The following is a 206054-nucleotide window of genomic DNA, read 5'->3' as shown; positions in this document are numbered from 1 at the left end:
GCCGCGGCGGCGCCGCGGCTGCCCGACAACGCGTTCCGGGTCTGAGCCGCGTGACGACGACGAGCTTCTATGATGGCCTCCTCGGGACCGTGTACGCCAATGCCATTGCCGATCAACGTTTCGTTGAGGACGACGTGTTCACCCAACTGGTCGCCGATGCCGACGGCCCAGCCCTGGAGCTGGGCAGCGGAACCGGACGCCTGACGCTGCGCCTGCTCGCCGCCGGGCACGACGTCGAAGGGCTGGAGATCTCCGATGAGATGACCGACGTGTGCGTCGCCGAGGCGAGCCGGCTCGGGCTGCGCCCGGTGGTGCATCGCGGCAGTTTCGCGCCGCTCGACGCGTCGCTGCGCGGATACGCGGTGATCTTCTGCCCGCTCAACGCGTTCAGCTTCATCGTGGACGACGCCGTCGCCATGACCGCGGTGCACAGCTACGCGGCCGCGCTCAAGCCCGGCGGCGTCCTCGCGCTCGCCGGTTCGGCCGGCGAGGGCACCCTGCGCGACGGCACCGGCTGGACGCGGCGCCCCGACGTCCAGGTCGCCGAGGCCACATTCGCGCAGGTCGAGGAGCGACGGACCCCCGACGACGACGGCCGGTGCCTGCGGATCGAGCGGGTCATCCGGATCGTCGGCCCCGACGGAACCGTACGGCAGACGCAACGCGGGACACAGCTGCGGCGGTTGCGCCCCATCGCCGCGCTCGCCCAGATGTTCGCGGGCGCGGGGCTCGGAGCGCTGCACGCCTACGGCAACGACGCCGACTACATTCTCACCGGCCGTAAAGGATAACCCCACCACTATGTCCACCGATGTCGCCCAGGGTCGCCGAGGTGCGGCCGCCGTCTTCCTCGTCGTGGTGTTCGTCTCGGCCGTCGGCGACGAGATCGCCGCCATCGCGGTCATGTTCCACCTCGCCGAGACCGGGCAGTCGTTTCTCGTCGCCGCGCTGCTGGTGCTGCAGCTGGTGCCCGCCGTACTGCTGGCGCCGCTGGCCGGCCAGCTGCTCGACCGGCGCGACGCCGGGCGGATGCTCGCCCTGGTGTCCGGGGTGCAGGCCGTCGTCGTGCTGGCCATGAGCGCCTGGCCGAACACGGCCGTCCTGCTCGGCGGCTCGACGCTGGTCGGCCTGTGCGCGGCCGTGTCCACCCCGGCGGCGATCGTGCTGATCCCCCTGCTGGCCGGCGAGGCCTTCCCGACCCGGGCCAATGGACTGCTGGAGGTCAGCCGCTCCGCGTCCACGCTCGCCGGGCCGGTCATCGGCGGCGTGCTGGTGGCAAGCGTCGGGGTACGGCCGGCGCTGCTGGCCGACGCCGTGTCCTTCGCCCTGGCCGCGGCGGCGATCGTGCTCATCAAGGTGCGCCGCCCGGTCAACGACGACGGCAAGGTGTGGTGGACGGGCGCCACCGACGGCATCAAGTTCCTGGCCCGCCAGACCGAGCTGCGCACCGTCCTGCCGATCGTGATCATCACCGTGTCGGCCAGCTCGATGGTCAACGTGGCATTGGTGTTCTTCGTCAAGGGGCCCCTGCAAGCGGGCGCCACGGCCCTGGGCGTGCTGACCGCGGCGTGGGGGGTCGGCGCACTGGTTGGCGCCGCCCTCGGATCCCGCCGCGAGTTCCGGGTTCCCGAGCGTGTCGTGTTGATCGGCGCCGGCGTCATGGGCGTGGCGATCCTCGCGTACGGACTTGTCAGCGTTGTCGTGCTCGCGGTCGTCGCCGCGCTGGCGGCGGGCGCGGCCAACGCCTACCAGAACATGGGCATGCGTACGGCGGTGCAGATCCGCACCCCGAATGAGCTGCTGGGCCGCGCGCACGCCGCCGCGGGTTCGATCATCAACTCGTTCTTCCTGGTCGGTTTTGTGCTCGGCGGCATCTTCGCCGCGAGGGACCCCCGCGCCACGTTCGTGGTCGCCGGCGTGGTCACGGTGGTGGCCGCCGCCGCCGGTCTCGTGCTCATGGCCGCCCGGCGGGCGCCTGCGCCGCAGGACGGCGCCGCCGTACCCCAGGGAGATCGTGAGTGATCGCCTCCTCGCACCGCGGCGGCGTCAGTGCCGCGGTGCATGTGCTGCCCGACAGCCTCTACAGCGCGATCTGCGTGGTGGTGGCCCGCGGCTACCTTGACGACCCGCCGTCCGGCGCGGGTCTGGCCCATCTGTTCGAACACGTGTGGTTCGCGCACGGGCTCGACGCGCCGACCGTCGAGTGGGGTGAGACCCGCGAGCACGCCGTCGTGCTGCACCACGTGTGCCCGCCGGACGAGGTTCCGGCGGTCGTCTCCGCCCTGGCGCGGCGGCTTCACCGCTGCCGCGCCGCCCCGCCCGAGGCGATGGCGCCGCGCGTCGCGGCCGCGCTGAAGCTCATCGCGCTGGAACGGCGGACCGGACGGGAGCGGCGGGTCTTCGGGTTCCCGCGCCGCGACATCGCCCGGGCGCTGCGCGGCGATCCCGACTTCGATCCGGTCGCCGTCGACACCGACGGTCTGCGGCTCGACGGCATCACCTCGTTCCTGACCGGGCACCGCCTCGCCGTGTGCGTCGCGGGACCGCAGGCGTCGCCCTCACCCGGGGAACTGCTGGCCGCCTTCGCCGTACCGACTGACCAGGGCGGGACGGTGAGCGCGCTGGCGCCGGCACTGACAGGCGGCTGGTCCGTCGCCACCGAGGACGTCGAGGCGCGCGCCACCGCCTGGCTTCTTCCGTCCACCGTGGACGTCGCGGCAGCGGCCTGGCTCGCCACCGGGCTGATCGAGCGATGCCCGCCACCGGCCGGGCTGCGGTGGGTGTCGGGACGGGTCGTCTCCCCGTTCGGCACGGCGGCGGTGCGCGGCGGTCACCTGTTCGCGGTGGCCGCCGGCCTGGCGGACGGACCCGCCGCGGACCTCGTCCACGATCACCTGCTCCCGCTGCTGCGCGGTGACCTGGCGCAGTTCGACGCGGTGCGCGCCGCCACCGACGCGACCCGGATCGAGGCCACCGACCAGGCCGCCATCGACGCGATCGATCTGATCGGCCCGGCGATCGGTCACGACGCGGTACGGCAGGCGGTCCGCGAGGCGTCGACGGCCACGATGCGGGACTTCGCCGAGCTGCTCGCCACAAGCCCGCACGCGGAATTCCGCGCACACGCCGGGTCGCGGCGGTGACCGCCTGGGAGCGCCGCGACGGCAACCGCAGCGTGCGGTACGTGCACACCGGTGACCCGCAGCCGCGCGTGCACCTGCGCGCGGACAGCGCTCCGCCGGACGGGCCCGCCGTCCAGCTCATCCACGACGCGCTGACCCTCCCAAGGGTCTGGACCTTCGGCGCCCGGCTCGGCGCGGCCGCCCCCCTCGTCGACCACGGCCGCGTCATCGGCGTGGACGTGACGGTAACGGCGCTCGACCCGACCTGCGTCTGGGAGCAGGCGGCGCGCCTGCACGACGCCGTACGACCGGCTCCCGTGCCTGCCGAGCGGGCCGGGCGCGCGCTGGAACGGGCCGCCGCCGCGTCCGTCGAAACCTCGCATCACCTCGCCACCCTGGCCACGCTCTTCGCCCGGCCCACAGGCCCTGGCCGGATCCATGCGGGGCAGCTCGTCGCCGACGTCGTGCGCGCCGCCCGGCGGCTGCTCGAGGAGCCCGCGGCCGTGCCGGTCGGCGTGGCCGTCACCGCGGCGCTCGGGCCGGACGCCGTGGCGTGCGGCGAAGATCCGGTGATCAACCTGCGTCGGCCCCGCAGGCCACCGGCGTGGCTCGAGGTCGGCTCACCACGCGCGGATCTGGCCTACCTTCAGGTCCGGCGCGCCGTTCCGCCGGTCCGCACCTTACGGGAGCTGGCCGCGACCCTCATCGCCAACCAGGCGGCGTTCGGCCCGTACCACTCGGCGCTCGACGACATCGTGCGGTCCCGTGCGGCGGTGAGCTACCTGTGGGACTGCGTGACCGACCTCGCCCGCGGCGAGTTCGTCATGCTCGCCGCGCCGGACATGGCGACGGCCGACCGCGTGGTGTCGCTGATCCACGCGGCACACGCGGACGCGGCACGTCCTTCGGCACGCCCGGTCGAGGACGCCAGGCGCATCGTGCGGACTCAGGTGCTGCGCCGTCTCGCGTCGACGAACTCCCTGCTGCTCGCGCACGGCGAGGCGCAACGCGCCGGCCTGCCGGCGAACCTGTGGACGGCCCTGCCGGCGGCGCTGCGGGACGTGACCTTCGCCGAGGTCGACGCGGCGGCGCCCGGCCTGTACGCCGAGCCGCTCGCCACCACCCTGGTCGTGCCGGTGCGGGCGGAGGCTCAGCCGGCGTCCACCGCCCCGGCGACATAGGCGACGTCGAGTATCGCCACCACGTCGGCCGGCAGCCCGTCGGTCCCACGCCACGCGTCGAGGCTCAGGACCGCGCCCTCGGCCAGGTTGTCCAGCGCGCTCAGCAGCGACACCGACGGCTGCCGCGCCGCGATACGGAACGAGCGGCCGTTGACGGCCACGATGATCGTGTTCGGGTCCGCGGCGTCGGGCGCCCAGGAAACGGGTGTGCGCTGCGCCGCGCGTACCCCCGCCGCCTGCTGCCAGTCGGGCGGCGTGCACCGCGGGAAGTCGGGGAGGATCTCGAAGTTGGCCGTGCTGTGCCGCGTCACGCTCCACTGGTGCACGGCGGAGGTGGCGGCCGAGGCGGCGGTACGCCCGAACGTCAGCGCGTCGGCGGCCAGTTCGCGCTCCGTGGTGCTCCACCGCGGCGCCTGCGCACCGAGCCCGGCGCGAGTGAAGGCACCGGCCCACACCGGTCCCATGTCACGGAAGTTGTGCGTGGCGAGGTGCAGGCTCAGCGACGGCTGCCCGTCGGACTCGCCGCAGTGCCAGTAGGACGCCGGCCAGTAGAGCACGTCGCCCGGCCCGCCGGTCAGCCGCAGCGGCGGCGTGTCGACGGCGTCGGCCCCGATGCCGAGCGCGACGTACTCGTGCCCCGGGTCGCAGTCGTCCGGCGCCTGGCCGGCGAGCGTCTCGAACGGCCACAGCAGCATCGTCTTGACGCCTTCGGCCACGTACAGGAAGACGTCGGCGGTGTCCTTGTGGATGCGGGTCGGCCCCGACGCGTACGAGCCGGCGACGATGAAACAGTCCGAGATGCCTGCGGGTAGCCCGCGCTCGGTGCCACGTAGCCGGATGAACACGTCACGGGCGAATCGGTACAAGTCCGTGGATTGCGACTGTGCCGAGTTGGCCACCACGCTCCAGCCGACGTCCAACGACTGCGACACCCGCCGCGCGTACGGGCCGAACTCGGACTCGCCGGGGCCGGGAAGGTACTCGCCGAGCTCCGCCGCCACCTGCGGGACGGTGAAGACCTTGACGTCGTCGGGCCGGCGGCAGGTCCCGTCGCGTACGGCGGCGCCGATGCGGCGCAGGATGCCATATGTGTCGACCGCGTCGACGCCGTCGAGTCCGCGCAGGATGCACGGGCCGTGCCCCCAGTCCGCAGGCAGCCGGTCGAAGTCGACGACCGGGACGGCGGTGGTGTGCCCGGTCACAGGGCCCTGGCCGGCGCCGCGGCGGGGCGTCGATACTCCGCCGATCCCGACCGCTCGACGAGGCCGAGGTCTGCCAGCAGCCGCCGCAGCCGCGCGACGTCGTCGCCCGCGTGGGCGAGGATCGCGTTGACCTCGCTCTCGCTCAGCGTCTGGTCCTCGGGCAGGAGGCTGGCGAGGGCGTGCGCGATCACGTCGAGGTCTTCTGGCCGCTTCGGCAGGTCGACGATGCGGCCGTGGACGAGGTAGCGGCGCAACGGCGACTCCGGTGGGATCGCCTGGCACAGCGCGGTCATCTCCACCACCGAATCGCCGATCCGTCCCAGCGAGGCGATGTCGGCGATCAGCGCGTCACCGTCGCGCCGCAGCACGCCGGCCTCGACCAGTCGCATCACATCGCGGGAGAGGGGCTTGAGGTCCAGTCCCAGAGCGCGGCCCAGCTCCGCCAGCCTCACCGCGCCGGACTCCTTGTTCATCGTCACGACCGTGTTGACGATGGACAATCGTCGATCGTTGGACAACGCCAGCAGAATTTCAGAGGCGTCACTGAGGATGGCGGAAGTGGCCCGGGACTCCGATTTTGCTGCGGCGGACATGGAGCGACACTTTACCAGTTGCCGGATATCTTTCAATGAAAGATGATTCATTATGGTTAACTTCAGCGGGCGGTCGTCGGCGTGAAATTCCGGCGGCTCGGGCGCAGTGGCCTCGTGGTCAGCGAAATCGCCTATGGCAACTTCCTCACCCACGGCTCACAGGTCGACGAGGAAACGGCGCTCGCCTGCGTGCGCGCCGCGCTGGACGCCGGCATCACCACTTTCGACACCGCCGACGCCTATGCCGGCGGGCGCGCCGAAATGCTGCTGGGCAGGGCATTGGTCGGCGAACGCCGCGAAGGACTTGAAATATTGACCAAAGTCTACTTCCCGACCGGGCGTGGCGCCAACGACAGAGGCCTGAGCCGCAGACACATCATCACGTCGATCGAGCGGTCGCTGCGCCGCCTGCGGACGGATCACATCGACCTCTACCAGGCGCACCGATTCGACCACCGCACCCCCTTGCGGGAGACGATGAAGGCGTTCGCCGACGTGGTGCGGTCCGGCAAGGCCCTCTACATAGGCGTATCCGAATGGACGGCCGAGCAGATCCGGTCCGCGCACGCCTACGCCCGTGAGCTCGGCGTGCCGCTGGTGGCCAATCAGCCCGAGTACTCGGCGCTGTGGCGGGTCATCGAGGCCGACATCCTGCCAGCCTGCCGTGAGCTCGGCGTGGGTCAGGTGGTCTGGTCACCGATCGCCCAGGGCGTACTGACCGGCAAGTACGCATCCGGCGGCGCGGTTCCCCACGGAAGCCGGGCCTCCGACCACAACGGCGGCGGCGCCCTGAACATCCAGGGCTACCTGCGCGACGACGTCCTCGAGCGGGTGCAACTGCTCCGCCCGCTCGCGCGCGAGGCGGGGCTCACCATGGCGCAGCTGGCGGTGGCGTGGGTGCTGCGCAATCGCGACGTCGCCGCCGCGATCGTCGGCGCCTCCCGCCCGGACCAGCTCACCGAGAACGCGGCGGCGTCCGGCATCACCCTGGACCCCGCCCTCGTCGCCCGGATGGACGCCGTGCTCGCCCCGGTCGCCACCCTTCACCCCTGACCCTGGAAGAAGGCCCCGCCCTCGACGTGGCCGCGCTCGACCAGGCACTGACGCTGAGGTGCACGGCCGGCCAGGCCCCGGCCAGCATCGAACAAGCCCTCGCCTGCGTGCGCACCATGCACCGCCTGGCCGGCCACACCAACCAACCAGCCACCCACCGACGCCGCCCGCCTGGCCCTGCGCGCCTACAAACGCGCCCGCGCCGAAACCGGTGCCCGCGGCCAGCGCGAAGCCCCACCCGTGAGCATCGACGCCCTACGCGCCATGATCAGCGCCTGCGACCTGAGCACCCGCATTGGCATCCGCGACCGACTCCTGCTGGTACTCGGCCTGGCCCTGATGGGCCGCCGCTCCGAACTGGTCGCCCTGACCTGCGAGGACATCCGAGAAGTTCGCGACGGCCTGGAGGTCACCATCCGCACCTCCAAAACCGACAAAGACAGCCACGGTGAGACCATCGCCATCCCGCGCGGCAGCCACCCCCTGACCGACCCCGTCGCCGCCTGGACCGACTGGATCACCGTGCTCACCGACGCCGAAGAAACCTCCGGACGGTTGTTGCGCCGCATCGACCGCCACGGCAACCTCGGCCCCCGCCTGGGCGCCGACGCCGTCAACGTCATCATCCGCGCCCTGGCCATCCGCGCCGCCGTGTCCAGCGCGGAGACCTTCACCGCGCACAGCCTGCGCGCCGGCGGCGCCACCGTCGCCTACGCCGCGGGCGTCCCCGTCTCCGTCATCGCCAAGCACGGCCGCTGGGCCCCCGCCTCCCCAGTCGTGCTGCGCTACATCCGCGCCGTCGACCGCTGGCGAGACAACGCCATGCGCAACGTCGGCCTGTGACCAGCGAAAACAGGCGTCAGAGTGGAGGCTGGCTACCTCTCAGAGACGCGGCCCGGACGACCTCCGAGCGAAGGCCGCTCACGGTTTCTCGGTGACATCAAATCTGCGTCGGCGCCAGGAACGAATGGCTTAGAGCCAATGGCTGTTCCATTGTTCCCCGCGGCCGGGGACCGGCGCTGATCAAGCGCGGACCGCGCTTCTCGACAGATTGAAGCTGTCGGCTGCCGTTGGACGACCCTGTTGACCTGGGACGACAGCACTACTTTGCGGCTGAGCGTAGCTTTAGGAGTCCAGGGCCGTGTGCGCCTCATCCACCGGAGCCCAGGAGCCCTGGTGCGGCTTGAGCGCGAGCACGAACGGCCAATCCAGCGGCCCACAGTTCAGCGGTGAAGGCCGCATTGTCGCCGTAGGCGCAGTCGGCCACCAGCGCCCGAAACGGCACGGCGGCGGCCTGAGCCCGACCTGCCAGAGCGGCCGCGAGCTGCGGCTTGGTGCGAAATGCCGGATCGCTGCGGCCGCGAGGCAGCCGAGCGGCGGGGGTGTAGGGCACCGCGTGCAGCGGGTAGTAGACCCGCTCGTCGGCCCAGAGTGTGGTCACTGCCACGATCCCGTTCTCGATCTTCCCGACCGAGCCCAGATACTGGTGGGCGGTGTGCGCGGTGGCGGTGCCGTCCTTGCGGTCCCCTCCTGTCATCGACCACCGGCACCCCGCCCGCATGCGGCGCGGTCACCGGATCGGCCCGCAGCAGCTCAAGGCGCCGGGCGTTGACTTTCTCGTGATCCCACGGCGACTCCGACTCAGAAGAACTGCAGCCGCTGCACCGCCGCATTCTGGGCCCCGACCACCGGCTCCGCACCGGCCAGGGCCGTCAGCGTCTTGTTCCGGTCCCGCGGCAGCAACAGCCCGGCCAGATATTCGCGGAACCCCCGGCGCTGCGCGAGCGAGCACCACAGATCATCGAACCGGGCCGCGTACTCCTCCAACGGACCCGGCGCCGGTGGACACGGACGCCGCGCGGTCACCACCACGACCACCCCCGAACAGCACCAACTACCCCTATCCACCGGCTTACCGCGACATCGACCCCATGTCAACAAACCACCGACTAGAGCCCGGCTTTGCCCATGGGGTTGTCCTTCCAGCGGTCGACGGCGCGGACGTAGCCGTGCACGGTGGGGGAGGTGGGCTTCCACCGACCCTGTTCGGCGATTTTGCCGGTAGGCACGTTCGCGTCGGCCAGGGTGGTGGCGCCGCCGGCGCGTAGCCCATGTGCGCTGTAGCGCTCGGCGTCGGCCAGCCCGGCGCGTAGCGCGGCGTCCTTAACGATGGCGTTCAGCGTGACGCCCGACAGTCGTAGTCCGCCGCGGCCGGCCCAGCCGGGGGTGCCGCCGATGCGGCCGAAGCGGTCGATGGGGCGCAGCAGCGCCCCGGTGGTGATGCCATGCTCGCGCAGCACGGCCAGCCAGGTCTGCACCGAGCGGACTGGGCAGGTGGAAAGGTGCGAGCCGTAGGGGACCGCGACGGTCTGCCCGGCGGCGTCCTGGTCGGTTTTGCTCATGGGGATGAACACCTCCAGTCCTTGGCGTGGGAAGGTGAGGTGGTCGCAGTCGATGGCGGCGATCTCGCTGCGTCGGCCCATCAGGGCAAAGCCGAGCACCAGCGCGGCCCGGTCCCGGATGCCGGTGGGTGTGTCGTCGGGGGTGTGCTCGACGAGGCTGCGCAGGATGTTGATGGTGATCGGCGGGGCTTTGCGCACCGTGTTGCCCCCTTTGGTGCTCCAGTCACGGCGGTAGGCGCGCAACGCGTCGCGGGCGCCGGTGGTGTGCGGTCTGGGCAGGCCGGCCTTGCCGTGCGCGGACGATACGCAGGCCAGTGCCTGGTCGATACTGGCCGGGGCCAGGCCGCGCCCGGCCAACTCGGCGACGAAACTGGCCAGGGTGGCGGCGGTGGCCGGCAGCGGGGTGCGGCCGGTGGTCGTGCACCAGGACAGGTACTCGGCCCAGACACGGGCGTAGGCGCGGGTGGTGTTGGCCGCCGGAGCCGCCGCGATCAGCCGCGCCGCCTCCTCGGTCACCTGCTCGTCGGCCGAGCGCCGACCACCGACGACCGTCACCCCATCCAAGACGACCGCATCGCCCATCCGTGCCGCGCTGTCGGCCGGCGCGCGCCGAGCGAGCGCGACCCCGGACGGGCTCGGCTCATCGGGGGAGGCCGCCGCCTCGGCACCGTCATTGCCGTCAAGGCCCGGCGTCGTCCCGTCAGCGTCGTCTGGGCGCTCCAGGCGCATGCGGCCCCCCGGTAATTCATAGGATCATTGGTTCTATTTTTGGCGCTGCAGGCTTACGATAAGGCAACTTATCGCAAGCCTGCCCGGCATGCACGTATCGCCGAGTTATCGTAACGTAACACTTCGATTTTTTATCGTGTCGGGAAGACACGTTTTGGTAGAGTGCTTGGGTGGCTGACAACGTATCACCCCGCTCTGCGGATGACCCGAAAAACACCGCTTTCGGCCTCCGCCCGGAACCGGGCCATCCGGCCGACCCGCCGGTGGCGCCGCGCGACGACGACCCGCCCGGCACCACCGGCCGCTCCGACGGCGGGCCGGGCGTGGCGGCCGAGCTCCGGTCGCCCGCCGCCGATGCGGCGGCCCCGCACGGCCGATGTGCCTGGGACGGTCAGCCGCTGCCGCGCTCCGCCGGCCGCCGGCCTCGCCAGTACTGCAGTGACGCCTGCAAAACCGCCGCCTCCCGCGCTCGGCGCAAAGAGCAGATCACCGCGGTGACCGCCGCGGTGACCGAGTCCGGTGCGGTCCTGGCCGAAGCACGCCCGCTGCAGGAGGCACTGCGCACGCTCGTCGACCGCTTCGCCGAAAAGGTCGACCTGGCCGAGAGCGGCGCGCTGGCCCGGATCAGTGCCGCCGAAGCCGAAGCCGCCGAGGACCGCGCGGACGCCGCGATCGCCCGCGAGCAGGCCGCGGCCGCCGATCGCGCCCGCATCAGTGCCGAGCGGCGGATGCGCGAAGCCGAGCAGGCCCAGCGACTGGCCGAGGAGCGCGAGGGCAACGCCCGTGTCGACCTGGAACGTATCGGGGAAAAGACCCGCGCCGAAGTGCTCGAACTCGGCGAAAAGCTCGGCGACGCCAAGAGGGCCACCGAGCTCGCCGAAGGCGTGACCGCCGACCAGGCCAACCAGCTGCGCGCCCTGCGCACCGAAAACCGCGAGCTGCAGGCCGCCCGCACGGCACTGGACGACGAGTTCGCCGAACGCGGCCGTCAGCTGCAGACCGCGCAGCACACCGGCGCCCAGCTGCGGACCCAGCTGAGTGAGCACAGCGACCGGGCCGCAGCCCTGGCGCTGCAACTGGCCACCGCCACCGCCGACGCCACCACAGCACGCGAGGGGGCCTTGGCCACCCACGCCGGCCTCGAGCGGGTGCGCCAGCGCCACGACGAGCAGACCCAGCACCTGCGCGCCGAGCTGGAGGCCGCCCGGCAGCAGGCCGAGGCCCGCGCCACCGAGCTGATCCGGGTGCAAACCCTGCACGAGGCCGACCAGGACCTGCTCGCCGAACTGCGCGGCCAGCGAGAGGACCTCAAGGCCCGCCATGACGCGCTGTTCGCCGAGGTAGGGAAGCTACGAGCCGAGATCGACCAGCTGCGGGCGCGCCCCGGCGCCGCCGCAGAGCCCGAACAGGACCGATGAAGCCGTCACCGGCCGGTATTACCGTAGGTCAGAGTGCATCGATCCGCCCGTCAGACGCGGCGTCGACGGCCAAAGACAGGAGAGCCGAAGGGCCACACGATGGCGCGGCCAGCGCCACGACCACCGACAACCACACCGCGCAATGCCCAGCGAGCGTTCACCGGTGAGCCTCAGGAGGTCAGGCTGGACCTGGTGACGGCCCAGGGCGATTACAGGGTGGCGGCGACCGGCATCTGGCCATCATCGGGTCAGATGCTCAACGGCTGCCCGTAGCCCGCTGCCTCCTTGAGGCCGAGTTCATCCAGCCGCGTTCCACAGCGGCTGCCTACCGGAATCGTCGACCCGACGTCGAACCAGTCGATCAGCGCATAGCCGCCACTGACATCCCAGTGACGATTTCTGCTGACAGAAAATGACGAAACCGCAGCTCAAGCAGCCACAGCACCGTCAAAGCCTCGCAGGAAACGTCACCAGACTTCAGCCGGGGGAGTGGCGCTGCGCCGCCCAGGAGCGCATACACCGAACGCGGCCAATTCGCCGGGCTGCGGAACATCTACCGAGGAAGGAGCGAGAGCGCTCAAAAACTAAGACGAAACCGGCACAAAAGCGTCAAGCAAGTGAGAGGTCTTCACGTTACTGACACGAAGTGACGATTTCGCTGACGCCACGTGACGAAACCCCAGGTCGGCGAGATGACGAATCGCATCGCCGTAGCTATAGGAGTTCCAGGCCGTCGAGGCGGGGCCGAATGTGACCAACTTGCGGGAATTTACATTCCCGGTAGTTGCATATCTTTGCCTTCGACGCAACAGATCAAAATTATTGATTTTTAATTTCTGGAAAATCAATAATGCTACTCTGGGAGGGTGACGGAAGCATCGGGTGCGGTAACGCCGTGTAAGCACTGTGGGACGCCGATCGAACAGCGCCCCGGACGGGGGCGCCCGCGGGCGTACTGCCCGCAGGGGGACTGCCAGGCGGTGGCCAAACGGGAACGGGAGCTGAAACGGGCGACGCCCGGACTGGAGGGAGTGCTTGCCCGGGCGGAGGAGTTCTACGAGCGCATGGAGAAAGGGATGGCCGCCACGATCGCGCCATTGGCGCAGGTGCTGGCCGCCGAGCTCAGTCCCGCGGGGGTGGAGGCCAAACTGAGTGCGGTGCAGGCCGAGGCGCACACCAGGGTGGCGATCGCGCGCACCGAACGGGAGCAGGCTTTCGAGCAAGTACGGCTGGCACGCGAGGCCACCGGTCACGCGCGCCGGGAACGCGACACGATGGCGCGGCAGGTGGAGGAGGCCAACGCCGAACGGGACACCGCGCTGGCCGATGCCGAGACGGCCAGGCAGCAGGCGCTGGCCGCCCTGCACGAGGCGGCCGCCACCGAACGTCAGTCCAAGCACGCCGAGCAGGAGGCCATGCGCAGGGCCGACCGTGCCGAGTCGGCCAGAGACACCGCGGTGCGGGAGCTGGCCGAAAGGGTGGAGGCCGCCGAGGCTCAGACACAACAGGCCCAGGCGCAGGCCGTACGAGAACGGCAAAGGGCCGAGCAGGCAGACGCGGAGCGAGACCTGGCGCAGAGCGCGGCCAGGACCGCCCAGGAGGCAAAGGCCGAGGCCGAACGGGCCTTTGTGGCCGCCGAGGCGCGGGCACAGACGATCGAGGCTGAACGAGATCGGGCAGTGGTACGGGCCGACAGCGAGGCGCGGGCGCGGGGCCAGGCCCAGGCCGAGGCGGCCGAAGCCCGAGCTCAGGCGGGCCGTGCGGCCAAACAGGCAGCCGAGGTCGAGAAGCGGGCGGTACGGCAGCTCGCCAAAGCCGAGGAACGCGCCGCCGAAAAGATCTCCGAAGCCCAGGAACGCGCCGCAGCGAAGACCACGCAGGCGCAGGCCGAACGGAACGAGGCGCGGATGCAGTTGGCCATGGAGCAGATGAGACTGTCCGACCTGCGCGAACAGATGGAGACGCTGCGAGCCGAGGCCGCCCAGCTACGGGAGCGGGCGGTGACGGCGGAACTGCGCGCCACGGACCGTCCTGAGCCGACTGCTCCCACGCCGTGATTTCCGGCGGCCGGGAGAATCGGTCCAGGACAAGGGGTGCCAGATGGCGCTGAAGAAATTTTGATGTGTGTCACCGGCCTTGGGGCCAACGGAACAGCCAGTATCGGTAGGGTCGGGAGCTGGCGCGGTGGTGATCATGGTTGACGGTAGGGCCCAGGGCCTGTCTTCCGCCGGTTTCCCGGTCGGCTGTGCTCTCCCTGGTGTCCGTGATCAGGTCACTCCGTTTCCAGCTCCCGCCGCATCGAACTGGGCGTGCGGTTCTCCCGCACCCAGCTCACCGACGCCGTTCACCGCCGGTATTCAGCTTCTCCCGCCAGGGCTTGCCGGCCCTGGGCGGGACGACGATTCCAGACAGCTTGATCAGACCGCACTGGTCCGGCGAGCGGTAGGCGACCACGTCGATGCCGAAGCGCCGTCCGCGTTTGTGTCGCTTCCCGATAAAGATCGCCAGCCGATGGATCGCGTAGTGCCTGATCTTGCCGATGCGGATCGTGGAGTGGCCGTACTCGAAGTACGTCGCCCACCTGCGCAGGAAGGCGTTCACCTCCTGCACGACCGCCTCGACCGACATCCACAGCCGCGACCGGTGGGTGAGGTCCCGGATCCGGTCACGGGCGTGGATCATCGCCTTATCTGCAGGCCAGCGAGCTAGTGCTTCGTTCCTCTTTGCATGGGTAGGTTTTGTTCCCAAAGGGTGCTGACCTGCTGTGTGGAGGCGAGCACGGTGCCGAAGTTTCTGCGGGCCCGTCCGCTGCAAGACGAGGCGGAGGCCAAGAAGGTTCATCAGCTCGCTCGGGCCCGGCATGCCCCGGCCGATTGGATCGAGCGAGCCCGGATCATCACGCTGAGCTGGGACGGACTGGGAGTCCCGGCGATCGCAGCCGAGATCGGCTGCCATGAAAAGAAGGTGCGCCGCTGGCTGCACCGGTTCAACGCCGACGGCCTCGATGGACTGGGTGACCGTCCCGGAGTGGGGCGCAAGCGGCGGATCACCGAAGAGCAGCGCTCGGCCATCATCGCGCTGGCCCGGTCGGCGCCGCCCGGGCGCCTGGTCCGCGATGCGGCCGGGGAGCTGTCAGCCGCCGATGAGGACAAGCCGGCGGAGTGGACCTTGGACACCCTCACCCAGGCGGCCCAGGAGGCCGGGATCGAGGTGCATCGCAGCCAGGTACGGCGCATCCTGCTGGCCGAGGGGGTGCGCTGGCGCCATACCCGCAGCTGGGTGACCAGCCGGGATCCGGAATTCGCCCCAAAAGGACGGCCATCGTGGAGCTCTACACCGCCCCGCCGGAGGGCTCCACGGTGATCTGCGCCGACGAACTCGGACCGGTGATCCCGCGCACCTTCCCACCCTCGCCCGCCTGGTCGCCCGACGGCCATCGGATCAAAGCCGAGCTGGACTACTCGCGCGGCCCGGAGAAGACCTGGGTCTATGGCGGGCTCCGCGTCGCCGACGGCGCCGCGGTCACCATGACCGCCGCCTCCCGCAACAGCGACCACTACCAACGGTTTCTCCAGCAGGTGGAAGAGGCCAACCCGCACGGCCAGATCGTCGTCATCACCGACAACCTCTCCAGTCACAACAGCGTCTCCACCCGCACGTGGCTGATCGACCACCCCCGCATCCGGCAGGTGTTCATCCCGGTCGGCGCGTGCTGGCTCAACCTGCAAGAGGGCTGGTGGCGCCTGTTCCGCAAGACCGCTCTGGCCGGGACCTCCTTCGCCGATCCCGATGAGATCGACCACGCCACCCGCGTTGCCACCGCCCAGCTCAACGCCCGCGCCCGCCCCTGGATCTGGGGACGCCTCCAGCCCACACCTCGCTCATACCGCCGCCACTTCATGTACACCCTTTGAGGAACGCAGCACTAGTGACACGCCCGTCCGGCGTGTCATTTTTCATTTCCCCAGGTCAACCCAGAGATTCGTGGACTAGACGGCATGTTGATCTGTTGAAGCCAGGATCGCCGAGCATCTCGTTTCCGGTAGAGCACGAGGTGCTCGTGGTAGAGAACGCCGTCGCGGACGTCGCCGGTGGCGGTGAAGCCGAGATCGTCGGCGTAAGGGATGTCGGGTGAAGGCCACGCTCGACCAGGAGGCGGAACGAGCCGGGCGTGCTGGCCTCACCTCCTTGAAGCAGTCCGGGGGCGGTCAGGTCGCCTCGCGGGTCTGCAGCGTTCTTTCCGTTGCCTGCACGGCCGACGAGCGCAGCTGCTCGAAGGCGGCCGCGGTCGCCGAGCGACTGGTCACCCGTGCGGGCATGCGCACCGCCCTGTCCGCCGACCTGCTGGTCGGTACGGCCGGCATGGTCCTGCTGGCCCTTACGCTTTCCCCTCGCTCCCCGCTCGTCGCTGTGTTGCCCGGCATCATGGTGACCGGTTTCGGGATGGGCATCGTCTGGACCTCGATGTGGGTCGCCGCAGGCAACGGCGTCGCGGTGAGCGAGCAGGGCGTCGCCTCCGGGATGGCGTCCGTGACCCACCGGACCGGGCTGGCTGTCGGCACGGCCCTCATGGCGCTCATCGCCAACGCCGGTATCGGCGGCCTGAACGGCGACGCGCTGCGGCAGGCACTCACCCATGGCCTGAGCATGGCCTACTACCTGGCCGCCGGCGTGACCCTCCTCGGTGTGCTCGTCACCGGCGTCGCCCTCGGCCGTAGACATAGGTCGGAGTCCGGCGATCCCCGTCAAGGTCAGTGCACCGCATCGACGGCGTGATCGAGCGCCGGCACACTGAGCGGTCCGTTCCTTCCCCTGGCCGCTCTGCCCACCGGCCGGGAATCCGGCCGGCTACCGCTGAGGGTTGCCCGGTCCGGTGATGAGGAAAACCGTGAGCACGGCCAGGCAACCGCCAGGCTGAGCACCGCCAGATAGGACCCGCCCCGACGCCGGTCGAGGACCGCCCGCAGCGGCAGCAGCGGTCCGGCCCCGGCGGCGAGCGCGATCGGCAGGTTCACGTACATGCACCAGCGCCAGTCGAGGTAGTCGGTGGGGACCCCACCGAGAACGACGCCCAGGCCGGAGGAACTGCCCATGACGGTGCCGTGGATCCCGAACGCCTTACCGCGTTCGGCGGACAGGCGACGGCCGTTTCGTTCCACGGGAAATGCCCTCGGGGGGCGCGGTCGTCGACCACGCCCCCCGTCACGCGCTGTTCGGCTGTGGCGGATCAGCGGTAATAGCCCTCTACGGGGATCCGCGCCTCCTCGAACAGCGCGGGGCCTTCCTGGCGCACGCCGACGGGGGCGGCGGGCGGCTTGAGGCCGGTGAGCTGTTCGGTGGAGAGCGCGAACACGACGCCGCCGAGGCCGGAGCGCTCGATGGCGCCCGCGCACATGCCGCAGGGCTGGCAGCTGGTGTACATGGTGGTGGTGGCGGCCGCCGTGCCGGGATCGAGTTCACGGGCCGCCCACCTGGCCAGCTTCAGCTCGAGATGGGCGCTGATGTCGGCGTCGGACAGGACCGTGTTGTGCTCTTCGGCGAGCACACTGCCGTCCGGGCCTACCAGCAGCGATCCGAACGGTGCGTCTCCAGCCGCCCGCGCCTCGGCGGCAAGCTCGACGGCCCTGCGGAGAAAGTTCTCGTCGTCGTGTGTCACTGCTGCTCCGTCCGTGTGTGATGCGTGTTCAGGCCCCAGCGGGCGGCTACGGTCGCGAGCGCCTGCCATGCCACCTGCGGGTGAGAGGTCTCGCGGGGGTCGCCGTTGAACGGATCGAGCACGACGGTCTCCGCGCCCAGGAGGCGCAGCTGTTCGAGGTCGTCGAGAACCTGCTCGATCGTGCCCTCACCGGCGAGCCTTCCGGGGGCGGTGATCGGTGACTCGGTGAGCCGCAGGGCGATGCGGGGGGCCAGGGCGGGTACCGGCCGTTGCTGCTCGTCGGCGAGGGCCTTCATCCGGGCCGGCGCCTCACGCAGCCGGGGGAGGGTGACCCGCAGCGGATGCCATGCGTCGCCCAGGCGTACGGCCCGGCGCAGGCCGGCGTCGCTGTTGCCGCCGACCCAGAGCGGGATCCGCCCGCTGCGGTAGTCCTCGTCGTCGTCCCAGGCGGCACGTACCGCCCGCAGGTGATCGTCGGTCAGCTTCCCGCGCTGCTGGAACGGGACTCCGAGCGCGTCGAACTCCTGTCGCGCCCAGCCGACGCCCACACCGAGGACCAGCCGTCCCCCGCTGAACTGGTTGAGGTTGGCGGCCATGCGGGCGATGAGCAGCGGATGCCGGTACGGCACGATGAGCACCGTGGTCCCCAGCCGGACCCGGTGGGTGATGCCGGCCAGCCAGGACAGGGTGGTGAAGGGTTCGTAGAACGGCGCCGGATACTGCCCGGCGACGTCGGGTGTCACCGCGACATGGTCGGAGACCATCAGCAGGTCGAAGCCCAGACCCTCCACCGTCTGCGCCCAGCCGCGTAGCATGCCGGGGTCGGTACCAGGCCCGAAGTTCGGGACGTTTACTCCTATTTGCACCAGTTCAGGCTATCCAGCACCCACCCGCGACCGTAAGAGAGCTCTCACGGCGTACAGGCGAATACGCCGTGGATCTGCCGGTATTTTTGCCATATGACCGAGAGTCTTGATGCCACCGACTGGTCGATCCTGGCGGAACTCCAACGAGACGGCCGTATCCCGCTCACCGAGCTGGGACGGCGGGTGAACCTCAGCGCCTCGGCGACGACCGAACGGGTCAAACGGCTGGAGACGACGGGCGTCATCACCGGCTACCGGGCCGGTGTCGACCTGGTGAAGGCCGGTTTCGCGGTGCTCGCCGTGGTGCGCCTCAAGTATCCGGGGAGCCGGCACCAACCTCGTCTACAGCCAGACGCTGCCCTACCGCGGACCCCGGGAGCCTCAGCCGGAGTGCCGGTAAGGATCGCGCCTCGCGGGCGAGGTTCCGAATAAACCCGCCCTGATATCCTTAGGCTGTAAACAGATGATTCCCCAAAATTAGTTTATACCATAAGGAGTTACGTGGTGGCGGTATTCGCCGGACAGGGTGACGCACGCCGTTCGATGGCCCTGCTGTGGCGCACCCCGGGGCCGGGGGCCGTGCGGGCCGCTCCGGGACCCAGGCCCGGACTGAGTGTGGACGTGATCGTGGACGCGGCGATCGCCGTCGCCGACGAGCAGGGGATGGCGGCGCTGTCCATGCGCGCGGTGGGCGAGCGGCTCGGCCGTACGGGCATGGCCCTGTACACCTACGTTCCCAGCAAGAGCGAGCTGGTCGACCTGATGCACGACCGCGTCCTCGCCGAACTGCCCACCGGCTACGGGCCGGCGGAGGGGTGGCGGGCGGCCGTGACGTCCTGGGCCTGGGACACCTGGGCGTTCTACCTGCGCCACCCGTGGGTGCTGCAGGTGTCGCAGGCCCGGCCGGCGCTGGGCCCCAACGAGTACGTCATGCTCGAGACGGTGCTGGGAATCCTCCGCGAGACCGGGCTGGGAGCCGGCGTGCTGCGGCGCGTCGTCGGGACGCTGTTCCACTTCGTGCGGGGGTCGGCGCAGACGGTCGCGGAGACCCGGCAGGCCCCGGCGGCGACAGGGGTGTCCGACGAGGAGTGGTGGCACGCCCGCTCGGCCCTGCTGAAGGAGGTCGCCCCCGACTTCGCCGAACGGTTTCCGACGGTGGCCTGGCTTGAGAGCGAAGGGACACCTCGGCTCACGGACGAGCGGGAGGACGTGCCCCACCTGGAGCGGGAGGCGAAGGAGACCTTCGGGGTGGGACTCGCCGTCCTGCTTGACGGGATCGAGGCGGCCGTGAGCAGGGCCGGGGGACAGGGGAGCGGGTGACCCGCTCCGGCGGACGGAGGGCTCTCACGACACAACTCTTTATGGCATAAGCTATCCTGTTTCCAGGCTGTTGGTTTACGGCCTAAAGAGCTGTTCCCTCCCGATGGCTGAAGACTGGAGACGGATTCGATGCCCGAAGCGAAACTGCATGACGGAACCACTGTCGACATAGAGATCCACGGCAGCGGTCCCACCCTGCTGCTCCCGGTCAACCCGAGGCCGGTCGAAGGACCCCAGGCCGACGAGATGCGCAAGTGGGGCGCCGACCCGGCCCTGGGACACTCCCTCATCGAAGGACTCGGCGACGCGTTCCAGGTGGTCGCCTTCGACTACGAGGGCCACGTCCTGGCCACCCCGAAGCCGGACACCCTGACACCCGCCAACATCGCCGGCGACATGCTCGCCGTGGCCGACGCCGCAGGGGCCGACCGGTTCGCCTACTACGGATACTCCTGGCTCGCGCTGAGCGGGCTTCAGCTCGCGATCCGGACCGACCGTCTCTCGGCGCTCATCATGGGCGGCTTCCCGCCGGTCGGCGGGCCGTACGCGGAGATGCTGCGCGTGACCACGGCGACCCATGAGATGTCCCTCACGGCCGAGAGCACCCCTGCGGCCCCGCGGGCGTCGACGGAGCCCGGCGACTGGTCGTCGGTGGAGGTGTCGATGACAAGGGCCCAGACCCAGCAGTTCGTCACGCTGTATCGGGAACTGCAGGGATTCGACGACCGGGCCGCCCAGACGCGGATCGGCTGCCCGCGCCTGTGCTTCGTGGGTTCGGCGGACGAAATCGACTACGACGAGCGCTGGGGCGGCGTGCACGTGAGCATGGCGGGCCCGATCACGAGCCGGCGCGCCGAGCTCGAAGCCCTCGGCTGGGACGTGCGGGTTCTGGAGGGGCTCGACCACACGGGGGCCATGCAGGCCGCTCACGTCGTGCCGACGGTGCGTCCGTGGCTGGCCTCCACGATCTGAACCGAGGATCGCCGGGCGGCGCCCGACGGCCGCCGGTGGCAGTGACCGAGAGACCAGGCGATCCCGGTCACGGCGCGGAGACCATGGCTCCGTGATCGGGGAGCCAGGAGCCGTGGAAGCCGGCCGGGACGCGCCGCGGGAGCCGTACGGAGGCGACGGAGTCCAGGCTCGAGGCGTCCAGGACGAGCAGGTGCGAGCCGTCTCCCGCGTGGTCGGTGACGATCGACAGCAGCCAGCCGTCGTCTTCGGACGTGGCGCCGGAGGCGGGCACGAAGATCGCCTCGCCGGGCCGCGCGCCGAGCTCCCTGCTGTGGCCGGCGCCGCCGGCCTCGGCGGCCCCGGCGTCCTCACGCGCGTTGCCGACGTGGAAGACGTAACACGGATCGACGTCGAACCAGGTCACCCGGCCTGCCCGGTCCATGACGCCGATCCTGGCGCCATAGGAGTCCTCCCAGCGGAACGGCATGCCGCGGCCGAGCATGCCGGCGTCGAAGACGACCGGCAGGTCCAGCCAGACGACGTGGTTCTCCGTGACCGCGAAGTCGTGGACCATCGTCGGCCCGGGAACGTCCACGACCCGGCTCTCCACCAGCGTCCCCGTGGCGGACAGGCGGTGGTAGGTCAGGTAGAGGGCGAAGAAGCCGTACCCGAAGAAATGCAGTTCTCCGGTGGCCGGATCCCGCTTCGGGTGGGCCGTCATCGCCGTGGTCATCCTGGCTCCAGGCGGTTCGGGGATCAGACGGCGTGGCGGGCGGCGACGGTCCGGGGGTAGCGGGCGGTGAAGACGGCGGGCGCCACGAAGGTGACGACCTTGATGGCGATGACGGCGGCGGTCGCGTGCGGGACCTCGTGCAGCAGCAGGGCCAGGGAGAGGGCGGCCACGGTGAAGGCCGCACCCCACACCGAGGTGATGACGGCGTTGACCCGGTAGAACACCGGCGTCCGCCAGACCTCCTGCGACGTCATGCTGCGGGCGATACCGAGGGAGAAGCCGCCGGCTCCGGGCGGTGACCCGGGCCGGGTAGCCCTCGGGCGCCTCCTCCCCTCGGTCCGCCGCATCCACCTGAATGGGTTAGCAGATGGCGGGTCGCGCCGTCGGTGAGCTGTGCACGTGGTGCAGGCCGAGCGCTGGAAGCCGGCGGCGTCCGCGGAAAGCACGTCGTCCGAGTTGTCTGAGCAGGACCCGCGGTAGCCCCCAAACAGGGCAGACGCCCGCCGTCACCCAGGGGATCGGGTTCGCGCTCGTCGCGGTGCCTGCCCTGGTGTTGCTTCTCGGCCCGGCCGAGGGCGTGGTGCTCGCCGACTGCGCGGCCGGTGCCATCAGTGCGGTCGGGCTCGTCGGCACCTGGCGGGAGGTTCGCATGGCCGCCGGCCGGGGTGAGTGGCCCGGCGGTTTCTCTGTATGCGGTGAATGCAGGCTGGACGGTGCGAGAGTTCGTGCCGAACGCGCAGTTCTATGGGGTCGTGGTGAACGCCTTCTCCGTTGCGGTCAAGGGCTTGCCTCAGCTCACCGCGCCGGTCTGACTGCCGGTCGCGGCCGGGATCGCGGCAGGCTCTGTGATCGGGGTCCCCCCACCCCCGGACCCCCGGCCGCGCGGGTGGCACGGGCGCCCAGCGCGCGCAGGTACGCCAGCAACTCCGGCGGCTCGTGCACCTCGAACTCGCAGCCGAGCATGAGCAGCCGTGAAGCCAGCCACTCCAGGGTGTCGGCATACTCGCGCAGACGGCAACTGCGCTCGTCGAGCGGCTGGACGTCGCCCGGGGCGACGCCAAGCCGCTGCGCCACCTCGCCGGCCGGAAGGTGAACGGTCGCCACCACCTCGTAGGTGGGTGCCATCGAGTACATCTTGCGGGTGACGAAGGCGGCCGCGCCCTGCTCGGGCAGCTCGCGAGCCGCGACCCGCACGCCGGTCGGCCGCGGGTCGCCGATCCGGTCGACCCGGAAGATCCTCCAGTCGTCGCGGTCGTTGTCGTAGGCCAGCAGATACCAGCGGCGCGCGGCCGCCACCAGACGGTACGGCTCGACCAGACGCCTGCTCCGGCTCCCGTCCCCCGCCTGGTAGGCGAACCGCAGCCCTTCACGGTTGGCGACGGCTCCGGCGAGCACCGTCAGGGTCTGCGGGTCGACACCCTGCCCGCTGCCGGCAAGCATCGAGACCGTGGCGGTACCGAGCGCGCCGACCCGGTGCCGCAGCCGCGACGGCAGCACCTGCTCCAGTTTGGCCAGGGCCCGCACCGACGCCTCCTCGATGCCGTTCACCGGCTGCCCGGCCGCGGTGCGCAGGCCGACCGCGATGGCCACCGCCTCCTCGTCGTCCAGCAGCAGCGGCGGCATGGCCGTGCCCGCGGCGAGCCGGTAGCCGCCCACCGCCCCCATCGACGCCTGCACCGGATACCCCAGCTCACGCAGGCGATCGACATCACGGCGGATCGTCCGGGGGCTGACCCGCAGACGCTCCGCCAGTTCGCTGCCCGGCCATTCGCGTGGTGTCTGCAGCAGGGACAGAAGCTGAAGCAGGCGTGCGGGAGTGTCGCTCATGGGAACCATCATCCCGGTCATGTGGGACAGGATCTGACCTATATGGCCCTTAGTGTCGATCCGTCACCGCAGCGCACCACCGGGACTGTCCGGGGCGCCGTGGCGTGACACCGTCCGCCGCCCGGCGGACGTGGCCACCGAGGAGAACCATGAGCACCGATATCCACCCTTTCCGCATCGACGTCCCCCAGGCCGACCTGGACGACCTGCGTGACCGGCTGGGCCGCACCCGCTGGCCTCTGCAACTGCCCGGTGAGGGGTGGAGCCGCGGCGTGCCCGTCGGCTACCTCAAGGAGCTGACCGAATACTGGCGCAACGGGTACGACTGGCGTGGGCACGAAGAGCGGCTGAACGGGTTTCCGCAGTTCATGACGGAGATCGACGGCCAGGACGTGCACTTCTTGCACGTGCGCTCTCCTGAGCCCGACGCCCTGCCGCTCATCCTCACCCACGGCTGGCCGAACTCGTTCGTGGAGTTCGCCGATCTCATCGGCCCCCTCACCGACCCCCGCGCGTACGGCGGCGACCCGTCCCAGGCGTTCCACGTCGTCGTGCCGTCGGTGCCGGGATTCGTGTTCTCCGCGCCACCGCGCGAGACCGGCTGGAGCGTCACGCGCGTGGCACGGATGTGGGCGGAGCTGATGCGCCGACTCGGCTACGAGCGCTACGGCACCCAGGGGGGAGACCTCGGCGCGTACGTCGCCCCGGAGGTCGCCAAGGTCGATCCCGAACATGTCGTCGGCGTCCACATCAACGGCGGGATCGGCTTTCCCACCGAGAAGGACGTCCCCGAACTGACACCCGAGGAGCTTGAGCAGTACGTGCTGATGCAGCAGTGGTCGGGAGGCGTCGACCACCACCGCCTGCTGCGCGCCGCACCGCAGACCTTCTCCTACGGCTGGCACGACTCTCCGACGGCCCTGCTCTCGTGGCACCTGCAGAAACTGTGGGAGTTCGCCGGCACGGCCTACCTGCCCGAGGAGGCCATCGACCGGGACCTGATCCTGACCAACGTGACCCTGTACTGGCTGACCGGGACGTCGGGCTCCTCGTCGTGGTTCATGTACGAAAGCAGCGAGTTCAACTGGCCGGAGGGCCAGCTGGAGGTGCCCACGGGCGTCTACTGCGGTCCGCCCGCGATCCGCCGCCTGGCCGAGCGTCACAACACCGTCATCCACTGGCCCGACAGCAACGTCGGGGGACACCACTTCCTCGCCATGGATGTTCCCGAGGCGCTCGCGGCCGACGTCCGCGAGTTCTTCGGCAAGGTCCGCTGACATTCGACGCGAGGCCGTTCCGGGTGAGGCCCTTGAGTCCGGGGACCCTCACCCGGAACGGCCGCCTGCCGCCCATCCAGCGCGGTTCACCGGATTCGGCCCCGCCGCCGAACCTGTCCGAGCACATCCTGTCCGGCGCAGACCCTCACCCCCAGAGCTTTGACGGCGTTGCGGAGGGTTCGCCCCGTGGCCCGATAACAGGTCTGTAAGAGCGGACTGTTACACGGCCCATACAGTGCGTAGTTTTCGGCAAGCTGGGGGAGATCAAACGTGACAGGGGAGGCGAGATGCAAGGTGATCACGACTCGGTGCGCGGGCGCGGCCCGAGTGCGGGCCCACGTGGCCGCATGCCGTACGGCGAGCCGCCGGACCCGCCGGGGCCCGACCCGCTGGGTCCGGCGGATTCCGCGGACGGGACGCAGGCCGGGGCCCAGGGCAGTGCCGGTGATCCGTTCATATACGGGTCGCGGTTCAGCGTCGACGTCCGGCCGGCGTGGCCGCACTCACCTCCGCCTCCGCACTCGCCTCCGCCGCCCCGCTTCTGCCGGGCGCGGGCGTGGCCGTTGCCGCAGGCCGTGCGTGAGCAGTTTCTCCGGCCCGCGCTGATCTGCGGGTTCCTCGTGGCCGCCGGAGTGGGCCTCTGGTCGTCGGGATGGTCGCCGACGTCCCGGACGTCCACCGTCGAGGCCGCCGCCTCACGGATTGCCGGCCACGGCACGGTGGTCGCTCTGGGGGTGACCACCGTGCCGCCCGCCGGTCGCCTGCCTGTGGTCACCCCCCGGCCCGCCGGCCCGGCGAAGACGACCCGTAGCCGGAAACCGGCGGCGTCGCGCGCACTCGGACGCTCTCAGAGCCGTGCCGCCGAGCGGTCTCAGAGCCGCGCTGTTCCCGACGTCCAGGGCAGCCGGGAGGGCAGCCGGGGCGAGCGGCACCATCACGGGCCCGGTGCGCCGCAACAGGCCAGGGTCATCGGGCCGAAGCCCCCGGCGCCCCGCGCCAAGACCGCCCGCCGCGGGAACGCCGGCCACCGCGGGGGCATCGGCGCCCCCGCCACCTTCCAGACCCCCAGGACATCCGCCATTCCCGACACCTCGGTCGTCCCCGAGACCCCGGCCGACCGGCTCAGCGCCGCCTACGCCTGCCGGCACCTCCAGCCCGGTGACGGGCGCTACGCCTACTGCGTCAGCGTGTGGAACGACTACAGGCGACAGAAGGGCCTGCCGTGATCGCGGCCCGGCGGGTGTGTCCTCTCTCAGGCAGGGGTCCTTGGCGCGGCCAGCGCGACAGAGGCCGAGGCGAACGCGGTGATGATCGGGTGCGGCCGGCTGCCGTCCCCGGCCAGTTCGGGCTGGAAGAGCGTGGCCAGGAAGAACGGGTGCTCCGGCAGTTCGAGCACCCGGACGGCTCCGGCGGCGTCGCGGCCGGTGAAACTCAGGCCGCCCTCCCGCAGCGCCGGCAGGTAGGCGGGGTTGAGACCGAAGTTGCAGGAGTACTTCTCCACCGTCCTGGTGGCGCCGATGATCCTCTCGGCCAGCGAGCCGGGCGTCAGCCGTACCTCGTCCTCGTGGCCCGCGAGCGAGCACGCCAGCGGCATCAGCAGGAAGTCGTCGGCGTCCGGGTCGTTCTCGGCGTGCGCGACCGGCAGGCCGAGGACGTTACGCGCGTACTCCAGCAGGGTGTGCTGGAAGCCGCCGCAGGTGCCCAGGAACGGGATGGCGTGCTCACGGGCGGTGCGGGCGGCGTTCACCGCACCCGCCTCGCTGCGGTACGGGCTACCGGGCAGCATCCAGATGCCGTCGAATCCCTCCAGGTCGGCTGTCTCGGTTGTGGAAATCCAGTAGGCGTCCAGCGTCAGCCCGTCGCGTTCGCGCAGCGCCTCAAGGAGGGAGGGGATGCGCGCGTGCGCCTGGACGCTGGGGGACCTGTCGCCCACCAGGGCGATTCTCGCGGTCGTCATGTCCCTTATCTTTGCCGGGGCACCGAGGTAAGCGCCAACGATGATTACTGCTGACCTGATAAGCGATACTGATGCATCGTGGATCCTCATCTGCTGCGCACGTTCGTGACCGTCGTCCATTGGCGTTCCTTCTCCGCCGCCGCCGAGGAACTCGGCTACACCCAGTCGGCGGTGTCGCAGCAGATCGCCGCGCTGGAGGCGGACCTCGGCCTGGCTCTGCTGCATCGCCGTCCGGTGAGACCCACCCCGGCGGGGGAACGCCTGCTGGAGCACGCCGGCCCGCTGCTCCTGCGCCATCGGGCCGCCCGCGCCGATGTCCTGCGCGCCGCCACCGGCCCGATCGAACGGCTGAGCGTGGTGGCCTCCCCGCTGGCGTGCACTCCGGCGATCGCCCGGAGCCTGGCGCGAGAACGGCTGGCGGTGACGCTACGCACGGCCGGGCGGGAAAGCGTCGCCGAGCAGATCGCCTCCGGTGCCGCCGATCTCGGGTTCGTCGACGGGATCGCCGCGCCCAGCGACCCGTTGCGACTGCCGGACGCGGGGTCACCGGCCGGCGTCGGTGTGGCCGAGGAGGAGCTGGTGGTGGTCCTGCCCACCGGCCACCCCCTGTCTCGCCGGCGTGGACTGGCGCTGGCCGACCTGGCCGACGCGCTGTGGTTGCAGGCCCCGGCCGCCGTGTCGGTGGAGCGGTTGCGCGAGCTGAGCGGTGTGGGCGGGTTCCGGGTGGGGTTCCACTACGACGGAGAAGACCTGCGTACCGTGCTGAACCTCGCCGCCGCCGGGCACGGTCTGACCCTGCTGCCCTCGTCGGTGACGGCCGGAGTGCCGCTGAGCGCGCCGCGCGTGGTGCACCGGGTGGAGATGCTGCACAGCCCCCTCGCCGCCGGCCCGGCCGCAGCGGTCGCCGGGCGGCTCGGTTGACGCTGCGTCCCTTTCATCGCCGCCGGCCTTCTGGTCCTGGCCTGCCCGCACCCCCGGGCGGCGCTCTCTGACCGGTTGGGAGCGAGAGCGGATTTTTCCGGCGTTACAACCGATGATTGTTCACCTGGATCATCATGTGCAACATGTACATGCGGGCCTATGCTGGCCGTGTGACCATCGACTCCCTGGGCATCGCTGAAGCCCGCTCGCAGCTCGGCACCCTCGTCGCCCGAGCCGTCCACGGCCACCAGCCCACCACGATCAGGCGCTCCACCACCGAGCGCGCCGTCCTCATCTCCGAATCCGACTACGAGGCGCTGCTTCAGGCCCGCCAGGAGCTGGAGGCCGGCCAGGTCCGCGAGGCCATCGCCGCCCGCGAGCGGGGTGAGCTGCGCACGCACCGCTACGAGAGCCGCGCCGAACTGCACGCCGACTTCGGCCTCCCCGCGCCCGGCGACCGCTCTTGAAGCGGGCTCTCGATCTCGCCGACGCCGTCCGCGAGGCCCTGAGCCAGACCGCCCTCGGCCTACGTGCCGCGATCATCGACACCCTGCTCGATCTCGCCGAGGAGCCCGAACCCTTGGGGGCGCGGCCGTACGGCGGCATCCCCGACGCGTTCGAACTCCGCACCGACGCGTTCCGCCTCGTCTACACCCGCGGGGCGGAGCACGTGTCGGTATGGATCCTGCAGATCAACACCTGAACAGCGCCGATGCGCCGAGCTCGCCCGGGAGCCGCCGAGACCGTTCCCGGGCCCATGGCCTTCGGGACCCCGCGTTCGCCCGCCGGCGCCCATAAAGCCGTCGGACGGCAGGATCAACCGCGCCAGCCGCCGCCGTCCACCCCGCCCGGTATCTCGGCGGCGGGGTCGTAGGGGGTGCGGGTGAAGACGAAGGTGTTGAGGTCGAGGTGGCTGAGGGAGCCGTCGGCCCGGCGGACCAGGCGCAGCGTCTCACCGGCGTAGTAGCCCTCCTGGCCGAGCCAGGTGCCGTCGGCCTGGGCGACGAACAGGGAGGCCCGGCCGCCGCCGCCGATCGGGGCGAGGGAAAGGTCACGGCCGGCCAGCAGCCGTAGTGCGTACGCGCTCGGCCCCCAGTACCACGGGCCGGTGAGCTCCAGCAGGCCGGGGTCGACGTCGGCGGACTCCCATTCGGCCGGCAGGCGTGGCTCGTGCTCGTCGAGGATGGCCAGCAGTTCGGTCGGCAGCGTACGGCTCGCCCCGGAGGTGGCGTTCGTCATGTACAGCACGCCCACCCTGTCGGAGGGGTCGGCCCAGACCGTGGCCAGGAAGCCCGGCATGGAGCCGCCGTGACCGGCCAGGCGGCGCCCACCCGCCCGGGCCAGCTGCAGGCCCAGGCCGAAGCCGCCGGTCCAGGCGTCGCCGTCGTCGACGGTCGCCGGCTCGCGCATCTCGGCCAGCGTGGCCGGATCGAGCACACCTGCGGTGTCGCCGGCCAGGAACGCCGCCCACCGGGCGAGGTCGGCGGGGGTGGACCACAGCTGCCCTGCCGGGGCCATGGCCACCGCGTCGTGCTCGGGCTCGGGCAGCAGCACATCCGCCCACGGGTGCACGGCGTAGCCGCGCGCGTGCGGGGCACGTGGCCGCGACGTGGTGTCGCGCATGCCCAGCGGCTCCAGGACCTCGGCCTGCACGGCCCGCGCCCAGCTCATGCCCCGGTGCCGGGCGACCAGCTCACCCAGCAGGGCGAAACCCAGGTTGGAGTAGTGGAAGCGGCGGCCGGGCCGGTGCCGGGCGCTCTGGGGGCCGAGCAGGGCGATGAGTTCCTCGGCCGGCATGCCCGGAGTCCGCTCCCACCACTGGCCGGGCGGCTCGGCGGTCAGCCCGGCGGTGTGCGACAGCAGCTGGGCCACCGTCACCTCGCCGACCGGCGTGCCCGGGACGTGTTTGCCGAGCGGATCGAGCAGGTCCACCCGGCCCTCGTCGCGCAGCCGCATGACCACGGTGGCGACCATGCTCTTGGTTATGGAACCGATCCGGTACTGGGTGGACTGCTCGGGCACGGCGCCCTCCACCCGGCCGCGCGCGCCGAACCAGACGAGCCGCCCGTCGCGGATCACGGCCGCCGCCAGGGACGGCAGCCGTGATCCGGCCTGCTCCACCGCGATCCTGCGCAGCAGCGCGCGAGCCGTGCTCTCCAGAACCGGCGACATCGGCTTTCCCTCCCTGACACGACGACCGAGCACACCCAGGCTAGTGCTGTTCAAGCCTGACCAGCATCCCCGGCAGCTCTCCCCGGTGTGTCACGGTCAGCCGCCGCGTCGCGCGGGTGATCGCCACGTACAGGTCATGACCGCCCATCGGGGTCTGGGCCAGGATCTCCCCGGGTTCGACGACCACCACGGCGTCGAACTCCAGTCCCTTGGAGGCGGTGACGGTCAGGACCGCGACGGGGGAGTCCAGGATGTCGTCGTGGCGGGGGAAGAGCGCGGCGATCCCGTGGTGCCGGGCGTCGGGGACGATGACGGCCAGGCGGCCCTCACCGATCTCCGCGAGGTCGGCCGCGACCAGGGCGGTCAGCCCGGCCGGCAGGTCGGGGGAGTCGGGGTCGAGGAGCACGGCCCGCGGCGGGGCCCCGCCGTCGCGGACCGATTCGGGAAGCGGGGTGCCGGGCGCGACGGCGGCGAGCACGTCGGCGGCCACCTTCATGATCTCCGCCGGGGTGCGGTAGTTGACCAGCAGGTCCTCCTGCCGCCAGCGGCCCCTGACATAGGGGTCGAGCATCTGCCCCCAGGAGCGGGCCCCGGCGGCCGACCCGGTCTGGGCGATGTCGCCCACGACCGTCAGCGAGCGTGACGGGATCCGGCGCATCACGGTCCGCCATGCCATCGCCGACAGTTCCTGCGCCTCGTCCACGATGACGTGCCCGTAGGCCCAGCGCCGGTCGGCTCCGGCCCGCTGAGCGGTGGTCGTGGCCGGCGCGGGTGCCTCGTGGCGTCCGGCCAGCGCGGTGGCCTGCATCATCTCCTCCTCCAGCAGACCGGTGAACTCCAGAACGCCCAATGCGTACCGCTCCGCGTCCTGGCGCTCCTGTTCGGCGAGTTCCCCGGCAGCCGTGTCGTCGATCTCCTCTTCACCCAGAAGCTCGGCGGCCTCGTCCAGCAGGGGGACGTCACCGACCGTCCACGGCCCGCCGTACGGCCTCAGCAGGGTCTCCCGTTCGGCCGGCGACAGGCCGGGGGCGGCCGAGGCGACCGCTCCGGCGTCGGCGAACAGGTCCGCGATGAGGCGTTCGGGGGTGAGCGGCGGCCACAGCCCGTCCAGCGCCTCGCGCACGGACGGCTGGGACCACAGCACCTTGCGGGCGTAGCGGATGTCTTCGGTGTCCATCGGACGGTCCAGCTGGGCGGCTTCGTCCAGGGCCAGCGCCCGGAGCAGGTCCAGCAAAAACAGCTTGCGGGCCACGTTGTGCGGGTGGCGGGCGGCCCTGGCCCGGTCCCGGGCGGCCACGCAGGCGGCGTGGTCGGCCCGCAGCGTCATCCGCTCGACCACGACCTCCACTCCCGCGCGCAGCGAGGTCCGCACCACGATCGAGACCTCCAGGTCGCCGGCGGGGACCCGCTGGCGGTCGCGGAGGGCGGCGGCGACCACCTCGGCCATGCGCAGGTCGCCCTTGACCACGGCGGCGGGCGGGTCGTCGACGGCGGTGGCGCGCACGCCGGGATACAGCTCACCGACGGCTGAGAGCACCACGTCGCTCTCACCGAGGGAGGGCAGCACCTGGCCGATGTAGCGCGAGAACGTCGCGTTGGGCCCCACCACCAGCACGCCGCGCCGTTCCAGGGTGGCGCGGTGGGCGTACAGCAGGAAAGCCGCCCGGTGCAGGGCTGCGACGGTCTTGCCCGTTCCGGGACCGCCCTGCACCACCAAGGTGCCGGGCAGGCCGGAGCGGATCACCCGGTCCTGCTCGGTCTGTATGGTGGCCACCACCTCGCTCATCCGCCCGGTACGGCCACGCCGCAGGGCCGCCAGGAGCGCGGCCTCGCCTACCAGCGCGCGACGGTCGCCCTCGCTGAGGCGCTCCAGATCGAACACCTCGTCATCGAGGTCGACCACGGTGCGGTGACGGGTGTGCAGGTGGCGGCGGCGCACCAGCGAGCCGGGGTTACCGGGGGTGGCGGTGTAGAAGGGGCGGGCGGCCGGGGCGCGCCAGTCGGTCAGGAGGATGTCGTGGTCGGCGCCGCGCAGGCCGATCCGGCCGATGTAACGGGTGTCGCCGTCGGTGTCGTCGACCCTGCCGAAGCACAGGCCGTGCTCGACCCCGGACAGCTGCGCCAGGTGGCGCGCGCTCTCCCCTGCGGAGACCTCCCGCTCGAACCTGGCCTGGTGGAGTCCACCGGCCTCACCGTCTGCGTGTATCCGGGCAAGTGCGGCCTTGGTCTGTTCTCGGACGGTGTCGAGCCGGTCGTAGAGGGTGGTGAGGCGGGACTGCTCGGCCCGTAGTGCCTTGGTGCGGGCGGATTCGGTTTGACGAAGCTCCATACCTTTGGTAGACTCCTATTTAATGCGATTTTACTAAACGTTGAGCCGATTGAGCGTAGCGCTCTCGCCTCTCCGTGTCATTGCCGATCGAGTCCCATGGCCCCGTTCTGCCGATATGACAGCGCTGTTGCACTTTGAGGCGATGGCGCCGAGGATCTGGAAGAACATTCTGCCCATGGCGGTGGAGGTGTCGATGTCCTGGTCGAGTACCACCAGGTCGACGTCGCGTTCCTGCAGCTGCTTGGACAGCTCGATCAAGTTCTCCAGGGAGCGGCCGAGCCGGTCCGGCTTGGTGACGACGATCTGATCCCCTTCGCGGGCGACCATGAGCGCTTTGCCGAGCTCGGGGCGGCGGGCGAGCTTGCCGCTCGCCTTGTCGGTGAAGACCTTCTCGCAGCCGGCCGCGCGGAGGGCGTCCTGTTGGGCTTCCGGACGCTGATCGCATGTGCTGACCCTGGCGACTCCGATGCGCATGGCGGGTGAGCGTATCGGAATCGGGGGTGTGCGTGACATAGGTGCGTACATGGGGGATCGCCGGGATACGAGCGAAAGGGGCAATGAGCTCCCGAAGCTGCTGGTCAGGCGTCGTTGTCGGCGAGGGCGCGGTAGAGCGAGGCGACTGAGGGGTGCTGGCCGGCGTTCTTGCCGGTTTTGATGGTCAGTTTTTTCACGATGTCGGGCATCGGGGTGCCTTTCTCGCATAGTGCGCGGGCGAAGAGCACGTCGTCCTCGTCGATCACCTTGGGTCGGCCGCCGTGGTTGCCGCGTGTGGCGGCGGCTTGCTGGCCTTCGAGGGTTTTCTCGCGGATGTAGTCGCGGTCGAGCTGGGCGGTGACGGCGAGTACGGCGAAGAGCATGGGGCCCATGCCGTGCGGGTCGTAGATCCCGGTCAGGGGTCCGGTGAGCAGCTCCAGTTGCACCCCGCCGCCTTGTAGCAGGGAGGAGAGGGTCATCAGCTCGGCGGCGTTGCGGGCGAGGCGTTTCATCTCGTGCACGGTGAGGACGACCGGCTGGTCCGGGGCGGCGGTCTTGATCTCGTGGGCGAGGGTGAGTGCTTTCTCCAGTTCGGGGCGGATCTTGATGCGGGTGCTGATCTTCTCGGAGAAAACCCGTGTGCAGTGCGCGGCCGCGAGGGCGTCGAGCTGGCTTTGCAGTTCCTGGGTGGCGGTGGAGCAGCGGGCGTAGCCGATCCGGATCGGCGTCCCGTTCGTTTCCGGCTTCGCCGGGGCGACATCGGGGCCCTGTGTCCACTTCTTGCCCGGTCCGCGGTAGGCGGGGACGGGCGCGGTGAGTTCGTCCCGTAGCGAGGGCACGAGGATGAACCGTGCGGTGTGGTACTTCGCGGCGGTCTTCCCGGCGCGGGTGCGGCAGGCGCTGCCGGCGGGGACGTCGCATTGCGGGGTCCCGGTAGTAATGAAGAAATTTCCAACGAAGTTGCCTCTGACCTGCGGTGAACCTGGACCCCTATGACTAAGGTCTCGATTCGCTTACGGGTCCCGGTAGTAATCGCGGAAAATCCAACAGATGTGCCCCTGACCTGCTCTGATGTGAGGGCACCGCAGGTTGGTGTGCCGGTTGGTGGGTGCGGTGGGCCGGGCCGAGGATGCTGCTGACCTTGCCCGAGGGCTCCACGTCGACGCTGGTCAGCGATATCCGTTGGATTTTCCGCGATTACTACCGAGACCCCTTCAGGAGGCCCGGAGGGCCTCGGTGGGCTGCATGCGTGCGGCGCGGAGTGCGGGGAGCAGGCCGGCGACGGCGCCGATGGCGATGGCCGCACCGAGTCCGCCTGCCCAGGCGAGCGGCGGAACCACCGTGGCCCAGCCTTTGACGTTGGCGTAGATGGCCGTGGCGATCGTTCCCATCGCCACCCCGGCGGCGCCGCCGATTGCGGCGAGCAGGATCGCCTCGGCCAGGAACTGCAGGCGGATGTTGCCCTTGGTGGCGCCGAGCGCGCGCCGGAGCCCGATCTCGGAGCGGCGTTCGAGCACCGAGATGACCATGGTGTTGGCGACGCCGATGCCGCCGACGAGCAGGGCCACCGCGCCGAGCCCGAGGAAGAGGCCGTTCAGCGCGGACTGGACCGCGACGCGGGCCACCAGAGCGGCCGAGGGCCGGCTGACGCTGACCTCGTTGGCGTTCTTCGGGTTGGCTGTTGCGGCCAGCACCTTTTGGACGTCTTGGACCTGGTCGGTCTGGGCCCGCACGTAGATGGTGGACGGGTGGCCGTCGAAGTGCAGGTACTTCTGCGCGGCCGGGTAGCCGACCAGCACCGAGGAGTCGATCTCGGGCGTCAGGGTTGCGGGATTGAGGATCCCCGCGACATAGAACCACTGCCCGCCGACCCAGACGCGCATCCCCGAGTGGATCCGGGCGATGCCCAGCCGGGTGGCGGCGGCCGAACCGAGCACGGCGACCGGCTGCTCGGCGGTGGCGGCGTTGAGGTAGCTGCCCTGGGCGACGGTCGTGCGCACCGCGGCGGGCAGGTCCAGGCTCGCGGCGTTGACCGTAAGGGCATTGGTGTTGATGCTCGGGATGTACGGGCTGCGAAAGGCGTTAGCCTTGGTCTTGCCGGTGTGCTGGACCGTTTCGACCGGGCCGATCCGAGCGATCATCCCCGGAGCGCCGAACGGGAGCTTGGCGCCCCCGCCGCCCAGGATCTGGCCCGGGCTGACCGTCAGCAGGTTGGTGCCCAGCTTGTCGATCTCGGCCAGCAGTCCCGCCTGGGAGGAGGCGGACAGCCCCATCACCGCCACCATCGCCGCGACGCCGATGGCGATGCCCAGCGCCGACAGTGCGGCCCGCATCCGCCTGGTGCGCAGCCCCGCAACAGCGGTCCGGGCCAGGTCGGCCGGATGCAGCCGGCCGAGAGCCGTGGTGGTCATGGCAGGTGCCTTCCGGTGGGCAGAGGCTGCTCCGCCGCGGTGACGTCGGCGACGATACGGCCGTCGAGGACCTCGATGCGGCGCGGCAGTCGTGCGGCCAGTTCACGGTCGTGGGTGATCATGATGATGGTGGCGCCCTCGGCGTTGAGTTCCTTGAGCAGCTTGAAGATCGCAGCTCCGGAGACGCTGTCGAGGTTGCCGGTGGGCTCGTCGGCCAGCACGATCGCCGGATTGCTGACCAGGGCCCGAGCGATCGCGACCCGCTGCCGCTCGCCCCCCGACAGCTGCGGCGGACGGTGGTCGAGCCGGTGGCCGAGCCCGACCCGGGCCAGCGCCGCAGCCGCGGCCCGTATCCGCGCACCGTGCCTGACCCCCGAATACAGCATCCCGTCGGCGACGTTCTCCAGGGCGGTGGCGTGCTCGGCCAGGAAGAACTGCTGGAATACGAACCCGATCCGGGTCGCCCGCAACCGCGCCAGCGCCCGGTCCGACATCTTGGCGACGTCGTCCCCGACGATCCGGACCGTCCCCGAGGTGGGACGGTCCAGGGTGCCCATCACCTGCAGCAGCGTCGATTTGCCCGAACCCGACGGGCCCACGATCGCCACCAACTCACCCCAGCGGATGGTGAAGCCTGCCTTGTCCAGCGCCACCACCGGGGAAGCTCCGGGGTAGATCTTGGTCACCTCGTCCAACTGCAGGACCGGCTCACCGGTGTGCCGGCCACCGGCCACGCTTGTTTCCGCGTCCACGCCGGTCATGAGGCCGGCACCACGACGTTCTGGCCGGCCGCCAGCCCCTCACCGGTGACCTCGACCATGCCCGCGCTGTCGTCGAACAGCCCCGTCTCCACCGGGATCAGCCGGTGCGCGCCGCCGGCCTCGACGACCTCCGCGGCGTACCCGCCGCCGGCCAGCGCCAGCAGCGCGTTCACCGGCACCGACAGCACGTCCTTCACCGTCTCGGACACGATGGACACCTGCACCGGCGCCTGATCGAGCCGGCCGGTCGCCTTCGGCTTGGACGGTCTGATCTGCACCTCGACGGTCGTGCTGTCGTCCGCCTTCGTCGCCACTTTCCCCACCGACGACACCACGCCCGGGGTGGTCCTGCCGTTGGGCAGCGAGATGGTCACCTTGTCACCGACCGCGACGTCGGACTGCTGGCTCGCGCTCAGCGCGACAGTGACCTGCCGGGCCGTCGAAGAGGCCTGCAGAACCACGGATCCGGGCGCCACCGAGCCACCGCGTACCGCGCTGACCTTGGTGACCCTGATCTGTTCGGCCGGCAGGAACACCGCCTGCCCGAGCGGCAGTTGCCCGGTCTCGGCCAGGCCCACGTCATCCTGCAGCTCGGTGAGTGCGTAGTAGGTCTGTCGGCCGAAGTAGTTCGAATCGGGGTCGATCTCGTCCTTGGTGGCATATCCGAGGGTGACGAGCGCGGCGTTCAGTTGTTTGACGTCGACACCCTCCATCCCCCACGACAGATCCCGGTAGGCCGACGTGTAGGCACCCCGCAGCAGGATCACCGGCTTGCCGTCCACCCGATACAGCGCCTTGCCCTGACCGACCGTCTGGCCGATCGCCGGCAGCTTGGTGACCGTGCCACTGGCCTTGTTGACCACCTGGTAGTCACCCGCATAGCCCAGCGTCCCGTTCTCCAGGGTCCGAGCCGACAGAGCTCCCTTGGTCACCTGCGCCAGCCCGGTGGCAGCGGTGCTTTCGACCGGCGCCGTCTTGGTCTGGGCGCCGAACGGATCCGTGAGGGCGATCCCCGCACCTGCCAAGGCCAGGACCGCCACGACGACCGCTGCCACCTGTCCGCGCCGCCGTCGGCGCTTCCCACCGGACGGGCTGACCTCCGCGTCTCCCATCGAGATCCGCGGAGCATTCACGGCCCGCTCCCGGGACCCGTCCTCGCGATGTTCTGCGGCTGGTACTTCGCGCAGACGGCCTCCGCCTTCTTGAACTGCGGCGATTGGGGGTCGACAGGGCCACCCTCTTTGAATTTGAATCCGCCTTGCGCATCGGGGTCCGGGAACTTCGGCACGCCGTTGTCACGCATGCACTGGGCGTATTTGAGCTTCTCCGCCGAGGGCCACGTCTGCTCCCCGTCCCTCTTCTCCTGGTCGGGCCCCATGAAGTGCCTGCACTTGTCCTCCGTCTTCTTGAACTCCGGGGAGTTGGGGTCGACCCCGGGCGGCAGGCCGAGGCCGCCTCCGGGCTGCGGGTCCGGGAAGTCGGGCATGCCGTTCTCGCGCATGCACTTGGCATAGGCCAGAATGTCGGCCTTCCCCTGGGCGGCCTGCGTGGCGGCGGAGGTCGAACCACCCCCGGGTGTCACGGACGCCACGGTCCTGCCCGGTTCGTCGCCGCTGGAGCAGGCCCCGGAGACCAGCGCAACGGTCGTCAGCAGGACGGCCATCGCGCTGGTCCGGCACACGCGCCTTGTCCGGAAGATGATGGCTTCCATCTCGTTCTCCATCTGTGAGCGAGCACCGGCTTCGGTGCGTGTGGTCTTGGTTGTGGTCATGTCGAACAGGCCTGGGTGGAGGTGTTGCGATTCACACGAGTCCTGGGCGGTCACGGAGGCCGCGACGCCGGCCAAGCTCGATGATCAGCTAGCCGGGCACGCCTTCACCGACCTGATCCTCCGGCGATCAGGAGCCGTTGACGGAGCACGCCGGTCGCTGGGGCGAGACGCGTGGTGCCTCCCCAGCAACCAGGCGGTGGCCTGCCCGCTCCCCGAGGACCGTGGGGTCAGGTCCGGAAGTCTGCGGTCAGGCGCAGTTGGCTCACCGTCAGCCGGTTTCTACGACGCCGCGGGAACACCGTCGCAGCCATGATCGATTCGGCCCGTGGTGAAGTACGTCACCAGCTTGGCGGCGCAGCCCTGCTCCTTCAGGACCGACCCGTGCACGTCGTCGTTGACAGTGAAAACCGTGCCGCCGATGGCGGATTTCATCTGGGTCGTCCACTCGTAGGGGGTTCCGGCTTCGTAGCGGTGTCCGGACAGCACCAGCGACCCTCCGGTACGGTGTACCGGCATTTTTTGCACCGGCAGCGGCCAACCGGCGCATTCGACGAAGAACCTGCTGGCCCGGCCGGTCACCGGGTTCTGCTCAAGGAGCCGCTGGTACGCGGCCCAGGCGGCGGAGAAGCCGATCCGGCTGGGGTCCTCGTTGCAGGCGACCGCCTGTCTCATCGTCGCGTTTTGAACTTCCGGTGAGCCGGGCACCATGCCGATCGAGCCTCTGTCGAGGATCTCCTTGACGGTGGGCGGCGCGATAGAACCGGTCGCGGCTTGCAGCTCCTTGAGCGCCTTGCCGACCTGCAGCCACTCCGGCGAGTCCTGCATGGCCAGCCTGGCGACCACCGCACCGTCGACGGCCATCCTCAAATCGGTGAACTTCTTCGGGTTCGCGTCGTACTTCTGGCGGAGTTCCAGAACCGCGGCCCGCACCTGCTTCTGGGTGATACCGAGGCCGTAGGTGTCGTGGTGCAGCGCGATCCATGCCGACATGCGCGAGAAGTTGCGCTCGGCAGCCGCGGCGGTGGCCACCACAAAATCGTCCACGCTGTACCGCGGACTCACCACGCTGTCCAAGAACATGCGATTCACCTTGCCGGGGAAGGAACTGCGATAGACCACTCCGAGCCGGGTGCCCCAGGACACGCCGAGGAAGTTCCACTTCTTCTCGCCCAGTGCGATCCGCACTCGATCAAGGTCGCGGGCCACGTTCACCGTGGTGAGCTGACCGAGGAAGGCGGGATCGGACCGCCCGCAGGCGTTGTTCTTGGCCACGTCGCGGTCATAGATGAGCTTGGCCGCCTCCTCGGTCAGCGGCCCCGGCTCGCCCTCACCCGGGCCCGGGGGCGGCTCGCCCTCACCCGGGCCCGGCCCCGGCTCGCCCCCGCCCGGGCCCGGCCCCGGCTCGCCCTCACCCGGGCCCGGCCCCGGCTCGCCCCCGCCCGGGCCCGAGGGCAGGCAGTCGATCTTGGTGCTGTAGCCGACGCCGCGAGGATCGAAGCCGATCAGGTCGTACCGGTCGTTGAGCCGCGCGGCCGCCTTGTTGCGCATGGTGGTGTCGATGGGCATGAGGTATCCGCTACCACCCGGCCCGCCCGGATTGAGCGCGATACTGCCTAGCCGGCGCGCCCGGTCCGCGGCCTTGAGCCGGGTGACCGCGACGGTGATCTGCCGGCCGTCCGGCTTGCGGTAGTCCAGCGGAACGCCGACCGTTCCACACTCCGTACGGCTCATCAGGGCGCGGAACTCCGACATCCGCTGGTCGGTGATGCCGCGGGCCCGCAGCACATCGTCGGAGTAGGCAGGACAGGCCTGCCACTTGACCTCCGACTTGGTATTTCCTGCCGCCGTCGCGGCAGGCGAACCGGCGACCAGCGATGCCAGCGCGATGGTGACCACGGCTACCGTCGAGGTGGCCCGTCGGCCCACCGCCCGGTCCGCCGGGGGTTCATATTGATTCATGTGATCACCCTGCTGCCGGCCGCGCCGTACCCGCGTCTGCCTCCGGGCACACGGTCACATCTGTCTTGAGATGTATCCCGGCCCCGCAGAATCTGCCTTGCGATGGACGCGGCGGCATCCGGTCGAGCCGTAGGCTCGCATGGTCATGACACAGCAGCTGGCCGTCACCCTCCGTATCTGGTCGCACCGACCCGTGTTGCAGGACGCGGCACCGGCGTTCGCGATACTCACGATCTGCGCACTGGTGAACGACCCGAACGCCATCGTGCGGCAGATGGCCGGCAACCCAGCCGATGATGGGCAGATCGTGCTCTGGTGGGTCGCGACCACGTTCGCCGTAGCCGGCGTAGCGCTCCGTCGGCGCCGGCCGTTGCCGATGCTCGCCGTCTGCACGCTATCCGCCGTGACGCACGTGGCCCAGGCCATGCCCCTCATGATCGTTGATCTGGGCGTGCCGATCCTGCTGTGCACCGTCGCCGCCCGCTACGGCCGGGCCGTTTCACTCGCGGCACTGGCCGGCCTGCTGCTGCTCGCCACGGGCTGGAGCCTGTACTACGCGCTCGCCACGAGTCCAGCACGCGGGCTCCCGGAAGCGTTCCACGCGGCGACCACCCTTCCGGTAGGTCCGGTCACCGCCCCGCCGGCCGGGGCCGAAGGGGTCCGCATGGTCGGCCGGCAGGCGTGGAACGCCTGGAGCGGCCTTCCCGTGCTCGGATCCGCCCTGGTCGCCTCCTGGGCTATCGGCTCCGGCTCGCGCAGCCGCCGGGCGTACCTCGACGAGCTGCACGCGCATGCTCAGGATCTCGAACGGGAACGGGACCAGCAGGCGGTCCTCGCGGTGGCCGCCGAGCGCGGGCGGATCAGCCGGGAGTTGCACGACGTCGTTGCGCACGGCTTGTCGGTGATGGTGATCCAGGCACAGGGCGGCGCCGCCGCGCTGGACAACAGGCCCGCCGACACCCGGACCGCGCTGGAGGCGATCGTCAAAACCGGACGCGACTCCCTCGCCGACATGCGCAGAGTGCTCGCCGCGGTGGGCGAGGTGGACGACGCGTGGCACCCGCAGCCCAGGCTCGCGCAACTGTCCACGCTGCTCACCCAGGTGAGAAGGGCAGGCACGCCGGTCCGGCTGCACGTCGAAGGCACCCCCACGGCACTGCCGTCGACCGTTGACCTATCGGCGTATCGCATCGTGCAGGAGGCGCTGACGAACACGATGAAACACGCCGGTACGGGTGCGAAGGCGGACGTGGTCCTCTCGTACGGCGAAGCGGAGGTCGGCATCGAGGTCAGCGACGACGGGCAGGGCCTGGCCGGGAACGATGGCGGCGGCAACGGGCTGCGGGGCATGCGTGAGCGCGTAAGGTTGCTCGATGGCCGACTCGCCACCGGGCCCGGGCCCCGCAGCGGGTTCGTCGTTCGGGCGGCTCTTCCGATCCAAGGACGCGATGCATGATCCGCATACTCCTCGCCGATGACCAGGCGCTGGTTCGCACCGGCTTCCGTATGATCCTGGAAAACGCGGAGGACATGCAGGTGGTCGGTGAGGCAGGTAACGGCGCTGAGGCCGCGGCGATAGCGCTCGAACTGCAGCCGCACATCGTACTGATGGATGTCCGGATGCCCGAGGTCGATGGCGTCGACGCGACCCGCCTCATCTGCGCCCGCGGCGACGTCGGCCGGACCCGGGTGCTGATCCTGACGACCTTCGACCTCGACGAGTACGTCTACGCCGCGCTCCAGGCCGGCGCGAGCGGCTTCCTACTCAAGGACACACTCGCGCCCGACCTGCTCTCGGCCATCCGCATGGTGGCGCGCGGCGACGCGGTCGTGGCGCCGAGCGCGACCCGCCGGCTCCTCGAACGGTACGTCGGCACCGCGTCCGCACAGGTTACGTCCACCGCCGACCTGAACGTCCTGACCGAACGCGAACGCGAGGTGCTGGGGCTCATCGCCCGCGGCCTGTCAAACGCCGAGATCGCCGGACGCCTCTACCTGTCCGAGGGCACCGTCAAGACACACGTCAGCCGGGTACTGTCCAAGCTCGGCCTGCGTGACCGCGTACAGGCCGTCGTCCACGCCTACGAATGCGGTCTGGTGCGTGCCGGAACCGCCGAGCGACCATAAATCCGCAAGGACGAGTGGCTGAGGCGATTTGGGTTCGCCATTCACACCACGGCAAACCAGCAGGTGAGTCGGCGGCGGGAATCTCACCCGCCGCCGCTCTCAGAGAGCGTCTGATGAGTGAAGTTCGCTGTTGATCGTCGGTTATGCGTCTCGCCAGGCTTGGGTGGTTTCGCCGGTCAGGCGTCGGGTGAGCAGATCGATCGAGGCGATGCGGATCATGGCAGCGGCATGGTCGGTGCGGGTCTCGTAATCTCGAGCAAGTCGGCGATGGAGCATGAGCCAGCCCAAGGTCCGCTCAACAACCCATCGGCGCTTGACTACGTGGAAGCCGGGCTTATCGGAGCGGCGGGGGACGACCTCGACATCGATACCCAGTCTGGCGCCGTGCTCGACGGCGGCGTTCTTGAACCCGGTATCGACCCAGGCTTTGCTGAGCGTTGGGTAGGTGGTGTGGGCCTGGGTGAGCAGGGTCTTGCCGATGGCGTTGTCGGAGACGCAGGCCGCCGTCACCATGACGGCGAGAATCAGACCGAGGGTGTCGGTCAGGATGCCCCGCTTCCTCCCGACGATCTTCTTCCCGGCGTCGATTCCTTGGGTTGCCACGGGCACGTTCATGGAGGTCTTCACGCTCTGGCTGTCGATCACGCAGGCGGTCGGCTCGGCAGCGCGACCCTCCTTGGCGCGGACCAACCCGGTCAACTCGATGCCGAGCCGGTCGAAGATGCCCTCTTTGGTCCAGGTGGAGAAGTAGGAGTAGACCGTGCCGTGGGGTGGGAAGTCATGGGGCAGGTATTTCCAGGCGATGCCCGTACGATTGACGTAGAGGATCGCGTCCATGACATCGCGCAGGCTGGTGGTCGGGTCGGCGACGATCCCCGCCTGCCGGCGGGCCTCCAGCCGCTTGACGCGCCAGGCGGTGAGGGTCGGCTCGATCAGCGCCCAGCGGGCGTCGGACAGGTCAGACGGGTAGGGGCGGCGTGGGGTCACCCTACCGTGGTAGCCGATCTCGGGGAGAAGGCAAGCACCGCAGGATCGGGCGCGTCCATCCAACCCCGAGATCAGACGGAAACCAGGACAGATATCGGGGCAATCTCTCGCCATGCTGAGGGTGCAGCCGCCCTCCAAAGGCCGTGATCCACACGATCCGCCCCTACCGCTCCGGAAGCTGTCAAACTGATTGAGACATCAGGCTACTTGCGGTGTTTGTACTGAGGTCTCGGTCTGGAGGGTCGTGGATGGCTTGTTGATCCACACTCGGGTGGGCAGCGGCGGCGGGCAGGGCCGACGACCGCGGAACCGCTCGGGGTGGGCCAGGAAGGCCGCGTTCAAGGTGGCGACCCGTTTGGCGTGGATCTCGGCCGCGGAGCCGTCGTGCACGGACGCCGGGGTGTGCATTCCGATACCGGAATGGCGGTGTTCGTTATTGTAATATCGGAAGAACTGGCCGCAAAAGACGTTGGCATCTTCGATGGACCCGAACGTTCCAGGAAACGCGGGACAATATTTGAGCGTCTTGAACTGCGCTTCCGAGTACGGGTTGTCGTTGGACACGCGCGGCCGTGAATGGGACTGATCGATCCCCAGCAACGCGAGCAGGCCGGAGACGGTATTCGACGTCATCGACGTGCCGCGGTCGGCGTGAATCGCGCCCGGGGCAATCCCACCATTGGCCTCAATGGCGTGCTCGATGAACTCTCTGGCAAGGGTTCCTGTTTCCGTCGGACAGATCTCCCACCAGACGGTTTTACGGGAGAAGATATCGATGATGACGTACAGGAGATAGTAGACGCCGCGCGAAGGTCCTTTCAGTTTCGTGATATCCCAGGACCACACCTGGTTCGGCCCGTCGGCTTCCAGTTCGGGTTTCTTCTTCGCCGGATGGACGGCCTGGGCGCGGCGCTCGCCGGAGGAGCCGCGTTCGCGAAGGAGCCGGTACATGGTGGCCTGCGAGCACAGGTAGGTGCCCTCATCCAGCAGGATCGCCCACACCTGGCCCGGGGACCGGTCGACGAACCGGGGCGAGTCCAGCACCGCCAGCACGTGCGCGCGTTCTTCCTGCGACAACTCGGCCGGATGATGAAACGGCGTGCGCTCACGCGCCACGCGCGGCCGGGGATGGCGTTTCCGATACACGCCGGCGCGGGATCTCCCGAGGATCCGGCACGCGTGCTGCGTGCCGACGGCGGCTTCCAGGCCGGGGAAATACTCATCGAGGGCCTGGTTCAGCTCTCGTCGGAGTCCGCGCTGCTTGAGATGTTCTCCAGCAGCGCGAATGCTTTTCCCGCGATGTCCAGCGCTGTCCTGGTCTTTCCGAGTTCACCGGCGAGTTTGTCGTTTCGCGCCGCGAGTTTGGCCGCGTCCGCCTTGAGCTTCTTGTTCTCGGCCCGCAGCCGGGCCAACTCCTCCGATTCGGCGTCCTTCTTCGGTTTACCGGTCGACGCGGCCAGGGTTCCGTTGTCTTGCTGCTTGCGCCAGTGCTCGATATGCGAGTGGTACAGCTTCTCGGTGCGCAGCAGGGCACCGCGTTCGGGGCTGCCCTCGGGCAGCGCGTCGTAGGCCGCGAGGATCCGCGTCTTGTAGGCCGCGGTGAACGTCCGGCGCACCGGCCGGCTCGGCCGCTTATCGGTCACGTGACCATTTTGCCCCGTCATGGCGGCCTGATCAGCGAAGGTCATCGTCACTGAGTCATTGTCAGCAACCGGCGTTCACGCTGGGTGACAGCTGCTTGTGAGCTTGCTCCCGGTGGAAGAGGACGAGCGCCGCGGCGACGATACCGCCGATCTTCCAAGGGCACTTGCTGACGTTCCGCAGTGCCTTGAACCGCATCTTGAGCTGGGCGTTCGCTCGTTCGGCGAGGGCTCGGAGCGCACCGTGGACCTTGTTGTACTGGATCTGATCGTCGGTGAGTGTGCCACCCCGAGACCTCTTGTACGGCAGGCGAAACCCCATACCCGCATCGACGTAGCCGAGGTCGGCCAACGTGATCAGCCCGTCCTCGGCGGCCTTGGCCAGCGGGTCGAGGAGGCCGTGCAGGCGGGCACAGGTGAGATCGTGTTCACGACCGGGCCGTACCTCAGAAGTCCACAGCGGGTCGCCGCCGGGGCTGGACAGGACCTGAATGTTGCCGCCGTGCTGCTTGTGTTTTCCACTCCACCACAGGTCGGCGCCGTTCGGGCCCAGGGCGCGGCAGCGGTCGGTTTCGATCAGCGTGCCATCCAGATGCAGGCGGGTGTAGCCGGCGGCCTTCGCCGCCGTGAGCGCCTCCTGTAGCGTCGGCGCCTGGGCCTTCAATACGGTGACCCCTTCTTCGACGTACCGATCACAGGTCGCGTGCGAGATGGCGTTATCGGCGGCCGGCCGGGCGATCCGAGCGCCGTCCACCAGCCAGCGGATGATCAGAACGGCCTGCTTGAACTCGCCCAGCGCCCGAGTGCCCGCGCGGGTGCGGCGCCGTACCCGCTCGGCGCGCAACAGCCCGGCCAGAAACAGCACAACCTCGCGCGGCATGTCCAACTCGGCTGTGTAGGTGATACTGGAGGTCACGTGAAGCCCTTGTGTGCGGTGCGGTGGATCCTTCGACAAGACCCACCCCTACCAGGGGCTTCACGCTTTTCTCTACTTGATCACTCCCACGCCCGCCGTGATCGGCTACACACGGTCATCGACCGTTGCTGACAACGTCTCAATAATCCCGCGTATTTTTCCGGTCTCAGAGGGGCAAGAAGGGGCTCGGTGAACACCCGACAAAGGCGGTGCGGAAAATGTCGGGTGATCGGGACCGGTGTCGCCGCACGATGGGGGCATGGATGACACGACCTTGGTATCCCGCTTCCTCCGCGACGGCTTCGTGAAGTTGGAGGGCGCCGTCGCGCCGCGCGTGGCCGCGGACTGCGCGCGGCTGCTGTGGCGAGAGACGGGCTGCGACCCGGACGATCCAGCGACGTGGACGCAGCCCGTGCACTGGGTGGCCGGCATGGCGCAGGGGCCGTTCGCCGCCGCACCCAACTCCCCGTTCCTGCAGCGCGCGTACGACCTGCTCGTCGGCGCGGGATGCTGGGAGCCGCGCTACTCGCTGGGCACGTTCCCACTGCGCTTCCCGCACGAGGAGGAGCCGGACGACGCGGGCTGGCACATCGAGGGGAGCTATCTGCCGGAGGGCGAGAGCTGGTACTTCACAAATCTGCGCTCCCGGGGCCGGGCGCTGCTGATGCTGTTCCTGTTCAGCGAGGTCGGTGAGGAGGACGCCCCGACCCGGATCCGGGTCGGCTCACACCTCGACGTGCCGAAGGTGCTGGAGAAGTACGGGGAGGACGGGGCGAGCGGGCTGGCCCTTGCGCCCGATCTGGTGGCGGCGTCCGACCACCGGCCACTCGCCCTCGCCACCGGGTCCCCGGGCGACGTCTTCCTGTGCCATCCATTCCTGGTGCACGCGGCGCAACCGCACCATGGGGTGCGGCCGCGCTTCATGGCCCAGCCGCCGCTGATGCCGGCCGCGCCGTACGAACTGGAGCGGGCCGACGGCGCGTACTCACCCGTGGAGATCGCGATCCGTCGGGGCCTGGGACAGGACACCCCCGGTCCGGACGGGGACGACACCGACTGCAGCGCCGGGTAGACATGCTTCATCCGTTCCTAGAACTGGGCGGAGAACCAGTGCCCGGGCAGCGGCACGTCCGGCAGCGCCGCGCCAGCCGTTATCGACCATCGGGCGAGTGCTGTCCACAACACACCAGCCTCACGACGACATGCCGGACAAGATCACGCGAAGAGACCGAACACCGTCACCCGAAGAACGGGGAGATCCACAGAGCAGGTCTCACCAACTCCCCGAGTACCAACGGCCGAAATCAAGGAACGCCACCAATGTCGGGTCCGCATGGTGGGCGGTGCCTAGCGTGGTGGTCGTCGAGAGGAAGGAGACCGGGCATGCTGGAGCGGCTGAACCATGCTATGGAGCACATCGAGTGCCATCTCGACCAGGCCGTCGAGGTGGAGGAGCTGGCACACATCGCGGCCACCTCGGAGTACCACCTGCGTCGGATGTTCTCCGCGCTCGCGGGCATACCGCTGTCGGAGTACATCCGGCGCCGTCGGCTCACCCTCGCGGGCGCCGAAGTACTCGCGGGGCGTGAGACGCTGCTGGAGATCGCGGTGCGCTATGGCTACAGCTCCGGCGAGGCGTTCGCGCGGGCGTTCCGTGCCATGCACGGCATCGGACCGGGCGAGGCCCGGCGTACCGGCGCCGCGCTCAGCTCCCAGTCCCGGATGGCCTTCCGCCTCACCGTTGAAGGGAGTAGCAGTATGCGATACCGCGTTGTGGACAAGGCGGACTTCACCGTCGTCGGGCTCAAGACCCGGGTACCGCTGGTGCATGCGGGGCCGAACCAGGCGATCATGGACTTTGTCCGCGGGATCGACCCGCAGGCCCTGGAGCGCCTGGAGAAACTGTCGGACCAGGAGCCGCACGGCATCGTCGCGGTCTGCGACGACCTGGACCCCAGCCGCGCCGAGGGCACCGAACTCGACTACTATCAGGGCGTGATCACCTCCGTGGCCGCTCCGGAGGGCACGACCACGTTGGCCGTCCCGGCCGGCACCTGGGCGGTCTTCACCACCTCCGGGCCAGCGCCGCAGGCCATCCAGGAGCTGTGGCGGGACGTGTTCACCGAGTGGTTCCCGTCGAACCCGTACCGCACCCGCACCGGCCCTGAGATCCTGCGCACCCGCCTGTCGCTGGAGAAGACCGAGGCCGACGCCGAACTGTGGCTCCCGGTGGAGCCCGAGCACGGCTGAACAAAGCGGCAAGCCCCCCGGGGCAGGCGTGTGTAAGCGCTTCGGTTGGCCTGAAAGGCCAACCGAAGCGCTCAGTCACATCGAGTGATCTTGAGCGAGCTGTGCCTTCTTGCGCTGGAGGTAGAGCTGGGTGCGGCAGGCGGCTGAGCACGTCAGACGTATTTGGTTCATGCGTCCTGGCTTCAGGGGGCCTGAGCATGCAGCGCAGGTTGTCGGTTATTGCCTGGGTGGGGCGGCGGGGTCCGGTGATGGCAGAGGGGACTCGCCTCTGTCGATCCGGCGGCGTATGTAGGCCGCATGGCTGCAGCGTTTTGAGCACCAGCGTTGTCCGCTGCCGCGTCAGAGAGGGGCCTCACATGCTTCGCAGGTCGGTTCCGGGATGGCCAGTGCCTCGACTTGTTCACGCTGACGTTGCCGGTAGCCCTTCTGACGGCAGCTCGCTGAGCACCATCGGCGGGTTTCGGGGGTCGAAGTGCAGCGGAACGAAAACGTACGCTAAGCCCGTTCATGCAGGTCAGCCGTCGCGCGTGAGCACAGGGCGGCTGAGGTCCTTGGCATACATTCCCGTTCCATCGCACACCGCCGGCGCATCCTAGGAAAGGCGCCTGTGGCCACCACGGTGCACCCCTCGGACCAGCCGCTGCCCTGCGGTTCCGTGACGGCCGTCACCCGCGCAGTCCGGGTCGCGGAGGCTTAACGTACGTTTTCGTTCCGCTGCACTCCGAGGGCCGAGGACCAGGGCGACGGCCAGCTGCTGCCTGGAGTGTAGCGATCCCATGCCATCTTCTTCGGATCAGGTGCAGAGGCGAGCCACACCGATTGTCGGTGAGGATCAATAGGCTGCGGCCCATGATCGAGAACAGGTTAGGTCCGGCCCGTATCGGGGCACCCGCATGAACCCCGTGCAGGAGGTGCTCGACCGCATCGAGACCGGCTCCGTCGCGAGCCTCGTAGCGCTGCTGGACGGCCTCGGCGACGATGACAAACGTGCGGTGGCTCGGCACTTGCCCGCTCATCTGAGCGAACGCGGGCGCGCCGGGTTCGAGGCCGAACGGCGGGTCGGGGAACTGGCGCCCCTCTACCGCCTGGCCGGGGCCGCCTGCCTGAGCGGGGCGGAACAGGTGGCGTCCTGGCTCAACCGGCGGGAACTGCGCTGGGTGGAGTCGGAGGCCGACGCCACACGCGTCATGTCCGTGCTCGGGAACCGGCCGGCGGAGTGGCTCCGCGACCTGGCCGTCCGCCTGGTGCGGCGGCTGCGGCCGACCACCGGTTCGACGTGGCGGCGCGTGCAGGCGCTGGGAAACTGGGACCTGGCCGCCGCGCTGGTGATCGAGACGGACGCCGAGCCGCCGGAGAACGACGCGTTCGTGTCCGGGTGGGTGTTGCGGACGGCCGAGCGGCAACGGATGAACGGAGGAGCCCCGGTGCTCGCCGACGATCGGCTGCTCGATCACATGCTGCCGCGCCTGTTCCAGGCACAGGGCGTGGCGGACGGGCTGGACTGGAACCGTTGGGCGGACAGCCACACCATCATCGGCGAGCTGGTCGCGCTGGCCGGGACGGGCCGCGTGCCGCGCCAGGCGCTGCTCGACGGCTGCGCAAGCCGGTTCCTGGCCGGAGGCGATGCGGCTGAGGCCGGTCCCTTCATCGCGCTGTGGCGGGAGCTGAAGCCGGAGGTGGCCGAGATCCCGGTGGTCGACTTCGTACGGCTGCTGCCGTCAGCGTCCTCGCCCGTCGTGCAGCTCGCGCTGGAGGAGCTGCATCGGGCGGAGTCCGCGGGAGCGCTCGACGATGAGCTGTTCGCCGAGGCGGTCCAGGCGCTGGCGTACCGGCCGGAGAAGAAGAACATGGCGGCCGCGGTCAAGTGGATCGCCGACGCGCCCCCGTCCAAGGGCGGCGTCGCGCTGGCCGCCCTGGCGGCCGTGTTCGATGTGGACACGCCCAGCCTGCGCGAACGTGCGGTACGGATCGCGGTCAAGCTCGCCCCGCACACCGCCGAACCCGCCAGGGAGGCGATCCGCGAGGCGGCCACCCGGCTGCCCACCGACCTGCGCGAGCGGTTGGCCGCCGTCTTCGGCCCGGTGGACGAAGTCCAGCCGGAGCCCGTGGCCGCTCCCACGCTGAGCGCGACGCCGCTGCCCGCCCTAGCCCCGCCCATCGCCTCGGTGACGGAACTGGCCGCCGAGCTGGACATGCCGCTCTGGCCGGCGGATCCCCTGCGGTTCGAGCGCATCCTCGCCGCCATGGTCGGGCTGACCCACCAGGACCGTGACGCCGTCGCGGCGGGGCTGCAGTCCTGGTGGCGGACGAACTGGCGGCACCCGTTCGAGGCGAGAACCTACGTGTACGGCGTCGCCGGCTTCGACGAGGACGTCGCTTCCCTGCTGTCTCGCTGCGCGCTGGCCATCGTGTCGCCCGCGAACGGCCGCGAGCTGACCGCAATGCTGAACAACGACAGCAGCCGCTGGCCGAGCTTCGAGCCCGCCCCGCAGCAATTCGTCCAGCGGCGTTTCCGTGAGGTCATGTCCCTGTTTGAACGGGGTGAGACGATCCCCGTTCTGTTGGCCACGCCGACCTCGCCCACCGGGCACGTCGACGCCGCCACCCTGGTCGCGCGCATGGAGCGGCTGGACGAGATCGAACCGCTCGAGTCCGACTTCCTACAGGCGTTGCTGCGGTTGCCGCGCCAGATCGATCCGGAGCTGGTCGTGCGGGCGGAGAAACTGCCGTCGGAGGCGGGCCGGCGGCTGGCTGCCTGCCTGCGCGACGGCGGGCTGCCTGACCCCGTCGTGACCTGGGAGCTCGAGGCGTTCGACCGCCCGGCGACCTACCACGAGTCGCTGCAGGAGGCGCATGCCCGGCTCGCACCGCCTGAGGGCGTTTCCGGGCGGCTCGCCGAGCTCTGGACGCTGGCCCCCAAGACCGGCTATCCCGCCTTCTCCCGGAACATGGTGTGGTGGCCGCCCATCATGCCGTCCCATCGGGAGGCCGTGGCCGCGCACGTACTCGAGTGCCTGCCATGGGTCATGGACAGCACTGATGGCCAGGTGGAGGTCGTGGCCGCCCTGGCGCACAACGACGGCCCGGTGGGCATCGCGACCGCGAGCACGATCGTCATCGGCATGGGGCATCAGCTCCCTGCCCAGCGGGCCTTGGCCGCTGATGCGATCACCACGCTGGCCGCGTACGGGGAGCTGCCCGCGGCCGACCTCGGCCGGGCCGTGGGCCACATGGTCCGCGGCGAGCAGGTCAAGCTCAACCGGATCACCGGCATCCTCGACGAGGTTACGGAGGCCGGGGCGCACGCCGAGGTGTGGACGGCCCTGGCGCAGGCGGTGCCGCTGCTGCTGCCCGGGCACGGTGAGAAGGCCAGGGCGGGGCTGGGCGAGCTCCTCAAGGTCGCCGCGCGGGCGGCGGTGCGCGCTGGGGCGCGGGGCGACATACCGGGGCTGGCGGAGCTGGCCGCACGCAAGGGCTCGAGCCTGCTGGTCCACGAGGCGCGGCGTCTGTACGAGGTGATCTCTGCCTGAGACGCCGCCCCGCTCTGACGAGTTCGCCGAGACGCTGTCGGGCGCGCTCGGACTGCACGGCGAGCCCGCGGTGTGGCAGTAGCCCGAGGACGCCGAGCCTCCGCACTGCCCACCGGACTACCTGGTGTTCGATCTGTCCGATCTGCCCGAGCTGGACAGTGATGTGGTGGCGTTCTTGTGGGAGAGCGGCACGGGCTGGGCCTTCACCCTGGACCCTTTCCGGGGAGCCCACATTGTGGCGACGCTCAAGACGGCCTACACCTGGCAGCCGCTGAAGCTGGGGGAGCCCGCCGGCTCTGGCGCCTTTCTCGCGGCGGCCGCCGCATCCTGGGGCGCGCATCCCTGTAGCCCGCGGATCGAGGTCCAGTGGGACCGGCAGAACCGTTCGAGCCGATGGTGGAGGCGCTCATCGCCGCTGGCGCCCGCTGCATCGGCGGCCGGTTCTTCGAGGTGCGACCGCCGCTGTCCCACCAGCAGGTCACCGCCCTGCATCGCCTGGCCCACCTGGACCCTGGCACCAGTGTCACCGTCGATCCACCCGGATCCGAGCTCTGGCACGCCGACCCCACCGCCCCCGACCACCACGCGGCTTCGACACCCATGCCTGGTGGCGCTGGCAACATGACGGCGCGAATCCCGACGAGCAGCCACCCTGCGGAAGCTAGTCGGGCTCGCCAGGTCGATCCGGCTCCGCCCTCCGCCTTGGCCGCGGTCTCTGTTCAGAAGTGCGGGCAGGGATTCTGTTTGGGTGTAGCTCGTTTTCAGGGGCCTGTTGACCTGGGAGGTTGAAGGTCTGCTCGCCGTGGGCGGGATCGTCTTCTACCGTGCGAGGTGGAGGCGATCGCGATGGGCTCGTTGCTGGAGGAACTGGTTCGGCGGGAGGCGGCGGCCAGGGAACGGGCCGAGGCGATCCGGGAGCAGATCGAGCACTTGGGCCAGCGGCCGGCGGCCGAGGAGGAACTGCTGTCCCGGCTGGTGATCACGCGGGAGACGGTGGTGGAGATCCTGGGCCAAGCGGCCGGCCCGGTAGAGCAGCCGCCCGGCACCGTCGTTGTGGACGGTCCGGACCGCGTGGAGGCGGTGGAGGCGGTGGAGGTGGTGGTCTCGAGTTCGGGAACCTCGCCGATCGGGGTGTTGACGGTGCCGCGGTGGCGGGTGGGCATGGGCGTATCGGTGTTGCCGCGGGCGTATCAGGATGTGCTGGAGGTGCTGGTCGATGCCGGTGGCGCGATGCGGGCCAAAAAGATCGTGGCGGCGGTGGGGCTGCCGGTCCAGGCGGCCAAGGTCGAGGGCCTGCGCTCGAAGCTGAAGCGGATGGTCGAGCGGGGCCGGCTGAGTGAGGAGGCCCCGGGGCTGTTTTCGGTGACCGAGCAGGTGGCCGCCCAGCTCACCCGATAGATGGGGGTGACATCACCGCGTCGTTACCGGCGGGGTGATTGCCGGCGGGGCTCTTCCGCCGTCAGGTTCGAGGGTGCGACCCTGCCCGAACCGGCCGGAGGAAGAGCCCGTGATGGAACCGTACGACATCGCCGTGCCGGCTGACTGCTTTGCGCCTGCGCAGAACACCTTCAACTGTCTGATCGGACAGTTCGCCGACCCCGCGACCGCGGCGTTCACCCATGACCTGCTGGAGGAGATGCTCGCCGAGCGGGGCCGTGAGCTGCTGCGCCGGCTGCTGCAGGCCCACCTGGAGCTGCGGGCCGAGCGCGAGCACCAGACGGCGATCGTGTCCCGGTGCGGGCCGGTGATCGGCAAACGGCAGATCGAGGAGGCGGTGGTGGCCGCTGCAGCCGATATCGACGTCTTCTATCGGCAGCGGATTCCGCTGCCGCGCACCGCCGAAGAGGTGCTGGTGGTGGTGTCGGTGGACGGCAAGGGCGCGGACGGCACGGCCATCGGCCGCTGCGACCCGGACCCAAGGCCCGCGGTAAGTGGCTGTGCGGGTCGGTGTCCGCCGACCCCGACGAGGTGATCGGATCGGTGTTCGACCAGGCCGAGGCCCGCGACCCGGCCCATGTGCGGACCTGGGTGGTGCTGGTCGACGGCGCCCGCCATCAGCTCGACCTCGTTCATGCCGAGGCCGAGCGCCGCGGTGTGCGGATCAACGTCGTCATCGATGTGATCCATGTGATGGAGTATCCGTGGAAGGCGGCGTGGTGCCTGCACACGGGCGGTGATCCGGCCGCTGAGGACTGGGTCGCCACTCATGGGCTCGCCGTGCTGGCCGGTCACGTCGAGGACGCTGTGGTGGCCATCGACGCTCAGGCCGGCGCCGTCGGCCTGGCCCGCGATCGCCGCGGTGGCGTGGATGCGGCCGTCCGTTATCTGCGGGGCAACGCCGCGTTCTTACGCTACGACGAGGCGTTGGCATCCGGTTGGCCGATCGCCACCGGCGTCATCGAGGGAGCCTGCCGCCATCTGATCGGAGATCGCCTCGATATCACCGGTGCCCGGTGGGGCCTGCCCGGGGCCGAGGCCGTCCTCACGCTCCGAGCTGTGGTCGCGAACGGCGACTTCGATGCCTACTGGCGTTTCCATCTCGCTCAGGAGCACCGCCGGGTTCACCAGACCCGCTACCAGGACGAACTCAACCTCACTGCTTGATCAGCCCAGTCCCTGAGAAAGAGCTACACCCATCAGCAACTGCCGGGCCTCGCCCCTCTTGGCCCGCTCGATGAGCGCCTCATCCGTCTCGGACTTCGCCCGAGGCTCCCGCGCCGACACAGCCTGGTCGAACAGGGCCACCACCTCATCGAGCTGATCGACCGCGGCCTGGGCCACGAACGCCGGCAGGATCGGGAACTTACGCTCCCTGCGCCGCTCCAACCCCTGATTGGTCGAGCGGCGCGCGACCTGGGCCAGGAACCGGCGCCGCTCGTTCGGCAGCACCGACACATCCATCTGGTGAGCGTCGATCGCCCGCAGCCAGGCCAGCTTGTCGATCGCGTTCTTCACCCAGGTCACCGAAGCGTCCCAGGCCGGGGCCACCAGCCACTCCAGCCGGGTCATCCCCAGCCCCGCATCCACCACCAGCATCCGCTCCAGGTCGGCGCGGACCTCCTCCGTCAGCAAGTGCCCCACCAACTACGAGGTCAGACCGGCGCCGCCCTTGCGCGCCGTGCCGACCATCTTGGCCAAGACCAGGGCACCGGGCCGGATCACCTTGGCCGCCACCAGATACTCGCGCGCCAGGTTGAACAGCAGCATCGGCGAATCATGCTCCATCGCCCGATCCAGCAGGAACTGCTCCAACTCCTTCATCGCCCGGCCCTCTGCGGGAGCGGTCTTCCACTCCAGATACTTGGCGACCTGCGCCAGATGATCCGAACGGGCCTGCGCACGTTGCCCGTATAACGACAACGCCACCGACGACACGCCCAGCCGCTCCGCGACCCAGGCCACCGCCACCGGCGGCGCCAAGGCCACATCATCGGGCACGAACCCGAGCCACGGCAGCGCACAGAGCTGGACCAGCATGCCCAACTGATCCACGGAGCGCCGCCCACGACCTGGATCGACAAACGCCACATCAGCCGACGTCGGCGTGAAATACCAAATCAACTCATCGCTGCTGATCTCCGGGAACGAGCACAGCTGCTCCAACCGCTCCTCGGAGAACATCTTCTCTGACAACGCACCACCCCACATGCCGTACCGGACAAAACCGGAACGAACGTAGCGGCAGTGATCACCAACCGCCACAGGCGGTCAAACACCTCCATTACCGCAGGTCAGAGGCTACTTCGCTGAAAATTTCTTCATTACTACCGGGACCTCAGATAACCCGGGCCTCCGACAACCCCGGGGTGGCTCACTGGACTCCCGAAGGCACGGCGAAGCACAGCTTGTGAAGCTCGCGAGGGCGTTCAGCGTGATCTGGCGTGGGACCCCGGGCGTTCGCGCCCGGGAGGAAACGACAGCGCGGGAGGGCCGCCAAGGCCCGAGCGGTGTGGTGACCGGTAGGCCGTCGAGCGGCTCAGCCCGGACGTTTCTGGTTTTCGATGTACTCCTTGATGATCGATAGGGGTGCGCCGCCGCAGGAGGCGGCGAAGTACGACGGCGACCAGAAATGCCCGCCCCACAGATACTTACGGATATGTGCCGGATACTCCTTGCTGAGTAGCCGGGCAGACACGCCCTTGAGGCTGTTTACCAGCGTCGAGAGGGCGACTTTGGGTGGGTGGTGCACGAGCAGGTGCACGTGATCTTCCTCGCCGTTGAACTCGACCAGCTCCGCCCCGAAACTGTCGCACACCTCGATCATGATGTCTTCGCAGCGACGCAGAATCTCGTCGGTGAACACACCTCGCCGATACTTTGGGGTGAAGACCAAGTGGGCGTGCAGGTTGTGGACCACGGCACGGCCTCGGCGGATGTCGGGATTCGGTCCCCATCTCGGTGACATGGACCTAATGCTAGAGTGTTCGATATGAAGCTGGTGGTGCGGGTCAAGCTCCTGCCGACGCCTGAGCAGGCGGCGGCGCTGGAGGCGACTCTACGCGCGGTCAACGACGCGGCCACCTGGGTCTCGACGCTCGCCCACGACCAGCGGGTATTCCGCGATTACGACCTGCGCAAGCACGCCTACGGGCAGATCAAGGACAGGTACGGGCTGGCGGCTCAGGCCGCGCAGCATGTCATCAAGAAGGTCACCGACGCCTACGCCACGCTGCACGCCAATCTCCGCAACGGCAATGTGGGCAAGCCCGGCTCCGCGCGGCGCGAGCGGGTCCAGGCCAAGCCGATCGTCTTTCGCCCCAGCGCGGCCCAGCCGTTCGACGACCGCTGTCTGTCCTGGCAGATGGACGCGCGGACGGTGTCGATCTGGACCACCTGGGGGCGGATGAAGAGCGTGGCGTTCACCGCCTCGGCCGATCAGCTCAAGACGTTGGCCGCCTACCGCAAGGGCGAATCGGACCTCGTATACCGCGATGGCATGTGGTTCCTCATCGCTACCTGCGACCTGCCGGATGTGCCGGTCACCGACCCGGACGGGTTCCTCGGCGTGGATCTGGGCATCGCCGACATCGCCACCACCGACGACGGCACTCATCACTCGGGTAAAGGGCTGAACGCGGTCCGCCACCGCGACCGGGAACTGCGTCGCCGATTGCAGCGTAAGAACACCAAATCCGCGAAACGGCTGCTGAAGAAACGCCGCCGCAAAGAAGCGCGTTTCGCCGCCGACACCAACCACACCATTGCCAAACGCATCGTGACCGAGGCGACACGCACCGGGCAAGGTATCGCCCTGGAAGATCTCCAGGGCATCCGCGACCGGGTACGGCTCCGTAAGCCCCAGCGGGTCACGCTGCATTCGTGGAGCTTCCACCGGCTCGGCCGGTTCATCGCCTACAAGGCGGCCCGTGCCGGTGTCGCTCTGGTCTACGTGGACCCGGCCTACACCTCGCAAGGCTGCTCGGCCTGCGGGCACGTGGACAAGAAGAACCGGCCCGACCAGGAAACCTTTCTCTGTACGTCGTGCGGCTTCGCTGAGCACGCCGACGTCAACGCAGCTCGTAACATCGCCGCACGCGGTGTCACAAGCTGGGCAGTGAGTCACGCTGCCTGACGCGGACCAAACCGTCGAAGCCACCGACGGCGAGGAGCTGCAAGCTCAGTCCTTCAGGGCTGAGAAGCTGACTAAGAGGATCATCGGCGGGTAGGCCTGCACCCGGACCGTGGATGTCAGGAGTTGCGTGGGGCTACCAGGCCGGATTCGTAGGCGAGGACCACGAGTTGGGCGCGGTCACGGGCATGGAGCTTGGCCATGGCCCGGTTGATATGGGTTTTTGCGGTCAGTGAGCTGATCACCATGCGGTCGGCGATCTGGTCGTTGGACAGGCCCTGCGCGACTAGGGCGACGGCCTCGCGTTCGCGGTTGGTCAGCTCTTTCAGCCCCGTGCCGGCGCCGGTGTGGAGTGGCTGGGTGACGTACCGGTTGATCAGCTTGCGGGTGATCGACGGTGCGAGCAGGGCGTCACCGCGCGCGGCGACGCGTACGGCGTGGAGGAAGTCTTCCGGCACGATGTCTTTGACGAGGAATCCGGCTGCGCCGGCGCGCAGCGCGTTGAAGACGTATTCGTCCAAGCTGTAGTTGGTCAGGATGACGACGTGCACCCCGGCCAGGGTCGGGTCCGCGGCGATGCGCCGGGTCGCCTCGATGCCGTCGACGACCGGCATCTGGATGTCGATGAGCGCGATGTCGGGCAGGTGTTCCTTGGCCAGAGCCAGGCCCTCCTTCCCGTCGGCGGCCTCGGCCACCACCTCGATGTCGTCTTCGAGGTCGAGGAGCGCGCGGAATCCGCTGCGAATGAGCGGCTGGTCGTCGACCAGCAGGACACGGATCATGACGTTCGGTCCATGGGAAGTTCGGCTTGGACGGTGAAGCCGCCCTCGCTGCGCGGTGCCGCCCGCAGGCGACCGCCGAGGGCGGTGACTCGTTCGCGCATCCCGAGCAGCCCGACGCCTGGCACCGGGGCGGTGTCCGGTGTGGCCTTGCCGTCGTCATCGATGCGTATCGCGAGGGCGTCGGGACGGTAGTCGATCCGGACCGACGCCGTCGCGGCGGCGGCGTGACGGGCGATGTTGGTGAGGGACTCCTGAACGATCCGGTAGACGGTCCGGTCCACCGCGGCCGGCACGTCATGTCGTTGTCCCTCGATCGTCAGCTTCGCGTCCAGGCCGGTCGTCCGAGCCCGTGCCACCAGTTCCGGGACATGGTCGAGCCCATGCGGCGGGGTCATGTCGTCGTCGCGCAGCGCCTCCAGGGTCGCTCGCAGTTCCCGGGTCGCCTCACGTCCGGCCTCCTGGATCGCCAGCAGGGCCTCCGGCACCTGTTCACCCCGCTTGCGGGCCACGTGGACGGCGACTTCGGCCTGCACCTTGATGATCGAGATCTGGTGGGTGAGCGAATCGTGCAGCTCCCGCGCGATGTGCAGCCGCTCCTCGTCGGCGCGGCGCCGCGCGGTCTCCTCCCGTGTGCGCTCGGCTTCGTCCGCCCGCCGTTCGGCCTGCCGCAGCGCTTCACCCGCGGCACCGGCCGCGATCAGCCAGGCCAGCTCGAGGGCGCCTCGGGCCTGCGCGAACGCCTCGCCCGTGTCGTGCAGGCCCGAGGCCAGGGCCGCGAGGGGGAGAACGGCCAGCATGGTCACGCTCGCCGCCACCGTGATGGTGCGGTGTCCCGCCCGCACGGCTGCGTACACCGCGAACAGGTACGCGACGGCAGGCACGTCGAAACCGGCCGCCTGGTAACCCACCGCGCACAGCCCGGTGACGGCCAAGACGGGAACCGGAGCCCGGCGGCGCGCGGCCAGCACCAGGCCGCCAGCCGTCAGTAGCGCGTAGCCGAGCAGGTCGAGGTACGTGGCGGAGTGCTGCCCGGACAGCCCGGTGACCAGCAGCGTCGCCGCCACGCCGACGGCGATCGCCCAGTCTCTGACACCGATCCGCCCTCTGCTCATGCGTGCACCCTAGCCGGATGTTCGCGCGGGCGACTCCTGCGCACGGATGATCGACCGGCTACCGCACACGCAGTACCTTCACGGCTCCTACGGCGTCCGCGGCAGCCGGCTGCGGCATCGGCGGCAGCGCGAATTGCCTGCGTCCGCTGGACGACCGGCGGTGGGTCCAGCGGACATGATCAGGCGACGTCCAGTCGTAAGAGAAGGAGCACCTCATGTCAGTCCGATTGATGCTTGCCTCACCGGCGGCCGCGTACGTCTCGGTCCAGCCGGACCCCGTCAGTGTTTACGCCATGAGCTCCGGGCGACTCGGGGCCATCGTGGCCGCGCTGTTGGGGCTGACCGGCGTGGTCATCGGTGGGCTGGCTCTGGCCCGCTTTGCCGGTCGTATCGGCACCGGCCCCGGGCGACGCGGGGCCATCGTGGCGCTGGTGGCGGGGCTGATCGGCATGGCCCTCGGTGGGCTGGTTGTGGCCACCGCCGACGGTGGTCTCGGCACTGGCAACGGGCTAGGGGGAGGCCTCGTGGCCCTGCTGTTGGGGCTGACCGGCATGGCCCTCGGTGGGCTGACTCTGGCCCGCTCCCGCCGCACCGTCTGACCGTCTGACCGCAGCGAATACGAGCGCGCGTTCGGGTCTGCCTGAAGACCGCCCCACCAAGTTCCAGCGCGCCGTACGCGCCCGCCCCAGCCTCATGCTCGGGTAGCTGCCCTCAGCCGCAGACTTACCGGCGAGCGCCCATTTGGTAGGCATTTGGTAGGCATTCAGTTATACAGTGCTACATGGCGCTTGGTAGCAGCTTCTTTCACGGCACCCCAAGGCGCGATTCCCTCCCGAACGAGCCAGACGACTGCCAGCATCGATACAGACCATGAGGATTGAGACGGGTACCCAACCATGGGGCATCCGCCATCCGCTGCCGGAGGCCGCGGCTGCCTCGACGGCGCGACGATCGATTCCGTGAAACCCTCCCTAGTCGGTGGTTTGTTAAGGCGGGGCGTAGAGGTCGAGGGACCGTCCCGCAGTGACGGCTGTGACCAGGCCCTGTAGTTCAGCGGGCGGGGGCCTGCTCGACCAGTTGCGCCACCAGCGTTGCAGCAGTGCGCAGGGGGTCAGCCAGCCGCGGACGTAGCGGACGGCCCGAGGCCGGCACAGTGCCGCGGATGGCGTCGTGGCGATGGACCCCCCTCTCTCCGCCGCTAACCTCGGCCGGGGCGGGCGGGACCTGCGGTGATGTGGCCGGATCGGCGGGCCGGGTATGCCGGCAGAAGGTGAACGCGCAGGCCACCAGGGCCCAGTGGCGGCGGATCGCGGCATCGGAGCGGACCTGGAAGTCGGCCCAGCCGAGTTCGTCCTTGACCTGCTTGTAGCCCTGTTCGATCCAGGTGCGCAGGCCGTAGAGGCGCACGATCTCGGCCAGGTCGGCGGGCGGGAAAGACGAGAGGGCAGCGCGCGGACCGCCGGGGCGGGGCAGACTGGTGGCCAGGTACCAGGTGGCCTTGGCCGGCAGCGTCGCCGGGTCGGTGGTCGCGATGATCAGCCGGACCGCCTGGTGCGGGCCGTAACCGCCCAGGACCGCGTCGGCGGCCCACCACACGCTGGTGTGGCCGTCGCGGAACCGCCGCACGACCGTGGTCCAGGCGCCCGGTGCTTGGGGGCCTCCCCAGGCAAGCTCGCGGGCGGCCTGAGCTTGGCCCGCCAGAGCGGCCGCGAGCTGCGGTTTGGTGTGAAACGCCGGATCGCTGCGGCCCCGGGGCAGCCGACCCGCGGGGGTATAGGGCAGCGCGTGCAGCGGATAGTAGATCCGCTCGCCGGCCCACAGGGTGGTCACCGCCACGATCCCGTTCTCGATCTTCCCGACCGAGCCCAGGTACTGATGGGCGGTGTGCGCGGTGGCGGTGCCGTCCTTGCGGTCCCCTCCTGTCGTCGACCACCGGCACCCCGCCCGCGTGCGGCGCGGTCACCGGATCGGCCCGCAGCAGCTCAAGACGCCGGGCGTTGACCTTCTCGTGGTCCCACGGCGACTCCGACTCAGAAGAACTGCAGCCGCTGCACCGCCGCGTTCTGGGCTCCGACCACCGGCTCCGCACCGGCCAGGGCCGTCAGCGTCTTGTTGCGGTCCCGCGGCAGCAACAGCCCGGCCAGATATTCACGAAACCCCCGGCGCTGCGCGAGCGAGCACCACAGATCATCGAACCGGGCCGCGTACTCCTCCAACGGACCCGGCGCCGGCGGACACGGACGTCGCGCGGTCGCCATCACGACCACCCCCGAACAGCATCGACCATCCCTATCAACCGGCTTACTGCGACATCAGCCCCATGTCAACAAACCACCGATTAGCCACCTACCAAAGCACTATTAGATGGTGTCGCCGATGGCACGGGCGGCGTTGATCAGTCCGATGTGGCTCAGAGCCTGCGGGAAGTTGCCGATCGGCTCTCCGGTGGCCGAGTCGACCTCCTCGGCGAGCAGGCCGACGTCGTTGGCGTACGAGGCGGCGGTCTCGAACACCCGTCTCGCAGCGGGCCGCTCGCCGATGAGGGCCAGGGCGTGCGCGAGCCAGAACGTGCACAGAAGGAACGTGCCCTCCTGTCCCGGAAGTCCGTCGGCGGCGTGATAGCGGTGTACCAGGCCGCGCGCGTCGGTCAGGCAGGTGGCGATGGCGTGCACGGTGGACCGCACCCGTGGATCGTCTGGGGCGAGGAATCCGACCAGCGGCATCACCAGCAACGCGGCGTCGAGAGCGGTGCCGCCGAACGTCTGCGTGAAGGCGCCGATCCGCTCGTTCCACGCCTCGCTCAGGATCGCGGCGCGAATCTCTTCCCGGATGCGCGTCCAGTCGCCGATGCGCCCGCTCGCCTCCAGCAGCGGGGCGAGCGCGATGGCCCTGTCCAGCCCGACCCAGCACATTAGCTTGGAGTGCGTGAAGTGCCGACTGGGCCCACGGACCTCCCACAGGCCCTTGTCCGGCTCCCGCCAGCATCGGGCGGCGGCCTCGGCGGCTCCGACCAGCATGGCACGGGTGAACGGGTCGAACGGGCCAGTGTCGCAGTAGGTTTGGTGGGCGGCGTCCAGCAACTCCCCGTAGACGTCGAGCTGAGCCTGGCGCCAGGCGTCATTGCCGACCCGCACCGGAGAACTGCCCCGCCAGCCGCGCAGGTGCGGCAGACGTCGTTCGCTCAGGTCGCGTTCGCCGCCGACGCCGTACATGATCTGCAGATTGGCGTCGCGATCGAGTTGGGTAGCCGAGGCACGGGCCAGGAAGCCGAAGAAGGCGGTCTCCTCGATCTCGCAGGCGGCCGTGGACAGGGCCTGCAGGGTGAAGCTGGCGTCCCGGACCCATGTGTAGCGGTAGTCCCAGTTCCGCTCCCCGCCGATGGTCTCGGGCAGGGATGTGGTGACCGCGGCGACGATGGCCCCTGTGGGGGCATACGTCATCGCCTTCAGCACCCTGCCGCTGTGCTCGACCAGGTGCCGCCAGGGGCCTTCGTAGTTCGCGTGCAGCCGTGACCAGGAGCGCCAGCCCCGGACGGTGTCCTTGACCCTGTGCCGTACCTCGCGCGAGGTACGGCACGGCGGATCAGGGTCCCACGCCCAGCCGGCCTGCAGGGCGAGGCCGAGGCATTGCCCGGCGCGCAACGTGACGGTGAGGTCTGCGACCGAGCCGCTCACCCGCAACTCCACCGGGCTGGACAGGGTCAGCACGGTCGCACCGCCACGCGCGATCAGACCGCCGTGGACCGGCTGCATCAGCGGGTGGACGAGGCCGAACTCGGGACGCGGCGCGTAAGCCATCTCCACGGGCACACTGCCTTCGACGCAGGTCACCTGTCGCAGTACCAGCCCGGCGGAAGACGCTCCCAGGTCGTGCCCACGCTCCCGGACGCCCAGGGCGAGCGCGTCCACCAAGACCATGGTTCCGTCACGGGTACGGAAGGTGGTCTCCAGCGCCAGGGTGTCGCGGACGTAGCGGCGGGTGACCTCGGCCGGGCAGGCCGGGCTGATGGTCCAGTAACCGGCATCGTCGTCGAGCAGCCGGGCGAAGATCGCGGGGCTGTCGAAGCGAGGCAGGCACAGCCAGTCCAACGAGCCGTCGCGGCTGACCAGCGCGGCCGACCGGCAGTCCGACAACAACGCATAGTCGCCGATCGCCCGAGTGCTCACCGTTGCACCTTGCCTGCCCGGCGGCCGCCGGCGGCACGCCGTACAGCGTAGAAGGGTACGGACCCGGCGAAGAGCGCCAGGGTCACCAGCAGCTTGACCGTGATGGTGGCGGCGCCCGTCCGACGCATCCGAGATGATCCTTCCGAAGCCGGCGAGGAATGAGCCGGCACTGACCTACCACCGGTTCTCACCGCAACCGTCGCCGGCCAAAGTCGAACCTCGTTCTGTTTTCCGCCACGCTCTGTCTCCGGGGGCATGGCTTTCCCCAAGGGGGACCAACGGGAAGAAGAGCACGTCCGCCTCGGGAACCGTCAAGGACGCGGCCTTGAACTCCTCGCGAGGCCGTCATCTGCCTCAGTCACGAGGGCTGGCGCATCGCCGCGCGGCGGCGTACCGAGAGGTGGCGCTGCGGCTATGCGACCGCGCGGAGAACTTCCGGCCCGGCACGCTCGCGTAGGCGGGGAAGGCCATGCTGCCCATGGCCCGGCAATCGGGCTCAGCGCGCTCGCGGAAGGGAGAAGTATCATGACCGCACGGACTCATGACATCGACGACGTGCCACGCGAGGACCGCCGGCTGACCATCGACACCGGTGGGCCGATCTACGAGGACACCGGCGGGGTGAGCCGCTTCGCCATCGACAGCCGAGCGCCCAGTCTGCCGCATTTCCCGAAGTAGCCCCAGTCGGACCGAACTCGACCGCAAGGTCGCCACCCTACCGGAGTACTTCGGTGCGCCCCTGCCCGTGCCCCTCTTCGCGTTCCTGCCCGCCGGCGTGGCCCTCGGCGGCTTGTGCCTCGCCTCCGCGCTGAGCGACCCCATCGCCGTTGGGATCCTCGCCGGCCTGGTCATCGGGAAACCCGCCGGAGTCATGGCCGCCACCTGGCTGGTGGCCCGCTTCACCCGGGCCGAGCTCGACGACTGCCTCGCCTGGATCGACATGCTCGGCTTGTCGATTCTGGCGGGCATGGGCTTCACCGTGTCCCTGCTGATCAGAGAGCTCGCCTTCGGAGACGACAGCACGCGCCGTCCGAAAGCCTTTGACCCTCACGACATAGTGGCGAACCATCGGCCGGCCACGTCCCATCTCTCGACGGCGGGGAATCCGCAGCGCCGGCCGAACAGGCCGATGTCGTCGGCGGAGACGGTCGCCCAGGGGAACCAGCCCTCCACCCGGTCGCCCTGGCGCAGCCGTAAGCGCTCCATCCCGCTCCGCGTCCCCGGCGGGGAGAGTTCGGCGATCACCGCTCCACCTGGTCTGAGCAGTTCCCGCAGGCGTCGCAGGAGCACCGCCGGGTCACCGCCGATGCCGATGTTGCCATCGGCGAGCAGCGTCTCGGACCATCTGCCGATGCCCGGCAGGGGGTCGAACACGCTTCGAAGCAGGGCCGGCCCGCCCGCACTCCGTGTCAGGCTGACGGCCAGAGGTGAGATATCGATGCCCAGAACGGGGATCCCCATCCGAGTCAGTGCCACGGTGAGCCTGCCTGGCCCCGAACCCACGTCCAACGTCGGCCCCTCGCAGCGAGCCAGTATGTGGTCGTCCCCTTCGATCGGCCGTAGCCAGCGAGCGGAGGTGAGGGGCCGGACACGGCCGTCGGCGTATTCAATGGTTACGCTGCGTCCGCTCAGGGAGTCCTCGTAGAAGGCGCCGATCACGCGAATTCCCGTTGTTCAAAAGGCCGAGCAGATTGCCCGGGACCGGACGCGATCATCGTCAGCCGACCGGCGGCGTGAGACCGCCACGTGATCGCTGGTCACCCGGGTGTTCGAGGGGTCGCCCTTCCCGCCGCGCGGTTTGAGGCGGTGCGCTGTACGGCGTAGACGAGCGCCGACACGGCGAAGAACACGAGGGTGACCAGTAACCATCTGCCGAGGTAGGGGGCGGTGCTCAGGCCTACCGCCTCCCGGTAGTTGTGCTCGGAAGCGCGCAGGATGAGAGGAAACCAGATGAGCAATAGCAACCCCGAGAGCCCCGCCGGTATGCGTACATGGTTGAGAGGTGACGGCCACCGCCCCCGGTCGCTGACGCGCACGTAGCGCCGGAAGGCCTCATCAGCCGCGGAATAGAGGGGCAGCACCACGAAGTCATGCACGATCACGGCTCCGAGGAACCAGAGCACGAATCCCGGAAGGATGCCGGCGATGATTATGCGGGTAAGGACGTACAAGGCCACCACGAAGCAGGCGAGGAGCGCGAGCAGGTGCCGTAGGCCGGCGCCGTAGCGCGCGCTCAGCCGCCGAAGCGCGCCTTGGCCCCGGCGGCTCACGAGGCCGGCCGGAAGTCGAGCTCGCGCACCCATTTGGTGTTGTGCACGCCGGGGGCGCCGGGCACGATGATCCGGGCGGGGAATCCGTGGTCCAGCGAAAGATCGGCGCCGTTGACCCGCAGAGCGAGCAGGGACCGGGGGTCGGCCGTCTGCGGGGCGCTCAGCGACGCGTGGCTGAAAACGCCGCCTTTCTGCAAAGATCGTACGTAGACGCCGATGTCCCCCTTCGCCCCGCACAACCGCGCCAGGTCGGCCAGCCGGACGCCGGTCCATGCCTGTTCGGTCGACCAGCCCTCGACGCAGGCGATCGGCAGCCGGTAGGTGTGCAGCGGCATGGCCAGCAGTTCCTCACGTGTCAGCCGCATCTGACGGGCACCGGCGAGCGTCAGGCGCCAGCCCGGGCCGGTCTCGGCGGGAACGATGCCCACGCTCGCCGCCGTCTTATTCACCTGGAAGTCGTTGGGCCCGGGGCCGTATTCGCGCCCGTGCGGGGCCAGCAGCGCCGTACGACGCGGGAGGCCGTCCATCGTCTGCCCCACTGACAGGCCGAGCACGGCCAGCGAGCCCCCGCCGACGAACGTCAGCAGCCCGCGGCGTGACATCGTCGGCGGCGCGGGGGCGGCGGCGACCAGGCCGTCGGGATCGGGCGGCTCCGGGCGCGTGTCCTGGAGGCGAGTGCGCAGTTCCTGGCGGAAACTCCGCGATCGAAGGGCGGTGACCAGCCGGGGCAGTTTGATGGCGACGTGGACCGTGAGCGCGGCGAGGAAGATCCACGCGCCGTAGAGGTGTCCCGAGTAGAAGGAGAACGGGAAGATGTAGAAGAGCTGGATGTTGAATATGCCGGTGACGAACTCGAAGACGGCGCCGCCGACCAGCAGCAGCAGGCTCGCCCGCTCCAGCGCCTGCGCCGGGGACAGGGCCGGGGGCCAGGCGAACAGCTTGGGAATCACCGACCACAGCTTGGCCAGTAGTACCGGCACCAGCGTCAGCCCGAGGATGACGTGAATTCCCTGGGTGACGCGGTAGATCCAGACCGGACGGACCGGCCAGTCGAAGAGATAGAAACGCAGCAGCCCGCTCTCCGGGGTGAGGTCGTTGCCCGGCAGCCGGGGATTGTAGGCCGCATACGACACCAGGCCCGTGACCGCCACGATCGGGAGCCCGACCAGCAGCACCAGCCCGAACACCGAGGTCAGCCACGGCCCACGCAGCGGGCTGCGCCAGAACTCCGGCCGGAACGGGCCCGGCGGCCGTTCCTCGCCCCGCAGCAACGCCCGCACCCGTCGCGGCCTGCTCTTCCTCGGACTACTCCCTCGCGGCTCGTCCGACATCGATCACCTCCGCCTATAGCCTTACCGTGAACGCCGCTCTCAAAGGCTTCGCCACTTCCCGATTCGCTCCGGATACGATGGCCGCTCGGCAAAGGACCTCTTATCGGTCGCGCAGAGAGCGGGTCGCCCGGACGTCCCTCGACGAATCACGCGTCGATGCCGCCAAGCCGCCGTCATGGTCCGGGAAAAGCCGGCGCCGGTATCGGCCAAGAATTCTTACGGCCTTCGAACACTCATGGAGCATTCCGCCCCGGTCGGTGGGATGCGGCCTACCGTCAGCCGGGTGAGGGTACTTGTGACCGGCTCGGCCGGGTTCGTCGGAAGTCACGTCGTCGAAGCACTGGAAGAGGCGGGGCATGACGTGGCGGGTCTCGACCTGAGGAACGGGGAAGACGTGCGCGACGGCGCCGTCTTGGACCGGATGCTCCCCGGCGTGGAGGCCGTGGTGCACCAGGCGGCCAAGGTCGGGCTAGGCGTGGACGTCGCCGATCTGCCGGACTACACCTCGGTCAACGCCTATGGCACCGCCGTCCTGCTGGCGGCGATGGCCAGGCATGGCGTGAGCCGGCTGGTGCTGGCGTCGTCCATGGTCGTCTACGGGGAGGGCGCCTACGACTGCCCCCGGCACGGGCGGGTGCGGCCGGGCCCGCGTGTCGCCGGCGACCTGGCGCGGGGGCTGTTCGAACCGCGCTGCCCCCGGTGCGGCTCCCCGATGGCCTCCGCCACGATCGGCGAGGACGCCTCGCTCGACCCGCGCAATGCCTACGCCACCACAAAGCTCACCCAAGAGCATCTGGCAGCCAACTGGGCGAGGGAGACCGGCGGCACGGCGGTCGCGTTGCGCTACCACAACGTGTACGGGCCGAAGATGCCCAGGGGCACCCCGTACTCCGGCGTGGCCGCGATCTTCCGGTCCGCGCTGGAGGCCGGGCGCGCGCCGAGGGTGTTCGAGGACGGTGGGCAGCGGCGTGACTTCGTGCACGTCCGCGACGTCGCCCGGGCGAACCTCGCCGCCCTGTCCGGCGGCGCGGCGGGTGCCCTGGCCGCGTACAACGTCGCCAGCGGCGAGCCGCACACGGTGGGCGAGATGGCCGCCGCGCTCGCTGCCGAGCGGGGCGGCCCGGATCCGGTGGTCACCGGCGACTACCGGCTCGGCGACGTGCGGCACATCGTGGCCTCACCCGGCCGGGCCGCCGAGGATCTCGGCTTTCGGGCGCGCATCGCCTTCGCCGAGGGCGTAAAGGAGTTCGCCGGCGCCCCTCTCGCTTGACCGCCGCTCACCAGGGAGAGGCGACCAGCCCTTGCAGCAGCAAGCCGGTGACCGCCTGCGCGGCGAGCATGCGGCGCCCGGGCGCGTACGCCGCCCCCAGGCCGATCCATACGGCGAAGGGGACCCAGATGCGCTCCACTTCCCCCCGGGTCACCCCGCTGACGTCCAGCGCCAGCACCGCCACCAGAGCCGCGGCCACCACGGCGGCCACGCGGCGGTCGGTGAGGTCGGTGAGGTCGCGTGCCTCGTGAACGAGGCCTGCGACGGTGGCCGGGCCGGTGGTCAGGGCGAGGACGGCGAGGTTGGCCACGAGGAAGTACAGGTAGGGGCGGGCGGCGCCCGGGTCGGCGGCCCACTCCGCGTGGGTGGCCGCCACCCCGGCGAGCCAGGAGAAGCCTGCCGCCGAGAACGAACCTGCCACCGCCACCGCCCCGGCCAGCGCTGCGAACACCGCTGGGCGAGGCGGCCGGACCAGCACGGCGACGGTCACCGGGATGACCAGGTAAGGGACCAGTCCGTAGCTGAGGTACGGCAGTGCGCCCAGCAGCACCCCCGCCCCCGCCGCCGACCACGTCCTGACCGTGGTGCTCCGGCCGAGCACCAAGAGCGCGACGCCCCACGCGCCGACGCCCGCGAACAAGGCGTCCATCGTGGTGGCGATCCAGACCGAGACCGGGGTGAGGGCGAGGTACGGCAGCGCACGACGGGCCGTGTCCTCCCCGGCCAGGCTGCGCACGGTCAGCCCGATCGCCACCGTGGCCGAACAGCCAACGAGGATCACCAGTATCGCCGCCCACAACGGCCCGCTCAGCCCCGCCGCGGCCAGCGCCCACACCACCAGCACCGGGAGCGGCGGATGCCCGCGCACGTGCGTCGGATACTCCGGCAGTCGCAGGGTGAAGGTCGCCAGCCAGCCGAGCGGATCGTGGCCCACCGCGGGCAGCACCGCCAGGTACTCCTGGGGGTGAGTGAACGGCGCGGCCAGGCCGCCGGCGGCCGACATCGCGAGCACGATCGTCCAGGCCAGCGCGAAGCCGTAGGCGACGAGCGACGCCTGCCCGAATCCGCGCCGCCTGACCAGGCCAGGAAGGACCCGCACCGCGACGGCCGCGAAGACCACCGCCGGCAGCAGCGTGGCCGTGAGCACCCGGAAACGGGCGTGCAGCGGCGGCAGGTGATCGATCCGCAGTATGCCCAGCCCGTGCAGCACCGCGCCGAGCGCGAAGCAGGCGGCGATCAGCGCCCCCGACCACGCGAGCGCCGTGCGCGTCCAGCGGCCGTCTGCGGCCTCGCGCGGGTGGGCCTGCCGTGTGCCTGCCGTCCGCCGACCCGATCTTTCCTCCACTCCGCAACAGTAGGTCTGAACTGGGCTTATTTTGAAGGCGGCGTCACCACTCCGTAAGAATCATCAGGCGTTCGCTGTCTTAGCGTCGGTTCCATGGAGATCGATGTGGTGCTGCCGTGCCTGGACGAGGAGGCCGCCCTCCCCTGGGTGCTGGAACGCATGCCGGTCGGCTACCGGCCCATCGTGGTGGACAACGGGTCGGCGGACGATTCGGTGAAGGTCGCCACCGGGTTGGGGGCCCGGGTGCTCGTGGAGCGGCAGCGCGGCTTCGGAGCCGCCTGCCACGCCGGGTTGCTGGCTGCGACATCGGACATCGTCGCCTTCATGGACGCCGACGCTTCTCTCGACCCGCGACAGCTACCGCGCGTGGTCGGGCCGGTGCGGGATGGGGAAAGCGACCTGGTGCTCGGCCGGCGGATCACCCGGTCGGTGGGATCCTGGCCGCCGCACGCGCGTGCCGCCAACGCCCTGCTGGCCCACCGGCTGCGCCGGCGCACCGGAGCCGCCTTGCACGACCTCGGCCCGATGCGCGCGGCACCCCGCACAGGACTCCTCGCCCTGGGACTGCGTGACCGCAGGTTCGGGTACCCGTTGGAGATGGTGCTGCGCGCCGCCGCGGCCGGTTGGCGGATCGCCGAGGCCGAGGTGGACTACCTCCCGCGCACGGGCCGCTCCAAGGTCACCGGCACGGTACGGGGTACCGTACGCGCCATCGGCGACATGCGGCGGGTCATGCGGGAAACGGCGTGACGCAGATCCTTGTCATCGCCAAGGCACCGGCCCCCGGCCAGGTCAAGACCCGGCTCTGCCCGCCGTGCACCGGAGAACAGGCCGCCCGGCTCGCGGCCGCCGCCCTGGAGGACACCCTGGACACCGTGGCGCTGACCCGCCTGCCAAACCCGGTCCTCGCCCTTCAAGGGCTGCCGGGCCCCTGGCTGCCGCCCGGTTTCACGGTGATCCCGCAACGCGGGCGGGGGTTGGACGAGCGGCTCGCGGCGGCCCTCACCGACGCGCACCTTCTACACGGGCTGCCCATCGTGCTCATCGGCATGGACACCCCTCAGCTCACCCCGTCCCTGCTCGAAGCCGCCGCCGACGCGCTGACCGGGCATGACGCGGTGTACGGCCCCGCCGCGGACGGCGGCTTCTGGCTCCTCGGCCTGCGCCGCCCCGACCCGGCGCTACTGCTCGGAGTGCCCATGTCACAACCGGGCACCGGAGCGGCCCAGCTCCGGCGCCTGCGCCAGGCCGGGCTGAGCCTGGCCCTCCTGCCAGAACTGCGCGACGTCGATACCTTCGCCGACGCCTGTCATGTCGCCGCGCAGGCACACGGCACCCGGTTCGCCGCGACGTTGAAGGACGTGCGCATGAGCATGGCCTCGCAATGATCGCATCGGGCAGGTCAGCCCGCGATGAGCAGCGGGATCGTCAGGGCGATGAGCAGGATGAACGTCCAGATCGCGGGTGCCGAGCCGAGGGTCTGCTCGCGTAGGGCGGTTCCGCGCTCCTGTTCGGCCTCGCCGCGGGTGAGCCACCAGGGCAGCTCGTCGATCTCGGCCGCGACCACGACACCGAAGTTGCTCTTGCCACCCCGCACCGCCCAGAACAGGTCGGGCTCCGGGGTTGGCGAGACGGTGCGGAGCAGGCCATCGGCGGTGACGATGTCGAGCGAGCGGACGTAGTCGGCGGAGAAGCCGTACGTGCGGCAGGCCAGCGGGAGCCCGCCGCCGGTCAGATAGCCCATCACCCCGACGTGGCCGGAGGAGCCGCACAGGGGCGCGAGGCCGTGCTCGGCCGCTGCGGTGAGCACTTCACCCCACCGCAGCCCGGCTCCGATCCTTGCGGTGCCGGCGCGTCTTCGCGGACAAGAAGTCCGGCAAGACCGCCGACCGGCCAGAGCTCGCCGCCTGCCACGCCTTCCTGACCGCCGGCGACACGCTGGTCGTCCCCTCACTCGCCCGCTACGGCCGGTCCCTGCAAGACCTGATCACCATGGCCGGCGAGCTGCGCCGCCGCCAGATCGGCTTCACCAGCCTGCACGAGAACCTGGACACCACCACCCCGGCGGCCGGCTGGTGTTCCATGTCTTCGCCGCGCTGTCCGAGTTCATCCGCGAGCTGATCGTCGCCGGCACCCGCGAGGGCCTGGCCGCCGCCCGCGCCCGCGTCGGCGGCCGCCCCACCGTCGTCAGCCCCGACCTGCGGCGTGCCCCTTTCTGGCTTACTTGGTAAGCGATCGCTATTGCAGCTGATGAAGTCTCCGACTGGTCAGCACGCCCGCTCAAAGCTCCCGCCAGCCAGGCAATCCCGTCCCAGGGCCGGGTGGCGATGACGAGCATACCGAGCACAGGGATTCCCGAAAGGCCCTTCTCGCCTGGGCATTCACGCTACCGTTTCATCCGATGAAGGATTCCTTCACCTAATGTAAGTGACGGAGCGTGATGGCAGATGAGCCGAGACGTACCAGCGCCCGGGTCGGCAGGCCTGCACCTGGTGGCCGACCTGCCCCTGCTGCGCCCCGAAGAGCAGGTGTTCACCGCGATGCTGGACGGCTGGCGCAACCAGCAGCTCGCCCGCAACCTGGCCTTCTCCACCATCGAGGGCCGGGAGAAAGCGGTGAAGGCGTTCACCCGTCACGCTGACGCCTTTCCCTGGGCCTGGTCAGCGCACATGCTCGACGAGTGGCTCGCCGACCTGCGGGCGCTGCGTCACCTGAAGCGCTCGACCTTGCGCGGCTACGCCGAAGCCGTGCGGTCCTTATGTGCCTATCTCATCGATCCGGCCTACGGCTGGGCCGCCGAATGCCACAGCCGCTTCGGCACCCACCCGATCCAGATTACCCACGAGTGGAACACCGCCCTCCACCTGCAAGAAGCCGAGTGCGACCCGGCCAAGCGCGCCTTCACCCGCGCCGAGTTGCTGGCGTTCTTCGACCACGCTGATGAGCAGGTCCACCAGGTGCGCGGAGGCGGACGCAAGGGCTGGCTACCTGCGTTCCGCGACGCGGTGCTGTTCAAGACCGCCTACGCTTTCGGGCTGCGCCGCAACGAGACCCGCATGCTGGACGTGGTCGACTTCAGCCGCAACCCCCACGCCCCGGCCTTCGGTGACTTCGGCGTCTGCCAGGTCCGCCACGGCAAGGCCAAGAAAGGCGCACCACCGCGCCGCCGCGGTGTGCTGACCGTCGGCCCGCGTGCCGGCGTCGGCGGGATGGACTGGATCGTCGAGGTACTGCAGCAGTGGACCGAAGAGGTTCGCCCGGCCTTCACCCACGCCGACTCGCCGGCGATGTGGCCTTCCGAGCGCGGCCCGCGCATCGGATTCACCCAGATGAACACCCGGTTCGCCACCTACCGCGATGCGCTGGGGCTCGATGGCGGCTTGGACTTTCACTCCTTTCGCCGTTCGTATGTCACCCACCTCATCGAGGACGGCTGGGACGCCCGGTTCGTCCAAGAGCAGGTCGGCCACGAGCACGCCTCCACCACCGCCCTCTACACCTGCGTCTCCTCCGACTTTCGCATCCGCACCCTGCTCAAGGCCCTGGAACAGACCACCCGCGCCGCCCTCGGCCCCAACCAGCAGAAGAGGAACACGTAATGAAGCGCCAGGCCAGCTACCAATGGCGGTTGCGTGAAGTGATGGCCGCCCACGGCGTCTTCGCCGCCAGCGACTTGGAACCGCGCCTGCACGAGCGCGGCATCACACTGTCGTCGGTGCAGGTCTGGCGGCTGGTCACCCAGACCCCCGAACGGCTGTCGCTGCCGGTCCTGGCCGCGCTCTGCGACATCTTCTCCTGCACCCCGGCCGAGTTGATCGCCACCCGGGCCCAGAACGTCGCCCCGCGCCGGGCGGCCACCGGCGAGCCGACCCCGAACACGGCCGGCATGGCGCCGATCCGGCCCAAGCGCGCCCGCATCACGCCCGAGTCGTGACCGCGCGAGGCATCCCACCCTGTGTCCGCTGCGGACGTATCCTGACCCGGGCGCCCTCGTCCTGGCCGGAAGGCTCGGTCTGCGTTACCTGCAAGACCTGGGCGTTGGAGACCTACGGCACCTGCGCGGGCTGCGGAGCCGAGCGCATGGTTCCCGGCCTTGCCCCTGATGGCCGGGGACGGCTTTGCACCGGCTGCGCCGGCATCCCGGGGACTACATCTGCACCCGCTGCGGTCAAGAAGGCCGCAAGCAGCGCAAGGGCGTGTGCTCACGTTGCGTCCTGACCGAACGTCTCGACGAGCTCCTCGACGACGGCACCGGACGCATCCGGCCTGAGCTGATCGCGCTCTATGACGGGCTGCGTCAGGCCACCCGGCCGCGCAGCATCTTCACCTGGACCGGCCGGGACCGCGTTCAGCGGCTTTTGCGGGCTGTCGCCCGCGGCCAGGTCCCGCTCACCCACGAGGGCCTGAACCAGATATCCCCACCGCGGGCGGTGGCTTACTTGCGTGACCTGCTCATGCATTACGGCGTCCTGCCCCGCATCGACCGCCACCTGATGCTGTTCGAGCGCTGGCTGGAGCACTGGCTCACCGAGATCGACGACCCCGGGCATCACGAGTTGCTGGAGCGCTTCGCCTCCTGGGACATCCTGCGCGGTCTGCGCGCATCGGCGGCTCGCGGACCGCTGGGAGCCGGCCGCACCAAGAACGCCCGGGATCCGCTGCGGGCCGCCCGCACCTTTCTGGCCTGGCTGGATGAACGCGGCATCGACCTCAAGAACTGCACTCAGGCCGATCTGGACGCCTGGCACGCCGAAGCGTTCTGGGCCCGGCGCCCCGCTCAGAGGTTCCTGCGTTGGGCCATGACCACCAGGCTGATGCTGCCCTTGACCATCCCGTCCCGCAACACGATGAACCCGGCGCCCATCAGCCAGCATGCGCGGATGACGCTGCTGCGCCGGGCCGCCGATGACAACGACCTGGACCTCATGGTCCGAGTCCTCATTGTCTTGACCATGATGTTCGCCCAATCGCTCAGCCGGATCTCCCGCCTCACCCTCGACAACCTCATCGAAGAACAGGGACGGCTGAGCATCAGACTCGGCGACCCGCCGGCTCCGGTTCCCGAGCCGTTCGCCGGCCTGCTGCGCGCCTTCGCCACCCGGCGGCCGAACCTGACCACCGCCACCAATCCCGGGGCACGCTGGTTGTTTCCCGGCCGCCGGGCCGGACAGCCCATGACCCCTGACGCGTTCGCTCACCGACTGCGTCAGGCGGGGATTCCCGCTCTCCACGGCCGCACCGCGGCCATCCGCCAGTTCGCTCTCCAGGCCCCGCCCGTGGTCGTCGCCCGGATGCTCGGCTACCACCACGTCCACATCACCGCACTGGCCATGGAAGCCGGAAGCCCGTGGTCCCACTACGCCCCCGACGACCACGGAGAGTAACTGGAGGCCTTGCGCCAGAGAGAATACCGACTACTCGATTAGTAGTACTTCGTTAAGTTACGAAGTGTTATGGGGCGCGTACATTTGATGGCATACGTGGCAAGCGCCGGTCCAGGTGGCGAGTAAAGCCTGGAGTTCGCCGAGAACCTCATACAAGGTCAGGCCGGCGCAGGGACTTTTGGGTCTAGCCGTAGTTCGGTACAGAATGCCTGCGCTAATGCGGCCAGGGTGACGTGGCGGTGCCAGCCGAAGAAGCTCCGCCCCTCAAAATGCTTGAGGCCAAGACCGGTATTGAGCTCCCGGTAGTCATGCTCGATCCGCCAGCGGATCTTGGCGAGCCGGACGAGTTCGCGCAGCGGAGTCTCGGCGGGGAGATTGGTGATCCAGTAATCGGTGGGTTCGGATTCGCCTGCCGGCCATTCCACCAGCAGCAAACGCGCAGGCAGGCTGCCGTCGGGGTTGCGGGGGATGTCTTTGTTGGCCAAGAGAACCGGTAGAGCCATGAAGCGTGATCGCATTTTCGCGCCCGGATTACCGCTGGTCTTCCTTGTGCCTTGCCGCCAGGTCACCCGCCGCAGATTCGCCCGCCCTGCCGCCAATGCGAGATTGCGCAGATTCGATGGCTTGCCTGGATAGCGTGGTCTCGGCGGGCGCCCCTTGCCGCTGTACTCCGGCAGTTCAGGCACCGCATCTCCGGGATAGGCCGACAGATCATCGGAGACGGCCGCCACGTAAGACAGGCCGCGGTCCTCCAGTCCCAGCCGGAAAGCGGTGCAATCGCCATAACCGGAGTCAAAGACCACCGGAAGATCGGTGCCGACTCCCCACTCGTCGTACATCTGGTCGATCATGTTTAACGCCAGTCGCCACTTCTCCTGGTGACCGACGTCCTGAGGGATCTTGCACCGGTCGCGGCGCTTGTGGACCGTTTCCGCCTGAACCGGATCCTCGATCTTGGCCGGGTCCCACGACTCGGGGATGAACAGCCGCCAATTGACCGCGGACGAGGCATGGTCGGTGACCAGATGTGCGCTGACGCCGATCTGGCAGTTTCCGGTCTTGCCCAGGGCTTGTTCGTGAATAACTGTCAGAGTTGATCTGCGGGGCAGTCATCGGCGGACGTAATACGATCTTGCAGTTGCTCGAGCGTACGTGCGGGCGATCCGGGGATCGGCGTGACGGAGATTTTGTGCAGGTCGAGGATCCGGTGGCCATCTTGGAACTGGTTGGACAGGTTGGTGCGGGTGACGCCCAGCAGGCGGGCTAGGAGGGTGCTGGTCGCGGCCTTGCGGCGACGGAGTAAAGCGGTCAGGAGCCGGTGGAAGTGATCTAGGCTGCTGGTCTGCGGATGGAGGTAGCGGCGCGGGCGGTGGAAACGGCGTTGAAAGGCCGCCTCTGCCAGCGCGTCCCAGTAGGGCTCCGAGATCTGCACCAGGCGGGCGAAGTCCGAGCGCGGCATGCCGGTCAGGGCCGGATCGGTGAGCATCCAGGTCACGTCCGGATCGATCGGTTGGTTGGTCTCGGCTTCTTCGGAAAGTCTGGGAGGGGTGGGGGCCAGGGTGTAGTTCCAGTCGCCGTGGAATGCATCGGGTGTGATCGGCAGGGCATGGAACTCGGCGGGCGTGACGGCGGTGCCCAGTGGGTAGTTGCCGGTGTCCAGTTCGGCGCTGACTCTCAGTCCGGCCTCTGTTGTCGTCGCGGCGATCGTCTCGATGACGACCTGGTAGCTGGTCAGCGGGCGGCCACGCCAGTTGGCGGTGATGTGGCAGAACATCCGGTGCTCGATCTTGTTCCACTTCGAAGTGCCGGGAGGAAAGTGGCAGACCGTGATCTCAAGGCCGCTCTCGCGGGCGAAGTCGTGTAGTTGCTTCTTCCATGTCCAGTAGCGGGGGTTGTTGGAGCCACCGGCGTCCGCGGTGATCAACAGCCGGGTGGCGTGCGGGTGGTCGAGACAACCGCGGCGTCGCCACCAGCGGCGGACGGACTCCACCGCGAACTCGGCGGTGTCGTGATCGGTTCCGACGTTGACCCAGCCGCTGTTGGTGGCGAGGTCGTAGATTCCGTAGGGGATGGCCACTGGCTGGTCGCTGGTGACGAGGGTGTGGCTGTCCACCTTGATCGGGTTCTTTCCCGGTTGCCAGGTACGTCCAGGCCGGTCGCGGTTGCCGAGCCACTCTTTGGCTTTGGTGTCGATGCTGATCACCGGCTGGTCGTCGTCGAGGAAGGCGGCGGCGGTGGCGTTGAGATGGGCAAACTGGGCGTCGCGATCCGGATGCCGGGTGCCTTCGGTGGTCTTGGCCGTGCCCTGCAGGCTGTAGCCCAGGCCGTGCAGCAGGTGGCCGACGGTTGTGGCACCGATCGGATGCTTCTGCGCGGAAAGGGCATGGGCCAGGCTGCGCAGCGACAGCGTGGTCCAGCGCAGTGGGGAGACGGGGTCGCCGCGAGTGTGCGGCTCGATCAGTGACTCAAGGGCCGGTAGCAGGCCGGGGTCGGTGACTGTCAGCGGTTTGCGCCCGGCGCCCGAGGCCCGGATGCGGCGGGTCGGCGCGGGGTGCGTCTCCAGCTCGATGATGCCACGCGCGATGGTGGCGGTACTGATGCCGGAGGCTGCGGCCACCAGGGCAATCCCGCCATGGCCGAGCACGGCGGCCTCGCTGGCCAGGTAGAGGCGACGGCACCGCTCGTCAAGGTGCGGCAGGATCTGCTCGAACTTGGCCCGCAGCTCGGCTGCGGGTACATCTTCCTTCGAAGAGGCGGTCATGCTCCAGCGTCTCACCGTCGACCCGGTCCCGCAGATCAACTCTGACAGTTATTCACGAACAAGCCCCCAGCGTCCCGGAATACATCCGGGCCACTCCCGGAGAATTCGGGCCGTCCTTGGGGAAGCCGACATCGTCGATGACGACCGCCTGCGGACCGATCCGTTCCAGCGCCCAATGTGTGAGGTTTTCCCGGACCGGTTCGTAGTCCCAGGTCGAGTCGGCCATGAATTGCTGTAACCGCTGGGTGTCAACTCCCAGACGCTCCGCCATCGGATCCATCGACTTGCGCCGCCCGTCCAGCATCAGCCCCCGCAGATACAACTCGCCGGTGGCGAGTTGATCACGGCGACGAAGCACCCTCCGCAGCATCTGATCTGCAAACTTCTCAAGCCGCGGGCGCACCGGCGCCATCTCGTCAGGTGTCACGACAACATGATCCCGAAGTGACTTCTCAAAATGATCACGCTAGGTGATCGACAATCTAACGAAGTACTATTAGCGGTCTCCACCAGATCTGCCCCCCTGCTGCCCCAGCCTCTGCAACAGGTGCTGGAGCAGCGCCGATACGACCAGCAGACCCAGGAATGAAAGGGCCGCTATGCCGTCCGGGCAGGGGTGGAAGAAACGATCTCCCAAGCTGTCCGGGCCACCCAGATCCGTCGGACTCGTTACCAGGGGTCCCGGTAGTAATCGCGGAAAATCCAACGGATATGCTCCTGACCTGCTCTGATGCGAGGGCCCGCAGGGCTGGTGTGCCGGTTGGTAGATGCGGCGGGCCGGGCCGAGGATGCCGCTGACCTTGCCCGGGTGCTCCACGTTGACGCTGGTCAGCGATATCCGTTGGATATGTGGCGACTATTACCGGAACCCCGCTGTCAGCGGGTGTTCTTCGACGAGCGGGAACGAGGCGCGTGGCCTATCCACTTGCTGTCCAGCCTCCTGATGGTCGTCGTACCTGGACCGTGGTGGACGAGTCCTACCGGACGGTGGCTTCGGTGGAGGAGTGGCTGGATGGTTATGACGGCTTGGAACGGCCCCACCCGGACGACTTGACCTGGACCCACCCGGCCTCGCCGATGATCGGAGCGAGGGCGTCGTCCGCCCTGCACCACGCCCAGCCCCCGCGCCCGCTGGGCGGGCGATGCGCTCGTCTGACAGAGAGGGTCCGGGTGGATGAGGGAGGTCAGGCCGGGGCGGGCGAGGAACCAGAACAGCGGGCGGTGGGTGTTGACATTGAGTGCGACCCAGGGGATGCCATCGGCCAGTCGGGACAGCAGTGCCCGGCCGAGCCCGATGGTGGCGCCGTGGCGCAGCCGTTCCTCGTCCCAGGAGCAGCCGTCGCGCAGCGCGACGTGGACGCCCTCGTCGGCGTAGTAGCCCTGCTGGTCGGCGATGTAGGCGACCAGTTCCTCGTGCAGGCCCCGCCCGACGTAGGCGAGATCGATCGTGTACATGAACGTCCCCCCTTGATCGTGTCACCGCCATACGCCCGCGCGTGCCGCGGGCCCGGCTGCTGCGGCCCATGGTGCTGAGGTGACGGTGTGCCGGATGCGGTCCGGCCGTCGGCCGGACCGGGACGGCATGGCCCCGTGTGCGGAGGACAGCGGGGCGTCAGTACAGGGACATCCCGCCGTTGACCGCGGCCGTGGTGCCGGTCATGAAGGCGTTGTCCTCGCTGGCGTAGAAGGCGACCGCTTGGGCGACGTCGCCCGGGTGTGCCAGGCGACCCAGGGGGGTAGCGGCCACCTGCCGCTGCTTGTGCTCCTCGTCGAACACATCCGCCATGCGGGTGTCCTCCACCGGGCCGGGCTCGACGACGTTGACCGTGATGCCCCGCGGGCCCAGTTCCTGGGCGAGGTACCGGGCGAACTGCGCCAGTGCGGCCTTGGCCGTGCCCAGTGCGATCATGCCCTCCCGGGGCCGGCGGCTGAGGCCGGTACCGAGATAGATGATGCGTCCCCGGCCCTGTTCGGTCATGGCGGGCAGGACGGCTTTGGCGACCGCGAACGCCGCACGCATCTCGTCGTCGAGTTTGCCGCCCAGTTCTTCCCACGTCATGTCCTGGAACGGCTTGATCACATACGGGATGAGCGCGTTGTGCACGAGCACATCGATGCCGCCCCATGCCGCCTGGACCTGCTCGATCATGCTCTCGACCGCCGCTGCCTCGCGCACGTCGGCCTGCACGGCCATGGCCTGGCCGCCTGCGGCCTCGATGCCGGCCACGACCTCCTCGGCTGCCGTGCCGCTGCGGAGGTAGTTGACCACCACGCGCATCCCTCGCGCGGCCAGAAGGCGCGCGGTGGCCGCACCGATTCCGCTGCTGGCCCCTGTCACCAATGCCACCCTGCCGGTTGCCCCAGTCACGGGCCCACCTCCTGCTCATCATCGCGGGCCGTCGGCATGACCGCCCGGAGTTGTTCATCGTCGATGCCGGGGTGTGCTGAGCGGATCGCCCCGTAGAGCACGGTGTCGACGGTCGCCCGCAGCAGATCGGCCGAGGTCCAGTCGAGTTCGCGCGGCAACTGCGAGGTGAGCAGCCGCTCCAACGCGCCGCGGGTGATCTCACTCAGCAGCTCAGGCGGCGCCGGCAGCAGTCCCCGCCGGTGCCCGTCCCGGAACAGCTCGTCGAGCCGCCGGTAGACCACCGCGTCCACACGCTGCTCCACGTACTGGCGCAGCATCGCCCCGCCCCGCCCCGTCGCGAGCTGAGCCGCGCCGATCCGCCCGAGCTCACTGCCTGCCGCGATCAGGAACCGCTGTACCCGCACACCGAACGGCTGCCCTTCTGCGTCCTCGGCCGCCGCCACCAGCGTGCGCTCCACCGCCGCGAACTGCCGATCCAGCGCCGCGGCCAGCAGGCTGCGCCTGTCCGGGAAATGACGGTAGATCGTCTTCTTGCTCATCCCGAGCTCACGAGCGAGATCGTCCATGCTCACCCGCGCGAACCCCGGCGCGAAGAACAGCCGGCCGGCCGCCTCCACGATCACGTCAGCACGCTGCCCGTCACCCTCGGAAACTTTAGAAACTGATTTAGTTTCCATGATTCCCATGGTGGCTCCCCACCCCTACGCTGTCAAGGCGCGCCTTCCGGGCATGTGGGGCTACGTGACCGAATACCGTGATCTTGGCCGGCGTGGAGGAAGAGGACGTGCGCGGCGTGGACGCGTGGTTTCTCCACGCGCCAGCCGGAGCAGATCACGCGGGTGTGCCGACGATGGTGATCGACGCCATCCGCGTGTCCTGCGGCTACCGGCCGAGCCGGCTCGCAGGCCGGCGCACACCTCAACGACCACTCATCCCGGTGCCGAGGAAGCCGAGGTCCGGTTCCAGGCCGGCACGACCGTACCCGACGAGTTGAACATCACCGGCGCCGACAAGGCCCAGATCGTGAAGGAGACCGCAGCCTACCTCGCCCGCCACCAGCCGGTGATCGACCTCTACGACGTCGTAGCCGGAGTCGACATAATGCTCGCGCGGCAGCAGCCCGCGTTGTTGCAGCCCCTGATGGACCTTCTCGGTCATCGCCACGTCGGGCACGGCGGCGTCCGTGGTCGCCACGTTTGGCCGCCCAGCGGGCATCGGTGTCATACGGGGAGGTCAGACGCCATCTGCCCGGCGGCAGTCCCTCTCCGCCGTCTTCGAGGGGCCGCCGCCGCTTGACCACCTCCCGCCCGGTCTTGTCGGTGGTCCGCACATAGTTCTGGATCAGCATGACCCGCAGCGTGTCAACGGCGGGCAACTGCCGCAGCCAGGCCGGGGAAAACGGCGCGTAGACCGCCGCGACCAGCACGTACCCGTCGCTACCATAGGCGCGGGCCAGGTCCTCGCGCTTGGTCTCGGAGGTCGGCAACCGCCACGAATCAATCCGAGACCGGTAGCGCTCAGCCCATCCGGGCAGGTCAAACACCTGCTGCACCCAGTGCGGTGCGGCGGCCGACAGCGCCTCCAGCGCCGCCCGCACGCACTCTCCGGCCAGCTCCAGCCGGTTCGGATCCCGCACCGCGCTGATCACATGGGTGGAGTCGGTGCGCTGCTTGCCGCCCGCCTTGAGCATGCCCTTGTCGATGAGCGCGCTCACCAGCAGGTCCAAAGCCAGTTCCTCCAGCCCATGGGCCACCACGCGGGACCGGAACTCGCTGAGCACGCCGGCGTCGAACCCGGGATCGTCCAACTCCAGACCGTGAAGTCGGCCCGGGGCGCGGTCCCGACTTTTCAGTCGGGCCGTTTCCCCGGACCGCTTCCCGCACCCGGCGTGCCCCTCTCAAGGCACCGGGCGCTCCACAGACCCCGCTGTGCTGCGCGTTGTCTTCATCTCAGGCCGGCCAGGGGGAAGGGATGGCGGAACCTCGGTAGCGGTAGCGCGTGGTGCTCACCTTCGCCGGGTTGAACAGCTCCCGTTCCTCGCCGACCGGCCACCACCGGCCTGCACAATAGCGGCGGCGCAGCTCCTTCCAGGTGATCCGGCGGTGTTTCCGGCGTAACCACCTGATGACCTGGCCCCAGACGTAGGAGCTCAAGTACTGGAAGGTGGCGCTGGAGACGCCGGGCCGGAAGAAGGCGCACCAGCCCCGCAGCATCCTGTTCAGCGAGATGAGCAGGGCATCCAGTGGCACTCCGGTGCCTGTTTTGCGGCACTGCGCCCGCACCTTGCCCATCACGGCCTTGACGGCCTTGCGAGAGGGATAGGTGTAGACGTAGTACCGATCAGTGCCTCGCTTGCGATGACGCTGGATGCGCCACCCGAGAAAATCGAGGCCCACGTCGATATGGGTGATCAGGGTCTTGTCCGACGACAGGCGCAAACCCATCGGGGCCAAGACCCCGGCGATCTCCTCCCGCAGCACCTCGGCGTCGTCACGCGTGCCCGAGATCATCAGGCACCAATCGTCGGCGAAACGTATCAGCCGATAGTTCGGCTGCCCGGCTCGTCGGCGTTTGCGACGCTGCCACGCGGTGCTCGCTGGTCCTCCTGGTGCTCGGGCGATGTGTTCGTCCAGCACCGACAGGGCCACATTGCTGAGCAACGGGGACAAGATCGATCCTTGCGGGGTGCCGGTGTTGTTCTCTCGCAGCTCCCGATCCTCCCCGAGGATCCCAGCCTTGAGGAACGCCTTCACCAAGGTCAAGACGCGTCTGTCACCGACGCGAGCGCGCACCCGGTCCAATAGGGCCGAATGTGAGATCTCGTCGAAACAGGCCGTGATGTCGCCCTCCACGATCCACTCATAGGAGTGGGAGGCCAGGAGGTGCACCTCGGCTATTGCGTCATGAACCCGACGGTTGGGGCGGAACCCGTAGGAGCACGGCAGGAAATCCGCCTCAAAGATCGGCTCCAGCACCAGCTTCAGAGATGCCTGCACCACCCGGTCACGGATCGTGGCGATCCCCAGGCGACGCAACTTGCCATTCGCCTTGGGGATCATCCGCTCCCGGACCGGCAACGGGCGGAAACTACGGTCCTTGATCTGCGACCGCAGTTCACCGAGGAAAACCTCGACGCCCCGCACCGTTTCCACGTAGTAGGCGGTCTCACCGTCTACCCCGGCGGTCCTGGCTCCCTTGTTACCCCGCACCCGCGTCCACGCCATCAGCAAGAACGCGGGATCGGCGACGAGGTTGAACAGGTCATCGAACCTGCGTTGAGGGACCTTGCGGGCCCAACGGTGCAGCTTGGTCTGGATCTCCAGTACCCGGCGCTCCGCCTTGAGTAAGGCGTACTCCAGTTCGTCGGTATTCACCGGCGACCTCCCGGCCTTCCAGTTCTTCGGCTGCTGATCTGCTGTCCCCCTTCGCCGTGTACGCGCCTTTCGCGCGCTCGGACTACTACGAGGACTCCGCCACGGCCTGATGCCGTCAGCCGACGACGTGCCTGCCCTCCATCCGGCTGGCCGCCGGACAGGGTGGGCGGCACCAGACCGCTTCCCACGTTCACCACCACCCGGTCGACGAGCACGCCGCCCAGCTGTACCCCGGCAGCATCGCCACACCTACGCCGCAGACCTTCGGCGTGGCCTCCTCACCGTCGCACTTAACCGGCTTCGAAGTCGCCGCCGAGCTTCCGGCGGCGTGCACTGCATCCCGGCCCAGATCCGCCAGATTCGAGCCGGTGGAAATGTTACGGAGCTTCAGACGCTGGTTCCTCGCGTACGGCATCTCATCTCGCTTGCCGGACCCGCACCGTCTGGCAGTCCCGGTGCGTCCCGTCGTTGTCAGGGCCGCTTGCCACTCTCCCGTGCGTCTCCACGATCGAGCTGCCCTCAGCTTCACCGAACTGCTGCGACAATCCGGAGACGGGGGTCTTCCACCCCCATCCGGAACGGTGGCGCCTCGTGGCGCACGAACGCGTACTTCCAGGACAGGTCGGCGCGGACGGCCTCGGCGGCCTGGCGGTCGGTCAGGTTCTCCACCCGCTGCAGCACGGTGATCAACGCCAGCCGGCCCGGAGACCAGCCAGGCTTACCCTCGGCTCCGAACGCGCCCGCGAACTGCGCGTCAGCAAATGTAGGGAGCGAGTTACGGCCGCGCACCGCATGATCCTGGACACAACAGTCCAGATCACGAACCGTTGCCCGCGTGTCGCGAGTTAGCCGGCAAGGTCCCGAATACGGCCAAAACCGGCCATGGGTTGATCTTGAAGCCACTGACCTGGGCGAAGTGCGAAATCGGGACGCCAGGTTCACGGCGGCGTTCGATGCGGTGTTCGCCTCGGCCGGTGTCCGGGTCATCAGCACGCCGGTGCGGGCGCCGTGGGCCAACGCGATAGCCGAGCATGGGGTCGGCAGTGTCCGGCGCGAATGCACCGACCGACTGCTCATCGCCGGACACCGCCATCTACAGCGAGTCCTCATCGAATTCGTCGATCACTACAACACGCACCGGCCGCACCACGGCCTGGCCCAGACGCCTCCGGACAGGGGAGACGACCTGGCTCCACGGGCAACGTTCGTGTCCTACTGCAAGATCGACTCGGCGGCCTCATCCGCGAGTACACGCAGGTCGCATCAGGTGACACGGTATTCGGCACCCACACCTCCTTGCCTGGCCGAGCCGCTCATTCGCCGGACGGCCCGTTAAGGATTGATGTTTGACAACGGATTGATCACCAAATAGCGACACATACGTCACAGACGCAACAAATTGAGGCGCGCCTGCCTCAGATCAACCAGCCCCATTCGGGGCCACCGACAATCACTTGAAGCATCGGAGTGGACATCATGAGTAGTGCATGGCTGAAGACGACTTCCATGCTCGCTGTCATCGCTTCGGGGATGGTCCTCACTGCCGGGCCCGCCGCGGCGACCGGCGGTCAGCGGATCCAGGTAGCGACGGCAGAGCAGTGCCTCGACGTCAAGGACTTCAGCCCCAAGAACGGGGTGATCGTCCAACTGTGGAGGTGCAACCAGAACGCCAACCAGCTCTGGACCATGCGCAAGGACGGCACCATCCGTAACTCGCTCAACGGAAAGTGCCTCGACGTGCGGGACTTCAATTCCAAGAACCGTGCGGCCGTTCAGATGTGGGGGTGCACCGGCAACGCCAACCAGCAGTGGTACTGGTCCTCGTCGAAGTACGACGGCTACAAGACCCTTCGGAGCCGCTTGAACAACAAATGCCTGGACGCGAGGGAGAAGAGGTCCGAGAACGGCACGCCGCTGCAGATCTGGGCCTGCCACGGGGGCTGGAACCAGTCCTTCCGCTGGGCCTGAACGCCAGCCCAGACCTGATCTGATCTGATCTGATCTCTGTCGCCACCAACGGCGACGGAGATCAGATCACCTGGCCGCGTTCCGCGCATTACCGTTCCGGGTGGCCTTGGACATGGCTCCGGAGATTGCTGCCAACTCGGGGAAGAACTGGGTGGGGCCGGGCAGACGCGACTGGAGGTTGTCCTGCTTGGTCGTCGTGGGCGTGGACATAGCGAGGTCTTCCCTTCTAAATCTCAGCGGTGTTTCACTGCTCCGACGGGTCGGAAGCGGTATGGGATTCCGCGGCTGCCAGGCCCCCTTTCCTCGTCACGGCCGATGGTCCTTCCGCAGGAAGTCGTGGAGGAGGCTTGCGACCTGGTGGGGTTGGTCCTCCATCACGAAGTGGCCGGCCGCGGGGACGATCACGCGTTCCGGCGCGGGTTCTCGACGGCGATCCGCATACCGGCCGGGTCGCCCAGCTTTCCTGCGTGCTGGATGATGTCTCAGTAGTACGACGACACAACCGCTGGGAATGTGAGGCGATTCGCCGACCTCACAGTTCGACGCGATGTCTCGTCGAACTGGGTGAGGGCAGATGCGACATAGGGAGCCGGCGACACCATGACCGCCCCATCCGGGCCAGGAGACGGCCGGCTCGATCCGGGCCTGAGCGCGATCATGAGCGAGCGGCGTCAGCTGATCAATCTCGCCTACCGGCTGCTGGGCTCCCTGGCCGATGCCGAGGATGTCGTACAGGAGACCTACGCCCGCTGGTACGCCATGTCCCGACAGCAGCAGGAAGGCATCGAATCCCCTGGTGGCTGGCTGACGAGGGTCGCCAGTCGCATCTGCCTCGACCTGCTCGGCTCGGCACGGGCACGGCGGGAGCGTTACGTGGGCGAATGGATCCCCGAGCCGCTGCCCGACCGTACGGAGTGGATCAGCGGGCGGCCGGGCGGCGCCACGGTCGACCCGGCCGACCGGGTCACCCTCGACGAGTCGGTCAACATGGCCTTCCTCGTCGTGCTCGAATCGATGACCCCGGCCGAGCGCGTCGCGTTCATCCTGCACGATGTCTTCCGCTACTCCTTCGCCGAAGTGGCCGAGATCGTCGGCCGTACGCCGGCGGCCTGTCGCCAGCTGGCCTCCTCGGCCCGCCGTCGCATCCGCGCCTCGCAGGCTCCCGCGACATCGGCAGCCCAGCGCGCCGACATCGTCAGAGCCTTCAAGCAGGCATGGGAAGCCAAGGACATCGACGCCCTCATCGGCCTCCTCGACCCCGACGCCACGACGATCGCCGACGGCGGCGGCCTCGCCAGCGCCGTGCTCCGCCCGGTCGAAGGCGGCGAGCGGATCGCGCGCTACGCCGTCGATTTCGCCGGCAGGGTGCCCGACCTGGTGATCCTGGAGCGTACGGTCAACGGTCAGCCCGGTCTGGTGGCTCAGCGAGACGGCGTCATCGTGGTGGTGATGGCGTTCGACGTCGTAGGCGACCGGATCAAGCACATCTGGGCGGTACACAACCCCGAGAAGCTCCGGTCTTGGACGGTGGGGCCGCAGCCCTAGGACGAACCCAGACGCGCAGCCGTCGAAGCAACCCACTGATGCTGGTGGCCCGCGGCAGCGCCGACCAGCGACTCCTCGACACCTACGAGGGCGAGCGGCGCCCGCTGGCCCGTAGCCGTCGCCCAGCGTGCCGGTGTGGCGAAACTGACCGTCTACCGGCGCTGGCGGTCCAAAGAGGACCTCCTGATGGCCGCGCTGGAACACGCCCGCAACCCGACCTGGACGCGCCCGCTGCCGGGCGGTCCATCGACGAACTGGTCGAGTTCATCGCCGATGACATGGGCTCATCCTGCGAGCCCGGGCCGGTGCCGCCATCGGCCGAAAGCAGAGTTCGCGCCGCTTCGGCCGTACTTGTGGCCGGCGGGAGCGGGGCACCGGCGAGCGGCTTGACGCGCTGGGCGCCGACCTGCTGCGCAGCAGCGGGCAGCGGTGCTGACCGGCGGGCTCGGCGCGTGCGTCACCGTTGAAGTCGCAGGACTCCTGCCGTCACCTGTCCATTCTGCCCAGAAGATCGCGGATCGCCTGGAGTACGACCTCCGGCTGCTCCACGTGGAGGTATTGGTGAGAGGCGCCCTCGACCAGGCGCTGCTCACCCCGCGGAACGGATTCAGCGATCGCCGCGTGCAGGGCACGCACACCGTCGTGCGCCTCGCGCATGAGATCTTCGGACATGAACCGCGCCCAGTAGGGGTTGCCGCCCCCGGCGGTGAGCACGATCAACGGGACGTCGGGTAGCCCTCCTCCACGGCGGAGCTCGTCGTAGACCTCGGTCTCGAAGTTCTCCGTCTCCCGCATGCTGGTCCGCCACGATGTGAGGTTGTGTTCGATGAGCGCCTCGCGGACCGAGTCCGGCCATCGTGCGTATATCCGCGCGAACGCCGCACGGGCGGCCTGGATCTGCTCGGCTGTCAGCTCCGGCATCCGCGCCGGGTCCGGCTTCATCTGCTCGGCGACCTCGGCGGCCTGCTGCGGCATGTAGGAGAGGATGTCCTCGTGACCGGGGTCAAGCAGAAGAAGGCCGGCCACCTCCTCGGGGAAGCGCTGCGCATAGCGGCGCGCGTAGAAGGCGCCCAGGGAGTGACCGGCCAGCAGGTAGGGGGCGGGCACGGCGGCGGCGCGCAGGAGGCCGCGGAGCTCGCCGGCGACCTCGGCGGGGGTGCGGGGCAGGTCGACCCGGTCGCTCCAGCCTGTTCCGGCACGGTCGTAGAGCACGCTCGTGGTGAACTCGGCGGCGCGGTCGTGGACATTCAGGAAGTCCAGGCCGACCAGTCCGGCCCCGGGCAGGAAGACCACGCTGGGGCCTCCAGCGCCCGAGCGGTGGAGCAGCAACCGCCGTTCCCCTACCTCCCAGAGACGACCCAGCGGCGGCGCGGCGGTCGTCGGCTCAGGACGGTCCTCAGGTGGTTGGTGCCGCATCGCTGCTCCTTCGGGGTCGGGGGGCATGCCGCAGGGGCTCGGCGCACGCCCGGCGCACAGTCTTACGTTCGCAAGTTTGAAAACAGTATCTTATTTGCGAACGGTATCGCATATGAGACCATGTAGTGGACACGCTGGAACTATTCGCGCATCCGGTCCGGCTGCGCATCGTGCACGCCATGTCCGGCGGGCGGATCCTCACGACCTCCCAGCTGTGCGCCCGGATGCCCGAGGTCACGAAGGCCACCATGTACCGGCACGTCGGCCTGCTCGCCGACGCGGGCATCCTGGCGGTGGACGGCGAGCAGCGGGTGCGCGGCGCCGTGGAACGCCGGTACCGGCTGCTCGCACGCAGCACCTCCTCAGCCCGATCCTGTTCCCGATCGAGGAACCGCCCCCGCAAGCACCGGGAAAGCAGGTCCGCCACCGGCCGTAGCCGACGACGCCGATCCCGCAGGACGGCTTCGGCGCGCACCCGCGGCAGCCCTGACGCACAATGGTGATCATGACTTCACGGAAGCTGTATCACGGCACCGGCCCAGGAACGATCACTCCGGACGGATGCGCGGTCGACCACTACGCCATGCTGAAGCCCAACGGTGAGCCCGAGCTCGTCCATGCGGCGATCCCCCAGGGGGCATCCATCCTGGAGCTCGGGGCGGGTGCGGGCCGGATCACCCACAGCCTCCTGTCCTTCGGCCACGAGGTCGTCGCCGTGGACGAGTCGCCCGAGATGCTCGCCCACATCAAGGGGGCCGAGACCGTCTGCTCGCCCATCCAGTCCCTGACGCTGCACAGGACGTTCGACGTCGTCCTGCTCATGTCGTTCGTGATCGAAACGGCCGACGACGGACTGCGCCGGGGGTTCCTGCGCGCCTGCCGTGACCATGTCGCCGAGGACGGATGCGTGATCCTGCAGCGCAAGGCCCCCGAGTGGTACGACACCGTCCAGCCCTCGGAAACCGTCGCCGCCGACGGCCGTACCGTCCGCATGACGGAGATCAGCCGGCCGGGCCCCGGCCTTCTGGCCGCCACCATGGAGTACACGCTCGGCGACCGGCGCTGGACCCACTTCTTCCTCAGCAGACGCCTCGACGACGACTTCCTTCAGCGTGAGCTCAACCAGGCGGGCCTGACGATGTCCGGATACCTGGACGGGAACCCCGAATGGGTGCGCGCGGTGCCGCACCCCCGTGAGGGCTGAGAGACCGGCCGTTGTTCCCGGTACGGCACACCGGTTTACCTGGTCCTGTGACACAGACAGCGCGAAGTGCAGCACCGATCCGCTCCCCCCGGGAAGAACCGGGAGTGTCCCCACGGCGCGGCTGGGCGGCTGTCGGTGCCGTAGCCGCAGCCACCTTCACCTACGTACGGCCGGCACTGGAGGAGATCTCCGGCGCGGACGCCGGGCTGATCGGCGCGCTGCTGCTCGCCTACGGCGTCGCGGGCGTCGCCGGGAACTTCGCGGGCGCGGCCGGAGCGGCGCGCTCACCGGTGGCCGTCGCGGTGAGCCGGACGTCACAGGACGCCCGGGAGTGAACGCCGCACAACGGCAAAGGACCGCACCCGCACGAGCCCGCGGCCCTCACCCGACGCGGGCACCGACGCGAAGCCCGTTCAGCAGCCAGCGGCCGGCCACGGCACACGCCAGCGGCAGCGGCACCGTGCCCGCGCCCAGACCCACATCCACCAGCAGGTCGAACACCTCCTTGCGCCGGGCGTCGGCCGGCCGGGAGACAGGGGCAGACGGTGGGCGCGCAGGTCACGGACGTTCACCTGGGGGAGCAGTTCGGCGAGCCGGCCGTGGAGCACCTGCCGGCCGGGCAGACCGGTGGCGCGCAGCCGGGACAGCAGCATGCCGAAGCCGACGTTGGCGGTGCCGTCACCGATCGGGAACGACCACACGTACGCGGGCCAGCCGCCCTTCTGCATGGCGACGAACTGGACGTCGTCGTCGGCGGGCGCGGGCGGCGTCGACGAGGCGGGCGTCGAACACCCTGCGGGGCACGACGTGGTTGGGCCGGGCGGCGGTGGCCAGGATCCGCGCGCGCGGCCGGAGCTGCCTGGCGCGCAGGGCAGCCGCGCAACCCGCCGGACCACCCCCGATGATCACCACATCCCACATGTCGTCCACGCCGATGAACCTCCCACCCCAGGCGCCGTTGAAACCGGTACGCCGCAGGTCGCCGCGGTTCCGTGACAGGAGCGCCGGCGGGGATTCACCAGAAGGATTCTTCCTCACACCTTCCGGCCGGAGGAGCGCCACCCCTTCTTCTTCCGCACCCCGCCCGCGCACGCGCCCTCCAACGCCTGCTCGGCGAAACCGCGTGAACCCGCCGTCGCCGCCGCACGCCGTACCGGACCGAACACCCGGCATGTTCTTGCACGCGCGCTTTATTTCACAACGCGAGTAGAATGGCGAGGACACGAGAGGAGCCGGCCGTGGGGATCGCAGACGACGCGGTACAGGTCCGCGCGCAGGGATGGCGGACGCTGGCCGCCATGCACGGGCTGATCGACTCCGCGCTGGAGAAGGCGCTGCAGGCCGGCCACGACCTGTCGGTGGTCGAATACACCGTCTTGGACGCGCTGTCGCGCCAGGACGGCTGGCACATGCGCATGCAGCAGCTGGCCCGGGCCGCGGCGCTGTCGGGCAGCGCCACCACCCGGCTGGTCAGCCGCCTCGAAGACCGCAAGCTGCTCAGCCGGTTCCTGTGCCAGGAGGACCGGCGCGGCATCTACACCGAGCTGACCGACCAGGGGTGGACGCTGCTGACGCAGGCCCGTCCCACCCACGACGAGGTCCTGGCGAGGACACTGGCCGAGGCCGGTCGGACCCCGGAGCTGGCACCGCTGGTCGACGCCCTGCAGCATCTGCCCGCCGACGCCCGGCCGCTGACCGCCACACCGTAGCCGGGCGGCGGGCCGCCTTTCGGCGACAATCTCCGGCGACACACCGCGGCAGAAACCAGCCTGCCCGGCACTTACCGCTTAACCTGCGAAAACAGGAGCACCAGCGCTCAACCGGCATGCCGTTCCGCTGACCGGCGACGGTCTCTCCTCGCTGCAACCGGGCTGAAAAAGCACCGTTGGTCATGGGTGGTCTGCCATGAACGGCGCGCAGGACAGCGATTTCCCGGAAGGGAAACCCCCTCGCGGCGATTCATCCGGCTATTCCACCATCACCCGGCGTCGGGCCTCGGTGAGACCCACAAGGAGGGCAGTCCGGTGCGTAAGCGCTACCCCATCGTGACGAGCACAGGCGTCGTGGCGTTGGCCCTGACCGCCTCCTGCGCAGGCGACCCCGCCGACCTGGCCAACGCCCCCACCGTGAGCCCGAAGACGGCCACCGGCCGAGACGACGCCACCCCTGAGGGCTTCAAGCGGATCGGCGGCCCCGCCAACGGGCTCACCGTCGCACTTCCCCGATCCTGGATCGCACTCGACCTGACCAGGGACGACCTCGAAGGGGGCCTGAAACGCAGCGGCCTGACGGGGCGGGCGCTGGAACAGGCCAGGCAGAGTCTGCAGCCGCTGGTGATCAACAAGGCCGTCTGGGCCTTCGACCCCGGCTCCCGGCAGACCTCACCGAGCAAATTCACCACCAACCTCAACGGCTACTGCCAGCCCAGCGCCACCACCTCCGCCCAGGAGCTGATCAGCGCGGCCGGCAAGGAACTGGAGCAGCTCAACGCCAAGGTCACCCAGACCTCCACCCCGCAGATCAGCGGCATCAAGGCGGCCCGGCTGGTCTACAGCTTCCCCGCCGGCGGCCTGCAGATCAAGGGCACCCAGTTCTACCTGCCCGCCCCGGGAAAGACCTGCACCCTCACCCTCAGCACCGACCAGGACGGCAAGCAGCGGCTGTTCGACCAGATCGGCGAGACCACCCGCCTGCCGTGACCTCTGAAGACCTCGCGGGCGATCGGCGGGCAAACCGGGGGAGACCGCGAGAAGGCGGCGCCGCGCTGCGGCACAATACTCCAATGACCACCCCTGCGGCAGAGCATCCCCCCGGCACCGTGCTGGAGGCCGTACTCGAACGCATCACCTACGCCAACGAGGAGACCGGCTACACCATCGCCAGGGTCGCCACCGAACGCTCCGGCAACGACCTGCTGACCGTGGTCGGGCCGCTGCTGGGCGCCCAGCCCGGCGAGTCGCTGCGCCTGAGGGGACGGTGGACCTCGCATCCGAGGTACGGCAAGCAGTTCGAGGTGTGGTCGTACGCCACCGTGCTACCGGCCACCGTCCAGGGCATCCAGCGCTACCTCGGCTCGGGGCTGATCAAGGGCATCGGGCCGAAAATGGCCGAGCGGATCGTCGACCACTTCGGCGCCGACACCCTCCAGATCATCGAGACCACCCCCGAACGGCTGGTGGAGGTCGCCGGGCTCGGCCCCAAACGGACCAAGATGATCGGCATCGCCTGGGAGGAACAGAAGATCATCAAAGAGGTGATGATCTTCCTGCAAGGGGTCGGCGTGTCCACCTCGATCGCGGTGCGGATCTTCAAACAGTACGGCGACGCCTCCATCACGGTCGTCAAAAGCGAGCCCTACCGGCTGGCCGACGACGTGTGGGGCATCGGCTTCAAGACCGCCGACACCATCGCCCAGGCCGTGGGCATCCCGCACGACAGCCCCGAGCGCGTCAAGGCGGGCCTGCGCTACACCCTGTCGCAGGCCGCCGACGACGGCCACTGCTACCTTCCCTCGCCCAACCTCGTCGGCGACGCGGTGAAGATCCTCCAGGTGCCGGCCGAGCTGACCGTCCAGTGCCTGGAAGAGCTCGTCGCGGAGGAGGGCGTGGTCCGCGAGGAGGTCCCCACCGGAGAGAACACCGTCCCGGCGGTCTACCTGGTCCCCTTCCACCGCGCCGAACTGTCGCTGGCGGGCTCACTACGCGCCCTGCTGGCCTCCGGCCACGACCGGCTGGGCGCCTTCACCTCCGTCGACTGGGACACCGCCCTGACCTGGCTCCACCGGCAGACCAGCGCCGAACTCGCCCCCGAACAGGCCCACGCCGTACAGCTGGCACTGTGTGAGAAGGTCGCGGTGCTGACCGGCGGCCCCGGCTGCGGCAAGAGCTTCACCGTCCGCTCCATCGTCACCCTGGCACGCGCCAAGAAAGCCAAGGTGATCTTGGCTGCTCCCACCGGCCGGGCGGCCAAAAGGCTCGCGGAGCTGACCGGCCACGAGGCGACCACCGTGCACCGGCTGCTGCAGCTACGCCCCGGCGGGGATGCAACCTTCGACCGCGACAATCCCCTGGACGCCGACCTGGTGGTGGTCGACGAGGCCTCAATGCTGGACCTGCTGCTGGCCAACAAACTGGTCAAGGCCATCGCACCGGGCACGCACCTGCTGTTCGTGGGCGACGTCGACCAACTGCCGTCGGTCGGCGCGGGAGAGGTGCTGCGGGATCTGCTGGCCGCCGAGGAGGAGATCCCCCGGGTGCGGCTGACCCACATCTTCCGCCAGGCACAGGAGTCGGGCGTGGTCACCAACGCCCACCGGGTCAACACCGGCCTGATGCCGGCGCTCGAGGGCATGAACGACTTCTTCCTGTTCCCCTGCGAGGAGCCCGAAGAGATCGCGGCACTGACCGTGGACGTGGTGGCCAACCGGATCCCGCGCAAGTTCGGCCTCAACCCGCGCCGCGACGTGCAGGTGCTCGCGCCGATGCACCGGGGCGCGGCGGGGGCCGGCAACCTCAACACCACGCTGCAGGAGGCGCTGACCCCCACGCGGGAGGGCATGCCCGAGCGCCGCTACGGCGGCCGGACCTTCCGGGTCGGCGACAAGGTCACCCAGCTGCGCAACAACTACGACAAGGGTGCGGCCGGGGTGTTCAACGGGACCGTGGGCGTGGTGGTCGACATCAAACCCGACGACCACAAGCTGACCGTGCTGACGGATGAGGACGAAAACGTCGAGTACGCCTTCGACGAACTGGACGAACTGGCCCACGCCTACGCGGTGTCCATCCACCGCTCCCAGGGCAGCGAGTACCCGGCCGTCGTCATCCCGCTGGCCACCAGCGCGTGGATGATGCTGCAGCGCAACCTCCTCTACACCGCGATCACCCGCGCCAAGGGGCTCGTCGTCATCGTCGGCTCACGCCGGGCGCTGGCCCAGGCGGTGCGCACCCGCGGCGCCGGGCGGCGCCACACCAGCCTCACCCACCGGCTGCGCTCCCCATAAGCCCGCCGCGACCCCTGGGAGTCCCACGGCGCCCCGGGACGGGCCGCCGTCCAACCCGGTGCGCTCCCGCAGCGCGTTCACAGCCCGCAGCACGTTTCGCCGAGCACCCAAACGTCCCGCCTCTGGCGTGGCGGACATGACTCCACCACCGCCGGTCGTCAGCCGCCACCACGAGGTCCACGCGCTGCCGGCCGATCCGCGCCTCACCGTCATCTCGGCGCCCCGCCCGCCCTTCACCCTGACCGTGGCCTGGCTACGCGGCGCGGTCGGCCGCTTCACCGACGGTCCCGCGCACGCCGAGCGCCGGGCCGCGGCGGTGCGGATACTGGCCGGACTGGACACGCGGGCCTTGCGCAAGGAGGCGTTCCGGCAGGCGTCGGCACGCCCGCAGGAGGAGGTCGCGCTGGCGCTGGCGGCCGGGGTGGTCCAGGCGGTGCGGCGATGACGTTCGAGCGCTTCACGACGACGTTCTGCAACGCGAGAGACGCCGATCAAGAGGGCTTTTCCGAGGCTTGGATGCCGACTTCCCACAGCTCGGGACGCGCCGGTCGGGCTTAGCGTTCAATCCTGCGGAAATAGTCCCAGCACCCCTTCCCAGGGGCAAGCGTCGCCTCGCCCCTGGGAAGCAAGCCTCAGTTCCGTACCACCTACGCTTAGAACGGCCCGATGTCGGTGCGGCGCTGGGTGTGACGTGGAAGTCGTATTTATTCCTCTTGCTTGTCGCCTTATGGGTGGCGATAGACATGTCCGGCTGAGGCCAGGTGCAGCCAACGCCGGGTGAGGATCACGGAAGCGGGGGAAGAGCGAAGGCTGTGGTGCCCTGCCCCCGAGGAGACCCGCATGCTGGCGGAAGTAGCTGACTGGATCGTCGACCAGTACGAACAACTCCAGACGTGGGCCGACAACCGGTTCGACGACGATCCCACGAAGTCCTGGGGGGCGCGGCTGGCCTGGGTGCTGTACGGGGCCGGTACGGTCGCGATGGTCTACAGCGCCAGCCCGGCCGGCGGGCAGCTGCTCGCCACAGGCATCGCTGTCCTGTACTGGGCTGTCGGTATTCGCTTTCCAGGGGATCGGCCGTCGCCCCATGGTGCATGTCCACTCCGCCCCCGACGTCACGACCCCGCTGCAGGGCCCTCCACTCGGGTCGGCGTCACCAGGGGCAAAGTAGCTGTGAGTGATCGGACGGGATCTCGTCAACCGCTCTCGAGCGAACTCAGCGGGTCATCCTCATGATGATCGGCCTGTGGTCGGACAGGGTGGTCGACAGTACGGAGCCGCTGGTGGTGGTGACTCCCCTCGTGTAGATGTAGTCGATGCGGGCGTTACCGTGGGTGGGCTTGTTCGCGTACTTGGCGCCGGTGTCCACCCAGCCCGCGCTCACGAACCGCTTCGACAACGCGTCCGTGGGCTCGGCGTTGAAGTCGCCGGTGAGGATCAGCTGGGATCTGGAGCCGAAGTAGTCCAGCACCTTTGCGGCCTGAGCCTCACGGCGGCTGACCGAGGTCTGCGACAAGCCGGGGGACAGGTGGGTGCTGAACACCGTGATCGTCGAAGTGCCGCCGAGGGCGAGCTTCGCCCCGGCCATGGAGCGGTTGACAGGGCAGGTGGTGAAGTTGGTGAGCGGGAGCGTCACGCGTTCGACGATCGTGAACGAGGACAGGATCGCGTTGCCCGCCTTGCCGGGTTGCGGGTCGTCGCAGGGGCCGACGTTGTCGCCCGCGCCGAAGTGGGCGTTGGCGGTGATGTCCCAGCCGAGCTCATCGGCCAGTTGTTTCACCTGGTCGGCGTTCGGCCTGCGGTGGATCTCCTGGAGTGTGACGATGTTGGCGCCGCTGTCGCGGATCACCTTGGCGATGGCCTTCATGTCGGCGCTCTCGCCGCGGATGTTCCAGTCGAGGACGACGAGCTGCGTCGCGGCCTGGGCAGTGGCGGGGCTGGCGGAGGCGACGGCGAGCACGACCGCTGTAACCATATAAATCACTCTTGTCACACGCATGCCCAGAGATCTTACGGATATCGTGACCGCCCGGATAGGTCTCAGTAGCCGTCGAGGGCTTGGTAGGGCTCCTCGTCCTCGTCACCCTGGTCCGCGTCAGGGCGACCTCCCTCAAGGGCAAGCTCGTCGAACGCTCCGAGCAGACACCGGCTGGCGAGGAAGCACCCGTAGCCGCCTAAAACATCTTGATCCACAAGTCTTGACGATTGCTCTCCAGGCTGTGCCCGAAGGTTCTTAAGGAAGCTCTGACCTGCATATCCGTTGGATTTTTCGCCAGTACTACCGGGACCCCCTGTAACCCGATCGATCTCACTGCCCAAAGACAACAGGACGCAAATCCTTTCTTCGGACTGAGAGGTACGCATGAGCTTAGGCAGTGGGCTGCTGGCCGCGATCCTGGCCGGAACGGTCGGGGTCGCGGCTGTTCAGGAGCCGGATTCCCCGCCCGAGGCGGGCGCCGCACCGACAGGACAAATCACTCAGGGAGCGCGAGAAGCGGCACCACAGGCGGGCAGCGTGACCCTGGTGACCGGCGACCGTGTCATCGTCACAGGCAAGAGCTACCGAGTGGAACCGGGGTCGGGCAGGCAGGTGCGCTACGCCACGCAGCACCGCGACGGCCATCTCCTCGTCTTCCCCTCCGACGCGATGCCACTGGTGGCCGAGGGCGTGCTGGACGAGCGGCTGTTCGACGTCACCCAGCTCCTGGAGTGGCGGTACGGCGACGCGGACCGGCCTGACATCCCGATGATCACCCAGTCGGCCCAGGGGCTCGCGCCCGCGCCGCGAGCCGCGCGGCAGACTCGGCCACTGGCCCATCTCGGCATGACGGCCCTGCGCGTTCCCAAGGCCGACGCCGGCGAGACCTGGAAGGACTTGATCGGTGGCCCCCGGACCCTGGCGGCGGGCAAGACCAGGCTCTGGCTCGACGGGCGCCGCTCGTTCGCCCTCGACGAGAGCGTCAAGCAGATCGGCGCCTCAGAGGCGTGGAAGCAGGGCTTGACCGGCAAGGGTGTCACGGTGGCCGTGCTCGACAGCGGCTACGACGCCGACCATCCGGACCTGAAGGACGTGGTCACCCAGGCACGGAACTTCAGCGACACCCCCGACATGCGGGACGACCTCGGCCACGGCACGCACGTCGCCTCGATCATCGCGGGTGCCGGGGAGAAGTACAGAGGTGTGGCACCGGATGCCAAGCTCGCCGTCGGAAAGGTGGGCGACGACAGTGGAATGACCGACTCCGCCGTGCTGGCGGGCATGGAGTGGGCCGCCGTCGAGGTCAAAGCCAAGATCATCAACATGAGCCTCGCCGGGCAGGACACCCCGGAACTGGATCCGCTGGAGCAGGCGGTGAACACGCTGTCCGCGCAGACCGGCGCGCTGTTCGTCACGGCGGCCGGCAACGCCGGTGACTTGGGCATGGTGGAAAGCCCGGCCAGCGCTGACGCGGCCCTGGCCGTCGGTGCCGTCGACAGGTCAGACCAGGTAGCCGAGTTCTCCGGTCGCGGCCCCCGGGTGGGCGACCACGCGATCAAGCCGGACATCACCGCCCCTGGCGTCGGCATCATGGCCGCGGCGGCCAAGGGCACCGCCGACGGCCCCTACGTCGCACACAGCGGCACCTCGATGGCCACTCCACACGTGGCGGGAGCCGCCGCGATCCTCGCCCAACGCCACCCCGACTGGACCGGTGAACGGCTCAAGGCGGCATTGATCGGCACCGCCAAGCCCACCGCGGACGCCACGCCGTACCAGCAGGGAGCCGGACGGGTGGACCTGGTCCGCGGGCTGGCACAGCCGGTCGTGGCCGTACCGGGCAACGTCTGGGCCGTCTTCCCGTGGCAGGACTCCGGCACGCGGGAGACGACCAGGACCATCACCTACACCAACTCCGGCGACGCCCCCGTCACCCTGGACCTCTCCACCGAGAGCGACGTGCTCACACTGTCGGCCGAGCGGCTGGAGGTGCCCGCCGGAGGGGACGCCTCGGTCACCCTCACGATCAACACCGATGGGAAGACGCCGGGGGACTACCCCGGAATCGTCTCGGCCAGGTCGGGCGACACCGTCATCCGGACTCTGGCCGGCGCGTACGTGGAACCGAAGTCCTCCGACGTGACCATCACCGTGATCGCCCGGGACGGCAAGCCTGCCACCGCCTACGGGCAGGTCTACAACCTTGAGACGGGCGGCCGGCAGAACCTGCCCTTCAGGAACGGAGTAGCCAAGGTCCGGCTGCCCGCGGGCCAGTGGAACCTGTACGCGGAACTGATGGAGCAGTCCTCGATCGGGCTCACGGCCGCGCACGTCCCGCTGAAGGTCGACGACGCCGACCGGGAAGTGGTGCTGGACGCGCGTCAGGGCAAGCAGGTCCGGTTCTCGCTGGACGAGCCGACCGCAGTGCCCGACCGCAGGATGGAGTTCAACCTGGCCAACGGGTCCTGGAGCTTCGGGTGGCTCGCCGACGCAGACCCCAATCGGGACTTCTTCATGCTTCCCGTGCGCCAGCCCGGGTTGAGGTACATGACCAGGAGCATCTGGTACAAGAAGGACGCCGTGCCCAGCCCGTACCGGTATGACCTTGTCGACTACCGAACCGGCGGTATCCCGGACGATCCCTCCTACACCGCGCGGACGAGTGATCTGGTGAAGGTGACCGCGACCTACCGGGCGTCCGGCACGGCCGCCAGGGGAGCGGCGGCCCTGGGCCCCCGCTTCCCCGGATCCGACTCGGCGTTCCTGGCTTCGACTCCCGCCTTCGATCTGCCCGGCACCATGACGCACTACCGCACTCCCGGATTCACCTGGGACACCCAGTTCAGGGCGGGCACCTACTCGGTGATCGGCATCGACCGGTACGAGGCGGGCAGGGCTCACCGTGAGGTGTGGAACGCCGCCGTGGCCGGACCGGCGTTCGCCACCTCCGGCGGCGCCCGTACCGGAAACGAGCTGGGCTTCTCCACCGGGCGGTTCTTCTCCGACGGTGTGGCCGGGCGGACCGGCACCGACGCCTCCGTCACCGGTACCGTCACCCTCGCGAAGAGCGGCGAGGTGATCGCCAGAGCCGACCTGGCCGACTGCGAGACCTGGCAGCTGAACACCTGTCTGACGGCGGAACTCCCGGCGGACGCCGCCACCTACACGCTCACCGCCGCGGCACGCAGACAGGGGCCGCACACGGCACTGTCCACCGCGGTGGACGCGGTCTGGACCTTCCGTTCGGCCAGTACGGCCAAGCCGCAACCGCTGCCCCTGATGGCGGTGCGCTACACACCGGCCGGCCTCGACGACTCCAACCGGGCCAAGCCGGGGTCCCTGACCCAGTTGCCCATCTGGATCGAGCGGAACCCCGGAGCGCCCAAGGCCACGGTGAAATCCGTCAAGCTGGAGGTCTCCTCCGACGACGGCGCGACCTGGCGTCCGGTCCCCGTGCTTCCCGCCCCGTCGGGGTGGACGGCACTGCTCGCGAACCCCGGCACGCCGGGATTCGTCTCGCTGCGCGCCACGGCGACGGATGCCGCCGGTGACCGCGTCACGCAGACGATCACACGCGCGTACGCCGTCGGCTGACCGCGCACAGGGCGGGGTCCCAGTAGCAACGACGCAGGAAACAACGGATATGCAGGTCAGCGGCCCACCTTCCAGCCAGGCTGTGCCCGAAGGTTCTTAAGGAAGCTCTGACCTGCATATCCGTTGGATTTCTCGCCGGTACTACCGGGACCCCGGCTGGCGGACACGGCCGAGCAGACAGCGCTGATCGGCATGATCAAAAACCGGGTGCCGGGGCTGTTCGCCAACGCGCGCACCGACCCGTTCTGGCTGGGCGAGCCCGACGCCCCGGCCACGGCTGTACGGCGGATCAAGACCTACGCCGACGCCGGGGCCGACGGGGTGTTCGCCCCCGGCGCGGCCGCCCAACGGGACCTGCAGGTGGCGGTACGGGGAAGTCTCGCAGCTCCTCGTGGAAAAATCGCAATCCCACCTCCACCGCCCGCCGGCCGCGCAGCCGCAGCACCTCGTCCGGCGCCTGCGCGGCGCCGCCGAGGCCACCAAAGCCGACAGCCCCGCCGGATTCGGTGTCGCCGACAGGTCGCGCTGTGGTCATCACCTGAGCCTTCCGTTGGGGACGGGCGCGCCGTGTGCGCCGAGCCGGTCCTCCCTGCTTCCCCCACTCTCGGTCGGCATGTTATTAACCCCGAGAAGTGACCTAAATGTGACCGAAGTCTCCTGAACTATACGCACTCCATACACGTCTCCTATTAGGGTTTTAAAGGCGGTTTGCCGTAGTGGGGGAGAGAGCTGTGCTGAACGTGAAGGGCCCAGGCATGAGGACGCCACTGGCGGGACTGGCGGTGGCCGCGGCCGCCGTACTGGCCACCTCCTGTTCCGGCGGAGCCGCCGCGACAGGTCCCGCCGGCGACGCGAGCGCCGGCGCCCAGAACACACCGGCCGCGCCGGTCATAAAGATCAGCCCCGCCGAAGGCGGTGCACTCGTGCGCCCGGACAAGAAGGTCGTCGTCACCGCGGCAGGCGGCCCACTGGAGCAGGTCACCGTGGAGAGCGGCGGCAAACCGCTGACCGGCGCCTTCGACAAGAACCGCACCAAATGGGTGTCGAAGACCCCACTGAAGCCCTCCAGCGAATACACCGTCTCGGCACGGGCGGTAGGCGGCACGACCGCCAGCAGCTCCTTCACCACGCTCAAGCCGGAGATCGAGTTCAAGGTGGCCGACGTCACCCCGGCGCTGAAGGGGGAGAAGGTCGGCGTGGGGGCGCCGATCATCGTCACCTTCAACCAGCCCGTCACCGCCAAAGCCGCCGTGGAGCAGGCACTGGAGGTGGAGTCGGAAAAACCCTCCCAGGGCGCATGGCGATGGATCAACGACACCACGGTGATCTACCGGACCGCCAAGTTCTGGCAGCCCCACCAGAAGGTGACCTTCACCGCCCACCTCACCGGCGTGCAGAGCGGCAAGGACACCTACGGGGTCGAGGACTTCACCAAGAGCATCCAGATCGGCGCCGCCCAGATCGCCACCGTCGACACCCGCAAGCACAAGATGATCGTCAAGCGGGACGGCAAGACCGTGCAGACCATGCTGATCAGCGCAGGCAACGCCAGCACCCGCGAATACACCACCACCAGCGGCGTGCACCTGGCCATGGGCAAGGCCAACCCCGAACGGATGATCTCCCCGGGACGCAAGAAAGGCGACCCGGGCTACTACGACCTGATGATCAACCACGCGGTACGCTTCTCCAACAGCGGCGAATACGTCCACGCGCTCAACAACGTATGGGCCCAAGGCCGCCAGAACGTCAGCCACGGCTGCGTCAACTCCCGCCCCGACCAGGCCAAGTGGTTCTACGACCAGGTCCAGCGCGGCGACGTCATCACCATCACCGGCACCAACCGGGAGATGGAGTGGAACAACGGCTGGGGCTTCTGGCAGATGTCGTTCAAGCAGTGGGAGAAGGGCAGCGCCCTGGCCTGAGGACCACCCGCCCTCTCCCGCAACCCCGCCAGGCCCCCACCACAACCGGACCTCCCCGAGCGACGGCACGAGGCGACCACCGCGGCCTCGGGGCAGCCCGTCAGCAGACAGGCCGCCCCGAGGGCCCCGCAGGCCCTCACAGCAACGTCAACTGCCGGTGCGCGGGAAGCGCCAGCGGCAAGGGCTGCTCCAGACGGGTCGGGCCCATCCCGTAACGGGCGGCCAACGCCAGAACCTGACCGGTGACGCCACGCACATAACCGGGATCGGCATCGGCCCCCCTGCCGTACAGCTCGCCATAGCGCGCCACCAACGCCGGATGACGCTCCTGCAGCCAGGCCAGATACCACTCCCGCGCCCCCGGCGGCAGACGCAGCACCCGCGGAGTGAGACTGACGGCCCCGGCGTCGGCGGCACGACGCACCGTGGCGGCAAGCTGATCGGGAGAATCGGTCAGCAACGGCAGGATCGGCGCCATCGCCACCCCGCACGGCACACCGTGCCCATTGAGCTCGGCCACCAGCTCCAGACGCTTTTGCGCACTCGGCGCACCGGGCTCCACCACACGGCGGACCTGATCGTCGACGAAGGCGATCGAGACCACCACCCCCGCACCCGGCGCGGCGGCCAGCAGCCCGGCATCACGCAGGATCAACGTGCTCTTGGTATGCACGGTGAACGGCGCCCCGGCCTCACGCAGGGCGGCCACGACACCGGGCATCAGCCGGTAGACGTCCTCGACCCCCTGATAACAGTCGCCGGCCCTGCCCACGGTGACAGGCTCGCCGTCCCACCGCACCGCCAGCTCCGCACGCAGCCGCCGCACGATGTTGGTACGCACCACGATCCGCGAGTCGAAGTCAACCCCCGCGTCCAGCCCCAGATAACGGTGAGCGCGCCGTACCGCGCAGTAACGGCAAGCCTGGGCACACCCCCGGTACGGGCTGACACTCCACCCCTGGGCGGCGGGCTCCAGCGCACTGCGTGCCTGAACCTCATAACAGGTCAACCCGCCATGCACCCGGACCACCGCGGCGCGCTCGATCCGCGGCCGGACCCGCGGCGGCCCGGCAAGCAGGGAAGGCGCGTCCCATCGCATGCCGATCAGTGGAACACGTTTTCGACATCACCCGCAAGTGGAACACGGACCGCACGGCTCAACGGACCGCACCCGCCCCCGCCCGCAACGGGCCGACGCCACACCGGCTCGCCGGCAGACCACCCGCAACTCCCGGAACACCCCACCCGCTAAATTAACCATTTTTGATCGGTTTTTTGGGGAGTGTGTCATGGCATGGCTGATCCTGGCAGGAGCGATCATCGCCGAGGTACTGGCGACCACCGCACTGAAACTGAGCGACGGCTTCACACACAAAGGCTGGGCACTGACCGTCGTGGCCGGCTACGCCGCCGCGTTCATCCTGCTGGCCCAGGCCCTGAAACTGCACCTGGAAGTGGGCACCGCCTACGCCGTATGGGCCGGCGCCGGCACCGCCGCGATCGCCGCGATCGGCGTACTGTTCCTGGGCGAGTCGCTCACCCCGGCCAAGCTCGCCGGAATCGCACTCATCATCGGCGGCGTGCTGGTGCTCAACCTGGCCGGCGGCACCCACTGAGCCGGCCCCGGCCCCTCCCCACCCGCGACCCGCGACCCGCGACAGCTGGGGGAGCCCCGCGAAAACGTGTGGCCACCACCCGCGCACCCCCCCTAATCTGTTCGGATGCTGAAACCCTCATACCCGATCCGCACCCAACGGCTCATTCTGCGCCCCTTCACCCACGACGATCTCACCGGCATGAACGCCATCCATTCGCTGCCCGAAGTGGCCCGATACCTGTACTGGGAGCCCCGCGACCCCGAGCAGGTCAGGCAGTCCCTCGAAAAGAAGATCACCCAGACGGCGCTGGAGGAGGAAGGCCAGGCCCTGGCCTTGGCGGTGGAACTGGAGGCCACCGGCGAACTGATCGGCGACGGGGTGCTGTTCTGGCACAGCGCCCTGCACCGCAGCGGCGAGATCGGCTACATATTCCACCCCGGCCACGGGGGTAAGGGTTATGCCACCGAAGCGGCCGAGGCCCTACTGGAGCTGGGCTTCGACGGCCTGGACCTACACCGCATCACCGGCCGCCTGGACGGCCGCAACCACGCCTCGGCCCGGCTGCTGGAACGCCTGGGAATGCGCCGCGAAGCCCACCTGGTGGAAAACGAGATCGTCAAAGGCGAATGGACCGACGAGGTGATCTACGCCATCCTGCAGCGGGAATGGCGCGCCCGCCACTGAAACCCGCCACTCGACCCGGCCGTTGAAATCGACCACCGAAACCGGCCACCGAGTGCGTACAGTACGGTCATGAACCTCGCCCGGGCCCAGACACTGTGGGACCCCGACCCCGGCTGGCTCAACACCGCCAGCTACGGACTACCGCCCCGACCGGCCTTCGACGACCTGCAACGCGCCCTGAGCGACTGGCGCGCGGGCCGCACCGACTGGACACCCTGGGACGCCGCCACCGACCGGGCCCGGGCCGCCTTCGCCACCCTCGTCGGCGTCGACACCCACGACGTCGCCGTGGGCGCCACCGTCTCCCAGATGCTCTCCCCTCTCGCCGCCGCCCTGCCCCCCGGCACCCGCGTCCTGGTCGCCGCCCCCGCCGACGACATCATCGCCGCCGCCCGCGCCCACGACGCCCTCACCGTGGTCGACGCCACCCAGGCCTGCGGCTGGCTTCCCGTCGACGCCACCCACGTCGACATGCTCGTCTGCGCCGCCTACAAATGGCTCATGGCGCCCCGCGGCGCCGCCTACGCCTACCTGTCACCCCGGGCACGAGAGCGGATGCGCCCCATCGCCGCCAACTGGTACGCCGGCGCCGACCCGGGCGGCTCCTACTACGGGCCACCACTACGCCTCGCCGAAGGAGCCCGCGCCTTCGACCTGTCCCCGGCCTGGTTCAGCCAGATCGGCGCCGCCGCCGCCCTCGACCTCCTCAACCAGATCGGCATCCCGGCCGTCCACGCCCACAACACCGCACTGGCCGACCGGTTCCTCACCGCCCTCGACCAGCCCCCCACCGGCAGCGCCATCGTCACCGTCGACGTACCCGGCGCCCACGAGCGGCTGCGGGCCGCCGGAATCCGCGCCGCCATACGGGCGGGAAAGGTCCGCGCCTCCTTCCACCTGTACACCACCGTCGACGACGTCGACCGCGCCACGGAGGCCCTCACCTCATGACCATCCTGCACCTGGCCCTGGCCGCCGACTGGGACACCGCCCAGACAGCGGGGGAGTACCGCATCTCCACCCTCGGCCGCACCATCGAACAAGAGGGCTTCATCCACGCCTGCGCCGACCACCACCAGCTCAACGGCGTCGTCCAGCGCTTCTACCGCAACGTCACCGACCCACTCGTGCTGCTGAGCATCGACCCCACCCGCCTGGACGTCCGCCTGGAGACCGGCGGCGACTCACCCGAGACCTTCCCCCACATCTACGGGCCGCTCCCGATCACCGCGGTCACCTCCGCAACCCCCTACACCCCCGCCTGACAGGTCACACCCCCGGCGGGGGAGCGGCAGAGCCGCCACCCCGCCGGGGAGGCGTCACCGACCCCGCCTCCCCTCAACCCGGAGACGTCACTGGCACAACGTCCGCTGAATACGCCGCGCGGCGAACGCCAGCCCCGCGACCGTCATCACCAGCAGATACCCCGCATGCCCCAGCAGGCCCCAACCCAGCTCACCGAGCGCCAGCCCCCGCACCAGCTCCACCGCGTGATACAGCGGAGTCAGCCCCACCAAGATCTCCACCACCAGCGGATAGTCCTGCACCGGGGAGAACGTCCCCGAAAACAAGAACAACGCGAACTGCCCCGTGGTCAACAGGTCGAAATCCTGCCAGCCCCGCATCAGCGTGCTGATCGCCATCCCGACCCCGCCGAACGCCAACCCCACCAGCAACGTCGCGGGAAACGCCGCCAGCGCCCACCCCACGCTCGTCAGACCCAGCGCCACCATCACCACCAGGAACGCGCCCGTGTAAACACAACTGCGCACCATCGCCCACGCCAGCTCGCCCAGCGCGATCTCAAACGGCCGGACCGGCGTCGCCAAGATCGCATCGAAGGTCTTGGCGTACTTCATCTTGAAGAAGAAGTTGAACGTCGTCTCCGACAACGCCCCCGACATCGCCGACACAGCCAGCATCGCCGGAGCCACGAACACCGCGTAATCCACCACCCGGCCGCCCGGCAACCTCAAGTCGCCGACCAGCGCCCCCACACCCACACCGATCGACAGCAGATACAGCACCGGCTCGAAGAAACCCGACACCAGCACCAGCCAGTAGGACGGCCCCGAACGCAACGCCCCCACATTGCGGTTGACCACCGCACCCACCCGGGAGGGAGAAATCCGGGCCACCAGCATCGCAGAAACCATGCCCCTAGCCCCTAATCCTGAAGCCGCTTACCGAACGCGGCATACGCCCACCACAGCCCGGCCGCCGAACACACCACCAGATACCCCACATGCGCCCACACCGGCCACGGGGGAGCCACCCCCAACGTCGCGGCCCGGCTCAGCTCCACCCCGTGCCACAGCGGCGAGACATACGCCAGCGGACGCACCAGGTCAGGCAACTGCGCCACCGGGAAGAACACCCCCGCGAACAGCGTCGAAGGGATCATCACGAACCGAAACAGCAACGCGAAGTAACTGTCATGCTCGATGCTCGCCGCGAACGCCGTCACCGGAGCCGCCGCAGACAGCGCCACCAGCGCCGCGACCACCGGCGTCAACACCGCCCAGGCCGAATGCAACGCACCGAACAACCCCGTGATCCCCAGAAACACGATCGCCGCGATCTCCACCCGCAACAACACGTACAGCAACCGGCCCACGACCATGTCGCCGATCCCGACCGGAGTGGCACGCATCGCGTGATACGACCGCACCCACTTGAAATCACCCAGCACCGAATACGTCGACTCACCGATCGCCATCTGAAACGCCGTCGAGGCCATCACCCCCGGCACGATCCACGCCAGATAGTCCACCCCGCCGATCTCACCGACGTAACCGCCGACCCCGATCCCGATACTGATCAAAAACAGCACCGGCAAGACGAACGAGGAGAACACCGACGCCCGCCACAACCGCCGATACAGAACAAGATGCCGCTCCAGCACCGCCACCGTCGGATGAGCCATCTCAGTCCACCAACGTCCGGCCGGTCAGCTGCAGGAACACATCCTCCAACGACGAACGGCGCACCAGCACACTGGAAGGAGCCAGCCCCCGCCGATGCACCTCCGCCACCGCCGCGTCCCCGTCGTCGGCATACAGCAAGATCCGATCCGGCAGCGGATCGACCCGCCCGATCCCCTCCAGCTTGCCCGCGTAATCCACCTCATCGGCGAACCGCAACTCCACCACCTCAGGAGTGGAATACGTTGTGATCAGCGACCGCGGCGACCCCTCCGCCACGATCCGCCCGCCGTCCATCACCACCAGCCGATCACACAACTGCTCGGCCTCGTCCATGTAATGCGTCGTCAACACCAGCGTCGTGCCCCGCTGCTTGAGCCGGAACAACCGCTCCCACAACAGATGCCGCGCCTGCGGGTCCAACCCCGTCGTCGGCTCGTCCAACAGCACCAGATCCGGGTCGTTCACCATCGCCCGCGCGATCGTCAACCGCCGCTTCATCCCCCCCGACAGCGGCTCCACCTGACTGTCGGCCTTCTCCTGCAGCTGCGCGAACTCCAGCAACTCCGCGGCCCGCCGCCGCGACTCCGCCTTCGACAACCCGAAATACCGGGCATAAGTCGTCAGATTCTCCCGAACACTCAGATCCGGATCCAGATTGTCCAACTGCGGGCACACCCCCAGCCGCGCCCGGATCCGCGACCCCTCCCGCACCGGATCCATGCCCAAGATGCGCAACTCACCAGAGGTCGGCATCGACACACAACTGATCATGCGCATCGTCGAGGACTTCCCCGCCCCATTGGGCCCCAGAAACCCGAACGCCTCGCCCGGCGCCACCTCCAGATCGATCCCGTCGACCGCGGTGAAGTCACCGAAACGTTTGATCAGACCACGCGCGTGGATGAGAGGTTGTTCAGACACGCCCTGGACCGTAACAGAGAACCACGACAGTTCCGCAAAGGATTATCCCGACCCCATCGACCCCCGACACCGCAGACAGCCAGGGACCGACAGCTCGTGAAGACAACCCCGCCACCACTAGGCTCCTGCGCCATGACCAGCCCACAAGAACCCACGATCCACACCCTCGACTCCACCGTCATCTACACCAACACCTGGCTCACCCTGCGTGAAGACCACATCCAACGCCCCGACGGCTCCCACGGCATCTACAGCTTCCTCGACAAACCCGACTTCGCCCTGATCATCCCCATGGAGAACGACGGCTTCCACCTCGTCGAGGAATACCGCTACCCCATCAGCCGGCGCACCTGGAGCTTCCCCCAGGGCGGCGTCCCCGACAGTCCCTCACCCCACGCCACCGCCCACACCGAACTCGCCGAGGAGACCGGCCTCACCGCCGCCCACATGACCGCCCTCGGCCACCTCGACAACGCCCACGGCATCACCAACCAGCGCCTCAACGTCTTCCTCGCCACCGGCCTGACCCCCGGCACCCCCCACCGCGAACCCACCGAACAAGACATGCGCCAGAACTGGTTCCCCCGAACCGACCTGGAACAGATGATCCTCAACGGCGCCGTCACCGACAGCTGCTCAATCGCCGCCTACACCCTCCTCCTCCTCCTCAACCCACCCCGATAAAACCCCACAACAACCGCCGGACATCACACCCTCCCATCCGCCACACAACCACCAGCGGCGCTACGCTCACCCCATGTCAAACCCGATCGTCCTCCTCCTGACGGCGATCACCACAACAGTGATCATCAGCCTCATCGTGCTCACCGTACGGATCACCCAGCACCCCCGAAACACCCTCCTCGGCGGCGGCATCACCCCCGAACTCATCGAACAGATCCTCCACCTCAAAACCACAGACCAGTTCGACCAAGCCGTCTTCCTCGTACGCGGCCAGACCGGCATGAGCCACCGCACCGCCGCCCGCTTCGTCAGAAAAACCCGCCCACCACAGCAGCAGCCCCCGCACTGACCTGCACACTCATGGATGGACCAGCCCCAACCCGGGTAGGTGATCACTCACGCACCACCCGGACCGCACAACAGCGAGGACCCCATGAGTGAACACGAACGCTCCCGCACCATGCCCGCCCCACCCGAACTCGTCTTCGACCAAGCCCGCGACCTCGACCGGCTCGACCACTGGCTCCCACAAGACCTCCACGTACGGCCCGACACCCCGCCCGCCGTAACCGTCCACGAAGACCACACCGGCCAAGACGCCCGCGCCCTCATGCAGGCCGACCCCGACCACCTCCGCATCGAATGGGGGACCCGCGACACCGGCCGCTACGCCGGCTGGCTCCAAGTCACCGACAGCGGCACCGGAACAAGCGAGGTCACCATCCACCTGTCCTTCTCCGACCACGACCACACCCCACCCGGCGACGAGATCGACCGCACCCTCGAAGAAAGCCTCACCCGCCTGGCCGAAGAAGTACGGCTACGCACCGACACCGCCACCGGCCGACCCTCCCACGATCACCCCGAAACCCCCTCGCCACCCTCGGCACGCAACCGATCCAACACCCCATAAGCCGGATTACCCCGCGCCGCCCGGCGCACCTCACGGGCAGTCGACGCGACATAAGCCTGACCGGTGACAATCGAAGAATGGCCGAGCAACTCCATCAACTCATGAGCCGAAGCCCCCCGCTCGGCCAACCGGGTAGCGAACTCGTGCCGCAACGCATGCACCAAAGTGCCCTTCTGCACCCGGTCATGGACCCCCGCATACCGGTAACACTGACGGACCAGATACTGAAGCCCACCACGCCGCAACGGCTCGTTACGCCCATCGACGAGCAACGCGGCCGAACGGGGGAGTACACCAAGCCCGAAACGCCGCAGCCGACTGTCCACATACCGCTCGATCACAAACTCCACCGGCGGCTCGATGGGCAGCGAACGAGCCCTGCCCCCCTTACCCACCACCTGAATACGCCGCTCACCGGAGCAGCCACCGATCGACCCCACGGTCATCCCCAGCAACTCCGCCGACCGCATACCCGTGACCAGCGCCAGCGCCACAACCACAAGATCACGCTCCACCCACGGATCACGGGCCTTACGGGCCCCGGCCGCGATCCGCTCCAGCAAGGTGACCGCGGCGCTCCCATCACCCAAAAGAGGCTTGGGAGCCTTGGCCGGCTGCTTGGGCCGGGGGACCGCCGCCATGGGATTACCCTCCAGCAACCCCTCGGCCACACAGAAACCAAACAACTGATTCCATGCGCTCCACGCCCGGTTGACACTGGCCGCCGAACGCGGATCGGCGAACTCGGCGAACGCGCACCTGACGAGACGCCCGCTGAGATGCCGGACCTCCAGCTCCTCCACCACCACACCCGCCGCACCCGCGGCGATCTCCGCGACGATCCTCAGATCGCTTTCGTAGCCACGGATCGTGTGCGCAGACAGCTTCTTGGCCCGCAACCACGCCAGAAAACCTTCAGCGGCCTCCGGAAAGCGCATGAGCACCAACGGTTCACGCTCGCCCATCATCACCTCCGCACGCGCCGAACCGGCTCCGCCCCCGACCAGCCCGAGCACCCGGCGGACCCACAGGCGGCTCGATCCTACGCCCGCGATCTCCAGAGCACAGCCCCACCACGCGACGACAGAAGCCCAGGTCCGACCCGAAAAACAGCCAGAACGGAGTCACGATCAGAGACGCAGACGCTCCCGCGACCACAAATGCTGTATAAGTAAAATTATGCAGCAAACAACAGGATGAGCAGGGAAAACGCCTAAAAGCAACAACCGTCCTGGCCTCCCGCACGCGCAACCTCGCACGCGCAACCATCGCGCGGCATGCCCGACACCATGAGCCGACGGCGCGACGGCACACAGGCCGGCCGGTGCCGTCGCACGGCCGCCACACGACGGCTCATTGCCGATCGCCATTGAATGATCTTGACGGGAACCGGCCGACACCAAGAGACCCGTGGCGCTTCGGCGAACCCTTCCGAAGAGATCGCTTTGCTCGGCGCCTCGCCGGCGGGCGCCCGCCGCCCTCACGGCTCCAGGTCGGCGCGGAGCGGCGAATCCCGGCCTCCACCCCTCCCCTCAAATGCAGTTTCTTCCCATACCGGACAGAAGCTGAATTCTGTCCGGTATAACTTTAGTGTCCGATTCCGGCGGCTAAGGTGCGTTGTCCTGTCCCACGGAACCTGGCCCCTGTCTCGTTAAACGAGCAACCCGCCCCCGCCGCCAGCGCAGCCGCTGGCGGCGACGGCCTCGACAGCACCGACCCCCGCAAGCTCATCGCGCTGCGCGGCCGCATCCACGCCGCCGCCCGCACCGCCGCCGAAGGACGAGCGACCACCTACCACGCCACCGAGGCCACCATCACCATCGGCATCCGCCGCCCGCACCGCCGCCGACCGCATCAACCAGCTCCACCAAGCCCTGGCCAAGCTCATCACCAAACACGGCTGGACCACCCGAGACCAGCCCCGCTGACCTCGGTCCATGCTCTCTACGACGGTGGCCACACATCTGAAGCGCCTGGTCGTCATCTGGCTCCAGCTCGACCCTGAACCCCGCCTTGCGCAGCGCCGCCTCGTACTGCGGCAGCTCGGCTGCGGCTTGCTCGGGGTCGCCAGCGCAGGCGACCAGGAACGGGTTCACCCCACCGCCGCTCTCGACGGCGAACCCACCGCCCACACCGAACTCCTTGCGCCCCGCCTTGCGCAACACATCGCGGATGCGTTTGGCGTCGCGGTCTCGTACGGTCCACAGCGGAGGCGGCCGGTCGGGCCGCCCCGGGCGTTTCAGCCCGGGGCTCCCACAGAACCGTGCGTAACAATCTCTCGTTACACGGCTCTTGTCGTTCTGGTCACCAGGCTGTTGGGACCACGTTCACCCAGATCCAGTGGGCGAAGAGCCTCGGTCGTGCCTTCACAACCATTCCCCACTGAGCTTGAGCTTTCTTACGACCCCTGAGCCGTTTGTACTTGTTGCGTGACCACCGCATCAGATAGGCATTGATACGGGCCGGGAAGGGATACAGCGCGGAGCGGTAAAATGCTCCGTAATACTGCATCCACCCCCGCACGATCGGGTTTATCCGACGTGCGAGGTCGTGTTCGGATGATCCTGTTCGATGGTGAAGCCGCCAGGCTCGCACCGTCGCACTCATTCGTTTCAAGGCATCCTTGCTTACCGCTGGGTTGAAGCCACAGCGCATCTTTCCGGTTTTCGTCCGCACCCCCGAGGCCGGAAGGTAAATCCCAGGAACGTGAACGACGTGCGCTCATACGAGCCGCGCCGCCTGTCGTCCTTGCAATAAACGATCCGGGTCTTGTCTGGGTGCAACTGAAGCCCGACCTCGGCCATCCGGTCCGCAATTGCCGCCAGCACGCCTTGATCACAATCGGTCTTCAGCCAACGCAGCATGAGGTGGTTTGAAGCCTCCCCCCGCAGGGCGACTCCGAAGGGCCAAACCTTCATCGTTCGAGCAGCATCGCTCCAGATCATTCGCCTACATCGAACTCTCCTTCACGTTCAGGACACACGAATACGCCAGAAAGGGGCCGCGAACTGCTGTAGTCGCAGATCAGCGGGTTGGCGGTGGGAGCGGGTCATTGTTGGAGGTGATGTCGGCGGAGGTTTCTGGGTTGAGGACTCGGCGGACAGCTGTTGGCGCTGAGAATGTCCTTGATGAAGAGCGACCGTCCCTGTGAGGTGGGGTGCTCCAGGTCAGCGGGCGCGGCGCCGTTGGCTGGGGTCTGCTTCGGCAGTGATGCGCGCGGAGGTCTCTTCGCTCAGCCGCACGTAGCGGCCGAGGCTGGCCAGGTGCTGGTGGCGGCTCTTGGCCTGCATCACCGCCGAGCACGACCCCGCCGCCCGCCGCCGACCCCGCTGATCCGGTCCAGATGTCCCGCTGATGGTGCAGGCAGCCTGCGCGAAGGGGATTTCCGCAACGCCCTGTCAGGCGTTCTTGACGCCGGTTGGCCTGTAAACCTTGACGAGCGCGACAAAGTCGGTCCGCTTGTTGGCCAGCTGGTACAGGATCTTGTCCTTTGACTCTAGGACGAGCTGCTGGGTGAACGGTGAATCTGCCGGCGGGCATCGGCTCGCGTCAGGCGTGGTGCCGGTGGCCGGCGACCAGACGGGATGCTTGGCGAAACAGACTTGCCTGTTCCGGACGATGTGCTCCGTTTCTTGCTTGACTGATCACCCCACATTATTGATCACTAACCGCAATCACAAGAATGCATAAAGCAGCATTGCTGATAGGCGGCGAGGGTTGAGATCGAGTCAGGTACCACGCTCACCCTGCCCGATCATCATCAGGCTCGCGCTCGGGGGTCAGCACTGGCTACTGTCGTCCGTGGCAGGCACCGCATCCTCAGATCCCGTGAAAACCACGACGAGCTCCAACCCGCCGTCCGGGTTGGGGTTCGCTCGCACGTCGGCCCCGTGAGCCTTCGCGATCGACGCGACGATCGACAACCCGAGCCCGGCGCCCTGTCCACGGGTCGTGTGCAGCCGCCGGAAGGGCTTGAAGAGGTCGCCGAAACGTTCCTGGGGCACGTGCGGGCCGGTGTTACGGACCGTCAGAACTCCACGGGAGAGCGTTACCTCAACGGTGTGGAGCAGGAGCGTGCCGCGGATCTCGCCGACGTCCTCGGGGAGCCCGATCTCGATCGCCGCCCGCTGGACGGCCAGCGGGGTCCGCAGCTCGTGGGAGGCGTTCGCGATGAACCGCCGCTGCCCCTCGATGGAGCGTTCGAGCCGGTCGAGCATCGCATCGAAGGTGTCGGCCAGTTCCTTCAGCTCGTCCTTCGGTCCGGTCAGCGCGATCCGTTCGTGCAGGGTCGACAGCGACAGCCGCTGCGCGGTGGCGGTGATGCGGTGGATGGGCCGCAGGATCCGCCCGGCGACCAGCCATCCGACGACCAACGAGACCAGCGCCAGGATCCCGACCGTCACCGCGGTCACCTCCCACTGGTAGCCGATCACGTCGTTCACCAGCTCGGGCAGCTGCGGCAGCGGCGGCGGCCGATCGCCCGGCGCCACCGCTCCCCCGGGCAGCCGGGCGATCCGCGCCTCCAGCGCCCGGCGCAGCAGGAGGTTGACTGTGACCAGCAACACGACCGAGGTCAGCAGGAACAGTCCGGAGTAGATCAGCGTGAGCCGTACCCGGATCGTCGTCACAGCAGGTATCCCGCACCGGGAACCGTCTGAATGCACGGCGGGGCGCCCAGCTTGGCCCGTAGGCGGCTGACCAGGACCCGCACCACCGTCGTGAACGGATCGGCGTTCTCGTCCCATGCCTCTTCAAGCAGCCGTTCGGAGCTCACGACCGCGCCGTCCGCCCTCATCAGCACCTCAAGGACGGCGAACTCCTTGAGTGACAGGTGCAGGTGCCGCCCGTCCCGCGAGGCTTGCAGCCGGTGCGTGTCGAGCACGATCCCGTGCCGTGTCAGCACCGGTGGTACCTGTGACTGGCTGCGCCGCCCCAGCGCCTGTACCCGTGCGACCTGCTCGGCGTAGTCGAACGGTTTGGGCAGGTAGTCGTCGGCCCCCATCCCGAGACCCGCGACTCGCTCCGGCACCGACGCCGCCGCCGTCATCATCATCAGGATCCTCGTACGGCTCCCGCGTGCCACCAGCTCACGGCACACGAGGTCGCCGTGCATCTCGGGCAGGTCCCGATCCAGCACGAGCACGTCGTAGTCGTGCACCGCCAGCCGCTCCACCGCGGCGGCCCCGTCATACACCACGTCGACGGCCATGGCATGGCGGCGCAACCCCACCGCCACGAGATCGGCCAGGTCGCGTTCGTCTTCGACCACCAAAACCCGCATCCGACGTTCATACCCGAACCGGGGTTTCAATGGCGTTAACGGATCCGTTCACGACCGTGCAACCCGCTTCAGGCCATGCTGACAGCCATGATCAGAGCCCTCTGCGCGGCCGTCCTGGTGACGGCCTGCTCCATGCCGGCACCCGCGTCCGCGCTCGCATCGGCCCCGACGCCCCAGCCGAAGCCGGCGTCCCCATCGGCCACCACCCCAGGCGGGGGCTGCACCGCCATCTCGGCGCCACCGCCGCAATCGGCACCGCCGACATCTGCGTGCTGGACAACTACTACAGCGGCCCGGTCATGGATTCGAAGGCGCTGCTGAAGAGCGCCTTCGCCGCCTACACCCAGAACCTGATGCGGCGCGGCGCCGACCGGGCCGACCTTCGGCTGCCCGCCCTGACCGGGAACCGCGACACCGACTGGGCCGCCTTCGCGAAAGTCCTCGGCGCCGGCGACCCCGCCGCCCTGCGCGCCGCGATCACCGGCATGGTCACCGGACTGCACGACAACCACGCCCGCTGGTTCAAGCCGACCCCGCCGCCTGAGGGCGGGCCAACCGGAACGGGCATCGTGGGCGCGTCGGCCCAGCAGGGATCGCAGCTCGACCCCGCGGCCCGGCCACCGATGTTCATCACCCGCGTCCTGCCCGGCAGCCCCGCCGCCAAGGCCGACATCAGAGCCGGTGACATCGTCGTCAAGGCCAACGGCGTGCCGGCGTTCATCGGGGACACCGTGAATCAGGGCATCCTCGACGCCTTCGCCTTCGCCTCCGGCACGGTACGGCTCACGCTCAAGCGTCCCACGACGGGACGGACCCGCATCGTCGAGCTCAGAGAGGGCCTTATCACGCGGCAGCCTCCGGCGGTGACGTCAAGGAAGCTCGCCGACGGCGTCGTGTACGTCCAACTGCCCGGATTCTACGAAGGCGCCGCCGACCAGGTCATCGCCAAGCTGCAGGACAATCCGAAGGCCGTGGTCCTCGACCTGCGCGGCAACGGCGGCGGGTCGCCTCGCGAGGTGACGCGGCTGCTCGGCGCGTTCGCGCACGGCAAGGTCACCAGTTACTTCTGCCCGCTCAAGGGCGAGTGCGTGCCCAACCGGACCGACGACAGCGTCCCGCTGCTCGGCTCGCGCCTGGTCGTCCTCACCGACCGCGGATGCGCCTCGGCCTGTGAGGACTTCAGCGCGGCGGTCAAGGACAACGGCCTGGGCACCCTCGTCGGGACCCGCACCGCTGGGGCCGTCTCCGGCCCCAGCGAGGGATACCTCCTCGACGACGGCAGCGTCTTGCTCTTGCCCAGGGTCCGGCACCTCGGGCCCGCCCGCGAAATCATCGACACGATCGGCGTGCCGGTCGACCACTACGCCCCTATGACCGCCCTCGACCTGGCCACCGGGCGCGATCCGGGCGTGGCCAAGGCGCTTGCGCTTCTTTGACGCGCTTGCCGCAACGGCCAACAGCGAGTCGCCGAGGTGGGTTGGCCAAGACCCGACCTGGCGGAGTTCCATCTCAAGCTGATCGCGGCCGCCTCGGCCGGGCTGGCCGACCCGCTCACCCCGGGGCCGGGGCGCGGCCACGGCCGGAGTCCGGGCGCTCAGCGCCTGGGCCTTCGGCGTGGGTGTCCACCGGCTGTTCCTGCACCACTCGACCAAGAATCCAGCGTGGTCAGTCAACCCCTCGAGGTCATGGCAGAGATCAAGCGGCACTTTGACCTGCTCAGCGCGGAGTTCGCCGGGGCGGACGGGTGCTTGGTGTTACCGCACGCGGCACTCCTGGCCTGCGGGAGCGCCTGACGATTGCGGACGGTTCGTCGGATTGCCCCGGCGGTCGCGGCGGTCGTTCCCTCCGAACGCACCTATCTGCTGTCGTTCGGCGGCCGGCAGGGCAACGCCTACCTGCACTGGCCCATCGCTCCCCTGCCGCCCGGAACTCCTTCCGATGTCTCCCGGGCGCAGGGCGGGCGTGGCTACGCCGAGGAGGCCGGGGTCAGGTGAAGGTCACGATCGTCTGCCCCCCCTCGGCGTCGAAGACGTCGAACACTCGCATCGTGCCCTGTTGCATGGTGTCGGCCAGGATTCTCTGCGGGTGGTCGATGGCGTGGCGCAGCACCACCGGATAGCGCCCGTCGCGGCCTCCCACCCCGACCGAGAACTGATCGTCCTTGGGGTCGTACTCCAGGTAGGCCAGCGGTAGTTTCTCGGCCTCCACCAGGTCTCCGAAGTCCTTGCTCATCACTTCGATCGTCACCTCGGCGCCCTCGTAGTTGCGCGTTATGTTCTCGAAGAACTCACGCCACTCCTCACGTGTAAGTTCCGACCGTTGCTGGTTCATGTCATGGCCTCCTCCCGGCCACAGCCCGCAGGCCGCGTCGTCACCATGCTTGACGATCGCGAGACTGTTCCACATCACCCGATCGAGTAGGAATCCCCCTGTCGGGGCGGTGGGATTCCGAACGCCATATGGCCCGGGTGGTTCTCGACTTTGGCCGTGTCGCCGTGCTCGGGATAGGTTGCCGGACCGGCCGCTGAGGCGGGTCGCCGGAAGACGCGGGCCGACCATCGCGATCATTGCTGCCCGGTGTCGGGCTGGTTGTGGCTCCGCTGTCTGTGGTGGGGCGGCGGCGCGCCGTGTGAAAACGTGCCGGCGGAGATTGTCGGTGGGGCATTCTACGATGAGCCGACTCGTGGAGGGATGCCGCCGATGCTGGATTCGATGATAGTGCCGCTGCTGGTCACCACCGATCTGCCGCCGGAGACGGATCTGGCTGGGTTTGGGCGGCTGGTGGCCGACGCGGTGCGTCTGGTCCGGCACGGTGAGACGTCTTACGCGGGGTGTTTGCACGGTGGGGTGTTCTGGCTGGATCGGCCTCGTATGCCTCCGGGTGGGGGCGGTCTCTCGGTGCCGACGGCCGATGAGCTGCGATTCGCCGCGTTGATTGGTTATCTGTCGATTTCGGGTCCGCGGAGGGCGCCCAGGGAGGTGGTCTCCGATGCGCGTGAGGCGATCACGCGGGTCGTTGCCGTCTCGTATGGCGAGCTGGGGAGTCCTGCGGCGGTGATGGCGATCAGGGCGGAGGATGTGCGGGAGAGGACTCCTCCGACGGCGCTGCGGGTCAGGACCGCCGGTGCCGATGCCGGATTGGTCGCGGTGGCCCGCTCTTACGTGTAGGTGCGCGCGCGTGCCGGGAGTGGGCGGCTTGGGGATTTTGGTGCCGGGTCGGGGGTCATGCCTGAATGGATTCGACGAAACGCTGGGCCTCGGGTTCGCTCATGCCGGTTTCGCCGCGTACCAGCAGGACGGCTTGTCCGTCGCGGCCGGCGTTTTTGAGCAGGCGTACCCGGGTGGCCAGGTCGGCGCCGTGGCCGAGGGGCGGTGGCGTCGCGGTGGCGTTGTGGCTGGGCAGGGGTGGTCGGGGTGCTCTTCCGGCGCGTAGGTCGTCTATGTGTCTTTTGGCGCTTTTGAGGTCGAGGCCGGTCTGGTCGCGGAGGAGTTTGATCGCGGCAACGGGCTTGTTGGCGGCGATCAGAGCGGTGAGGTGGTGCTGTAATTCCGCGGGGTCAAGCCGTTGCGGGGGTGGCGGGGCCGGTGAGCCGCGCCGTACCAGTGTGATCGTCACGGCGATCAGACCGGCGGCCAGTGCGAGCAGGATCAGTAGTTCTGTGGGCCCGATGTTCGGCATGGGGTGATCGTAGGCTTCTGGGGCGGTGGCCACCATTGGTCGCCGGTGGGTTGTTGACGCCGGCCCCGGGGGTGGCAGGTGAGAGGCGGGGTGAGTCCGAGCGCGCTGCGGGCAGAGGGCGGGCGCCTTCCCGTGGGGGCTCTTGGGCTCGGCGGGCGGGCGCGTTGTTGTCGGTGCGGGCCGCTACGGTCGGCACGACGGCTGAGAAGCTCGAGGAAGGGTGTCCCCCGAACATGCGGCCAGCGGATCTGAATCGTCTCACCGTGCAGGAGTCGGCCGACCGGTATGTGGAACTGGTCCGGGCCAAGATGCTGACCGGCGCGCTGTCGTCGGCGACGGCGGAGGTCTACGCCCGCGATGTGGCGACGTTCGTACGGCTGGCGGGTGAGCGGCGGGTTCTGGACGATCTGACGGGTGAGGACGTGGATGCGATCTTGCTGGCTTTCGCGCGTAAGCCCGATGGGCGGCGGGCCGAGCCGGTGGCCGGTGGCGTGCAGTCGGCCTCTTCGCAGGCGCGTTTTCGCCGGTCGCTGTCGGCGTTGTTCAAGCATGCGGTGCTGACGGGCTGGGTGCAGATCAATCCGATGGCGCTGGCGACGGTGACGGCCAAGGAGCGAGGGGGGTTGCGGCCGCAGCGCCGGGCGCTGACCCGGGAGCAGGCTCAGGGGTTGATCGGTGCGGCGCGTGAACTGAGCGACGGGGACAGCGGCGGCGGTGAGGTCGCGGGGACGGTGGCCGGGGCGGGTGATTCCGCTGTCGCGGGTGGGGCGGTCCACCGGCGGCGTCGGCGGCGTGATCAGCGCACCGAGTTGCGCGACGCGTTGATCGTGCTGCTGTTGTCGACGATGGGGCCGCGCGTTTCGGAGCTGGTGCGGGCGAATGTCGAGGATTTCTACACCAATGACGGGGTGCGGTACTGGCGGATCTTCGGTAAGGGCGGTAAGACGCGGGATGTGCCGCTGCCCGGTGATGTGGCGCGCGTGCTGGAGGCCTATCTGGAGCGGGGCCGGGCGGAGGCGGCGAAGGAGGGGGCGGACAAGGCGCTGTTGCTGTCGTGGCGGGGCGGGCGTCTGGCGCGGGGGGATGTGCAGGCGGTGATCGACCGGGTGCAGCGGCAGGTGGATCCCGATCGGCGGCGTTCGGTGACGCCGCATGGCCTGCGGCATACCACTGCCACTCACCTGCTGGCCGACGCGGTGGACATGGACGCGGTGCGGCGGGTGCTGGGGCACAGTGATCTGGCGACGCTGGGCCGCTACCGTGACGAGCTGCCCGGGGAGTTGGAGGTGGCGATGCGGGCTCATCCGCTGCTTCGGGGGCCTTCAGGGAGCCGGTGAGGTCGTCGGCCGTGTGCGGGCGGCGCGGCGGGCGTGTGTCGTCGGGGCGGTTGTTTCTCCCCTGCTCCCCCGGTTCATGGGTGGGCTGCTTCAGGCGGCGCGTTCGGCGGCGGCCACCTCGGCCAGGACGTCCAGGGAGATGCCCAGGGCGTGGGCGAGGGCGGCGATGGTGAAGAAGGCGGGGGTCGGGATCCGGCCTGTCTCGATCTTGCGGAGGGTTTCGGCCGAGAGCCCGGCGGCGGCGGCCACCTCGGCCATGCTGCGGGGGCCGCGTGCCTGGCGCAGGAGGGCGCCGAGGCGGTGGCCGCGTTCGTGGTCGAGCGGAGTCAGTGGAGGTCGCACCATGTCGACCACCCTAGCAACCGTGATAACAATACCGGTATAAGTATTGGAGAGCGGAGGGGTCACATGGTGGAGATCAAAACCGCGGCCGAACTGGACGCGATGCGTGAGGCCGGCCGGGTGGTGGCCGAGGCGCTGGCCGCGGTACGCGCCCATGCGACCACGGGGGTCAGCCTGCTGGAACTGAACGAGGTCGCCGAGACGGTCATCCGCGAGGCGGGAGCCAAACCGGCGTTCCCGCACTACAAGCCCGCCTTCGCGCCGACGCCGTTTCCCGCGGTGATCTGCACGTCGGTCAACGAGGTGATCGTGCACGGCATCCCCGGCACCTACCGGCTGCGCGCGCAGGACCTGCTGAGCGTCGACTGCGGCGCCTACCTCGACGGCTGGGCCGGTGACGCGGCGGTCAGCTTCACCGTCGGCCCGGCCCACCCGGCCGACCTGCGGCTGATCGACGCGGCCGACGCCGCACTGCGGGCCGGGATCGCCGCGTGCGTGCCGGGCGGGCGGCTGGGCGACATCGGTCACGCCGTGGCGCGGGCCGGCCGCGAAGCCGGATACGGAATCCCCGACGACTTCGGCGGGCACGGCATCGGCCGGGCCATGCACGAGCCGGTGACCCGCGCGAGGTCGCCCGGCAGGGCGGCCACGTCGCGGGCCACCACGACCCGGCGAGCGCCTTCGCGCATCAGCCGCACCTCCACCGCCGGCAGCCCGGCCGTCAGCAGCCGCTCCAGGGTGGCCAGGGTGTGGCGGCGACGCACGAGCTCGGCCTCTCCCCCGGTGGGAGAGTCCACACCCGGCGGGGCCGGCACCTAGAATCCGCCGCATGGACGCGCTGATCGCCCGCAGCCGCAGGCAGGTCGCCCCCGGGGCGGTTCACGTGCCCGACTGGCTGAGCGCCGCCCGGCAACGGGAACTGGTGGCCGCCTGCCGCCAGTGGGCATGCGGCGGATCCGGTTGCCCGCAGGTGGGCTGATGTCGGTGCGTACGGTGTGCCTGGGCCGTTACTGGCGGCCCTACCGCTACACCGACGAACCGGTCCAGCCACTGCCGGGCTGGCTGGCGGAGCTGGGCCGCGCGGCGGTCGCACAGACGCTCGGCGGCCCGTACGACCCGGACGTCGCGCTGGTCAACTTCTACGACGACGCGGCCACGATGGGCATGCACCAGGACGCCGACGAGCGCGGCTCGGCGCCGGTGGTCTCCTTGAGCCTGGGGGACGCCTGCGTGTTCCGCTTCGGCAACCCCCACTCCCGCAGCCGGCCGTGGACCGATGTCCGGCTGGAGTCGGGCGATCTGTTCGTCTTCGGCGGGCCCTCCCGGTTGGCCTTCCACGGTGTGCGCCGGATCCTGCCCGGTACCGGCCCGCACGGCCTGCTCGCCGGGCGGCTCAACATCACCCTGCGCCGGTCGCGGCCGTAGCCGCGGCGTGGGGCCCGCCGGCCGGGCCACGGAGCCGGCCCGGGCTCTCAGGACCTCTGGGCGGACACGGACGCGCCTCGGTCGTGGCCCCGATCCCCGGCCGGAAGATCCCCGGCGCCGGGCATAGGCCGACGCCCTCTAGGCTGGAGGCGTTTTCCGGATCCGAGGAGAGGTGCCCGCTGTGCCGACCGCACTGCGTCTGTTCCGTTACGTGGCGATCGCCGAGGCGTGTTCCTGGGCGGGACTGCTCGTCGGCATGTTCTTCAAGTACATCGTGGAGTCCGGCGACCTCGGTGTGAAGGTCTTCGGCCCGATCCACGGGCTGCTGTTCGTGCTGTACGTGACCGGGGTGCTGGCCGCGGCCCGCACGGCCCGCTGGAGCCTGGGCACGATCGTGCTGGGTCTGGCATGCGCGGTGCCCCCGTTCACCTCGTTGTGGTTCGAGCGGCGCATGCTGGGCGGCGTCCGCGAGCCGGTCACCGTCTGAACCAGCCGTCTGAACCAGCCGCCGAACCGCCGCCGTCTACGACGCGTTCTGCGGCTCACCGGCCCACTCCCCCAGGACGGCCCGCGTCACCGCCCGGCACCGCCGAGGGCAGGTCAGCAGGTCGGTGCAGTCGCCGAACTGGTCGACCGAACCGACCGGCGGCAGCGCCCGCACCCTCGGATCGGCGATGGCGGCGCCGAGCGCGTCGGCGAACCGCTGGGCGCCGATGACCTGAAACGGCCGGTCGTGAAAACGCCGTGTCGTAGCCTGCAGCGGCTCGCTCAGACCGAGCCGGTTGTGCAGCGCGGCGACCCGCTCATAAGCACGGCCCAACTGCCGCTGCCGTTCGCGCCACTCACCCGCGGCGACCGCCCCCGCCAGGGCGTCCCCGAGCTCAGCCGTGCCCGTCAGGCGGGTGAAGGCGCTGCCCAGCCATTTGCCGTACGGCGGGTAGCGGCGGCGCATCAGCAGTACCAGCCGCATCAGGTCACGGGTCAGCCCGGCCGTCAGCACGGCCGAGCCGAGATCGTCGCCGACCTCCCCGCACCGGCCGGGGAAGGCCTCCCGCTGGGCCAGCCGCCTCCACTGGCAGGCCAGCACGTAACGCCACAGGTCACCCGGATACCAGCGCACAGCCGAACGGGCCGCCTCCAGCACTCCCAGCCCGTCGTGGAAGACCTCACCGGCGGTCACCTCGGCCAGCCGCTGCCAGGGCGTGGCCAGCCAGTCCACTACGGTGGCTCCCCGCAGCGGATCGAAACCGAGCCGCTCCTCGAACCAGGCGGCGGCATCGACGACCTCGACACCGTGCCCGGCGCCGAACACGGTCGGATAGCCCCCGAAGGTCTGCGGCAGGCCGGCGGCGACGACCTGCCGCAGCTGCCCGGCCGCCTCGGGCGCGACGAACAGCACCACCCGGGGCCCCCAGTCGTGATCGGTGGAACGTTCGGTGTCGAACGCCAACACCTCCGAGCCGGCGCCGATCAGCGCCGCACTGTGCGCGACATCGGCGACCATCGGCTGGACGACCCGCGCGTAGAAGGCACGTGACAGCTCCAGACCAGGCACAAAACTGGACATCATTCCGTCCACTTTGCCGGGCGTACCCGCCCCGCGCACCCGGTTTTCCCCCCGGCGGCCCGCCGGGGGGAAGGTCACCGGCTCACGACCGCCGCCGCCACCGGCCGCACCTTCATGCCCAGGCGTCCGTAGACGCCGATCGCGGCACGGTTGTCGGTGTCGACCATCAGCGCCACCCGCCCGTGCTCGGCGGCCAGCGCCGCGAAAACGAACCGGCACACCGCCTGCCCATACCCCCGGCCACGGGCGGCCGCGGCTGTGGCCACCCCGGCGACGAACCCCATCCGCGGGCACGACCACGCATCGGCGGCTGTGGCCACCAACTGCCCGCCGCTCTCCCGCAGCCCCGCCCACCGGCGGATCCACGGCAAGCCCGGCACGGCCCACGACGACGGCGACGCCTGCGCCAGCAGAGTGCCCACCTCGCCGTCCGCGCCCCGCAGCCACCCCGCCGCGACCACAGCACCCTCACGGTCGGCCGAAACAGGCGGCGGCCGGTCGGTGTCCATCCACTCGAACGTCTTCGGCGGCTCGACCTCACCCATCCGCCCGGCCAGCTCCTCCACCAGCGGCCGATCTCCCAGCAGCCGATACGACGGGCCCAGCTCCGGCAGCACCAGCCGTACCAGCCGCGTCACCTCGCGCGCGTCCCCTCGCACCGTCAGGCGGTCACGGCGGTTCAAGTCGGGGCTGGCCACGGCCACCGCCTCTCCCAGCGCCCACGCCCGCACCCCGGCGCGCATCCCCTGCGCCGCCCACACCAGCAACGGGTCGTCCTCGCAGGCGGCCACCACGTCATCGTCGCCGGTCAGCTCCACCACATTCACAAGATCGCCGCCGGCGTGTAAGCGGCCGCCGCCGGGTAGCGGGCGGTGACCTCACCGATGCGCGCCACGACCGCCTCGACCTGCTCGGCCGCCGCCCCGGTGAACACGATCCGCTGCGCCAGCAGTTCGGCCAGCGCCGCGCCGTCCAGCGGGAACCGCTCATCAGCGGCCAGCCGGGCCAGCAACTCGTTGCCGCCACCGCGCTCACGCATCGCCAGCGCCGCCGCGACCGCGTGCTCCTTGATCAGCTCGTGCGCGCTCTCGCGGCCCATACCGGCCCGCACCGCGGCCATCAGCATCTTCGTGGTCGCCAGGAACGGCAGATACCGATCCAGCTCCGCGGCGATGACCGCCGGGAACGCGCCGAACTCCGCCAGGACGGTCAGGGCCGTCTCCACCAGGCCGTCGAAGGCGAAGAACGCGTCCGGCAGCGCCACCCGCCGCACCACCGAGCAGGACACATCCCCCTCGTTCCACTGGTCGCCCGCCAGCTCACCGACCATGGAGGCATACCCCCGCAAGACCACCGTCAGCCCGTTGACCCGCTCGCACGAGCGGGTGTTCATCTTGTGCGGCATCGCCGACGACCCCACCTGCCCCTCGGCGAAGCCCTCGGTGACGAGCTCGTGCCCGGCCATCAGCCGGATCGTCTTGGCCAACGAGCAGGGAGCGGCGGCCAGCTGCACCAGCGCCGTGACCACCTCGTAGTCCAGCGACCGCGGATAAACCTGCCCGACGCTGGTCAACCGGTGCGCGAACCCCAGATGAGCCGCCACCGCCTCCTCCAGCCGCGCCAGAGCCGCCCGGTCACCGCCCAGCAGGTCCAGCATGTCCTGCGCGGTACCGACCGGCCCCTTGATTCCCCGCAGCGGGTAGCGGCCGATCAACTCCTCCAGCCGGGCGAAGGCCACCAGCAGCTCATCGGCGGCCGAGGCGAAACGCTTGCCCAGCGTGGTCGACTGCGCCGCCACGTTGTGCGACCGCCCCGCCATCACCGTGCCCGAATGCTCGGCGGCCAGCGCCCCCAGCCGGGCCAGCAGCGCCACACACCGCTCCCGCATCAGCAGCAGGCTGTCGCGGATCTGCAACTGCTCGACGTTCTCGGTCAGATCCCGCGACGTCATGCCCTTGTGCACCTGCTCATGCCCGGCCAGGGCGTTGAACTCCTCGATCCGGGCCTTCACATCATGGCGGGTGACGCGTTCGCGCTCAGCGATGGAGGCCAGGTCCACCTGCTCGACGACCTTCTCGTAGTCGGCCACCGCCCGCGCGGGAACCTCGACCCCCAGCTCCGCCTGCGCGGTCAGCACGGCCAGCCACAGGCGGCGCTCAGCTACCACCTTGTACTCGGGAGACCACAGACGGGCCAGCTCCGCCGAGGCGTAGCGGGTGGCCAGGACATTGGGGATACGCGGCTTGGCAGTCACGTTGCGTCAGTCTATTGGGCTCCGCCCACCACACCCACGCAGGGTCACCCCTGACCGTGCGCCGATGCGGCGGGAGGGCGGGCCGGTGAGGGGTTCAGCAAAGGCGCCGGGCAAGCGAGGCGACTGAACGATCGTGCGATGCCCCACGGCGCGTGAAATCAACGGGCAAGGGAGCGTCGCCAAAGGCGCGGAGAGCGTGGGCGAACACTGCTCCAGCTCCCGCAACGGCCGGTCGCCGTACGCGCGCCTCCGCGCTCGCACGGCGACCGGTACCGTCCAGCGCCGGAACTACCGGGCAGAGGCCGGCTCGCCGTCTCCGGCGCCCTTCACCTCGGCCTCGTGCTTACCGGCCTTGGGCCCCCGCCGCCACCGCTCCTTGGTCCGCTCCACCATCACATACAGCGTCGGCACCAGCACCAGCGTCAGCAGCGTCGACGACAGCAGACCGCCGATCACCACGATGGCCAGCGGCTGGGAGATGAACCCGCCCGACCCCGTCAGGCCCAACGCCATCGGGATCAACGCGAAGATCGTCGCCACCGCGGTCATCAGGATCGGCCGCAACCGGCGACGGCCCCCCTCGATCACCGCCTCCACCACACCCAGCCCCTGCTCCCGGTACTGGTTGATCAGATCGATCAGCACGATGGCGTTGGTCACCACGATGCCGATCAGCATCAGCATGCCGATCAGCGCCGGAACTCCCAGCGGGGTCCCGGTGGCCAGCAGCAGCCCGATCGCGCCGGTCGCCGCGAACGGCACCGACACCAGCAACACCAGCGGCTGCACGAAACTACGGAACGCCGCCACCATGATCATAAAGACGATCGCGATGGCCGCCAGCATCGCCAGCCCCAGCTGGCCGAACGCCTCGCTCTGGTCGGCGCTCACGCCACCCACGGTGAACCTCGCCCCCGCCGGCAGCGACACCCCATCCAGCTTGGCCGTCAGCGCCGTGGTGACACTGCCCAGGTCACTACCCGTGGCCGTACCCGACACCGTCGCACTGCGCTCCCCGTCGATCCGGGTCACCTGCGTCGGCCCCTCCACCTTCGCCACCTTCGCCACCTGCGACAGCTTGACCTGCCCCACGGCCGTCGCCAGCTCCAGCTCGCCGATCGCCTTCAGATCCTTCGGCGCCTCGTCGGCCCGCAGAATCAGGTCACTGGCCCGCCCGTCCAGCGTGACCTGGCCCAAAGGCGCGCCGCGGAAACGCTGCGCGACCACCTGGCCGATCTGCGCCTCCGTCAGGCCCTTGGCCGCCGCCTTCTCCCGGTCCACCCGGACCTCGATACGCGGCGCGCTGGCCTGCAGGTTGGACGACACGTCCCGCAGCCCGCCCAGCTCCGCCATCGCGGCGCGCACCGCCTCCGAGGCGGTCCGCAGCGCCGCGGTGTCCGGCGCCTGCACGATCACCTGAAGCTGGTTGGTCGAACCACCGCCCGGACCGCCCTGCGCACCGCCGATGGTGACCTCACCGACATCGCTCAGCTCCTTGAGCCGCGCACGCAGCGCGTCCTCCACCACGGCCGCCTCGGCGCTCTCCGCGACCGTCACCGAATAGGAGGCGTGATCACCGCCGCCACCCGTGGCCCCCATGAAGCCGCCCCCGGAGCCCACGTTGACCTGGTAGGACTCCACGTCCTTCAGCGACCCCAACACCTCCTCCACCTTCTTGGCCGCCGCATCCGTGGTGGCCAGATCAGTGCCGGGGGGCATCTTCTGACTCAAGGAGAGCGTGTTCTGACCCGAGGAGTCCAGGAAATTGGTGTCCAGCCGCCCGGCCAGCCCCATCGTCCCCACGAAGATCACAACTCCGACCACGACGGTGACCAGCCGCCGCCTGGTCGCGAACCGCAGCACCGGCAGGTAGGCGCGCTGCAGCGGGCTGCGCAGCTCCTTGGCCTCGGCCTTCTCCCGCGCCGCGCGCGCCTGCTCGGCGCTCAGCACCGGCGCCTTCAAAAACCAGTAGGCCAGCACCGGGATCACGGTCAGCGACACCAGCAACGAAGCCAGCAACGCCACCGTCACCGTGATCGCGAACGGCGCGAACAACTGCCCCACCATGCCGCCGACCACCGCGATCGGCAAGAACACCGCCACCGTCGTCAACGTCGAGGCCGTCACCGCCCCGCTCACCTCACGCACACCCGCGAGCACCGCATCACGCTTGGCCTCGCCGTACTCCAGGTGCCGCTTGACGTTCTCCAGCACCACGATGGAGTCATCCACCACGCGCCCGACCGCGATGGTCAGCGCCCCCAGCGTCAGCAGGTTGAGCGAGTAGTCGCCCACCCACAGTGCGATCAACGCGATGACCACCGACAGCGGGATGGACATCGCCGTCACCAGCGTCGAACGCACCGACAGCAAGAAGATCAAAATGACCAGCACCGCGAACGCCAGACCCAGCAGACCCTCGGTCGTCAGATCCTCGATCGAGCGCTCCACATACGGCGCCTGGTCGAACACGACCGTCACCTCGGAGGCGTCGCCGATCGCCCGGACCAGCTCCGGCAGCTTCTGACGCACCGCATGAGAGATCGCCACCGCGTTGCCGTCCGGCGTCATCGTCACCGACACCCCCAGGCTCGGCTCGCCGTTGGTGCGCGTCAGCGACGTGCTGTCGGCCAGTGACCGCTCGACATCGGCGACGTCGGCCAGCCTGACCGGCTTGGGCGCCGCCACAGGACGCTGCGCCCGCTGGGCCTGCTGCTGGGCCTGAGCGGCGCTCTGCCCCACCCCCGGCCGCCCCTGCTGCGCCTGCTGCGGCATCTGCTGCTGTGCCTGCGCCGAAACGGCGGGAGCCAGATAGAGGTTCTTCAGATCGTCGATCGAAGCGATCCGGGTGCCCACCTGAACCGTCAGCGACGCCTTGTCCTGCACCAGGCTGCCCGCCGGAACGGACTGACCGTTGGCACGCAGCGCGTCAGCCACCGCGGTCGGCGCCAACCCCCGCGCGGCGAGCTTCTTGACATCCGGAGTGATCACCACGGTCTCGGCCCGGGTGCCGGTCACCGTGGCCTCACGGACACCTTCGACACCCTGCAGCTCCGGAACCACGATCCGCTGCAGCTTGTCGGCCATGGCCCGCTCGTCGTCACCGGACTCCACCGCCAGCACCAGCACCGGAATGTCGTCGGTGCCGCCGGCCAGAACCTGCGGATCCACCCCGTCAGGCAGCTGCGCGTCGATCCGCGCCACCGCCTGCTGCATCTTCGCGACCGCCGCGTCGATGTCGGTGCCGTACTCGAACGCCACCTGAACCTGCGACATCCCCTCCCGGGAGGTGGAGGTCACCTCGGTGACACCCTCCAGGCCCTGGAAGCTGTCCTCGATCGGCTTGGTGACCTGATCCTCCACGATCTCGGGGGAGGCACCCTGATAAGGGGCAACCACAAACGCGCCCGGGAACGAAAGCGAAGGCAGCAGCTGCTGCTTCAACGACGGGATCGCGAAGGCGCCGAACGCGCTCAACACGACCGCGATCATTATGACAAGGCTGCGGTTGGCAAGGCTCAACCTGGCCAAGGCGGTCATGGGGGCGGACTCCTAGGGGGACGTCACAATAAGTTTGGCCAACACTAACACTTTGCCTCGCACGAATATTTAACGGCGCCGTGCAATCCTGATAACCTTCTCAGGAAGCGAGAGGTGAGTGTGGACAACGAACGCGACCGGCTGCTCCGCCAGCTCGGCGAAATCCAGCGCGACCTGGGACGGCTCTTCGCCCAGAACCGTCCCTCCTCCCCCCTGTTCGACTCCAACCTCACCATGCGGCAACTCAAGGTCGTCACGCTCCTGTCCTTCCAGGACTCCGCCTCCGGACAAGAGCTCGCCCACCACCTCGGAGTCGGCCTCGGCACCGTCACCGGCATCGTCGACCGCCTCGTCGGCCACGGCCTCGTCACCCGCCGCGAAGACCCCCACGACCGCCGCATCCGCCGCGTCGAGCTCAGCCCCGCCGGCCTCGCCCTCACCGAACAGATCGCCGACGCCGGCCTCGCCAACTTCCGCTGCCTCCTACAGCTCCTCGACACCCCCACCCTCCACGACCTCTCCACCGTCATGGGCAAGATCCAGGCCGCCGCCCACACCCTGACCACCGAAAAGATCACCCAAACATAGGATGATAGGTTCCCTCGGTATGACCGCATACCTCGAGGACCTCTTCTCCCTCACCGGCCGCGTCGCCCTCATCACCGGCGGCAGCTCCGGCATCGGCCACACCATCGCCGAAGCCCTCGGCCGCGCCGGCGCCGCCGTCATCCTCGTCGCCCGCCGCCCCGCACAACTCGACCAAGCAGCCACCCGCCTCCGCGACCACGGCATCACCACCGCCACCATCAGCGCCGACCTCACCGACCCCGCCGACATCACCCGCATCTGCCGGCAAGCAGCCACCTTCCACGGCGACATCGACATCCTCGTCAACGACGCCGCCAACAACATCCGCCGCCCCATGAGCGACCTCACCACCGACGACTACCAACAGACCATGGCCGTCAACATCACCGCCCCCTACCTCCTCGGCCAGCACTACGGCCCCCGCATGGCCAGCCGCGGCTGGGGCCGCATCATCAACATCGGCTCCCAGCAATCCATCAGCGCCTTCGGCGACAGCGGCGCCTACGGCATCTCCAAAGCCGCCATCACCGGCCTGACCCGCTCCCAGGCCGAAGCCTGGTCCCGCCACGGCGTCTGCGCCAACACCATCATCCCCGGCTTCGTCCTCACCCCCCTCACCGAACCCGCCCAAGCCATCCCCGGCCGCACCGAAGCCCTCGCCGCCCGCTCCATGACCGGCCGCAACGGCACCCCCGCCGACTTCGCCGGCACCGCCGTCCTCCTCGCCGGCCAAGCCGGCGCCTACATCACCGGCCAGGCCATCTGCGTCGACGGAGGCTTCTCCGTCCACTAACCCCCATGATTGAATAACGCCCCTGAACCCAAACCCCAGGGACCCCCATGAACAACCACACGACCCGGCAGGCCACCAACGCCCGCCGCGCCGTGTCCTTCTTCTTCATCCTGCTCGGCACCGTCTCCGGCGCCTGGGCCGCCCGCATCCCCGCCGTCAAACACGACCTCGGCCTCAGCGACGGACAGCTCAGCTACGGCCTCCTCGCCGTCGCCCTCGGCCTCGTCACCGGCATGCGCTTCGCCGGACGCCTCACCGACCGCCTCGGCAGCGCCCGCGTCGTCACCCCCGCCGCCGTCGCCACCGCCCTCGCCGTCATCCCCCCCGGCTACGCCCCCACCCTCCCCCTCCTCATCACCGCCCTCTTCCTGTACGGCCTCATCAACGCCTCCCTCGACGTCTCCATGAACGCCCACGGCGTCGAGGTCGAACGCGCCTACGGCCGCCCCATCATGTCCTCCTTCCACGGCATGTTCAGCATCGGCGGCCTCCTCGGCGCCGCCATCGGCGGCCTGTTCGCCTGGCTCGACCTCAGCGCCGGCACCACCCTCGCCGCCACCGGCATCTCCCTCGCCCTCATCTCCCTCTACGCCAGACGCCACCTCCTGCCCCCCGCCACCCCCACCACACAGGCCACCACCCCCACCCGCGCCCGCTGGTCCGGCTGGATCGTCCTGATGGGCATCGTCGCCTTCGCCGGACTCGTCGGCGAAGGCGCAGCCGTCGACTGGACCGCCGTCTACCTCTTCGACAGCCTCAACGCCTCCCAAGGTGTCGCCGCCGCCGGCTTCGCCGTCTTCTCCACCGCCATGACCATCGGCCGCTTCGCCGGAGACCACCTCGCGCTCCGGCTCGGACCCGTCCGCCTGGTCCGCTACTCCGGCATCCTCGCCTCCGCCGGCCTGATCACCGCCCTGCTCATCGGACAGATCCCCATCGCCATCGCCGGCTTCGCCCTGTTCGGCCTCGGCCTGGCCACCATCGTCCCCCAAGTCTTCTCCGCCGCCGGAAACCACGACCCCGCCCAGGCCGGACAGGCCATCGCCCAGGTCGCCACCGTCGGCTACGCCGGACTCGTCGCCGGACCCGCCATCATCGGCGGCGCCGCCGAGATCATCACCCTTCCCGGCGCCCTGGTCATCCCCGCCCTGCTGGCCGCCTTCATGGCCGCCTCAGCCGGCGCCCTCCGCCCTCAGCCGGCCTCCTGACCTCCACCCAGGCGACCGGACCTCACCGCCGAGCGAACCGTGCGCCAGAACCCGACGGGCGCCCGTTCTCGACGGGTACACGCTCGTGCACCACCACGCGGCTCACCCCGGTATCGCCGCCTCCTTCGCCTCTCCGTGTTCCCGGTCCTCCTCGGCGAATGGTTTTGATTCTCCGAGGTGATTTTGAAAAAACCGATCCACTTTACAATGTAGATCAATACCGCTGGAGCAGACCCCGACCGAGGGCGACGGCCCGGCCCGGCCCGCCTGGATGATGAGGGCGACCTGGTGATCTCCCCGCTGTCGGTGGAGGACATCCCGGCCGCTGCGGGTGCGCGACACCCTGTTCTGAGTCCGGAGTGGGCAAGCTCGGCAACATGAGTGAGTCTCCGGTAGACGCCAGGTGTCCGGGCGTGGGCCGTCACGCTCTCCGCCCGGACAGGAGGTCCGACACGGGTGTGTCGGTGTCGGCGAGCCGTCGGGGGCTGGCGGGGTGCGCGGCGGCGACGAGGGTGCGGAGATGTTCGGCGGTGCCCCGGTTGTCGGCCCAGGAATCCTGAAGCTCCGGCGAGCCGCAAGGTAGCGGTGAGGTAGGTCTCGGCTTCGAGGCGTAGTCGTCACAGGTTGGGCATACCTGGCGGTAATGAGTCGGCCGCCCTTGATCGTGGTCCCTGTTCATCTCCGCAAGGCACGCGGGACACGGCCGGCGAGCGAGGCCGACGAGGTGTGCCCGCTGGAGACCGACCGCGGCCGACTGGCCGACGCGGTCCGGCAACGGTGCCGCAGCGAGAGCGTCGAGCCGCCGACCGAGGGCCAGTTGGAACGCGTGGTGGCCTCGGCGGTGCGCCGGTTCGAGGAGGCCTTCGCCGACGGTGTGGTGGAGTTGTTGATCGGGTTGATTCAGCGGATCAACGCCCGCACGGAGCGGCGGGTGGAGAAGGAGCTGATCGGCGAGCTGGCGCATGTGCCGGGCAAGCGGGGGATCTTGGGGCGGATGGTGAACGCGGCCCTGGATCGGCCGGAGGGCACTTCAGGCAGGTGGTGTATCCGGCGGTTCCAGGCGGGGAGAAGACGCTGCGGACGCTGGCCAAGGAGCTGATGGCCACCGAGCGGGTCATCGCCGAGCGGGTGCGCTACCGGTTGCGCGGCTCCTACTCCCACCACTACCGGCGGATGCTGGCCCCGCTGTTGTCCGCCTTGGAGTTCAAGTGCAACAACACGGCCTACCGCCCGGTCATGGACGCGATCGACCTGCTGGCCCGCTACACCGCCGTCGGCCGGACCGGCCGGGACTCCGGCGGCCCGGCGGCGCTGCCGGAGGTCGATCCTGCAGACCGGTTCTACGCGCCCACCGAGCACGTGCCGATCGAGGGCGTGGTCCCGAAGGCGTGGACCGAGTCCATCGCCGACCCCGACACCGCTCCACGAATCTGGATCACCCCGCCCAGCTATGTCGTGACGACCGTCGACGAACTCGCCGAGGCCATCGCCACAGCCATCACCCCCTACGAGCAGGTCCCCCCCACCAGCGGCAGTGATCAAGTTCTGGCTGAAGCGGTAGCCGGTCAGGCCATCACCCGGACTGGCCGCGAGTTCTCCGCGCACAACGCGCGATCTCAGGGGTGTTCTTCACAGCCGCTCCCCGATCGGCCGGCGACCGTCCCAGGTGCGGACGACCTTCCCTATCCTGCTCCCCGCTTCGCTGCCCACCCCGCCCGAGGCCCGGGTCAGCCGTCAGCGGCGCCTGCGGTCGAGTCCCTCACGGCGCCTCACCCTGTCGGCGGCCACGGGGACTTGACCGCAGACAAGCGACGGCTACGCTTTCCAGCCCGGCCGGGGCGCACACGCTCACTCATGCGATGGCGGGCACACGTGCTTCCTCCAGGGCCCGCACGAGCCCACCGCAACCGGAACCCCTGGGAGCAGCACCCCATGACGTCCATCATCGAGGCGCTCCTGGCCCGCCATGACGCCCCGCGCACTCGGACGATCGACGACCGCATGTTCACCTGCGAATGCGAATGCGAATGCGAATGCGAATGCGAATGCGAATGCGAGGAGAATTCCAGAAAAGCTCTCGTGTCTGCCATATTTTTGTGGCCTAAACCTCGCGTATGCGTGTGACTGGGGCATGGAGCGGGAATGCTGCGGTAAAGGTTCATGCCCGTGACCTGATCAAGGGCGAGGGAGGGCTGATGCGGCCCACGTCGATCGACGTCCCCGATCGTGTCTCCGCCGATGGGCGGCTGCGTCTGTCGGGCGACCTGTGCCTTCCGGGGCTGTTGAGCATGGCGGACCTGCGGGCCTTGCCGCAGCGGACGGTGGAGGTCGGCTTCGCCTGTCGCACGTCGGGAATGCGTCACCACCGGTTCGCCGGTCCGCTGCTGGTGGATGTGGCCCGCGCGGCCGGGCCGGTCTTCGACGCGTCCGAGCGCAAGGACAGGCTGCGGTTTTTGGTGTCGGTGCTGGGGCGCGACGGCCACCACGCGGTGTTGTCGTGGGGGGAGATCGACCCGGAGTTCGGCGATGTCCCGGTGCTGGTGGGCGTCCAGATGGACGGCGACGACCTCGACGCGCGCGGGCCACACCTGGTGGTGCCCGGGGATCGGTGCGGGGGGCGGCACATCAGCGAGGTCGTCGAGATCCGCGTCTGCGCGGACGCGCGCCTGTGGAGCCGAAACCTCTAGAAACGCACTGAAGATGTTGGGGTCTGGCTTCGCCTCGAAATGGTGGCGGGGTCAGACTGGTTGTTATGCAAGGTGAGTGGGTTGGAGAGCCGGTCGGGCCGGATGTGTGGGCCATCTGCCGGAAGCTGATCCCCGATGGCAGCGTGTTCGCGTTCTTGGCCGAGCATCGCGAGGCGTTGTTTCCGGCCGCGATGTTCACCGACATGTATCCCTCCCCGAACGGGCGGCCGAGCATGCCGCCGCAGGTGCCGGCCGCGGCGGTGGTGTTGCAGACGCTGTATGGGGTCTCGGACTTCGACGCGGTCCAGGAGTTGCGCTACGACCTGCGGTGGAAGGCCGCCTGCGGGCTGGGCTTGTACGACGCCGCACCGGTCGCCGCCACCCAGTGCACCGCCTGCGACTACAGCGATGCGGGCAAGCCGCGCATCGCCTAAAACGACGAGCAGGCCCGCGCCGGCCTGGTGGACGCGCTGGTGACCGATGCGATCGCTCTGCCGGCGAATCTGCCGGAGCAGGCGCTCGGGGACAAGGCCGCAGGCGCCCTCGGCCTGCTCGCCCTGGTCGCCTACCAGGATGTGGAGCCGGCCGAGGGCTCCGACGGCACCGATGGGCGCTGGCGCACCGCCCCCGACCGGATGATCTCATGCGTCGATCCCGAATCCCGGCATGCACAAGACCCGCACCCACCGCCAGGACGGCTTCAAGGCGCACCTGGCCATCGAGCCCGAGACCGGCCTGTTCACCGCTGTCACCCTGCGGCCCGGATCCGGGCCGGCCCACCACGAGGCCGCCGTCGCCGCCGACCTGCTGACCGGCGAGCAGGCACCGGTGCAACTGTTCGCCGATACCGCCTACGACACCGGCGACGCGCGGCACCGCCTGCATCAGGCCGGACACCGGCTGGTGATCAAGCCCGCCCCGCTGCGACCGGCCATCCCCGGCGGGTTCACCCTGGACGACTTCGCCATCGACACCACCGCCGGCACCGTGACCTGCCCCGCGCAACACACCGTCGCGTTGTCGCCTCCCAGCGGGCAGCATCATCAGCGCAAGGCCTTCTTCGGTGACAGGTGCGCGTGCTGCCCGCTGCGTGAGCGATGCACCACGGCCAAGGCCGGCCGCATCCTGACCATCCGCCCGCACCACGACCTGATGGCCGCCGCCCGCCGTCAGGCCGTCACCGATGCGGCCTGGCGAGCCGACTACCGGCGCTGGCGGCCACCGGTCGAACGCGGCGTCGCCTGGATCGTGGCCCGCGGCAACCGCCGCCTGCGCTACATCGGCGCCATCAAGAACGACGCCTGGCTCCACACCCGCGCCGCCGCCCTCAACCTCCGCACCCTGATCAGCCTCGGACTGACCCGCACCAACGGCACCTGGGTGATCAGCCCTTCCAGCGCATAGCGATGAGGGGCATCCCGGCCCCGAGACACCCCTCCACCAGCAAGATTTTCAGCGGCTTTCCAGAGCACGCACCCGCACGGGCAAGACGAATCGCGCGGTTCGGCTGGTGGTCGGTCCGCCTACAAGGCGGTCCATCCTTCTGTGTCCACCGATGGACACCGTTCAGAGACCGAGGCCCAGAAGTCTGCCGAGGAGCCCCGCGAGTTGGTCACGCTCCTCGTGGGTGAGGTTCTGGAAGGTGTCGTCGAGGAATCCCGGGACTGACGCCTCAGCCTCAAGGAGCCGTTGGCGGCCGGAGTCGGTGACGGTGACGGCGTAGGAGCGCCTGTCACGAGGATTGCGTTCCCGGCGTGCGTAGCCCGCCCGTTCCAGATCGTCACAGACGCCGACCATGACGCTGCGATCAATGCGCAATTCCTCGCTGAGCGTCTGCTGGGAGCAGGGGCCGACGGCGGCGAGCATTTTCAGCACCAGATGCTGGCCGATACCGAGCCCGTGTCCGCCGACGTGGGCGTCGGCGGCGCGCGCGACGGAAGCCGAAGCCCGGCACAACGCGATGTCCAGCCGTTCGGCCGCAAGCTGCGGAAAATAGGTCGGCTTGGCACGGTCGACGGTCCTGGACGACATCGATCCCCTCTTCTCTCGGCAGAGCCAGCCTACACCAACCATCTCAAAATCAATTGTTTGACAGAAGATGATTGGGAGTCATACGGCCAAAACCATCTGTTCGCAGATTGTCTGATATCAGATGGAGAGTGGTCGCGGTGCGCCCCACTCCCGACACCGAACCCGTCCCGGCCTCAAGGAACCCGTCATGACCCTGGACCTGCCCCCCGACGAACTGCTGTCCACCACACGCGCGGTGCGCAGGCGTCTCGACCTCACCCGCCCCGTCCCGCGCGAGCTCATCGAAGAGTGCGTGGGCCTGGCGACCCAGGCACCGACCGGCCGCAACCGGCAGCGCTGGCACTTCCTGGTCGTCACCGACCAGGCCCGGCGACTGGCCGTGGCCGACATCTTCCGCCGCGCACTGGCCACCGGCGGTGGACGGCCGCCGAACGGGCGCGACCTGCACCGCATGTACGCCCACCCCGGCTCCATGGAACGGATCTCCCAGGGCCTGCAGCACCTCTACGACAACATCCACCGCGTCCCCGCGTTCGTCATCCCCGCAGTGGAGGGTCGCACCGACCGGGCATCCGTGCTCGACCAGTCCATGACCTGGGGATCGATCCTGCCTGCGGTGTGGAACTTCATGCTCGCCGCCCGCGCCCGTGGGCTGGGCACCGTCTGGACGACGGCACAGGGCCCGCTGGAACGCGAACTGGCCACGGTGTTGGGCGTGCCGTACGAGGAGGTCATGCTCGCCGCGTTCATCCCCCTGGCCTTCACCATCGGGACCGACTTCAAGCCCGCCCACCGGATCCCCCGCGAGGAGGTCCTGCACTGGGAGAGGTGGTAGGGCCTCAGGCCACCCGCTCCTGGCGCGAGACACAGACGGTCACGTCAGCGCCGGGGGCCGCCGCCTCAGGAGGAAAAACCATTTCCCGCGGCGCCCGTCGCCCGGATAGGTTCGGTCGCCTCCCGCACGACCACCGGAGTTCCACATGATCGTTGTTTCCGCCGCTTCCGGCACGCTCGGCCGCCTGGTCATCGACCGGCTGCTGACCCGGGTGCCCGCCGGTGACGTCGCCGCCGCAGTGCGCGTCCCCGGCGCCGCCGCCGACCTGAGGGCCCGCGGCGTCCAGGTGCGCCACGGCGACTACGACGACCCGGCGAGCCTGCGAGAGGCCTTCGACGACGCCAGGCGGCTACTGCTGATCTCCTCCCCCGAGCTGGACCCCGCCCGCCGCGTCTCCCACCATCAGGCCGCCGTCGACGCGGCCCGGATCGCCGGCGTCGGCGCCATCGCCTACACCAGCTTCCTGGGCGCCGGCACCGATGGCACGGGCGCCACCGAGAAGGCCATCCTCGACACCGGCCTGCCGTACACGATGCTGCGCCACCCCTACTACAGCGAGGCGTTCCTCAATCCGGGCCTGCGAGCCGCCGTCGCCTCCGGCGAGCTGACCGACGCCACCGGCGGGCGCGGTCTCAACACCGCGTCACGGGCCGACCTGGCCGAGGCCGCCGCGAACGTGCTGACCGGCGAGGGACACCTGGGCCGCGGCTACGACTTCACCGGCGCACTGTGGACCTACCCGCAGCTCGCCCGGACCCTCACCGAGGTCTGCGGCACCCCGGTGACCTACCGCGAGACACCCGACGAGGCGAGCGGCGCCCTGCGCTGGCTCAACGGTCAGGTCCGCGCCGGTGCGCTGGAGGCCCAGACCACCGACCTGCAGCGAGTGCTCCGCCGTCCCGCCACCACCCTGCACCAGGCCGTCACCGCCGCCCTCCGAATGCTTTCCGAATAAGAGGCCGTGACCGGAATCGAACCGGCATACACCGCTTTGCAGGCGGTTCCCTGGGCCACTCGGGCACACGGCCGTACAGGTAGAGGGTCAGGCGCCGTGACGCTGGATCAGGCGATCGCCGAGCTCCTCCACGCTGGACAGGAACCAGACGTGATCGCCCCTGTTCGTCTCGGATACGAAGTCCCGCAAGGCTGAACTTTCCGCCATATGTCGGGATATATCATCCATGATCACCAGGCGCAGCTGGTACGTCACGAACTTCTGCACGACGTCACCGGCGATGCGGGCGCGGAGCTGGAAGAAGGCGGTGACGTCAATCGCCGGAGGCAATTCGAGGGATTTCCGCTCGGCGCCTTTCTTTGGGCGCGCCCTCCGGGGCTTGAGGGGACCGCCGACGTCGCGGGTCTTCCAAGAGAGGTCGATGAGCCGGTCGAATCGGACTTCGCCGCCGCCCAGGGCGGATCACACCCGGTCATCCCGTCCCCGGCGTGGCACGGGCGCGGACGCGTCCGATCCCTTCAAGACGACCTGGCCACCGGGCTCCTACCGTGACGGGCATGGCATCTTCATTCAACCTGATCGGCCTCGTCGTGGCCGACATGAGCAAGTCGTTGACCTTCTACCGCCGTCTCGGGCTGGACATCCCCCCGGCGGCGGACAACGAGCCGCATGTCGAAGTGTCCCTTCCCGGTGGGCTGCGGCTCGCCTGGGACAGCACCGAAACCATCCGCTCCTTCGACCCGGAATGGGCTCCGCCCCACGGGAGTGCTCGGATCAGCCTGGCGTTCGCCTGCGACGAGCCAGCCGAGGTGGACCGGATCTATACCGACCTCGTCCAGGCCGGCTACGAGGGGCACAGGTCCCCCTGGGACGCGGTCTGGGGGCAGCGTTACGCCCTGGTGCGCGACCCGGACGGCAACGGCGTCGACCTGTTCGCGCCGCTACCGGCGGCACCAACCGCCCCCTGAGCACGGTCCAGCCCGGCCCCGTCCGCAACCCCTTCCCCTGACTCCACAGACGATCAGGGAAGGGGTATCGTGCGCGGTGGCGGGGACTGCTCTGCGATGCCAAGGAGTGCGAGAACCGTGACGGAGCCGCTCACACTGCCCGCCGTCCCGGCGCGGCTGCACTGGTTGAACCAGCCGGTGGACTGGAAGGTCACCGGTGGGGACACGCTCACCATCGACGCCGGTCCCCGGACCGACCTGTTCACCGACCCCGGCGGTCCCGACCGCTTCGCCAACGCCCCCGCTCTGGTCGGCCGGTTCGACGGCGACTTCACGCTGAGCGCGCGGATCCGGCTCGACCTGGCCTCCACCTACGACGCCGGTGTCCTGCTGCTGCACGCGGACGAGGAGCACTGGGCGAAGTTCTGCCTGGAACTCTCCCCCCAGGGCAGGCCCACGATCGTGTCGGTCGTGACCCGGGGAGTGTCCGACGACTGCAACTCCTTCCCCGCCGACGGCGAGGACATCCGGCTACGGGTCTCCCGGATCGGCACGGCCTTCGCCTTCCACGCCTCGACCGGTGACGGGTTCTGGCACCTCATCCGCTACTTCGCCCTCGACGGCGACCCGGAGGTGGGTTTCCTCGCCCAGAGCCCGCTGGGCGACGGCTGCACGGTTGTCTTCGAAGAGATCCGTCACTCTGCCGAGCGGCTGGCCGATGTCCGTAACGGTGAGTGACACCGCCCCACCCCTGTACAAAGTAAACCATGTAAGGGACTCCAGGAGGAGGAGCATCGCCGTGGGCAGCCGGCCTCATCGCGGTTCAGACCGGAGCCGCCATCGCACCCAGACCATCGACGGAATGCGACGTCTCGACGCCCACCGCTTCCCCGCGGCCCTGAAAGCCACCGGACTGGCGATCTCCATCCTGGCGGGCGGTGCCGCCTATGGTGTGAACACCGCCTCGGCCGACAGCCAGGCGATCTCACGGACCGCAGTGGCCTGGACGGGGACGGGAAGCGGGCAGGCCGCCCTCGACGGCCTGCGGTCGCCGTCTCGCGAAGCCGACGCGCGCAGGCAGTTGCGTGCGCTGGAGGCGTCCTCCGAGAGCCGTATCGGCGCGTACGCCCTCGACACGGCCACAGGAAAGACGGTCACCTACCGGTCCGGCGAGCGCTTCCCCATGCTCTCCACCTTCAAGGCGCTGGCATCCGCCGCGGTGTTGCAGAAGGCCCGCACCTCCGACCCGGGGCTGATGGACCGGGTCATCCACTGGAAGGCCAGCGAGGTGAAGGAGAACTCACCGAGGACCGAGAAGCACGTGGACGACGGGATGACCGTCGCCCAACTGTGCGAGGCGGCCATCACCTACAGCGACAACACCGCGGGCAACATGCTGCTGAAGCAGATCGGCGGGCCGTCCGGACTGACGAGGTACCTCCGCACGCTGAAGGACCCGGTCTCCCGCCTGGACCGCTGGGAGACCGAGCTCAACGACTGGAATCCCAAGGAGAAGCGGGACACCACCACCCCCGCCTCCATGGCCCACGACCTGCAGAAAGTCACGACCGGCAACGTGCTCGACGCCAGGGACAGGGCGCAGCTGAATGACTGGTTGCGTGCGAACACGACCGGCGACACGCGCATCCGCGCCGGCCTGCCCAAGACCTGGATCATCGGCGACAAGACCGGCACCTCCGCGTCCTACGGGGCCACGAACGACATCGCCGTCATCCGGACCTCCGCGTCCGCCGCACCGCTGATCATGACCATCTACACCACCCACCCGGCCGCCGACGCCCCCAACGACAACAAGGTCATCGCCGACACCGCCACCATCCTCGCCCGCGCCCTCGGCAAGCTCCGCTAAAAGGGCGCCGAAGGTTCCGTGTTCCGGCCCGCGTCAACTGACGCGGGCCGGACGCCGCGCTGGCCGCTGTGGTACGCCACGACTGGCGAGATCAGCGCACCGGGTGAGGTGCTGCACTGCGTGCCGTACTGGGGCATGACCGTCAAGGAGTTCGCCAAGGCGGTCGCGGCGAGAGGGCTGACGATCGACTCCTTCCGCGTCGCTCCCAGAAGGGAGACGCGGGAGACCGTTCCCGACTCGTGACTCCTCCGCTCCCAGAGGGGAGCGGCTTCTCGCTAAGCCGCCCACGCGGCTTCACGAAGGGCAAGCCCTGCCCGCAGGATGTTGGCGGGGTTCACCGAGATCAGCTCTCGACCGGCGCTTTCAGCCTTGTGCGACAGGATCGTCAGGAACACCCCCCAACCCGCGTCCAGGATGCTTCGGTTCAGGCCCGACTTCGCAGCCGCCCCGTTGGGCAGATACCCGCCCTCACCGTCGGGCCTGGGGGCGGCGCGCTTGGTCATGTTCGTGATGCGCAGGTCCTCGTGGACGATCACGTCGTAGGCGTCGACCAGTGCGAGCGCGGCCTTGTGGGCGCCGTCGAGGCGTTGACGGCGTACTTGCCGTGCAGCGCCGCGAGCCACCTGCTTGCGCCGTCGCGTCGAGCCGCGCTTCTTGCGCGTCAGAGTGCGCTGGGCGGTCGCGAGCCGGTCGGCCGAGGCGGCGAGGTGGCGGGGGTTGTCCAGCGGGTCGCCGTCGCTGGTGGTGACCAGCGAGGCGACGCCCAGGTCGATCCCCACCGCCGCGCCGGTCGCGGGCAAGGTTTCGGCGGGCACGTCGTCGCACGAGACGATCACATACCAGCGGGAGCCTTCTCGCTCGATGATGCTGATCGTCTTCACCCGGCCGCGCACGGGGCGGTGCTGGTGCACCCGGACGTGGCCGACGCCCTGGAGGCGGACGTAGGTGGTGGTGGGGTGTTCGGGCCGGGAGTTCCAGCGGCAGCCGTCGCCGTCCTTGGGCCACTCGACGGTGTCGAACCGCCCCTTGCCCTTGAAGCGAGGGAAGCCCGGTGTGCGCCCGGCCTTGACGCGGGCGAAGAACGCCTGAAACGCCTTGTCGAGGCGGCGCAGGGTGGCCTGCTGGGAGGAGAACGACCACCGGCCCTGCCCGTCGCCGTCCTCGGCGCGGATGTGCTTGAGGTCCGCCGACTGCTCACCGTAGCGGATGTTCACTCTCGCCTTGGCGTAGGCGGTGCGGCGGTGCTCCAACGCGGCGTTGTACAGGGCGCGGTGATCGTCCAGGCACGCGGTCAACGCGATCGCCTGCCCGACGGTGGGACGCAACAGGAACTTGTAGGACCTACGCACGGCCACCGCCCCTGGGCGCCCGCTCGTCCCGCGTCTCGATGTAACGCCGCCCCGTCTGCGCACTCACCGCGCCGGCCGTGGCCACGAAATACGAGCGTGACCACAGCGTGGGCAACGGGGAACGCAGGTGCGCGAACTCGGTGCGCAGGTGGTGGGAGGTGAAGCCCTTGAACTGGGGCTTTCGATGCGCAGGCCTGACAGGTCACTGCACGCTCGGGCCTTGACGGCCCTCCCGCTCCCGATTCCCCCGTCGCCCGAAGGCGACGGTCCCCTCGGGGGAACCTGATGGCCCAGGAACGTAACCCCCGTAACCAGGCCGAATGCGCCCCGCCATCGGACCGAAATGAAGATCAACTTTCTACCGCTAATTTCTGCACTCATCCTTCCCGGAGGCCCGCCCGCCGATTCCGTACAGCCCGGCGAGCCCGGCGACCGTGGCGGCCATCTGGTCGCGCAGCTCGGCAGGCTCCAGAACCTCGACGTCGGCGCCCAGGCGCAGCAACAGCCAGTGGGCATGCCTGACCGACTCGATCGGCAGGCGCAGCACGACCCAGCCCTGCTCGTCGGGCGGACCGGCCTCGGCCAGCGCGGCGTCGCCGATCTCGGCACCGACGGTGTAGCGCAGCATCTCCTCGATCCCGGGCGCCACGCGCACCAGGGCCTCGCCGGTGTGCATCCGCGCCCGGAAGTCGATCGCGTAACGCTCCCAGTAGGCACTCAGGTCGAAGTCGCCGGGGCGGTCGAAGTGGCCGTCGAGGAGCTCGGTGGCGACGATCCGCGACACCCGGTAGGTGCGCGGCGCTCCCCCGTCGGCGGCGGCCACCATGTACCACGCCCCGCCTTTGAGGACCAGACCGTAGGGGTGGGCCAGGCGCTCGACGTCGCGCGGGCCCCAGCGGCGGTAGGTCATGCGCAGCGGGCGCTGGTCCCACACCGCGTCGGAGACCTCTCCCAGGAAGGGCGCCTCATCGACTCCCCGATACCAGCCCGGGACGTCCAGATGGAAGCGCTCACGCATCCGGGCGGCGTGGAAGCGCGGCTCGGGGGGCAGCGCGGCGAGCAGTTTCAGCTCGGCGTTGGCGACCACCTCCCCCAGCCCGAGCTCGGCGGCGGGGCCGGGCAGTCCGGCCAGGAACAGCGAGGACGCCTCCTGCGCGGTCAGCCCGTTGAGACGGGTGCGGTAGCCGTCCAGCAGCTGGTATCCCCCGGCGGGGCCGCGATCGGCGTAGACGGGGACCCCCGCCGACGACAGGGCCTCCACGTCCCGGTAAACCGTACGGATCGAGACCTCCAGTTCCTGGGCCAGCTCGGTGGCCGTCATGCGCCCCCGGGTCTGCAGGAGCAGCAGGAGTGACAACAGACGACTTGCGCGCATGACGTCCATTGTCCCGCACGATTGCCAAAGTCACATCCATCATGTTCAAATGAACGCATGGAAAGTGCTGATCGGATCCGGGCGATCATGACCGCGCTGCGCACCAGCGACACCGTGTCGGTGACGGAGCTGGCGGTCGAGCACGCGGTGTCGGAGATGACCATCCGCCGCGACCTCGACGAGCTCGCCCAGCAGGGCGTGGTGCGGCGGGTGCGGGGCGGCGCGATGAGCCTGCTGCTGCGCGGAGAGGAGCCGCCCTTCGGAGTCCGCGAACGCGAGGCGACGGAGGCCAAGCGGCGCATCGCCGCCGAGGTCGCCTCCCTGCTCGTCGACGGCGAGGCCGTGCTGCTGGACGGCGGCACCACCAACCTGGAGATCGCCAGAGCGATCCGCGACCGCCGCCTGACCGTCGTGCCGCTCTCCCTGCAGGCCGCCCAGGAGCTGAGTACGGCCCCGCGGATCCGGCTGGTCCTCCCCGGGGGCGACGTGCGCCCCGGCGAGCTCTGCTTCACCGGCCCCCTGACCGAGAAAGCCATCCGTTCCCTGCGCTTCGACACCGCGGTCATCGGCTGCTGCGGCCTGTCGGCCGAGCACGGCATGACCGCCCACGACCTGTCCGACGTCGCCGTCAAACAGGCGGCGATCGCCTCGGCCCGCCGCGTCGTCGCCGCCACCGACTCCGGAAAGTTCACCCGCACCGCCTTCGGTGCCGTCTGCCCGCTGGACCGTCTCGACATGGTCGTCACCGACACCGCGCTTCCCCCCGCCGAACACGACGCCCTCACCGCCGCGGGCGTCATCGTCCGCGCCGTCTGACTGGAGCCCCCCCTCATGCACGTCACCACCCTCGATCGTGGTGCGCTCGTCCGCGGCCGGATCGCGGTCTGCCTGCTCTTCCTGCTGGCCGGCATGGCCATCGGCACCTGGACGGCACGGGTCCCGTCCATCAAACAAGGGCTGGAGCTGAGCGACGGCCGGCTCAGCCTCGGACTGCTCGGCATCGCCGCCGGGGCGATCACGGGCATGCAGGTGGTGGGCCGTCTGATCGACCGCTACGGCAGCGTCAAGGTGATGCTGCCCATGGCCTTCGCGCAGAGCGTGGTCCTGGTCATCCCGGCCTTCATGCCGGACCTGGTCACCCTGGCGATCGCGCTGTTCGCCTTCGGCGTGGTGCACGGTGTCCTCGACGTGGCGATGAACGCCAACGCCGTCGAGGTCGAGCAGGCCACGGGACGGCCGCTCATGTCCTCCTTCCACGCGGTGTTCAGCATCGGCGGGTTCCTCGGCGCCGCCCTCGGCGGGCTGCTCGCACACGCCGGACTCACCCCCGCGCTCACCTTCGCCATCGTGGCGGCCATCATCGCCGCGCTGGCGCTGTGGGCCTCCCGCTGGGCGCTCACCCTTACCGCGGAGCCCTCCACGGAGACCGTCACCGACGGCGCCCCCGGCACCGGAGGCTTCGACCGCGGCCTGCTGCTTCTGGGCGTGCTGGGGATCTGCTGCATGATCGGAGAAGGGGCCGCGGCGGACTGGAGTTCGGTATACCTGCGGGACAACCTCGGCAGCTCGGCCGGGTTCGCCGCGGCGGCCTACGCCGCCTTCTCCATCATGATGACCGCCGGCCGTCTCGCCGGAGACCGGCTGACCACCCTTCTGGGCCCGGTGACACTGGTGCGCGGCTGCGGCCTGCTGGCGGCCGCGGGACTCGGAGCCGCTCTGCTGATCGACCACCCGGTGGCCGGGGTCATCGGCTTCGGCTGCTTCGGCGCGGGCCTGTCGTGCATCGTCCCGCAGGTCTTCTCCGCCGCCGGACGCCGCGATCCGGCCCGCGCCGGACAGGCTCTGGCCCGGGTGGCGAGCCTGTCCTATGTGGGCTTCCTCGCCGGTCCGGTGCTGATCGGCAGCGTGGCCGCGCTTGTGGGTCTGCCACGCGCCCTGGCCATCCCTGCCTTGCTGGCGGCTTTTGTGGCAGTAGCGGCTTTCGCACTCCGACCCGCGCGCTTTACAAAGTAGATCAGTGGGTGGTCACGCGAGGAACCTGTCGTAGCCGAGCTTGGCCACCATCGCGACCACCACGCAGAGGAGTACGGCGCGCACGAACCCGGCCCCCCGGCGCAGGGCCATCCGGGCGCCGAGCTGGGCGCCGGCGATGTTGCAGAGGGCCATGGCCAGTCCGAGCAGCCACAGCACGTGCCCCTGGTAGGCGAAGACCGCCAGGGCACCCAGGTTCGTACAGGAATTGATGATCTTGGAGTGGGCCGAGCCGGCCACGAAGTCCATGCCGAGGATCATCGTGAAGGCGATGATCAGGAAGGTGCCGGTGCCCGGCCCCAGGATGCCGTCGTAGAAGGCGACCCCGGCGCCGGTGACGGCGATCGCGGCCAGGCTTCTGGCCCGGGTGCGCAGATGGGACCGGGGATGGGCACCGAAGGCCGGACGGAGGGTGACGAACAGCGCCACACCCACCAGGACGGCCATGACCAACGGAATGAGCACGTCCTTGGAGATCGCCGCCGCCGCCGACGCTCCGAGCCCGGAGAAGGCCACCGCGCCCAGCCCGGCGGGTACCGCCACCCGCCAGTCGATCTTGGTGGTGCGCGCGTAGGTCACCGCCGCCGAGGCGGTGCCGAAGATCGCGGCGAACTTGTTGGTGGCCAGCGCCTGGACGGGCGAGAGACCGGCCATGATGAGTGCGGGAAGCTGCAGCAGCCCTCCCCCGCCGACCACGGCGTCGACCCATCCCGCCCCTGCCGCCGCCACGAGCAGCAGGACGATTTCCACGATGTCCACGCCAAGCCCCCGAATCACAGTTCCGCCGGGCAGAGCGTACCGACCTCTCCCCCGCCGGAGGGAGGCGGTCCCTCCGCAGCGGGAGGGCCCCGTCCTCTCGCGCTGGAAGAATCGGGCGGGTGAGACACATCCTGGCTCCGCTGACCAGCCCGTCCACCTATCTCAGGTGGACGTGCCTGATCCTGGGCGGCGCGCTGGCCATGCCGTACATGATGGTCGGCACGGTGCTCTCGGGGCTGCTGAGACCGCCGGAGACGGCCGACTACACGCTGTTGTCCCCCCAGCCCGTCGTCTTCGCGAGCGTGCTCCCCCTGATCGCGCTGACCGGGCTGTTCCTGCCGGTGCGCGCGCTGGAGCTGACCGCCGCACGGGGCCTGCTGGGCGCCGAGATCGCCCCCTCCCCCTCCCGGCCGGGCAGGACCTGGGCCGAGCGACGCCGTACCGCCGCCTGGTTCACCCTGCACCTGGCGGTCGGCGCCGTCATGGCCGGGACGACGCTGGCGCTGGTGCCGTTCGCGGCCTGGCTGTCGCTGCTGCCCCTGCTGGGCGACCCGCTAGCGATGTTCGGCGCGACGCTGAAGGCCGGGTGGAGCAGCGTGTGGGGACCTGTGGCGGCGGTGGTGGCGCTCGTGCTGCTCGTCTACGCGGCGGCGGGCGCCGGAGCGCTGCTGGCACGGCTGGCGCCGGCGTTGCTCGGACCCGCACCGGCCGACCGGCTGGCGGCGCTGGAGGAGCGGGCCCGGCACCTGGCCACCCGTAACCGGCTCGCCCGGGAACTGCACGACTCGGTCGGGCACGCACTCAATGTGGTGATCATCCAGGCCGGCGCGGCCGGCCGGGTGCTCGACCGGGATCCGCAGGCCGCACGTGCCGCGCTGTCGGCGATCGAGGAGTCGGCGCGGTCGGCCCTGGAAGACCTGGACCACGTGCTCGGCGTGCTGCGCGAGGAGGAGAGCGACGGCCGCGCCCCGGCCAGGACCCTGGCCGACCTGCCCGAGCTGATCCGTTCCACCGGCGCCACCACCGAGATCACCGGCGAGCTGGTCACGCTGCCCGCGCTGGTGTCACGGGAGGCTTACCGGATCGTCCAGGAGGCACTGACCAACGCCATCCGGCACGGCTCCGGACCGGTCCGGCTGACGGCGGCCGTACACGATGACCACCTGGAGGTGCGGGTGCGTAACCGGATCCGGCGGCGGGCAGGGCGGACCGGCGGCCGCGGGGTGACGGGGATGCGGGAGCGGGTGACGCTGCTGGGCGGACAGCTGGAGACCGGGCCGGTGGACTCCGAGTGGCAGGTGACGGCGCGGCTCCCGCTGCACGGCGGGCGAGAACCCACCCAGGAAAGCGTTGGATGACCAGCCGGCCCCGCGGGCGGCCGGGCCGGTAAACCGCGCCGGCAAGCGGCCGCTCGCGCCGTCCTGGCTTCCACTGCTGCCCCTGCTCCGGGCGGCGTCCTCGCCGGCGCTATGCGGTCCCCACGATTCGGTTCTCCCAGGCCCAGCCGGCGATCTCAACCCGGTTGCGCACCCCGAGCTTGGCTTGGATGCCGGGAATGTGGCCCTTGACGGTGCTCAGCGAGATGAACAACTCGTCGGCGATCTCCTGGTTGGTGCGGCCTCTGGCGATGGCCCGGACGGCCTCGACGAGCAGGACGGGGCCGGCGTCTTTCAGGACGAATCCGACCGCCCCGCCGCGCAGCGTGCCGCAGACGTACTCGTCGAGGTCGAAGGTGGTGACCACGATCACCCGGAGCGGGTCGGGGACGCCGGGGCCGGCCAGGACGCGGGTGACCTCGACGCCGTCGAGGCGGGGCATCTGGATGTCCACGAGGCACACGTCCGGGCGCAGCCTCCGGGCCAAGGCGACCGCCTCGGCGCCGTCCGAAGCCTCGGCGACCACGCTGATGTCGGGCTGGTCCTCGAGGATGATCCGCAGACTGGCGCGGATCATCGCCTGGTCGTCGGCCAGCAGCACCCTGATGGTCATCGGCGCTTCCGCGCAGGGACGGGCAGGGTGGCGAGCACGGGCCAGCCGGCCCCGCGGCGCGGGCCGGCGCACAGCGTGCCGCCGAGGGCCTCGAGGCGTTCGCGCATCCCGACCAGGCCGTAGCCGCCGCGGTGATGGTGGTACCGGGCCGGGACCGGCGGGGCGTCGTCGACGACCTCGACGGTGACAGACTCCCGATCTTGAGCGACGCTGACCGTGACCGAGCGGGCGTGCGGGGCATGGCGGGAGATGTTGGTCAGCGACTCCTGGACGACCCGGTAGACGGTACTGGTCACTTCGGGCGGCCACACCGATCCGTCGGCAGGCAACCGCAGGCGCACCGCGGGGCCGTGGCCGTGGAAGCGTTTGACCAGTTCGCTGAGCTGTTCGGGTCCGGGCATGGCGGGGACCGCGTCGTCGGCGTCGCGCAGCAGGCCGACGACGCGGCGCGTTGCGGCCAGCGCGTCGGAGCCGGTGGCCTCTATGCCCGCGAGGGAGCCTTCCACCTTCTCCGGGTGCTTGCGGGCGACGAGTTGGGCCGCCTGAGCCTGGAGCACGATGCTGGTGATGTGGTGGGCGACGACGTCGTGCAGTTCCCTGGCCAGTTTCAGGCGCTCGTCGCGGCGCACCTTCTCGGCGATGGCCCGACGTCGGCCGCGATCCCGGTCAGCCCGGCCAGCCCCTCCCGAACATTCACACCGTTCAGGCTAGGAGATCTCTACCGCGCGCCGAACCGGCCAAAAGTACCGTCGCCAAACGGTGCAACCCTGCTTTCGACCGGTGCCCGGCTCCTAGCCGGGTTCGCAGGATGAGGCCCATGCCACATGAAGATCTTCCCTCCGGTGCTGAAACCCGAGGGCCTGACGAAGCGTTCCGGCAGCCGCCAGGCTCTGACGGACTGCCCTATGCACATCCCGCAGGGCCGGGTCATCGGCCTGATCGACCCCATGGGGCTGCTCGTCGAGCAGCGCTTCTTCCCGATCTTCTCCCTGTTGTTCGGCATCGGGTTCTCGCTGCTGCTGAGCTCCGCCGCGGACCGCACCGCTCGCCCGCGGCTGCTCCTGCTACGCCGGCTTCTGGCGCTGCTCGCGATCGGCCTGGCGCACCACGTGCTGCTGTGGCAGGGCGACATCCTGACCATCTACGCCATCGTCGGCCTGCTGGTGCTGCTGCCCTCGACCTGGCTGCCGCGGTGGGCCGTGGCCGGCCTCGCCGCCGCGCTCATCCCGACATCGTTGATCTTCGCCGGCGGCTTCTTCGCGGTAGTCCCCGGGCTGTTCCTGCTGGGCTCGGCACTGACCCGGTACGGGGTGATCGACCTGATCGAGCGCTCCACCCGAGTGCCGGCCGTACTGGGCCTGGTGCTCGCGGCGGTGGCGGCGCCCGTCCTGTGGTGGCAGGCCGGGTCGCAGAGCGGCGACCCGGACTTCAGCCTCTCGTTCGCCGTGGCCGGATTGCTGCTCGCGGGCGTGTACATATGCGCCCTGCTGATCCTGCTCAGGACGCCGCTCCGACCGGCGCTGCAGGCCGTCTTCGCACCGCTGGGCCAGATGGCACTGACCAACTACCTGACCGCCACAATCCTCGTTCTGGCGATCAGCCACGTGATCGGCGGCCTGCCGCAGAACTGGTCCCTGACGACGGTGTTCCTGATCGCCGCCGCCATCCTCACCATCCAGTGGCTGTTCTCCGCCCTCTGGCTGCGCCGATACCGCCAAGGCCCCCTCGAGTGGCTCTGGCGCTGGGCCACCTGGGCCCACCGCCCACCGCCCACCCCTACGCCGCACCCCTGACCAAGCAGAGCGGCTCGGCGAAGTCCTCGTACGTGCCGCGCCACAGCCTGACAACCCCGGAAAGGGAAATGCCTGATCCGGCATCGCCGTGCTCCGGCGTCCGGCGACCGATCCCGCTTATCGCATCAGCTCACTGTTCGTCAACGGCGGTGGGCCCAGTGCGCAGATCGACGGCCGCCGACTACTCCTGGGCGCCGGCCTCGAACGGATCCCAGCTGTGGGCGTAGCGCAGGAGGGATCCGGCGAGGCCGGCGTGGCCGGCGGCCCATACGTCGTCGAACAGGAACCACTGCTGGTGACCGAAGAAGTCGTTCATATGGATCGACATCTGGGCCAGGTGACGGGAGTGACGCACCAGGGTCCTGCCCGGGTCGCGGCCCTGCTCGAGCTCGGCGGTCTCCAGCACCCGCATGGAGTCGTCGTGGAGGGAGTGGTGATCGCCGAGGAAGGACTGCTCCGTGTCCGGCCACCCGTTGCAGCGGTTCAGCGCCTGGCCGATCTCGTCGTCGGCCGGGGCCGTCAGCGCGCGGAGCACCAGCAGCTCCCGGGGCCAGCCGCCCACGCGGGGTTCGAGCGCGCGCAGGTGGGCGGCCAGCTCCGGCAGCCGAACTCCGGGAAAGGACCGCGGAACCAGCCCGCCGATGCTCTCGCTGTCGCAGAACGTCAGCAGGACCGCGTAGGTGACGCCCTCTCCCCCGGGCCGGGCCGGTGCGAGCTCCTCGACCGGGACCGGCGGGACGAACGGGCCGGGCACCGCTTCATCGGCCTTCTCGGGCAGTGGCCAGCCGTCGTAGGCCAGGTAGGCGAGGCGATCCGTGTGCGTCTCCATGAGGGAGTCGTCGAGGAAGAAGTAGGCGAGCTCGACCTCGTCGTCGTCGGTCAGCACCCGCACGCTCAGCTCGTCCGCCCGCACCTCGCCCTCGACGTACAGATGCCGCCGCAGGAGATCGCGCAGCTCCTGCCAGGTGCCCGGGGCCGCGAGCGCGTCCCGGCGGGCGGCCTCGAAGATCGAGCCGAACCCGTAGACCGGCCCGCCGAGCTCGGCGGTGATCCACATCTCGGTGTCGTGGCCCTCCTCCACCACGGCGGCCCAGCCGCGGCGGAACCAGTCGAGCACCGTGGCGTCGGGAAGACGGCGGACCCGCTTGCTGAGCGGGCCCTCGTAGTGGCTGCGGTAGACGAAGAGGGTCATGCCGCCAACATCGCACAGGCCTCCGACAGTCCCCGGCCGATGCCACCGGACCACCGTGCTCTCGTGCTGCCGCCGGGCCGCGCGTCGTGAGTCCGCCGGCCGTCTTACGGCCTCAGCCCGCGCATCCGAGGTACTCCTCTCGGCGCCGGAGCATGGCCACCAGCATCAGCGGGAACATCGCCTGCGCCACGGGGCTGACGCTCCATGCCCAGGAAGCACTCGAACGGATCACCGGCCCGCTCGACACGCTTCTCGTGTCAGGGGGATCGGGCATGAGGCGGCGGCCGGCAATCCGTTGATCCTCGGCCACACCCGCCGTCTAGCGAACGGCACCTGACCCGGCTGTTCCTCAAACACCTGGGGCAGGCACCGGGCCGGTCCGTACGGCGGGCCCGCACCGAGGCCGCCGCGTACCTTCTGGTCTCCACCTCCCTGCCCGTGGCCGGTGTGGCGGACGCCCGCCACCGCACGGGGGCGGGCGCCGTGAGGTCGCGCCGGACGGCGCGACCTCACGGGACGGTCAGGTCGTGCGGAGCCACACGGCGGTGTCGGAGGGGAGTTCCCCGCCGTCGAGTGGTCCGCTGGCCAGCAGTACGGCGTCGTGGGGCGGCAGCCGTACCGGCTCGAGGCCGAGGTTGGCCACGCAGGTGACACCGGACTCGCGGGTGAAGGCCAGCACCTCGTCTGTGGTGTCGAGCCAGTTCAGCGTGCCGTCGCCGAGCTCCTCCCGGCGCAGGCGCAGGGCCTCGCGGTAGAGGGAGAGCATGGAGGCGGGGTCGCCCGCCTGGGCCTCGGCCGTCAGCCTCTTCCAGGCGGGCGGCTGCGGCAGCCAGGGCTCACCGGCGCCGAAGCCGAAGGGAGGCGCGTCCCCGGACCAGGGCAGCGGCACCCGGCAGCCGTCGCGGCCGGGGACGGTGTGCCCCGAGCGGTTCCAGATGGGGTCCTGGCGCAGCTCGCCGGGGATGTCGTCGACCTCGGGCAGACCCAGCTCCTCGCCCTGGTAGATGTAGACGCTGCCGGGCAGCGCCATCGCCAGCAGCGCCGCCGCCCTGGCCCGGCGCTCGCCGAGCACGGGATCGGAGGGCGCTCCGTCACGGCGCTCGCCGTGGTCGAAGGAGGTGATCGCCCGGCCGTACTTCGTCACCGGCCGCGGGACGTCGTGGTTGGACAGCACCCAGGTCGGCGGGGCACCGACCGGGGCGTGGGTGGCCAGCGTGGTGTCGATCGAGCGGCGCAGCGCGGCGGCGTCCCAGGCACAGGCCAGGAAGTCGAAGTTGAACGCGGTGTGCATCTCGTCGGGCCGCAGGTAGAGGGCGAACCTCTCCTGGTCGGGCAGCCACACCTCGCCGATCAGGATCCGCTCGCCGTACTCGTCGGCGATCCGCCGCCAGGCGCGGTAGATGTCGTGGACCCCGTCGTGGTCGGTGTAGGACTCCTCAATGCTGTCGAAGTCCTTGAGCAGTACGGCCGCCGAGTCGATCCGGATGCCGTCCACGCCCCGGTCGAACCAGAACCGCAGCACGTCGTGGAACTCCTGCACGACCTCCGGGTTGGTCCAGTTGAAGTCGGGCTGCTCGGGAGCGAACAGGTGCAGGTACCACTGGCCGTCGGCCACCCGGGTCCAGGCGGGGCCACCGAAGATCGACTGCCAGTCGTTGGGCGGCAGTTCCCCGTGCTCGCCCCTGCCGGGGTGGAACCAGAACCGCCCGCGCTCGGCGGAACCGGGTCCGGCCGCCAGCGCCTGGACGAACCACTCCTGCTGGTCGGAGCCGTGGTTGGGCACGATGTCGATGATCGTCCTGATACCGAGGGCGTGCGCCTCCTCGATGAACTTCTCCGCCTCCGCGAGGGTGCCGAAGGACGGTTCGATGTCGCGGTAGTCGGCCACGTCGTAGCCGCCGTCGGCCATCGGCGAGGGATACCAGGGGTTGAGCCAGATCGCGTCGACTCCCAGGTCGGAGAGGTACGGCAGGCGTGCCCGGAGGCCCGCGAGGTCGCCGATGCCGTCGCCGTTGCCGTCTGCGAAACTCCGCAGGTAGACCTGGTAGATCGCGGCTCCCCGCCACCACGTTGCAGACATGCTGGGACAACTCCTTGCGGTTGAAGGTGGGTGACGAGGTCAGCCCTTGAGGCTGCCGGCGGTCAGGCCGGCCATGATGCTGCGCTGGAAGACGAAGAAGACGATGATGGCCGGAAGGCTCGCGATGACCAGTGCGGCGATGAGGACGTTCTGCGGCATCTGGGCCGACAGTGAGGCGATGCCGACGCTGATCGACATGTTCTCGCTGTCGGGCAGCACGAGCAGCGGCCAGACGAAATCCTTCCAGACGGTGACCACCGAGAGGATGGACACCACGCCGATGATCGGGCGGGAGACCGGCAGCACGATCGACCACAGGATCCGGGTCGCGGAGGCGCCGTCGATCTGGGCGGCTTCGAGCAGTTCCCTGGGGATCGAGTCGAAGAAGCGCTTGAGCAGGAAGATGTAGAACCCGTTGGCCGCCGCGGGCAGCCAGATCGCCCACGGCGTGTTCAGCAGGTCCCAGCCGAAGATCGGCAGGTCCTTGACCGTCAGGTAGGCGGGCAGCAGGATGACCATCGGCGGGATCATCAGCGTGGCCAGCATCAGCCCCAGGACCAGGTTGCCCAGCACGGGCCGCAGCTTGGACAGCGCGTAGGCGGCCGTGACGTCGATGGCCAGCGTGAACAGCAGGGCGCCGCCGGCGTACAGGAGCGTGTTGCCGAGGAACCGGCCCAGGTTGAGCTGGTCCCACGCCTCGGCGTACACCTCGAAGTCGAGCGACTCGGGGAAGAAGCTGGGCGGCATCTGGGCGAGGTCCTCGGGTGACCTCAGCGCGCCGGTGACCATCCAGTAGAGCGGGAACACGAAGGCGACGGTGAAGCCCACCACCACCGCGACCAGGACGATCCAGTAGATCACCCGCCCGCGGGGGGACTTCAGGGTGTGCGGGGAGACCACTCCGCGAAACTGCGGCGCGGGCTCCTTCCCGCGACGCCTGCGGGCGCTGCGCCCGGTTCTGGCCGGGGCGGAGCCCGGTCGCGCGGCGGGGGCCGGGCGGCTCGGTTGAACGGTGAGGTTCGACATGGGTGCTGCTGCCTCCCTAGCTCTGGTTGTCCCGCGAGATGCGCAGGTAGAAGGCGGAGAACACCATCAGCACGAGCATGAGCATCAACCCCAGCGCGCCGCCGGCGCCGAAGTCTCCGAAGTTGAAGGCGTACTGGTACATCAGGTAGGCGACGGTGAGCGTCGCGTTCTCCGGGCCGCCGCCGGTCAGCAGGTACGGCTCGATGAAGACCTGCATGGTCGCGACGATCTGCAGCAGCAGCATCACCAGCAGGATCAGCTTGGTCTGCGGGATCGTGACGTGCCAGACCCGTTTGAAGAGCCCGGCTCCGTCCAGCTCGGCCGCCTCGTACAGCTCGCCCGGGATGCTCTGCAGCGCCGCGAGGTAGATCAGGGTGCCGGTGCCCAGGTTCATCCAGGTGGAGACGATGACCAGCGAGATCAGCGCGGTGTCGGCGGAGTCCAGCCAGCTCAGCGCCGGGAGGTGCACCAGGTCCAGGATCTGGTTGAACAGGCCGGGACCGGGGTCGTAGAACCACTTGAACAGCAGCACGCCGACGGCCGGCGGCAGCATCACCGGCAGGTACACCACGAACCTGAGGTAGGCCTTGGCGTGGCGCAGCTCGTTGAGGACGATCGCCGCCACGAACGGCACGGCGTAGCCGAAGACGAGTGCCAGGCCGGTGAACACGGCGGTGTTGATCCAGGCGTCGGCGAACGCGGAGTCCTCGGTCACCGTGCGGAAATTCTCCAGCCCCACCCAGGTGGGCGGGTCGACGAAGTTCGTCTGCTGGAAGCTGAGCAGGATCTCCCGCACCATCGGGTACCAGGAGAAGAACGCGAAGCAGATCAGCGCCCCGCAGAGGAAGCCGTACGCCGTGAGGTTGCGCCGTACGCCGCGCCGGAACGCCCCCTGCTTTCGCCGCCGTGATCCCTGCACGGTCATTGTGGTCATCGGTTGACTTCCGATCTCGACGTGAACTGGCGGGGCGCCGGCCAGCGGGCCGGCACCCCGGGTGTCAGGGGATCAGCTGGACTTGGCCAGCACCTTGTTGGCCTTGGCCTCGGCATCGGCGAGCAGCTTGTCGATGTCGGCGTCCTGCCTGGTCAGCACCGCTGACATGGCCACGTCGAGGATGGCGTAGAGCTCCTGGGCCTTCGGCGGCTCGATCTTGTTCTGGATCGTGGTGGAGGCTTCCGCGTAGGGGGCGAAGTGTTCCACCGGCACGGTGGCGAACTTCTTGCGCGTCTCGACGATCTGCTTGCCGGGAGCGGTGTCGCCGTACAGGTCGGGGGTGGGCAGGCCGACGGGGCGGCCCTGGCCCTTGTTCCGCTCGTAGTTGAACTGTCCCTGGTCCGGGGTCAGCTCGTGGTACTCCAGCCAGAGGAGACCGGCCTTGATCTTCTCGGGTGTCGCCTTGGGGTTGAACATGTAGCCGTCGCCGCCGCTGAGCGAGGCCTTGGCCTCCGGCAGCGCGGTCACGCCGTAGTCGTCGAACTTGCCCTTGAAGTCGTTGTTGACCGACTGGACGACGTCGGGGGCGCCGATCATCATGCCGAGCTTGCCGCCGCCCATCATGCGCATCAGGTCCTCCCACTGCAGGAGCTGCTTGGCGCCCATGCTGTTGTCGGTCCAGCGCATCTGCTTGAGGTTTTCGAGGACGGCCTTGCCCTCGGGGCTGTTGAAGGCGGCCGTCTTGCCGTCGGGGCCGACCATCTCGCCGCCGCGGCCGTAGAGGGAGGCGGTGAAGTGCCAGCCGCCGGTGTTGCCGGCGCTGTACTCGCCGAAGCCGACGTAGCCGGGGCCGAGCCCGGCGATCTTCTTGGCCGCGGCCTGGACCTCGGCCCAGGTCTTGGGCGGGGACTCGGGGTCCAGCCCGGCCTGGGTGAACAGCTTGCGGTTGTAGACCAGGCCCGTCGAGTAGTTGGTCCTGGGCAGGCCGTAGGTCTTGTCCCCGCTCTTGAAGACGCTCATGACGTCGGGCCGCAGGTCGCCCAGCTTGGTGACGCTGCCGACGTACGGGCTGATGTCGGCGGCCTGACCGGCCGCGATGATCTTCTGAATGTCGGTGAAGTAGACGTAGAAGACGTCTTCCATCGTGCCGCCGGCCAGCTTCGCCTGGAAGGTGTCCGGGTTGATGCAGGGGAAGGCGTCCTTGCTCACGATCGTGATGTTCGGGTGCAGTTTCTGGAACGCGGCGACGTCCTCGTCCCACGCCGTGCGCTCCAACGGGTTGCTCTTGGGGGGCTGGCAGCCCACGGTGATCGTGACCGGGGCGTCGGCGGCCGCGGTGCCCGGCTTGGTCTCAGCGGCCTTGTCGCCGCCGCTGTCACTGCCGCAACCGGCGGCGGTGAGGACGATGCCCGCGGCGAGCAGCATCGAGAGGTTGCGGGGTTTCACAGGGGGACTCCTTGGCGGGTCGGTTGCGAGAAACATATAGAGGCGTGCAGGGCCTAGCAAGAGGCCGTCATACATGATGCAAAAAAGTGACAGTGAGCCAATCGCCACTGCGCCGCAACATCCTCGCAACGGAGGCGACACGGTTTTGACCTGCGGCAACACACCTGTTGCGGCAGAGATGATCGATGACTTGCAGGCATCTGACCGATGACGTCATCTGCTTGCCATGATTTTTAGCGCCGGGTCCCGCCTGGGCGGCCGCCGCCACCGGAAACAGCGGCGGTCCCGGGGTGGCCGGACGGGCCCCCGACGGCGCCGCGCGAGGTGTTCGGCGCCGCGGCCTCCCTCACCCCGCCCACGCCCATCAGGCCCAGTGGCCCGCGAGGGCGGAGAGGGTGCCCACTTCACGGCGCGAGAACAGGCGACCGGGAGGACCCAGGACCGTTCCGATCCGCTCGTGTCCGAGGGCGGGCGCCGCCCGTACGGCGTCGCGGGCCGCCTCCGAGACGCCGGGCCTGTCGTCGAGGACACGGCTCACCGTCACCTCGCCAGTAAGCCTGCATACCATGAGTGAAATTGTGCGACAGGCTTCGCAAAAATTGCATAATTTTTGCAGCAACCGCCATGATCCTGCGTGTGCCCACCCTGCCTTCCGTCCCGCGTGGCAGATCAGCCGACACGGCTCACGCGGGACCTGAGGCCGGGTCCGCCCCGATCTGCCCGGGGCGCAGGCACAGGGTGTTTACGGCGTGCAGACCCTGGACGACGGTGTGGCACTGCCGCGCGCCCTGGAGTCCGGGCACCCGCGCAGCGCCGCGGTGGTCGGCGGCGGATACATCGGCCTGGAGGTGTCGCTCATCGACGCCGGCGAGCAGTCGATGAGCACGCTCGGCCCGGACATGGGCGTCCTGGTCTCGGCGATCTGCACGAGCTCGGCGAAGGCGGCGAGCAGCGCCCGGTCGTCGTGGAAGAGTTGAGCGTAGTCGGCGGCCATGGCGTCATAGGACGCCCGAGTGGTGCGCAGGAAGTCCGCTTCCGTCATGGCGGAGCACAGTGGTCCACCCCGCCCATCCCCACGTAGATGATCAAAGCTTTAGTGATCAGCTGGTGCTGGGACAAGGCCGTCGGCGACGAGGCCGGCGAGGACCGCTTCGCCCAGCGCGCGGACCGCGGACTGCGGGCGGACCATCACCGTGAACTCTTTGATCAGGCCGGTCTCGTTGAGCTGGAGGAGGTCGATGCCATGGATCTGCTTGCCGTGCACGGTGGCTCGGAACAGCAGGATGACCGATGGGGCCTCGGTGCCGTCGGTGCTGGTCTGGGCGGTGCCGTCGAAGTGCCCGATGTAGCGGAAGTCTTCGAAAGTGCGCAACAGGACGCCGAAGAGGCCCAGGACCATGGGCTTGCCCTCGAAGGGGGTGAATTTCACCGGGCTGTACAAGCGGATGTCGTCGGTGAACAGGTCGCTCAGAGCGGCGAGATCGCGATGTTCGACGGCGGACCGGAAGTGGTCTGCGGTAGTCATAACTGTGCCCCTATAGTCAAGGAAGTGATTAGTCATTTAATTGAGTAACATAGCAAAGGTTCATTGGGAAAAAGGGGGGAGGGCATCTCGATGGCGTTGCGGCACGCCGCGCTGGCGGCGCTGCTGGACGAGGAGCTCAGCGGATACCAGCTGGCCAAGGCATTCGACATGGGCGTGGCGAACTTCTGGCACGCCCTGCCCCAGCAGCTGTACGCGGAACTGGCCAAGCTGGAGAAGGAGGGGCTGGTCACCGGCCGGGAGGTGGTCCAGGACACCCGGCCCAACAAGCGCCTTTTCAAGGTCACCGAGGCCGGTCTGGCCGAGTTGGAACGGTTCGCGGCAACCGTCAACAAGCACTCCTTCATCCGTGACGACCTTCTCGTCAAGGTCCAGGCCGTCGACCACGTCGACGGCGATGAGGTGATCGCACAGCTCACGGAGCGAGCCGCCTTCGCGGACGCAAAGATCGAACTGTTCAGCAGGCTGCTGCGGCAGATGCGCGGCGACAGGAGCGAGGAGGAGTTCCTGCGCCACGGTGAACGGATCGGTCCCTACCTGACTTGTCTGCGCGGCCTCGCCTTCGAGCAGGGCAATCGAGACTGGTGCCGCCAGAGCGCGGCGGTCCTGCGGGAAAGGCGGACAGCTCATGTCCAGCGGTGAGTACCTGCGCTACGTCGCCTTGGGCGACAGCCAGACAGAGGGGCTCGGCGACGGCGACGACATCGCCGGCCTGCGTGGATGGGCCGACCGGCTCGCTGAACAGCTCGCGCTGGGCAGCTCCGGTCTCCGGTACGCCAATCTGGCCGTACGCGGACGCCTCGCCGCCCAGATCCATGCCGAACAGCTCGGCCCCGCACTCGCCCTGCGCCCCGACCTGGCCACCGTCGTCACCGGAGTCAATGACCTGCTCCGACCCCGGTTCGACGCCGACGAGGTCGCCGGCCACCTGGAGGCGATGTTCGCCGCGCTCACCGCACAAGGCGCCCACGTGGCAACCCTCACTTTCCCTGACCTCGCAAGGATCACCCCGCTTGCCCGCCCGATCAGCTCCCGCGCCGCCGCCCTCAACCACCGCATCCGCGCCGCAGCCCTCCGCCACGGGGTCATCGTCGCCGAAACCTCCCACCACCCGGTCGTCACCGACCCGCGACTGTGGAGCCAGGACAGGCTCCACGCCAGCCCCCTCGGGCACGAACGGATCGCCGCCGCCGTCGCCCACGCGCTCCGACTTCCAGGCAGCAGCGACTCCTGGACCCACCCGCTCTCTTCGCCGGCGGTCACCCCCTCCGGATGGCGCGCTGCGGCCACCGAACTGCGCTGGGCCGCCACCTTCCTCGGCCCCTGGCTCGGCAGACGCCTGCGAGGCCGCTCCTCCGGCGACGGCCGCACAGCCAAACGCCCGCACCTCCTTCCCATCCAGGCTCTCCCCATGGGAAGCGAACCGGACGACGAACCCGGCAAACGCCCTGCCGACAGTCCACAACTCTCATAAATGACCATTTGCGCAGACGCAGAAGCACGACCGACCGAGCCGGTCGAGGGAGGGGACGACGGGGGTGTCAACACCGGCTCGTGGCTGGGTCCTCGTTGAGCCGGGGCCTTCGGCCGTACAGCGCCACGAGGTTCCGGGCCAGACCCAGCGCGCCGCCCCGGGCGCCCGCCGCGAGGACCGCGGCCGAGACGAGGACCCCAAGCGTGCAGACGAGATTCACCGGGTCGGGCCCCCGGCGGTCCACCAGGCGTCCGGCGAGCGGGGTGCAGAGCATGGTCGCCCCGCCGACCAGGGCAAGCATCCCGACCGCCTGGGCGCCCAGGCCGTAGGCCGGACTGGTGAGGAGGAGCGCCAGGCAGGTCCAGACGGCCGAGAACCCGGCGAAGACCGTCGCCTGGTAGAAGCAGGAACGGCGCAGGTCCTGCTCGGTGCGCAGCCCGCGGCGAGCAGGCCCAGGCCGGTGATGGCGAGCAGGGTGACGAGGAACGGGCGGTGCGGGAGCCGGTCGCCGAGCGGCCCAAACTCGGCGCCGAACTCGACGGCTGAAATGCGCTGCCGGTAAGAAGGTCACCCCCGCCGAAATCGACACCGACCTGCTGGCCGGACCGGCGTGGGCGGCCGCCCCCAGCGCCGGTCAGGTGTCCGCCTCCTTATCAGCCAGCCGGTGCAGCTTCCGGGGGTCCACCGCTCGGGCTGGTGCAACCCGGGGAAGAAATAAAGGCTGCGACCTCCATGAGGCTCGGCTGGTAGCTGACGCTGGTGTCCACGGTCACTGTGGGGGCATCCAGCGAAATCGGCACGAAGGAGTCGAAGGGCCGCTGCCCGGCCTCGATCGCTCTGATCAAGGTATGGTCAGCGTGCGCCGTTCGGTGAACGTCCTGCTTGGCGCGCTGGATGATCCGGTCACCGATGACGGCTGCCGGGGCCGTGCAGCGGATGATCCGGATCTGCGCCAAGCCGGTCAAGGGTTCCAGGTGCGGGCTCCACACCCGGTCTTGGAAGGCGGCTTCGGCGATCACTGTGCTGCCGGCCTCCAACAGCACCCGCAGGACACCGAAGAACGCCCCCAGAGTCCGGTGGTTCAGCCAATCGCCGAGGCTCGGCTCGTACTCGGGGATGGCCAGGACCATGCCCTGCTTGATCTCGTCACGGACGACCGCGGGACAACCCAGGATCCGGGCGAGCTCATGAGCCAGCGTCGTCTTGCCCGTACCGGGCGGTCCGCTCACTATGACCAGAGTCGGCAATGTCACAGGCGCATTGTCGCACCTGGCCGTCCTCAGCACCGCGCCTCACCCGCCGGTCACCGGGAGCGGTCGCCCGGCGCGTCGTGGCCGCGGTCGTGGCGCCACGCCAGCCACGAACCCACCGCCGCTCGGCGGGTGTTGCGGACCGACCGCGCCTTTCCGCGCGCTGACGCCGCCTCCGGGGGGTGCTGCTGCCGCAGTGGCGGGGAGTGTGCCGACGAGGAGTGCTGTGTGCCGTGGGGGGAGGTGCACGTGTATCCGCCTCCGTTGATTACTTAGAGCTTCAGTTGTGCACGTTAAGTAATCATGCGGTAAGGGTGGACGTCTCTGGCGTCACAGGAATACTCACCTGCCCCCAACGGCACCGCCGACGGGTGGAGCGGGCGGGGAGCTGGTCACCACCATCGGAGGCATAGGGCCCGCGCTCGGGGTCTTGCTGAGACCCGATGGCCGGTCACAACCTGCCGAGGGCCTTGGCCAGCGCGGTCGCGGCGGTACTGGCAACCCCGGCTAACAGAGGCAGCGGAATGGCCTGCTGGAGCTTCTTTGGTGCCGCTATCGGAACCGCTGGTAGTCGCCAGGAATGGAGATACCGAACCGTTCGTACAGGGCCGAGACATCGGCCCAGTCATCGGCGTCGACGGCATAACCCGTGTGGAACCTCACCAGCCACTCCGGACTGATGCAGGCCACCGCGCGACCATCGATCCGGCCTACGCCGGCGGCGCCGATCAGCCTAGGCGACCTGGGACGACGTTTCCTTTCTGCTTGACATACTCTGCCAAGTACTTGCTATTGTTCGTCAAGTGAACCATGCGAGTACGGCAGAGCACGTCGAACTGGCCGGAGAGCTCGTCCGGCTGATGGAAACCCGGATCGTCGACCCGCTCGAGATCCTTTTCGAGTCGGATGCTCAGGTCCGGCCGATACGGAAACGCCTGCGCATCGAGGCCGAGGTATGGGCGGCACAGCTGCTCGGCCCAGATGACAAGCTCGCGGTCCGTACGGCGGCGCGGCTGATCGCGGCGGCCTTCCCTAGCAACGAGCCGTTCGACCCGCCAGAGGCGTGGTGGCGTTCAGCCTTCGGGCAGGCCGTCGCCCGCCGCGCGGGGCACCCGGGGTCCGCGGCCGTGCCGTACGCCACGGCCGCGGCCATGCTCGGCATCACCCGCCAGGGGGTTCACGACCTCGTCAAGCGCGCGAAGCTCGAACGCCATCCCGACGGCGGGGTGACCACGGAGTCCGTACGCGCCCGGCTCAACCAACCAAAGGAGCAGCGTGTCCCCTCAGGACATCACCATCACTGACCATGTCACTCCTCTGGCGGCCCGCGACCACGGCGGGGACGGCCCCGCCGTATTGCTCCTTCATGGGCTGGGCGGGACGCTCGAAGCCTGGGACGCGCTCGCACCGCTCCTCGCGCGAAGGCACCGGGTCGTGGCCATGGACTTGCGCGGCCATGGGCTGTCCGGGGACGGTCCTTGGGAGTGGGACGCGGTTCTCGGCGACCTTGATGCCGTGGTCAAGCATTTCCGCCTGGACCGTCCGGCGATCGTGGGCCACTCTCTCGGCGGCATGCTCGCCATTATGTGGGCGCGACGCCACCCCGGATGCCCGGCGATCGTCAACCTCGACGGCCTCAGGTCCGCGGAGAACGACCCAGGCAACTATCCGGGCATGGCGCAGGACGCGCTCAAGACGGCCCTCGACCAGCTCAAGGCCACCTTCGACACTCAGGCCGCGGTGATGGGCCGGCCGGTCCCCGCCGAGCAGGCGCCGATGCTCCCCCAAAGGGCCCTCACCACCTGCGACGGCCACAGCTATCTTCGCCCTGGCCCGGAGACTCTGGCGGCGCTGCGCTACGCGCCGGAGTTTCGCGATGCGATCCCCCTCCTCCGCGCGGTGACGTGCCCCGCGCTGGTGGTCCTGTCCGACCGGGACCCGGCGGGAATGGACGGCGGTGAGCTCATGGCTGCCTTCCGCCGAGGGGTACGGCGCGACCTTCACGACCTCCCGGGCACCGTTCACGTGACCGAGCTGGCCGCGAGCCACAACATGGTCGCGGAACAGCCCGGCGACCTCACCGATCTGATCATCCGATTCCTCACGAGCTCCGCGAAGAAATGAGCAGGCGCAGCTGAATCCCGGTTGTCTGGAGCGCTCTGAGAGTCTGCCCAGGTAGGACCATATTCTTAGATGTCATCTCACCTGCTAGGCGGCGACAGCAGATGAGATGACATCTAAGGTTCTGGGGTTGGGTCGGTCAGGGAGTTGAGCCGCGTAGCGGGCCCAGTTGCCGCCGGCCTGGGTCCAGGCGGTGGCGGTCTCGGGGCTGATTCCCAGCAGTTCCGTGAGGACTGCGGCCGGTAACTGGGTGGAGAGGCTCATGAGGGCGGATGTCCGGCCGGAACGGGAGTAGATGCCCAGGCGTTTCAGCCGGGTTCCCAGGTGGAAGTCGCTGAGGTGCCCTCCGGCGAGGGCGCCAGGGAAGAACCAGGGTGAATCCTCGGTGACGCCGATGGTGACGTGCCCGCGACGCCGCGCGAGAAGCTGCCGTGTGATCTTGTCCAGGTGGTCGGGCAGCAGCAGGGGCCTCTCGCCCAGCAGCAGCGAGATCTTCGCTCCCTCGATCACCACGCCGGTGACCGGTAGTCGGCAGATCACGGTGAGGGGCTGGGCGTAGAGCAGGACGAGGAGCCCGGCGAACCGGTCCTCGATGGCGATGGCGTCGTCGTGCATGAGGCGGCGGCTGAGTGCCCACCGGTCGTCCTCGTCGGTCGGCTGGACGAGACTCAGCTTCACCCGGGCCGGGATCTGTAGTCCCTTGCCGATGTGCCGGTTCCGGCGACACCACTCGATGAAGCCGCGGGCATCGTAGCGGGTCGTGGTCCCGGTGGCTATCCACTCGTCCAGGTGACCCTGGGTGCAGAGTCGGAGTTCGGTGCCGTGTTCCCGCAACCAGACCAGCAGGGTGACGGCGGCGCGGATGCCGGCCCGAACCGAGATCGCCTGGGGCGAGGTGATCGGGCGGCCCTGGGCCTCGCGGCGAACGCGTCGCAGATGGTGCCAAGTCGCGAAGCGCTGGACGAGCTTGCGTTCGCCGTCGTCGGGGACGGCCTCGGCCGTCGAGGTGATCCACCGTTCCAAGGCGGTGAACCGTTCGTCTCGCTCGGGCAGCACCCTGGCTGTGACCAGGGCGGCCCGCAGGAAGGCCACGGACCTGTTCGGCAGGAAGGCGTCCAGGCCCTCATGGGTGAGCGGGCAGGTGCCATCAGCGAGCGCGTCCAGCACCATGCGGGCACCGGCACGCTCCAGCCAACGCAGGCCTGTCTTCGGGCCGTGAGCGAGCAGGACATCGCGAACCGGTTCGAGTTCGGGCCGCAGGACGCCGTCTCGGGAGAGCGCTTCATGGACCTTCTGGTCGTGCACACAGCCGTGGCAGCGGCCGTAGCTGTGCAGATACTCGACCGTCCCGCAGAGCCGACAGGGATTGAACGAGATCGGGTTCTTCTGCCAGCAAGTCTCACAGAAGTGGCCGTCCTCGGTGCGGGCCGCGGCGTACTTGTCCTTGCCGCAACCCACGCAGTGCCGACGGGCCCGGGAGCACGTGTCGCAGCGGGGCATCCCGGTCGCTGCCCGGTAGCAGCGTCGAGGCCCTTTGCCGCAGAACGAGCAGGTCTGCATGGTCGGCCGGTAGCAGGTGCCGCAGAGCGGCCCATCTTTGGTGGATCGGCGGAGAGGGCAGACGCGGTCGCAGAGGAAACAGGTGATTAGCCGGTCGGCTTCGTGACGCATGCAGATCGAACACAGCGGGGTCCCGTCCGGGCGGCGCGTCGCGATCGCCCTGTCCCTGCCGCAGCGCCCGCAGGCGGTGGAGTTCGCCTTGCGGTAACAATGCAGGCAGCAGCGGCGGCCGCCCAGCACTTGGATCAGCGGCCGGATCTGGCCGCAGCCGGGGCAGGCCGGTGCGGGGACAGGGACTCCGGCGGCAGTGAGCGCGGTAATCAGCCGGGCGGCCCGCGCGGACGCTTGTGCGCCCTCGCCGGTCAGTATGCCCGGGGTGTCCTCGATCTCCCAGAGCAGCCGGAACATCAGGTAGACGTTGCCGACGGGAACGACCGACTCGACAGCATGGCGGACGGCCGCAGGCTCCCCCTCCGGGGCGACGGCCGCGATGGCCTGGCAGATCAGATCGACCGGGTCGCCGTCGGGCGGCCGCCAGCAGTCGCCGCAGATCGCCTCGCCGGTGCGGGTGCGCCGGTAGATGCGAGCCGGACCGGAGCACTCGCAGCACCTGAGAGCCTGCTGACAAAGGCTTAAGTGCTCGTGGGCATGGGGCCGTAGAGGGCTGGTCCGATCTTGTTGATGTAGCCCTGGTGTGACCATTGGGACAGTTGGACGCGGAAGCTGTTGATGTTCGCGATTCCGAGGATGGCGGCCAGTTCGGTTCCCTTCCAGGCCCGCCAGGGCTGGGCGGCCAGGAGTTCCAGGACCTTGCCGCGCCGGTCGGGACTGGACAGGTCCGCAAGCGGGGGCGGGTCGCTCCAGCGGCCATGGGGCGGTCGGCCTGCCAGTTCGCGGGTCAGGCGGCGGGTCATCCGGTGCACGGTGGCCCACCAGATCAGGGCCTCGTGGTGTTCGGGCTCGCGTTCGTAGATCCGCACCAGCCGGCGGTAGCGGGCCGGCCAGGCGAATGTTCGTTCCACCACCCACCTGCGGGGCAGGACGACGAAGCCGCGCAGGTCGTCGGAGCGCTTGACGACGGTGACGGTCAGGCGTGGCACGTCGCGTGCCCAGGCGAGCAGGCGTAGCCGCCGTCCGCCCACACCAGCGCGATGGTGGAGAACTTCTCCCGCGGCCAGGTCGGCAACGGGTGCGCGCCGTCACGGTCTTGGACCGACGCGGCGGTGACGATCACGCACAGCAGCAGCCCGAGCGTGTCGACCGCGACATGCCGCTTCTGCCCCTTGATCTTCTTGCCTGCGTCATACCCGCAGGCCGCGGCCCCGACGGTCTCGGCTGCCTTGACGGTCTGGGAGTCGAGGCAGCCCGCCGTGGGCAGCTCGCCGCGTCCGGCCAGGACACGCAGGCGGCCGCGCAGCCGCCCGGCAAGCCGTTCGGGCAGGCCCCGCCCAGACCAGCGCAGGAAGAACGCGTAGATCGCCTCATGCGGCGGGAAGTCGACCGGCAGGGCCCGCCACTCGATCCCGTACCGGGTCACATAGGTGATCGCGTCCAGTACTGCTCGCAGGTCATGGACCATCGGCCTGCCCGTGGTCGCGACCAGCTCGGCCATCACCGGCCGCGCCTCGCCTTCCAGCACCGCCCATTCGGCATCGGTCAGATCCGACGGATATGACGGCTTCCGGCCATGACATCGGCACCCCGGTGAGGCGCAACCACCGGCGTCTGAGGACGCGGGCGTGTAGACAGACAACCACGGGCTCCTGGCCGCTGAGTTGCGTAGACAACACCTCAGCTATCAGGAGCCCGCTCCTGTTCGCGGGCGTATCACTCGAAGATGGCCTCGACCAGGGCATCCCTGGCCCGGCCTCAGCGACCAAATCCTTTGTCAGAAGGCTCTCAGACCCCGCCCGAACTCACCAACGCCATGCGTTCCACCGAACACCACCTCAACGACCGGCTCGCCCAAGCGCGCCTGCCCTCAGCGGCCTGAAAACGCTGCCCAACTACCAAAGTCCTCGTCAGCAAGGATCTAGGCGCGCAGTTCCTCCAGACGAAGGGCACCGCGCAGCAGCGGGCGGGCCGCCAGAGCCACGAGCACCGCGGCGAGAACCCCGATGCCCGCCATGGCCACGGCCCTGGCGGCCGCCCAGCCGAGCCACTGAACTTGGTAGACCTCCGTCAGGGGCAGGACCACCACCGCCGTTCCCGAGACAGCCGCCACGACGCAGACCGGCAGCGCGGCGATGACCGCCTGCCGTACGAGCACCCCGCCCAGCGCCCGCTCCGGCACCCCGGAGGCGGCCAGCGCGGCGAACGAGCGGCGATGATCGATCAGCTCCTCCGCCTGATGCACCACCAGGGCGACCGCCGAGGTCACCAGGGCCACCAGGAGCGCGAGATCCACGAGCGCGTGGGCGTGGGAATAGCCGACGCCCGCCTGCTGGGCTCCGGCGCCCGCGCCGAAAAACACTGTCAGGCTCACCACGGACAGAGCCCTGGCCCACGCCCTCGGGTCCGCCTCGACCAGCCGCGCGGCCAGCAGCATCTCCGGGGACCCGGCCCGTCGACCAGCCCGGCGGGCGTACACCCTGATCAGCCAGGTCGTGGCCAGGGTCACGCCGAACAGCAGGAGCACCAGCCCGGCCGTCATGGCCAGGGCCGACCCGTATGGCCCGAAGAGCGGGAAGCGGCCCTTCAGCACGGCTCCGAGAGTGAAGAGGCCGACACCTGCCACAACGAGGAGCAGGTCTCGCACTCTCGGCCCCCGCAGGCGCGAACGGCGGACTACGCCCAGCGGCGAGGCGACGACGTGCCGGCTGGCGCGTGCCCCTGACTGGACCCCACCGAGCGTCACCGCGGCCATGATCACCGGCACCTGCGGCAGCGGCCCGGCGAGATGGGTGACCACGTAGACCGCGGCGCCGCCCAGCGAGCCGAGCAGCGCCAGCCAGCCGCCTTCCAGAGCACCCAGCCGCCGCACGTCGTCCGGCGTGGCCCCGGCCAGCCGCAGGGCCGCCAGCCGTCGCTCCCTGGTGGCCGAGGCCAGCCGGTTGGCCTGGTGGACCAGGCCGGCGACCGGCAGGGCCAGCAGGGCCAGACCGAGCCCGGTCAGCGAGCCGCCCTCGTCCTGGAAGTCCGCCAGGCTGACAGCCGTGCAGACCAGGAACGTCGCCGCTCCCGCACCTGCGGCGACCAGCCAGGCGCGTACCCGCTCGGCCCGCGACCGTCCCCTGTTCAGCATCCGCATGACAGTGATCATTGGTTGATCCCCGCCAGCACGGCCCCGTCGTGCAAGGCGATCTCCCGGTCGGCGTAGGCGGCCACCCGGTTGTCGTGGGTGACCAGGACAACGGTGGTACGGCTGGCGCGGGCCGCGCCGAGCAGTGCGCTCATCACCTACTCGCCGCCGAGCGTGTCCAGCGCTCCGGTGGGTTCGTCGGCGAAGACCACGCGCGGGCCGGTCACCAGCGCACGCGCGACGGCCACCCGCTGCAGCTGGCCCCCGGACAGCTCACCGGGCCGCTGATCGGCGCAGTCGGACACCCCCAGCCGGGCCAGCCGGTCCGCCGCGCCGTTCATCGACTCCTGCCTGCCGTGCCGGTTGAACCGCATCGGCAACGCGACGTTCTCCGCCGCGGTGAGCTCGGGCACCAGCTCGCCGAACTGAAAGACCACGCCGAAGCTCTCGCGACGCAGCTTGGTCAGCTCCGCCTCGGCCAGCGTGTCGATCCGCCTGCCGTCCAGGACGACCTCGCCGGACTCCGGGCGGATGATCCCGGCCAGGCAGTACAGCAACGTCGACTTGCCCGATCCGCTCGGCCCGGTGATCGCGACGATCTCGCCCTCTGCGATCTCGAGGGAGACGCCTGTCAGCGCCCTGGTCCTGCCGAACGACTTCACCAAGCCTCTGGCCTCAAGCACCGTTCTCCTCCTTCAGCCGCGAGAGTGCGGTCTCGATCCAGCGCAGGTCGGCGTCGAGGTGCTGGAGCGCGTAGTCGGCCGCCAGCACCTGGGCGGGCGCGCCGGACGCCTTCGCGGCGGTCAGCTCCCGCATGCGGGCCAGGTGTGCCTCGCGCTGCCGTACGAGATACCCATCAGTGCCCTTTCCGGCAACGGCGACGCGGGCGAACAGCGAGCTGGCGACATACGGCGCCGGTGGCTCCACGGTGTTCAGCCACCGGGCCAGCTCCACCCGGCCGCTGTCGGTGATCGCGTACATAGTCCGCTCGGGACCGCCCTCCTGCTGCGTCTCCGCGACCTCCGCGAAGCCGTCGCGTTCCAGCCGCTGCAGCGTGGCGTAGACCTGCCCGTAGGCCAGCGGCTTGGCGCCGGCCAGGCGGTGATCGTGCTCCTTCTTGAGCTCGTAGCCATGCTTCGGGCGCTCGACGAGGAGGCCAAGCAGCACATGACCGGTTAACATGATCAGAACTATACATTTAATGAATAGTCGCGCAATAGTCTGCTCCGCCCCCAGCTCCTATCCGGCCGCCGTACATGCGACGGCTACCGCGAAGACGACGGCGCGATCAGCTGCCCGGCGCCTTCGCCGATGCCGACAACAGCCTCAACGCCTGGACCGACCGGTACCTCCTCGCCGCCGATCAGCGCCGGGGGCTGGGCAGGCCGACATGCTCTACCTGGCCAGGAGGTCGCGCAGTGCCTTGACGACATCGGCGGGGGCTTCTTCGGCCATGAAGTGGCCGCAGGAGACGCTGATGTGTTCCAGGTCGGGGGCCCATGCCTCCCACAGGGCGACGCGTCGAAGCCGAGGGCCGCACCCCAGTCCTGCTGCAGGGCGGTCACCGGCATGCGCAACCGGTTCCCCGCCTGACGGTCGGCCTGGTCGTGCTCGACATCGACGGCGGCCGATGCCCGGTAGTCGGCGGCCATGGTGCGCTTGGAGTAGAGCCGTCCCAGTCGTTCGCGGTGAGCGCGCAGCACGCCGAGCTTGTGCCGCACGTCAGCGCCGTACAGGAAGTTGCAAGCGAGGGCTCCGTAGGAGTAATTACCTCATGGGCCGCGCGCGACGGCCGCCAGGAAGGCGTGAGGGCAGGACGGACAGACGGGACCGCGGGGCTCTCAACTGGCTTCTGACGCTTCGAGCAGATCGCGGACCTCTTCGGCGGTGGTCTCCTGAAGCTCTTCTGCGAGGAGCAGCCAGCGGGTGATACCGACCGATTCGAGGAAGGGCAGGTCGTGGCCGGCGATCAGGAGCGCGCCCTGGTAGGAGTCGAGCGCGCTCGTCAGCTGCCGCACGCTGGCCATGTCGAGATTGTTGGTCGGCTCATCCAGCATCAGCAGCTGCGGGGCCGGTGCGGCGAGCATCGTCGCCGCGAGGGCGGCCCGGAAGCGTTCTCCGCCCGAGAGGGTGCCCGCCGGCTGTTCGGCGCGTGCCCCCTTGAACAGGAACCGCGCGAGCTGGGAGCGGATGTGGTTGTCGGTGATCCCGGGAGCCATGCGGGCCACGTTCGCCGCGACGCTCAACTCCTCGTCCAGCACATCCAGTCGCTGCGGAAGGAACCGCAGCGGCACGAACGTCTTGGCCTCACCAGACAGAGGTGCGAGTTCCCCGGTGAGGGTACGCAGCAACGTGGTCTTACCGGCTCCGTTACGCCCGACCAGCGCGATGCGTTCGGGCCCGTGCACATGGAGGTTGCCCGCGTGCAGCTTGCCGAACCGGGGACGCAACTCGTGCAGGCTCAGGACGGTCCGGCCTGCGGGCACGGCGGTATGGGGAAGGCTCACACGGATCTCGGCGTCGTTGCGGATCGCGTCCGCGGCCTCCTCGCGCCGCTCACGCGCCTCACTGAGACGGTCCTCCTGCAGGCCGCGGAGCTTGTCCGCCGACTCCTGCGCGGACCGCTTGCGTTCACCGGCGACGATTCTCGGGGCCCGCCGCTGGGCGTCCATCTTCTTGCTGTGCCGCTCGCGGCGGGCCACTTTGATCTGGGTCTCCTCCAGTTCGCGCTTCTGCCGTCGCACATCCGCCTCGGCGGCCCGCAGCATCCGCCCGGCCGCTTCCTGCTGGGTGGCCAGAGCCTCCTCATAGGCGGACCAGCCGCCCCCGTACCAGCTCACCGCCCCGGATCGCAGCTCGGCGATGCGGTCCACACGCTCCAGCAGGTCACGGTCGTGGCTGACCACGACCAGCACACCCGAGCGCCAGGAGTCGACGGCCTCATAGAGCCGGCGGCGCGCGAACAGGTCAAGGTTGTTGGTCGGCTCGTCGAGCAGCAGAACGTCGGGACGCTCCAGCAACAGTGCGGCCAGGCGCAGCAGAACGGTCTCCCCGCCGGACATCTCACCCACGGTGCGATCCAGCTCGACATCGCCGAGTCCGAGGGAGCCCAGTGTCGCCAGGGTCCGCTCTTCGACGTCCCAGTCGTCGCCGACCGTCTCGAAGTGCTCCTCGCTCACGTCTCCGGCCTCGATGGCGCGCAGCGCGGCGCGCCGCTCGGCGATGCCCAGAGCCTCCTCGACGCGCAGTGCCGTGTCGAGGGTGAGGTTCTGTGGAAGATAGGCGAGGCTGCCACTCACGGTCACCGACCCCCGGGAGGGACGCAGCCCGCCGGCCAGCAGCCGCAGCAGAGTGGACTTGCCCGTGCCATTGGTGCCGACGAGGCCGGTACGGCCCCGGCCGATGCTGAGAGAGAGCCCGTCGAAGACGGTCGTGCCGTCCGGCCACTGGAAAGACAGGGCGGAACAGGTCACGGAGACGCCGGGCGTGATGGGGTTGTTGGCCATGATGATTCTCGCAGTCGCAAGCGCAGTGGATAAGGGACTTCGTATGCGAGCACCACGCGGCGACCAAACCGAGAAAGAAGTGCGGCCCTCCGGAGGGTGAGGACGGCTCATGCACCGAGGTCGCATCCACGCGGGGTCACGGGCGGCAAAAAAGCCGGCTGCAGCGTGACGGACTACGGCCAATGCCGTACCGCGCGATGATCGCGAACCTCAGATGCGCAACGTCCACCTCTATCGGAGACAACAGGACTTTCAAACTGTACCTCAACTGCTCAGCCGGAGTCCGGGCACACGTCCCGGGAACTGACGGCCTGCGCTTCCGCAGTCGTTCGGTCCGGGAGCCGATCTCCCGGTCACACCAGCTGGGTTCGGTGGGTCTACGTTTATGACACGCCGCGAGGAAGGAACGTGACACGGCGGACGAGAGCGCATGGCTGACAGAGCGTTTCGAGGAACACCGGACGCGTCTGCGAGCGGTGCTGATCAACGGAGCCGCCGGAGTCGTCGTCATCCCGTTCGCGTGTCGAACCCGCCGGCCACGAACGTCATACGGCCCAGGACCCAACCCGCCCAGCACGACCAGATGATCAAATAGGTGACCGCGGCGCGGCGCGGCTCAAGACCACCAAAGCCCACCAGCTGCTGCGCCGCTCAATCCTTGGAGGCCGCCCGCGGGACTTCCTCGCTCGGAGAGGGGCAGAAGGCGGCCGACCACTCGGTGAGGGCCGTGCTCTCGTCGCCGGCCTCCTGAGCGGGTAGTTCTCGCAGCGAGCGGAGGGGTGAGACATGTGCGATCACGGTGCCGAGGAGCATTACGGCGCTACTGATGATCAAGGTGGCTCGAAGATTGAGCGCTGACCCGAGTAACCCACCAAGGAGCGCGCCGAGAGGTTGCGTTCCATAGACCAGGAACCGCCAGGTGGCGTTGGCGCGCGAGAGCAGGACGGGTGCGATCAGCGCCTGCCGGAGGGTTTGCTGGTTGACGCCGTAGAGCGACGGTCCGGTACCACGCAGGAGTTGCGCCATGGCCAGGACGGCGAGCACGAGTGAGAGGGGGCCGGCCGCCGCTGCGAGCACGAGACCGGCCATGGCCGCAAGGAACATGCCGGCGACGAAGGCTCGGCCGGGGCCGATGCGTTGGGTGATCCGGGTTGCGACCAAAGCGCCGAGGATGCCCGCCACGCCGCCGATCGCGACGACCACGCCTACCAACCCCGGGGAAAGGCTGAGGTCTCGAACCAGGTAGAGCACCAGGACGACGTTCTGCATCTGGCCGGCGAGCGCGCCGACAGCGGCTGCGAGTGTCACCGCGCGAATGATCCGATGGCCGAAGACCGCGCGTAGCCCTTCGAGGATGTCGGCCCGCAGGTGTTGCCGGTGCGCTCCGGCCGAGACGACGACCGGTCCGGAGGTGCGAATCCGTGCCTTGCACAGCCCGGCGAGCAGGAACGTGACCGCATCGGCGGCGATGGCGACCGGAGCGGTGAGCAGCGAAACCAGCGCGCCCCCTAACACTGACCCGGTCGTGTTGACAGTCGCGTTACTCAGCATGAGCGCGCTGTTGGCAGGCAACAGCTGACGACGTGAGACCAGGATGGGGGTGAATGACTGTGCGGTCACGGTCTCGAAGAGGTTACCGACACCGGCGAGCACCGCCACGACGTAGAGATGCCAGATCTGCAGCGACCCGAGCACGGCCAGGACCGGAACCGAGCCGAGCAGCAGGGTTTGCGTCAGATCGGCCAGGATGAGCGTCCGCCTGTAGGGCATGCGATCCACCCATACGCCGGCGGGCAGCCCCAGAACGAGATGCGGCAGAAACGACGCCGCACCGAGAATGCCCATCTGGGCAGGTGACGCGTGCAGGTAGACGACCGCTGTCAACGGCAGCGCCACGATGGTCACGCTCGATCCCAGCAGTGACAGGGAATTGCCGACGAAGAACCTGCGGAAATCTGGATATCGCGTGAGAACCGACAATGACCGGGATGGCCCATGATGACCGTCATCAGCCTTCTGTGCCGATGCTGCTGTTCCACCCTCATCAGCGACCATAACCGGACCTTACCGAGGCCATCGGCAGATGCATGTGCGGAGCAGGAGAAGGCATCACAACAGGACAGGCCTTGGGGAGGGCCGCGTAGACGGTGCGATGGACCGCCACGTGCCTTACCGGCACCCCATCTACTCCTCGATGGCCCCGCCGATACGCCGAAGATGCCACCGGAAGGTATACGACGGGTCGGCAGCGCGCCGCGCCAGGTACTCGTCGAAGGCCGTCTGCCGGCGCAACGTCTCACCTGCCCGGATCCTGCGGGCCTGTTCGCGCTCGGTCAGCCGGATCTGATGCGCCGTCGCCAGGACCTCCTCGACATGCTCCGCGGCGACGAACAACACGCCGTCGTCATCGCCGAAGACGACGTCATCCCCGCTCACCAGATGCGGCCCGAATCGTGCAGCAGCCAGCACCTCGGGCTCCCGCTCGTCCAGCCGCACCGGGCCGGGCGGGTAACTGCCGTAGCTGAACACCGGAAGACCGATCTCCACCAGTTCCGGCGTGTCACGGTGCAGTCCCCACACCACCAGACCCGCCAACCCTGCCGCCTCGGCCTCCAGCACTGCCAGATCGCCGACACACGCCTCGTCCAGTCGTCCGCCGTTGTCGATGACCAGCACGTCACCCTGTCCGGCCCGGCCGAACGCCTCCAGAAACACGTCCACGCTGCCGTAGTGCCGCGTCGGCAACGCGCGTCCCGCGATCCGACGTCCAGGGACGACCGAGCCGATGCCGGGCGGCGCGGCACGCAGCGGCACGTCGCCGCGGACGCAGGCATCGGCCACCAGCGGCGTGGACAGCTCGGCGAAAGCCTCCAGCATGGCGTTCTCCCTGGCTCGGCCCCACCGCCATCAGCGGTGACGGACACAGCGGGCGGCCTCGCGATCTTACCACCGTGCCGATGCCCTGATCCAGAACCACCCGATCGACGCCGACGCGGCCCGGAGATCGTCGTTCCGGGCCGCGCGTGCTCAGCCGATCACCTGGTCAGGACCATCAGCGTGAAAAAGCCTGTGTACTCACAGTAGTACGACAGGTACGTCCCTCTATTCCGCAGTTCCTCGCCCTTCGCCTTACACTTCGCCGCTGACGAGTAGTCGCCATACTTGATCCATGTGGACGCGAGGGCGCTCGACGCGCCAAGGCCGGTGGCCTCGGCATTGGCGGGCGTCGCCAGCGCGGATCCCGACACTGCCAGGGCGACCGCCGCGAACGACGTCGCGGCCAGTCTGGTGAGCTTGATGGACATGAGCCATCCCTTCGGGGTGGGGGGTCGGCCGTTCCCGGCGGGACGGCAGACCGCCTTCGCCGGGATCATGATCCTAATCACATCGGCGGCGGAAGATCATTCGAACGCGACCATTCCCTCGAATTTGGGCAAAACCCTGCGGCAGAGACGGTCATCCTTAATTCGATAGCGCTCGAGGAGCGTGCGTCGTCAGCCTGACGCCGGTGATCTACGAGCATCCGCTGGCCTACCTGCTCGGTCTTGAAGGCATCGCCTTGTTGCGCTCCTTCACCGGAGAGTACGACCGCGATTTCGTCGACACGCTGCCGGTGGGCGTCGCCTTGGACGCCGCCTGCGGCACCGGCCGGTTCGCAGCATCCCTGACCGAGCGCGGCCATCAGATCCTCGGCGTCGACAGCTCGCCCGACATGCTCGCGCGGGCACGTGAACGGGTACCGCAGGGCGAATTCCTCCTCGGCGACCTGCATCACCTACCGGTTCCCGACGATGCAGTGGACCTGGTCGTCTGCTCCCTGGCACTGACGCATGTTCCCGCCCTCAAGCCGGTGATGGCCGAGTTCGCCAGGGTGCTGCGACCAGGCGGACACCTGGTGATCTCAGACATCCACCCCGAAGGAGTGGCACGGGGCGTGATCCCGCCCGTGCGCCGACCGGACGGGCAGCCTGGACGGCTGGCCACCTATCGCCACTTGACCGGGGACTACATGCGCGCCGCTCTGCCGGTGGGACTACAGGTACGACGCTGCGAGGGACCCCGGGTACCGGCGGTGGAACGGCCCCAGCCGACGGACACACCGAGGGCGTCCGAGACGATAGGACCTTGGGAACACTGGCCATGGTGCCTGACGGCCCTGGCATCGGAGGCGGCGAGAGCGGCCAACGCCGGCGTGCCGACGATGATCGTCTGGCATTTCCAGCTGACCGAGCATCAGCCATAGCGGTCGCGGCGCGGGGCGCGCCACGGCGATCGATGCCCTGGTCGCCGTGACAAGCGCCTGCAGGTCTTCGACCTCCCGCATGACACTGAAGTCATCACCATGAGGTCCGCTCAGCCCGCGTCCGCGCCGATCGGGCACATAGACGGTGAAATTCGGCCGACAGGGCGACGGCAAGCTTCTTGACTTCCTCCCCACGGCTGAAGCCGGGGGATTCCCACCCTCGCGGGTGGGGTTTCCTGCTTCACCGCCAGTCGCCCGCCGGGCCTGCGCCCTTGAGGTCTTACACCGGCTCCACAGGCGTTTCACCTCTCCGCCAGCCCGGCGGCGAGGATGTTCTTCGCGGCGTTCACATCACGGTCATGGACCACGCCACAGGCGCACACCCAGTCGCGGACGTTCAGCGGCATGAACCGCTGGAGCGTGCCGCACGCCGAGCACAGCTTCGAGGAGGGAAACCACCGGTCCACCACCAGCAGCTCCCGCCCGTACCACTGCGCCTTGTACTCCAGCATGGTGCGCATCTGCCGCCAGGAGGCATCAGAGATCGCGCGGGCCAGGCTGTGGTTTTTCACCAGGTTACGCACGGTGAGATCCTCGATCACGACCACTTGGTTCTCGCGGACGATCGCGGTGGTGAGCTTGTGCAGGACATCGCGGCGACGGTCGGTGATCCGGGCATGCACCCGGGCGACCTTCACCCTCGCCCTGTCCCGATTCGCCGACCCCTTCTCCTTGCGGGCCGGTATCCGCTGCGCGCGGGCGAGTCTCCTGCGGTCGGCGCGTTCGTGGCGGGGGTTGGTGACCTTGCCGTCGTCGTCGGTCACGCCCGGAATCGGACGCGACAGGGTGACCAGCGCGGTGATCCCGGCGTCCACCCCGACCATGTCCGAGGTCGGGTCCAGAGGCCGGACGGTGTCCTCACACAGGATCGACACCGACCAGCGCCCGGCCGCGTCCTTCGACACGGTCACCGTGGACGGATCGGCCCCCTCGGGCAGCGGGCGCGACCACACGATGTTCAGCGGGGCGTCCATCTTCGCCAGGGTGAGCCGCCCGTCGTGGTAGCGGAACGCCGAGCGAGTGTACTCGGCCGACAGCCGGGACTTCTTCCGGGACTTGAACGCCGGGTACCCGGCCCGCTGGGCGAAGAAGTTCGCAAACGCCGTCTGCAGGTGCCGCAACGCCTGCTGCAACGGCACCGACGACACCTCGGCCAGGAAATCCAGCTCCTCGGTGCGTTTCCACTCCGTCAGCGCGGCCGACGATTCCACGTAGGAGACCTTGCGGCCTTCCGACCGGTAGGCGCGGGTCCGCTCCTGCAGGGCCTTGTTGTAGACGAGGCGGACGCAGCCGAACGTCCGGGCAAGCTCATCGGCCTGCTCGGGGGTCGGGTAGAAGCGGAACTTGAACGCCCGCTTCACGATCTGCGCCACGCCTCGCATCGTACCGAACGATCAGCTGAAAATCGCGCGCATGTTCGATTCAAACCGTGCGGCACCGCGCCGCGTTTCCTCCCCAGGGCCAAAGCCCAGGGTCTCCACGCTGGAGGTTTTCGATGAACGACGATGGCACCGTAGGCACCGGGACTCCCTGTTCAGATGTGGACTTAGGCGATCCGCATCGAACCGGACACCCGGTTCCTGCACCTTCACCGAATCCCTGAGGCGACCAGCTGACCTGTGCCGCGTGACGCAGCCGCTGACGGTGGGAAGTCATCGGGACGGCAACTCGGCCTGCGTCAACATGTCTCAACAGCAGTCGAGTGGGACGAGTCGAAACAGATGAGAGAACTCATCTCACGGTGTCCGCGAGGGCCTCGGTCAGCTGCCGGCGTAGGCCGCGAGGTGCTCGCCGGTGAGGGTGGAGCGGGCGGCGACGAGGGCGGCGGGTGTGCCTTCGAAGACGATCCGGCCGCCGTCGTGGCCGGCGCCGGGGCCGAGGTCGATGATCCAGTCGGCGTGCGCCATGACCGCCTGGTGGTGCTCGACGACGATGACCGACGTGCCGGAGTCGACGAGCCGGTCGAGCAGTCCGAGAAGGTTCTCGACGTCGGCGAGGTGGAGGCCGGTGGTGGGTTCGTCCAGGAGGTAGACGCCGCCCTTGCCCGCCATGTGTGCGGCCAGCTTGAGACGCTGGCGTTCGCCGCCCGACAGGGTGGTGAGGGGCCGGCCGATGGCGAGGTAGCCGAGACCCACGTCGGAGAGGCGTTCGAGGACGCGGTGGGCGGCGGGAACGCGCGCCTCGCCGGCGCCGAAGAACTCCTTGGCCTCGTCGACCGGCATGGCGAGCACTTCGCTGATGTCCCGGCCGCCGAGGCGGTACTCGAGGACCGACGCCTGAAACCGTTTGCCCTCGCAGTCCTCGCAGGTGGTGGCGACGCCCGCCATCACCGCCAGGTCGGTGTAGATGACGCCGGCGCCGTTGCAGTTGGGGCAGGCGCCCTCGGAGTTGGCGCTGAACAACGCGGGCTTCACGCCGTTGGCCTTGGCGAAGGCGTTGCGGATCGGGTCGAGCAGGCCGGTGTAGGTCGCCGGGTTGCTGCGGCGTGAACCCTTGATCGGCGACTGGTCGACGGCCACCACGCCGTCCCTGCGCGCCACCGAGCCGTGGATCAGCGAGCTCTTGCCGGAGCCCGCCACCCCGGTGACGACGCACAGCACGCCGAGCGGGATGTCGACGTCGACGTTCTGGAGGTTGTGCGTCGAAGCGCCGCGGATCTCGAGGTGTCCCTTCGGCTTCCGCACCGCCTCCTTGAGGGCAGCCCGGTCGTCGAGGTGGCGGCCGGTGAGCGTGCCGCTGTCCCGCAGCCCCTCAAGGGTGCCCTCGAACACCACCTCGCCGCCGTCGGCGCCCGCGCGCGGGCCGAGGTCGACGACATGGTCGGCGATCGCGATCGCCTCCGGCTTGTGCTCCACGACGAGCACCGTGTTGCCCTTGTCCCGCAGCAGCAGCAGCAGCAGGTCGTTCATCCGCTGGATGTCATGGGGGTGCAGGCCCGTGGTGGGCTCGTCGAAGACGTAGGTGGTGTCGGTGAGCGAGGAGCCGAGGTGGCGGATCATCTTGACGCGCTGCCCCTCACCGCCGGACAGCGTGCCCGACGGCCGGTCGAGCGAGAGGTAGCCGAGCCCGATCCCCACGAACGAGTCCAGGGTCTCCCCCAGCGACTTCAGCAGCGGCGCGACCGACGGCTCGTCGAGGCCGCGGACCCACCCGGCGAGGTCGCTGATCTGCATCGCGCAGGCGTCGGCGATGCTGATCCCCTTGATCTTCGACGACCTGGCCTCCGCGCTGAGCCGGGAACCGCCGCATTCGGGACAGGAGGTGAACGTCACCGCCCGCTCCACGAACGCCCGGATGTGCGGCTGCAGCGACTCCTTGTCCTTGGACAGCATCGACTTCTGGATCTTCGGGATCAGCCCCTCGTAGGTCAGGTTGACACCGTCGACCTTCACCTTGGTCGACTCGCCGTAGAGGAAGTCCCGCATCTCCTTCTCGGTGAACTCGCGGATCGGCTTGTTCGGGTCGAGGATGCCCGACTCGGCGTAGACCCGCGTGGTCCAGAAGCTGTCCTGCTTCCAGCCGGGGATCGTGAACGCGCCGTCACCGATCGCCTTGGAGTCGTCGTAGAGCTGTGCGAGGTCGATGTCGGAGACCGTGCCGCGGCCTTCGCAGCGCGCGCACATGCCGCCGTGGTAGACGGCCTTGCGTACGACGATCCGCTCGCCCTTGCCCTTGTCGACGCTCATGACCCCGCTCGCCGTGCGCCTCGGGACGTTGAACGCGAAGGCGGTGGGCGGGCCGATGTAGGGCTGTCCGAGGCGGCTGAAGAGGATGCGCAGCATCGCGTTGGCGTCGGTGGCGGTGCCGACCGTGGAGCGGGGATCGGCTCCCATCCGCTGCTGGTCGACGATGATCGCGGTGGTCAGTCCTTCGAGTACGTCGACCTCGGGCCGTGCCAGCGTGGGCATGAAGCCCTGCACGAAGGCGCTGTAGGTCTCGTTGATCATCCGCTGCGACTCCGCGGCGATCGTGCCGAACACCAGCGAGCTCTTGCCCGAGCCGGAGACGCCGGTAAACACCGTCAGCCGGCGCTTCGGGATCTCGACGCTGACGTCCTTGAGGTTGTTCACGCGCGCGCCGTGCACGCGGATCAGATCGTGGCTGTCGGCAACGTACAGCGCAGGCGACTGCGTGTCCGGCCTCGTGGCCATGCTCATCGTGTCTCCATCTGTGTTGCCATCGGGGTCGGTGACGGTGCCACCAGGCGGCCGCCACCGATGTCGTGCGCGGGCTCCTTCACGGTGCCGTCTGCACAGGTCATGGCTGCGATCGCCGGACGGCTAGCGCAGCTCCTGGATGCGGATCAGGTTGCCCGCGGGGTCGCGGAAGGCGCAGTCGCGGATGCCGTACGGCTGCTCGGTCGGCTCCTGGACGACCTCGGCGTCGCCGGCCTGCAGCTTCTCGAAGGTGCCGTTGAGATCGGCGGTGGCCAGCAGGATCCAGCCGTAGGTGCCCTTGGCCATCATCTCGGCGATGGTGCGGCGCTCGTCGTCGGTGATGCCGGGGTCGGCGGCCGGCGGCGCCAGGAGGATGGACGTGCCGGGCTGGCCGGCGGGGCCGACCGTGATCCAGCGCATCTTGCCGTGTCCGACGTCGCTGCGGACCTCGAAGCCGAGGGTGTCGCGGTAGAAGGCCAGGGAGGCGTCCGGGTCGTCGTGCGGGAGGAAGCTCGTGTGAATGGTGATGTCCATGGCGATCAGGCTAGGTGCGGCCCGGGGCCGGCGCTTCTCGATTCCTGATCGGTCTGGTCACCTGTTTCGCCACGCACGACGGGATCCCCGCCGTCGCGCGCGCCGCCTGGCGCCGATAGACGCTGGGCGGCATGCCGACCAGCTCGGTGAATCGGGTGCTGAAGGTGCCCAGCGACGAGCAGCCGACCGCGAAGCAGACCTCGGTGACGCTGAGGTCGCCACGACGCAGCAGCGCCATCGCGCGCTCGATGCGACGTGTCATCAGGTAGCCGTACGGCGACTCGCCGTAGGCGAGCCGGAACTGGCGGCTGAGGTGCCCGGCCGACATGTTCACGCCGCGGGCGAGCGCCTCGACGTTCAGCGGCTGCGCGTACTCCCGGTCGATCCGGTCGCGAACGCGGCGCAGCCGCGCGAGGTCGCTCAGGTGCTGCGCCGAGGCGGGTCTGCTGGTCACACGCGAGATCGTACGTCACGCCGGAGTTGCCTGGCGCCGCTGGCGCCCCACCGCACTCCGCGCCCGCTCTGCCCCGGTCTGCTCCACGTTCGAGGACATCGAGTTCGTCGAGGAGGCCTACGATCTCAAGGGTCGCGAGCAGCACGAGCACGGCGGTGCTGCTCGGGCGGGCCAGTTACGAGGCGTTCGGCAAGGTCTGGCCGGACCTGACGGAGTTCGCCGACGGCAAGGACTCGGTGCACCCCGGCTACAAGGCGATGCCGAAGTACGTCGTCTCGACGACCCTGACCGACGACGACTTGGTCGACGACTGGGGCGAAACCACCATTTTCCGCTCGCTCGACGAGGTCGCCGCGCTCAAGGAGACCGAGGGCGGGCCGATCATCATCCACGGCCCGCCGCCGGGACGCCCGACCCGCCCGACGCCCATGAATCCCGACGCCCTACCCGCGCGATCTCTTATCCGTCAGTGCAGTCGTCCGGTGGCGGGCTTGGGCAGCCGGTCGAGCCCTTCCATCGCCCCGCGTGACCACCGCAGGGCGGGGACGCTTCACCGTGCACGCGCCCGCCGCGGTCGTGGCCGAGCGCATCTCCCCCACGACGGGGACGGTCGAGCCCGTCGACACCCGGACGTGCACGCTTACCGTCGCTGTCGGCCGGGCAGTGGCGGTCAGGCCCCCGAGGCCGCCGCGATACGGGCGGCGAGCCCGTCGAGGACGCATTCGAGGCCGAACCTGCGGCCGTTGTCGTGGGGTGTGTCGCCGAGGTCGGAGGTGGCCGCGACCAGCGCGGGGAACACGGCGCCGTGGCGGTCGAGTATGCGGGTGAAGGCGTCACTCGAGCGGCGCTTCCAGGCGTCGGCGAGCAGCCTGGTGAACTCCGTCAGCCGGGCCCGCCAGCCGCCCTCGACGCGGGACAGGTCGGGTGGGTCGCCGACCGCGCTCTCGATCATGACGGCGACCAGGTCCGCCTTGCTGGAGACATAGCGGTACAACGACATCTTGGTGAAGCCGAGGTCGCCGGCCACGCGCTGCATGGACACCGCCTCGATGCCCTCGGCGTCGGCGATCGCGATCGCCGACGCGACGATGGCAGGTCGGAAGACTGGATATGAGTTCCCCGGCTACGCCGCGTCCCAGGTGACGGGGAGCCGGTGCACGCCATAGATGAGCATGTCGGTGCGCAACGGCACCTCCTCGGGGGCGACGTCCAGGCGGAGGGTGGGGAATCTGCTGAAGAGCGCCGGGTATCCGACCCGCATCTCGACGCGTGCCAGCTGCTGGCCCAGGCATTGGTGGATGCCGTGGCCGAAGGCCAGGTGTCCACTGGTCGGCCGGAGCAGGTCGAGGATGTCGGGATCGGTGAACCGGCGTGGGTCGCGGTTGGCCGCCGGTATCGAGACGGTCACCGTCTCTCCGGCCTTGACGAGATGCCCCTCCAGCTCGACGTCCTCAAGTGCCGCCCGATTGGTGAAGGGGATCACGCTCAGATAGCGCAGCAGTTCTTCGACGGTCTGGTCGACCACGGCCGGGTCGGCGCGCAGAACGGCGAGCTGGTCGGGGTGGCACAGCAGGGCGAAGGTGCCCAGGGCGAGCATGTTGGCGGTGGTCTCGAACCCGGCGCCCAGCAGCATGAAGCCGATGTTGGTGAGCTCCTCGTCGGTGAGATCGGCGGCGGTCAGGCCGCTGAGCATGTCGTCGGCGGGCTTGGCGCGTTTGGCCCGCACCAGTTCGCGCATGAACTCCTGCAACGTGGTGTAGGCGGCGATCAACTCCTGCGGAGAGTTGTCCAGGCGCATCAGTGCCGCCGAATGATGCTGGAAGTGCTCCCGGTCGGCGTAGGGCACCCCGAGCAGCTCGCAGATCACGAGCGCGGGAATGGGCAGCGCGAACGCCTGAACCAGGTCCGCCCGTGGGCCGTGCCGGTCCATGGCGTCCAGATGCTCGGTGGTGATCTGCTGGATGCGCGCGGTGAGCTCGCGCATGCGGCGGACGGTGAACTGGCCGGTGAGCAGATGCCGGTAGCGGGTGTGGTCGGGCGGATCCATCCGAGTGAAGATGCCCGGTGGTGACGGCTTGAGATTTTCGGCGATGCCCGGTCGGGAGATCGGGGAGTGGTTGAGCTCGGCCCGGGCGCTGAAGCGGGGATCGGCCAGGACCGCCCGGACGAGGGCGTGGCTGGTCACCAACCACCCCGTGTGGCCGTCGGGATAGGACAGCGGGCTGATGGGGTCGGCCGCACGGAGCCGTGCCAGTGCCGTGGGCGGGTCGAAGTGGTTGGGACGCTCCAGGGACAGCGGCGCCGCCGATGGGGTGGCTTCCGTCATGTCGATCTCTCCTTTGATCGGTGTCGCTTCTGGCGGATGACGTGCGCCGAGCTGTGGCCCGCAGATCGCCCAGGTTGATCAACCTGACTCCGGTGTGCGCTGGTAGCCGTAGATCCACTCGCGGTAGGGCGGGATCACGTTCTCGAAGACGGTCATGATCTCCGAGGCCGCCGCGGCGAGGGTCCGCGGGTCCGGCCGGCCGGTCGGCTCGAAGGAGGCCTGGACAACGTGCGCGAGCGCGTCGGCCCTCGCCTGCACATCCAGCTCGGCGGCCGCCGGGTCCAGGTTGTCGAGGAGAAGGAAGCCGCCGTGTATCGCGCTCAACGCGTACGCCGGGTTCGGCACGTCGGCACGGAACAGTCCGTGGCGGATCAGCAGGTCGAGGAAGCTGGTGGTGGCGAGCAGTTCGTGGCTGCGCATGGCGCTGTCGGCCATCCTGGTCTGCAGTTGCTCCACATCACCGGTGAACATGGCTCGCAGTACGGGCCTGTCGTGGATGATCAGAAACGACGCGGCCATCAGCCGGTGCGGCAGCACCGTGGACGGGTCCCCGCGCAACGCGTCCAGGAGCTTGTCGATGTAGGTGATGGCCTCGCGCAGGAGCAGGGCTTCGAAGAGCTGCTGCTTGGTTCGCCAGTGCAGATAGACCGTGCCCTTGCCGATCCCGACCTGCTGGGCGATGTCCTCGATCGTGACTTTCCGGTATCCGAGACGCACGAGCAAGTCGGCCGCGGCGTCGAGGATCCGATCCGCGCGGTTGAGGTCCTGCCTTGGTCGTCCCAGCACCGTACACTCCTTTTTGACTTATTGACCAGATTCGAAATCTGGTCAATAAGCCATACCGTACTCTCCGGTCAAGGCTGGTACAACCCCGTGAGCGCCGACCATGGCAACCGCGGTCGCGGTGCTGCTGACGCTGTGTACGGCCGATGCCCATCCTGGACGCCAATGGTGGACATCGCCCTCCCAGGCGTCCAGCGCGGCCTCGGCTTCTGCGCGGCCAGCCTGTCCTGGATGCTCAGTGCATGCACGGTCGGGCGCGTGCTCGTATGGCCGCCGGGTGCCGCCGGGTGCCGCCGGGAGGTGCGGCTCAGGCGTCGCGCCGCCGCAGCAGCAACCCGCCGCCCAGGATCGCCGCGGCGGCCCATGCAGCGAGCACGCCGAGGCCTGCCCATGGGCTGAGGGGCAGACTGCGGAGATTGGCGGTGGCCTGGACGGCGAGCCCGGCGTTCATCGGCGAGATCCGCCACAGGAGCCGCTGCCAGTCCGGGTCACCGACCATGAAGGGAAGGATCGAGAAGACGTAGAGCAGGCCGAACACGACCCCGATGGCCGTTGCCGAGTCCCGCACGGCGGCGGCGACGCCGAGACTGAGCAAAGCGATCAGCACGAGGTAGAGGACCGAGCCGACGGCCGCGCGCAGCGTCGGTCCGTCGGCAAGGGACAGCGGCGGGTGGCCGTGCGCGGGGGTGAAGCCGTTGCCGGGCAGGATGAGCCGCCCCGCCAGCACGGACCCGAGAACGGCGACGGTCCCCACGGCCAGCGTCAGGCCGGTGAGGATGGCCGCCTTGGCGGCCAGGACCGTGGCCCTGCGCGGCATCGCCGCCAGGGTGGTGCGGATCATGCCGGTGCCGTACTCACCGCTGATCGCCAGCACGGCCAGGATGGCGACGACCGCCTGGCCCACCTGGACCCCGAAGAGGCTGAGCTTGGGGACGTCGTAATTGCATCCCGCCGACGGGCAGGACACGGTCGCGGCCGCCGTGGCGCTGAGCGCCACGGTCAGTGCGATGACGGCGAGCAGCAGCCATCCGGTGCCTGCCACAGTGCGCAGTTTCGTCCACTCCGCGTGCAGTTCCCGTCTCATGCGTCCCTCCGGCGTAGCTGGAAGACGGCCAGGCCGAGGGCGAGCGCGGCATAGCCGCAGAACACGGCGAGGCCGCCCCACGGCGCCAGCGGGTAGTAGCCGGCCTGCGGTGCGTAGTTGCCGAGCACCTGCGGGTACTCCGGAATGCTCTGCTGGATCGCGAAGCCGGCGGCCGGAGTGAGCCGCAGCAGCCACTGCGCCGCGCCCACGGGCAGGACGGAGGCGGTCGCGAGGATGTGGGGCAGGACGATCAGCGCGATGGCGGCGGTCGTCGCCGCGGCACTGCGCCGGAACAAGGCGCCGAGGGCGAGGGCGAAGACGGCGGCGACGGCGAGCAGCGCAGCGACGCCGACCACGACCCGCAACTCGGTGAGCGGAGCAACCGGCAGGACCATGTTGCCGTTGGCGCGCAGGATCTGCGTGCCGACCCGGACCGCGACGCCGGCGGCGGCCAGCCCGGCGGCGAAGGTCACCGTGGCGATCACGACGGCCTTCGCCGCCAGCACCCGGCCTCGCCGCGGGCTGGCGAGCAGGCTGGTGCGGATCAGGCCCCGCCGGTATTCGGTGGTGATGAACAGCACCGCCACCACGATCACCACGATCAGCCCGGCCAGCATGCCGGAGAGGGTGTTCTCGATGGTCTGGCCGTCCGCGCGCGGCGCGATGTCGCCGACCCCGGTCACGGTGAACGTGCCGCCGGACTGGGCGGCCCCGCCCGGGTGGTGGACCGTCCCGTCAGGTTCCAGGGTGGCTCCGATGTCGTCGTGTTTCCACCCGCCGCCCGGTGCCCCGCCCTGCAGGCCGACCTGGTCGAAGGTGGCGGTGGCCTCGGCGAAGCGCTCTGCCGTGATGGACCCGCCGAGATCAGCCTGCGTCACCGTCAGAGCTCCGGGGGAGGCGGCGAAGAGCCCGATCTGTACCGTGGCCGGCAGCCCGGCCAGGTCGGCCGTGCCGACCTGGGTCCAGGTCTTGCCGTCGGCGGACTCATAGCCGGTGATCGTGTCGCCTGAGCGGGTCAGCCGCAGCCAGCGCGGAGAGTCCTTCGAGACGCCGTCGGAGCCTCCGGCCACGTCGTGGGTGAAGTTATGCTGCATCCGCACCCCGTGGCTGCCGGTGACCATCACCGCCGCGTAGACGGATCCCTGCTTGGTGCTCTCCTTGATCATGAGGCCGGCCTTCGCCCACGGCACGAGGCCGGACTCGACCCGCCGGACCCCGGGGGTGGCGTCAGGTAGGCGCATCTGGCCGGTCATGGAGGTCACACGGACGGTGATGCCGCCGTCACCGGCCAGTGGCCGATGTACGAAATAGAACTTGTCCTCCACTGCCTCGCCGTCCGGCCCCACTGGAACAGCGGGGCAGACATCGCTCGGCCCGCCGCAAGACGTGTGGCTGCCCGCGGCGGAGAGCAGCCCGAGCAGCACGATGACCAGCGCCGCGGCCACCAGGCCGATCACCCAGCCGCGGACCGTCCGGAACTTGGTCCACTCCGCGCGCAGCAGTTGCGCGAAGCCGTCGTGCCCGGCCCGCAGGCCCGAGCGGTACGGGGTGGTGGCGGTGGTCATCGTGCCGTCTCCTGTCCCGTGGCGGCGCGGAACTCGACCGCGTCCCGGGTGAGGTCCATGTAGGCCTCCTCCAATGTCGCGCGGTGGGCCGTCACCTCGGAGAACGGCACCGCATTCTGGCCGAGAAGCGCCACGATGTCCGCCGCCGCCAGCCCGGAGACGGTGAGCGCGTCACGGTCGGCGGCGGCCACGGTGGCACCGGCGTGCGCCAGCACCGTCATCGCCTCTGATCGCGCCGGGGTGCGCAGCGTGACCCGGTCGCGGGACGCGGCCGCGATCAGGGCGGCCACGCTGGTGTCCGCGATGACCCGGCCGCGTCCTACCACCACGAGATGACCGGCGGTGTCCTGGAGTTCGCTCATCAGATGGCTGGAGACCAGGACGGCGCGGCCCTCGGCGGCCAGTGACCGCAGGAAGCCGCGTATCCACACGATGCCCTCGGGATCCAGGCCGTTGACCGGCTCATCGAGCATGAGCACCGGTGGGTCACCGAGCAGTGCCGCGGCGATCCCGAGCCGCTGCCGCATCCCCAGGGAGTAGCCGCCCGCCTTCCGCCGGGCCGCCGATTCCAGCCCCACCAGTCCGATCACCTCGTCGACCCGTTTGGCGGTCAGGCCCTGGGAGTGGGCCAGCCACAACAGATGGTTGCGGGCGGTACGGCTCGGCTGCAGCGCGGCGGCGTCCAGCAGCGCCCCGATGTGGCCGAGTGGGTTGCGCAGGCTCTGGTACGGCCGGCCGTTGACCAACGCGCTGCCCTCGTCGGCCGCGTCCAGGCCGAGGATCACCCGCATGGTGGTGGACTTTCCCGCGCCGTTGGGGCCGACGAAACCGGTCACCTGCCCCGGCGTCACGGTGAAGGACATCCCGTCCAGAGCCATGGTCTGGCCGAATCGCTTGCGCAGCCCGGTGACTTCGATGGTTGCTTCCATTCCAGGCAGATTAGGCGGCGGCCGGGGGCACGGTCGTCACGCCACCGAGCCATCTTCGCCGTCGCTGGCGTGAGGGACGTCCCATCCCTCACGCGAGGGACGCCAGAATGCCGGACGGCTGAGACAATGGCCTCCGTGGACCGAGCGTATGACCTGCGCGGCAGATGGGCCGCCAGGTGGCGGCGGATCGCCGCAATTCCCCATGCGCCCGTCGTGGCCGGCGGACTGCTGGCGTTGCTCGCGCTGGCCGAGTCGATCGCGCATGCTCGGAACACGCCGCTGGCGCATCCGTTCGGATATGCCGTGAGTACGCCGGTGGGCGAGTCGATCGTGCACAACGGGATCGCGCCTCCGGCCGAGAGTACCGGCACCGCACTGTACTTCGTGGTGTTCGGCCTGCTCGGCCTGGCCACCACGTTACCGCTCGCCCTTCTGTGGGCGCAGCCGGCGGCGGCCGCCGTGATCGTCTCCGCGACGAGCTTGCTGTCAGTCGCGGCCTTCCAGACGCTGACCGTGGCGGGCGTGGCTGCCCAGCTGATCGCCGGGTACCGGCTCGGCCGCACCGGCTCACCGCGGCCGGCCGTACTCCTCACCGTGCCGTTCCCGGTGCTGGCGCTGGCCGGTACGGCAGGCGGCGAGATACGGGTCCTCATCCTGCTGCTGGCCTCTCTGGCCCCGGCGGCGGCCCTGGCCGGGATCGCACGGCGGGCGCACAGCGAGGCCCTGGGAAACAGCGCCGCCCGGCAGGTCATCGCCGACACCCTGCTGGTGCACACCGCGCGCGGCGAACGCGCTCGCATCGCCCGCGAGCTGCACGACGTCGTCGCCCACCACATCTCCATGGTCGCCGTGCAGGCGGAGACGGCCCGGTTGGCCGTCCCGGGGATGCCGGCCGCCGGTGCGGAGCGGCTGTCGGCCATCGGTGACACCGCCCGGGCGGCGCTGACCGAGATGCGACGGCTGCTCGGCGTGCTGCGCGAAGACGCGGGGTCGGACGCGAAGGACCGGCGACCCCAGCCGGGCCTGCGCCTGGCCGAACTCAACGAACTGCTCGACGAGGCACGGGACGCTTCCGGGACGGGCACTCGCCTCATCCTGCGCGGCCCGCCGGTCACGCTCGACCCGGGCGTGGAGCTTGCGGCCTACCGCATCGTCCAGGAAGCCCTCACCAACGCCCGGCGGCACGCGCGGGGGGCCGCCGTCGACGTGGAACTGCACTACACCGACGACGCCCTGCGGCTGCTCATCCGCGACAACGGACCCGGCCCGTCCGCGGCGGCATCGGCCGAGGGTCACGGGCTGTCCGGCATGCGAGAACGCGCCGCGGCCGTCGGCGGCGAGCTGCGCACCGGCCCCGCCATCGGCGGCGGGTTCCTCGTCGAGGCCCGCCTGCCCGGGAGAGACGAGACAGCCGCATGAGCGCTCAGTCCCCGACGGTCCGGATCGTCGTTACCGACGATCATCCGGTGGTCCGCACCGGATTCGCCGAACTGCTCGACACCCAACCGGACTTCGATGTCGTCGCGACCGCCTCCGACGGGGCCGAGGCAGTACGGATCTGCCGCGAGCTGTCCCCCGACGTCGTCCTCATGGACGTCCGCATGCCGGGCATGGACGGCATCGAAGCCACCCGGCGGCTCGCCGGCTCCGCGACCGCCGGGCCGCGCATCCTCATCCTGACGACCTTCGACCTGGACGAGTACGTCTACGACGCGCTCCGCGCCGGAGCCAGTGGATTCCTGCTCAAGGACGTCACCGCCGAACGACTCTTCGAGGCGGTACGCGTCATCGCCGTCGGGGAAGCGTTACTGGCTCCGGCGATCACCCGTCGCCTCATCAGCGAGTTCGCCCTGCTGCCTCCGAAGCCCGATGCCTCCACCGCGGCTGCGCTCACCGCGCTCACCCCGCGTGAAACGCAGGTCTTGCGGCTCATCGCCGAGGGTCTGTCCAATCCGGAGATAGCAGGCCGGCTAACGGTCACCGAGGAGACGGTGAAGACACATGTGAGCCGCGTGCTGAACAAGCTCGGGCTGCGTGACAGGACGCAAGCAGTCGTTACCGCGTACGAAACAGGACTGGTCGTGCCGCGCTCCCACAGATCGCGATAGTCCGCCCGGAACTCCACCGAGAAGATCGATCCGCCATGGGCTCCGCCGGCGTCGGAGGCCGCCTGTGTGATGTCGGCCGTGGCCTCGAGCGGCCCGGGCTGATCGTCGCGTAGAGACGGTCGAGGTCGTCGTGGCGGCGCTCTCGCGGAGCTGCCCGCCCGCCGTTCTGTACTGCGACGCCAAAAACGCTGTCACGATTCTGTACCGATTAGTCAATAATTCGGGAATGGATTCTGTACTGATCTGTCAAAATGACATAGGGTGAGGTCATGGCCAGGCCCCGCAGCTTCGATGAGCAGACGGTCCTTGACGCGGCAGTGCGTCGGTTCCGCGCGACCGGCTACGCCGGCACGAGCCTCGACGACATCTCGGCCGCGACGGGCCTGGGACGAGGGAGCCTCTACGCTTCGTTCGGCGACAAACACGCGGTGTTCATCAAGTCGCTCAACGCGTACGTGCGCCAAGCGCTGATCGATACCCGCGATCTTCTTGAGGGGCCCGACGACACCGCGGTGGATCGTCTCCACGGCTTCATCGCCGGCGGTGCCCGATCCGTCCTCGACGACGAGGAGCACTTCGGCTGCATGGCGGGCAAGTTCGCCCACGAGGTCGGCGACCAGGACGACCAGGCACGAGCCATCATCCGAGGAGTCTTCCTGGAGCAGCAGCAGATCCTCCGCGACTGCGTCGCCGCCGCCCAACGCAGTGGCGACCTCGCCCCGGACGCCGATGCCCACACCATCGGCTACATGATCTTGGCCCTGAATCACGGCTTCGACGTGATGGCCAAGGGCGGCATCGACAGCGCGGCTCTCGACGCCGCAGCCGAGCAGGCCTTCCAGGGCCTGCCGTTGACGTCGCGCTACCGGGCGCGCCGGCAACCCTGACGACCGGTTCGGCTGGTCGACCCCCTACGGCGCGTCTCCCGCAGCGTCACCGCCCCATCCTGTCCGTGACGCTCGGCCGGAGATCACGGGCTGCGGTCGGGGTCAGCGGGTCGACGTACCCGGCGCGGTGCCGCTGCAGATGGACATCACCGGCCCGGCGTCGGTGGCGGAGGCGGCCGAATGGGCGATGACGGATGTGATGCGGCGGCAACTGGCACCCAAGGGCATCCACGTCGCCGGCCTGCACGTCGGGTACATGGACACCGATATGGCCTCGTACGTCGCCCCCGAGAACAAAGCCGACCCGGCCATGGTCGCCTCGGCCGCCCTGGATGGACTCGCCTCCAACGCGGCGGAAATCCTCGCCGACGAACACAGCCGCGCCACCAAGCGGAATCTGTCCGCACCCGTGACGGTCTGACCACGCCCCACAGGGATGGCCCGCTCGGCTCCGATACGCGCCGTCGATCCCCGGATTGTTAAACGGGGAAGTCCCCACTACTCTGCCTGATGCAACCGGGGAAATCCCCGGATCGTCGCTCCGGGCATGAGGAGTCGCCCGAGGACGGCGAGTCCGAGATCGTCTGCCGCGTCACCGCGGGCTTTAACGAGAGGACTCTGATGACACTTACCGCTGAGGACCGTACGGCTATCGCGGAGCTGATCTCACTGCACGGGCATCTGTTCGACGGCGGCGAGCTCGATCGGATGCACGAGCTCTTCACCACCGACGTGACCTACGACGTCACAGATATCGGTGGCGTGTCGATTGAGGGGGTGGCGGCGCTCCGAGACGCGGCACTCGCGATGGGCGAGCTGAATCCCGTCGGCCACCACGTCACGAACATCGTTCTCACCGAGTTCGCCGACGGTCAGGTGCACGCCCGGTCCAAAGGGATCGGCATCAGGTCGGATGGCACGTGCGCGAGCGTGACCTACGAAGACACGATCTCGCGCAGTGATCAGGGTTGGCGGATCAGTCATCGCAAGGTCCTCGCACGACGGACTCCCCTGGGCGCCCCAGCCGGTGCATGACGGCTGTCCATCCTCTTCCGGGTCAAGTGGATGCCCTCGGGCGGGGGTGCTGGTCAATCGCGCGATGATGGGGCGAGAGGCCGGGTGGCCGGCACGACGGTCGCCGCCAAGGCGGTGGTGACCGTCACCTGACACGGCCCGATCGAGACGAGCCCGATGTGAAACGAGCCCAGGTCAGCCACGCCGGCCTGGGCTCGCGGCTTCGCGCACGCCGCCTCCGGAGTTTTGAAGCAGCCTTCAACACCGCGGAGGCGACTCAAGCTGCTACGTCTCAGTATGCGGACAGGTTTTTCCCTACTGTTCAGGTAGGATATTATGGTTTTATGATCGGCAGCAGCAATCACCGCACGGCAGCGGATCGCGGCATGCGCCCGCTCCCGGTGCGAGACGGCACCGGCATGCGGCACCGCCGTACCGCGAACCGTTGGAGCCCATCCTGTAGCTGAGGCTCCGCGGATTCCAGGATCCGACGGGCCGGCGGCCGTTCAGCGCCGCACCCCTCTCTCCCCGCGTTCCCCGCGTCGCCGGCTGCCGCCGTGGGGCGCCTCCGCACGGCTCGTCTCACATACCGGCCGGCCCCATCTCTTGTTCACGAAGGGCGATCACCTCATGCCACCATCCAGACTGCGGTCCACGACAGCGGTGAGCGTCGCCGTGCTCGCCGTCGCGGGACTCCTCGCCGCCTGCGGCGGGGAAAGCCCGTCCAACGGCGCGAAGGCCACCGGCGGACCGGTGTACGGAGGCACGCTGACGTATCTCGAACACCAGCCCCCGACCTGCCTCTACCTGCCGGCCGCGGGCTTCTATCCGAACGGTGGCGTGCTGAACCAGCTCACCGACAAGCTCACCTGGCAGAACCCCAAGACGCTGGAGGTCGAGCCGTGGATCGCCACGTCCTGGGAGGTCAACGGCGACGCCACCGAATACACCTTCCACCTCCGTGAAGGCGTTACCTTCAGCGACGGCAGCCCGCTCGACGCGTCGGCCGTCGCCGCGAACTTCGACGTCTACGGCCTCGGCGACCCAGATCTGAAGCTCCCGCCGGCCGAGTTCGTGAACAACTACGACCGCAGCCAGGTCATCGACCCGCGCACCGTGAAGTTCTTCTTCAAGCAGCCGTCGCCCGGCTTCCTCCAGGGCACCTCGGTCATCGGCGCCGGCCTCGTGGCCAAGTCGACGATCTCGCGCCCCTACGAGGAACAGTGCCAGCTCAAGAACATCGTCGGCTCCGGACCGTTCACCGTGGCAAGCCAGGTCGTCGACAAGGAGATCGACCTGGCCGCCCGGAAGGACTACAACTGGGCGCCGGCGTCCTCGGCACACCAGGGGCGCGCCTACCTCGACAAGATCAAGATGATCGTCACTCCGGAGGACAGCGTACGTGTCGGCGCGCTGACCTCCGGGCAGGCCGACTACGTGCGCTACGTGCAGGCGTACGACGAGGAGACGGTGAAGAACGCCGGTTTCACCATCTACGCCGAGCCGACCCGCGGCGTCAACAACGGCCTGTACCTGCGGCCGGCCAACAGCATCCTGAGCGACGTCAACGTCCGCAAGGCACTGCAGGCGGGCACCAACGCGAAGGAGGTCGTGGACACCCTGTTCACCGCGGGCTACCCGGTCGCGACCTCGGTCCTCAGCCACCTGGCGCAGGGCTACGTCGACCTGTCCAAGGAGCTCGCCTATGACCCGGACAGGGCCAACGCGCTGCTCGACCGGGCCGGTTGGACGCGCGGCGCCGACGGCGTCCGCGAGAAGGCCGGACGGAAGCTGGAACTGGGTGTCTTCGTCTCCGGTCCGCAGCCGCTGTCGAAGCAGACCCTCGAACTGGTCGCCCAGCAGTGGACCAAGATCGGCGTGAAGCTGGAGATCCGGCCCGCCGACGCCGGCACGCAGGCGGTGGACATCAAGGACGCGGAGAAGACGGCCATCGCGCACTCGATGGTCGGCCGCGCCGACCAGGACGTGATCAAGAGCCACTTCCACAGCAAGAACCGGGACGTCATCCTCTCCAAGGACCCGAAGCTGGATCACCTGCTGGAGGAGGAGTCCGCGCTCGCCGACAAGGCCGCGCGCAACGCGAAGGTCGCCGAGATCCAGCGGTACGTGGTGGACCAGGGCTACGCGATCCCGCTGTTCGAGGAGCCGCAGGTGTACGGCGCCGCGCCGTACGTGCAGGGGGTCGCCTTCGAGGCGGTCGCCCGGCCGGCCTTCTACTCGGTCTGGCTGTCGAACCAGGCAAAGTGATGACCAGATATCTCGCATTGCGGATCGGGCAGGCGGCCCTCGTGTTGTGGGTCGCCTTCACCGCCAGCTACGTGCTGCTGCAGATCCTGCCGGGTGACTCGATCTTGATCAAGTTCCAGAACCCGGAGCTGGGTCTGTCACCCGCGCAGATCGCCGAGATCCGCGCCTACTACGGGAGCGACGCGCCGGCGATCATCGGCTACCTCCACACGATGCTCGGCTTCCTGCGCGGGGGCTTCGGCTACTCGATCGACACGGGCACCCCGGTGGTCGAGCGGCTGGCCGAGGCGCTGCCGGAGACGGCCAAGCTGGCCACCGCCGGATTCACCCTGGCCGTGCTGATCGCCGTGCTGATCGCGTTCGCCGCGAGCTACAGCCGGCTCGCCTGGATCCGCGGCGCGCTGCTGGCCGTGCCGTCGCTGTTCGTCTCGGTCCCCACCTTCTGGCTCGGCATCCTCCTGATCCAGGTGTTCTCGTTCCGGCTCAAGCTGGTGCCGGTCATCGGAGGCGGCGAGGTGCAGCAACTCATCCTGCCGGTCCTGACCCTGGCCATACCGATCTCGGCGCCGATCGCGCAGGTGCTCGCCCGCAGCCTCGACCAGGTCTACACCCAACCGTTCGTCTCGGTCGTCGCGGCCAAGGGAGCCTCGCGCTGGTGGATCCTGTGGCGGCACGTGGCGCGCAACGCACTGCTGCCGACGCTGACGATCGCCGGCCTGACCTTCGGCGAGCTCATCGCCGGGTCGGTCATCACCGAGACGGTCTTCGGCCGCAACGGCATCGGCCGCCTCACCGAGCAGGCGGTCAACGCGCAGGACACACCGGTGATGCTGGCCGTCGTCGTACTCGCGACCACCGTCTTCGTGCTGGTCAACCTCGCGGTCGACCTGCTCTTCCCGGTGCTCGACCCACGGCTCAAGGCGAAGGTCGGTGCCACCGCATGAGGACTGGATCCCACCGGCTGGGCGTGAGCCTGGTGCTCGCCTGGCTCGTGATCGCCCTCGTCGTGCTCTGGGCCGTCGTGCCAGGCCTGTTCACCGCGGCCGACCCGATCGTGGGCATACCCGCGGAGAAGCTGCGGGGCCCGGGGCCTGACCATCTCTTCGGTACCGACGCCGTGGGCCGTGACCTGTTCACCCGCGTCGTGTACGGGGCCGTCCACTCCCTGTCCGGGGCGTTCGTCGCGGTCGCGGTGGGGCTGGTGCTGGGTACGCTGCTCGGCCTGCTCGCCGGATCGGCAGGCGGCGTGCTCGACGAGCTCGTCATGCGCGCGGTCGACGTGCTGCTCTCGGTGCCGGGGCTGCTGCTCGCACTGACCATGATCATCTTGCTCGGGCACGGCACCGTCAACGTCGCGATCGCGGTGGGGATCGGCTCGGTCGCGGCCTTCGCCCGCCTGTCCCGGTCGGAGGTCGTACGGGTCCGGCGCACCGACTACGTCGAGGCCGCGTTCGGCAGCGGTGGCCGCTTCGTGACCGTTTTGTGGCGCCATGTGCTGCCCAACTCGCTCGGCCCCGTCATCGCACTCGCCGCCCTGCAGTTCGGCGTCGCGATCCTGGCCATCTCCACCCTCGGCTTCCTCGGGTACGGCGCCGAGCCGCCCACGCCGGAGTGGGGACTGCTCGTCTCGGAGGGGCGCAACTACCTGGCGACCTCCTGGTGGCTGACCTCGCTGCCGGGCGCCGTCGTCGTGTCAGTGGTGCTCGCCGCCAGCCGGATCAGCCGATCCATAGGACGGGAGAACTCATGAACCTGCTCGACGTACGCGACCTCGCGGTCTCGTACCGGACCGACCGGCGCGCGCTGCGGGCGGTCGAGGGAATCTCGTTCGCTGTCGACCCCGGTGAGGTGGTCGCGGTCGTCGGCGAGTCTGGCTCCGGCAAGTCGACCACGGCGCATGCGATCATCGGGTTACTGCCGCCGAACGGATCCGTCGACGGCGGGCAGATCCTGCTGAACGGCACGGACATCGCCGGCTGGTCGTCGCGGCGGCTGGAGTCGGTGCGCGGCGCCCAGATCGGCCTGATCCCGCAGGATCCGTCGAGCTCGCTGAACCCGGTCAAGACCATCGGCGCCCAGATCGGTGAGACCCTGCGCATCCACGGACGCGGCTCCCGGCGCGCGATCTCGCGCCGGGTCATCGAACTGCTCACCCGGGTCGGGCTGTCCGACCCGGAGCTGCGCGCCCGGCAGTTCCCGCACGAGCTCTCCGGCGGCATGCGCCAGCGCGTGCTCATCGCCATCGCCATCGCGCTCGAACCGCGGCTCATCATCGCCGACGAGCCGACGAGCGCGCTGGACGTCACCGTGCAGCGGCGCATCCTCGACCTCATCGACGGGCTCCGCGCGGAGTTCGGCACGGCGGTGCTCTTCGTGACCCACGACCTCGGCGTCGCGGCGGACCGGTCGGACCGGCTCGTCGTCATGAAGGACGGGCGGATCGAGGAGAAGGGCACGACCAAGGCCGTGCTGGCGGCCCCGAAGGCCGAGTACACGAGGCGGCTGCTGAGCGACGCCCCCGCGCTGTCGGTGCGGGAGTTCCGGGTCCCGGCCCCGGAGACGTCCGCACAGGACGCCGCCATCGTCGTCCGCGACCTGGTCAAGGAGTTCCGCGTCAGGGGAAAGCCCTTCCGCGCGGTCGACGGGGTGTCCTTCGAGGTACGGCGCGGCTCGACGCACGCGCTCGTCGGGGAGTCCGGGTCGGGCAAGACGACCACGGCGCGCATGGTCGTGCGGTTCGCCGATCCGACCTCCGGATCGGTCACGGTCGGCGGGGTCGAGACGGCCGGCCTGCGCGGCGACGCGCTGCGCCGACTCCGCCGCCGCGTCCAGCTCGTCTACCAGAACCCGACCGGCTCGCTCGACCCGCGGCAGCCGGTCGCCGACATCGTGGAGGAGCCGCTGCGCAACTTCCGGCTCGGTGACCAGACGTCGCGCCGTATCCGCGTGCGCGACCTCCTCGATCGGGTCGCCCTGCCGGCGAGCGTGCTCACCCGCAGTCCTCGGGAGCTGTCCGGCGGCCAGCGGCAGCGGGTGGCCATCGCCCGCGCGCTCGCCGTCGACCCGGAGGTGGTCGTGCTCGACGAGGCGGTCTCCGCGCTCGACGTGAGCGTGCAGGCGCAGATCCTCGACCTGCTCGAAGCGCTGCAGCGCGACCTCGGCCTCACCTACCTGTTCATCTCGCACGACCTGCCCGTGGTGCGGCAGATCTCGCACACCGTGTCAGTCATGAATAAAGGACGCATTGTGGAATTCGGAAACACGCAACAGGTCTTCACCGGCCCACAGCACGCCTACACCCGCGAGCTGCTGGCAGCCATCCCGGGCGTGGCCGCGGAGACGGTGCGATGATCGGCCGGCGACTCGGGTTCTTCACCCGGCTGCTCGACGACGCACCGGCGGGCGAGCGCTACCGGCTCGCCATCGAGCAGATCAGGCACGCGGAGGCCATCGGGTTCGACACGGCGTGGGTGGCCCAGCACCACTTCGACGAGGCCGAGGGAGGGCTGCCGGCGCCGCTGGTGTTCCTCAGCAATGTGGCGGCGCGGACCAGCCGCATCCGCCTCGGCACCGGCATCATCACGCTGCCCCTGGAACATCCGGTGCGCGTGGCCGAGGACGCGGCCGTGCTCGACCTGCTCTCCGGCGGCCGGCTGGAGGTGGGGGTGGGCAGCGGCGGCACACCGTCGTCGTTCGCCGCGTTCGGGCAGGACAGCGCGCGCCGTTCGGCCACCTACGCCGAGCACCTCGCGATGCTCGTCGACGCCTGGTCGGGGGGCGCCCTCGGCGAGGGCGACCGGCTCTACCCACCGGCACCGCACCTGCCCGACGCCATCTGGGAGGCGACCTTCTCGGTGAGCGGCGGAGCGCGCGCCGGCCGGGCCGGCAACGGTCTCATGCTCTCGCGCACCCAGCCGCGCACCGAGGACGCTCCGCACGCGACGCTCGCGGAGATCCAGCGGCCCATCGTGGACGCGTACTACGAGAACCTGCCGTCCGGGATGACCCCGCGGGTCATGGCCTCGCGGACGGCCTTCGTGGCCGACAGCCGCACGGAGGCGCTGCGTTACGCCGAGATCGGGCTGGCCCGCGCCGTCCGCTACTTCAGGGCGGCGGGCTTCCGGGTGCCCGACGGGGGGCTCGACGTGCTCATACCCGCGTTCGACGTCCACCTGGGGACTCCGGACGAGGTCATCGCCAGCCTCGGCGCCGACCCGACGCTCGACCGGGTGACCGATCTGGTCTTCCAGGTGCACTCGATCGACCCGCCGCACCCGCTCATCCTCCGCTCCATCGAGCTGCTCGCGAGCGAGGTCGCGCCCGCGCTCGGCTGGGCGCCGCGATCCACCGCCGTCACCTCCACACAACTGAGCAGGACATGAGCACCGACATCATCAACCGCCTGGCCGGCATCGAGCCGGGCTCCCGTATCGATCATCTGCGCGACCGGCGGCCGGCCGCCCGAGAGAACGCCCAGCGCAGCTACCGCGCGCTCTTCTCCCCGGAGTCCCCCGGCGAGGTCGCCCAGGCCGAGCGCCACGCGGTCGCGGCATTCGTGACCGGGCTCCACCAGGACGCCGTGGTCGCGCGGTTCTACGCCGACCGGCTCGCCGAGCTCTCAGCGGAGCTGCCGGCCGCGGTCGCGCGGGAGGTCGAGGCCGCCAGGACCACCGGCCCTTACGGTGCCTACCCCGCCGGGGGTCCGCTCGCCTCGGAGAGCGTCGAGGGCCTCGTCTACCGGGTACGCGACCGCGACACACTGGGCGACCGGCTCTCCGCCGCCCTGGAGCACGCGCACCTGCTCGTGTTCCGCCCGCGCGAGTCCAGTCCCGAGGCGCTCCGGAGGCTCATCGACGCCGGCTGGACCACCTCGGGCATCGTGACGCTCTCGCAGCTCGTCGCCTTCCTCAGCTTCCAGGTGCGCGTGATCGCGGGCCTACGGCTGCTCGACACCATCCAGAAGGGAGCGCGGTCATGACCGACACCGTGCTCGGCCACCCCGATCTCGACCGCCCGCTCGCCTTCACGCAGGAGGAGCTCGGCTGGGTGCCGTGGCTCGCGCCGCTCACCGAGGAGGAACTGAGCGACCACCACTGGGAGGCGCTCGTCGACAGGCGACGCGCCAAGTCGCCGTACTTCCTGCTGCTCGCCCGCGACCCGCAGATCCTGCACGCGCGCACCGGAACCGACAACGACATCTTCTACAACGCGGACGCCGGGCTGCCGCGCGAGGAGCGCGAACTCGCGGCGGCCGCGACCTCGCGCCACAACGGCTGCGTCTTCTGCGCCTCCGTGCACGCGCGGTTCGCCTCGCACTACTCCAAGCGCCGCGACGACGTGCAGCGCCTCCTGGACGACGGGGTCGACGCCCCCCAGGACGAGCGCTGGCGTGCCGTCATCGACGCCTCGGTGGCTCTCGCGGAGACCCCCGGCGCGCTCACCGCGGAGCACCTCGACGCGCTCCGTACGGCAGGCCTCGACGACCTCGCGATCAGCGACGTGATCCACGCGGCCGCGTTCTTCAACTGGGCCAACCGGCTCATGCTCTCCCTGGGGGAACCCACCGCACCCGCGCCGCGGGCCGACCGGAAGGAAGATCAGTGACCGATTCGCACCTGGACCACCTCGTTTACGCGGTGCCCGGCCTCGTCGCCGGAGTCGCCGAGTTCGCGGCGCGCACCGGAGTCACCCCGGCCGCCGGGGGCAGCCACCCCGGTGGGACGCCAACTACCTCGTCGGCCTCGGCCCGACCGCCTACCTGGAGATCATCGGCTCGGTGACACGGGTCGACGCGGCGGCTCGCGGCGTGGCTACCCCCGCAGATCCCGCTGGGTGAGACCGTCGCGCTGCGATCAGTTGTCGAGGTAGCGCAGGATGGCCAGGACTCTGCGGCTGTAGCTGGGATCGCGGGGCAGGTCGAGCTTGTCCATGATGGCGTTGACGTGTTTTTCGACGGTGCTGAGCGACACGTGCAGGCGTTCGGCGATCGCCGTGTTGACGTAGCCTTGCGCGAGGTGCCGCATCACCTCCGTCTCGCGCGGGCTCAGCCTGCTCAGCGGGTCGGCGTGGGTGGTGCAGGCGAGCAGTTGGCGGACCACTTCGGGGTCGATGACCGTGCCGCCCGCACGTATCCGCTCCAGCGAGTCCAGGAAGTCGGCCACTTCCGAGACCCGGTCCTTGAGCAGGTAGCCCAGCCCCTCGGTGGTTCCCGCCAGGAGCGTGGCGGCGTAGGTCTTCTCCACGTACTGGGACAGGACGAGCACGCCGACGTCCGGGCGGCGTCCGCGGATCTCCAGTGCCGCCCGCAGCCCTTCGTCGGTGTGCGTCGGCGGCATGCGTACGTCGACGACGGCCACGTCGGTGCGGTGCAGTTCGACGGCGTCGAGCAGCGCCCGCGCGTCGCCGACGGCGGCGACGACCTCGTGCCCGGCGTCGTCGAGTAGCCGGATCAGGCCCTCGCGGAGCAGCACCGAGTCGTCGGCCAGGATCAGCCGCACGGCGCGTCCTTGGGCAGCGTGGTCGCGATCTTGGTGGGGCCACCTGGCGGACTGTCGACGGTGAATACTCCGTCGAGCGCCAGGACGCGTCTGGCCAGCGCCACTCCTCGTTGCTGCACGCCGTCGTGCAGGTCGCGCTCGATCCTGCGCCGCTCGTCGTCCACGGCCCGGACGATGCCTGAGCGGGTCGCGGTCAGCTCGGCGATGCGCCTGCGCATCAGCTCCTGCCCGCCCGGCCCGAGGAAGTGGTCGGCCAGCCGCCGTTCGGCGACACCTACGGCGATGACTCCGAGCACGATCAGGACCAGCAGGAATCCCGCGGTGGTCAGCCTGAGGATCCCGCTGTTGGTGATCACTTTCACGCCGGGGAGGTTGACCGGCACGGCCTCGGTCTCGCCCATGACGATGTCCCACACCCCTCCGAACAGGAGCAGGCCGCTGAAGAAACAGCCCGGCCGCGAAGCCGTACCCTGCCAGCACCCCCACAGCGGCGCGGGCACCGAGAAAGCCGTATCCACCGCCCGTCCATCTGCCGGGGTGCGCGCGATGCGGTTACCTGGCACGATCGGCAGTCTAGGCGTCACGCCGGCGCAGTACCGCATAGCCGGTCGCCAACGCCGCCGCCGTCCAAGCGAGCAGCCAGGCCAGCCCCTCCCCGGCTCCTAGGGGGATCGGGCCGCCGGTCAGGTTGTCGGTGCTGCCCATGAAGGCCAGCCCCGCGAACAGCGGCATGCGCAACGAGGCCTCCAAAGCCGCCTGGCTGCCCGTCGTCAGCAGCATCAGCGGCAGGCCCATCAGCAGCATGAACACCACGCTCAGGGTGCCCGCGGCACTGCGCACCGCGGTGCCCACGCCCATCGTCATCACCGATACCAGGGCGAAGAAGACACCCACGCTCAGGAGATCGAGCGCGACCTCGGCGGTAGGCAGCGCCGCATAACCGCCGAACACGTCGGCGGACAACGCCGCGTAGACGACCGCCGTGGCCACCCCCCCGGACAGCACACCCACGGCGAACATCACCGGCACCACCGCCAGCACTTTCGCGGCAAGCATCCGGCCGCGGATCGGCGTGGCCTGCAGCGTGCTCCGGATGCCGCCCGACGCGTATTCCGAGGTGATCACCAGCATCGCCAGGGCGACCAGCGCGAACTGAACGAACGACGTCGCCGACACCACCGGCTCGCTCGCCGTCAGGTGTGCCCCCTTGACACCTTCGCGCCGCATGTCGGTGGCCGCAGCCCCGCCGAGCGTCACGGCGCTGACCACCATGAGCACCGTCGTGCCGGCCAGGCACCACCAGGTGGAGCGGACCGACCACAGCTTCGCCCACTCGGCACCGACCGACTGGACCAGCTCTCTGACCCGCATGGTCACACCCCCACCTTCCGTGCGCCGTACTCCACGCTGCTCGCCGTCAACTCCTGGTAGGCCTGCTCCAGCGAGGCTTCGCGGGTACGCAGCTCGTGCAGCCGGATACCCGCCTCGTACGCCAGGTCACCGATGCGCTCGATCGCGGCGCCGGTGGCGACGAGTTCGTTCTCCCCGGGCCGCTCCACCCGGATCCCGGCGGCTCTCAGCCGTACGGACAGATCGGCCGCGTGCGGGGTGCGGACGACCACGGCGGCCAGGGAACTGCGCGCGATGACCTCCGCCAGCGGCGCGTCCATGATGAGGCGTCCCTTGCCGATCACGACCAGGTGGTCGGCGGTCAGCTGCATCTCGCTCATCAGGTGGCTGGAGACGAACACCGTGCGGCCTTCCTCGGCCAGCGAGCGCATCAGGTGGCGCACCCAGCGCACCCCGTCGGGGTCGAGTCCGTTGACGGGTTCGTCGAACATCAGCACCTCGGGATCGCCCAGCAGCGCGGCCGCGATGCCGAGCCGCTGGCTCATGCCCAGCGACAGCGCACCGGCCCGCTTACGCGCCGCATCCGCCATCCCGACCCTTTCCAGGACCTCCGTCACCCGGCTGCGCGCGATGCCGTTGCTGCGCGCCAGCGCCACCAGATGCGCATGTCCGCTACGTCCGGGATGCAGCGCCCGCGCGTCCAGCATCGCGCCGACCGTCCGCAGCGGGTTCCTGATCTCGTGGTACGGGACGCCGGCGATCAGCGCTGTGCCCGCGGTGGGGTGGTCGAGCCCGAGGATCAGACGCATCGTCGTCGACTTGCCTGCCCCGTTCGGCCCGAGGAAGCCGGTCACCGTGCCCGGCTTCACCTCCACAGACAGGTCATCGACGACCATCCGGTCACCGTAGCGTTTGCACAAACCCTTGAGACTGATCACGCCGGCCAACGCTAGGCAGCCGCCGGGACGGCCGCCATGGAGGCGAACCTCCGACTTCAATGGCGGAAAACCGTAAACCCCGCATCCGGAGGAGCCGTGATAGCGGTTTTCCGTAAGGAATGCGGAGGTGTCCCGCAATGGTCCCGGACTCAGGGGCGTCACTAGCTTCGGCGGGTGCTCAGAAACACTCTTGCGGCGATCTGTCTCGCCCTGCTCCCTTCCTCCGGCCAGATCCCGCCACACGACATCACCCCCGCGTCGGTGGACGCGTTCGTCGCGCGGTACCGCGAGGCGACCGGGCTGCCCGGGGTCGCGGTCGCGATCACGAAGGGCACGAAGGTCGTCCACGCCAAGGGGTACGGCGAGACCGCTTCCGGCGATCCGGTGACAGCCGGCACTCCCATGGCCGTCGCGTCGGTCAGCAAGTCCTTCACCTCCCTCGCCGTCATGCAACTGGTGGAGAAAGGCGAGGTCACGCTCGACCAGCCGGTGCGCGGTTACCTGCCCGAGTTCACGATGGCGGATCCGAGGGCAGCGAAGATCACCGTGCGGCAGTTGCTCAACCAGACATCAGGCATGGCCGACTCGGCCTTCCGCGAGAAGAGCCTGCCTCAGCCCGACACGCTCGAAGGTGCCGTGGCACGACTCAGGACGGCGAAGCTCGCCTCGGACCCGGGAACCGCCTTCAGCTACCACAACACCAACTACCAGGTCGCCGCACGGCTCGTCGAAGTAGTGAGCGGCCAGCCGTTCGCCGCCTACCTCCACGCGCACGTGTTCACCCCGCTCGGCATGCGCCACAGCACAACGATCGACACCGACCGCGACCTGCCCGGCAGCGCCCGTGGCCATCTGTACATCCTCGGCCAGGCCGTCGCCCTGCCGGAGCCGACCGGTTTCGGCAACGGCTCCGGCGGGGTCCTCAGCACCGCCAACGACATGGCCCGGTGGCTGATCGCGCAGAACAACGGCATCCTCTCCCCCGAAAGCGTCACGGAGATGCGCACCCCTTCCAGACAGAACGGGAAGTACGCCCTCGGCTGGACGATCGGCGAGACCGAACGCGGCACCCCCGTCATCGAGCACAGCGGCGACCTGTTCACCTCCACGGCCGACCAACTGCTGATGCCGGAATCCGGGTACGGCGTCGCGGTCATGGCGAACACCGGAATGGCCTTCGCCGACGCCGGTGCCCTCATGGACGGCATAGTCGCCATGATCGAGGAAGGCACACCCAAGATCCCCTCCTCGCCGCCCTATCTTGCCACCGACATCCTCTTCATACTGCTGACCCTGGTGACCATCGGGCTGGCGGTGCGCGGCGTGGCCCGCTCCCGGCGATGGGCCACCCGCCGTACCGGATGGCAGCGGTGGCGGCTCCTGCCCTATCTGGTGCCGCTCGCGCTGTGCGCGGCGATCGCCCCGATCTTCCGCGTGCTCGCCCGGGGCAGCGACATCATGTGGATTCAGGTGATCTACCTCTACCCGACGTTCATGATCTGGATAGTGACAGCCGCGATCGCGTGCACGGCGGTGGTGGCCGCACGGCTCTGCAGCGCTGCACGTCAACGACTTCGATGAGGTGTCCCTCGTATCGAGAAAGGACTTCCGCCGCCGCGCCCTGGCCGAATACGGACGCGCCAGGACGGCCGAGACCGAAGAGAGGACGATGGCGTGACGCTGCCAACCGCGAAGCTCGGAAGGACCGGATTGCAGGCGAGCCGCCTCGGCTACGGAGCGATGGAGATGCGCGGGCCGCAGGCGTGGGGCAAACCGGTAAGCGACGATCAGGCCCGCACGGCATTGAACACGGTCCTCGACTCGGGAGTGAACCTCATCGACACGTCGCCGGACTACGGCGACGCCGAGGAGCACATCGGCCGCTGGATTTCCCACAGGCGCGACGAGTTCGTCCTCTCCAGCAAGTGCGGCTGCCCACTCGCTGCGGACGGTGACCCACGGTGCTCTTCCCCTCCTAGCGTGAAGACCTGACCTAAGGAGAAGGTTGGGTCGTGGGAGAGACCAGACGCAGGTTCGACCCGGAATTCCGCGAAGGTGCGGCGCGCATCGTTCGGGAGACGGGAAGATCGGTCGCGCAGGTCGCCAGGGACCTGGGTACCAACACGGGCACGCCGGCCAACTGTGTGCAGACGGACCGCCTGGCCCGTGAGAGGGATGCCGGTGCGAGCGAGGAACCGGCTGAATCCGAGCGTGAGGAACTCGCGCGGCTGCGCAGACAGCGGACCGAGTGGGCCAAGGAACGCACGGAGCTGGAGATGGCGCGCGATGTGCTCAAGCACTCGGTGGTCTTGTGCGTCGCCCGCGCCAGTCGAGAGTGAGCTGCTCGGCGCGCCGGAGCACGAGGAGGACGGCCCCATCGCAGACAAGAGAACCGCCGCACCGCGACGCGGCTACAGCCACCCTTCGCGTTGGGCGTGCATGCCGGCCTGGAACCGGGTACGCACACCGAGCTTGTCCATGAGCCTGCGCACTCGCCGCTGGACGGTGCTCGGATGCCAGCCCAGCTGGCGGGCTATGGACTCGTCGGTCAGTCTGGCGGCGAGCAGTGTCGGCAGGCGGCGGTTGTCGCCACTGAGCGTGTCGCCCTTGACCGAGTACGGCGAGGCCCGGTTCCACGCCGACTCGAACAGCGCCCGCAGAGCGGTCAGCAGGGAGGAGGTGTGGATGATCAGGACGCTGTCGGCGGTGGCGGGCCGCCAGAGCGAGATCATGCCGACGTGGTCATCGGCCAGCATCAGCTTGACCGGCACCGCCGAGGCCACCCTGGCCTGTTCGCCGTGCATGATGTGCGACTCGATGTCCTCCAGCCGCCCGGGGACGGTCAGGGCGGTGGTGTCGTAGACCACGCGGTAGCCGATGCCGAGGGCGTGCCGCGCGGAAGCGCTCGGTCAGCACCAGGGAGTTCACCCTGATCCGCTGTAGCTCCTCCTCGCGAGCGCGGATCAGCATCTCGACGGCGACCTCGGGGGGTGCCGCCGAATACCGCGTGGGGCGTCCCGCCATCCGGGCGACCAGGCCCTTGTCCTGGAGCGCGCGTAGCGCGGCGGAGAAGGTCGCCATCCCGGTCAGGTCGCGCAGCTCGGCCTCCGTCATTGCGGCACCGTCCAGCAGTGCCTGGTAGACGGCCTCCTCCCGGCTGGTCAGTCCGAGGGCTTCGAGCACGCGATCTCTCCACAGTAGTGCCGTTTTTACGCTATTGCCCGCTTTTGGCCACGGCGTAGTGTTCCGCACCGCTTCCTGGTTGTGCAAGTCTCCGATCTTGATCCCCCCTTGATCTGCACCAGGAGCCTGAATGCGGTCCTCTCCCCGGCCGCTCCTCGCGGCGGCGGCAGCCGCCCTCGTCATGGCCTGTCTCACACCAGGGCTCTCCGAAACCGCCCGAGCCGAGGTCGCTCCAGCGGCAGAAGCCGCCGGCCAGGCGGCACCGGCCACGGCCGACGCGAGCACCGGCCCGGCTTCCGGCACCGTCACCCTCATCACCGGGGACCAGGTGACCTTGGACATGCTGCCCGACGGCTCACCGGGCGTGGTCTTCCGGCCGGGAAAGGGCCGCGACGGCATGCCGTTCACACAGTCGGTCGAGGACGGCAAGGTCTCGGTCGTCCCGTTCGACGCGCAGCGGCTCCTCGGCACGGGAGCGCTCGACCCGGCCCTGTTCAACGTCTCCGAACTGCTCGCCAACTGGAGCACGGGCTCCGGCACGCTGCCGCTGATCGTGAGCTATCCCTCCCCCACGGGCGTCAAGGAGGGCGCGGACGACCTGCGTGCGGACGGCGCCCAGGTGCAGCGCGCGCTGCCGTCGGTCAACGCCGTCGCGGCCGCGGTGGCGCACCAGAAGACGGCGGAGTTCTGGAAGGGCGTCAACCCCACGGCCCCGGCCCAGGCCGAGCGGCTGGCAGACGGGATCGCGAAGATCTCTCTGGACGGCACGGCCCGGCCGCTCGACGTCGAGAGCGTCAAGCAGATCCATGCGTCCGCCGCCTGGCGGCGCGGGCTCACCGGCGCGGGCGTGAAGGTCGCGGTGCTCGACACCGGGATCGACGCGGCGCATCCGGACCTCGCCGGCAAGCTCGGCGAGACCCGCGACTTCACCCAGAGCCCCACGGGCGTCGCCGACACGGTGGGCCATGGCACGCACGTCGCGGGGATCATCGCCGACTCGGGCCCGCAGCCGGGCGTCGCCCCGGGAACCACGCTGCTGA

212 protein-coding genes, 1 tRNA gene and 13 pseudogenes (1 of these 226 cut by a window edge) are annotated in these 206054 nt (G+C 69.3%); 105 read left to right on the top strand and 121 right to left on the bottom strand.

Annotated features, from left to right (window positions below):
* Positions 1-134: 134 nt before the first annotated feature.
* Genes FHR32_RS38795 through FHR32_RS38780 form a run of 4 tightly spaced genes read left to right on the top strand, consistent with a single transcriptional unit; the run spans position 135 to position 4303 of the window.
* The gene (locus FHR32_RS38795) at positions 135-791 is read left to right on the top strand and encodes a class I SAM-dependent methyltransferase (protein ID WP_221466797.1); all 657 of its coding nucleotides are present in this window, start codon (positions 135-137) and stop codon (positions 789-791) included.
* A 10-nt stretch (positions 792-801) separates the two neighbouring features.
* Positions 802-2022, top strand: a complete 1221-nt coding sequence (locus FHR32_RS38790) for an MFS transporter (protein WP_184759422.1) — start codon at positions 802-804, stop codon at positions 2020-2022.
* Complete coding sequence (locus FHR32_RS38785) at positions 2019-3143, top strand: hypothetical protein (RefSeq protein WP_184759421.1); 1125 nt, start codon at positions 2019-2021, stop codon at positions 3141-3143. The genes FHR32_RS38790 and FHR32_RS38785 overlap by 4 nt, the downstream gene beginning before the upstream one ends.
* Positions 3140-4303, top strand: coding sequence for a hypothetical protein (locus tag FHR32_RS38780; protein WP_184759420.1), 1164 nt, complete (start codon positions 3140-3142; stop codon positions 4301-4303). The genes FHR32_RS38785 and FHR32_RS38780 overlap by 4 nt, the downstream gene beginning before the upstream one ends.
* On the opposite strand, the gene FHR32_RS38775 is transcribed toward FHR32_RS38780, so the two are convergent.
* Positions 4273-5505, bottom strand: coding sequence for a JmjC domain-containing protein (locus tag FHR32_RS38775; protein WP_184759419.1), 1233 nt, complete (start codon positions 5503-5505; stop codon positions 4273-4275). The two genes, FHR32_RS38780 and FHR32_RS38775, sit on opposite strands and share 31 nt — an antisense overlap.
* Complete coding sequence (locus FHR32_RS38770) at positions 5502-6005, bottom strand: DUF2087 domain-containing protein (RefSeq protein ID WP_184759418.1); 504 nt, start codon at positions 6003-6005, stop codon at positions 5502-5504. The genes FHR32_RS38775 and FHR32_RS38770 overlap by 4 nt, the downstream gene beginning before the upstream one ends.
* A gap of 174 nt (positions 6006-6179) precedes the next feature.
* On the opposite strand from FHR32_RS38770, the gene FHR32_RS38765 reads away from it, so the two are divergent.
* Positions 6180-7151 carry an aldo/keto reductase family protein gene (locus FHR32_RS38765; protein WP_184759417.1) on the top strand — a complete coding sequence of 324 codons (972 nt, stop codon included), beginning with the start codon at positions 6180-6182 and terminating at the stop codon, positions 7149-7151.
* 240 nt (positions 7152-7391) lie between these two features.
* Positions 7392-7994 (top strand): tyrosine-type recombinase/integrase, encoded by a 603-nt coding sequence (locus tag FHR32_RS38760; protein ID WP_221466796.1) that lies wholly within the window; start codon positions 7392-7394, stop codon positions 7992-7994.
* 307 nt (positions 7995-8301) lie between these two features.
* Here the strand turns inward: FHR32_RS38760 and FHR32_RS43680 are convergent, their stop codons facing one another.
* The 3 genes from FHR32_RS43680 to FHR32_RS38750 all read right to left on the bottom strand — a co-directional run bounded on the left by FHR32_RS43680 (position 8302) and on the right by FHR32_RS38750 (position 10282).
* Entirely contained in the window at positions 8302-8688 is a 387-nt protein-coding gene (locus FHR32_RS43680) for a transposase (RefSeq protein ID WP_221466657.1), read from the bottom strand.
* 104 nt (positions 8689-8792) lie between these two features.
* Positions 8793-9059, bottom strand: a complete 267-nt coding sequence (locus FHR32_RS43675) for a hypothetical protein (protein ID WP_221465275.1) — start codon at positions 9057-9059, stop codon at positions 8793-8795.
* Between the two features lie 41 nt (positions 9060-9100).
* On the bottom strand, positions 9101-10282 hold the full coding sequence (locus tag FHR32_RS38750) for a site-specific integrase (protein WP_184759416.1): 1182 nt from the start codon (positions 10280-10282) through the stop codon (positions 9101-9103).
* A gap of 170 nt (positions 10283-10452) precedes the next feature.
* Between FHR32_RS38750 and FHR32_RS38745 the strand changes: the two genes are divergently transcribed.
* Positions 10453-11700 (top strand): coiled-coil domain-containing protein, encoded by a 1248-nt coding sequence (locus tag FHR32_RS38745; protein ID WP_184759415.1) that lies wholly within the window; start codon positions 10453-10455, stop codon positions 11698-11700.
* A gap of 980 nt (positions 11701-12680) precedes the next feature.
* A complete protein-coding gene (locus FHR32_RS38740; protein ID WP_312882901.1) occupies positions 12681-13757 on the top strand; it encodes a coiled-coil domain-containing protein in 1077 nt (358 codons plus the stop codon).
* Between the two features lie 274 nt (positions 13758-14031).
* Here the strand turns inward: FHR32_RS38740 and FHR32_RS38735 are convergent, their stop codons facing one another.
* Positions 14032-14382: a group II intron maturase-specific domain-containing protein gene (locus tag FHR32_RS38735; RefSeq protein WP_184759413.1), complete on the bottom strand. Its 351-nt coding sequence runs from the start codon at positions 14380-14382 to the stop codon at positions 14032-14034.
* 99 nt (positions 14383-14481) lie between these two features.
* Between FHR32_RS38735 and FHR32_RS38730 the strand changes: the two genes are divergently transcribed.
* Together FHR32_RS38730 and FHR32_RS38725 are read left to right on the top strand one after the other, a co-directional pair.
* A complete protein-coding gene (locus FHR32_RS38730) occupies positions 14482-15063 on the top strand; it encodes a helix-turn-helix domain-containing protein (RefSeq protein WP_184759151.1) in 582 nt (193 codons plus the stop codon).
* On the top strand, positions 15024-15614 hold the full coding sequence (locus tag FHR32_RS38725; RefSeq protein WP_312882900.1) for an IS630 family transposase: 591 nt from the start codon (positions 15024-15026) through the stop codon (positions 15612-15614). Before FHR32_RS38730 ends, FHR32_RS38725 begins: the two co-directional genes overlap by 40 nt.
* A 35-nt stretch (positions 15615-15649) precedes the next feature.
* Here FHR32_RS38725 and FHR32_RS47570 read toward each other — a convergent pair whose 3' ends face one another.
* Positions 15650-15826: an Atu4866 domain-containing protein gene (locus tag FHR32_RS47570; protein ID WP_184759508.1), complete on the bottom strand. Its 177-nt coding sequence runs from the start codon at positions 15824-15826 to the stop codon at positions 15650-15652.
* A gap of 5 nt (positions 15827-15831) precedes the next feature.
* Between FHR32_RS47570 and FHR32_RS38715 the strand changes: the two genes are divergently transcribed.
* Positions 15832-16476, top strand: a complete 645-nt coding sequence (locus FHR32_RS38715) for an MFS transporter (RefSeq protein WP_184759412.1) — start codon at positions 15832-15834, stop codon at positions 16474-16476.
* On the opposite strand, the gene FHR32_RS43670 is transcribed toward FHR32_RS38715, so the two are convergent.
* From FHR32_RS43670 to FHR32_RS38700, 3 genes are all read right to left on the bottom strand, one after another.
* Positions 16452-16859, bottom strand: coding sequence for an MFS transporter (locus FHR32_RS43670; protein WP_221466795.1), 408 nt, complete (start codon positions 16857-16859; stop codon positions 16452-16454). The two genes, FHR32_RS38715 and FHR32_RS43670, sit on opposite strands and share 25 nt — an antisense overlap.
* A gap of 68 nt (positions 16860-16927) precedes the next feature.
* Positions 16928-17356 (bottom strand): nucleoside deaminase, encoded by a 429-nt coding sequence (locus FHR32_RS38705; protein WP_184759411.1) that lies wholly within the window; start codon positions 17354-17356, stop codon positions 16928-16930.
* On the bottom strand, positions 17353-18222 hold the full coding sequence (locus tag FHR32_RS38700; RefSeq protein ID WP_184759410.1) for an LLM class flavin-dependent oxidoreductase: 870 nt from the start codon (positions 18220-18222) through the stop codon (positions 17353-17355). Before FHR32_RS38700 ends, FHR32_RS38705 begins: the two co-directional genes overlap by 4 nt.
* A 93-nt stretch (positions 18223-18315) precedes the next feature.
* On the opposite strand from FHR32_RS38700, the gene FHR32_RS38695 reads away from it, so the two are divergent.
* The 3 genes from FHR32_RS38695 (at position 18316) to FHR32_RS38685 (ending at position 20514) form a co-directional block, all read left to right on the top strand.
* Positions 18316-18654, top strand: a complete 339-nt coding sequence (locus FHR32_RS38695; protein ID WP_221466793.1) for an Lrp/AsnC family transcriptional regulator — start codon at positions 18316-18318, stop codon at positions 18652-18654.
* A 72-nt stretch (positions 18655-18726) separates the two neighbouring features.
* Positions 18727-19542, top strand: a complete 816-nt coding sequence (locus tag FHR32_RS38690; protein WP_184759409.1) for a TetR/AcrR family transcriptional regulator — start codon at positions 18727-18729, stop codon at positions 19540-19542.
* A gap of 129 nt (positions 19543-19671) precedes the next feature.
* Entirely contained in the window at positions 19672-20514 is an 843-nt protein-coding gene (locus FHR32_RS38685; protein WP_184759408.1) for an alpha/beta fold hydrolase, read from the top strand.
* Between the two features lie 67 nt (positions 20515-20581).
* On the opposite strand, the gene FHR32_RS38680 is transcribed toward FHR32_RS38685, so the two are convergent.
* From FHR32_RS38680 to FHR32_RS38670, 3 genes are all read right to left on the bottom strand, one after another.
* The gene (locus tag FHR32_RS38680; protein ID WP_184759407.1) at positions 20582-21226 is read right to left on the bottom strand and encodes a carotenoid oxygenase family protein; all 645 of its coding nucleotides are present in this window, start codon (positions 21224-21226) and stop codon (positions 20582-20584) included.
* A 23-nt stretch (positions 21227-21249) separates the two neighbouring features.
* Positions 21250-21480 (bottom strand): hypothetical protein, encoded by a 231-nt coding sequence (locus FHR32_RS38675; protein ID WP_184759406.1) that lies wholly within the window; start codon positions 21478-21480, stop codon positions 21250-21252.
* A 541-nt stretch (positions 21481-22021) separates the two neighbouring features.
* Positions 22022-23053, bottom strand: coding sequence for a helix-turn-helix transcriptional regulator (locus FHR32_RS38670; protein WP_184759405.1), 1032 nt, complete (start codon positions 23051-23053; stop codon positions 22022-22024).
* 149 nt (positions 23054-23202) lie between these two features.
* On the opposite strand from FHR32_RS38670, the gene FHR32_RS38665 reads away from it, so the two are divergent.
* Complete coding sequence (locus tag FHR32_RS38665) at positions 23203-24330, top strand: epoxide hydrolase family protein (RefSeq protein WP_184759404.1); 1128 nt, start codon at positions 23203-23205, stop codon at positions 24328-24330.
* A 287-nt stretch (positions 24331-24617) separates the two neighbouring features.
* Positions 24618-25556, top strand: coding sequence for a hypothetical protein (locus tag FHR32_RS38660; protein ID WP_184759403.1), 939 nt, complete (start codon positions 24618-24620; stop codon positions 25554-25556).
* Positions 25557-25582: 26 nt separating this feature from the next.
* Here the strand turns inward: FHR32_RS38660 and FHR32_RS38655 are convergent, their stop codons facing one another.
* A complete protein-coding gene (locus FHR32_RS38655; RefSeq protein WP_184759402.1) occupies positions 25583-26287 on the bottom strand; it encodes a CTP synthase C-terminal region-related (seleno)protein in 705 nt (234 codons plus the stop codon).
* 78 nt (positions 26288-26365) lie between these two features.
* On the opposite strand from FHR32_RS38655, the gene FHR32_RS38650 reads away from it, so the two are divergent.
* The 3 genes from FHR32_RS38650 (at position 26366) to FHR32_RS38640 (ending at position 27911) form a co-directional block, all read left to right on the top strand.
* Complete coding sequence (locus tag FHR32_RS38650; RefSeq protein ID WP_184759401.1) at positions 26366-27208, top strand: LysR family transcriptional regulator; 843 nt, start codon at positions 26366-26368, stop codon at positions 27206-27208.
* Positions 27209-27378: 170 nt separating this feature from the next.
* Positions 27379-27675, top strand: coding sequence for a type II toxin-antitoxin system Phd/YefM family antitoxin (locus tag FHR32_RS38645; protein ID WP_312882899.1), 297 nt, complete (start codon positions 27379-27381; stop codon positions 27673-27675).
* On the top strand, positions 27672-27911 hold the full coding sequence (locus FHR32_RS38640) for a type II toxin-antitoxin system RelE/ParE family toxin (protein WP_184759400.1): 240 nt from the start codon (positions 27672-27674) through the stop codon (positions 27909-27911). The genes FHR32_RS38645 and FHR32_RS38640 overlap by 4 nt, the downstream gene beginning before the upstream one ends.
* 113 nt (positions 27912-28024) lie before the next feature.
* Here the strand turns inward: FHR32_RS38640 and FHR32_RS38635 are convergent, their stop codons facing one another.
* From FHR32_RS38635 to FHR32_RS38595, 9 genes are all read right to left on the bottom strand, one after another.
* The gene (locus FHR32_RS38635) at positions 28025-29380 is read right to left on the bottom strand and encodes a serine hydrolase domain-containing protein (RefSeq protein ID WP_184759399.1); all 1356 of its coding nucleotides are present in this window, start codon (positions 29378-29380) and stop codon (positions 28025-28027) included.
* 40 nt (positions 29381-29420) lie between these two features.
* Entirely contained in the window at positions 29421-31709 is a 2289-nt protein-coding gene (locus FHR32_RS38630; protein ID WP_184759398.1) for a HelD family protein, read from the bottom strand.
* A gap of 33 nt (positions 31710-31742) precedes the next feature.
* The gene (locus FHR32_RS38625) at positions 31743-32183 is read right to left on the bottom strand and encodes a recombinase family protein (RefSeq protein ID WP_184759397.1); all 441 of its coding nucleotides are present in this window, start codon (positions 32181-32183) and stop codon (positions 31743-31745) included.
* 104 nt (positions 32184-32287) lie between these two features.
* The gene (locus tag FHR32_RS38620) at positions 32288-33124 is read right to left on the bottom strand and encodes a recombinase family protein (RefSeq protein WP_425584249.1); all 837 of its coding nucleotides are present in this window, start codon (positions 33122-33124) and stop codon (positions 32288-32290) included.
* A gap of 273 nt (positions 33125-33397) precedes the next feature.
* The gene (locus FHR32_RS38615; RefSeq protein WP_184759395.1) at positions 33398-34594 is read right to left on the bottom strand and encodes an ABC transporter permease; all 1197 of its coding nucleotides are present in this window, start codon (positions 34592-34594) and stop codon (positions 33398-33400) included.
* Entirely contained in the window at positions 34591-35346 is a 756-nt protein-coding gene (locus tag FHR32_RS38610; RefSeq protein WP_312882898.1) for an ABC transporter ATP-binding protein, read from the bottom strand. Before FHR32_RS38610 ends, FHR32_RS38615 begins: the two co-directional genes overlap by 4 nt.
* Before the next feature lie 5 nt (positions 35347-35351).
* Positions 35352-36488: an efflux RND transporter periplasmic adaptor subunit gene (locus FHR32_RS47010; RefSeq protein ID WP_184759393.1), complete on the bottom strand. Its 1137-nt coding sequence runs from the start codon at positions 36486-36488 to the stop codon at positions 35352-35354.
* Positions 36485-37066: a hypothetical protein gene (locus FHR32_RS38600; RefSeq protein WP_184759392.1), complete on the bottom strand. Its 582-nt coding sequence runs from the start codon at positions 37064-37066 to the stop codon at positions 36485-36487. The genes FHR32_RS47010 and FHR32_RS38600 overlap by 4 nt, the downstream gene beginning before the upstream one ends.
* A 339-nt stretch (positions 37067-37405) precedes the next feature.
* A complete protein-coding gene (locus FHR32_RS38595; protein WP_184759391.1) occupies positions 37406-39085 on the bottom strand; it encodes an alpha/beta fold hydrolase in 1680 nt (559 codons plus the stop codon).
* A gap of 145 nt (positions 39086-39230) precedes the next feature.
* Between FHR32_RS38595 and FHR32_RS38590 the strand changes: the two genes are divergently transcribed.
* Together FHR32_RS38590 and FHR32_RS38585 are read left to right on the top strand one after the other, a co-directional pair.
* Positions 39231-40541 (top strand): sensor histidine kinase, encoded by a 1311-nt coding sequence (locus FHR32_RS38590; RefSeq protein ID WP_184759390.1) that lies wholly within the window; start codon positions 39231-39233, stop codon positions 40539-40541.
* On the top strand, positions 40538-41212 hold the full coding sequence (locus FHR32_RS38585) for a response regulator (protein ID WP_184759389.1): 675 nt from the start codon (positions 40538-40540) through the stop codon (positions 41210-41212). Before FHR32_RS38590 ends, FHR32_RS38585 begins: the two co-directional genes overlap by 4 nt.
* Before the next feature lie 141 nt (positions 41213-41353).
* Here FHR32_RS38585 and FHR32_RS38580 read toward each other — a convergent pair whose 3' ends face one another.
* From FHR32_RS38580 to FHR32_RS38565, 4 genes are all read right to left on the bottom strand, one after another.
* Positions 41354-42199, bottom strand: a complete 846-nt coding sequence (locus FHR32_RS38580) for an IS5 family transposase (RefSeq protein ID WP_184759388.1) — start codon at positions 42197-42199, stop codon at positions 41354-41356.
* A gap of 198 nt (positions 42200-42397) precedes the next feature.
* On the bottom strand, positions 42398-43405 hold the full coding sequence (locus FHR32_RS38575) for an IS3 family transposase (protein ID WP_184759504.1): 1008 nt from the start codon (positions 43403-43405) through the stop codon (positions 42398-42400).
* A gap of 29 nt (positions 43406-43434) precedes the next feature.
* Positions 43435-43842, bottom strand: a complete 408-nt coding sequence (locus FHR32_RS38570) for a transposase (RefSeq protein ID WP_184754033.1) — start codon at positions 43840-43842, stop codon at positions 43435-43437.
* Between the two features lie 61 nt (positions 43843-43903).
* A complete protein-coding gene (locus FHR32_RS38565; protein ID WP_184756530.1) occupies positions 43904-44719 on the bottom strand; it encodes an HARBI1 family protein in 816 nt (271 codons plus the stop codon).
* 295 nt (positions 44720-45014) lie between these two features.
* Between FHR32_RS38565 and FHR32_RS38560 the strand changes: the two genes are divergently transcribed.
* From FHR32_RS38560 to FHR32_RS38550, 3 genes are all read left to right on the top strand, one after another.
* The gene (locus FHR32_RS38560; protein WP_184759387.1) at positions 45015-45827 is read left to right on the top strand and encodes a phytanoyl-CoA dioxygenase family protein; all 813 of its coding nucleotides are present in this window, start codon (positions 45015-45017) and stop codon (positions 45825-45827) included.
* A 311-nt stretch (positions 45828-46138) separates the two neighbouring features.
* Positions 46139-47005: an AraC family transcriptional regulator gene (locus FHR32_RS38555; protein ID WP_184759386.1), complete on the top strand. Its 867-nt coding sequence runs from the start codon at positions 46139-46141 to the stop codon at positions 47003-47005.
* 893 nt (positions 47006-47898) lie between these two features.
* Positions 47899-50535 (top strand): DUF7825 domain-containing protein, encoded by a 2637-nt coding sequence (locus FHR32_RS38550; RefSeq protein ID WP_184759385.1) that lies wholly within the window; start codon positions 47899-47901, stop codon positions 50533-50535.
* A 255-nt stretch (positions 50536-50790) separates the two neighbouring features.
* Here the strand turns inward: FHR32_RS38550 and FHR32_RS38545 are convergent, their stop codons facing one another.
* Positions 50791-51093, bottom strand: a complete 303-nt coding sequence (locus tag FHR32_RS38545) for a hypothetical protein (protein WP_184759384.1) — start codon at positions 51091-51093, stop codon at positions 50791-50793.
* Positions 51094-51366: 273 nt separating this feature from the next.
* On the opposite strand from FHR32_RS38545, the gene FHR32_RS46425 reads away from it, so the two are divergent.
* Together FHR32_RS46425 and FHR32_RS47565 are read left to right on the top strand one after the other, a co-directional pair.
* Positions 51367-51933: a hypothetical protein gene (locus tag FHR32_RS46425; protein ID WP_184759383.1), complete on the top strand. Its 567-nt coding sequence runs from the start codon at positions 51367-51369 to the stop codon at positions 51931-51933.
* Positions 51934-52045: 112 nt separating this feature from the next.
* Positions 52046-53139, top strand: a pseudogene (locus FHR32_RS47565) (hypothetical protein).
* On the opposite strand, the gene FHR32_RS38525 reads toward FHR32_RS47565, so the two are convergent.
* From FHR32_RS38525 to tnpA, 3 genes are all read right to left on the bottom strand, one after another.
* The gene (locus FHR32_RS38525; RefSeq protein WP_184759380.1) at positions 53140-53607 is read right to left on the bottom strand and encodes a hypothetical protein; all 468 of its coding nucleotides are present in this window, start codon (positions 53605-53607) and stop codon (positions 53140-53142) included.
* A 12-nt stretch (positions 53608-53619) separates the two neighbouring features.
* Positions 53620-54237 carry a DUF4158 domain-containing protein gene (locus FHR32_RS38520; RefSeq protein ID WP_184759379.1) on the bottom strand — a complete coding sequence of 206 codons (618 nt, stop codon included), beginning with the start codon at positions 54235-54237 and terminating at the stop codon, positions 53620-53622.
* A 274-nt stretch (positions 54238-54511) separates the two neighbouring features.
* Complete coding sequence (gene tnpA, locus FHR32_RS38515; protein WP_184759378.1) at positions 54512-54940, bottom strand: IS200/IS605 family transposase; 429 nt, start codon at positions 54938-54940, stop codon at positions 54512-54514.
* 24 nt (positions 54941-54964) lie between these two features.
* Between tnpA and FHR32_RS38510 the strand changes: the two genes are divergently transcribed.
* On the top strand, positions 54965-56107 hold the full coding sequence (locus tag FHR32_RS38510) for an RNA-guided endonuclease InsQ/TnpB family protein (protein WP_184759377.1): 1143 nt from the start codon (positions 54965-54967) through the stop codon (positions 56105-56107).
* A gap of 116 nt (positions 56108-56223) precedes the next feature.
* On the opposite strand, the gene FHR32_RS38505 is transcribed toward FHR32_RS38510, so the two are convergent.
* Together FHR32_RS38505 and FHR32_RS38500 are read right to left on the bottom strand one after the other, a co-directional pair.
* Positions 56224-56886 (bottom strand): response regulator, encoded by a 663-nt coding sequence (locus FHR32_RS38505; RefSeq protein WP_184759376.1) that lies wholly within the window; start codon positions 56884-56886, stop codon positions 56224-56226.
* Entirely contained in the window at positions 56883-57998 is a 1116-nt protein-coding gene (locus FHR32_RS38500) for a sensor histidine kinase (protein WP_184759375.1), read from the bottom strand. The genes FHR32_RS38505 and FHR32_RS38500 overlap by 4 nt, the downstream gene beginning before the upstream one ends.
* A 215-nt stretch (positions 57999-58213) precedes the next feature.
* On the opposite strand from FHR32_RS38500, the gene FHR32_RS38495 reads away from it, so the two are divergent.
* The gene (locus FHR32_RS38495; protein WP_184759374.1) at positions 58214-58597 is read left to right on the top strand and encodes a DUF6223 family protein; all 384 of its coding nucleotides are present in this window, start codon (positions 58214-58216) and stop codon (positions 58595-58597) included.
* Positions 58598-59048: 451 nt separating this feature from the next.
* On the opposite strand, the gene FHR32_RS43665 is transcribed toward FHR32_RS38495, so the two are convergent.
* The 4 genes from FHR32_RS43665 to FHR32_RS46410 form a co-directional block, all read right to left on the bottom strand.
* Entirely contained in the window at positions 59049-59828 is a 780-nt protein-coding gene (locus tag FHR32_RS43665; protein WP_376773445.1) for a hypothetical protein, read from the bottom strand.
* A gap of 200 nt (positions 59829-60028) precedes the next feature.
* Positions 60029-60256 (bottom strand): hypothetical protein, encoded by a 228-nt coding sequence (locus FHR32_RS43660; RefSeq protein WP_221466792.1) that lies wholly within the window; start codon positions 60254-60256, stop codon positions 60029-60031.
* A gap of 102 nt (positions 60257-60358) precedes the next feature.
* Positions 60359-62164 (bottom strand): glycoside hydrolase family 15 protein, encoded by a 1806-nt coding sequence (locus tag FHR32_RS47005; protein ID WP_184759373.1) that lies wholly within the window; start codon positions 62162-62164, stop codon positions 60359-60361.
* Positions 62161-62292 (bottom strand): hypothetical protein, encoded by a 132-nt coding sequence (locus FHR32_RS46410; RefSeq protein ID WP_281391184.1) that lies wholly within the window; start codon positions 62290-62292, stop codon positions 62161-62163. Before FHR32_RS46410 ends, FHR32_RS47005 begins: the two co-directional genes overlap by 4 nt.
* 397 nt (positions 62293-62689) lie before the next feature.
* Here FHR32_RS46410 and FHR32_RS38480 point away from each other — a divergent pair, with 397 nt between their 5' ends.
* Positions 62690-62842: a hypothetical protein gene (locus FHR32_RS38480; protein WP_184759372.1), complete on the top strand. Its 153-nt coding sequence runs from the start codon at positions 62690-62692 to the stop codon at positions 62840-62842.
* Between the two features lie 67 nt (positions 62843-62909).
* Positions 62910-63170, top strand: a pseudogene (locus tag FHR32_RS46405) (Na+/H+ antiporter NhaA); the annotation flags it as partial.
* Between the two features lie 41 nt (positions 63171-63211).
* On the opposite strand, the gene FHR32_RS38470 reads toward FHR32_RS46405, so the two are convergent.
* From FHR32_RS38470 to FHR32_RS38460, 3 genes are all read right to left on the bottom strand, one after another.
* Positions 63212-63823 carry a methyltransferase domain-containing protein gene (locus FHR32_RS38470; RefSeq protein ID WP_184759371.1) on the bottom strand — a complete coding sequence of 204 codons (612 nt, stop codon included), beginning with the start codon at positions 63821-63823 and terminating at the stop codon, positions 63212-63214.
* Positions 63824-63921: 98 nt separating this feature from the next.
* Positions 63922-64434 carry a hypothetical protein gene (locus FHR32_RS38465; RefSeq protein WP_221466791.1) on the bottom strand — a complete coding sequence of 171 codons (513 nt, stop codon included), beginning with the start codon at positions 64432-64434 and terminating at the stop codon, positions 63922-63924.
* Positions 64431-65714 (bottom strand): molybdopterin-dependent oxidoreductase, encoded by a 1284-nt coding sequence (locus tag FHR32_RS38460; RefSeq protein WP_312882897.1) that lies wholly within the window; start codon positions 65712-65714, stop codon positions 64431-64433. Before FHR32_RS38460 ends, FHR32_RS38465 begins: the two co-directional genes overlap by 4 nt.
* Before the next feature lie 334 nt (positions 65715-66048).
* Between FHR32_RS38460 and FHR32_RS38455 the strand changes: the two genes are divergently transcribed.
* Entirely contained in the window at positions 66049-67035 is a 987-nt protein-coding gene (locus tag FHR32_RS38455) for an NAD-dependent epimerase/dehydratase family protein (RefSeq protein WP_184759368.1), read from the top strand.
* A gap of 7 nt (positions 67036-67042) precedes the next feature.
* Here FHR32_RS38455 and FHR32_RS38450 read toward each other — a convergent pair whose 3' ends face one another.
* Positions 67043-68380, bottom strand: coding sequence for a hypothetical protein (locus tag FHR32_RS38450; RefSeq protein WP_184759367.1), 1338 nt, complete (start codon positions 68378-68380; stop codon positions 67043-67045).
* A gap of 93 nt (positions 68381-68473) precedes the next feature.
* On the opposite strand from FHR32_RS38450, the gene FHR32_RS38445 reads away from it, so the two are divergent.
* Both FHR32_RS38445 and FHR32_RS38440 read left to right on the top strand, forming a co-directional pair.
* A complete protein-coding gene (locus tag FHR32_RS38445) occupies positions 68474-69130 on the top strand; it encodes a glycosyltransferase family 2 protein (protein ID WP_184759366.1) in 657 nt (218 codons plus the stop codon).
* Positions 69127-69768 carry a TIGR04282 family arsenosugar biosynthesis glycosyltransferase gene (locus FHR32_RS38440; RefSeq protein WP_184759365.1) on the top strand — a complete coding sequence of 214 codons (642 nt, stop codon included), beginning with the start codon at positions 69127-69129 and terminating at the stop codon, positions 69766-69768. Before FHR32_RS38445 ends, FHR32_RS38440 begins: the two co-directional genes overlap by 4 nt.
* A 14-nt stretch (positions 69769-69782) precedes the next feature.
* On the opposite strand, the gene FHR32_RS38435 is transcribed toward FHR32_RS38440, so the two are convergent.
* Complete coding sequence (locus FHR32_RS38435; RefSeq protein WP_312882896.1) at positions 69783-70190, bottom strand: FAD-binding protein; 408 nt, start codon at positions 70188-70190, stop codon at positions 69783-69785.
* Positions 70191-70219: 29 nt separating this feature from the next.
* On the opposite strand from FHR32_RS38435, the gene FHR32_RS38430 reads away from it, so the two are divergent.
* From FHR32_RS38430 to FHR32_RS38415, 4 genes are all read left to right on the top strand, one after another.
* Positions 70220-70501, top strand: coding sequence for a recombinase family protein (locus FHR32_RS38430; RefSeq protein WP_246468416.1), 282 nt, complete (start codon positions 70220-70222; stop codon positions 70499-70501).
* Between the two features lie 326 nt (positions 70502-70827).
* Entirely contained in the window at positions 70828-71979 is a 1152-nt protein-coding gene (locus FHR32_RS38425; protein ID WP_184759364.1) for a tyrosine-type recombinase/integrase, read from the top strand.
* A complete protein-coding gene (locus FHR32_RS38420; RefSeq protein WP_184759363.1) occupies positions 71979-72314 on the top strand; it encodes a helix-turn-helix domain-containing protein in 336 nt (111 codons plus the stop codon). Before FHR32_RS38425 ends, FHR32_RS38420 begins: the two co-directional genes overlap by 1 nt.
* 184 nt (positions 72315-72498) lie before the next feature.
* Positions 72499-73764, top strand: coding sequence for a site-specific integrase (locus tag FHR32_RS38415; RefSeq protein WP_221466789.1), 1266 nt, complete (start codon positions 72499-72501; stop codon positions 73762-73764).
* Positions 73765-73922: 158 nt separating this feature from the next.
* Here FHR32_RS38415 and FHR32_RS38410 read toward each other — a convergent pair.
* The 9 genes and pseudogenes from FHR32_RS38410 to FHR32_RS47560 all read right to left on the bottom strand — a co-directional run.
* A pseudogene (locus FHR32_RS38410) lies at positions 73923-74834 on the bottom strand (IS701 family transposase); the annotation flags it as partial.
* 39 nt (positions 74835-74873) lie between these two features.
* Positions 74874-76525: pseudogene (locus FHR32_RS38405) on the bottom strand (ISAzo13 family transposase).
* A gap of 64 nt (positions 76526-76589) precedes the next feature.
* Positions 76590-76952, bottom strand: a pseudogene (locus tag FHR32_RS38400) (transposase); the annotation flags it as partial.
* A gap of 449 nt (positions 76953-77401) precedes the next feature.
* Positions 77402-77980, bottom strand: a complete 579-nt coding sequence (locus FHR32_RS43655; RefSeq protein WP_221466788.1) for a substrate-binding domain-containing protein — start codon at positions 77978-77980, stop codon at positions 77402-77404.
* A gap of 157 nt (positions 77981-78137) precedes the next feature.
* Positions 78138-78893, bottom strand: coding sequence for an SDR family NAD(P)-dependent oxidoreductase (locus FHR32_RS38390; RefSeq protein WP_184759362.1), 756 nt, complete (start codon positions 78891-78893; stop codon positions 78138-78140).
* Positions 78890-79570: a TetR/AcrR family transcriptional regulator gene (locus FHR32_RS38385; RefSeq protein ID WP_184759361.1), complete on the bottom strand. Its 681-nt coding sequence runs from the start codon at positions 79568-79570 to the stop codon at positions 78890-78892. The genes FHR32_RS38390 and FHR32_RS38385 overlap by 4 nt, the downstream gene beginning before the upstream one ends.
* A 320-nt stretch (positions 79571-79890) precedes the next feature.
* Complete coding sequence (locus FHR32_RS38380; RefSeq protein WP_184759360.1) at positions 79891-80700, bottom strand: hypothetical protein; 810 nt, start codon at positions 80698-80700, stop codon at positions 79891-79893.
* 142 nt (positions 80701-80842) lie between these two features.
* The gene (gene ltrA / locus FHR32_RS38375; RefSeq protein ID WP_184759234.1) at positions 80843-82267 is read right to left on the bottom strand and encodes a group II intron reverse transcriptase/maturase; all 1425 of its coding nucleotides are present in this window, start codon (positions 82265-82267) and stop codon (positions 80843-80845) included.
* 606 nt (positions 82268-82873) lie between these two features.
* Positions 82874-83014, bottom strand: a pseudogene (locus FHR32_RS47560) (transposase family protein); the annotation flags it as partial.
* 169 nt (positions 83015-83183) lie between these two features.
* On the opposite strand from FHR32_RS47560, the gene FHR32_RS38365 reads away from it, so the two are divergent.
* Both FHR32_RS38365 and FHR32_RS38360 read left to right on the top strand, forming a co-directional pair.
* Positions 83184-83603: an integrase core domain-containing protein gene (locus tag FHR32_RS38365; protein ID WP_221466786.1), complete on the top strand. Its 420-nt coding sequence runs from the start codon at positions 83184-83186 to the stop codon at positions 83601-83603.
* Positions 83604-83743: 140 nt separating this feature from the next.
* A complete protein-coding gene (locus tag FHR32_RS38360; protein ID WP_184759358.1) occupies positions 83744-84235 on the top strand; it encodes an RICIN domain-containing protein in 492 nt (163 codons plus the stop codon).
* A gap of 66 nt (positions 84236-84301) precedes the next feature.
* Here FHR32_RS38360 and FHR32_RS38355 read toward each other — a convergent pair whose 3' ends face one another.
* Positions 84302-84445 carry a hypothetical protein gene (locus FHR32_RS38355; RefSeq protein ID WP_184759357.1) on the bottom strand — a complete coding sequence of 48 codons (144 nt, stop codon included), beginning with the start codon at positions 84443-84445 and terminating at the stop codon, positions 84302-84304.
* A gap of 390 nt (positions 84446-84835) precedes the next feature.
* Between FHR32_RS38355 and sigJ the strand changes: the two genes are divergently transcribed.
* Both sigJ and FHR32_RS38345 read left to right on the top strand, forming a co-directional pair.
* On the top strand, positions 84836-85780 hold the full coding sequence (gene sigJ / locus FHR32_RS38350; RefSeq protein ID WP_184759356.1) for an RNA polymerase sigma factor SigJ: 945 nt from the start codon (positions 84836-84838) through the stop codon (positions 85778-85780).
* Positions 85781-85906: 126 nt separating this feature from the next.
* Positions 85907-86170: pseudogene (locus FHR32_RS38345) on the top strand (hypothetical protein); the annotation flags it as partial.
* A gap of 96 nt (positions 86171-86266) precedes the next feature.
* Here FHR32_RS38345 and FHR32_RS38340 read toward each other — a convergent pair.
* Positions 86267-87196 carry an alpha/beta fold hydrolase gene (locus tag FHR32_RS38340; RefSeq protein WP_184759354.1) on the bottom strand — a complete coding sequence of 310 codons (930 nt, stop codon included), beginning with the start codon at positions 87194-87196 and terminating at the stop codon, positions 86267-86269.
* Between the two features lie 125 nt (positions 87197-87321).
* Between FHR32_RS38340 and FHR32_RS38335 the strand changes: the two genes are divergently transcribed.
* The 3 genes from FHR32_RS38335 to FHR32_RS43645 all read left to right on the top strand — a co-directional run bounded on the left by FHR32_RS38335 (position 87322) and on the right by FHR32_RS43645 (position 88735).
* Positions 87322-87699, top strand: coding sequence for a helix-turn-helix domain-containing protein (locus FHR32_RS38335; protein ID WP_184759353.1), 378 nt, complete (start codon positions 87322-87324; stop codon positions 87697-87699).
* Positions 87700-87701: 2 nt separating this feature from the next.
* Positions 87702-88400 (top strand): class I SAM-dependent methyltransferase, encoded by a 699-nt coding sequence (locus FHR32_RS38330; protein ID WP_184759352.1) that lies wholly within the window; start codon positions 87702-87704, stop codon positions 88398-88400.
* Between the two features lie 104 nt (positions 88401-88504).
* Positions 88505-88735 (top strand): hypothetical protein, encoded by a 231-nt coding sequence (locus tag FHR32_RS43645; RefSeq protein ID WP_221466785.1) that lies wholly within the window; start codon positions 88505-88507, stop codon positions 88733-88735.
* A 78-nt stretch (positions 88736-88813) separates the two neighbouring features.
* Here the strand turns inward: FHR32_RS43645 and FHR32_RS38320 are convergent, their stop codons facing one another.
* The 3 genes from FHR32_RS38320 to FHR32_RS46400 form a co-directional block, all read right to left on the bottom strand.
* Positions 88814-89128, bottom strand: coding sequence for a hypothetical protein (locus tag FHR32_RS38320; protein ID WP_184759351.1), 315 nt, complete (start codon positions 89126-89128; stop codon positions 88814-88816).
* The gene (locus FHR32_RS38315) at positions 89079-89330 is read right to left on the bottom strand and encodes an FAD-dependent oxidoreductase (protein ID WP_184759350.1); all 252 of its coding nucleotides are present in this window, start codon (positions 89328-89330) and stop codon (positions 89079-89081) included. Before FHR32_RS38315 ends, FHR32_RS38320 begins: the two co-directional genes overlap by 50 nt.
* Before the next feature lie 104 nt (positions 89331-89434).
* Positions 89435-89566 (bottom strand): hypothetical protein, encoded by a 132-nt coding sequence (locus FHR32_RS46400; RefSeq protein ID WP_281391183.1) that lies wholly within the window; start codon positions 89564-89566, stop codon positions 89435-89437.
* Positions 89567-89638: 72 nt separating this feature from the next.
* Here FHR32_RS46400 and FHR32_RS38310 point away from each other — a divergent pair, with 72 nt between their 5' ends.
* The 4 genes from FHR32_RS38310 (at position 89639) to FHR32_RS38295 (ending at position 93847) form a co-directional block, all read left to right on the top strand.
* Positions 89639-90109, top strand: coding sequence for a MarR family winged helix-turn-helix transcriptional regulator (locus FHR32_RS38310; RefSeq protein ID WP_184759349.1), 471 nt, complete (start codon positions 89639-89641; stop codon positions 90107-90109).
* Positions 90110-90424: 315 nt separating this feature from the next.
* Positions 90425-91099, top strand: coding sequence for a hypothetical protein (locus FHR32_RS38305; RefSeq protein WP_184759348.1), 675 nt, complete (start codon positions 90425-90427; stop codon positions 91097-91099).
* An 83-nt stretch (positions 91100-91182) separates the two neighbouring features.
* Positions 91183-93402: an SF1B family DNA helicase RecD2 gene (gene recD2, locus FHR32_RS38300; protein ID WP_184759347.1), complete on the top strand. Its 2220-nt coding sequence runs from the start codon at positions 91183-91185 to the stop codon at positions 93400-93402.
* Between the two features lie 136 nt (positions 93403-93538).
* Positions 93539-93847 (top strand): hypothetical protein, encoded by a 309-nt coding sequence (locus FHR32_RS38295; RefSeq protein ID WP_184759346.1) that lies wholly within the window; start codon positions 93539-93541, stop codon positions 93845-93847.
* Between the two features lie 771 nt (positions 93848-94618).
* On the opposite strand, the gene FHR32_RS38290 is transcribed toward FHR32_RS38295, so the two are convergent.
* Positions 94619-95377 carry an endonuclease/exonuclease/phosphatase family protein gene (locus FHR32_RS38290; protein ID WP_184759345.1) on the bottom strand — a complete coding sequence of 253 codons (759 nt, stop codon included), beginning with the start codon at positions 95375-95377 and terminating at the stop codon, positions 94619-94621.
* A 65-nt stretch (positions 95378-95442) separates the two neighbouring features.
* Positions 95443-95595 (bottom strand): hypothetical protein, encoded by a 153-nt coding sequence (locus FHR32_RS38285; protein WP_184759344.1) that lies wholly within the window; start codon positions 95593-95595, stop codon positions 95443-95445.
* 169 nt (positions 95596-95764) lie between these two features.
* Here FHR32_RS38285 and FHR32_RS38280 point away from each other — a divergent pair, with 169 nt between their 5' ends.
* The 3 genes from FHR32_RS38280 (at position 95765) to FHR32_RS38270 (ending at position 100899) form a co-directional block, all read left to right on the top strand.
* A complete protein-coding gene (locus FHR32_RS38280) occupies positions 95765-98974 on the top strand; it encodes a S8 family serine peptidase (protein ID WP_184759343.1) in 3210 nt (1069 codons plus the stop codon).
* A 123-nt stretch (positions 98975-99097) separates the two neighbouring features.
* Complete coding sequence (locus FHR32_RS38275; RefSeq protein WP_281391182.1) at positions 99098-99610, top strand: isocitrate lyase/phosphoenolpyruvate mutase family protein; 513 nt, start codon at positions 99098-99100, stop codon at positions 99608-99610.
* Positions 99611-99729: 119 nt separating this feature from the next.
* Complete coding sequence (locus FHR32_RS38270) at positions 99730-100899, top strand: L,D-transpeptidase (RefSeq protein ID WP_184759342.1); 1170 nt, start codon at positions 99730-99732, stop codon at positions 100897-100899.
* A gap of 136 nt (positions 100900-101035) precedes the next feature.
* Here the strand turns inward: FHR32_RS38270 and FHR32_RS38265 are convergent, their stop codons facing one another.
* Positions 101036-101998, bottom strand: coding sequence for a radical SAM protein (locus FHR32_RS38265; protein WP_184759341.1), 963 nt, complete (start codon positions 101996-101998; stop codon positions 101036-101038).
* 190 nt (positions 101999-102188) lie between these two features.
* Here FHR32_RS38265 and FHR32_RS38260 point away from each other — a divergent pair, with 190 nt between their 5' ends.
* The 4 genes from FHR32_RS38260 to FHR32_RS38245 all read left to right on the top strand — a co-directional run bounded on the left by FHR32_RS38260 (position 102189) and on the right by FHR32_RS38245 (position 104446).
* Complete coding sequence (locus tag FHR32_RS38260; RefSeq protein ID WP_184759340.1) at positions 102189-102515, top strand: DMT family transporter; 327 nt, start codon at positions 102189-102191, stop codon at positions 102513-102515.
* Positions 102516-102620: 105 nt separating this feature from the next.
* On the top strand, positions 102621-103181 hold the full coding sequence (locus FHR32_RS38255) for a GNAT family N-acetyltransferase (protein WP_184759339.1): 561 nt from the start codon (positions 102621-102623) through the stop codon (positions 103179-103181).
* A gap of 69 nt (positions 103182-103250) precedes the next feature.
* Positions 103251-104132: an aminotransferase class V-fold PLP-dependent enzyme gene (locus FHR32_RS38250; protein ID WP_184759338.1), complete on the top strand. Its 882-nt coding sequence runs from the start codon at positions 103251-103253 to the stop codon at positions 104130-104132.
* Positions 104129-104446, top strand: coding sequence for a DUF952 domain-containing protein (locus tag FHR32_RS38245; RefSeq protein WP_184759337.1), 318 nt, complete (start codon positions 104129-104131; stop codon positions 104444-104446). Before FHR32_RS38250 ends, FHR32_RS38245 begins: the two co-directional genes overlap by 4 nt.
* An 87-nt stretch (positions 104447-104533) precedes the next feature.
* Here FHR32_RS38245 and FHR32_RS38240 read toward each other — a convergent pair whose 3' ends face one another.
* The 3 genes from FHR32_RS38240 to FHR32_RS38230 are packed head-to-tail and all read right to left on the bottom strand — an operon-like array spanning position 104534 to position 107029.
* Positions 104534-105325 (bottom strand): ABC transporter permease, encoded by a 792-nt coding sequence (locus FHR32_RS38240; RefSeq protein WP_246468414.1) that lies wholly within the window; start codon positions 105323-105325, stop codon positions 104534-104536.
* Between the two features lie 23 nt (positions 105326-105348).
* Positions 105349-106092, bottom strand: a complete 744-nt coding sequence (locus FHR32_RS38235) for an ABC transporter permease (protein ID WP_312882894.1) — start codon at positions 106090-106092, stop codon at positions 105349-105351.
* 16 nt (positions 106093-106108) lie between these two features.
* A complete protein-coding gene (locus FHR32_RS38230; RefSeq protein ID WP_184759334.1) occupies positions 106109-107029 on the bottom strand; it encodes an ABC transporter ATP-binding protein in 921 nt (306 codons plus the stop codon).
* Positions 107030-107161: 132 nt separating this feature from the next.
* Here FHR32_RS38230 and FHR32_RS38225 point away from each other — a divergent pair, with 132 nt between their 5' ends.
* From FHR32_RS38225 to FHR32_RS38215, 3 genes are all read left to right on the top strand, one after another.
* Positions 107162-107713 (top strand): NUDIX domain-containing protein, encoded by a 552-nt coding sequence (locus tag FHR32_RS38225; RefSeq protein ID WP_184759333.1) that lies wholly within the window; start codon positions 107162-107164, stop codon positions 107711-107713.
* A 73-nt stretch (positions 107714-107786) separates the two neighbouring features.
* On the top strand, positions 107787-108062 hold the full coding sequence (locus FHR32_RS38220; RefSeq protein WP_184759332.1) for a hypothetical protein: 276 nt from the start codon (positions 107787-107789) through the stop codon (positions 108060-108062).
* Positions 108063-108146: 84 nt separating this feature from the next.
* Entirely contained in the window at positions 108147-108626 is a 480-nt protein-coding gene (locus FHR32_RS38215; RefSeq protein ID WP_184759331.1) for an SRPBCC family protein, read from the top strand.
* Here FHR32_RS38215 and FHR32_RS38210 read toward each other — a convergent pair.
* The 5 genes from FHR32_RS38210 to FHR32_RS38190 all read right to left on the bottom strand — a co-directional run bounded on the left by FHR32_RS38210 (position 108572) and on the right by FHR32_RS38190 (position 113907).
* Complete coding sequence (locus FHR32_RS38210; protein WP_376773448.1) at positions 108572-109594, bottom strand: tyrosine-type recombinase/integrase; 1023 nt, start codon at positions 109592-109594, stop codon at positions 108572-108574. The genes FHR32_RS38215 and FHR32_RS38210 overlap by 55 nt on opposite strands.
* A gap of 846 nt (positions 109595-110440) precedes the next feature.
* Entirely contained in the window at positions 110441-110791 is a 351-nt protein-coding gene (locus FHR32_RS38205) for a hypothetical protein (protein WP_184759330.1), read from the bottom strand.
* 139 nt (positions 110792-110930) lie between these two features.
* The gene (locus FHR32_RS47555; protein ID WP_221466783.1) at positions 110931-111233 is read right to left on the bottom strand and encodes a group II intron maturase-specific domain-containing protein; all 303 of its coding nucleotides are present in this window, start codon (positions 111231-111233) and stop codon (positions 110931-110933) included.
* 1172 nt (positions 111234-112405) lie between these two features.
* Positions 112406-113254: an ATP-binding protein gene (locus FHR32_RS38195; RefSeq protein ID WP_184759329.1), complete on the bottom strand. Its 849-nt coding sequence runs from the start codon at positions 113252-113254 to the stop codon at positions 112406-112408.
* The gene (locus FHR32_RS38190) at positions 113251-113907 is read right to left on the bottom strand and encodes a response regulator transcription factor (RefSeq protein WP_184759328.1); all 657 of its coding nucleotides are present in this window, start codon (positions 113905-113907) and stop codon (positions 113251-113253) included. Before FHR32_RS38190 ends, FHR32_RS38195 begins: the two co-directional genes overlap by 4 nt.
* A 56-nt stretch (positions 113908-113963) precedes the next feature.
* Between FHR32_RS38190 and FHR32_RS38185 the strand changes: the two genes are divergently transcribed.
* A complete protein-coding gene (locus FHR32_RS38185) occupies positions 113964-115343 on the top strand; it encodes a S41 family peptidase (RefSeq protein ID WP_184759327.1) in 1380 nt (459 codons plus the stop codon).
* Between the two features lie 360 nt (positions 115344-115703).
* The gene (locus FHR32_RS38180; RefSeq protein WP_184759326.1) at positions 115704-115901 is read left to right on the top strand and encodes a hypothetical protein; all 198 of its coding nucleotides are present in this window, start codon (positions 115704-115706) and stop codon (positions 115899-115901) included.
* Here the strand turns inward: FHR32_RS38180 and FHR32_RS38175 are convergent.
* Entirely contained in the window at positions 115894-116238 is a 345-nt protein-coding gene (locus FHR32_RS38175; protein ID WP_184759325.1) for a DUF5335 family protein, read from the bottom strand. The genes FHR32_RS38180 and FHR32_RS38175 overlap by 8 nt on opposite strands.
* A 360-nt stretch (positions 116239-116598) precedes the next feature.
* Here FHR32_RS38175 and FHR32_RS38170 point away from each other — a divergent pair, with 360 nt between their 5' ends.
* The gene (locus tag FHR32_RS38170) at positions 116599-117075 is read left to right on the top strand and encodes a hypothetical protein (protein WP_246468413.1); all 477 of its coding nucleotides are present in this window, start codon (positions 116599-116601) and stop codon (positions 117073-117075) included.
* Positions 117076-117130: 55 nt separating this feature from the next.
* Here the strand turns inward: FHR32_RS38170 and FHR32_RS38165 are convergent, their stop codons facing one another.
* Positions 117131-117586: a hypothetical protein gene (locus FHR32_RS38165; RefSeq protein WP_184759324.1), complete on the bottom strand. Its 456-nt coding sequence runs from the start codon at positions 117584-117586 to the stop codon at positions 117131-117133.
* A 233-nt stretch (positions 117587-117819) separates the two neighbouring features.
* Between FHR32_RS38165 and FHR32_RS38160 the strand changes: the two genes are divergently transcribed.
* Positions 117820-118923 (top strand): tyrosine-type recombinase/integrase, encoded by a 1104-nt coding sequence (locus tag FHR32_RS38160; RefSeq protein ID WP_184759323.1) that lies wholly within the window; start codon positions 117820-117822, stop codon positions 118921-118923.
* A 90-nt stretch (positions 118924-119013) separates the two neighbouring features.
* Here the strand turns inward: FHR32_RS38160 and FHR32_RS38155 are convergent, their stop codons facing one another.
* A complete protein-coding gene (locus FHR32_RS38155; RefSeq protein WP_184759322.1) occupies positions 119014-119268 on the bottom strand; it encodes a helix-turn-helix domain-containing protein in 255 nt (84 codons plus the stop codon).
* Positions 119269-119331: 63 nt separating this feature from the next.
* On the opposite strand from FHR32_RS38155, the gene FHR32_RS38150 reads away from it, so the two are divergent.
* The 3 genes and pseudogenes from FHR32_RS38150 (at position 119332) to FHR32_RS38140 (ending at position 121177) form a co-directional block, all read left to right on the top strand.
* A complete protein-coding gene (locus tag FHR32_RS38150; RefSeq protein WP_184759321.1) occupies positions 119332-120084 on the top strand; it encodes a type I methionyl aminopeptidase in 753 nt (250 codons plus the stop codon).
* Positions 120085-120094: 10 nt separating this feature from the next.
* Positions 120095-120690: pseudogene (locus tag FHR32_RS38145) on the top strand (alpha-ketoglutarate-dependent dioxygenase AlkB family protein).
* Positions 120691-120871: 181 nt separating this feature from the next.
* On the top strand, positions 120872-121177 hold the full coding sequence (locus FHR32_RS38140; RefSeq protein ID WP_184759320.1) for a DUF3817 domain-containing protein: 306 nt from the start codon (positions 120872-120874) through the stop codon (positions 121175-121177).
* Positions 121178-121213: 36 nt separating this feature from the next.
* Here FHR32_RS38140 and FHR32_RS38135 read toward each other — a convergent pair whose 3' ends face one another.
* The 4 genes from FHR32_RS38135 to FHR32_RS38120 all read right to left on the bottom strand — a co-directional run bounded on the left by FHR32_RS38135 (position 121214) and on the right by FHR32_RS38120 (position 128051).
* Positions 121214-122260, bottom strand: coding sequence for a DUF4037 domain-containing protein (locus tag FHR32_RS38135; protein WP_221466782.1), 1047 nt, complete (start codon positions 122258-122260; stop codon positions 121214-121216).
* 71 nt (positions 122261-122331) lie between these two features.
* Complete coding sequence (locus FHR32_RS38130) at positions 122332-123078, bottom strand: GNAT family N-acetyltransferase (protein ID WP_221466781.1); 747 nt, start codon at positions 123076-123078, stop codon at positions 122332-122334.
* A 2-nt stretch (positions 123079-123080) separates the two neighbouring features.
* On the bottom strand, positions 123081-124511 hold the full coding sequence (gene purB, locus FHR32_RS38125) for an adenylosuccinate lyase (protein WP_184759319.1): 1431 nt from the start codon (positions 124509-124511) through the stop codon (positions 123081-123083).
* A gap of 288 nt (positions 124512-124799) precedes the next feature.
* Positions 124800-128051 carry an efflux RND transporter permease subunit gene (locus FHR32_RS38120; protein ID WP_184759318.1) on the bottom strand — a complete coding sequence of 1084 codons (3252 nt, stop codon included), beginning with the start codon at positions 128049-128051 and terminating at the stop codon, positions 124800-124802.
* A gap of 114 nt (positions 128052-128165) precedes the next feature.
* Between FHR32_RS38120 and FHR32_RS38115 the strand changes: the two genes are divergently transcribed.
* The 7 genes and pseudogenes from FHR32_RS38115 to FHR32_RS38090 all read left to right on the top strand — a co-directional run bounded on the left by FHR32_RS38115 (position 128166) and on the right by FHR32_RS38090 (position 134731).
* On the top strand, positions 128166-128639 hold the full coding sequence (locus FHR32_RS38115) for a MarR family winged helix-turn-helix transcriptional regulator (RefSeq protein WP_184759317.1): 474 nt from the start codon (positions 128166-128168) through the stop codon (positions 128637-128639).
* 19 nt (positions 128640-128658) lie between these two features.
* The gene (locus FHR32_RS38110) at positions 128659-129432 is read left to right on the top strand and encodes an SDR family NAD(P)-dependent oxidoreductase (RefSeq protein WP_184759316.1); all 774 of its coding nucleotides are present in this window, start codon (positions 128659-128661) and stop codon (positions 129430-129432) included.
* Between the two features lie 47 nt (positions 129433-129479).
* Complete coding sequence (locus FHR32_RS38105) at positions 129480-130640, top strand: MFS transporter (protein WP_184759315.1); 1161 nt, start codon at positions 129480-129482, stop codon at positions 130638-130640.
* 658 nt (positions 130641-131298) lie between these two features.
* A complete protein-coding gene (locus FHR32_RS45415; RefSeq protein WP_246468412.1) occupies positions 131299-131739 on the top strand; it encodes a hypothetical protein in 441 nt (146 codons plus the stop codon).
* Positions 131682-132764, top strand: a complete 1083-nt coding sequence (locus tag FHR32_RS45410; RefSeq protein ID WP_246468411.1) for a hypothetical protein — start codon at positions 131682-131684, stop codon at positions 132762-132764. The genes FHR32_RS45415 and FHR32_RS45410 overlap by 58 nt, the downstream gene beginning before the upstream one ends.
* A gap of 71 nt (positions 132765-132835) precedes the next feature.
* The gene (locus FHR32_RS38095) at positions 132836-133327 is read left to right on the top strand and encodes a molybdopterin-binding protein (RefSeq protein ID WP_184759314.1); all 492 of its coding nucleotides are present in this window, start codon (positions 132836-132838) and stop codon (positions 133325-133327) included.
* 65 nt (positions 133328-133392) lie between these two features.
* Positions 133393-134731: pseudogene (locus tag FHR32_RS38090) on the top strand (transposase).
* 162 nt (positions 134732-134893) lie between these two features.
* Here FHR32_RS38090 and FHR32_RS38085 read toward each other — a convergent pair.
* The gene (locus FHR32_RS38085) at positions 134894-135358 is read right to left on the bottom strand and encodes a MarR family winged helix-turn-helix transcriptional regulator (protein ID WP_184759313.1); all 465 of its coding nucleotides are present in this window, start codon (positions 135356-135358) and stop codon (positions 134894-134896) included.
* A gap of 187 nt (positions 135359-135545) precedes the next feature.
* Here FHR32_RS38085 and FHR32_RS38080 point away from each other — a divergent pair, with 187 nt between their 5' ends.
* Entirely contained in the window at positions 135546-136193 is a 648-nt protein-coding gene (locus tag FHR32_RS38080) for a nitroreductase family protein (protein ID WP_184759312.1), read from the top strand.
* A gap of 145 nt (positions 136194-136338) precedes the next feature.
* Positions 136339-137148, top strand: a complete 810-nt coding sequence (locus tag FHR32_RS38075; protein ID WP_184759311.1) for an NAD(P)H-binding protein — start codon at positions 136339-136341, stop codon at positions 137146-137148.
* Position 137149: 1 nt separating this feature from the next.
* Here FHR32_RS38075 and FHR32_RS38070 read toward each other — a convergent pair.
* Together FHR32_RS38070 and FHR32_RS38065 are read right to left on the bottom strand one after the other, a co-directional pair.
* Positions 137150-137221 (bottom strand) — tRNA-Cys (locus tag FHR32_RS38070).
* A gap of 14 nt (positions 137222-137235) precedes the next feature.
* A complete protein-coding gene (locus FHR32_RS38065; protein ID WP_221466780.1) occupies positions 137236-137478 on the bottom strand; it encodes a DUF4180 domain-containing protein in 243 nt (80 codons plus the stop codon).
* A gap of 227 nt (positions 137479-137705) precedes the next feature.
* Here FHR32_RS38065 and FHR32_RS38060 point away from each other — a divergent pair, with 227 nt between their 5' ends.
* The 4 genes from FHR32_RS38060 to FHR32_RS38045 all read left to right on the top strand — a co-directional run bounded on the left by FHR32_RS38060 (position 137706) and on the right by FHR32_RS38045 (position 140208).
* Positions 137706-138116 carry a VOC family protein gene (locus tag FHR32_RS38060; protein ID WP_184759310.1) on the top strand — a complete coding sequence of 137 codons (411 nt, stop codon included), beginning with the start codon at positions 137706-137708 and terminating at the stop codon, positions 138114-138116.
* A gap of 117 nt (positions 138117-138233) precedes the next feature.
* Positions 138234-138833 (top strand): DUF1349 domain-containing protein, encoded by a 600-nt coding sequence (locus FHR32_RS38055; RefSeq protein WP_312882893.1) that lies wholly within the window; start codon positions 138234-138236, stop codon positions 138831-138833.
* 124 nt (positions 138834-138957) lie between these two features.
* A complete protein-coding gene (bla, locus tag FHR32_RS38050; protein ID WP_184759308.1) occupies positions 138958-139965 on the top strand; it encodes a class A beta-lactamase in 1008 nt (335 codons plus the stop codon).
* A gap of 18 nt (positions 139966-139983) precedes the next feature.
* On the top strand, positions 139984-140208 hold the full coding sequence (locus FHR32_RS38045) for a hypothetical protein (protein WP_184759307.1): 225 nt from the start codon (positions 139984-139986) through the stop codon (positions 140206-140208).
* A gap of 32 nt (positions 140209-140240) precedes the next feature.
* Here FHR32_RS38045 and FHR32_RS38040 read toward each other — a convergent pair whose 3' ends face one another.
* The 3 genes and pseudogenes from FHR32_RS38040 to FHR32_RS38030 form a co-directional block, all read right to left on the bottom strand.
* Positions 140241-141320: an RNA-guided endonuclease InsQ/TnpB family protein gene (locus tag FHR32_RS38040; RefSeq protein WP_184759306.1), complete on the bottom strand. Its 1080-nt coding sequence runs from the start codon at positions 141318-141320 to the stop codon at positions 140241-140243.
* Positions 141307-141483, bottom strand: a pseudogene (locus FHR32_RS38035) (IS200/IS605 family transposase); the annotation flags it as partial. The gene FHR32_RS38040 and the pseudogene FHR32_RS38035, both read right to left, overlap by 14 nt.
* Before the next feature lie 195 nt (positions 141484-141678).
* Complete coding sequence (locus FHR32_RS38030; protein ID WP_184759305.1) at positions 141679-142689, bottom strand: helix-turn-helix transcriptional regulator; 1011 nt, start codon at positions 142687-142689, stop codon at positions 141679-141681.
* Between the two features lie 57 nt (positions 142690-142746).
* Here FHR32_RS38030 and FHR32_RS38025 point away from each other — a divergent pair, with 57 nt between their 5' ends.
* Positions 142747-143505: a DeoR/GlpR family DNA-binding transcription regulator gene (locus FHR32_RS38025; RefSeq protein WP_184759304.1), complete on the top strand. Its 759-nt coding sequence runs from the start codon at positions 142747-142749 to the stop codon at positions 143503-143505.
* A gap of 15 nt (positions 143506-143520) precedes the next feature.
* Positions 143521-144702, top strand: coding sequence for an MFS transporter (locus FHR32_RS38020; RefSeq protein WP_184759303.1), 1182 nt, complete (start codon positions 143521-143523; stop codon positions 144700-144702).
* Positions 144703-144714: 12 nt separating this feature from the next.
* Here the strand turns inward: FHR32_RS38020 and FHR32_RS38015 are convergent, their stop codons facing one another.
* A complete protein-coding gene (locus FHR32_RS38015) occupies positions 144715-145479 on the bottom strand; it encodes a TSUP family transporter (RefSeq protein WP_184759302.1) in 765 nt (254 codons plus the stop codon).
* 119 nt (positions 145480-145598) lie between these two features.
* Between FHR32_RS38015 and FHR32_RS38010 the strand changes: the two genes are divergently transcribed.
* Entirely contained in the window at positions 145599-146837 is a 1239-nt protein-coding gene (locus FHR32_RS38010) for a sensor histidine kinase (RefSeq protein WP_312882892.1), read from the top strand.
* 109 nt (positions 146838-146946) lie between these two features.
* Here the strand turns inward: FHR32_RS38010 and FHR32_RS38005 are convergent, their stop codons facing one another.
* Positions 146947-147468 carry a response regulator transcription factor gene (locus tag FHR32_RS38005; RefSeq protein WP_184759301.1) on the bottom strand — a complete coding sequence of 174 codons (522 nt, stop codon included), beginning with the start codon at positions 147466-147468 and terminating at the stop codon, positions 146947-146949.
* Positions 147465-148097, bottom strand: a complete 633-nt coding sequence (locus tag FHR32_RS38000) for a sensor histidine kinase (protein WP_312882891.1) — start codon at positions 148095-148097, stop codon at positions 147465-147467. The genes FHR32_RS38005 and FHR32_RS38000 overlap by 4 nt, the downstream gene beginning before the upstream one ends.
* A gap of 195 nt (positions 148098-148292) precedes the next feature.
* Here FHR32_RS38000 and FHR32_RS37995 point away from each other — a divergent pair, with 195 nt between their 5' ends.
* The gene (locus tag FHR32_RS37995; RefSeq protein ID WP_184759300.1) at positions 148293-149261 is read left to right on the top strand and encodes a DUF418 domain-containing protein; all 969 of its coding nucleotides are present in this window, start codon (positions 148293-148295) and stop codon (positions 149259-149261) included.
* A 181-nt stretch (positions 149262-149442) separates the two neighbouring features.
* Here the strand turns inward: FHR32_RS37995 and FHR32_RS37990 are convergent, their stop codons facing one another.
* The 6 genes from FHR32_RS37990 to FHR32_RS37965 all read right to left on the bottom strand — a co-directional run bounded on the left by FHR32_RS37990 (position 149443) and on the right by FHR32_RS37965 (position 156507).
* Complete coding sequence (locus FHR32_RS37990; protein WP_184759299.1) at positions 149443-150453, bottom strand: hypothetical protein; 1011 nt, start codon at positions 150451-150453, stop codon at positions 149443-149445.
* A gap of 520 nt (positions 150454-150973) precedes the next feature.
* Positions 150974-152533 carry a glycoside hydrolase family 13 protein gene (locus FHR32_RS37985; RefSeq protein WP_184759298.1) on the bottom strand — a complete coding sequence of 520 codons (1560 nt, stop codon included), beginning with the start codon at positions 152531-152533 and terminating at the stop codon, positions 150974-150976.
* Between the two features lie 39 nt (positions 152534-152572).
* Entirely contained in the window at positions 152573-153559 is a 987-nt protein-coding gene (locus FHR32_RS37980) for a carbohydrate ABC transporter permease (RefSeq protein ID WP_184759297.1), read from the bottom strand.
* A gap of 16 nt (positions 153560-153575) precedes the next feature.
* Positions 153576-154493, bottom strand: coding sequence for a carbohydrate ABC transporter permease (locus tag FHR32_RS37975; protein ID WP_184759296.1), 918 nt, complete (start codon positions 154491-154493; stop codon positions 153576-153578).
* 72 nt (positions 154494-154565) lie between these two features.
* Positions 154566-155939, bottom strand: a complete 1374-nt coding sequence (locus tag FHR32_RS37970; RefSeq protein ID WP_312882890.1) for an ABC transporter substrate-binding protein — start codon at positions 155937-155939, stop codon at positions 154566-154568.
* A 364-nt stretch (positions 155940-156303) separates the two neighbouring features.
* Positions 156304-156507 carry a type 1 periplasmic-binding domain-containing protein gene (locus FHR32_RS37965; RefSeq protein WP_184759295.1) on the bottom strand — a complete coding sequence of 68 codons (204 nt, stop codon included), beginning with the start codon at positions 156505-156507 and terminating at the stop codon, positions 156304-156306.
* Positions 156508-156688: 181 nt separating this feature from the next.
* Here FHR32_RS37965 and FHR32_RS47550 point away from each other — a divergent pair, with 181 nt between their 5' ends.
* Positions 156689-156916, top strand: a complete 228-nt coding sequence (locus FHR32_RS47550; protein WP_345004189.1) for a hypothetical protein — start codon at positions 156689-156691, stop codon at positions 156914-156916.
* A gap of 116 nt (positions 156917-157032) precedes the next feature.
* Here FHR32_RS47550 and FHR32_RS37955 read toward each other — a convergent pair whose 3' ends face one another.
* Positions 157033-157464, bottom strand: a complete 432-nt coding sequence (locus FHR32_RS37955; protein WP_184759294.1) for a nuclear transport factor 2 family protein — start codon at positions 157462-157464, stop codon at positions 157033-157035.
* 90 nt (positions 157465-157554) lie between these two features.
* Here FHR32_RS37955 and FHR32_RS37950 point away from each other — a divergent pair, with 90 nt between their 5' ends.
* Together FHR32_RS37950 and FHR32_RS37945 are read left to right on the top strand one after the other, a co-directional pair.
* A complete protein-coding gene (locus tag FHR32_RS37950; RefSeq protein WP_184759293.1) occupies positions 157555-158124 on the top strand; it encodes a PadR family transcriptional regulator in 570 nt (189 codons plus the stop codon).
* A complete protein-coding gene (locus tag FHR32_RS37945; protein WP_184759292.1) occupies positions 158111-158956 on the top strand; it encodes an SGNH/GDSL hydrolase family protein in 846 nt (281 codons plus the stop codon). Before FHR32_RS37950 ends, FHR32_RS37945 begins: the two co-directional genes overlap by 14 nt.
* A gap of 67 nt (positions 158957-159023) precedes the next feature.
* Here FHR32_RS37945 and FHR32_RS45405 read toward each other — a convergent pair whose 3' ends face one another.
* The 3 genes from FHR32_RS45405 to FHR32_RS37930 form a co-directional block, all read right to left on the bottom strand.
* Positions 159024-159257 carry a hypothetical protein gene (locus FHR32_RS45405; protein WP_246468410.1) on the bottom strand — a complete coding sequence of 78 codons (234 nt, stop codon included), beginning with the start codon at positions 159255-159257 and terminating at the stop codon, positions 159024-159026.
* Positions 159258-159609: 352 nt separating this feature from the next.
* Positions 159610-160185, bottom strand: a complete 576-nt coding sequence (locus tag FHR32_RS37935; protein WP_221466777.1) for an AAA family ATPase — start codon at positions 160183-160185, stop codon at positions 159610-159612.
* A 573-nt stretch (positions 160186-160758) separates the two neighbouring features.
* On the bottom strand, positions 160759-160896 hold the full coding sequence (locus tag FHR32_RS37930; RefSeq protein ID WP_184759291.1) for a hypothetical protein: 138 nt from the start codon (positions 160894-160896) through the stop codon (positions 160759-160761).
* Positions 160897-161009: 113 nt separating this feature from the next.
* On the opposite strand from FHR32_RS37930, the gene FHR32_RS37925 reads away from it, so the two are divergent.
* Both FHR32_RS37925 and FHR32_RS37920 read left to right on the top strand, forming a co-directional pair.
* Positions 161010-161510, top strand: coding sequence for a hypothetical protein (locus FHR32_RS37925; protein WP_184759290.1), 501 nt, complete (start codon positions 161010-161012; stop codon positions 161508-161510).
* On the top strand, positions 161482-162330 hold the full coding sequence (locus tag FHR32_RS37920) for an alpha/beta fold hydrolase (protein WP_221466776.1): 849 nt from the start codon (positions 161482-161484) through the stop codon (positions 162328-162330). Before FHR32_RS37925 ends, FHR32_RS37920 begins: the two co-directional genes overlap by 29 nt.
* 84 nt (positions 162331-162414) lie before the next feature.
* Here FHR32_RS37920 and FHR32_RS37915 read toward each other — a convergent pair whose 3' ends face one another.
* The 11 genes and pseudogenes from FHR32_RS37915 to FHR32_RS37870 form a co-directional block, all read right to left on the bottom strand.
* On the bottom strand, positions 162415-164589 hold the full coding sequence (locus FHR32_RS37915; protein WP_184759289.1) for a hypothetical protein: 2175 nt from the start codon (positions 164587-164589) through the stop codon (positions 162415-162417).
* On the bottom strand, positions 164520-164987 hold the full coding sequence (locus FHR32_RS43630) for a transposase (protein ID WP_221466775.1): 468 nt from the start codon (positions 164985-164987) through the stop codon (positions 164520-164522). The genes FHR32_RS37915 and FHR32_RS43630 overlap by 70 nt, the downstream gene beginning before the upstream one ends.
* Complete coding sequence (locus tag FHR32_RS37910; protein WP_281391181.1) at positions 164975-165640, bottom strand: IS5 family transposase; 666 nt, start codon at positions 165638-165640, stop codon at positions 164975-164977. The genes FHR32_RS43630 and FHR32_RS37910 overlap by 13 nt, the downstream gene beginning before the upstream one ends.
* Before the next feature lie 279 nt (positions 165641-165919).
* Positions 165920-167149, bottom strand: a complete 1230-nt coding sequence (locus FHR32_RS37905; protein WP_184759288.1) for a hypothetical protein — start codon at positions 167147-167149, stop codon at positions 165920-165922.
* Positions 167146-167811, bottom strand: a pseudogene (locus FHR32_RS37900) (ABC transporter ATP-binding protein). Before FHR32_RS37900 ends, FHR32_RS37905 begins: the two are co-directional and overlap by 4 nt.
* Complete coding sequence (locus FHR32_RS37895; RefSeq protein WP_184759287.1) at positions 167804-168310, bottom strand: PadR family transcriptional regulator; 507 nt, start codon at positions 168308-168310, stop codon at positions 167804-167806. The pseudogene FHR32_RS37900 and the gene FHR32_RS37895 overlap by 8 nt, the downstream one beginning before the upstream one ends.
* Positions 168311-168523: 213 nt before the next feature.
* A pseudogene (locus FHR32_RS37890) lies at positions 168524-168828 on the bottom strand (alpha/beta fold hydrolase); the annotation flags it as partial.
* 141 nt (positions 168829-168969) lie between these two features.
* Positions 168970-170634 (bottom strand): ABC-F family ATP-binding cassette domain-containing protein, encoded by a 1665-nt coding sequence (locus FHR32_RS47755; RefSeq protein WP_184759286.1) that lies wholly within the window; start codon positions 170632-170634, stop codon positions 168970-168972.
* Between the two features lie 651 nt (positions 170635-171285).
* Positions 171286-172689, bottom strand: a complete 1404-nt coding sequence (locus FHR32_RS37880; protein ID WP_184759285.1) for an MFS transporter — start codon at positions 172687-172689, stop codon at positions 171286-171288.
* A gap of 129 nt (positions 172690-172818) precedes the next feature.
* Positions 172819-173511, bottom strand: coding sequence for an RraA family protein (locus FHR32_RS37875; RefSeq protein WP_184759284.1), 693 nt, complete (start codon positions 173509-173511; stop codon positions 172819-172821).
* 158 nt (positions 173512-173669) lie between these two features.
* Positions 173670-173939: a hypothetical protein gene (locus tag FHR32_RS37870; protein ID WP_184759283.1), complete on the bottom strand. Its 270-nt coding sequence runs from the start codon at positions 173937-173939 to the stop codon at positions 173670-173672.
* A 203-nt stretch (positions 173940-174142) separates the two neighbouring features.
* On the opposite strand from FHR32_RS37870, the gene FHR32_RS37865 reads away from it, so the two are divergent.
* The gene (locus tag FHR32_RS37865; protein ID WP_184759282.1) at positions 174143-174877 is read left to right on the top strand and encodes a class I SAM-dependent methyltransferase; all 735 of its coding nucleotides are present in this window, start codon (positions 174143-174145) and stop codon (positions 174875-174877) included.
* A 233-nt stretch (positions 174878-175110) separates the two neighbouring features.
* Here FHR32_RS37865 and FHR32_RS37860 read toward each other — a convergent pair.
* From FHR32_RS37860 to FHR32_RS37810, 11 genes and pseudogenes are all read right to left on the bottom strand, one after another.
* Positions 175111-176319: pseudogene (locus tag FHR32_RS37860) on the bottom strand (RNA-guided endonuclease InsQ/TnpB family protein); the annotation flags it as partial.
* Between the two features lie 378 nt (positions 176320-176697).
* Complete coding sequence (locus FHR32_RS37855; RefSeq protein WP_184759280.1) at positions 176698-179094, bottom strand: ATP-binding cassette domain-containing protein; 2397 nt, start codon at positions 179092-179094, stop codon at positions 176698-176700.
* Positions 179095-179217: 123 nt separating this feature from the next.
* Positions 179218-179628, bottom strand: a complete 411-nt coding sequence (locus tag FHR32_RS37850; RefSeq protein ID WP_184759279.1) for a VOC family protein — start codon at positions 179626-179628, stop codon at positions 179218-179220.
* A 10-nt stretch (positions 179629-179638) separates the two neighbouring features.
* Positions 179639-180082: a helix-turn-helix transcriptional regulator gene (locus FHR32_RS37845; protein ID WP_184759278.1), complete on the bottom strand. Its 444-nt coding sequence runs from the start codon at positions 180080-180082 to the stop codon at positions 179639-179641.
* Between the two features lie 247 nt (positions 180083-180329).
* Positions 180330-180512, bottom strand: coding sequence for a hypothetical protein (locus FHR32_RS46990; RefSeq protein ID WP_221466841.1), 183 nt, complete (start codon positions 180510-180512; stop codon positions 180330-180332).
* Between the two features lie 240 nt (positions 180513-180752).
* Positions 180753-181118, bottom strand: a complete 366-nt coding sequence (locus FHR32_RS37835; protein ID WP_246468409.1) for a TetR/AcrR family transcriptional regulator — start codon at positions 181116-181118, stop codon at positions 180753-180755.
* An 87-nt stretch (positions 181119-181205) separates the two neighbouring features.
* On the bottom strand, positions 181206-182408 hold the full coding sequence (locus FHR32_RS37830; RefSeq protein ID WP_184759277.1) for a cytochrome P450: 1203 nt from the start codon (positions 182406-182408) through the stop codon (positions 181206-181208).
* A gap of 78 nt (positions 182409-182486) precedes the next feature.
* On the bottom strand, positions 182487-183194 hold the full coding sequence (locus FHR32_RS37825; RefSeq protein ID WP_221466772.1) for a TetR/AcrR family transcriptional regulator: 708 nt from the start codon (positions 183192-183194) through the stop codon (positions 182487-182489).
* Positions 183195-183498: 304 nt separating this feature from the next.
* Positions 183499-184275 (bottom strand): ABC transporter permease, encoded by a 777-nt coding sequence (locus FHR32_RS37820; protein ID WP_184759276.1) that lies wholly within the window; start codon positions 184273-184275, stop codon positions 183499-183501.
* Positions 184272-185840, bottom strand: a complete 1569-nt coding sequence (locus FHR32_RS37815) for a DUF1349 domain-containing protein (RefSeq protein ID WP_184759275.1) — start codon at positions 185838-185840, stop codon at positions 184272-184274. Before FHR32_RS37815 ends, FHR32_RS37820 begins: the two co-directional genes overlap by 4 nt.
* The gene (locus tag FHR32_RS37810) at positions 185837-186769 is read right to left on the bottom strand and encodes an ATP-binding cassette domain-containing protein (RefSeq protein WP_184759274.1); all 933 of its coding nucleotides are present in this window, start codon (positions 186767-186769) and stop codon (positions 185837-185839) included. Before FHR32_RS37810 ends, FHR32_RS37815 begins: the two co-directional genes overlap by 4 nt.
* Positions 186770-186904: 135 nt before the next feature.
* On the opposite strand from FHR32_RS37810, the gene FHR32_RS46395 reads away from it, so the two are divergent.
* The 13 genes from FHR32_RS46395 to FHR32_RS37745 all read left to right on the top strand — a co-directional run bounded on the left by FHR32_RS46395 (position 186905) and on the right by FHR32_RS37745 (position 198826).
* The gene (locus FHR32_RS46395) at positions 186905-188188 is read left to right on the top strand and encodes a sensor histidine kinase (protein ID WP_221466771.1); all 1284 of its coding nucleotides are present in this window, start codon (positions 186905-186907) and stop codon (positions 188186-188188) included.
* The gene (locus FHR32_RS37800) at positions 188185-188877 is read left to right on the top strand and encodes a response regulator (protein ID WP_184759272.1); all 693 of its coding nucleotides are present in this window, start codon (positions 188185-188187) and stop codon (positions 188875-188877) included. Before FHR32_RS46395 ends, FHR32_RS37800 begins: the two co-directional genes overlap by 4 nt.
* A 269-nt stretch (positions 188878-189146) precedes the next feature.
* Positions 189147-189764: a TetR/AcrR family transcriptional regulator gene (locus FHR32_RS37795; RefSeq protein WP_184759271.1), complete on the top strand. Its 618-nt coding sequence runs from the start codon at positions 189147-189149 to the stop codon at positions 189762-189764.
* 127 nt (positions 189765-189891) lie between these two features.
* On the top strand, positions 189892-190185 hold the full coding sequence (locus FHR32_RS37790) for a Rossmann-fold NAD(P)-binding domain-containing protein (RefSeq protein ID WP_184759270.1): 294 nt from the start codon (positions 189892-189894) through the stop codon (positions 190183-190185).
* Between the two features lie 200 nt (positions 190186-190385).
* Complete coding sequence (locus FHR32_RS37785) at positions 190386-190799, top strand: nuclear transport factor 2 family protein (RefSeq protein WP_184759269.1); 414 nt, start codon at positions 190386-190388, stop codon at positions 190797-190799.
* 609 nt (positions 190800-191408) lie between these two features.
* Positions 191409-193046 (top strand): TIGR04028 family ABC transporter substrate-binding protein, encoded by a 1638-nt coding sequence (locus FHR32_RS37780; protein WP_184759268.1) that lies wholly within the window; start codon positions 191409-191411, stop codon positions 193044-193046.
* Positions 193046-193990, top strand: a complete 945-nt coding sequence (locus FHR32_RS37775; RefSeq protein WP_184759267.1) for an ABC transporter permease — start codon at positions 193046-193048, stop codon at positions 193988-193990. The genes FHR32_RS37780 and FHR32_RS37775 overlap by 1 nt, the downstream gene beginning before the upstream one ends.
* Entirely contained in the window at positions 193987-194796 is an 810-nt protein-coding gene (locus FHR32_RS37770; RefSeq protein ID WP_184759266.1) for an ABC transporter permease, read from the top strand. The genes FHR32_RS37775 and FHR32_RS37770 overlap by 4 nt, the downstream gene beginning before the upstream one ends.
* Positions 194793-196397 carry a dipeptide ABC transporter ATP-binding protein gene (locus FHR32_RS37765; RefSeq protein WP_184759265.1) on the top strand — a complete coding sequence of 535 codons (1605 nt, stop codon included), beginning with the start codon at positions 194793-194795 and terminating at the stop codon, positions 196395-196397. Before FHR32_RS37770 ends, FHR32_RS37765 begins: the two co-directional genes overlap by 4 nt.
* Entirely contained in the window at positions 196394-197428 is a 1035-nt protein-coding gene (locus FHR32_RS37760) for a putative FMN-dependent luciferase-like monooxygenase (protein ID WP_184759264.1), read from the top strand. Before FHR32_RS37765 ends, FHR32_RS37760 begins: the two co-directional genes overlap by 4 nt.
* A complete protein-coding gene (locus FHR32_RS37755; RefSeq protein ID WP_184759263.1) occupies positions 197425-198024 on the top strand; it encodes a CMD domain protein in 600 nt (199 codons plus the stop codon). The genes FHR32_RS37760 and FHR32_RS37755 overlap by 4 nt, the downstream gene beginning before the upstream one ends.
* Complete coding sequence (locus FHR32_RS37750; protein ID WP_184759262.1) at positions 198021-198650, top strand: alkylhydroperoxidase domain protein; 630 nt, start codon at positions 198021-198023, stop codon at positions 198648-198650. The genes FHR32_RS37755 and FHR32_RS37750 overlap by 4 nt, the downstream gene beginning before the upstream one ends.
* Positions 198647-198826, top strand: coding sequence for a VOC family protein (locus FHR32_RS37745; RefSeq protein WP_312882888.1), 180 nt, complete (start codon positions 198647-198649; stop codon positions 198824-198826). Before FHR32_RS37750 ends, FHR32_RS37745 begins: the two co-directional genes overlap by 4 nt.
* Positions 198827-198898: 72 nt before the next feature.
* Here the strand turns inward: FHR32_RS37745 and FHR32_RS37740 are convergent, their stop codons facing one another.
* The 4 genes from FHR32_RS37740 to FHR32_RS37725 are packed head-to-tail and all read right to left on the bottom strand — an operon-like array spanning position 198899 to position 201831.
* Positions 198899-199543: a response regulator transcription factor gene (locus tag FHR32_RS37740; RefSeq protein WP_184759261.1), complete on the bottom strand. Its 645-nt coding sequence runs from the start codon at positions 199541-199543 to the stop codon at positions 198899-198901.
* Positions 199534-200106 (bottom strand): sensor histidine kinase, encoded by a 573-nt coding sequence (locus FHR32_RS46985; RefSeq protein ID WP_312882887.1) that lies wholly within the window; start codon positions 200104-200106, stop codon positions 199534-199536. Before FHR32_RS46985 ends, FHR32_RS37740 begins: the two co-directional genes overlap by 10 nt.
* Before the next feature lie 10 nt (positions 200107-200116).
* Positions 200117-200920, bottom strand: a complete 804-nt coding sequence (locus FHR32_RS37730) for an ABC transporter permease (protein WP_184759259.1) — start codon at positions 200918-200920, stop codon at positions 200117-200119.
* Positions 200917-201831, bottom strand: coding sequence for an ATP-binding cassette domain-containing protein (locus FHR32_RS37725; RefSeq protein WP_184759258.1), 915 nt, complete (start codon positions 201829-201831; stop codon positions 200917-200919). The genes FHR32_RS37730 and FHR32_RS37725 overlap by 4 nt, the downstream gene beginning before the upstream one ends.
* A 174-nt stretch (positions 201832-202005) precedes the next feature.
* Here FHR32_RS37725 and FHR32_RS37720 point away from each other — a divergent pair, with 174 nt between their 5' ends.
* The 3 genes from FHR32_RS37720 (at position 202006) to FHR32_RS37710 (ending at position 204170) form a co-directional block, all read left to right on the top strand.
* Positions 202006-203412, top strand: coding sequence for a serine hydrolase domain-containing protein (locus tag FHR32_RS37720; RefSeq protein WP_184759257.1), 1407 nt, complete (start codon positions 202006-202008; stop codon positions 203410-203412).
* Between the two features lie 93 nt (positions 203413-203505).
* Positions 203506-203823 (top strand): aldo/keto reductase, encoded by a 318-nt coding sequence (locus tag FHR32_RS37715; RefSeq protein WP_312882886.1) that lies wholly within the window; start codon positions 203506-203508, stop codon positions 203821-203823.
* Between the two features lie 20 nt (positions 203824-203843).
* Positions 203844-204170, top strand: a complete 327-nt coding sequence (locus tag FHR32_RS37710; protein ID WP_184759256.1) for a transposase — start codon at positions 203844-203846, stop codon at positions 204168-204170.
* 72 nt (positions 204171-204242) lie between these two features.
* Here FHR32_RS37710 and FHR32_RS47535 read toward each other — a convergent pair whose 3' ends face one another.
* Positions 204243-204563 carry a helix-turn-helix transcriptional regulator gene (locus FHR32_RS47535; protein WP_376773447.1) on the bottom strand — a complete coding sequence of 107 codons (321 nt, stop codon included), beginning with the start codon at positions 204561-204563 and terminating at the stop codon, positions 204243-204245.
* Between the two features lie 10 nt (positions 204564-204573).
* Positions 204574-205014, bottom strand: a complete 441-nt coding sequence (locus FHR32_RS43620; RefSeq protein ID WP_221466770.1) for a helix-turn-helix domain-containing protein — start codon at positions 205012-205014, stop codon at positions 204574-204576.
* Positions 205015-205144: 130 nt separating this feature from the next.
* Between FHR32_RS43620 and FHR32_RS37700 the strand changes: the two genes are divergently transcribed.
* Positions 205145-206054, top strand: the 5' portion of a protein-coding gene (locus tag FHR32_RS37700) for a S8 family serine peptidase (protein WP_184759254.1). The gene runs 776 nt beyond the window's last position; only the first 910 of its 1686 coding nucleotides appear in the window; it begins with the start codon at positions 205145-205147; the stop codon falls past the right edge of the window.

Source organism: Streptosporangium album, from assembly GCF_014203795.1.
GTDB lineage: Bacteria > Actinomycetota > Actinomycetes > Streptosporangiales > Streptosporangiaceae > Streptosporangium > Streptosporangium album.
The sequence above is the reverse complement of the archived record's forward strand: the minus strand, read 5'-3'. Positions and strand labels throughout refer to the sequence as shown.

Excerpts from the sequence above, each read along its gene's own strand:
- FHR32_RS38550 (WP_184759385.1), top strand. The coding sequence starts at position 47,899 with ATGAACCCCGTGCAGGAGGTGCTCGACCGCATCGAGACCGGCTCCGTC.
- FHR32_RS38385 (WP_184759361.1), bottom strand. The coding sequence starts at position 79,570 with ATGGAAACTAAATCAGTTTCTAAAGTTTCCGAGGGTGACGGGCAGCGT.
- FHR32_RS38665 (WP_184759404.1), top strand. The coding sequence starts at position 23,203 with ATGAGCACCGATATCCACCCTTTCCGCATCGACGTCCCCCAGGCCGAC.
- FHR32_RS43680 (WP_221466657.1), bottom strand. The coding sequence starts at position 8,688 with ATGACAGGAGGGGACCGCAAGGACGGCACCGCCACCGCGCACACCGCC.
- FHR32_RS38590 (WP_184759390.1), top strand. The coding sequence starts at position 39,231 with ATGACACAGCAGCTGGCCGTCACCCTCCGTATCTGGTCGCACCGACCC.
- FHR32_RS38245 (WP_184759337.1), top strand. The coding sequence starts at position 104,129 with ATGACCATCCTGCACCTGGCCCTGGCCGCCGACTGGGACACCGCCCAG.
- FHR32_RS37780 (WP_184759268.1), top strand. The coding sequence starts at position 191,409 with ATGCCACCATCCAGACTGCGGTCCACGACAGCGGTGAGCGTCGCCGTG.
- FHR32_RS38685 (WP_184759408.1), top strand. The coding sequence starts at position 19,672 with ATGCCCGAAGCGAAACTGCATGACGGAACCACTGTCGACATAGAGATC.
- FHR32_RS43660 (WP_221466792.1), bottom strand. The coding sequence starts at position 60,256 with ATGGCGACCGCGCGACGTCCGTGTCCGCCGGCGCCGGGTCCGTTGGAG.
- FHR32_RS38255 (WP_184759339.1), top strand. The coding sequence starts at position 102,621 with ATGCTGAAACCCTCATACCCGATCCGCACCCAACGGCTCATTCTGCGC.
- FHR32_RS37950 (WP_184759293.1), top strand. The coding sequence starts at position 157,555 with ATGGCGTTGCGGCACGCCGCGCTGGCGGCGCTGCTGGACGAGGAGCTC.
- FHR32_RS37985 (WP_184759298.1), bottom strand. The coding sequence starts at position 152,533 with ATGTCTGCAACGTGGTGGCGGGGAGCCGCGATCTACCAGGTCTACCTG.
- FHR32_RS38680 (WP_184759407.1), bottom strand. The coding sequence starts at position 21,226 with ATGACCACGGCGATGACGGCCCACCCGAAGCGGGATCCGGCCACCGGA.
- FHR32_RS38080 (WP_184759312.1), top strand. The coding sequence starts at position 135,546 with ATGACCCTGGACCTGCCCCCCGACGAACTGCTGTCCACCACACGCGCG.
- FHR32_RS47555 (WP_221466783.1), bottom strand. The coding sequence starts at position 111,233 with ATGAGTGCGACGGTGCGAGCCTGGCGGCTTCACCATCGAACAGGATCA.
- FHR32_RS38425 (WP_184759364.1), top strand. The coding sequence starts at position 70,828 with ATGAGCCGAGACGTACCAGCGCCCGGGTCGGCAGGCCTGCACCTGGTG.
- FHR32_RS38220 (WP_184759332.1), top strand. The coding sequence starts at position 107,787 with ATGTCAAACCCGATCGTCCTCCTCCTGACGGCGATCACCACAACAGTG.
- FHR32_RS38225 (WP_184759333.1), top strand. The coding sequence starts at position 107,162 with ATGACCAGCCCACAAGAACCCACGATCCACACCCTCGACTCCACCGTC.
- FHR32_RS38655 (WP_184759402.1), bottom strand. The coding sequence starts at position 26,287 with ATGACGACCGCGAGAATCGCCCTGGTGGGCGACAGGTCCCCCAGCGTC.
- FHR32_RS37835 (WP_246468409.1), bottom strand. The coding sequence starts at position 181,118 with ATGCAGCGCGTGGCCGGCGACCTCGGCTTCACCAAGATGTCGTTGTAC.
- FHR32_RS37850 (WP_184759279.1), bottom strand. The coding sequence starts at position 179,628 with ATGGACATCACCATTCACACGAGCTTCCTCCCGCACGACGACCCGGAC.
- FHR32_RS38170 (WP_246468413.1), top strand. The coding sequence starts at position 116,599 with ATGCCGCCGATGCTGGATTCGATGATAGTGCCGCTGCTGGTCACCACC.
- FHR32_RS38505 (WP_184759376.1), bottom strand. The coding sequence starts at position 56,886 with ATGATCCGTGTCCTGCTGGTCGACGACCAGCCGCTCATTCGCAGCGGA.
- FHR32_RS38260 (WP_184759340.1), top strand. The coding sequence starts at position 102,189 with ATGGCATGGCTGATCCTGGCAGGAGCGATCATCGCCGAGGTACTGGCG.
- FHR32_RS38120 (WP_184759318.1), bottom strand. The coding sequence starts at position 128,051 with ATGACCGCCTTGGCCAGGTTGAGCCTTGCCAACCGCAGCCTTGTCATA.
- FHR32_RS37955 (WP_184759294.1), bottom strand. The coding sequence starts at position 157,464 with ATGACTACCGCAGACCACTTCCGGTCCGCCGTCGAACATCGCGATCTC.
- FHR32_RS38105 (WP_184759315.1), top strand. The coding sequence starts at position 129,480 with ATGAACAACCACACGACCCGGCAGGCCACCAACGCCCGCCGCGCCGTG.
- FHR32_RS37760 (WP_184759264.1), top strand. The coding sequence starts at position 196,394 with ATGATCGGCCGGCGACTCGGGTTCTTCACCCGGCTGCTCGACGACGCA.
- FHR32_RS37785 (WP_184759269.1), top strand. The coding sequence starts at position 190,386 with ATGACACTTACCGCTGAGGACCGTACGGCTATCGCGGAGCTGATCTCA.
- FHR32_RS38495 (WP_184759374.1), top strand. The coding sequence starts at position 58,214 with ATGTCAGTCCGATTGATGCTTGCCTCACCGGCGGCCGCGTACGTCTCG.
- FHR32_RS38510 (WP_184759377.1), top strand. The coding sequence starts at position 54,965 with ATGAAGCTGGTGGTGCGGGTCAAGCTCCTGCCGACGCCTGAGCAGGCG.
- FHR32_RS38445 (WP_184759366.1), top strand. The coding sequence starts at position 68,474 with ATGGAGATCGATGTGGTGCTGCCGTGCCTGGACGAGGAGGCCGCCCTC.
- FHR32_RS46410 (WP_281391184.1), bottom strand. The coding sequence starts at position 62,292 with ATGCGTCGGACGGGCGCCGCCACCATCACGGTCAAGCTGCTGGTGACC.
- FHR32_RS46990 (WP_221466841.1), bottom strand. The coding sequence starts at position 180,512 with ATGGGCGTCGGGCGGGTCGGGCGTCCCGGCGGCGGGCCGTGGATGATG.
- FHR32_RS38585 (WP_184759389.1), top strand. The coding sequence starts at position 40,538 with ATGATCCGCATACTCCTCGCCGATGACCAGGCGCTGGTTCGCACCGGC.
- FHR32_RS38630 (WP_184759398.1), bottom strand. The coding sequence starts at position 31,709 with ATGGAGCTTCGTCAAACCGAATCCGCCCGCACCAAGGCACTACGGGCC.
- FHR32_RS38480 (WP_184759372.1), top strand. The coding sequence starts at position 62,690 with ATGACCGCACGGACTCATGACATCGACGACGTGCCACGCGAGGACCGC.
- recD2 (WP_184759347.1), top strand. The coding sequence starts at position 91,183 with ATGACCACCCCTGCGGCAGAGCATCCCCCCGGCACCGTGCTGGAGGCC.
- FHR32_RS38030 (WP_184759305.1), bottom strand. The coding sequence starts at position 142,689 with ATGCGCGCAAGTCGTCTGTTGTCACTCCTGCTGCTCCTGCAGACCCGG.
- FHR32_RS38215 (WP_184759331.1), top strand. The coding sequence starts at position 108,147 with ATGAGTGAACACGAACGCTCCCGCACCATGCCCGCCCCACCCGAACTC.
- FHR32_RS43655 (WP_221466788.1), bottom strand. The coding sequence starts at position 77,980 with ATGTACACGATCGATCTCGCCTACGTCGGGCGGGGCCTGCACGAGGAA.
- tnpA (WP_184759378.1), bottom strand. The coding sequence starts at position 54,940 with ATGTCACCGAGATGGGGACCGAATCCCGACATCCGCCGAGGCCGTGCC.
- FHR32_RS38735 (WP_184759413.1), bottom strand. The coding sequence starts at position 14,382 with ATGATCCACGCCCGTGACCGGATCCGGGACCTCACCCACCGGTCGCGG.
- FHR32_RS38695 (WP_221466793.1), top strand. The coding sequence starts at position 18,316 with ATGACCGAGAGTCTTGATGCCACCGACTGGTCGATCCTGGCGGAACTC.
- FHR32_RS38670 (WP_184759405.1), bottom strand. The coding sequence starts at position 23,053 with ATGAGCGACACTCCCGCACGCCTGCTTCAGCTTCTGTCCCTGCTGCAG.
- FHR32_RS38320 (WP_184759351.1), bottom strand. The coding sequence starts at position 89,128 with ATGCAGAAGGGCGGCTGGCCCGCGTACGTGTGGTCGTTCCCGATCGGT.
- FHR32_RS47535 (WP_376773447.1), bottom strand. The coding sequence starts at position 204,563 with ATGATCTCGCTCTGGCGGCCCGCCACCGCCGACAGCGTCCTGATCATC.
- FHR32_RS37755 (WP_184759263.1), top strand. The coding sequence starts at position 197,425 with ATGAGCACCGACATCATCAACCGCCTGGCCGGCATCGAGCCGGGCTCC.
- FHR32_RS37945 (WP_184759292.1), top strand. The coding sequence starts at position 158,111 with ATGTCCAGCGGTGAGTACCTGCGCTACGTCGCCTTGGGCGACAGCCAG.
- FHR32_RS38110 (WP_184759316.1), top strand. The coding sequence starts at position 128,659 with ATGACCGCATACCTCGAGGACCTCTTCTCCCTCACCGGCCGCGTCGCC.
- FHR32_RS37995 (WP_184759300.1), top strand. The coding sequence starts at position 148,293 with ATGAAGATCTTCCCTCCGGTGCTGAAACCCGAGGGCCTGACGAAGCGT.
- FHR32_RS38060 (WP_184759310.1), top strand. The coding sequence starts at position 137,706 with ATGGCATCTTCATTCAACCTGATCGGCCTCGTCGTGGCCGACATGAGC.
- FHR32_RS38625 (WP_184759397.1), bottom strand. The coding sequence starts at position 32,183 with ATGCGCATCGGAGTCGCCAGGGTCAGCACATGCGATCAGCGTCCGGAA.
- FHR32_RS37800 (WP_184759272.1), top strand. The coding sequence starts at position 188,185 with ATGAGCGCTCAGTCCCCGACGGTCCGGATCGTCGTTACCGACGATCAT.
- FHR32_RS37915 (WP_184759289.1), bottom strand. The coding sequence starts at position 164,589 with ATGGTCACACCAGGGCTACATCAACAAGATCGGACCAGCCCTCTACGG.
- bla (WP_184759308.1), top strand. The coding sequence starts at position 138,958 with ATGCGACGTCTCGACGCCCACCGCTTCCCCGCGGCCCTGAAAGCCACC.
- FHR32_RS38555 (WP_184759386.1), top strand. The coding sequence starts at position 46,139 with ATGCTGGAGCGGCTGAACCATGCTATGGAGCACATCGAGTGCCATCTC.
- FHR32_RS38355 (WP_184759357.1), bottom strand. The coding sequence starts at position 84,445 with ATGTCCACGCCCACGACGACCAAGCAGGACAACCTCCAGTCGCGTCTG.
- FHR32_RS38160 (WP_184759323.1), top strand. The coding sequence starts at position 117,820 with ATGCGGCCAGCGGATCTGAATCGTCTCACCGTGCAGGAGTCGGCCGAC.
- FHR32_RS38085 (WP_184759313.1), bottom strand. The coding sequence starts at position 135,358 with ATGTCGTCCAGGACCGTCGACCGTGCCAAGCCGACCTATTTTCCGCAG.
- FHR32_RS37750 (WP_184759262.1), top strand. The coding sequence starts at position 198,021 with ATGACCGACACCGTGCTCGGCCACCCCGATCTCGACCGCCCGCTCGCC.
- FHR32_RS38420 (WP_184759363.1), top strand. The coding sequence starts at position 71,979 with ATGAAGCGCCAGGCCAGCTACCAATGGCGGTTGCGTGAAGTGATGGCC.
- FHR32_RS38295 (WP_184759346.1), top strand. The coding sequence starts at position 93,539 with ATGACTCCACCACCGCCGGTCGTCAGCCGCCACCACGAGGTCCACGCG.
- FHR32_RS47755 (WP_184759286.1), bottom strand. The coding sequence starts at position 170,634 with ATGGCCAACAACCCCATCACGCCCGGCGTCTCCGTGACCTGTTCCGCC.
- FHR32_RS38340 (WP_184759354.1), bottom strand. The coding sequence starts at position 87,196 with ATGCGGCACCAACCACCTGAGGACCGTCCTGAGCCGACGACCGCCGCG.
- FHR32_RS38360 (WP_184759358.1), top strand. The coding sequence starts at position 83,744 with ATGAGTAGTGCATGGCTGAAGACGACTTCCATGCTCGCTGTCATCGCT.
- FHR32_RS37965 (WP_184759295.1), bottom strand. The coding sequence starts at position 156,507 with ATGGTATGCAGGCTTACTGGCGAGGTGACGGTGAGCCGTGTCCTCGAC.
- FHR32_RS38565 (WP_184756530.1), bottom strand. The coding sequence starts at position 44,719 with ATGCCGCGCGAGGTTGTGCTGTTTCTGGCCGGGCTGTTGCGCGCCGAG.
- FHR32_RS38190 (WP_184759328.1), bottom strand. The coding sequence starts at position 113,907 with ATGCGGGTTTTGGTGGTCGAAGACGAACGCGACCTGGCCGATCTCGTG.
- FHR32_RS37795 (WP_184759271.1), top strand. The coding sequence starts at position 189,147 with ATGGCCAGGCCCCGCAGCTTCGATGAGCAGACGGTCCTTGACGCGGCA.
- FHR32_RS38135 (WP_221466782.1), bottom strand. The coding sequence starts at position 122,260 with ATGATGTCCAGTTTTGTGCCTGGTCTGGAGCTGTCACGTGCCTTCTAC.
- FHR32_RS38210 (WP_376773448.1), bottom strand. The coding sequence starts at position 109,594 with ATGATGGGCGAGCGTGAACCGTTGGTGCTCATGCGCTTTCCGGAGGCC.
- FHR32_RS37875 (WP_184759284.1), bottom strand. The coding sequence starts at position 173,511 with ATGCTGGAGGCTTTCGCCGAGCTGTCCACGCCGCTGGTGGCCGATGCC.
- FHR32_RS38165 (WP_184759324.1), bottom strand. The coding sequence starts at position 117,586 with ATGCCGAACATCGGGCCCACAGAACTACTGATCCTGCTCGCACTGGCC.
- FHR32_RS38595 (WP_184759391.1), bottom strand. The coding sequence starts at position 39,085 with ATGAATCAATATGAACCCCCGGCGGACCGGGCGGTGGGCCGACGGGCC.
- FHR32_RS37820 (WP_184759276.1), bottom strand. The coding sequence starts at position 184,275 with ATGAGACGGGAACTGCACGCGGAGTGGACGAAACTGCGCACTGTGGCA.
- FHR32_RS38280 (WP_184759343.1), top strand. The coding sequence starts at position 95,765 with ATGAGCTTAGGCAGTGGGCTGCTGGCCGCGATCCTGGCCGGAACGGTC.
- FHR32_RS38175 (WP_184759325.1), bottom strand. The coding sequence starts at position 116,238 with ATGAACCAGCAACGGTCGGAACTTACACGTGAGGAGTGGCGTGAGTTC.
- FHR32_RS38500 (WP_184759375.1), bottom strand. The coding sequence starts at position 57,998 with ATGAGCAGAGGGCGGATCGGTGTCAGAGACTGGGCGATCGCCGTCGGC.
- FHR32_RS38155 (WP_184759322.1), bottom strand. The coding sequence starts at position 119,268 with ATGGTGCGACCTCCACTGACTCCGCTCGACCACGAACGCGGCCACCGC.
- sigJ (WP_184759356.1), top strand. The coding sequence starts at position 84,836 with ATGACCGCCCCATCCGGGCCAGGAGACGGCCGGCTCGATCCGGGCCTG.
- FHR32_RS38005 (WP_184759301.1), bottom strand. The coding sequence starts at position 147,468 with ATGACCATCAGGGTGCTGCTGGCCGACGACCAGGCGATGATCCGCGCC.
- FHR32_RS37815 (WP_184759275.1), bottom strand. The coding sequence starts at position 185,840 with ATGACCACCGCCACCACCCCGTACCGCTCGGGCCTGCGGGCCGGGCAC.
- FHR32_RS45405 (WP_246468410.1), bottom strand. The coding sequence starts at position 159,257 with ATGCTTGCCCTGGTCGGCGGGGCGACCATGCTCTGCACCCCGCTCGCC.
- FHR32_RS38095 (WP_184759314.1), top strand. The coding sequence starts at position 132,836 with ATGCGGCCCACGTCGATCGACGTCCCCGATCGTGTCTCCGCCGATGGG.
- FHR32_RS37830 (WP_184759277.1), bottom strand. The coding sequence starts at position 182,408 with ATGACGGAAGCCACCCCATCGGCGGCGCCGCTGTCCCTGGAGCGTCCC.
- FHR32_RS38635 (WP_184759399.1), bottom strand. The coding sequence starts at position 29,380 with ATGTCGCCGGTTCTGGAGAGCACGGCTCGCGCGCTGCTGCGCAGGATC.
- FHR32_RS38750 (WP_184759416.1), bottom strand. The coding sequence starts at position 10,282 with ATGCGCCTGGAGCGCCCAGACGACGCTGACGGGACGACGCCGGGCCTT.
- FHR32_RS38025 (WP_184759304.1), top strand. The coding sequence starts at position 142,747 with ATGGAAAGTGCTGATCGGATCCGGGCGATCATGACCGCGCTGCGCACC.
- FHR32_RS37990 (WP_184759299.1), bottom strand. The coding sequence starts at position 150,453 with ATGACCCTCTTCGTCTACCGCAGCCACTACGAGGGCCCGCTCAGCAAG.
- FHR32_RS37870 (WP_184759283.1), bottom strand. The coding sequence starts at position 173,939 with ATGTCCATCAAGCTCACCAGACTGGCCGCGACGTCGTTCGCGGCGGTC.
- FHR32_RS37765 (WP_184759265.1), top strand. The coding sequence starts at position 194,793 with ATGAACCTGCTCGACGTACGCGACCTCGCGGTCTCGTACCGGACCGAC.
- FHR32_RS38600 (WP_184759392.1), bottom strand. The coding sequence starts at position 37,066 with ATGGAAGCCATCATCTTCCGGACAAGGCGCGTGTGCCGGACCAGCGCG.
- FHR32_RS38330 (WP_184759352.1), top strand. The coding sequence starts at position 87,702 with ATGACTTCACGGAAGCTGTATCACGGCACCGGCCCAGGAACGATCACT.
- FHR32_RS38240 (WP_246468414.1), bottom strand. The coding sequence starts at position 105,325 with ATGCTGGTGGCCCGGATTTCTCCCTCCCGGGTGGGTGCGGTGGTCAAC.
- FHR32_RS37975 (WP_184759296.1), bottom strand. The coding sequence starts at position 154,493 with ATGACCACAATGACCGTGCAGGGATCACGGCGGCGAAAGCAGGGGGCG.
- FHR32_RS37855 (WP_184759280.1), bottom strand. The coding sequence starts at position 179,094 with ATGAGCATGGCCACGAGGCCGGACACGCAGTCGCCTGCGCTGTACGTT.
- FHR32_RS37880 (WP_184759285.1), bottom strand. The coding sequence starts at position 172,689 with ATGGTCGCTGATGAGGGTGGAACAGCAGCATCGGCACAGAAGGCTGAT.
- FHR32_RS37810 (WP_184759274.1), bottom strand. The coding sequence starts at position 186,769 with ATGGAAGCAACCATCGAAGTCACCGGGCTGCGCAAGCGATTCGGCCAG.
- FHR32_RS38270 (WP_184759342.1), top strand. The coding sequence starts at position 99,730 with ATGAGGACGCCACTGGCGGGACTGGCGGTGGCCGCGGCCGCCGTACTG.
- FHR32_RS37905 (WP_184759288.1), bottom strand. The coding sequence starts at position 167,149 with ATGATCACTGTCATGCGGATGCTGAACAGGGGACGGTCGCGGGCCGAG.
- FHR32_RS38675 (WP_184759406.1), bottom strand. The coding sequence starts at position 21,480 with ATGACGTCGCAGGAGGTCTGGCGGACGCCGGTGTTCTACCGGGTCAAC.
- FHR32_RS38660 (WP_184759403.1), top strand. The coding sequence starts at position 24,618 with ATGCAAGGTGATCACGACTCGGTGCGCGGGCGCGGCCCGAGTGCGGGC.
- FHR32_RS38290 (WP_184759345.1), bottom strand. The coding sequence starts at position 95,377 with ATGGTTACAGCGGTCGTGCTCGCCGTCGCCTCCGCCAGCCCCGCCACT.
- FHR32_RS38560 (WP_184759387.1), top strand. The coding sequence starts at position 45,015 with ATGGATGACACGACCTTGGTATCCCGCTTCCTCCGCGACGGCTTCGTG.
- FHR32_RS38265 (WP_184759341.1), bottom strand. The coding sequence starts at position 101,998 with ATGCGATGGGACGCGCCTTCCCTGCTTGCCGGGCCGCCGCGGGTCCGG.
- FHR32_RS38615 (WP_184759395.1), bottom strand. The coding sequence starts at position 34,594 with ATGACCACCACGGCTCTCGGCCGGCTGCATCCGGCCGACCTGGCCCGG.
- FHR32_RS38150 (WP_184759321.1), top strand. The coding sequence starts at position 119,332 with ATGGTGGAGATCAAAACCGCGGCCGAACTGGACGCGATGCGTGAGGCC.
- FHR32_RS37770 (WP_184759266.1), top strand. The coding sequence starts at position 193,987 with ATGAGGACTGGATCCCACCGGCTGGGCGTGAGCCTGGTGCTCGCCTGG.
- FHR32_RS37980 (WP_184759297.1), bottom strand. The coding sequence starts at position 153,559 with ATGTCGAACCTCACCGTTCAACCGAGCCGCCCGGCCCCCGCCGCGCGA.
- FHR32_RS38790 (WP_184759422.1), top strand. The coding sequence starts at position 802 with ATGTCCACCGATGTCGCCCAGGGTCGCCGAGGTGCGGCCGCCGTCTTC.
- FHR32_RS38075 (WP_184759311.1), top strand. The coding sequence starts at position 136,339 with ATGATCGTTGTTTCCGCCGCTTCCGGCACGCTCGGCCGCCTGGTCATC.
- FHR32_RS38250 (WP_184759338.1), top strand. The coding sequence starts at position 103,251 with ATGAACCTCGCCCGGGCCCAGACACTGTGGGACCCCGACCCCGGCTGG.
- FHR32_RS37775 (WP_184759267.1), top strand. The coding sequence starts at position 193,046 with ATGACCAGATATCTCGCATTGCGGATCGGGCAGGCGGCCCTCGTGTTG.
- FHR32_RS37895 (WP_184759287.1), bottom strand. The coding sequence starts at position 168,310 with ATGTTAACCGGTCATGTGCTGCTTGGCCTCCTCGTCGAGCGCCCGAAG.
- FHR32_RS38020 (WP_184759303.1), top strand. The coding sequence starts at position 143,521 with ATGCACGTCACCACCCTCGATCGTGGTGCGCTCGTCCGCGGCCGGATC.